This window comes from Rothia nasimurium, from assembly GCF_049068285.1.
GTDB classification, from domain to species: Bacteria; Actinomycetota; Actinomycetes; order Actinomycetales; family Micrococcaceae; genus Rothia; species Rothia nasimurium_I.
Genome location: NZ_JBLKPV010000001.1, coordinates 57,672 through 288,357, shown reverse-complemented (window position 1 = coordinate 288,357; position 230,686 = coordinate 57,672). Strand labels below are relative to the sequence as shown.

Annotated in this window: 202 protein-coding genes and 8 tRNA genes (2 of these 210 only partly in view); 73 read left to right on the top strand and 137 right to left on the bottom strand. The window is 58.9% G+C overall.

Annotated features, from left to right (window positions below; translation table 11 throughout):
- The 3 genes from msrA to epsC form a co-directional block, all read left to right on the top strand.
- Positions 1-474: the 3' portion of a peptide-methionine (S)-S-oxide reductase MsrA gene (gene msrA, locus ACMXX3_RS01280; RefSeq protein ID WP_421083005.1), read on the top strand. Its footprint begins 51 nt before the window's first position; the window shows 474 of its 525 coding nt (coding positions 52-525); its start codon lies beyond the left edge, outside the window; the stop codon is at positions 472-474.
- A 67-nt stretch (positions 475-541) separates the two neighbouring features.
- Complete coding sequence (cysK, locus tag ACMXX3_RS01275) at positions 542-1,477, top strand: cysteine synthase A (protein ID WP_421083004.1); 936 nt, start codon at positions 542-544, stop codon at positions 1,475-1,477.
- A gap of 153 nt (positions 1,478-1,630) precedes the next feature.
- Positions 1,631-2,215 carry a serine O-acetyltransferase EpsC gene (epsC, locus tag ACMXX3_RS01270; RefSeq protein WP_421083003.1) on the top strand — a complete coding sequence of 195 codons (585 nt, stop codon included), beginning with the start codon at positions 1,631-1,633 and terminating at the stop codon, positions 2,213-2,215.
- Between the two features lie 69 nt (positions 2,216-2,284).
- Here epsC and gndA read toward each other — a convergent pair whose 3' ends face one another.
- From gndA to ACMXX3_RS01250, 4 genes are all read right to left on the bottom strand, one after another.
- Complete coding sequence (gene gndA, locus ACMXX3_RS01265) at positions 2,285-3,763, bottom strand: NADP-dependent phosphogluconate dehydrogenase (protein ID WP_421083002.1); 1,479 nt, start codon at positions 3,761-3,763, stop codon at positions 2,285-2,287.
- A 100-nt stretch (positions 3,764-3,863) separates the two neighbouring features.
- Entirely contained in the window at positions 3,864-4,046 is a 183-nt protein-coding gene (locus tag ACMXX3_RS01260) for a hypothetical protein (RefSeq protein ID WP_421083001.1), read from the bottom strand.
- A gap of 129 nt (positions 4,047-4,175) precedes the next feature.
- Positions 4,176-4,248: transfer RNA gene (locus ACMXX3_RS01255), tRNA-Val, on the bottom strand.
- Positions 4,249-4,500: 252 nt separating this feature from the next.
- The gene (locus tag ACMXX3_RS01250) at positions 4,501-4,917 is read right to left on the bottom strand and encodes a DUF3052 domain-containing protein (RefSeq protein ID WP_421083000.1); all 417 of its coding nucleotides are present in this window, start codon (positions 4,915-4,917) and stop codon (positions 4,501-4,503) included.
- Positions 4,918-5,300: 383 nt separating this feature from the next.
- Here ACMXX3_RS01250 and aceE point away from each other — a divergent pair, with 383 nt between their 5' ends.
- From aceE to fabF, 5 genes are all read left to right on the top strand, one after another.
- Positions 5,301-8,012, top strand: coding sequence for a pyruvate dehydrogenase (acetyl-transferring), homodimeric type (aceE, locus tag ACMXX3_RS01245; RefSeq protein ID WP_421082999.1), 2,712 nt, complete (start codon positions 5,301-5,303; stop codon positions 8,010-8,012).
- A 245-nt stretch (positions 8,013-8,257) separates the two neighbouring features.
- Positions 8,258-9,157, top strand: a complete 900-nt coding sequence (locus ACMXX3_RS01240) for an ACP S-malonyltransferase (RefSeq protein ID WP_421082998.1) — start codon at positions 8,258-8,260, stop codon at positions 9,155-9,157.
- A 27-nt stretch (positions 9,158-9,184) separates the two neighbouring features.
- Positions 9,185-10,210 (top strand): beta-ketoacyl-ACP synthase III, encoded by a 1,026-nt coding sequence (locus tag ACMXX3_RS01235; RefSeq protein ID WP_421082997.1) that lies wholly within the window; start codon positions 9,185-9,187, stop codon positions 10,208-10,210.
- A gap of 224 nt (positions 10,211-10,434) precedes the next feature.
- Positions 10,435-10,674: an acyl carrier protein gene (locus ACMXX3_RS01230; protein WP_421082996.1), complete on the top strand. Its 240-nt coding sequence runs from the start codon at positions 10,435-10,437 to the stop codon at positions 10,672-10,674.
- Between the two features lie 86 nt (positions 10,675-10,760).
- Positions 10,761-12,032 carry a beta-ketoacyl-ACP synthase II gene (gene fabF, locus ACMXX3_RS01225; protein ID WP_421082995.1) on the top strand — a complete coding sequence of 424 codons (1,272 nt, stop codon included), beginning with the start codon at positions 10,761-10,763 and terminating at the stop codon, positions 12,030-12,032.
- Between the two features lie 61 nt (positions 12,033-12,093).
- Here the strand turns inward: fabF and ACMXX3_RS01220 are convergent, their stop codons facing one another.
- The 30 genes from ACMXX3_RS01220 to ftsY all read right to left on the bottom strand — a co-directional run bounded on the left by ACMXX3_RS01220 (position 12,094) and on the right by ftsY (position 44,072).
- The gene (locus ACMXX3_RS01220; protein ID WP_421082994.1) at positions 12,094-12,633 is read right to left on the bottom strand and encodes a DUF3145 family protein; all 540 of its coding nucleotides are present in this window, start codon (positions 12,631-12,633) and stop codon (positions 12,094-12,096) included.
- A 30-nt stretch (positions 12,634-12,663) separates the two neighbouring features.
- Positions 12,664-13,671, bottom strand: a complete 1,008-nt coding sequence (locus ACMXX3_RS01215) for a tyrosine recombinase XerC (RefSeq protein WP_421082993.1) — start codon at positions 13,669-13,671, stop codon at positions 12,664-12,666.
- 91 nt (positions 13,672-13,762) lie between these two features.
- Positions 13,763-15,001 (bottom strand): DNA-processing protein DprA, encoded by a 1,239-nt coding sequence (gene dprA, locus ACMXX3_RS01210; protein WP_421082992.1) that lies wholly within the window; start codon positions 14,999-15,001, stop codon positions 13,763-13,765.
- Entirely contained in the window at positions 14,998-16,548 is a 1,551-nt protein-coding gene (locus tag ACMXX3_RS01205; RefSeq protein ID WP_421082991.1) for a YifB family Mg chelatase-like AAA ATPase, read from the bottom strand. Before ACMXX3_RS01205 ends, dprA begins: the two co-directional genes overlap by 4 nt.
- Before the next feature lie 2 nt (positions 16,549-16,550).
- Positions 16,551-16,961, bottom strand: a complete 411-nt coding sequence (locus ACMXX3_RS01200) for a YraN family protein (protein WP_421082990.1) — start codon at positions 16,959-16,961, stop codon at positions 16,551-16,553.
- A gap of 256 nt (positions 16,962-17,217) precedes the next feature.
- Positions 17,218-17,559 carry a DUF2469 family protein gene (locus tag ACMXX3_RS01195; protein ID WP_421082989.1) on the bottom strand — a complete coding sequence of 114 codons (342 nt, stop codon included), beginning with the start codon at positions 17,557-17,559 and terminating at the stop codon, positions 17,218-17,220.
- Positions 17,552-18,331 carry a ribonuclease HII gene (locus tag ACMXX3_RS01190; RefSeq protein ID WP_421082988.1) on the bottom strand — a complete coding sequence of 260 codons (780 nt, stop codon included), beginning with the start codon at positions 18,329-18,331 and terminating at the stop codon, positions 17,552-17,554. Before ACMXX3_RS01190 ends, ACMXX3_RS01195 begins: the two co-directional genes overlap by 8 nt.
- The gene (lepB, locus tag ACMXX3_RS01185; protein WP_421082987.1) at positions 18,331-19,062 is read right to left on the bottom strand and encodes a signal peptidase I; all 732 of its coding nucleotides are present in this window, start codon (positions 19,060-19,062) and stop codon (positions 18,331-18,333) included. The genes ACMXX3_RS01190 and lepB (ACMXX3_RS01185) overlap by 1 nt, the downstream gene beginning before the upstream one ends.
- Before the next feature lie 82 nt (positions 19,063-19,144).
- Positions 19,145-19,795 (bottom strand): signal peptidase I, encoded by a 651-nt coding sequence (gene lepB / locus ACMXX3_RS01180; protein WP_421082986.1) that lies wholly within the window; start codon positions 19,793-19,795, stop codon positions 19,145-19,147.
- A gap of 25 nt (positions 19,796-19,820) precedes the next feature.
- Positions 19,821-20,168, bottom strand: coding sequence for a 50S ribosomal protein L19 (gene rplS / locus ACMXX3_RS01175; RefSeq protein WP_237207899.1), 348 nt, complete (start codon positions 20,166-20,168; stop codon positions 19,821-19,823).
- 294 nt (positions 20,169-20,462) lie between these two features.
- Positions 20,463-21,278, bottom strand: a complete 816-nt coding sequence (gene trmD / locus ACMXX3_RS01170) for a tRNA (guanosine(37)-N1)-methyltransferase TrmD (RefSeq protein ID WP_421082985.1) — start codon at positions 21,276-21,278, stop codon at positions 20,463-20,465.
- Positions 21,279-21,283: 5 nt separating this feature from the next.
- Complete coding sequence (gene rimM / locus ACMXX3_RS01165; protein WP_421082984.1) at positions 21,284-21,898, bottom strand: ribosome maturation factor RimM; 615 nt, start codon at positions 21,896-21,898, stop codon at positions 21,284-21,286.
- Positions 21,899-22,027: 129 nt separating this feature from the next.
- Complete coding sequence (locus tag ACMXX3_RS01160) at positions 22,028-22,270, bottom strand: RNA-binding protein (RefSeq protein ID WP_421082983.1); 243 nt, start codon at positions 22,268-22,270, stop codon at positions 22,028-22,030.
- Positions 22,271-22,272: 2 nt separating this feature from the next.
- A complete protein-coding gene (gene rpsP / locus ACMXX3_RS01155) occupies positions 22,273-22,713 on the bottom strand; it encodes a 30S ribosomal protein S16 (RefSeq protein ID WP_421082982.1) in 441 nt (146 codons plus the stop codon).
- A 207-nt stretch (positions 22,714-22,920) separates the two neighbouring features.
- Complete coding sequence (locus ACMXX3_RS01150) at positions 22,921-24,081, bottom strand: ABC transporter permease (RefSeq protein ID WP_421082981.1); 1,161 nt, start codon at positions 24,079-24,081, stop codon at positions 22,921-22,923.
- Positions 24,078-24,998: an ABC transporter ATP-binding protein gene (locus ACMXX3_RS01145; RefSeq protein WP_421082980.1), complete on the bottom strand. Its 921-nt coding sequence runs from the start codon at positions 24,996-24,998 to the stop codon at positions 24,078-24,080. Before ACMXX3_RS01145 ends, ACMXX3_RS01150 begins: the two co-directional genes overlap by 4 nt.
- Positions 24,999-25,102: 104 nt before the next feature.
- Entirely contained in the window at positions 25,103-25,828 is a 726-nt protein-coding gene (locus tag ACMXX3_RS01140) for a response regulator (RefSeq protein WP_421082979.1), read from the bottom strand.
- On the bottom strand, positions 25,825-27,117 hold the full coding sequence (locus ACMXX3_RS01135; RefSeq protein WP_421082978.1) for a histidine kinase: 1,293 nt from the start codon (positions 27,115-27,117) through the stop codon (positions 25,825-25,827). The genes ACMXX3_RS01140 and ACMXX3_RS01135 overlap by 4 nt, the downstream gene beginning before the upstream one ends.
- A 167-nt stretch (positions 27,118-27,284) precedes the next feature.
- Positions 27,285-29,222 (bottom strand): hypothetical protein, encoded by a 1,938-nt coding sequence (locus ACMXX3_RS01130; protein ID WP_421082977.1) that lies wholly within the window; start codon positions 29,220-29,222, stop codon positions 27,285-27,287.
- Between the two features lie 37 nt (positions 29,223-29,259).
- Positions 29,260-29,748: an NUDIX domain-containing protein gene (locus ACMXX3_RS01125; RefSeq protein ID WP_421082976.1), complete on the bottom strand. Its 489-nt coding sequence runs from the start codon at positions 29,746-29,748 to the stop codon at positions 29,260-29,262.
- Positions 29,749-29,921: 173 nt separating this feature from the next.
- Complete coding sequence (ffh, locus tag ACMXX3_RS01120) at positions 29,922-31,496, bottom strand: signal recognition particle protein (protein ID WP_421082975.1); 1,575 nt, start codon at positions 31,494-31,496, stop codon at positions 29,922-29,924.
- Positions 31,497-31,759: 263 nt separating this feature from the next.
- Entirely contained in the window at positions 31,760-33,478 is a 1,719-nt protein-coding gene (locus ACMXX3_RS01115) for an ABC transporter family substrate-binding protein (protein WP_421082974.1), read from the bottom strand.
- Positions 33,479-33,803: 325 nt separating this feature from the next.
- Positions 33,804-35,519, bottom strand: coding sequence for an ABC transporter family substrate-binding protein (locus ACMXX3_RS01110; RefSeq protein ID WP_421082973.1), 1,716 nt, complete (start codon positions 35,517-35,519; stop codon positions 33,804-33,806).
- Between the two features lie 40 nt (positions 35,520-35,559).
- Positions 35,560-37,659, bottom strand: coding sequence for a dipeptide ABC transporter ATP-binding protein (locus tag ACMXX3_RS01105; protein ID WP_421082972.1), 2,100 nt, complete (start codon positions 37,657-37,659; stop codon positions 35,560-35,562).
- Positions 37,660-38,634 (bottom strand): ABC transporter permease, encoded by a 975-nt coding sequence (locus tag ACMXX3_RS01100; RefSeq protein ID WP_421082971.1) that lies wholly within the window; start codon positions 38,632-38,634, stop codon positions 37,660-37,662.
- Positions 38,631-39,617 carry an ABC transporter permease gene (locus ACMXX3_RS01095; protein WP_421082970.1) on the bottom strand — a complete coding sequence of 329 codons (987 nt, stop codon included), beginning with the start codon at positions 39,615-39,617 and terminating at the stop codon, positions 38,631-38,633. Before ACMXX3_RS01095 ends, ACMXX3_RS01100 begins: the two co-directional genes overlap by 4 nt.
- Before the next feature lie 424 nt (positions 39,618-40,041).
- Complete coding sequence (locus tag ACMXX3_RS01090; protein ID WP_421082969.1) at positions 40,042-40,869, bottom strand: exodeoxyribonuclease III; 828 nt, start codon at positions 40,867-40,869, stop codon at positions 40,042-40,044.
- 179 nt (positions 40,870-41,048) lie between these two features.
- Entirely contained in the window at positions 41,049-41,387 is a 339-nt protein-coding gene (locus ACMXX3_RS01085; protein ID WP_421082968.1) for a P-II family nitrogen regulator, read from the bottom strand.
- 20 nt (positions 41,388-41,407) lie between these two features.
- Entirely contained in the window at positions 41,408-42,664 is a 1,257-nt protein-coding gene (locus ACMXX3_RS01080) for an ammonium transporter (RefSeq protein ID WP_421082967.1), read from the bottom strand.
- Positions 42,665-42,968: 304 nt separating this feature from the next.
- Entirely contained in the window at positions 42,969-44,072 is a 1,104-nt protein-coding gene (gene ftsY / locus ACMXX3_RS01075; protein WP_421082966.1) for a signal recognition particle-docking protein FtsY, read from the bottom strand.
- A gap of 176 nt (positions 44,073-44,248) precedes the next feature.
- On the opposite strand from ftsY, the gene ACMXX3_RS01070 reads away from it, so the two are divergent.
- Complete coding sequence (locus ACMXX3_RS01070; RefSeq protein WP_421082965.1) at positions 44,249-45,625, top strand: MFS transporter; 1,377 nt, start codon at positions 44,249-44,251, stop codon at positions 45,623-45,625.
- Positions 45,626-45,707: 82 nt separating this feature from the next.
- Here the strand turns inward: ACMXX3_RS01070 and smc are convergent, their stop codons facing one another.
- A complete protein-coding gene (gene smc / locus ACMXX3_RS01065) occupies positions 45,708-49,184 on the bottom strand; it encodes a chromosome segregation protein SMC (RefSeq protein ID WP_421082964.1) in 3,477 nt (1,158 codons plus the stop codon).
- Between the two features lie 196 nt (positions 49,185-49,380).
- Here smc and ACMXX3_RS01060 point away from each other — a divergent pair, with 196 nt between their 5' ends.
- From ACMXX3_RS01060 to ACMXX3_RS01045, 4 genes are all read left to right on the top strand, one after another.
- On the top strand, positions 49,381-50,412 hold the full coding sequence (locus tag ACMXX3_RS01060; RefSeq protein ID WP_421082963.1) for a 3-oxoacyl-ACP synthase III: 1,032 nt from the start codon (positions 49,381-49,383) through the stop codon (positions 50,410-50,412).
- An 85-nt stretch (positions 50,413-50,497) separates the two neighbouring features.
- Positions 50,498-53,215, top strand: coding sequence for an alpha/beta fold hydrolase (locus ACMXX3_RS01055; protein WP_421082962.1), 2,718 nt, complete (start codon positions 50,498-50,500; stop codon positions 53,213-53,215).
- Positions 53,209-54,279, top strand: a complete 1,071-nt coding sequence (locus tag ACMXX3_RS01050) for an NAD-dependent epimerase/dehydratase family protein (RefSeq protein ID WP_421082961.1) — start codon at positions 53,209-53,211, stop codon at positions 54,277-54,279. Before ACMXX3_RS01055 ends, ACMXX3_RS01050 begins: the two co-directional genes overlap by 7 nt.
- A 184-nt stretch (positions 54,280-54,463) precedes the next feature.
- Positions 54,464-54,697: a hypothetical protein gene (locus ACMXX3_RS01045; RefSeq protein WP_421082960.1), complete on the top strand. Its 234-nt coding sequence runs from the start codon at positions 54,464-54,466 to the stop codon at positions 54,695-54,697.
- 44 nt (positions 54,698-54,741) lie between these two features.
- Here ACMXX3_RS01045 and mutM read toward each other — a convergent pair whose 3' ends face one another.
- The 5 genes from mutM to coaD form a co-directional block, all read right to left on the bottom strand.
- Complete coding sequence (mutM, locus tag ACMXX3_RS01040) at positions 54,742-55,695, bottom strand: bifunctional DNA-formamidopyrimidine glycosylase/DNA-(apurinic or apyrimidinic site) lyase (protein WP_421082959.1); 954 nt, start codon at positions 55,693-55,695, stop codon at positions 54,742-54,744.
- Positions 55,696-55,777: 82 nt separating this feature from the next.
- Entirely contained in the window at positions 55,778-56,464 is a 687-nt protein-coding gene (gene rnc / locus ACMXX3_RS01035) for a ribonuclease III (RefSeq protein ID WP_421082958.1), read from the bottom strand.
- 9 nt (positions 56,465-56,473) lie between these two features.
- A complete protein-coding gene (gene rpmF, locus ACMXX3_RS01030; RefSeq protein WP_135011069.1) occupies positions 56,474-56,677 on the bottom strand; it encodes a 50S ribosomal protein L32 in 204 nt (67 codons plus the stop codon).
- Between the two features lie 33 nt (positions 56,678-56,710).
- Positions 56,711-57,193, bottom strand: a complete 483-nt coding sequence (locus ACMXX3_RS01025; protein ID WP_237188115.1) for a YceD family protein — start codon at positions 57,191-57,193, stop codon at positions 56,711-56,713.
- Between the two features lie 175 nt (positions 57,194-57,368).
- Entirely contained in the window at positions 57,369-57,845 is a 477-nt protein-coding gene (gene coaD, locus ACMXX3_RS01020) for a pantetheine-phosphate adenylyltransferase (RefSeq protein ID WP_421082957.1), read from the bottom strand.
- A 150-nt stretch (positions 57,846-57,995) separates the two neighbouring features.
- Between coaD and ACMXX3_RS01015 the strand changes: the two genes are divergently transcribed.
- On the top strand, positions 57,996-59,198 hold the full coding sequence (locus tag ACMXX3_RS01015; RefSeq protein WP_421082956.1) for an aminotransferase class I/II-fold pyridoxal phosphate-dependent enzyme: 1,203 nt from the start codon (positions 57,996-57,998) through the stop codon (positions 59,196-59,198).
- 69 nt (positions 59,199-59,267) lie between these two features.
- On the opposite strand, the gene rsmD is transcribed toward ACMXX3_RS01015, so the two are convergent.
- Positions 59,268-59,831 (bottom strand): 16S rRNA (guanine(966)-N(2))-methyltransferase RsmD, encoded by a 564-nt coding sequence (rsmD, locus tag ACMXX3_RS01010; protein WP_421082955.1) that lies wholly within the window; start codon positions 59,829-59,831, stop codon positions 59,268-59,270.
- 310 nt (positions 59,832-60,141) lie between these two features.
- Between rsmD and ACMXX3_RS01005 the strand changes: the two genes are divergently transcribed.
- Positions 60,142-61,032 carry an LPXTG cell wall anchor domain-containing protein gene (locus tag ACMXX3_RS01005; RefSeq protein WP_421082954.1) on the top strand — a complete coding sequence of 297 codons (891 nt, stop codon included), beginning with the start codon at positions 60,142-60,144 and terminating at the stop codon, positions 61,030-61,032.
- A gap of 85 nt (positions 61,033-61,117) precedes the next feature.
- Here ACMXX3_RS01005 and ACMXX3_RS01000 read toward each other — a convergent pair whose 3' ends face one another.
- The 4 genes from ACMXX3_RS01000 to ACMXX3_RS00985 are packed head-to-tail and all read right to left on the bottom strand — an operon-like array spanning position 61,118 to position 67,034.
- Positions 61,118-63,733 (bottom strand): ATP-dependent DNA helicase RecG, encoded by a 2,616-nt coding sequence (locus ACMXX3_RS01000; RefSeq protein ID WP_421082953.1) that lies wholly within the window; start codon positions 63,731-63,733, stop codon positions 61,118-61,120.
- A 1-nt stretch (position 63,734) separates the two neighbouring features.
- Positions 63,735-64,706, bottom strand: a complete 972-nt coding sequence (locus tag ACMXX3_RS00995) for a DAK2 domain-containing protein (RefSeq protein WP_421082952.1) — start codon at positions 64,704-64,706, stop codon at positions 63,735-63,737.
- Positions 64,687-65,757: a thiamine-phosphate kinase gene (gene thiL / locus ACMXX3_RS00990; RefSeq protein ID WP_421082951.1), complete on the bottom strand. Its 1,071-nt coding sequence runs from the start codon at positions 65,755-65,757 to the stop codon at positions 64,687-64,689. The genes ACMXX3_RS00995 and thiL overlap by 20 nt, the downstream gene beginning before the upstream one ends.
- 8 nt (positions 65,758-65,765) lie before the next feature.
- On the bottom strand, positions 65,766-67,034 hold the full coding sequence (locus ACMXX3_RS00985) for a hypothetical protein (RefSeq protein WP_421082950.1): 1,269 nt from the start codon (positions 67,032-67,034) through the stop codon (positions 65,766-65,768).
- A gap of 217 nt (positions 67,035-67,251) precedes the next feature.
- Between ACMXX3_RS00985 and ACMXX3_RS00980 the strand changes: the two genes are divergently transcribed.
- Complete coding sequence (locus ACMXX3_RS00980) at positions 67,252-67,752, top strand: DUF3515 domain-containing protein (protein ID WP_421082949.1); 501 nt, start codon at positions 67,252-67,254, stop codon at positions 67,750-67,752.
- A 92-nt stretch (positions 67,753-67,844) separates the two neighbouring features.
- Here ACMXX3_RS00980 and ACMXX3_RS00975 read toward each other — a convergent pair whose 3' ends face one another.
- The 6 genes from ACMXX3_RS00975 to leuC all read right to left on the bottom strand — a co-directional run bounded on the left by ACMXX3_RS00975 (position 67,845) and on the right by leuC (position 74,639).
- Positions 67,845-68,975: a D-alanine--D-alanine ligase family protein gene (locus tag ACMXX3_RS00975; RefSeq protein WP_421082948.1), complete on the bottom strand. Its 1,131-nt coding sequence runs from the start codon at positions 68,973-68,975 to the stop codon at positions 67,845-67,847.
- A 51-nt stretch (positions 68,976-69,026) separates the two neighbouring features.
- Positions 69,027-70,112 (bottom strand): NAD(P)H-dependent glycerol-3-phosphate dehydrogenase, encoded by a 1,086-nt coding sequence (locus ACMXX3_RS00970; RefSeq protein ID WP_421082947.1) that lies wholly within the window; start codon positions 70,110-70,112, stop codon positions 69,027-69,029.
- 43 nt (positions 70,113-70,155) lie between these two features.
- Positions 70,156-70,929, bottom strand: coding sequence for a lysophospholipid acyltransferase family protein (locus ACMXX3_RS00965; protein WP_421082946.1), 774 nt, complete (start codon positions 70,927-70,929; stop codon positions 70,156-70,158).
- 2 nt (positions 70,930-70,931) lie between these two features.
- Entirely contained in the window at positions 70,932-72,254 is a 1,323-nt protein-coding gene (gene murA, locus ACMXX3_RS00960) for a UDP-N-acetylglucosamine 1-carboxyvinyltransferase (RefSeq protein WP_421082945.1), read from the bottom strand.
- Between the two features lie 330 nt (positions 72,255-72,584).
- Positions 72,585-73,178: a 3-isopropylmalate dehydratase small subunit gene (gene leuD, locus ACMXX3_RS00955; protein ID WP_421082944.1), complete on the bottom strand. Its 594-nt coding sequence runs from the start codon at positions 73,176-73,178 to the stop codon at positions 72,585-72,587.
- A gap of 27 nt (positions 73,179-73,205) precedes the next feature.
- Positions 73,206-74,639 carry a 3-isopropylmalate dehydratase large subunit gene (gene leuC, locus ACMXX3_RS00950; protein WP_421082943.1) on the bottom strand — a complete coding sequence of 478 codons (1,434 nt, stop codon included), beginning with the start codon at positions 74,637-74,639 and terminating at the stop codon, positions 73,206-73,208.
- Between the two features lie 198 nt (positions 74,640-74,837).
- Here leuC and ACMXX3_RS00945 point away from each other — a divergent pair, with 198 nt between their 5' ends.
- Positions 74,838-75,554 carry an IclR family transcriptional regulator gene (locus ACMXX3_RS00945; RefSeq protein ID WP_237188095.1) on the top strand — a complete coding sequence of 239 codons (717 nt, stop codon included), beginning with the start codon at positions 74,838-74,840 and terminating at the stop codon, positions 75,552-75,554.
- Positions 75,555-75,706: 152 nt separating this feature from the next.
- On the opposite strand, the gene ACMXX3_RS00940 is transcribed toward ACMXX3_RS00945, so the two are convergent.
- The 7 genes from ACMXX3_RS00940 to ACMXX3_RS00910 all read right to left on the bottom strand — a co-directional run bounded on the left by ACMXX3_RS00940 (position 75,707) and on the right by ACMXX3_RS00910 (position 82,522).
- Entirely contained in the window at positions 75,707-77,422 is a 1,716-nt protein-coding gene (locus ACMXX3_RS00940) for a dynamin family protein (RefSeq protein ID WP_421082942.1), read from the bottom strand.
- 4 nt (positions 77,423-77,426) lie between these two features.
- Complete coding sequence (locus ACMXX3_RS00935) at positions 77,427-79,274, bottom strand: dynamin family protein (protein ID WP_421082941.1); 1,848 nt, start codon at positions 79,272-79,274, stop codon at positions 77,427-77,429.
- Between the two features lie 94 nt (positions 79,275-79,368).
- Positions 79,369-79,441: transfer RNA gene (locus ACMXX3_RS00930), tRNA-Glu, on the bottom strand.
- Positions 79,442-79,655: 214 nt separating this feature from the next.
- Positions 79,656-79,728: transfer RNA gene (locus ACMXX3_RS00925), tRNA-Glu, on the bottom strand.
- Positions 79,729-79,753: 25 nt separating this feature from the next.
- A tRNA-Gln gene (locus ACMXX3_RS00920) sits at positions 79,754-79,825 on the bottom strand.
- A 309-nt stretch (positions 79,826-80,134) separates the two neighbouring features.
- Positions 80,135-81,649, bottom strand: a complete 1,515-nt coding sequence (gene gltX / locus ACMXX3_RS00915) for a glutamate--tRNA ligase (protein WP_421082940.1) — start codon at positions 81,647-81,649, stop codon at positions 80,135-80,137.
- A gap of 96 nt (positions 81,650-81,745) precedes the next feature.
- Positions 81,746-82,522: a fumarylacetoacetate hydrolase family protein gene (locus tag ACMXX3_RS00910; RefSeq protein WP_421082939.1), complete on the bottom strand. Its 777-nt coding sequence runs from the start codon at positions 82,520-82,522 to the stop codon at positions 81,746-81,748.
- Between the two features lie 308 nt (positions 82,523-82,830).
- Here ACMXX3_RS00910 and ACMXX3_RS00905 point away from each other — a divergent pair, with 308 nt between their 5' ends.
- Entirely contained in the window at positions 82,831-84,522 is a 1,692-nt protein-coding gene (locus ACMXX3_RS00905; RefSeq protein WP_421082938.1) for an ATP-binding cassette domain-containing protein, read from the top strand.
- Between the two features lie 74 nt (positions 84,523-84,596).
- Here ACMXX3_RS00905 and ACMXX3_RS00900 read toward each other — a convergent pair whose 3' ends face one another.
- The 6 genes from ACMXX3_RS00900 to thrC all read right to left on the bottom strand — a co-directional run bounded on the left by ACMXX3_RS00900 (position 84,597) and on the right by thrC (position 89,461).
- Complete coding sequence (locus ACMXX3_RS00900) at positions 84,597-85,694, bottom strand: branched-chain amino acid aminotransferase (RefSeq protein WP_421082937.1); 1,098 nt, start codon at positions 85,692-85,694, stop codon at positions 84,597-84,599.
- 118 nt (positions 85,695-85,812) lie between these two features.
- Positions 85,813-86,871, bottom strand: a complete 1,059-nt coding sequence (locus ACMXX3_RS00895) for a 3-isopropylmalate dehydrogenase (RefSeq protein WP_421082936.1) — start codon at positions 86,869-86,871, stop codon at positions 85,813-85,815.
- A gap of 65 nt (positions 86,872-86,936) precedes the next feature.
- Positions 86,937-87,287 (bottom strand): hypothetical protein, encoded by a 351-nt coding sequence (locus tag ACMXX3_RS00890; RefSeq protein WP_421082935.1) that lies wholly within the window; start codon positions 87,285-87,287, stop codon positions 86,937-86,939.
- A 22-nt stretch (positions 87,288-87,309) separates the two neighbouring features.
- A complete protein-coding gene (locus tag ACMXX3_RS00885) occupies positions 87,310-87,591 on the bottom strand; it encodes a type II toxin-antitoxin system YafQ family toxin (RefSeq protein ID WP_421082934.1) in 282 nt (93 codons plus the stop codon).
- Positions 87,581-87,841, bottom strand: coding sequence for a type II toxin-antitoxin system RelB/DinJ family antitoxin (locus ACMXX3_RS00880; protein WP_083091292.1), 261 nt, complete (start codon positions 87,839-87,841; stop codon positions 87,581-87,583). The genes ACMXX3_RS00885 and ACMXX3_RS00880 overlap by 11 nt, the downstream gene beginning before the upstream one ends.
- Before the next feature lie 192 nt (positions 87,842-88,033).
- Entirely contained in the window at positions 88,034-89,461 is a 1,428-nt protein-coding gene (thrC, locus tag ACMXX3_RS00875) for a threonine synthase (protein ID WP_421082933.1), read from the bottom strand.
- A gap of 121 nt (positions 89,462-89,582) precedes the next feature.
- Between thrC and ACMXX3_RS00870 the strand changes: the two genes are divergently transcribed.
- From ACMXX3_RS00870 to ACMXX3_RS00855, 4 genes are all read left to right on the top strand, one after another.
- Positions 89,583-90,884, top strand: coding sequence for a sensor histidine kinase (locus ACMXX3_RS00870; RefSeq protein WP_421082932.1), 1,302 nt, complete (start codon positions 89,583-89,585; stop codon positions 90,882-90,884).
- 26 nt (positions 90,885-90,910) lie between these two features.
- Entirely contained in the window at positions 90,911-91,630 is a 720-nt protein-coding gene (locus ACMXX3_RS00865) for a response regulator (RefSeq protein ID WP_421082931.1), read from the top strand.
- A gap of 121 nt (positions 91,631-91,751) precedes the next feature.
- Positions 91,752-92,504: an ABC transporter ATP-binding protein gene (locus tag ACMXX3_RS00860; RefSeq protein WP_421082930.1), complete on the top strand. Its 753-nt coding sequence runs from the start codon at positions 91,752-91,754 to the stop codon at positions 92,502-92,504.
- Between the two features lie 2 nt (positions 92,505-92,506).
- On the top strand, positions 92,507-95,101 hold the full coding sequence (locus tag ACMXX3_RS00855; RefSeq protein WP_421082929.1) for an FtsX-like permease family protein: 2,595 nt from the start codon (positions 92,507-92,509) through the stop codon (positions 95,099-95,101).
- A 50-nt stretch (positions 95,102-95,151) separates the two neighbouring features.
- Here the strand turns inward: ACMXX3_RS00855 and ACMXX3_RS00850 are convergent, their stop codons facing one another.
- Entirely contained in the window at positions 95,152-96,114 is a 963-nt protein-coding gene (locus ACMXX3_RS00850; protein WP_421082928.1) for a hypothetical protein, read from the bottom strand.
- A 114-nt stretch (positions 96,115-96,228) separates the two neighbouring features.
- Between ACMXX3_RS00850 and ACMXX3_RS00845 the strand changes: the two genes are divergently transcribed.
- On the top strand, positions 96,229-97,296 hold the full coding sequence (locus tag ACMXX3_RS00845; RefSeq protein ID WP_421082927.1) for a twin-arginine translocation signal domain-containing protein: 1,068 nt from the start codon (positions 96,229-96,231) through the stop codon (positions 97,294-97,296).
- Positions 97,297-97,451: 155 nt separating this feature from the next.
- Here the strand turns inward: ACMXX3_RS00845 and metG are convergent, their stop codons facing one another.
- The 5 genes from metG to ACMXX3_RS00820 all read right to left on the bottom strand — a co-directional run bounded on the left by metG (position 97,452) and on the right by ACMXX3_RS00820 (position 104,502).
- Entirely contained in the window at positions 97,452-98,993 is a 1,542-nt protein-coding gene (metG, locus tag ACMXX3_RS00840) for a methionine--tRNA ligase (protein WP_421082926.1), read from the bottom strand.
- 132 nt (positions 98,994-99,125) lie between these two features.
- Entirely contained in the window at positions 99,126-100,721 is a 1,596-nt protein-coding gene (gene serA / locus ACMXX3_RS00835) for a phosphoglycerate dehydrogenase (protein ID WP_421082925.1), read from the bottom strand.
- Between the two features lie 262 nt (positions 100,722-100,983).
- The gene (ilvC, locus tag ACMXX3_RS00830; protein WP_421082924.1) at positions 100,984-102,012 is read right to left on the bottom strand and encodes a ketol-acid reductoisomerase; all 1,029 of its coding nucleotides are present in this window, start codon (positions 102,010-102,012) and stop codon (positions 100,984-100,986) included.
- Between the two features lie 142 nt (positions 102,013-102,154).
- Positions 102,155-102,664 (bottom strand): acetolactate synthase small subunit, encoded by a 510-nt coding sequence (gene ilvN / locus ACMXX3_RS00825; RefSeq protein WP_421082923.1) that lies wholly within the window; start codon positions 102,662-102,664, stop codon positions 102,155-102,157.
- Positions 102,664-104,502: an acetolactate synthase large subunit gene (locus ACMXX3_RS00820; protein ID WP_421082922.1), complete on the bottom strand. Its 1,839-nt coding sequence runs from the start codon at positions 104,500-104,502 to the stop codon at positions 102,664-102,666. The genes ilvN and ACMXX3_RS00820 overlap by 1 nt, the downstream gene beginning before the upstream one ends.
- 433 nt (positions 104,503-104,935) lie before the next feature.
- On the opposite strand from ACMXX3_RS00820, the gene ACMXX3_RS00815 reads away from it, so the two are divergent.
- Entirely contained in the window at positions 104,936-105,388 is a 453-nt protein-coding gene (locus ACMXX3_RS00815) for a hypothetical protein (protein WP_421082921.1), read from the top strand.
- 87 nt (positions 105,389-105,475) lie between these two features.
- Here ACMXX3_RS00815 and ACMXX3_RS00810 read toward each other — a convergent pair.
- The 3 genes from ACMXX3_RS00810 to ACMXX3_RS00800 all read right to left on the bottom strand — a co-directional run bounded on the left by ACMXX3_RS00810 (position 105,476) and on the right by ACMXX3_RS00800 (position 106,568).
- A tRNA-Lys gene (locus ACMXX3_RS00810) sits at positions 105,476-105,548 on the bottom strand.
- Positions 105,549-105,751: 203 nt separating this feature from the next.
- Positions 105,752-105,824: transfer RNA gene (locus tag ACMXX3_RS00805), tRNA-Lys, on the bottom strand.
- A 123-nt stretch (positions 105,825-105,947) separates the two neighbouring features.
- Positions 105,948-106,568: a MarR family winged helix-turn-helix transcriptional regulator gene (locus ACMXX3_RS00800; RefSeq protein ID WP_421082920.1), complete on the bottom strand. Its 621-nt coding sequence runs from the start codon at positions 106,566-106,568 to the stop codon at positions 105,948-105,950.
- A 228-nt stretch (positions 106,569-106,796) separates the two neighbouring features.
- Here ACMXX3_RS00800 and bcp point away from each other — a divergent pair, with 228 nt between their 5' ends.
- The 13 genes from bcp (at position 106,797) to ACMXX3_RS00735 (ending at position 117,508) form a co-directional block, all read left to right on the top strand.
- Complete coding sequence (gene bcp / locus ACMXX3_RS00795; RefSeq protein ID WP_421083136.1) at positions 106,797-107,270, top strand: thioredoxin-dependent thiol peroxidase; 474 nt, start codon at positions 106,797-106,799, stop codon at positions 107,268-107,270.
- 72 nt (positions 107,271-107,342) lie between these two features.
- A tRNA-Leu gene (locus tag ACMXX3_RS00790) sits at positions 107,343-107,424 on the top strand.
- A 107-nt stretch (positions 107,425-107,531) separates the two neighbouring features.
- A complete protein-coding gene (locus ACMXX3_RS00785; RefSeq protein WP_421082919.1) occupies positions 107,532-109,307 on the top strand; it encodes an ABC transporter substrate-binding protein in 1,776 nt (591 codons plus the stop codon).
- A 152-nt stretch (positions 109,308-109,459) separates the two neighbouring features.
- Entirely contained in the window at positions 109,460-110,938 is a 1,479-nt protein-coding gene (locus ACMXX3_RS00780; protein ID WP_421082918.1) for a malate:quinone oxidoreductase, read from the top strand.
- Between the two features lie 216 nt (positions 110,939-111,154).
- Positions 111,155-112,255, top strand: a complete 1,101-nt coding sequence (locus ACMXX3_RS00775; protein ID WP_421082917.1) for a YihY/virulence factor BrkB family protein — start codon at positions 111,155-111,157, stop codon at positions 112,253-112,255.
- Positions 112,256-112,324: 69 nt separating this feature from the next.
- On the top strand, positions 112,325-113,134 hold the full coding sequence (locus ACMXX3_RS00770; protein ID WP_421082916.1) for an alpha/beta fold hydrolase: 810 nt from the start codon (positions 112,325-112,327) through the stop codon (positions 113,132-113,134).
- Between the two features lie 96 nt (positions 113,135-113,230).
- Positions 113,231-114,322: an S-(hydroxymethyl)mycothiol dehydrogenase gene (locus tag ACMXX3_RS00765; RefSeq protein ID WP_421082915.1), complete on the top strand. Its 1,092-nt coding sequence runs from the start codon at positions 113,231-113,233 to the stop codon at positions 114,320-114,322.
- 11 nt (positions 114,323-114,333) lie between these two features.
- Positions 114,334-114,981 (top strand): MBL fold metallo-hydrolase, encoded by a 648-nt coding sequence (locus ACMXX3_RS00760; RefSeq protein WP_421082914.1) that lies wholly within the window; start codon positions 114,334-114,336, stop codon positions 114,979-114,981.
- A 260-nt stretch (positions 114,982-115,241) separates the two neighbouring features.
- Entirely contained in the window at positions 115,242-115,679 is a 438-nt protein-coding gene (locus tag ACMXX3_RS00755; RefSeq protein WP_421082913.1) for a hypothetical protein, read from the top strand.
- A gap of 12 nt (positions 115,680-115,691) precedes the next feature.
- A complete protein-coding gene (locus ACMXX3_RS00750; RefSeq protein ID WP_421082912.1) occupies positions 115,692-116,264 on the top strand; it encodes a hypothetical protein in 573 nt (190 codons plus the stop codon).
- Positions 116,264-116,674 (top strand): hypothetical protein, encoded by a 411-nt coding sequence (locus ACMXX3_RS00745; RefSeq protein ID WP_421082911.1) that lies wholly within the window; start codon positions 116,264-116,266, stop codon positions 116,672-116,674. The genes ACMXX3_RS00750 and ACMXX3_RS00745 overlap by 1 nt, the downstream gene beginning before the upstream one ends.
- Positions 116,675-116,720: 46 nt before the next feature.
- Positions 116,721-117,143 (top strand): hypothetical protein, encoded by a 423-nt coding sequence (locus ACMXX3_RS00740; RefSeq protein WP_421082910.1) that lies wholly within the window; start codon positions 116,721-116,723, stop codon positions 117,141-117,143.
- A gap of 50 nt (positions 117,144-117,193) precedes the next feature.
- A complete protein-coding gene (locus ACMXX3_RS00735) occupies positions 117,194-117,508 on the top strand; it encodes a hypothetical protein (RefSeq protein WP_421082909.1) in 315 nt (104 codons plus the stop codon).
- Between the two features lie 636 nt (positions 117,509-118,144).
- Here the strand turns inward: ACMXX3_RS00735 and ACMXX3_RS00730 are convergent.
- From ACMXX3_RS00730 to ACMXX3_RS00720, 3 genes are read right to left on the bottom strand one after another with little or no spacing between them, the layout of a single operon-like run.
- Positions 118,145-119,533 (bottom strand): MFS transporter, encoded by a 1,389-nt coding sequence (locus ACMXX3_RS00730; RefSeq protein ID WP_421082908.1) that lies wholly within the window; start codon positions 119,531-119,533, stop codon positions 118,145-118,147.
- Complete coding sequence (locus ACMXX3_RS00725) at positions 119,530-122,661, bottom strand: AAA family ATPase (RefSeq protein ID WP_421082907.1); 3,132 nt, start codon at positions 122,659-122,661, stop codon at positions 119,530-119,532. The genes ACMXX3_RS00730 and ACMXX3_RS00725 overlap by 4 nt, the downstream gene beginning before the upstream one ends.
- Positions 122,658-123,803: an exonuclease SbcCD subunit D gene (locus ACMXX3_RS00720; RefSeq protein ID WP_421082906.1), complete on the bottom strand. Its 1,146-nt coding sequence runs from the start codon at positions 123,801-123,803 to the stop codon at positions 122,658-122,660. The genes ACMXX3_RS00725 and ACMXX3_RS00720 overlap by 4 nt, the downstream gene beginning before the upstream one ends.
- A 49-nt stretch (positions 123,804-123,852) precedes the next feature.
- On the opposite strand from ACMXX3_RS00720, the gene ACMXX3_RS00715 reads away from it, so the two are divergent.
- The gene (locus ACMXX3_RS00715; RefSeq protein WP_421082905.1) at positions 123,853-124,986 is read left to right on the top strand and encodes an ADP-ribosylglycohydrolase family protein; all 1,134 of its coding nucleotides are present in this window, start codon (positions 123,853-123,855) and stop codon (positions 124,984-124,986) included.
- Here ACMXX3_RS00715 and ACMXX3_RS00710 read toward each other — a convergent pair.
- The 7 genes from ACMXX3_RS00710 to clpS all read right to left on the bottom strand — a co-directional run bounded on the left by ACMXX3_RS00710 (position 124,983) and on the right by clpS (position 130,236).
- On the bottom strand, positions 124,983-125,861 hold the full coding sequence (locus ACMXX3_RS00710; RefSeq protein WP_421082904.1) for a phosphotransferase family protein: 879 nt from the start codon (positions 125,859-125,861) through the stop codon (positions 124,983-124,985). The two genes, ACMXX3_RS00715 and ACMXX3_RS00710, sit on opposite strands and share 4 nt — an antisense overlap.
- Positions 125,862-125,895: 34 nt before the next feature.
- Entirely contained in the window at positions 125,896-126,528 is a 633-nt protein-coding gene (rdgB, locus tag ACMXX3_RS00705; RefSeq protein WP_421082903.1) for an RdgB/HAM1 family non-canonical purine NTP pyrophosphatase, read from the bottom strand.
- The gene (rph, locus tag ACMXX3_RS00700) at positions 126,528-127,259 is read right to left on the bottom strand and encodes a ribonuclease PH (RefSeq protein ID WP_421082902.1); all 732 of its coding nucleotides are present in this window, start codon (positions 127,257-127,259) and stop codon (positions 126,528-126,530) included. Before rph ends, rdgB begins: the two co-directional genes overlap by 1 nt.
- A 95-nt stretch (positions 127,260-127,354) precedes the next feature.
- Entirely contained in the window at positions 127,355-128,218 is an 864-nt protein-coding gene (locus ACMXX3_RS00695; RefSeq protein ID WP_421082901.1) for an MBL fold metallo-hydrolase, read from the bottom strand.
- 40 nt (positions 128,219-128,258) lie between these two features.
- Positions 128,259-129,200, bottom strand: a complete 942-nt coding sequence (gene murI, locus ACMXX3_RS00690) for a glutamate racemase (protein ID WP_421083135.1) — start codon at positions 129,198-129,200, stop codon at positions 128,259-128,261.
- A gap of 128 nt (positions 129,201-129,328) precedes the next feature.
- Positions 129,329-129,898 carry a DUF2017 domain-containing protein gene (locus ACMXX3_RS00685; protein WP_421082900.1) on the bottom strand — a complete coding sequence of 190 codons (570 nt, stop codon included), beginning with the start codon at positions 129,896-129,898 and terminating at the stop codon, positions 129,329-129,331.
- Positions 129,899-129,903: 5 nt separating this feature from the next.
- Complete coding sequence (clpS, locus tag ACMXX3_RS00680) at positions 129,904-130,236, bottom strand: ATP-dependent Clp protease adapter ClpS (protein ID WP_421082899.1); 333 nt, start codon at positions 130,234-130,236, stop codon at positions 129,904-129,906.
- A 128-nt stretch (positions 130,237-130,364) separates the two neighbouring features.
- On the opposite strand from clpS, the gene ACMXX3_RS00675 reads away from it, so the two are divergent.
- A complete protein-coding gene (locus tag ACMXX3_RS00675; protein ID WP_421082898.1) occupies positions 130,365-131,669 on the top strand; it encodes a nicotinate phosphoribosyltransferase in 1,305 nt (434 codons plus the stop codon).
- 25 nt (positions 131,670-131,694) lie between these two features.
- Positions 131,695-132,321: an isochorismatase family protein gene (locus tag ACMXX3_RS00670; protein ID WP_421082897.1), complete on the top strand. Its 627-nt coding sequence runs from the start codon at positions 131,695-131,697 to the stop codon at positions 132,319-132,321.
- Positions 132,322-132,431: 110 nt separating this feature from the next.
- On the opposite strand, the gene ACMXX3_RS00665 is transcribed toward ACMXX3_RS00670, so the two are convergent.
- The 5 genes from ACMXX3_RS00665 to ACMXX3_RS00645 all read right to left on the bottom strand — a co-directional run bounded on the left by ACMXX3_RS00665 (position 132,432) and on the right by ACMXX3_RS00645 (position 138,261).
- A complete protein-coding gene (locus ACMXX3_RS00665) occupies positions 132,432-134,216 on the bottom strand; it encodes a DEAD/DEAH box helicase (protein ID WP_421082896.1) in 1,785 nt (594 codons plus the stop codon).
- Positions 134,217-134,308: 92 nt separating this feature from the next.
- A complete protein-coding gene (locus tag ACMXX3_RS00660) occupies positions 134,309-134,593 on the bottom strand; it encodes a DUF3039 domain-containing protein (RefSeq protein ID WP_237189799.1) in 285 nt (94 codons plus the stop codon).
- A gap of 58 nt (positions 134,594-134,651) precedes the next feature.
- The gene (locus ACMXX3_RS00655; protein ID WP_421082895.1) at positions 134,652-136,268 is read right to left on the bottom strand and encodes a hypothetical protein; all 1,617 of its coding nucleotides are present in this window, start codon (positions 136,266-136,268) and stop codon (positions 134,652-134,654) included.
- Complete coding sequence (locus ACMXX3_RS00650; RefSeq protein ID WP_421082894.1) at positions 136,244-137,173, bottom strand: ABC transporter ATP-binding protein; 930 nt, start codon at positions 137,171-137,173, stop codon at positions 136,244-136,246. The genes ACMXX3_RS00655 and ACMXX3_RS00650 overlap by 25 nt, the downstream gene beginning before the upstream one ends.
- Positions 137,174-137,319: 146 nt before the next feature.
- Positions 137,320-138,261, bottom strand: a complete 942-nt coding sequence (locus ACMXX3_RS00645; RefSeq protein WP_421082893.1) for a co-chaperone YbbN — start codon at positions 138,259-138,261, stop codon at positions 137,320-137,322.
- Positions 138,262-138,411: 150 nt separating this feature from the next.
- Here ACMXX3_RS00645 and ACMXX3_RS00640 point away from each other — a divergent pair, with 150 nt between their 5' ends.
- Positions 138,412-139,725: an AI-2E family transporter gene (locus ACMXX3_RS00640; RefSeq protein WP_421082892.1), complete on the top strand. Its 1,314-nt coding sequence runs from the start codon at positions 138,412-138,414 to the stop codon at positions 139,723-139,725.
- An 83-nt stretch (positions 139,726-139,808) separates the two neighbouring features.
- Here the strand turns inward: ACMXX3_RS00640 and ACMXX3_RS00635 are convergent, their stop codons facing one another.
- Positions 139,809-140,144 carry an ATP/GTP-binding protein gene (locus ACMXX3_RS00635; protein ID WP_421082891.1) on the bottom strand — a complete coding sequence of 112 codons (336 nt, stop codon included), beginning with the start codon at positions 140,142-140,144 and terminating at the stop codon, positions 139,809-139,811.
- A 152-nt stretch (positions 140,145-140,296) separates the two neighbouring features.
- Here ACMXX3_RS00635 and nucS point away from each other — a divergent pair, with 152 nt between their 5' ends.
- Complete coding sequence (gene nucS, locus ACMXX3_RS00630; protein WP_421082890.1) at positions 140,297-141,013, top strand: endonuclease NucS; 717 nt, start codon at positions 140,297-140,299, stop codon at positions 141,011-141,013.
- A gap of 150 nt (positions 141,014-141,163) precedes the next feature.
- On the opposite strand, the gene ACMXX3_RS00625 is transcribed toward nucS, so the two are convergent.
- The 13 genes from ACMXX3_RS00625 to ACMXX3_RS00565 form a co-directional block, all read right to left on the bottom strand.
- Positions 141,164-141,421, bottom strand: coding sequence for a F0F1 ATP synthase subunit epsilon (locus ACMXX3_RS00625; RefSeq protein ID WP_421082889.1), 258 nt, complete (start codon positions 141,419-141,421; stop codon positions 141,164-141,166).
- Positions 141,422-141,423: 2 nt separating this feature from the next.
- Positions 141,424-142,887, bottom strand: coding sequence for a F0F1 ATP synthase subunit beta (gene atpD, locus ACMXX3_RS00620; protein ID WP_421082888.1), 1,464 nt, complete (start codon positions 142,885-142,887; stop codon positions 141,424-141,426).
- Between the two features lie 45 nt (positions 142,888-142,932).
- A complete protein-coding gene (locus tag ACMXX3_RS00615; RefSeq protein ID WP_421082887.1) occupies positions 142,933-143,853 on the bottom strand; it encodes a F0F1 ATP synthase subunit gamma in 921 nt (306 codons plus the stop codon).
- A gap of 76 nt (positions 143,854-143,929) precedes the next feature.
- Positions 143,930-145,555: a F0F1 ATP synthase subunit alpha gene (atpA, locus tag ACMXX3_RS00610; protein WP_421082886.1), complete on the bottom strand. Its 1,626-nt coding sequence runs from the start codon at positions 145,553-145,555 to the stop codon at positions 143,930-143,932.
- Positions 145,556-145,714: 159 nt separating this feature from the next.
- Positions 145,715-146,527: a F0F1 ATP synthase subunit delta gene (locus ACMXX3_RS00605; protein WP_421082885.1), complete on the bottom strand. Its 813-nt coding sequence runs from the start codon at positions 146,525-146,527 to the stop codon at positions 145,715-145,717.
- Positions 146,527-147,072 (bottom strand): F0F1 ATP synthase subunit B, encoded by a 546-nt coding sequence (locus ACMXX3_RS00600; protein ID WP_421082884.1) that lies wholly within the window; start codon positions 147,070-147,072, stop codon positions 146,527-146,529. Before ACMXX3_RS00600 ends, ACMXX3_RS00605 begins: the two co-directional genes overlap by 1 nt.
- A gap of 51 nt (positions 147,073-147,123) precedes the next feature.
- Positions 147,124-147,333: an ATP synthase F0 subunit C gene (gene atpE, locus ACMXX3_RS00595; protein ID WP_421082883.1), complete on the bottom strand. Its 210-nt coding sequence runs from the start codon at positions 147,331-147,333 to the stop codon at positions 147,124-147,126.
- Positions 147,334-147,473: 140 nt separating this feature from the next.
- Entirely contained in the window at positions 147,474-148,277 is an 804-nt protein-coding gene (atpB, locus tag ACMXX3_RS00590; RefSeq protein WP_421082882.1) for a F0F1 ATP synthase subunit A, read from the bottom strand.
- Positions 148,278-148,377: 100 nt separating this feature from the next.
- The gene (locus tag ACMXX3_RS00585) at positions 148,378-148,632 is read right to left on the bottom strand and encodes a hypothetical protein (protein ID WP_421082881.1); all 255 of its coding nucleotides are present in this window, start codon (positions 148,630-148,632) and stop codon (positions 148,378-148,380) included.
- A 25-nt stretch (positions 148,633-148,657) separates the two neighbouring features.
- Positions 148,658-148,975, bottom strand: a complete 318-nt coding sequence (locus ACMXX3_RS00580; protein ID WP_421082880.1) for a hypothetical protein — start codon at positions 148,973-148,975, stop codon at positions 148,658-148,660.
- Between the two features lie 94 nt (positions 148,976-149,069).
- The gene (locus tag ACMXX3_RS00575) at positions 149,070-150,086 is read right to left on the bottom strand and encodes an MraY family glycosyltransferase (protein ID WP_421082879.1); all 1,017 of its coding nucleotides are present in this window, start codon (positions 150,084-150,086) and stop codon (positions 149,070-149,072) included.
- A gap of 11 nt (positions 150,087-150,097) precedes the next feature.
- Complete coding sequence (locus ACMXX3_RS00570) at positions 150,098-151,960, bottom strand: polysaccharide biosynthesis protein (RefSeq protein ID WP_421082878.1); 1,863 nt, start codon at positions 151,958-151,960, stop codon at positions 150,098-150,100.
- The gene (locus ACMXX3_RS00565; protein ID WP_421082877.1) at positions 151,953-153,806 is read right to left on the bottom strand and encodes a glycosyltransferase; all 1,854 of its coding nucleotides are present in this window, start codon (positions 153,804-153,806) and stop codon (positions 151,953-151,955) included. The genes ACMXX3_RS00570 and ACMXX3_RS00565 overlap by 8 nt, the downstream gene beginning before the upstream one ends.
- Before the next feature lie 259 nt (positions 153,807-154,065).
- Between ACMXX3_RS00565 and ACMXX3_RS00560 the strand changes: the two genes are divergently transcribed.
- On the top strand, positions 154,066-155,067 hold the full coding sequence (locus ACMXX3_RS00560) for an NAD-dependent epimerase/dehydratase family protein (protein ID WP_421082876.1): 1,002 nt from the start codon (positions 154,066-154,068) through the stop codon (positions 155,065-155,067).
- A gap of 73 nt (positions 155,068-155,140) precedes the next feature.
- Here ACMXX3_RS00560 and ACMXX3_RS00555 read toward each other — a convergent pair whose 3' ends face one another.
- The 9 genes from ACMXX3_RS00555 to ACMXX3_RS00515 form a co-directional block, all read right to left on the bottom strand.
- Entirely contained in the window at positions 155,141-156,505 is a 1,365-nt protein-coding gene (locus ACMXX3_RS00555) for an L-threonylcarbamoyladenylate synthase (protein WP_421082875.1), read from the bottom strand.
- Positions 156,506-156,527: 22 nt separating this feature from the next.
- Complete coding sequence (gene prmC / locus ACMXX3_RS00550; RefSeq protein WP_421082874.1) at positions 156,528-157,448, bottom strand: peptide chain release factor N(5)-glutamine methyltransferase; 921 nt, start codon at positions 157,446-157,448, stop codon at positions 156,528-156,530.
- A 2-nt stretch (positions 157,449-157,450) separates the two neighbouring features.
- A complete protein-coding gene (prfA, locus tag ACMXX3_RS00545) occupies positions 157,451-158,533 on the bottom strand; it encodes a peptide chain release factor 1 (protein ID WP_421082873.1) in 1,083 nt (360 codons plus the stop codon).
- 113 nt (positions 158,534-158,646) lie between these two features.
- Complete coding sequence (gene rho / locus ACMXX3_RS00540) at positions 158,647-160,743, bottom strand: transcription termination factor Rho (protein WP_421083134.1); 2,097 nt, start codon at positions 160,741-160,743, stop codon at positions 158,647-158,649.
- 223 nt (positions 160,744-160,966) lie between these two features.
- The gene (gene thrB, locus ACMXX3_RS00535; RefSeq protein WP_421082872.1) at positions 160,967-161,986 is read right to left on the bottom strand and encodes a homoserine kinase; all 1,020 of its coding nucleotides are present in this window, start codon (positions 161,984-161,986) and stop codon (positions 160,967-160,969) included.
- Between the two features lie 9 nt (positions 161,987-161,995).
- The gene (locus tag ACMXX3_RS00530) at positions 161,996-163,279 is read right to left on the bottom strand and encodes a homoserine dehydrogenase (RefSeq protein ID WP_421082871.1); all 1,284 of its coding nucleotides are present in this window, start codon (positions 163,277-163,279) and stop codon (positions 161,996-161,998) included.
- 231 nt (positions 163,280-163,510) lie between these two features.
- A complete protein-coding gene (lysA, locus tag ACMXX3_RS00525) occupies positions 163,511-164,995 on the bottom strand; it encodes a diaminopimelate decarboxylase (protein WP_421082870.1) in 1,485 nt (494 codons plus the stop codon).
- Positions 164,996-166,657 (bottom strand): arginine--tRNA ligase, encoded by a 1,662-nt coding sequence (gene argS, locus ACMXX3_RS00520; protein WP_421082869.1) that lies wholly within the window; start codon positions 166,655-166,657, stop codon positions 164,996-164,998.
- Between the two features lie 10 nt (positions 166,658-166,667).
- Positions 166,668-167,582 (bottom strand): alpha/beta hydrolase fold domain-containing protein, encoded by a 915-nt coding sequence (locus ACMXX3_RS00515; protein WP_421082868.1) that lies wholly within the window; start codon positions 167,580-167,582, stop codon positions 166,668-166,670.
- A 235-nt stretch (positions 167,583-167,817) separates the two neighbouring features.
- Between ACMXX3_RS00515 and ACMXX3_RS00510 the strand changes: the two genes are divergently transcribed.
- Positions 167,818-167,890, top strand: a tRNA-Arg gene (locus tag ACMXX3_RS00510).
- Positions 167,891-168,028: 138 nt separating this feature from the next.
- Here ACMXX3_RS00510 and ACMXX3_RS00505 read toward each other — a convergent pair.
- A complete protein-coding gene (locus ACMXX3_RS00505) occupies positions 168,029-169,027 on the bottom strand; it encodes a GNAT family N-acetyltransferase (RefSeq protein ID WP_421082867.1) in 999 nt (332 codons plus the stop codon).
- A 239-nt stretch (positions 169,028-169,266) separates the two neighbouring features.
- Between ACMXX3_RS00505 and ACMXX3_RS00500 the strand changes: the two genes are divergently transcribed.
- From ACMXX3_RS00500 to hrpA, 3 genes are all read left to right on the top strand, one after another.
- Complete coding sequence (locus ACMXX3_RS00500) at positions 169,267-171,036, top strand: choice-of-anchor M domain-containing protein (RefSeq protein WP_421082866.1); 1,770 nt, start codon at positions 169,267-169,269, stop codon at positions 171,034-171,036.
- Between the two features lie 195 nt (positions 171,037-171,231).
- A complete protein-coding gene (gene deoD / locus ACMXX3_RS00495; protein ID WP_237185850.1) occupies positions 171,232-171,954 on the top strand; it encodes a purine-nucleoside phosphorylase in 723 nt (240 codons plus the stop codon).
- A gap of 199 nt (positions 171,955-172,153) precedes the next feature.
- The gene (gene hrpA / locus ACMXX3_RS00490) at positions 172,154-176,581 is read left to right on the top strand and encodes an ATP-dependent RNA helicase HrpA (RefSeq protein WP_421082865.1); all 4,428 of its coding nucleotides are present in this window, start codon (positions 172,154-172,156) and stop codon (positions 176,579-176,581) included.
- 95 nt (positions 176,582-176,676) lie between these two features.
- Here the strand turns inward: hrpA and ACMXX3_RS00485 are convergent, their stop codons facing one another.
- From ACMXX3_RS00485 to ACMXX3_RS00475, 3 genes are read right to left on the bottom strand one after another with little or no spacing between them, the layout of a single operon-like run.
- A complete protein-coding gene (locus ACMXX3_RS00485; RefSeq protein WP_421082864.1) occupies positions 176,677-177,102 on the bottom strand; it encodes an HIT family protein in 426 nt (141 codons plus the stop codon).
- 5 nt (positions 177,103-177,107) lie between these two features.
- Entirely contained in the window at positions 177,108-177,764 is a 657-nt protein-coding gene (locus ACMXX3_RS00480; RefSeq protein ID WP_421082863.1) for an MBL fold metallo-hydrolase, read from the bottom strand.
- Positions 177,765-177,798: 34 nt separating this feature from the next.
- Positions 177,799-178,857: an ABC transporter substrate-binding protein gene (locus ACMXX3_RS00475; protein ID WP_421082862.1), complete on the bottom strand. Its 1,059-nt coding sequence runs from the start codon at positions 178,855-178,857 to the stop codon at positions 177,799-177,801.
- A gap of 63 nt (positions 178,858-178,920) precedes the next feature.
- Here ACMXX3_RS00475 and ACMXX3_RS00470 point away from each other — a divergent pair, with 63 nt between their 5' ends.
- From ACMXX3_RS00470 to ACMXX3_RS00460, 3 genes are all read left to right on the top strand, one after another.
- On the top strand, positions 178,921-180,093 hold the full coding sequence (locus ACMXX3_RS00470; RefSeq protein ID WP_421082861.1) for a FecCD family ABC transporter permease: 1,173 nt from the start codon (positions 178,921-178,923) through the stop codon (positions 180,091-180,093).
- A gap of 44 nt (positions 180,094-180,137) precedes the next feature.
- Positions 180,138-181,103, top strand: coding sequence for a FecCD family ABC transporter permease (locus ACMXX3_RS00465; RefSeq protein ID WP_421082860.1), 966 nt, complete (start codon positions 180,138-180,140; stop codon positions 181,101-181,103).
- A gap of 98 nt (positions 181,104-181,201) precedes the next feature.
- Positions 181,202-181,636 carry a Fur family transcriptional regulator gene (locus tag ACMXX3_RS00460; protein WP_421082859.1) on the top strand — a complete coding sequence of 145 codons (435 nt, stop codon included), beginning with the start codon at positions 181,202-181,204 and terminating at the stop codon, positions 181,634-181,636.
- A 99-nt stretch (positions 181,637-181,735) separates the two neighbouring features.
- Here the strand turns inward: ACMXX3_RS00460 and ACMXX3_RS00455 are convergent, their stop codons facing one another.
- From ACMXX3_RS00455 to ACMXX3_RS00435, 5 genes are all read right to left on the bottom strand, one after another.
- Complete coding sequence (locus ACMXX3_RS00455) at positions 181,736-182,629, bottom strand: metal ABC transporter permease (protein WP_421082858.1); 894 nt, start codon at positions 182,627-182,629, stop codon at positions 181,736-181,738.
- Positions 182,626-183,501, bottom strand: coding sequence for a metal ABC transporter ATP-binding protein (locus ACMXX3_RS00450; RefSeq protein ID WP_421082857.1), 876 nt, complete (start codon positions 183,499-183,501; stop codon positions 182,626-182,628). The genes ACMXX3_RS00455 and ACMXX3_RS00450 overlap by 4 nt, the downstream gene beginning before the upstream one ends.
- 5 nt (positions 183,502-183,506) lie before the next feature.
- Positions 183,507-184,487, bottom strand: coding sequence for a metal ABC transporter solute-binding protein, Zn/Mn family (locus tag ACMXX3_RS00445; protein WP_421082856.1), 981 nt, complete (start codon positions 184,485-184,487; stop codon positions 183,507-183,509).
- Positions 184,488-184,652: 165 nt separating this feature from the next.
- A complete protein-coding gene (locus ACMXX3_RS00440; RefSeq protein WP_421082855.1) occupies positions 184,653-185,741 on the bottom strand; it encodes a hemolysin family protein in 1,089 nt (362 codons plus the stop codon).
- The gene (locus tag ACMXX3_RS00435; protein ID WP_421082854.1) at positions 185,738-187,087 is read right to left on the bottom strand and encodes a hemolysin family protein; all 1,350 of its coding nucleotides are present in this window, start codon (positions 187,085-187,087) and stop codon (positions 185,738-185,740) included. Before ACMXX3_RS00435 ends, ACMXX3_RS00440 begins: the two co-directional genes overlap by 4 nt.
- 534 nt (positions 187,088-187,621) lie before the next feature.
- On the opposite strand from ACMXX3_RS00435, the gene ACMXX3_RS00430 reads away from it, so the two are divergent.
- The 3 genes from ACMXX3_RS00430 to ACMXX3_RS00420 all read left to right on the top strand — a co-directional run bounded on the left by ACMXX3_RS00430 (position 187,622) and on the right by ACMXX3_RS00420 (position 192,398).
- Positions 187,622-191,377, top strand: coding sequence for a multifunctional oxoglutarate decarboxylase/oxoglutarate dehydrogenase thiamine pyrophosphate-binding subunit/dihydrolipoyllysine-residue succinyltransferase subunit (locus ACMXX3_RS00430; protein ID WP_421082853.1), 3,756 nt, complete (start codon positions 187,622-187,624; stop codon positions 191,375-191,377).
- 199 nt (positions 191,378-191,576) lie between these two features.
- A complete protein-coding gene (locus ACMXX3_RS00425) occupies positions 191,577-192,176 on the top strand; it encodes a GDSL-type esterase/lipase family protein (RefSeq protein ID WP_237187948.1) in 600 nt (199 codons plus the stop codon).
- Positions 192,177-192,323: 147 nt separating this feature from the next.
- On the top strand, positions 192,324-192,398 hold the full coding sequence (locus ACMXX3_RS00420) for a 50S ribosomal protein bL37 (protein WP_377129465.1): 75 nt from the start codon (positions 192,324-192,326) through the stop codon (positions 192,396-192,398).
- Positions 192,399-192,481: 83 nt separating this feature from the next.
- Here the strand turns inward: ACMXX3_RS00420 and rsrA are convergent, their stop codons facing one another.
- Positions 192,482-192,739, bottom strand: a complete 258-nt coding sequence (gene rsrA / locus ACMXX3_RS00415; RefSeq protein ID WP_421082852.1) for a mycothiol system anti-sigma-R factor — start codon at positions 192,737-192,739, stop codon at positions 192,482-192,484.
- A gap of 15 nt (positions 192,740-192,754) precedes the next feature.
- On the bottom strand, positions 192,755-193,456 hold the full coding sequence (locus ACMXX3_RS00410; RefSeq protein ID WP_421082851.1) for a sigma-70 family RNA polymerase sigma factor: 702 nt from the start codon (positions 193,454-193,456) through the stop codon (positions 192,755-192,757).
- A 211-nt stretch (positions 193,457-193,667) separates the two neighbouring features.
- On the opposite strand from ACMXX3_RS00410, the gene ACMXX3_RS00405 reads away from it, so the two are divergent.
- The 4 genes from ACMXX3_RS00405 to hisN all read left to right on the top strand — a co-directional run bounded on the left by ACMXX3_RS00405 (position 193,668) and on the right by hisN (position 197,608).
- Positions 193,668-194,201, top strand: a complete 534-nt coding sequence (locus tag ACMXX3_RS00405) for a DoxX family membrane protein (RefSeq protein ID WP_421082850.1) — start codon at positions 193,668-193,670, stop codon at positions 194,199-194,201.
- Positions 194,202-194,316: 115 nt separating this feature from the next.
- Complete coding sequence (aroA, locus tag ACMXX3_RS00400; RefSeq protein ID WP_421082849.1) at positions 194,317-195,693, top strand: 3-phosphoshikimate 1-carboxyvinyltransferase; 1,377 nt, start codon at positions 194,317-194,319, stop codon at positions 195,691-195,693.
- Positions 195,693-196,781 carry a ribosome small subunit-dependent GTPase A gene (rsgA, locus tag ACMXX3_RS00395; RefSeq protein WP_421082848.1) on the top strand — a complete coding sequence of 363 codons (1,089 nt, stop codon included), beginning with the start codon at positions 195,693-195,695 and terminating at the stop codon, positions 196,779-196,781. Before aroA ends, rsgA begins: the two co-directional genes overlap by 1 nt.
- A 32-nt stretch (positions 196,782-196,813) precedes the next feature.
- Positions 196,814-197,608, top strand: a complete 795-nt coding sequence (hisN, locus tag ACMXX3_RS00390; protein ID WP_421082847.1) for a histidinol-phosphatase — start codon at positions 196,814-196,816, stop codon at positions 197,606-197,608.
- 114 nt (positions 197,609-197,722) lie between these two features.
- On the opposite strand, the gene secA is transcribed toward hisN, so the two are convergent.
- The 10 genes from secA to ACMXX3_RS00340 all read right to left on the bottom strand — a co-directional run bounded on the left by secA (position 197,723) and on the right by ACMXX3_RS00340 (position 210,609).
- Positions 197,723-200,374 carry a preprotein translocase subunit SecA gene (gene secA, locus ACMXX3_RS00385; protein WP_421082846.1) on the bottom strand — a complete coding sequence of 884 codons (2,652 nt, stop codon included), beginning with the start codon at positions 200,372-200,374 and terminating at the stop codon, positions 197,723-197,725.
- Between the two features lie 214 nt (positions 200,375-200,588).
- Positions 200,589-201,230 (bottom strand): ribosome hibernation-promoting factor, HPF/YfiA family, encoded by a 642-nt coding sequence (gene hpf, locus ACMXX3_RS00380; RefSeq protein ID WP_421082845.1) that lies wholly within the window; start codon positions 201,228-201,230, stop codon positions 200,589-200,591.
- 173 nt (positions 201,231-201,403) lie between these two features.
- On the bottom strand, positions 201,404-202,096 hold the full coding sequence (locus ACMXX3_RS00375; protein ID WP_421082844.1) for a ComF family protein: 693 nt from the start codon (positions 202,094-202,096) through the stop codon (positions 201,404-201,406).
- Positions 202,097-202,276: 180 nt separating this feature from the next.
- Positions 202,277-203,968 carry an LpqB family beta-propeller domain-containing protein gene (locus ACMXX3_RS00370; protein ID WP_421082843.1) on the bottom strand — a complete coding sequence of 564 codons (1,692 nt, stop codon included), beginning with the start codon at positions 203,966-203,968 and terminating at the stop codon, positions 202,277-202,279.
- A complete protein-coding gene (mtrB, locus tag ACMXX3_RS00365) occupies positions 203,961-205,649 on the bottom strand; it encodes an MtrAB system histidine kinase MtrB (protein WP_421082842.1) in 1,689 nt (562 codons plus the stop codon). The genes ACMXX3_RS00370 and mtrB overlap by 8 nt, the downstream gene beginning before the upstream one ends.
- A 3-nt stretch (positions 205,650-205,652) precedes the next feature.
- Entirely contained in the window at positions 205,653-206,339 is a 687-nt protein-coding gene (mtrA, locus tag ACMXX3_RS00360; RefSeq protein ID WP_421082841.1) for an MtrAB system response regulator MtrA, read from the bottom strand.
- A gap of 56 nt (positions 206,340-206,395) precedes the next feature.
- On the bottom strand, positions 206,396-207,505 hold the full coding sequence (locus ACMXX3_RS00355) for a hypothetical protein (RefSeq protein ID WP_421082840.1): 1,110 nt from the start codon (positions 207,503-207,505) through the stop codon (positions 206,396-206,398).
- 33 nt (positions 207,506-207,538) lie between these two features.
- Complete coding sequence (locus tag ACMXX3_RS00350; protein ID WP_421082839.1) at positions 207,539-207,913, bottom strand: chorismate mutase; 375 nt, start codon at positions 207,911-207,913, stop codon at positions 207,539-207,541.
- Positions 207,914-207,978: 65 nt separating this feature from the next.
- Positions 207,979-209,172 (bottom strand): tRNA 2-thiouridine(34) synthase MnmA, encoded by a 1,194-nt coding sequence (mnmA, locus tag ACMXX3_RS00345; protein WP_421082838.1) that lies wholly within the window; start codon positions 209,170-209,172, stop codon positions 207,979-207,981.
- 204 nt (positions 209,173-209,376) lie between these two features.
- Positions 209,377-210,609, bottom strand: a complete 1,233-nt coding sequence (locus tag ACMXX3_RS00340; protein ID WP_421082837.1) for a cysteine desulfurase family protein — start codon at positions 210,607-210,609, stop codon at positions 209,377-209,379.
- Positions 210,610-210,742: 133 nt separating this feature from the next.
- On the opposite strand from ACMXX3_RS00340, the gene ACMXX3_RS00335 reads away from it, so the two are divergent.
- Positions 210,743-211,210, top strand: coding sequence for a tRNA (cytidine(34)-2'-O)-methyltransferase (locus ACMXX3_RS00335; RefSeq protein WP_421082836.1), 468 nt, complete (start codon positions 210,743-210,745; stop codon positions 211,208-211,210).
- 77 nt (positions 211,211-211,287) lie between these two features.
- Here the strand turns inward: ACMXX3_RS00335 and ACMXX3_RS00330 are convergent, their stop codons facing one another.
- Complete coding sequence (locus ACMXX3_RS00330; RefSeq protein ID WP_421082835.1) at positions 211,288-212,946, bottom strand: trypsin-like peptidase domain-containing protein; 1,659 nt, start codon at positions 212,944-212,946, stop codon at positions 211,288-211,290.
- A gap of 200 nt (positions 212,947-213,146) precedes the next feature.
- On the opposite strand from ACMXX3_RS00330, the gene ACMXX3_RS00325 reads away from it, so the two are divergent.
- Both ACMXX3_RS00325 and ACMXX3_RS00320 read left to right on the top strand, forming a co-directional pair.
- On the top strand, positions 213,147-215,171 hold the full coding sequence (locus tag ACMXX3_RS00325) for a TPM domain-containing protein (RefSeq protein ID WP_421082834.1): 2,025 nt from the start codon (positions 213,147-213,149) through the stop codon (positions 215,169-215,171).
- 137 nt (positions 215,172-215,308) lie between these two features.
- On the top strand, positions 215,309-216,022 hold the full coding sequence (locus ACMXX3_RS00320) for a PspA/IM30 family protein (protein ID WP_421082833.1): 714 nt from the start codon (positions 215,309-215,311) through the stop codon (positions 216,020-216,022).
- Positions 216,023-216,138: 116 nt separating this feature from the next.
- Here ACMXX3_RS00320 and udk read toward each other — a convergent pair whose 3' ends face one another.
- Positions 216,139-216,762, bottom strand: a complete 624-nt coding sequence (gene udk / locus ACMXX3_RS00315) for a uridine kinase (protein ID WP_421082832.1) — start codon at positions 216,760-216,762, stop codon at positions 216,139-216,141.
- A gap of 600 nt (positions 216,763-217,362) precedes the next feature.
- Here udk and ACMXX3_RS00310 point away from each other — a divergent pair.
- The 9 genes from ACMXX3_RS00310 (at position 217,363) to ACMXX3_RS00270 (ending at position 225,000) form a co-directional block, all read left to right on the top strand.
- Positions 217,363-217,971 carry a M50 family metallopeptidase gene (locus tag ACMXX3_RS00310; RefSeq protein WP_421082831.1) on the top strand — a complete coding sequence of 203 codons (609 nt, stop codon included), beginning with the start codon at positions 217,363-217,365 and terminating at the stop codon, positions 217,969-217,971.
- Between the two features lie 74 nt (positions 217,972-218,045).
- On the top strand, positions 218,046-218,864 hold the full coding sequence (locus tag ACMXX3_RS00305; protein WP_421082830.1) for a tyrosine-type recombinase/integrase: 819 nt from the start codon (positions 218,046-218,048) through the stop codon (positions 218,862-218,864).
- 38 nt (positions 218,865-218,902) lie between these two features.
- Entirely contained in the window at positions 218,903-219,388 is a 486-nt protein-coding gene (locus ACMXX3_RS00300) for a hypothetical protein (RefSeq protein WP_421082829.1), read from the top strand.
- A gap of 148 nt (positions 219,389-219,536) precedes the next feature.
- Positions 219,537-221,399 (top strand): hypothetical protein, encoded by a 1,863-nt coding sequence (locus tag ACMXX3_RS00295; RefSeq protein WP_421082828.1) that lies wholly within the window; start codon positions 219,537-219,539, stop codon positions 221,397-221,399.
- Between the two features lie 40 nt (positions 221,400-221,439).
- The gene (locus tag ACMXX3_RS00290) at positions 221,440-222,813 is read left to right on the top strand and encodes a hypothetical protein (protein WP_421082827.1); all 1,374 of its coding nucleotides are present in this window, start codon (positions 221,440-221,442) and stop codon (positions 222,811-222,813) included.
- A gap of 483 nt (positions 222,814-223,296) precedes the next feature.
- Positions 223,297-223,584, top strand: coding sequence for a hypothetical protein (locus ACMXX3_RS00285; protein WP_421082826.1), 288 nt, complete (start codon positions 223,297-223,299; stop codon positions 223,582-223,584).
- A gap of 158 nt (positions 223,585-223,742) precedes the next feature.
- Positions 223,743-224,225 carry a hypothetical protein gene (locus ACMXX3_RS00280; RefSeq protein ID WP_421082825.1) on the top strand — a complete coding sequence of 161 codons (483 nt, stop codon included), beginning with the start codon at positions 223,743-223,745 and terminating at the stop codon, positions 224,223-224,225.
- Positions 224,226-224,323: 98 nt separating this feature from the next.
- Complete coding sequence (locus tag ACMXX3_RS00275) at positions 224,324-224,548, top strand: hypothetical protein (RefSeq protein WP_421082824.1); 225 nt, start codon at positions 224,324-224,326, stop codon at positions 224,546-224,548.
- Positions 224,545-225,000: a hypothetical protein gene (locus ACMXX3_RS00270; RefSeq protein WP_421082823.1), complete on the top strand. Its 456-nt coding sequence runs from the start codon at positions 224,545-224,547 to the stop codon at positions 224,998-225,000. The genes ACMXX3_RS00275 and ACMXX3_RS00270 overlap by 4 nt, the downstream gene beginning before the upstream one ends.
- A 52-nt stretch (positions 225,001-225,052) precedes the next feature.
- Here the strand turns inward: ACMXX3_RS00270 and ACMXX3_RS00265 are convergent, their stop codons facing one another.
- The 3 genes from ACMXX3_RS00265 to ACMXX3_RS00255 form a co-directional block, all read right to left on the bottom strand.
- Complete coding sequence (locus ACMXX3_RS00265) at positions 225,053-225,610, bottom strand: recombinase family protein (RefSeq protein ID WP_421082822.1); 558 nt, start codon at positions 225,608-225,610, stop codon at positions 225,053-225,055.
- Positions 225,607-225,978, bottom strand: a complete 372-nt coding sequence (locus tag ACMXX3_RS00260) for a hypothetical protein (RefSeq protein ID WP_421082821.1) — start codon at positions 225,976-225,978, stop codon at positions 225,607-225,609. Before ACMXX3_RS00260 ends, ACMXX3_RS00265 begins: the two co-directional genes overlap by 4 nt.
- Positions 225,979-226,071: 93 nt before the next feature.
- Entirely contained in the window at positions 226,072-226,401 is a 330-nt protein-coding gene (locus tag ACMXX3_RS00255; protein WP_421082820.1) for a hypothetical protein, read from the bottom strand.
- Between the two features lie 422 nt (positions 226,402-226,823).
- Between ACMXX3_RS00255 and ACMXX3_RS00250 the strand changes: the two genes are divergently transcribed.
- The 4 genes from ACMXX3_RS00250 to mobF all read left to right on the top strand — a co-directional run.
- Positions 226,824-227,123, top strand: a complete 300-nt coding sequence (locus ACMXX3_RS00250; protein WP_421082819.1) for a hypothetical protein — start codon at positions 226,824-226,826, stop codon at positions 227,121-227,123.
- A 116-nt stretch (positions 227,124-227,239) separates the two neighbouring features.
- Positions 227,240-227,584 carry a hypothetical protein gene (locus ACMXX3_RS00245; RefSeq protein WP_421082818.1) on the top strand — a complete coding sequence of 115 codons (345 nt, stop codon included), beginning with the start codon at positions 227,240-227,242 and terminating at the stop codon, positions 227,582-227,584.
- A gap of 542 nt (positions 227,585-228,126) precedes the next feature.
- Positions 228,127-228,807 carry a hypothetical protein gene (locus ACMXX3_RS00240; protein ID WP_421082817.1) on the top strand — a complete coding sequence of 227 codons (681 nt, stop codon included), beginning with the start codon at positions 228,127-228,129 and terminating at the stop codon, positions 228,805-228,807.
- A gap of 6 nt (positions 228,808-228,813) precedes the next feature.
- Positions 228,814-230,686, top strand: partial view of a MobF family relaxase gene (gene mobF, locus ACMXX3_RS00235; RefSeq protein WP_421082816.1) — the 5' portion only. 1,757 nt of this gene lie beyond the right edge of the window; the window shows 1,873 of its 3,630 coding nt (coding positions 1-1,873); it begins with the start codon at positions 228,814-228,816; its stop codon lies beyond the right edge, outside the window.

The window sequence follows — 230,686 nt, the reverse complement described above, 5'->3', positions numbered from 1 at the left end:
TACCGCCAGTTTGAAGGAATCACTGCAAGTATCAGCGGCTATACCGGGGGTCGTACGGTAAACCCCACCTACCGGGAGGTCTGTTCAGGCAGCACCGGCCATGTTGAAGTGGTCAAGGTCGAGTTCGATGAGTCCGTCATTCCTGCCGACACCGTGCTCGATATCTTCTTCACCTCGCACGATCCCACCAGCTGGGATCGTCAGGGGGCGGACGCCGGTTCCCAGTACCGTTCGGCCCTCTACTACGAGGACGAGGAGCAGAAGGCCCTCTTTGAAGCTGCCATAGACCGGGCCCAGCAGCTATGGGACCAGCCCATTGTCACGGTGGTCGAACCCCTGGGCCCTTTCTATGAGGCTGAGAGCTACCACCAGAACTACTATGGCCTGAATCCCTACCAGGGCTACTGCATGGCTGTTATCAACCCCAAGCTGGCTAAGACCAGGCAACATTACGCCAGGTTTCTTAAGGTTTAAGGTCCTGTCCCCTCTCCCCTAAACTAGAGAACAACCAATTACTTTCCCCAGAAATTGAAGGATAGCCATGAGCCCCCTCTACAACAACATCACCGAAGTTGTCGGCCGCACCCCCATCGTCCGCCTCAACCGCCTGGACGCTGACCTGCCCGGCAACGTCGCAGTCAAGCTGGAATTCTACAACCCCGCCAACTCCGTCAAGGACCGCATTGGCGTAGCCATCATTGACGCCGCTGAGAAGTCCGGTGCCCTGAAGCCCGGTGGCACCATCGTTGAAGGCACCTCCGGTAACACCGGTATCGCCCTGGCTATGGTGGGTGCAGCCCGCGGCTACAAGGTTATCCTGACCATGCCCGAAACCATGAGCAACGAGCGTCGCGTCATGCTGCGCGCCTACGGGGCTGAAATCGTACTGACCCCCGGTTCTGAGGGTATGCGCGGCGCAGTTGAGAAGGCCAAGGAAATCGTAGCTTCCACCGAGAACGCTATTTTGGCTTCCCAGTTCTCCAACGAGGCTAACCCCGAGATCCACTACAAGACCACCGGCCCCGAGGTCTGGGAAGCAACCGAGGGTAAGATTGACATCTTCGTTGCAGGTGTTGGCACCGGCGGTACCGTCTCAGGTACCGGCAAGTACCTCAAGGAACAGAACCCTAACATCAAGGTTGTTGCCGTAGAGCCCAAGGACTCCCCACTGCTGACCGAGGGTAAGGCTGGCCCCCACAAGATCCAGGGCCTGGGCGCTAACTTCGTCCCCGACACCCTCAACCGCGACATCTACGACGCCGTCACCGACGTCGCCATTGATGATGCTGTAGCCACCGCCCGCAAGCTGGGCACCGAAGAGGGTATCCTGGGCGGTATCTCCTCCGGTGCAGCTGTTTGGGCAGCCCTGGAAGAGGCTAAGAAGAGCGAGAACGCAGGCAAGCTGATTGTCGCCGTTGTTCCCGACTTCGGTGAGCGTTACATCTCCACCCTGCTCTACGAGGATATCCGCGGCTAAGTCCACTGATTCTTGAGCACAGGCACCCTGCAGCCGGGGTGCCTGTGTTTTTGCTTTATTTTTGAGGACGCACCCTGCTCCGGGAATAGGGGCGAATCAAGTTTGGTTAGGGTTAGGGTAAGGCCAAGGAAACTGCCAGGAAGGGACTAACACATGAGTTTTCGTCAGCGTTTAAGGGAGGACATTGAAACCGTCCGATCCCACGACCCCGCTGCCCGCGGAGATCTTGAAATCCTCATCAACTACTCGGGTATGCATGCGGTGTGGGCCCACCGCCTGGCCCACCGCCTGTGGCAGAAAGATTCCACCAAGACCCTGGCTAGGACGCTCAGCCAGTTTGCCCGCTTCCTAACCGGGGTTGAGATCCACCCGGGGGCCACCATTGGCCGTCGTTTCTTTATCGATCACGGTATGGGTGTTGTGATTGGTGAAACTGCCGAAATTGGCGATGACGTCATGCTCTATCACGGGGTGACCCTGGGGGGCCGTTCCCTGGAGAAGGGTAAACGCCACCCTACCATTGGCGACCGGGTGACGATTGGAGCCGGGGCTAAGGTTTTGGGCCCGGTGATGATTGGCGCAGATTCTGCCATTGGTGGTAATTCAGTGGTCGTCCATGACCACCCCGAGGATTCCATTATTACGGGTATCCCGGCCCGCTCACGTCCTCGAACTCCAGAGAATAAAAAGCCCCTGGTCGATGCCGTTGAGTACGTCGATCCGACCATGTGGATCTAGTTCCGCAACCTCAAATAGAAGAAAGGACCGGCTCTCTTGAGCCGGTCCTTCTTTTAGCCTGGGTGAGACTTAGTGGGTGTGGGAGTCTTCAGCGTTGATTTCGCTGCGGTCACCACTCCACTCGGTGTGCCACATGCCTTCTGAATCCACGCGACCGTAGGTGTGGGCGCCGAAGAAGTCACGCTGGCCCTGAATGAGGGCAGCGGGCAGGCGCTTGCGACGCAGGCCATCGTAGTAGCTCAAGGAGGAGGCGAAGACCGGGACGGGCACGCCCTCAGCGGTTGCCTTGGCAACCACGCGACGCCAGGAGGGGACGAGTTCTTCCATGAGCTTCTTGAAGCCGGGGGCCAGCAGCATGTTGGCGGGGGTTTCGTTCTTGTAGGCTTCCATGATTTCGCCCAGCAGTTCTGCGCGAATAATGCAGCCTGCCCGCCATAGACCGGCAATGACGTCGAGCTTCAGGTCCCAGCCGTACTCGTCGCCGGCCTTGGCCAGCATGTCGAGGCCCTGGGCGTAGGAGACCAGCTTGGAAGCAAAGAGGGCCTTGCGGACGTCCTCGATAAACTCTTCATCGCCGTTAGCAACAGCGGTGGTTGCAATCAGGCCGGCGGGTAGTTCTTCCTGGGCCTGGGTGCGGGCTTCGGGGTTGCCGGAAGAAAGGGCACGGGCGAAGACAGATTCTGCGATACCGGAGACGGGGGCACCGAGTTCCAGGGCAGCCTGGACGGTCCAGCGGCCGGTACCCTTCTGACCTGCCTCATCAACGATGACATCGACTAGGGGCTTGCCGGTCTTGGCGTCCACCTGGGCTAGGACCTCAGCGGTGATTTCAATGAGGTAGGAGTTCAGGTCGGTGGTGTTCCAGCGCTTGAAGATTTCAGCCTGTTCAGCAGGTTCTACCCCGGCAACAGTGCGGAGCAGGTCGTAGGCTTCACCGATGACCTGCATGTCAGCGTATTCAATACCGTTGTGGACCATCTTAACGAAGTGGCCGGCACCGTCGGTTGAGATCCAGGCGCAGCAGGGATCTCCGTTGGGGGCCTTAGCTGAGATTTTCTCAAGCAGGGGGCCGAGGGACTCGTAGGACTTGGCTGAGCCACCGGGCATGATGGAGGGGCCGTTCAGGGCGCCCTCTTCGCCACCTGAGACACCGATGCCAACAAAGTGCAGGCCCTTTTCAGCGCAGGCGCGTTCGCGGCGGATGGTGTCGGGGAAGTGGGAGTTGCCGCCATCAATGATGACGTCGCCCTCGTCCAGGAGGGGGGAAAGCTGGTCGATGACTGCGTCAACGGGGCCGCCAGCCTTGACCATAATCAGGATGCGGCGGGGGGATTCGAGGGAGTCAACGAGTTCCTGCAGGGTTTCGGTGCGGATAAAGTCGCCTTCATCGCCGTGGGCTTCAAGCAGGGCATCGGTCTTTTCAACGGAACGGTTGTGCAGAGCGACGGTGTAGCCGTTGCGGGCCAGGTTACGGGCGAGGTTTGCACCCATGACGGCCAGGCCGGTGACACCAATCTGTGCCTTGCGGGCAGTATTGTTTTCAGTCATGCCTTAAAGACTACGCTGGTTGATCTGGTTTCCGCTCCTTGAGCCCTTGAGAAGCCCCTAATCTCTCATATGTTGGGAAGGCCGGTTTCAGGCAATGGGCTTATTCGTAGGTGTCGGTGAAGAGCACCCAGAGGGCAGCTGCCCCGATGACCCCAGCCAGGGCGGCAAAAATAGTCCACATGGTTACATAGGTTCCCTGGGTGATGAAGAAGATTGACAGGAGAAACCAGGTAACCGACAGGAAAACAGCTGTGAAATTTCGGGGCTTAAAGTTCTTGTGCATTGGTGCCTTTGGGAGATCTTGGGAGAGGTTCAGGACGCTGTGCGCCCCTTTCATAGTTTAGGGGCAAAAGGCGGGAAGCTGGGAGACAGATACGAAAAAGCCCCACACCGAGGTGCGGGGCTGAATCGGTGGGTCCTACCGGGATCGAACCGATGACATCCACGGTGTAAACGTGGCGCTCTACCAGCTGAGCTAAAGACCCATGTTGTCTCCGCGTTATCTCTCGCGGCAACAGGTAATACTCTACGCACTGCAGAGCTCAGGCGCAAATCGAAAATGGCCCTTCAGGGGGCAAAATCGGCCATTTTCCACCGATAAACAGGTAGCTAGAAGGTAAAATTACTGCCCTGACTAGGGGTAATAATTTTTTTGAAAAAATTTCAAAAAACTTCCTACCCACCCCCAAACAGAACCAAACCCCGCCCGAATTACCGGGCGGGGTTCGTCCTTAGGCCTACTTACCTTGCTTCATCACCAGGCGGTGGGCAGCCCAGTCAGCCGACAGGGCAGCGGTAGTTGTCATATGCAAACCAGCAAGAGGGGCCGCCTCCTGAATCTCCACAGGAGGAACATAGCCGTCACGACCATTCTTGGGGGTCAGAAGCCATACCACTCCCCCTTCATCCAGGGTCGCAAGCACATCGACAAGACCATCGACCAAATCCCCGTCGTCAGACCGCCACCACAACAGGGCCGCATCCACAACTTCTTGGTCATCCTCATCCAGTAACTCAGTGTCAAGAAAATCCTCGATTGAGTCCCTCAGATCAAAATCAACATCGTCGTCATAGCCAAACTCCTGAACCAGGTCTCCTTGAGTGAAACCCAGCCGGGAACCGACACTCTGATTAGTGGCAGCACTGGCGTCCAAACGCGTCCTCCAAAATATCTCTACATAACAACAAGGGTGAGATCCCACCCAGCCGGTGGGCTCATCACCCAGCTCAGTTATTACCTACTGAACACCCTCACCCGCCCTAAATCAACAGAACACGGGCAAAACACCCCCAAAATTTCGCCAGCAGAAAATGGCCCGGCAAGTGACGGCTATTTCACACCCACAAACCATCAGTAGGGCACCTATCAGAGGGCTGTTTATGACAACATAGAGGGTGAGTGTCTTAAGGTCGCACCAACCACGCCACCATAAGGCAAAAACATCATTCATCGGCACAGCCCCACAGGCCCGCCGGTGACCACCCAACAACAAAGAGAGGTTGACTAGTGGGACCCTCAGAAACGAACGATCACGTTTTGAGCGCACTGACCAACAGCTTCACCGACACCGACCCCGAAGAGACCAGCGAGTGGATTGAATCCTTCGATGACCTCGTCGAGGCCCACGGAACCGAACGTGCGCAGTTCATCGTCCGCTCCCTCATGCAGCGAGCAGGTCAGAAGTCCATCACCGTCCCCATGGTGACCACCACTGACTACGTCAACACCATCCCCGTCGACCAGGAACCTGAATACCCTGGCGACGAGCAGATTGAACGTCGTTACCGCGCAATGCTTCGCTGGAATGCAGCCATGATGGTCCAGCGCGCCCAGAAGGCAACCATCGGCGTTGGCGGCCACATTTCTTCATACGCCGGCGTAGCAACCCTCTACGAGGTAGGTTTCAACCACTTCTTCCGCGGCCGCAACCACCCCGGCGGCGGCGACCAGATCTTCTTCCAGGGCCACTCCTCCCCCGGTAACTACGCCCGCGCCTTCCTCGAAGGCCGTATTACCGAAGAGCAGCTCGACGGCTTCCGCCAGGAAAAGACCAAGGAAGGCAACCACCTGCCCTCCTACCCCCACCCCCGGAACCTGCCTGATTTCTGGCAGTTCCCCACCGTTTCAATGGGCCTTGGCCCCCTGAACGCTATCCACCAGGCCCAGTTCAACAAGTACCTGCATAACCGCGGTATCAAGGACACCTCCCAGCAGCATGTTTGGGCCTTCCTGGGCGACGGCGAAATGGACGAGCCCGAGTCACGCGGTGCCCTGCAGCTGGCTGCCAACGACAAGCTGGATAACCTCACCTTCGTTGTGAACTGCAACCTGCAGCGACTGGACGGCCCCGTCCGCGGTAACGGCAAGATCGTTCAGGAACTCGAAGCCTTCTTCCGTGGCGCTGGCTGGAACGTCATCAAGGTCCTCTGGGGCCGCGAATGGGACGCCCTGCTCGAGAAGGATAAGACCGGCGAGCTCGTCCGTATCATGAACGAAACCCGCGACGGCGACTACCAGACCTACAAGGCTGAGTCCGGCGGCTTCATCCGCGAACACTTCTTCGGCCAGACCCCCGAAACCAAGGAACTCGTCGCCGACATGACCGACGACGAGATCTGGGCTATGAAGCGCGGTGCCCACGACTACCACAAGGTCTACTCCGCCTTCAAGGCAGCTGTTGAGCACAAGGGCCAGCCCACCGTCGTCCTTGCCCAGTCTGTTAAGGGTTACGGCCTGGGTGCCTCCTTCGAGGCCCGCAACGCCACCCACCAGATGAAGAAGCTGTCCATGGAGGACCTCAAGCAGTTCCGCGACCACCTGCGGATCCCCATCTCTGATGAAGAGCTGGAGAAGGACCTCTACAACCCGCCCTACTACCACCCCGGTAAGGACTCTGAGGAATACAAGTACCTCATGGCCCGCCGTGAGGAACTGGGCGGCTTCGTCCCCTCCCGCAAGAACACCCAGCCCGAAATTACCCTGCCCTCCGACAAGGCCTACAAGGGCGCCTTCAAGGGCACCGGTAAGCAGATGGCTGCAACCACCATGACCTTCGTGCGTCTGCTCAAGGACCTCATGCGGGAGAAGGACTTCGGCCACCGTATCGTGCCCATCATCCCCGATGAAGCCCGTACCTTCGGTATGGACTCCTACTTCCCCACCGCCAAGATTTACAACCCCAACGGCCAGAACTACCTGGCAGTTGACCGTGAACTCATGCTGGCCTACAAGGAATCACCCGAGGGCAAGATCATCCACGTGGGCATTAACGAAGCTGGCGGTACCGCTGCCTTCACCGCCGTAGGTACCTCCTACGACACCCACGGCGAGCCCATGATCCCGGTCTACATCTTCTACTCCATGTTTGGCTTCCAGCGCACCGGTGACGCCTTCTGGGCTGCCGGCGACCAGCTGACCCGCGGTTTCATCATGGGTGCAACCGCTGGCCGCACCACCCTGACCGGTGAAGGCCTGCAGCACGCAGATGGCCACTCACCGATCCTGGCTGGTACCAACCCCGCAGTGATCCACTACGATCCTGCTTTCGGTTACGAAATTGGCCACATCGTCAAGCGCGGTATCGAGCACATGTACGGCACCAAGGACGAAGACCACAACGTGATGTACTACATCACCGTCTACAACGAGCCCATTCAGCACCCTGCAGAGCCTGAAAACCTCGACGTTGACGGCCTTCTCGGCGGTATCTACCGCTACAGCGAAGCCAAGAACGACGGCCCCCGCGCCCAGATTCTTGCCTCCGGTGTAGCAGTTCCCTGGGCAGAAGAAGCCCAGCGCCTGCTGGCTGAAGACTGGGGCGTTTCTGCCGACGTCTGGTCTGTTACTTCCTGGACCAACCTGCGTCGGGACGGCCTGGCCGCTGAGCGTGAACTGCTCAACGATCCGACCGCCACCCCCCGCACCCCCTTCGTTGCCCAGCAGCTGGAAGGTGCAACCGGCCCCATCGTTGCTGTGTCTGACTACCAGACCGACCTCATGGACGGTATCCGCCAGTTCGTTCCCAACGAATTCGCAACCCTTGGTGCAGATGGCTTCGGCTTCTCAGACACCCGCGCCGGTGCCCGCCGCTTCTTCAAGATCGACGCCGAGTCCATCGTCGTCCGAACCCTGCAGATGCTGGCCAAGCGGGGCGAAGTTCCTGCCGATGCCCCTGCCAAGGCATTTGAGAAGTACGATCTCAACAACATCAACGCCGGTACTTCAGGTACCGCAGGTGGCGACGCCTAAGGCCTAGTTCCACCGATGTGCTCAACAGCCCCCGAGGTTATTCTCGGGGGCTGTTGTGTTGCTACTGCCCTCCCTGGGCGGGTTCTGCGGTATCCAGGAGGCTTCCTGTGAGTTTGCCTGAGTTTCTTCTGGACGGCGCGGTTCAGCCAATCTCGGTGGGTTTTCGGGAGTAGGATAATTATTTGAAAGAAAACCCGGTATCTTTCAAGTTCCGGTTTTAGCTCAACAAGAGGCGGTATAGATACGTGAAAGCACTCGTGTGCCCCGGTCAGGGCTCCCAGAAGCCCGGTTTTCTCACCGAATGGCTAGAGGTTGACGGTGTACGGGAGCACCTTGAAAAGCTCTCAGCTGCAGCTGACCTGGATCTGGTCTACTACGGTACTGAAGCAGACGAAGAGACCATCAAAGACACTGCTATCGCCCAGCCCCTCATCGTTGCTGCCGGCATCGTCACCGGCCGTCTAGCCCAGAAAGCCCTGGGGGACGAAAACCTTATCTACGCTGGTCACTCGGTAGGTGAAATCACCGCAGCCGCTCTCTCTGATGTGCTCAGCGAAGAAGATGCCATGCGCTTTATCAAGGTCAGAGCAACCGGAATGGCCCAGGCAGCTGCAGTGGTACCCACCGGAATGACTGCAGTCCTAGGCGGTGTTGAGGAGGAGGTCCGCGAGGCAATCTCAGCAGCAGGCCTCACCGCAGCCAACTCCAACGGGGCAGGCCAGATTGTGGTAGCAGGCTCTTTGGAAGATCTTGCCGCCTTCGCCGAAAACCCGCCCGCAAAAACCCGGGTGATTCCCCTAAAGGTAGCTGGCGCCTTCCATACCCAGTACATGGCCGATGCCCAGGGCCCCCTGAGTGAATTTGCTGCTGGCCTCACACCAGGTGAGCCGACTGCGTCCTTGCTCTCAAACTACGATGGTCAGCCCGTAGCCAACGGCCAGGCTGCTCTTGACTCCCTGGTGGCCCAGGTGACCCGCCCCGTCCGCTGGGATCTATGCATGGCAACCATGGGCAAACTCGGCCTGGACCACATCATTGAAGTTGCCCCCGCAGGCACCCTTATCGGCCTGGCCAAGCGAGCCCTGAAGGGGGTTCCCGGTTCAGCCATCAACTCCCCCGCCGACCTCGACGCTCTGACCAACTAAAGCCTAAATTCCAAGGAAAGACCACTCATGACGACCCTCAAGCAGGTTGAGTTCAACCGTTGCTCAAAGATTTTGGGCTACGGCGCTGCCCGCCCAGACCTTCTGGTGACCAACGATGATATCGCCGGCCCCATTGACTCATCCGATGAATGGATTGTTCAGCGCACCGGCATCAAAACCCGCCACCGGGCCTCAGACAAGATTTCCGTCACCGACCTAGCTGTAGGTGCAGCCCAGGACGCCCTGGCAGCCTCTGGAGTCAGTGGTGAAGAGCTGGATGCCGTCATTGTGGCAACTATCTCCCACCCCTACGCCACCCCCGCCCTGGCCACCCTGGTGGCCGAAGCAGTCGGGTCAAAAGCCCCGGCCTATGACATTTCCGCCGCCTGCGCCGGCTTCTGCTACGGCATTGCCCAGGCTGATGCCCTAGTCCGTTCCGGTACCGCCCAGAAGGTACTGGTCATTGGTGTCGAGAAACTGTCAGATTTCATTGATAACACCGAACGCACTATCTCCTTCCTGCTTGGGGACGGTGCCGGGGCGGCCGTCGTTGGCGTCTCGGACGAGCCCGGCATCGGCCCCACCATTTGGGGTTCGGACGGCGAGCGCTGGGGGGCAGTTGGCATGACCCACTCCCTGTTGGATATCCGCAACCGGGACTTTGTCGCCAACCCTGTCCAGGAGGGCGAGAAGCTGTGGCCCACCCTGCGCCAGGACGGCCAGACCGTCTTCCGCTGGGCGGTCTGGGAAATGGCAAAGGTCGCCCAGCAGGCCCTAGACGCTGCTGGCCTCACCGCAGAAGATTTGGGTGCCCTGGTGACCCACCAGGCCAATATGCGAATCATTGACCAGATGGTCAAGACCCTGAAGCTACCCGAGTCAGTACTTGTTGCCCGCGATATTGAATGTGCTGGTAACACCTCTGCTGCCTCTGTACCCCTGGCGGCCCACCAGCTGCTTAAGGATAATCCGCAGCTTTCTGGCAAGTTTGCCCTGCAGATTGGTTTTGGCGCTGGCCTGGCCTATGCTGCCCAGGTGGTCAAACTCCCCTAACCTGTTTCCCTCCCCCGGGCGTCCCCAATTATTTTGAAAAATGTAAGATTTATTTCAAAAATTTGGGGCGTCAGAACTACAGTTAGCCCTGGTGAGGGTCTACACTCATGTGTGGAGGCTAATGCTCCACAAGAGCTGAGATATATTTAGCCCTGGTCCGGTTTCAGGCCGGAGCAGTAGTCAGACAGCGGCCCAGGTCGCCCTACCGTGATAAAGGAGCCAACATGGCAGATCAGAACGAGATCCTCGCAGGTCTTGCAGAAATCGTAAACGAAGAGACCGGCGTTGAGGTAGCTGACGTTCAGCTCGACAAGTCCTTCACTGAGGACCTCGATATCGACTCCATCTCCATGATGACCATCGTGGTGAACGCTGAAGAGAAGTTCGGCGTCACCATTCCCGACGAAGAGGTCAAGAACCTCAAGACCGTCGGCGATGCAGTTAACTTCATTGCTAACGCCTAAAGAGCGTTGAAAAAGGTTGGGCACGCACTGGTTCGTGTCCAACCTCCTTTTTTCTTTCACCCCCTCAGTATTCATGAAGGATTAAGATGACTCGAAAAGTTGTGGTGACCGGCCTAGGAGCTATTACCCCGATTGGTGCCGACGTTCCAACCACCTGGCAGAATGCTTTGGCTGGTGTCTCTGGAATCAGCACCATTGATGAGCCCTGGGTCAGTGAATATGACCTTCCGGTTTCAATTGCTGGCCGGGTTGCCCAGGATGCGGTGGAGACCGGACGGGTGTCTAAGGTTGAAGCTAAGCGTCTTGATCCTTCGGGCCAGTTGGCCTTGGCAGCTGCCCGGGAGGCCTGGGAGGACGCTGGCTTCAGCGGCCCCGATGCTGAAGCTGCTGATGAGTGTGACCCGCTGCGTACCGCAGTTGCATTTGGTACCGGTATTGGCGGTGTCTGGACGCTTTTGGACGCCTGGGATACTTTGCGGGAGAAAGGTCCCCGTCGTATGCTGCCCATGACCGTGCCCATGCTGATGCCCAATTCTAACGCGGCAGCTGTTTCCATGAATTTGAAGGCCCGGGGCTCTGCCCAGACTGTTGTCTCTGCCTGTGCTTCTTCTACTGAGGCTTTGGAGCTTGGTCTGATGTTGATCCGCTCCGGCAAGGCTGATGTTGTTATTGCTGGTGGTTCTGAGGCTGCGATTCACCCCATGACTATCGGGGCTTTTGCGAAGATGCAGGCCCTGTCGACCCGCAACGATGACCCGCAGGGGGCCTCCCGTCCCTACGATACTGGCCGTGATGGCTTTGTCATGGGTGAAGGTGGTGCGGCCCTGGTGCTTGAGTCTGAGGAACATGCTAAGGCCCGTGGCGCCCGTATCTATGCTGAACTAGCCGGTACCGGTGTCTCAGCCGACGCCCACCACATCACCGCTCCTGATCCGGCAGCGCTCGGGGCGACTCGCGCCTTGCGTGAAGCCCTTGCTGACGGTGGTATTTCACCTGAGCAGGTCGTCCATGTGAATGCTCACGCGACCTCTACCCCGGTAGGCGACATCCCTGAGTCCCTGGCCCTGCGCGAAGTCTTTGGGGATCACACCGGCAAGGTAGCTGTTTCAGCGACCAAGTCTATGACCGGCCATCTTCTCGGTGCTGCTGGTGCCCTGGAGGCTGTTCTGACCGTCCTGGCCCTCTACCATCGGAAGGCTCCTTGCACCATTAACCTGCAGGAGAAGGACCCCGAGATTGATCTCGATATTGTGACCGATGCTCGGGATCTCCCTTCCGGTGAGATTGCTGCTGTTTCCAATTCCTTCGGTTTTGGTGGCCATAATGCGGTAGCTGCTTTCAAGAGTGTTGAGAGCTAAGGTGTTTGACCGCTAGAGCCATGTGACCTCCTTCCCTTGGTTCGGGGAGGGAGGTCTTCTTTTATGAAGGTGCCCGCCGGACGGTGCCGGTGGACTGCCCTGGGTGGGAGAGGCGGAAGGGTTCTAGTTCTTCATCCCAGGGTTCTCCCAAGGCCAGAGAGAACTGTCGGTACAGTTCCTGGTAGTTACCTGCTGCTTGTTCGAAGGCGTATTTGATGCGGTCTTCGGTTACGGTGAAATTGCCTTGCCTATCTACGGTAACAGTGCAGATTCCCAGGTTAGGGGTATGCATAATGCGGAGGGCATCGCTGCTGGCTGTTGCCCCTTCAGTGATTTCGAAGTAGGTGGAGCCGACGGGGCGGAGGGCTGATGCTATGCGGGCGGCTGTGCCTGCTGGTCCTTCCCAGAGGAGGTCAGTGCAGAGGTGGCCGGGCAGGTGGTGTTGGGGTTTCCACAAGAGGGGTGGCCCCTGCCCTACTACTGCATCTAGGGCCCATTCGAGGTGGCTGGTGAGGGCTGCAGGTGAAGCGTGCAGGAAAATGTAGCCCCCGGTGTGGTCGGCCCGGGGGTGGTTAGGATTGGTCTGCGAAGCTGCTTTCATCGTGCTTCTATTCTACGGGGTGTACCTTCATCAGGCCCGGGGGTGGGCCCTGTGGTAGGCTGCAGCCAGACGTTCTACGGAGACGTGGGTGTAGACCTGGGTTGTTGCCAGGGAGCTGTGGCCAAGGAACTCCTGGACTGCACGGATATCAGCCCCGCCGTCTACCATGTGGGTGGCTGCTGTGTGGCGGAAGACGTGGGCCCCGGTTGCGGTGGTATCGGACAGGGTGGAGAGCAGGAGGGTGAGATCCTGCCTGATTTGGCGGGGGTTTGCCCGTTTGCCTCGGGGGCCAAGAAAGAGGGCATGTTGGGGACTGGGGCGGGGGCTTGTTTCTGAGCCTGCTGCCGGTAGCCATTGGGGCCGTCCCCGGCTGACCCACCGGTTAAGGGCTTTGAGGGCCGGTTGGCCGATGGGAATGATACGTTCCTTGTTTCCCTTACCGATTACTCTGACGGTGAGGTTAGTTCTATCAATGCTGGTAAGGTCCAGGTTGCAGAGTTCAGAGATGCGTAAGCCCGTTGAGTAGAGCACTTCAAGGGTTGCGTTGAGCCGAAGCAGCCTGGGGTTGGTGGGGTCTTCTGCCAGTGCTTGGGCAAGGGTTGCCTGGAGCTGGTGCATGTGAGCCTGGCTGAGGACGTCCGGCAGGTGCTTTTCCTTTTTGGGGGTGGTGAGTTTGAGGGCCGGGTTATGGGGAATCAGCTCTTCGTCCTCAGCCCAGGCAAAAAAGGTCCGTAAGGACGAGGTCCGGCGGGCTATCGAGGATCGGGCTGCTTGGTGCCGGTGGAGTTGGGCCAGCCAGGCTCGAAGTAGTTCAAGATCGACCTGGGTCAGATGGGTTATTCCCCGTCTTCGGGCAAAACCGAAAAAGTCCTTGAGGTCTGACTGATAGGAGCGGATGGTTTCAGGGGACCGGTGGAGCTCATAGGTGAGGTACCTCCGGTAGGACTCTAGGGCTAGGGTCAGCTCCCTATCTTCAGAAATATCGGAGGGGCCAATTTTCAAGGTAGTGGGGTTCTCCCCTGCCGTCGGTGGTGTCATTGGCCTACCTCCCCTCAGTCTTTTAGGTTCAAGCCGCCAGGTTTCCTAGGCCACCGGCTAGGGTCTATGGTCTTGTTTCATTCTAGCCGGTCTAGCCCTGGGTGGGTTTGGCCTTTCTCCACCCCTGCCCCTGGTTTTCAGCTAAGCCGAGGCTGCTGAGCTGGGTCAGGGCTATCATGACGGTCCGGGCTGGAACCGAGGAATCAGCAGAGACTGCTTCTACCGTAGCGCAGGCCCTGAGGGGTAGGGTGTCCCAGACCCGTTTTTGGACTTCTGTGAGTGAATCAATGAGGGCCTGTTCCCCCTGCGGTGGTGTGAAGAGACTCTGCTCTGGTGGGGCTGAGAGGTCAAGCCTGCCCTGTGAAATGTGGTGGGCATCGGTGATGAGCTGGGCCAGGCCGTCGCGAATGAGCCGGTGGCAGCCCTCTGAACTGGGGGAAAAGATGGGGCCCGGGACGGCGTAGAGGGTCCTTCCCATTTCTAAGGCGTAGTGGGCTGTGTTGAGGGCCCCGCTCCTCCACCTTGCTTCAACCACAACTGTGCTATGGGCTATCGCTGCTATCATCCGATTGCGGTCTAGAAATCGGTATCGGGTGGGATTCTGCCCCAGGGGCACCTCACTGAGTACAAGGCCCTGGTCGATGACCTGCCGTAGAAGGGGCTCGTTGCTCTTGGGATAGAGGCGGTCAAGTCCCCCCGCCATGAAGGCAAGGGTGGGAATTGGTGCCGTCCCGAGGGCCAGGGCTGCTGTGTGGGCGGTCGCATCGATGCCGAAGGCTCCTCCGGAGATGACGGTGGTTCCTGCCCGGGCGAGGTCACCGGCAAGCTGGCCTGTTACCGCCTTACCGTAGGCGGTCATGTCGCGGGAGCCGACCACGGCAACGCACTGGGGATAGGCCAAGGTGGCTAGTTTTCTGCGATCTCCCCTGCCCCACAGAGCGACGGGGGTTTTCTCTGCCAGGTCGTTGAGGGCAGCTGGCCAGTCCGGGTCTTCTGGTACCACTAGCCAGGCCTGGCAGGCCTTAGCCAGTGCCAAGTCTTGGTCAGCAGTGATTCCGCCCCGCCGTCTTTGCCACCGTTCCTTGCGTTCAGTGATCCCCTGGAGGAGGTAGGAGCGGAGCCTTGGATCTTCTCTTTGGGCCGATTCAAGAGCGGCGGTCAGGACAGTTGGTGTCAGGGTGGTTCTGCCCGTGAGGTAGTCTGCGGTGGAAAGTGGGCCAAAGAGCTGGATGAGGGCTGCGGTTACAGCATCTTGGGGGTCAGTGATTCGGAGTATTTCAGCCCTGGCCCGGCGGATTGGCTCAAGGTCTGGTGGTGGTAGGAGAGTCATAGGGTCAGGCTTTCTGTGCTGAGATTTCTGAAGTAGAGGGCAAGGTCAAGATGGTCTTTCGAAGGGCTGGGGCTACCATCCAGGTCAGCCATGGTCCAGGCCGTCCTTAGCACCCGGTCAAAGCCCCGGGCAGTTAGGGTGCCGCGGTCTAAGGCGTCCGAAAGTGAGGAGGTCAAAGCGGCGTCCAGTTTGAGGGGACCCCGCAGGATTTTTCCGTTCGTTTCTGCATTGGTTGAAATCCCGTATGGGGAAAGCCTGTCCCGCTGGGCTTGGCGGGCTTGTACTACCCGCTCCCTCATGGATGCAGATGACTCATTGGTTCCGCTAGCTGCCAATTCTGTTGCGGTGACTTTGGGGACGGTGAGCTGAAGGTCAATACGGTCTAAAAGTGGCCCAGATAGCTTGCCAAAGTAGGCCCTTCGTTCCCGGGCTGAACAGGTACACGATAGGCCCCGTCCGATATTGTTGCCACAGGGGCAGGGGTTTGCTGCCAGAATCAGTTGAAACCGGGCCGGGTACCTCGCTGAGGAAGCAGATCGGTCAATCATAATTTCCCCACTTTCTAAAGGTTGCCGGAGGGAATCGAGAACCGTTCGTTTAAACTCCGGAGCCTCATCGAGAAAGAGCACGCCCCGGTGGGCCTTAGAAACGCAACCGGGTTTGGGGATCCCGCTGCCTCCGCCCAGAATGGCAGGTGAACTGGCTGTATGGTGGGGGGCTTCAAAGGGAGGAACTGTCATCAGCTCCCGGCGCGGGGCCCCAGCTGCACAGAGGGAATGGATGGCTGTAACTTCCATGGCAGACTCAGGATCCAAGGGAGGCAAAATGCTCGTGAGCCGTTCAGCCAGCATGGTCTTACCAGAACCGGGTGGGCCGTTGAGGAGCAGGTGGTGGCCTCCAGCAGCCGCAATTTCCAGGGCTAGGCGGCCCTCCTGCTGGCCTGATACATCAGCCATATCCGGGGTAATCAGGGTGAGAGCATCATCAGCAGGTTCGGGCCGGGGACGCTCACGGGCTGGTCGGCGCAGCTTCTCAGGATCTTTGGCCCCCAGGGCTGCAAAAACCTCAGCCAGGCAGGAAACCCCGATAACTTCGGCCCCCACCACCAGTTTGGCCTCCTCAGCATTACCTCGGGGAACAACGACCTGCTGATAGCCAGCGTCCACGGCAGCTTTGACAGCAGGAAGAATACCAGCTACCTCCCTAACACTGCCGTCAAGGCCTGCCTCCCCCAGAAACACTGTGGTTCCGGACGGCTTCAACTCACCATCTGCTTGCAAGGCAGCTACCACCATCGCAAGATCAAAGGCCGTGCCTCGTTTAGGCAGGGTGCTAGGTGATAAGTTCACGGTGAGCTTCTGCTGGGGCAGCCCAATTCCTGTGTTCTTGGCTGCTGACCGGATCCGGTCTTTGGATTCCTGCAGGGAATGGTCAGGCAGACCAAGCAAAACGAAGCCAGGTAGGGCCGTTGAAATATCAGCTTCTACCTCAATCACATGGCCTGTGACGCCAACAAGGGCAACGGAGTAGGTCCGGGCAAAACCCACCTCTACACCACCGCCTTCCGGTGTTCAAAGGTAAAGCGGCCTGGGGTTCCCCAAATAGCAACTGCGTCAATGCGGATCCCGCTGTATTCGCCGGTGTTTTCCGAACACCAGGCGTAGGCTAGTTGGCGAAGTTTCTTGCCCTTCTCCCGGGTGATGGATTCAAGAGGATGACCAAAGCCTTCGCCCGTCCGGGTTTTAACCTCAACAAACACTAAGGTCTGGTCCTGGTCAACCATGACACAATCAATCTCTCCTCTCAGCCCTGTCCCCCTGGAACCAGGCTGGGGCCGCCAGTTCTGATGCAAGAGGGTCAGACCCCGGGTCTGCAAAATAGTGCAGGCCATGGCCTCGCCCCAGCGGCCAACAGCACTAGAACTGGTTGTGCTGTTGGAATGTGGTTCCGGTCTATGCATGGAAACTCCAATCGCTCATAACTCTGTGGTGTTTCCTCATCATGGCCCTGCACCCTACCCCATACCAAGACACCAGGAACCTGTGCAAACACCTTCACCACTGTTTACCCAGGCCACGCCCTCTTTCCTGGCTATACATCTCACCAATTGGTGAATCCTTGCCCCTCTATGACGACAGCACTACAAGCTGTTACCGACTCCCCCACCCACAAAAAACCGCCCCGGGGCGAACCCGGGGCGGCGGCATCCGTCCTTGCTATTGTGAGTCAGCAGGCGGATCAAAATCATTCATACTGGGCACCACAAAGTCCTCAGCTGCAGTACGTTCTTCAACATTCACGTCCTTGACGGAATAAACACGAACATTTTTCACGAAACGAGACGAGCGGAAAATATCCCACACCCACACGTCTTGCATCTCAACTTCAAAATAGAGAGAACCATCTGCTGTGCGCGGGGTAACCTGCACCTGATTAGCCAGATAGAAGCGGCGGTCTGTTTCTACAATGAAGGTAAAAAGTTCAGCAACCCGCTTGTACTCCTCATACAGGGCAAGTTGGGCACCGGACTCGTAGTTATCGAGGTCTTCGCTAGACAAGGTCATCCTCCAAACGGGCCACATAGGCCTGCTGTATCTGCTCTGCTGTCGCCGGTAGCGACCAGCTCAAACGGTGGTAAGGGCTCGGCCCCAGCAGCGTAATCGCCTGCCGGTGGGCAGCTGACCCGTACCCCTTATTCTTCGCCCACTCGTAGGCGGGCACAAGCTCATGGAGCCGCTCCATCTGGGCATCCCGGTCAACCTTAGCAACCACCGAGGCTGCAGCAATCGACGCGCACCGGTAGTCACCCTTAATTTCCATCTGGACGGGGCCAAACCAGCCAGCCGGGCTGTCAGAATCAGCCCAGGCCTCTTGCACCAGCTCAGAGTAGAGAGCCTCCGCGGGGCCGTCATCCGAAAAGAGGGCAGCCTCCGGCGGAGTGAGCCAGTCGTGCTTCCCGTCCAGAAGGACGGCGTCCGGAAAGACCCCCAGGGCAGCTACCTGGGCCAGGGCCCGCTGGCCAGCTAATCTCAGTGCCAGGGTGATTCCCAGGGCATCAATTTCAGCCGGGCTCGAACTTGCAACTGCTGTGGGCACCCAGTCCCGCACCAACGGTGCCATGGCCAGGCGTTTTTTCTCGGTCAGGGCCTTTGAATCAATCAGTCCGTCAATGTCCAGCTGGGTCTTAGGGGTTACAACAGCAACACCGACGGTAGCTGGGCCAGCAAGAGGGCCCCGACCCACTTCATCCATACCTGCAACCAAGGAAAAGCCTCGTTCAAAGAGACTTGTCTCAACGCTGAAATCAGCGAATTCAACCGGAGAGGGCATTACTCTTCAGTATCCGGCACGTTCGCAAAAACATCATCGGGCTGCTGAACAAAAGTGAAGCTGTCCAGCGGCCAGGCAACCACGAATACCTCACCGACGACGTCCGCATCGTTGATGAACTCGGTGGCGGTTTCAATGTGGTAGCGGGAGTCAGCAGAGTTAGCGCGGTTATCGCCCATTACGAAGTAGGAGTTCTGGGGCACAATCACGTCAAAGGCAAGCTCGGTGGGCAAAACACCCGGCTTCAGGTAGGTTTCATTCAGCTCAACACCATTGACCAGGATCCGGCCATCAGCGGTACCCACCACATGGTCACCGCCAACCCCGATCACACGCTTGACCAGGTAGTTTGACGAACTATCGGGCATGACGCCCACGAAGGACAGAACATCTTGAACCGGGTTCGTGGTGGAGGAAACAGGCATCCACCCCTTCGTGTCCTTGAATACAACGATGTCGCCGCGCTCAGCCTCCCCAAAGAGGGAGCCTGCGATATTGACGAAGACCCGATCATTGATCTGTAGGGTATCTTCCATCGAGCTTGACGGAATGTAGAAACCACGAACCACAAAGGTCTTCAGCAGGAAAGCAATGAGCACTGCATAGAGAAGAATCAGGGCATATTCTTTCACAATGCCGTTCTCGCGGCGGCGCTTACCGCCACGCGGCTTCTCTTGCTCCTGGTCCTCGTCCTGAGTGTTCTCGATAGGTTCAGGGTTCTGGTGCTCCATAGCGGCCTTTCCGGGGTTGGTTTCTACTGCTTAAGTTTAGTTTGGTTGTCTGCGAATCGTCTGAGGACGCGATAGGTTGGGTTTAGCCTGCCCGGGTCAGGGGCCAGAGGGTAGCAACCGGGGTTCCAATGATTCGGTCGGTGCGGATGAGCCCACCACCGGGTGCCCCTAGGAGAGCCCTAGAATCTACAGACTCTGATCGGTGATCGCCCATGACCCACATGCGGCCTGCAGGCACCGTCACGGAGAAGGATTGCTCACTCGGGGCGTTGCCTGAAAAGAGGTAGGACTCTTCAAGTTTTTGGCCGTTGACCAGTAGGTAGCCGTCGGCGTCACAGCATTCAACGGTATCCCCTTCAAGTCCGATCACTCGCTTGATGTAGACGGTATCTGACCCTGACCCTGTCAGCCCAAGCCACTGCCCTGCCGTCCCCACCGGATCTCTTACCCAGGGACTTCCCGACTGGTAGGGGGCGAAGGAACCCATGCCATCAAAGACGACGACGCTCCCCCGCTCGGGTGTGCGGTCTAGTTTCGATACCAGGATCCGATCGCCCGGTTCAAAGGTAGGCTGCATTGACCCCGAGGGGATGTAGTAAACGTCCACCCAGAAGGCCCTGATGAGGACCAGCAGGCTGACAGCAAGGGCTGCGGCAACTGCAACAAGGCGCCACCCCTTCAAGAAGGGTTGGCGCCTTGTCTCAGCGGATTCGGCGGTTGTGCCTGCGTCCATTGAAAGCCGAATAAACCTATATGGCTTAGGCTTCGCGCTTCTCGCGGATACGAGCAGCCTTGCCGTGGCGGTCGCGCATGTAGTAGAGCTTTGCACGGCGGACGTCACCGCGGGTGACAACCTCAATCTTTTCGATGACGGGTGAGTGTACGGGGAAGGTACGCTCTACGCCAACACCGAAGGAAACCTTGCGGACGGTGAAGGTTTCGCGGACGCCAGCGCCCTGACGGCCAACAACGAAGCCCTTGAAGACCTGGACACGGCTGCGGTTACCTTCAACAATGTTGACGTGGACGTTCAGGGTGTCGCCGGGGCCGAACTCGGGGATGTCGTTGCGAAGTGACTTGTTGTCAATGAAGTCAAGAGTCTGCATTGAGTTTCTCCGTGAATATCTCTGCCGCAGGTCAAACATATTCGTGTTTCGCGTAGGCAGTGTCTGAGGGCTTCTCACGAAGCCAGACCGGTGCTGTCTACGAGTAAGTTTGTCTCACCGGAACCATCTTTAGGTACCGGTGGTCCGTGTTGTTGCTGGTCGCTCTTCCCCCTGCGGCAGGGGCGTGCCCAACACGAACACAAAGAAAAATTATCCCACAGAAAACCCGCCTGCACCAGGGGTGTGGCGGCGGGCGTCCTGAACTTAAATGTGAGCTTACCTACTTTAGGTGAGCTACTCTGCTAATTCGCTCTGGGCTGCCGCCTGGCGGGCAGCTTTTTGCTCGGTGTGCAGCTCCTGTAGGAGCTTGCGGTCTTTTTTGTCCCAGTTTTCAGCGGGGTAGGACTTGACCATGTCGGGTCGGCGGGTAAAGGTGCGCTTGATTTGCTCGTCGCGGCGCCAGCGGGCAATGGCCCCGTGGTTGCCAGAAAGAAGGACGGACGGCACCTCCTGGTCGCGCCAGGTGGCTGGCTTGGTGTAGACCGGGTATTCCAGCAAGCCACCGGTGTGGGATTCTTCGGCCAGGGACTCGGGGTTGCCCATCGCGCCGGGTATCAGGCGGGTAATGGCCTCAATCATGACCATCACGGCCACCTCGCCCCCGTAGAGCACATAGTCACCGATGGATACTGGCATCACCCTGAACTCGGTTTCGGCCCAGTCCAGCACGCGCTCATCAATACCTTCATAGCGGGCCGGAGCGAAGACGATGTGTTCTTCTTCGGCCAGGTCGTAGGCCAGCTGCTGGTTGAAGACTGCACCGGCCGGTGAGGGCACAATCAGTAGGGGCTTTTTCCCGTCTGCCCGTGCGGACGCCGGTGAGGCAGCCAGGGCCTGGTCCAGGGCCAGGCCCCAGGGTTCGGGTTTCATGACCATGCCCGCTCCCCCGCCGTAGGGGGTATCATCAACGGTTTTATGCCGGTCAAAGGCAAAGTCCCGCAGGTTGGTCAGGTGCAGGTCAACCTTGCCTGATTCGCGGGCCTTGCCCATGAGGGATAGTTCGAGGGGGGCCAGGTATTCGGGGAAGATGGTGATGACATCAAAGCGCATGGGGTTTAGCCCTGCTCGCTCTCGGGGTCAGATTCGTCGTCTTCATCGCTATTGAGTTCGAGCAGGCCGGCGGGCGGGTTGATGATAATGTAGCCCTCCTCGGTATCGATGGCCGGGACGAGCTCTTCCACGAAGGGAATCATAACTTCTTCACCGTCTGCGGTGTATTCCAGAACCAGAAGGTCCTGGGTGGGCATGGTCTGCAGGCCGGTGACGATGGCAATGGGCTCTTCAGGTAGGTAGCCGTCCTTAATCTCGGAGGCTAGGTAGACCGGCAGGTCAAGGAGCTCATGCTCATAGTAGCCCTCGTCATCGCTCTCGGTTTCTGCTTCATTAGCAGAGTCAAAGGTGAGGCGGGTGTCGCGGAGTTCTTCGGCCTGGTTGCGGTTGGTGACTTGTTCGAAGGCTACGACCAGGATTTTCTTGTTCCAACGGGATTTTTTGACGGTGAGGGTGCCGGCGGGGGCGATTGAACCTGCGGGGCTTGCGGGGTTGAAGTTTTCGATGTCGAGGACGGATCCGGGAGCGAAGCGTTCTTCGGGGGCGTCGGTGAAGAGCTGGACGGTGACTTCGCCGCGGATGCCGTGGGGCTTGCCGATGCGGGCAACTAGAACCTGCATGGGTTCTCCTTGGGGTGGTGACGTGTGGGGCTTGGGTCTAACTTTACCGGGTTTTGCGGACGCCGGTGGGAAGATACAAGATGGCCCCTACAGCTCGTAAGCGGTAGGGGCCTCTTGAGAAGTATTCAGTTAGCGTCGCTTGTCCGTGTCAATGACGTCTACGCGCACATGGTCGCCGCCGTTGATGGCGTTGACCACGGTGCGGATGGACTTGGCGGTGCGGCCAGAGCGGCCAATCACACGACCCAGGTCAGCTGGGTTAACACGGACTTCCAGAGTCTCCCCGCGGCGGCCCGGCTTTGAGCGGACTACCACGTCGTCCGGGTTATCGACAATACCCCGAACGAGGTGTTCGAGAGCGTCTGCCAACATGATTACTCAGCTGCTTCCTCAGAAGCTGCTTCTTCAGCAGCCTCTTCTGCGGGAGCTTCTTCAGCAGCCTCTTCAGCCTTGTCTTCACCCTTGGGGGTGATGGCCTCAGGGAGGATGACCGAACCCTTTTCGGGAACAACGAACTCGGGCTTGGCGTCAACGGGCTTAACGGTTGACTCAGCCTTTTCACCCTTGGCAGCAGCCAGGTCACCGGTCAGCTTCAGCAGAGCAGCTACCTGCTCGGTGGGCTGGGCGCCAACTGACAGCCAGTACTGGGCACGCTCTGAGTTGATCTCGATGCGTGAGGGGTTTTCGGTCGGGTGGTAAATGCCGATTTCCTCGATAGCCTTACCGTCACGCTTGGTGCGTGAGTCAGCTACTACAACACGGTAGCGGGGATCGCGGATTTTACCGAAACGCTTCAGACGAATTTTAACAGCCACTGTAGTGGTTTCTCCTGTTTTCTATACATGTTTGAGGTCGAGATCCGGCTCGTGGGGCGGGCCGTCCTTCAACCCCTGCGGACACAATTTCTCCCGGATGAGAGGGGCCGGGAAAAATCGAGTACCCGTCAAGTATGCCAGCTCCGCCCCGCTTAATCTAGGGTTACGAGCCGGGCAGCTAGCGTGTTGTGAGCAAACTGACCGTATTTATTTCTTAAGGGCCTGCTTCCAGCCCACAGAAGTGCCGCCGCGCATAATGTTGGCCCGGTAAATGCGGGCCCCCAGCCGGGTTAGCAGGACGGCAGCAGCAAGGGTGAGGGCCAGAGCGAGCACCGGCTCCCACACGGCGATGTCCTCAAGGAGGAGGCGGCGGGGCATGGCGATGGAGGAAAGCACGGGCACATAGGAAAGCAGGGTAAGCCAGTGGTCACTGGCATAGATACCGGCGAAGAGGGCAGCAATCAGCACCATGGTGATGGGATTGGAAAGATTAGCAACGTCTTCGGTGCGGGCGGCCATAGCGCCAACGGCTGCCCAGATAGTGGCGATGGCGGCAAATCCTGCCACGTAGAAGGCGGCAAACCAACCGGCTGATGGCAGTATCCAACCCAAGTCTGCAGCTGATCCAGTGACCTGCATACCGATAAGTCCAGCAAGAGCGTAGACCGCAACCTGAAGGGCGGCCAGGACGATATTACCGACAATCTTTCCGGTCAGCAGCTGGCTCAGCGGTATAGCGGTAGCAATGATTTCAACGATACGGTTTTGTTTTTCTTCGACAACTGAGTTTGCAATGGCAACACCAAAGAGAAGGGTTGTCATGTAAAAAATCATGGCAAAGACCATGGCAATGAGGAAGGCCAGTCCCGTGTTATCGTCCCCGGTCAGGACGCTGGTGGCCACCTGGGTGCCGACGGTGAGGGCCTCAAGGTCAATACCGGCTGCCGCTGCATTTTCAGCTGTGATAGTGGAGCTAATGACCCCGCTGAGATCATCGACAATACTGCGGTTTACGGATGAGTCAAAGACAATCTCCCACCCCTGGTCTGAGGTGGTGAGGTAGGCGTCCGCGTCCCCGTCGGCTACGAGGGTGCGGGCGGCGTCCGCGCTGTCAACCTGGGTGGCGGTATAGCTGGTTTCGTCATCGCTCGCTGCATCTGCTGCGGCAATCAGCGAAGAAGCCCGGTCGCCGTTTGAGGCGATGGTGTATTCGGTGGTACCAGAGTTGAGGAAGTAGGGTATGAGGATTGCGGCCAAGATGATGACCACCGAGAAAATGGTTCCGCCAATGAAGGATTTATCGCGCAGCTTGACCATGATTTCTCGGGTGGCAACGATTTGCCAGGCGGTCTTTGGAGTGGTGTTCATTGGCCGGTGACCTTTCGGTAGATGTCGCCGAGGGTGGGAAGCTGGCGGGAGAACTCGTGGATGTCATGGTTGAGGCCGGTGCTGAAAATTTGCTGGCGGACGGCAGCTAGGTCAGCGCCGGGGGCAAGTTCAATCAGGGCCTCGGTGCCGGACACATCAAGAACCGTGATCCCTGGCAGGGTGCGCAGCCAGGCTGCGTCCGCCCCTCCCCGGTAGAAGTAGCGCGGGGTTCCTGCCTCGCGAAGCTGCCTGGCACTCCCCTCAGCCCGTACTGTACCTCCGTGCAAAATCACGACGCGGTCACAGAGCCGATCGACTAAATCGAGCTGGTGGGAGGAGAAGAGAATGGGAACACCTGAGCGCATGAGATCTCGCAGCATAGATACCATGGTGTCTACAGCCTGAGGGTCAAGGCCTGAGAAGGGCTCATCGAGAATCAGGGCGGTGGGCTGGTGCAGTATCGAAGCGACAATCTGCACCCGCTGCTGGTTACCCAGAGAAAGAGATTCGAGCTTATCGTTAAGTCGCTCCCCTAGCCCCAGGGCAGTCAGGTGCTCAGTTGCAATATCGCGGGCAGCTGCCGCACTCATACCCCGTAGTTGGCCCAGGTAGATCAGCTGGGCCACAATCGCCTGCTTGGGGTAGAGGCCCCGTTCTTCGGGCATGTATCCGAAGCGGGCCCTATCGGCAGACGTGATGGGGCGGCCCCCGTAGAGCACCTGCCCGGCGGTAGGCTCCAGCAGGCCCATCAGCATCCGCATCGTAGTGGTTTTACCGGCACCGTTGGCCCCGAGAAAGCCGGTCATGGCCCCTGGCTCAACGGTGAAACTGACGTCCTCTACGGCCGGTGTAGCACTGCTACCCGAACCATAGACTTTAGTCAGCCCCTGAACTTCGATTCTGCGAGAATCTGTCAAAGCGTCCTCCTCATCACTGTGGTGTGCTTCTAGCCTAGGCACACCGGGCTTTAAAGACTTCCCCCGCCAGACTGAGTCTGGCGGGGGAATTACATCAGCGGGGTCTACCCTCCTGCAAGGCCAACCCGGTGGGCAAAGATGACTGCGCCAACCCGGTCCCGGCTGTGGGTTTTGGCCAGGATGTTCGAGACGTGAGTTTTGACGGTTGCAGCTCCCAGAAAAAGTTTTTCTGCAATTTCCGCGTTGGTCAGCCCCTGGGCCAGCAGTTCAAGGGTCTCCCGCTCCCTGGGGGTCAAGGACCCCAGGGCAAATGCATCTTCCGGGCTTAGGCCGGCAGTAGCCTGCCCTGCCCCGGGCTCTCCTTGGCCTAAGCCAGCACCTGGGGTGGCGGCGTCCTGCCCCTTGGCTTGCTCAACAAAACGGGCAATCAAGGGCAGGGTCATTTCAGGTGAGAGCAGAGCTAGCCCGTTTGCCACCTTGCGGATTGCTTCAACCAGTTCGTCGGCGTCCGAGGTTTTGAGCAAGAAACCGCTTGCCCCGGCTGTGAGGGCGGCAAAGAGGTAGTCCTCCCGGTCAAAGGTCGTAAGAATCAGGACGGCGGTTCCTGGCAGTTGGTCGGTCAAGGAGGAGGTGGCGGTGATTCCGTCCATTACGGGCATTTGCACGTCCATGAGGACGACGTCCGGGCGGGTAGCGAGCGCCAGCTCAAGGGCTTCAGCCCCGTTGCGGGCCTGGCCGACGACCTCAATGTCCTCTTCCATCGAGAGAATGAGGGCAAAGCCGGAGCGAACCATGTCCTGGTCATCGGCCAGGAGAACTTTGATAGTCATAGTGCCTTCTTCAGGGTGGGGTGGATAGTGTCGTTATCGCCGATAGGAAAGCGGACCTGCACCTTCCAGCCGGGGGTACCGCGGCGGCGTCCTACCCAGCAGGTACCGCCCAGGGCAGCTGCCCGTTCCCGGATCCCTTGCAAGCCATAGCCCTGTTTACCAGGGTCAGGTAGGTATTCTTCCCCTTCTTTTCCTCCGGTCTTGGAGCCGTTGTCGGTAACCTCAAGTTCCCCCCAGTACCTGCCGGGATCCCCGCCTGTTCTCAGGACAAGCAGGGTCTGTTGGGCTGTAGAATGCTTCCGTACGTTGGTCAAGGCCTCTTGGGCCATCCGGTAAATCGACAGCTGGGTTCCTTGCTGGAGCTGGCTGAGGCGGGCAAGGTCTTCATCACTGACCTGCACGCTTGCATCGATCCCTGCTGCCTGAACCTGGCTTGCCAGGGTAAATATATCGGCAATTTGCGGTTCTTTGGCGGAGCCTGTCCCTAGTTCAGCTTCCCCTGGGGCGCGAAGCACCCGAATCAGATTCTTCATTTCGGTCACAGAGGAACGGGCCAGTTTTTCAATATTAGCTAACGGCTCCCCAGCCAGCTCGGGTTTCTTGGCCAGGGCCCGACGGGCAGCTGCTGCCTGGATCCCCATGGAGGTCACATGGTGGCCCACTGAATCGTGGAGCTCCCGGGCAATCCGCAAGCGGTCCCGGGTTACCGCGTCCTCAGCCATCTGCTCAGCCTGCTTCTCCAGTTGGTGGGCCTGGGCTGCCAGGACGGTACGCTGATAGGCCTGGTTCCAGGCTGTGCGCCCCATAATGGCAGCACAGCCGAAGTAGAAGATATTGGTCACCATGTTCATGATGTAGAAGGCTGCTGCCTGGTCGAAGAGACCACCTGAGTATTCTTCCACCCCGCTCATCTGCAGGTAAGAATCAGTTGTGACCCAATAAATCACCACACTCACAGCTGAAAACAGGCAGATCAGAGCATAGGTTACCCAAGTCAACTGCCGGTTTTTACCCCAGGCTATTCCCGCATAGAGCACCGCAAAATAGGACAGCTGGTAAGTGAGGGTAACCCCTGCCAGCTCCGAAATATAGCTCAAGGAAAAAAAGAGCAGGGTTGCCACGACCATCATGGTCAGGGGGAACCTGCGGCGCCAAATCAAGGGTAAGGTCATGGCCGCGGCCACGAAATAGGATTTGACAATATCAGCTAAAGAGCTACCGTAGAAGCCCCCTGAATGGTAGGTGGCGTTCAAGAGGAGGGTAACTCCCAGAACAAGAAGCCACCCCACCACATCTTTTCTTAAGGACGCAGGGGGCGGGGTCGGACGCTCCCAGTGGGGGTCTATCTGTGAGAAGGAAAAACGCTGTCGGGCCACCTCACCAATGTACCCCAGCCGCCCGGGTTTTCACTCCCCCGGACGGCTGAGATTTAGACATATGAGGTGATGTAAGAGGCCTAGTCCGTTCCGAAGAAGCGGGTGTAGCCTTCCTTAGCCTTCTGGCTCACCTGACGGCTAAGACTCCGACCCAGTTGGCGAACCCTGCTGGGCACCGGAGAGGCTGGGCTTTTCTGCTCTGAGGTATCAGCTGACCGGTTAGCTGACATTTGGGCCCGGATTTCCTGGGTAATGGAGAGCTGCCCGTGGTGGATCCCCGGCCCCTGAATGGTTTCACCAGGTTCTTGCCTCTCCCGTAGCTTCTGGTAGAAGCGGGCCAGGGCCAGTTCGGCCGCCCCTGTTGCGCCCAGGGTTGCGGCAGCCACCATAGCGGCAGTCCCAGACTGGCCCTTGGCTACCCGCCTAGCTGCCCACAGGGCAAGGGCACCTGAGACACCCAGCTGGGCGGCCCCGTCCGCAGCAATCAGCCAGGGGCGTTTACGCAGCTCACGGCTCATATGAGAGAGGGTATCTTCCCCATTCGGGTAAGCTTCCAGGCTCTCTTTGAGGCGGCCCAGGCTACCGGTCTCAGGCTCAAATCTCTGGTAGCCAGCCAAGGATTCCATCTCGACTTTCCGGTTGACTACCTGCAGCAGCTCCTGGGGTAAGTCGAGGGCCTGGAGGGCAGATTCAAGGGCGTCCACGCTGTAGGTATCACGGACGTAGTTCTCAAACCGGTTAGCTGCCTGCTCTCCCAGTCCGTAGAGCCACACTAATTGCTCTAGGTCCTCCCCGGTACGCTGGGTCTGGCGGGGTTCAGGGAGGACGCCGGGCAGCATCCATAGCTCGTCTCCAGCCTCAGACTGGGAGGGAAAAATCGGTCCAAGCTGCTTAGCTTCAGGACCCCAGCTAAAGGTCAAAATCGTGCCGACCAGGGTGGTATCAGGGGTTCCCATGACCCGGTTCATCCACTCGGTGACGCTGCCTGCCTCCGGCCCCGTCTCATCGGCCGGCACAATAAAGGTAAGGTTCTGGGACCACAGGGTTTGTTCAACCACAATAGCTGAGACGTTCATGACCTCAAGCAGGTGGGCAAGGGTAGCCGGGTCTGCGCTGATGAGCGACCAGCCCCTATCTGCCGGAGCGGCCTCCACCGGCCCGTGCATAAGATCCTCATGCAGGTAGGCAGGAAGGTCAGTCATGGATAACTCGACTAAGGCTGCACTGTTTCCCTGGGGGTCAAGCGTCATGCTGTCGGTTCCCTGCGAGAAGGTAGCGAGGTGCTCGAAGGCTGGCCCATCGACAACCATGCGTTCGCTGAGGCCAGGCAGGTAGTCAGTCATTTCAGCCAAAACATGATCCAGGGGACGGCCCAGGCTCAGGCTTCCCTGCCGGTCTGTGGTCACGGCGGTGAGGCGCTCCGGACGTCCTGGCCCCAGCTCCCACTGGCAGAGCAGGTAAACCTGGGCCCGGCCCGGCTGGGTTTCGTAGACGCTCACCTCCTGCATACTCGATAAGAGCACAGGCAAATCGGTGGTAAGGTCCCAGCCTGGCTCAGCCGGCTCGTCCAGTTCATGTGCGGACGCTGCTACAGCTGGTTCTTCCTCAGGAACCGGTGAAGCCAGGGTGCTGGCACTCCCCTGTTCAGCTTCTAACTCTTCGTGGCCGACCTCCACAATTTTCTGAATGAGGTCGTCAAACTTTTGGGGATCAGCAGCCAGCTCTTCAACCTGGTTGAGGTCTTCTGCGGTGTACTCATCCCGGTTCTTACTGGCCTGCTCCCGGATTGCCCCAATAAGCTCATCAAGTTGCTGGCGTATCTGCTGCTCCAGGTCAGCCGGTTCAGCTGTATGTGCCCCGGTAGGGCCAACATCATCGTAATCCTCACCCATCAGGGCACGGTAATGGCCGGGGACCAGCTGGGCCCAGTTATCAGTCTGCCCGTCCATGGCAATACGAACCCGCACCCAGTAGAGGTTGGAGAGCTGGGAGCCAGGTTCAAACGGGGAATCTGTCATACCTTGAAGTCCTTGACGATGGTGGGTGAACTATGGGCTAGTTGCCTTGGCTTGAGAACTCGTAGACGGCCCCGGTTTGAAGGGCCCGGTAGGCTTCCCTCAGGCGGTGGGCGTGCCTGGGCCCAAAATATTGGTCCAGGTCTTCAGGGGCAACCCACTCGTAGCCGGTGAGCTCCTCCTCTTGCAGAGTAATCTCGGCCCCCGGCGGAAGCACCCCGGCATCGTAAATGTAGTAGGTAGAGTCGCCCCAGATCCCCATCTGGAGTCCGTGGAAAATCACCAGTAGACGGCCAGGTTCAAGGTCAAGCCCAACTTCCTCAGCAACCTCCCGGAAGCAGCCGACCTGGGGGGCCTCGCCGGCTTCGACAGTCCCACCGGGGATCGTCCAGCCGTCCTTGTAATTGGGCTTGACAACCAGCATTTGCCCAGCCTCATTTCGAATGAGAGCACCGGCTGCCAGACGGCGGGTAGGCAGGGTTGCAATAAAAGCCTTGAGTTCTTCTTCGGGAAGGTAGGAATCAACCACGGTACTGCTCCTTCTCAGCTGACGGGTACTACACCCAATGTACCGCGCCAGCCCCCAGGGTAAAAGGTAGGGAGCCGCTTGCACTCTCTCAGCGGAACTGCCCCCCAGGTTCCCACCGTCCTTAAAGCACAAGGGTGGGGCAAGCTCAGCGCTTACCCCACCCTCAAGCACGATTACTTGAGGAACTTCTCAAAGCCCTTGGGCAGGTTGAGGTCCTCCGGCTTGATGTCCTGGTTCTGCTGGCCAAAAGCTGAACCGAGAGCGGCCTGCTGCTTAGCTGCTGCTGCCTGCTCCTGCTGGGCGCGCTTGGCCGGGTTGCCGGAACGGGCCTTGCCCTTAGCTTTACTCTTGCCCTTGTTCTTGCGGGCGGCACCGCCGGCAGCTGCCATGCCGGGCATCTGCATGCCACCGGGCATACCTGCCATATTGCCGCTGGCTAGCTTCTTCATCATCTTCTGGGCCTGGGCGAAACGCTCCATGAGCATGTTGACCTCAGAGACGGTGACACCGGCACCCTTGGCGATACGAGCCCGGCGGGAACCGTTGATGATCTTGGGGGCAACACGCTCGTGCGGAGTCATGGAGCGAACGATTGCCTCGACGCGGTCGATTTCCTTCTCGTCAAAGTTCTCTAGCTGCTGACGGATCTGGGCGGCACCCGGCATCATCATGAGCAGCTTCTTCATGGAACCCATCTTGCGGATCTGCTGCATCTGGGCCAGGAAGTCCTCGAAGGTGAAGTCCTCCTGGTCGACAAACTTCTTGGCCATGCGGTCAGCTTCGGCCTTGTCCCAGGTCTGCTCGGCCTGCTCGATCAGGGTGAGGACGTCACCCATGTCAAGGATTCGGCTGGCCATGCGGTCGGGGTGGAACTGCTCAAAGTCGGTGACGTTTTCACCGGTGGAGGCAAACATGATGGGCTTGCCGGTTACCGAGGCAACCGACAGGGCTGCACCACCTCGGGCGTCACCGTCCAGCTTGGAGAGCACGACGCCGGTGAAGTCTACGCCCTCGTTGAAGGCGTTAGCGGTGTTGACGGCGTCCTGACCGATCATGGCGTCGATGACGAAGAGGACTTCATGGGGTTCAATGGCGTCGCGGATATTGCGGGCCTGCTGCATGAGTTCAGCGTCTACACCCAGGCGGCCTGCGGTATCGACGATGACAACATCGTGCAGCTTGGCGCGGGCCTCAGCAACGCCGTCGCGGGCCACCTGGACGGGGTCGCCGGTGGGGGCGTCGAATTCGCTGGTGACACCGGGGTGGGGGGCGTAGACGGGGACGCCGGCTCGTTCACCGACCACCTTGAGCTGATTGACAGCGTTGGGGCGCTGCAGGTCAGAGGCCACCAGCATGGGGGTGTGTCCCTGCTTCTTGAGCCAGTGGGAGAGCTTACCGGCCAGAGTAGTCTTACCGGCGCCCTGCAGACCAGCCAGCATGATGATAGTGGGGCCGCTCTTGGCCATATTGATACGGCGGGTCTGGCCACCGAGAATGCTGACCAGCTCTTCGTTGACGATCTTGACGATCTGCTGGGAGGGGTTGAGGGCCTCAGAGACCTCAGAACCCAGGGCCCGTTCCTTGATGTGGGCGGTAAATTCGCGGACGACGGGGACGGCGACGTCGGCATCCAGCAGGGCCCGGCGGATTTCGCGTACTGTAGCGTCGATGTCTGCTTCAGTCAGCTTGCCTTTGCCGCGCAGGTTTTTGAAGGTTGCTGTCAACCGGTCTGAGAGTGAATTGAACACGGGCTGTGCACTACTTTCGTGGCTGGATGGGCGTCGCGGGCTGGGGTTGCCCGCCCGTACATTAGATAATCAGCTTTTAAGAATAACGTATTGCTGGCTCCCTTGGGGTGGTTTGAGCCAACTGAGCGCCTAGCTGAATTTCCATTCTTGGCTAGATAGGCCAGGGCGCCTGCTCTCCCCTGGACAGGGTGAACAGGCGCCCGGTTCAGTGCCTCCTGGCTAGAAGCTATCTACCGTCTCAGGGCGATAGCGGTGTAGCCGGTTTAGCTCTTCATCCAACCAACGTTGATGTAAACATCAGGGTTAGCGTAGGGGCGGGCGAAAAGGAAGGCACCGTAGTTGGCCAGCTTGGTCTTGCAGAACCAGATTTCCGGGCCGTTGAAGATGGGGGCCATGGTTGCAACCTCAGCCATGTGCTTCTTTTCAATCTCGTTGGACAGGGCGTTGCGCTCTTCGAGGGATTCGATGGTGCGGAGGCGGTCAACCATTTCATCTATTTCGGGGGTGCCGATACCGTTGTAGGTTGAGGAGTGGTAGAAGTACTCAGCTGAGCCGGAGGCGTCTTCTCCCAAGATTCCGTAGCCGGATACGGTGACGTCGTATTCCTTGTTGCCGATGACGGTAGAGAAGTTAGCATCAGGCTGGTTATCGATGGTGCATTCGATACCGGCAGCCTTCATCTGCTGGACCAAGGTCTGGGCGGTGGCAGCAGCTACTGAGTCATCGCCGAAAGTAGTGACGGCGAACTTAGCCTTCCCTGAGGGGCCTTCCATGTAGTCGCCGCTCTGGGTGTAGCCTGCGTCGGTCAGGATCTTTTTGGCGGCTTCTGCACCTGTTTCTGCAGGGTAATTGTCCTGGTAGTCGGTGGCGAAGGGCATGAGCATCATGGAACCGGGGGCATTTTCGGTCCAGTTCAGGCCCTGGAATCGGACGGTAGCGATAGCCTGGCGGTCGACTGCGGCAAAGATAGCCCGGCGCAGGGCGGTATCGGTGAGGCGTTCGGGGTTGATCATGAGGCCACCGGCATAGAGGTTCTGGCCGCGGCGGGGCTCAGTATCGGCAATGCCTGAAACGTCGTTGTAGGCAGTGAGGGTGGAGGCTGTCACTGCATCAATTTCGCCGTTGCGGAAGGCTGCTCGGGCTGCTGAAGATTCCATCTGACGGAAGGTAATGCGTTCCATCAGGGGCTTGACGCCCCACCAATTTTCGTTGGGGACGACGGTGAGCACCTTCTGGGCAGAATCCCAGTTTTCTACCTTGTAGGGGCCAGAGAGGTAGTCGTTGTTGATGGTATCGAGCAGGCCCTCGTTGAAAATTGCAGTATCTTCCATGGCGGGGTGGACCAGGCCGGTTCCAAAGAGGCCCTCAATCGGGAAGTAGGGTTCGCTCATGGTGACCTTGACGCTGAAGGGATCCCCGTCTTCCTCAATGGAAGCGATGTGGACGTAGGCGCCTGAATCTACGATGTCGTAGCCCTCTGAGGTGAGGGTTTTGTGGGTGACCTGGAGGGCCTTGACGTCAATGGGTGTACCGTCGTTGAACTTGGCCTGGGGGTTAAGTTTGATAGAGATGGTCTGGACGCCGTCGGTCAGGCTGGGCTCGTAGGCGGTGCAGTAGTCGGGGTTGACGCTGTATTCGCCCAGAGCATTGGTGCGCCAGAGGCCGCTGACGGTGGCTGTATTGACGGCTGCCATAACGTTGAGGTTACTGGTGGTGTAGCCGGTTGCGGTAGCGACGTTGAAGTTAGGGCCCAGGGTGGAGACGGCGAGGGTGAGGGTGCCACCTTCTTGCAGGGTGGTGCGGTCCTGTTCGTTGATAGCGACGAGCTGGGAGATGTCACCACCGGCAGCTACCGCGGAAGCTGAGGCAGCGCTGGAGGTGCCAGCGGTTCCCCCACCACAGGCTGCGAGGAGGCCGGTGGCTCCTGCCAGACCGGTGACGAGGAAGAAGGAACGACGGTTGAGGTTCATACCAGAGGACATAAAGCCACCCTTCAATAAGCAAAACTTAATGTTCGCCACACCTTTTGTGTGATTGAGATAACCCTAGCAGGTAATTTTCAGCTTGAAAGGTGGTTTTCTGCCCTTTTTTGCAAATTTCCTCCCCTGTAACCCAATAATTTCTGTCGTCAATGATTTAGTAAAACTAACCATTTCCACCTGAGGCAAGAAAGCCAACAGGTACCTGTTTATTTTCTTAAAACCTGTACCCCCTCTTCCGCCAGGAAAAGGGGGTACAGGGAAGTTAAGGTTCTCACTGAACTCAGGCCTACCTACCGGAGCAGGAGGCTGATATCAGGTCCGTCCCTTAGGCTTTCACCCAACCGACGCGTGACCATGAGTTGGGGTTGGTACGGGGGCTACCGAACATGGCAGCACCGTAGTTGGCCAGGGCAGTCTTGCAGTAGAAGATTTCCGGGCCGTTGAATACAGTACCGAGAGTTGCAAACTCAGCCATGAACTTCTTTTCGATCTCGTTGCACTTTGCATTGCGCTCAGCATCGTCTTCGATCTTTTCCATCTCAGCAATCATGGCATCGATTTCGGCGTTGCCCGCTGCCCCGTCCAGGTTGGAGGTGTGGTAGAACTGGCGAGTTGAAGTGGTGGCGTCAGACCCAACGGTGAAGCCGGAGAAGGTCATATCGTACTCGCCGTTACCCACGATAGAAGCGAAGTTAGCATCGGGCTGCTGGTCAATGGAGCATTCGATACCGATGGTCTTCATCTGCTGGACCATGGTCTGGGCCAGGGCTGCAGCACCGGGATCATCACCGAAGTTAGTGACCTTGAAGCTGGCGTTGACCCCGTCCTTGGCGTAGAAGTCACCGCTCTTGGTGTAACCGGCATCTTCCAGGATCTTCTGGGCAGCCTCAACACCGCGGTCCGCCGGGAAGTTGTCCTGATAGTACTCAGAGACAGGCAGAAGCAGCATTGAGCCGGGGGTTTCCTCAGTCCAGTTCAGGCCCTGGAAGCGGACATCGGCCAGGGCCTTTCGGTCGGTCCCGGCAAAAATGGCGCGGCGCAGGGCAACGTCCTGGATTCGGGCGGGATTCAGGTTGAGGCCGCCGGAGAAGAGACGCAGGGAGCGGCGGGGTTCAGCGTTAGGCGTGCCTTCAACGTCCTTGTAGGCAGCCAGGGTGCGGGCGCTGACCACATCAATTTCACCATTGCGGAAGGCAGCACGGGCTGCGGAGGCCTCCATCTGGCGGAAGGTGATGCGTTCGAGCAGGGGCTTGTCGCCCAGCCAGTTCTCATTGGGAACAACGGAGAACCGCTTTTCAGAGGAGTTCCATTCTTCCAGCTTGAAGGGGCCGATACCGTAGTCGGGGTTGGGGTTATCGTTCCAACCTTCGTTGAAGACGGCAGGGTCGGCCATGGCCGGGTGCAGGACGCTGCCAAAGAGGCTGGTTGCCGGGTAGTAGGGTTCCCGCATGGTGACCTTGACGCTAAATGCGTCGCCGTCTTCCTCAATTGATTCGATGAATTCGTACATACCGGAGGTGACGATGTTGTATTCGCCCTCGGTGGATTTGAAGACGTTCCAGGAGGTTCGCAGGGCCTCGATGTCGATCGGGGTGCCGTCGTTGAACTTTGCCTCGGGGTTGAGCTTGATAGAGATAGTCTGAACCCCATCGACGGTTTCAGCCTCGTAGCTCTGACAGAAGACAGGGTTAATTTCTTCCTTGCCCTCGAAGCTGCTGAGCCAGAGGCCGGTCGCCATATTGGCATGGGTGGTAGACAACACCAGGGCGCTGTCGGCTGAGTTACCGTTCTGGGAGGTGATGTTGAAGTCAGGACCAATGGAGGAGACGGGCAGGGTGAAGGTACCGCCGGTCTGCAGGTTGGCAACGTCCTGCTCGTTGATTTCTACCTTGATGTCCTCACCGGCAGCGCCCATGCTGGCGGTTGCTGCGCTGGTGGTGTTACCGGTTGAACCGCCACAGGCGGTCAGCAGGCCGAGGGCGCCTAGGGCTCCGGTGCCCAGCAGCAGGGTTCGGCGATTCAGCACAATCGAGTTAGTCATTGTTCTTCTCCTTAAGGTTAAGGTGGGTTATGCAGGGTGCCTAGTGGGACACCAAATCAGCTTGTGTATGAGTCTCTACCGCGTGATCGGGGTAGTGGCAGGCATACAGGTGATCTTCTCCGCCTGGCCGCAGGTCAGGCTTATTCTCTGCACAGTTTTTCTTTTTATCTTCGGGTAGAAGCTTGTAAATGGGGCACCGGCTTGAGAAACCGCAGCCCACAGGTGCATTGACCGGGGTGGGAAGGTCACCGTCCAGGACGATGCGCTGGCGGGTGGCTTCCACTTCCGGATCTGGCACGGGGATTGCTGAGAGCAGGGCCCGGGTGTAGGGGTGGATGGGCCGGTCAAAGACCTCATCAACGTTACCGATTTCAATGATTTTGCCCAGGTACATCACGGCGACGCGGTCTGAGGCGTGGCGGACGACAGCGAGGTCGTGGGCCACCATGAGGTAGCTTAGGCCCAGGTCGGCTCGGAGTTTCTCAAGGAGGTTGATGACCCCTGCCTGGACGGAAACGTCCAGGGCTGAGACGGGTTCATCGAGGGCAACTAGCTTGGGGTTCACTGCCAGGGCACGGGCGATACCGATGCGCTGGCGCTGGCCACCGGAGAACTGGTTGGGGAAGCGGTTGACGTGGTCTGGTTGTAGGCCAACAGTCTTCATCAGTTCTAGAACCCGGCGCTTGATATCGGGTTTGGACCAGCCCTGGTTGATCAGCGGTTCAGCGAGTACTTCATACACCGTGAAGCGGGGGTCAAGGGCCCCGGTGGGATCCTGGAAGACCATCTGCTGGTTCTTGCGCAGCTCAATCAGGTCTTTACCCTTAAGCCCCTGTTTGTTGGAGACTCCGGCGATTGTGATTTCCCCGTCGGTTGCATTGGAGAATTCCATGATTTCCAACAGGGTCGTGGTCTTGCCACAGCCTGATTCACCCACGATGGAGAAACATTCGCCTTCGCGGATATCGAAGCTGACCCCGTCCACGGCCTTGACTGTTCCTACCCGCCGCTTGATCAAGGCGCCCTTCATCAGGGGGAAGTGCTTCTTGACGTCCTTCAGCTCAAGTACCTGCTTGCGCTGCTCGCGGGGCAGGGAATCGAGGGCTGAGTGGGGAATCTCCGGTACCGGGAACATCTGTTCAGGACGTTCTGAGAGGTACTTTTCTGCGTAGTGGCAGGCGGCCCGGTGCAGCTCGTGGGCCCCGGGAACCGACCGAAGTTCGGGTTCCTGCTGGCGGCAGGCATCGGTGACGACGGGGCAACGGTCAGCAAAGGAGCAACCGACCACCGGCTTGAGCAGGTTGGGAGGGGTACCCTCAATCGGGACCAGGGAGACCTTTTCCTTCCGGTCAACGCGGGGAACAGCCCCCAGCAGACCGATGGTGTAGGGCATAGCAGGCTGGGCATAGAGGTCTTTCGCGGGAGACTGCTCCACGGCCTTTCCGGCGTACATCACCATGATGTCATCGGCCATACCGGCGACGATACCCAGATCGTGGGTAATCATGATGGTTGCTGCCCCGGTTTCCTCCTGGGCCTTTTGCATCACTTCCAACACCTGGGCCTGAATGGTGACGTCCAGGGCCGTGGTCGGTTCGTCGGCAATGAGGACGCGGGGGTCGTTGGCAATTGCCATGGCAATCATGACGCGCTGGCGCATACCACCGGAGAACTCGTGGGGGAAGGAACGGAGGCGGGCCTCCGGTGAAGGAATCCCCACCAGGGTCAGAAGTTCAATGGAGCGGGCCTTGATGGCAGCGGCGCTCATGTTTTTATTGTGGACCTTGAGGACCTCAGCAAGCTGGTGGCCGATCGTAAAGACCGGGGTGAGGGAGGACAGGGGATCCTGGAAAACCATGGAGATTTCTTTGCCCCGGTAGTCGCACATCTGCTTGTCGCTCAGGCCTAGCAGCTCCTGGCCCTTGTACTGGATCGAGCCGGTAATATCTGCGGTGGTGGGGTGCAGGCCCATAATGGCCATGGAGGCTACCGATTTACCGGAACCGGACTCCCCCACAATCCCGAGGGTCTTGCCGGGGTAGAGATCGAAGTTAATACCGCGCACCGCGTGGACAATACCGTTTTCAGTATTGAACTTTACGTTGAGGTCCTTGACGCTCAGAACTGGTGTAGTGCTCATTTACTTCTTCTTTTTCTTGACTTTACCGACGGACAGGGAGGTGGGATCAAAGGCGTCTCGGAGGCCGTCGTTCATGAGGGAGAGGGGTCCTACCAGGAGGAAGAAGAACAACAGGGGAATCCAGAACATCCAGGGTAGGGTGTTGACCTGGCTGGAGGCCTGCGAGATCAGGGAGCCGAGAGAGAAGTTGGGGTACTTCACTCCGATACCGATGAAGGTGTAGGACACTTCAGCCAGGATGGCGTTGGTGATACCGCGGGTAAACTCCAGCACCAGCAGGGATCCAATATTGGGAACCAGGTGCCGCCAGACGATTTTGAGGGGGTGGACGCCCATATACCGGGCTGCCTTCACGAAGTCCCGGGAGATGAGGGACATGGCCATTGCTCGAATCACACGAGCTGTGTACATCCAGTTGAAGATCAGCAGGACGATGGTCAGCAGCAACCAGCCGGGTAGGTTTTCCCGGAGGGACTCGCCGCCTGCACCGTTGATAACAATGGCAACAATCAGAATATTGGGAGCCATCATCATGCTTTCGAGGATGAAGAGCATAGTCTTATCGACCTTGCCCCCGAAGTAGGCCATGACGCACCCGTAGAAAGCTGCGAAGAGGACGGACACGGCACCGACGATGAGGCCGATGAGGACGGAGGTGCGGACGGCTTCGGCCATCTGGGCGTAGAGGTCTGTACCGGCGCTGGTGGTTCCGAACCAGTGGGCAGCGCTGGGGCCGGTCGACATGTAGAGGGGGTCGATGGTGGTGGTGTCCCACTGGGCAAAGATACCGCCGACGAAGCCGAACAGGGTGACCAGGATGAAGACGGCAAGGCCGGCAACCGCTGCCCGGTTGCGCATGAAACGCCGGAAGATGATTTTGCTCTTGCTAATAACCTCAAAGTCAGCTTGAGCAGTATCCACCTTGGTGATGATACCGGTGAGGTTGTCGTGGTCTATTGAGGGGGTGTTGCTCATGAGATCCTCACTCGGGGATCGACGATGGTGGTGGCAATGTCAGCGATAATGGCGCCAACTGCGAAGATGAAGGAGCCGTAGGCCATGGTTGCTACTGCAGCATTGACGTCCTGGGCGCCGATGGCCTGAATGGACCAGAGCCCGATTCCTGGCCAGGCGAAAATTGCTTCTGCGAAGAAGCCACCGGCAAAAATTGCGGGGATAGTGAAGGCAATGGACTGAACTACGGGGATGAAAGATACTCGCAGGGCATGGCGGCGGATTGCTTGATTTCGGGTAAGCCCCTTGGCCCGGGCCGTCCTGACGAAGTCTGCGTTGACGCTATCGAGGAGGTACTGCCTCTGGGCAATCTGATATCCGCCCCAGCTGAAGATCGTGATACAGAAGGTGGGGACGATGTAGTGGGCAGCAAGGTCTATCCAGTATTCCAGGCTTCCGGGGGTAAGACCTGGCGAGGAGATACCGGTAACGAAGAAGACCCTCTCCCCCGCCATGGTATTGATGGCAACAGCCCCGAGCTGGACGAGGAAGTAGGCTACCGGGGCGGGAAGAATGTAAACCAGGTAAGAGTAGCCTGTGATAACCCGGTCTGAGAACTTGTACTGGCGGGCTGCTGAGTACACGCCCAGGGCAACGCCGATAACCAGACTCAGCAGGATTGCTGCGATGTAGAGGCGGGTTGATACCCAGACCCGCTGGCCAAATTCAACGTTGACAAAAGCGCCGTTGGGGCTGCGGCCCCAGTCCCAGTGGAAGAGGACGTTGGTGAGCCACTGAACATAACGATCCCAGGCACTCATGGTGGGGTCTAGGTTGAGGGAGGCGAAGTTCCGTTGAATCTGCTCCGGGGTGGGGCGGGGAATCCGCTCCTGCTCCAGGAGGGCAGGGTTGAGGGTTGTTACCGCCAGGAAGTAACCGCCTGTGGTGGTCAGGAAAATCATGACCAGGTAGGTCACGCATCGCCTGAACAAGTACTTAAACATGGTCCCAAACTTTCAGTTTTCTGTTCGATGCCTTTTCGATGTGGTTGCCTTCTGGCAACACCTGTGTGTGAAGTCCGGCATAAACGTGGTATCCCCACGAGTATATGAAGTAACCCACATCACGCCAAATTGAATGGTTACACAAGGCACTCCGTAAAGGGTACTTAAAGGGTTATCTACGCCCATTCCCCACCCTTAGGCTACTAGCCAACCCTGGATATCCCACCTAAAAACCAGTTCTGACCAGCATTAATAACATAGATTTAACAGAAATCTTCTTATCTAGATACTTTAGAAATCCTCATCAATAAAGATGGCCCCACCCTCCCCTGCCAGAAAACATCACTGCTTTTACTGGACGGGTGAAGGTAGGGCCGCTGCTGATCCTTGGCTTGGGGTGAGTTGCTGACTGGCGTTTTCCTGACTAGAGCTCAATCTCCAGCAGAATCGGTGTGTGGTCCTGGCGGGGGCCAGAGTCAACCATTTCTGAGGCCTTGACCTTATCGGCCACTCGGTCTGAAACCAGCCAGTAGTCGATGCGCCAGCCGGTGTTGTTAATCTTTGAGGTCCGCGAGCGCTGGGCCCACCAGGTGTAGGCGCCGGTGACGTCCCCGTGCTGGTGGCGGAAGGTGTCGGTGAAGCCCTTGGAGAGGAGGTTGGTAAAGCCTTCGCGTTCTTCGTCGGTAAAGCCGGGTGAGCGGCGGTTTGAGGTGGGATTCGCTAGATCAATTTCGGTGTGGGCGACGTTGAAGTCACCGGTGGCAAGCACGGGCTTGATGGCGTCTAGGCTCGCTAGGTAGTCGGCGTAGAGGCGGTCCCAGATTTGACGTTCGGGCAGGCGGCGCAGGCCGTCAGAGGCGTTGGGGGTGTAGACCTGGGTAACAAAGAAGTCCTCTAATTCGAGGGTGATCATGCGGCCCTCAGCGTCCATGGTGCTGGGAGCTTCGAGGCGGGGGTAGGTGATGGTGGGGTTGAGGCCCTCGCGGTAGAGGAACATGGTTCCGGCATATCCCTTGCGGGCTGGTTCATCTGAAGATACCCAGGCTACCTGGTAGCCGGGGAAGTAGGTGGCAAGGGCTTCTAGGTGTTTGGCGGTTGGCCCTTTGGCAGAGAGTTTCGTTTCCTGCAGGGCGATAACGTCCGCCTTGAGGGTTGCCAGGGTTGAAAAAACATCACGGGAAAGCAGGGCACGGGCTGACTCGCTGGTGAGGGCTGCATTGAGAGAATCGACGTTCCAAGACACTAGTTTCATACCCTTTAGTCTACCGGTCTGCCACCTATGCCTGGGGGCCGCCCTCCTGCCCCGACTACCTGCCCTCACACAACCAGGTGTCTCCTTCCGGGTCTGCCTTTTTCGCAGGACGCTTTGGCCCCGCCTGGGCTAGCCAGGCGGGGCCAGTTCGTCCTTGTGTCTTTTGGGGGTATGCAACCCTAGATGGCAGAGACTCCGCGTTCGCCTGTCCTGACCCGCACTACCTCATCAATGCTGGTGACCCAGATTTTGCCGTCTCCGGCGCTGCCGGTGTTGGCGGTGGCGATGATGAGGTCAATGATGTCATTGGCCCGGTCGCTTGCAGCGAGAATCTCAAGGCGCAGTTTGGAGATCATCTGCACTGAGTATTCCTTACCCCGGTAGATTTCGATGTGTCCCTTTTGACGGCCGTAGCCTTGGGCTTCTGAGACTGTCATGCCGTCTACCCCGTAGCCCTCGAGGGCTTCTCGGATGTCTTCAAACTTTTCAGGTTGAATCAGTGCTGTAATGAGTTTCATGGTGGCTGTCCCTTTCACCCTTAGTTCTTTGCAAAGGCACCCGAGGTACCGGACGACATGGAGTAGGCGGTTTCGGCGTGCTGGGCCAGGTCAATGCCCTGGACCTCCTGCTTCTCAGTGACCCGGAAGCCGATGGTTCGGTGGATTGGAATCACGATGATGAGGGTGACGATAGCGCAGTAGATCATTGAGATGATAGTGGCAACTGACTGGGTGAGGAGCAGGCCCAGGCCGCCCCCGTAGAAGAGGCCAGCGGTTCCGGTCTCCGGGGTGGCGATGAAGCCTAGGGCCAGGGTGCCCAGGATGCCTGAGACCAGGTGGACGCCGACGACGTCCAGGGAGTCATCGTAGCCGAGGCGGTATTTGAGGCCCACAGCCCAGCCGGAGGCAATGCCCGAGATAAAGCCCAGGGCCAGGGCACCGACAGGGCTGACGTTTGCGCAGGCCGGGGTGATGGCTACCAGGCCTGATACGAGGCCGGAGGCTGCCCCCAGGGAGGTGACGTGGCCGTCACGGACGCGCTCAAGCAGGCACCAGCCCAGCATGGCAGCTGCCGGAGCTGCAAGGGTATTGACCCAAATGAGGCCGGCTTGGGCCCCGTCGGAGGCAGCGCCGACGTTGAAGCCGAACCAGCCGAACCAGAGGATAGCTGCACCCAGCATGACCAAAGGTAGGGAGTGGGGGCGCTGGTTGGGGTCGGTGCCGAATCCCTTGCGGGCTCCCAGTACCAGGGCAAGGATCAGACCTGCGACGCCTGCATTGATGTGAATGACCAGGCCGCCTGCAAAGTCAATGGCTTCACCGAAGATAGCACCGATAGCGCCCTCTTCGCCGAAGAGGCCACCTCCCCAGACCATGAAGGCGAGGGGGCAGTAGACCAGGGTCAGCCAGAGGGGAACGAAGATACACCAGGCTCCAAAGCGGGCCCGGTCAGCAATGGACCCGGAAATAATGGCCAGGGCGATGATAGCGAAGGTTGAGCTAAAGGCTACTGCCAGCAGATCCGTGCCACCGGCGGCCAGGGTTGCCGATAGCCCAAAATCATTGAAGGGGGAACCGACAATATCGGTGATGAGGGCATCCCCGCCGCTCATGCTGTATCCCCACAGGACCCAGCAGACCCCGACTAGGCCCATCGAGATGATCGACATCATCATCATATTCAGTGCAGACTTTGCCCGTGTCATACCGCTGTAGAACAGTGCAAGTCCCGGTGTCATAAAGAGAACAAGTGCCGCGGCAACCACGGTCCAAACATCACTAGCGGTGAGTTCCATAACCCGGTACCCCTTTCGTAAACCCTGTACGTTGTGTCTTGGTGTGGTGTGAGGCTAAGGCGTAAGTGCCTGCCCCTGTGTAACTGACACCCACATTCTTCTCCCATCCTGTTTCAGGGGCTTATGGGAAGGGTTACTGGCCGGTTACAGAGACTCCATGCCTGTTGCAGATAAGAAAACGCCGGTTACAGCGGTGTTTCGAATGTAAATTGAAACTCCCCCACCTCCTGTGGCAGCAGGGAAAGGCATAAAAATGGCCCCGCACAGGGTGCGGGGCCGAAACCTAGAAGGTGGATGCTTCAAACTAGTCGAGCAGGGCGTCCACGAAGGCAGCAGGTTCAAAGGGGGCCAAATCGTCAGGGCCTTCACCCAGACCAATGAGCTTGACGGGCACGCCTAGCTCTTCCTGGATAGCAACTACGATGCCGCCCTTGGCTGAGCCATCTAGCTTGGTCAGAACGATACCGGTAATTTGCACTACCTCTGAGAAGACCTTTGCCTGGATCATACCGTTCTGGCCGGTGGTGGCGTCAATGACCAGGAGCACCTCAGTTACCGGTGCTTCCTTTTCCACCACGCGCTTGATCTTACCCAGCTGGTCCATCAGACCAGCCTTATTCTGCAGGCGGCCGGCGGTGTCGATCATAACGGTATCAACCCCGCGGTCCTTACCCTGCCGGATTGCTTCAAAGGCCACGGAGGCCGGGTCGGCCCCGTCCTTCTCTGACCGGACGGTATCAACCCCCACCCGGTCGCCCCAGGTCTGAAGCTGATCAGCAGCTGCGGCGCGGAAGGTATCTGCAGCCCCCAGCAGGAGGTTCTTCTCTTCTGCCACCATGACGCGGGCCAGCTTACCGACGGTCGTGGTCTTTCCGACACCATTGACGCCAACAACCAGGACGACCCCGGGGTTCTCACCCTCACCGTCCAGCTTGAGGGACCGGTCGGCGTCCTCGCCCACGATCTTCAGTAATTCTTCGCGCAGCATCTGCTTCACGGCAGCCGGGTTCTCGGTGCCTTCCACCCGGACGCGCTGCTGTAGGGCCTCCACCAGGCGGGAGGTCGGCTCAGATCCCAGGTCTGCAAGAAGGAGGGTCTCTTCCACCTCATCCCAGACGTCCTGGTCGATCTTGTCGCGGGTGAGCAGGGCCAGCAGCCCCTTGCCCAGCACATTGTTGGAACGGGCCAGACGGGCTCGCAGGCGCACCAGACGCCCCTGGGCTGAGGCCGGTTTCTCAATACTAGTAACCGGCTCCCCCGGACTGCTCTCAGGCTGATCATCAGCATCGCGGGTTGACTCGTAGCCCCCCTTGGGTGCCTTGGGGCCTCTGAGGAGAACCACCAGTACACCGGCCAGGATCAGAACACCAAGCAGAATATACACAATCAAAGTCAGAGAATCATTCACACTTCTAGCTTGCCACACTCAGAGCACCCGCCCTACTCCTGCCCTGCCCGTGTTACCCACTGAGCCAGAAGAAGTAGAATGCAGTTCTGCACTACCCTGCACCCCCAGCACCACCTTTGTGAGCTAAGATACTTTACACACGCTATTGAGACCCCGAAAGAGCACAAGCTTCACCAATGAGTAAGCACATACCTACCCCGTCTATGGATACCGGCGCCATTCCCATCATCCCCGAGTCTGTGCGCCAAGAACAAAGAAGGCAGGACGCCGCAGCTACCCCCACGGCCAGCAAACCCCCGACGGTTAAAGTTCCCGGCCCCATCAAGGTGCTCATCGCCGCCTCCTTCCTCATAGCCCTGGGCTATGGCCTCGTTGCCCCGGTCCTCCCCGGCTTTGCCCGTAGCTTCGACGTGGGGGCCATGGCTGCCACCTTCGTCGTCTCAGCCTTTGCCCTCTCCCGCCTAGCCTTTGCCCCTACCTCCGGCAAACTCATCAGCCGCTTTGGCGAGCGCAAAATCTACACAGCCGGCCTACTCATTGTTGGGCTTGGCTCCATCGGTGCAGGCCTGTCAGTCAACTACCCCATGCTGATTGCCTCCCGCATTATTGGCGGTACAGGTTCAGTCATGTTCACGGTGGCAGCGATGGGCATACTTGTGCGCAACTCCCCGCCCACCATTCGGGGCAAGGTATCTGGCTACTACGCCACATCCTTCCTACTGGGAAACATCTTGGGGCCGGTGATGGGAGCTGCGACCTCATCTCTGGGCATGAGGGTTCCCTTCTTCGCCTACGCAACTTTGCTCCTACTAGCAGCCATCGTCATTTTCACCCAGCTCAAGGACGAACCCCAGGAGGTAAACCTCAATACCCAGGGAATTGCCGTCCCCAAGCCTGAACTCAAGCTCAAAGATGCCCTTGCCTTCACCAACTTCCGTTCTGCCCTTTTTACGAACCTGGCGGTTGGCTGGAGCATTTTCGGTCTGCAATCTAGCGTGGTTCCCCTTGCGGCGGTGGCCCTTCTGGCTGCGAGCCACGCCGGTGAACCCGGCTATGATCCTGCTGTGGCCGGTGCCAAACTAGCCGGTTTCACCCTGGCAACCTACGCTGTGGGCAACGCCCTCATGCAAATCTACTCAGGCAAGATGGGCGACCGCATTGGCCGCCGCCCCATGGTCTTCTCCGGCCTGCTCCTGGCAGGAATCGTCACCATTCTGTTTGGCACTATTACCAATGCCGGGGTCTTTGTCGCAGCGGCTGTTCTCTTGGGTATTTCATCTGCCCTCCTGGGCCCGTCCCTGCAGGCTGCGGTTTCCGATGTGGTGGGCAACAAGCGCTCCGGCGGTCAGCCCCTGGCCTATTATCAGATGGTTTCCGATATTGGCCTGATTGTTGGGCCGCTCGTCGCCGGCCTTATCGTCGATACCGCTGGCTTCTTCCCGGCCTTTGCCGTGGCCGGTGCCCTGCTGCTGGTCGCAGCCCTGGGCTGGATTCCCGGGATCACCCCCAAGTACCCGGCTGATATCGCCGATGAAGGCTACACCGGCAGGTAATCCGTCTATCGTTCAAGGGCCCGGGCCATGCTTGGCTGGGGCCCTTGCCTGTCTAATCAGGTGGAAGAAGCAATGAGAGCCCCTAGGAATCCATTCGGTGCGACAGCACGGTAGAAACCCCATCGCGCATTGAAATGCCATAGAGGGTATCAGCCTCAGCCATGGTGCGCTGGTGGTGGGTAATCATCAGCAACTGGGACTTCTCGCGCAACTTACCCAAGACGTCCAACAGGCGACCCAGGTTGCGGTCGTCCAGGGCAGCTTCAACTTCGTCCAGGACGTAGAAGGGGGCTGGGCGCGCCATAAAGACTGCCAGGAGGAGGGCAAGGGAGGCCAGGGTGCGCTCGCCGCCAGAAAGCAGGGATAGGCGGCTGACCTTTTTACCGGCTGGTTTGACCTGGATATCTATTCCGCTGGAATCCCGGTCATTGGGATCAGCCAGCACCAGTTTTCCCTCCCCGCCCGGGAAGAGGGTCGCGAAGATCTGCTGGAAGTGGTCCTGAACGTCAGCTAAGGCAGAATCAAAGGAGGATTCGATATGGTCGCTGATTTCTTTCATCACAGCCTGCACGTCAGACCGGCTTGCCTTGATATCGGCAATCTGCTGGCGCAGATAGGTGTGCCGCTCTTCAAGGGCCCGGTATTCCTCCAGGGCCAGGGGGTTGGTGATGCCCAGGCGGGCTAAATCCGCCTCGGCAGCCACCAGGGCAGCTTCGAGAGTGGATTTTGTTTCGGGGCGAGGGGAACGGCTTGATAGCAGGTCGGTCAGCTCTTGCTGAAACTCTTCGACGGCCCGGGTTTGCAGGGCCTCCCACCGGGACTCAACCCGGGCCAGACGGGTGGCCGATTCAGCATAGAGGGTCAGGGCAGCAGCCAGACTGGTCTGGGCTCCGGTGGCCTCCTCCCGGGCATCTGATATGCGGGCGGCCAAACTATCGACCTGTTGCTGGGTAGTCTGTTGGGTGGCCTGGGCCTGGGTCTGCAGCTGGGCTACCGCCTGGGCAAGCACCTGAGCCTTGCCGGCTATTTTTTGGGCAGCCTCTTGCTTCTGCTGGTTCTCTTGGTGGCTCTTGATGGCCTGGTCCTCAGACTGGGTGAAGGTGGCCAGCATCTCGGTAGCCTGGGTCAAACGGGCCTGGGCTGTTTCAGCCTTCTCCTGGGCAAAGCGGTGGCTAGCTTCTGCCACCCGGTGGGCTTCTGCTGCCTGCTTTTCTGCTTCGCTAGCTTTCTGGGCTTCACGGTGCAGGGTAGCAACATCCTGGGTCGGGGCTGAATTGCGCAGGGCTTCAAGGGCTTGGGCCGCCTCGGTGGCTTGGGTTTGAGCTGCGTCCTGGGCTTGGGCAGCCCGTTCTTTAGCCTCAGATAACCGGGTTAGTTCCTGGGCTGATCCTGAGGCCCGACCTTCAAGGGCAGCTAGGCTAGCGGTGGCTGTTGCGAGGTTTGCGCTGAGGGTGCCGACGAGCCGGGCAGCAGATTTTTCGGTGTCCTGGGCTTGTGTATAAGCCGCGTGGGCTTCTTGGTAGGCCTGCTGGGCCAGCCGGGCCTGGTCCTCTGCATCGTGGAGGTCTTGGCCAGCTTCTTGGACCTGCAGGTGAAGTTCTGCGGTTTTGGCAGCCCCGCTCATATGAAGCTGGGAATAGCTGGTCAGGACGGTCCCGCCCCGGGTGATGACCCGGGCCTCAGGCAGAGCGGCCAGCAGTTTGCGGCCGGTAGCCTGGTCCTCACAGAAGAAGGTGAGCGGGTAAAGGAGGGTGAGTACATTGATAAGCTCCCGGGGCCCCTGGATAATATTTTCAAGGGACCAGCAAGAATCAGCTTCTAGCAGAGGGTGAGTTTTAGCCACCTTGTCAGAACTGGTTTCAGGAGCTGGCCTACCCACCAGGTAGGATACCTTTTCACTGCCTTCCCCTAGTCCTTGACCCACCAGGGCTTTCAGCGCAGGGCCTAAGAGGGCGCCCACTGCCCCCTCCCAGCCCTCTTCAATCTCAAGTAGAGAAATAAGTTCTTCAGCCCCGGCGTCCACAGCAGCCTGCCGGCTTTCTGCGTCGTCCCCCAAGACCTGACCATCATGGGCCCAAGCTGATTCCAGGGCCGAGTAGCGGGCAGCACAAGACTGAACCTTAAGTTCAGCTTGATGGGCTTGGTTTCGGGTCTTTTCGCTCTCTTGGCCAGCCTTCTGACGGGCTACACGAGCCTCATCCTCCCGGGCTTGAGCCTGCTGGTGCTCTACGGTTAAGGATGCTACCTCCTCCTGGTACCGGGCCACTTCACCGGCCAGATCCCCCTTGTTCTGGGAAAAGGCCTGGTATTCGGCATCGCGTCGGTCAGCCTCCTGGCCTGCTTTCTCAAGAGCCACCCGGGCTGTAGCAAGATTTTGGGTTAGCTCTGAAATCTGTTCCCTATGGCTACTGCGCTCCTGGTCAGCTTCTTCAGCAGCCTTCCGGGCAGCTTCTGCCTCCATTTTCTTCTGGGTAAGGATTTCCAGGGTGTCGAGCACAGCCTTTGCCGTTTCGTCCACCTGATTCTGGGCAGCCTGGCAGGCCTGTTTTTCGGCATCTAGGGCCTTTTGGGCCTGCTGACGCCGGGAGGTAGCGTCCTGAATGCTTTGATCGCCCTCAACGGTTTTAGCTCGCTCCTGAGCTACCAAAGCAACAGATTCAATCCGGTGGGCCAGCTCCTGCAGGGCAGTGGCCTCCCCGGTAGCAGCAGCGAGCTTCTCTCTAGCAGTCTCCATCTGCTGGACCAGCAGATCCAGCCTGGTTCGAGCTGCCTCCCCCTGCTCCTGGGCCCGCACCCGAGCCTCCCGAGCCTGCCGGCCTGCAGCCCGCTCCCCCTCAAGGTCTGCGGTCAGCTCAAGGGCTTCTACTGCCAGCAGGTCGGCAGACAGTGTACGGACGCGCCCAGCCACCTCAGCTGCCGCCTGGGCGGCATCCGCCTGCTCCCGCCGTCCTTCAAGCTGGTCAGCTAACTCAGCTGCCATATCCTCTAAGCGGTCAAGGTTGGTTTTAAGGTCTTCAAGTTTACCCACCGTCTTGCTCTGCCGCTTCCGGTGCTTCACAAGACCTGCAGCCTGCTCAATCAGCTCCCGCCGGTCCGCTGCAGTTCCGTGCAGAATACGATCAACCTGCCCCTGGCCCACCAGGGTATAGAGCTCCCGCCCCACCCCGGTATCGGCCAATAATTCCTGCACGTCAGATAACCGCGCTGGCTCCCCATTGACGTCATATTCCGATCCGCCCGCTGAAAACATGGTGCGGGTCAGCTTAATTTCAGCATGTGGTAGGGGTAGGGTGCCGTCCGAATTATCAATCACCAGTTCAACCTTGGCCCGCCCCAAGGCCCCGCGCGATCCGCTACCAGAGAAAATAACGTCCTTCATGGCAGCACCCCGCAGAGCCTTAGCCCCCTGGGCCCCCATGACCCAGGCCAAAGCGTCCACCACATTCGACTTGCCCGACCCGTTAGGCCCCACCATCACATTCAAGCCCGGCTCAAACTCAAAAACCGTTGCCGAAGCAAAAGACTTAAAGCCCCGGACGGTCAGGGATTTCAGGTACATAATGGGTCACCCGTTCAGCAACTAGCAGAAGAAAAATGCCAGCCCCCATGTTACCGCAGGGCCAGGCAGCCCACCCGATGTGAGTAAACCCCAACCCGTCAGGTGACCTACCCCCTAGACAGCGGCCTTATGATAGATGGGTGAGCTGAGTAGGCCAGCGCACGTTTCCCACCCAGCACAAGGCTAGAAGAGTAGATTGACCGCTAATTCAGATATTCGTCATCAGAACGCCTCCCTGTTGTCTGTCACCCGGGTTCTTCCTCCCGAGGTTGTCACCAGCACCTACTTTGACGAGCAGCTCGCTGCCACCTACAAGCGCCTGAAAATGCCCAAGGGCCTGCTTGAGCGCCTGGCCGGTATTCGCGAGCGCCGTTCCTGGGGCCCCTCCATTAATTTTGAGGACGGCGCCGTTGAAGCCGCCCAGCAGGCAATCGCCCAGGCCGGTATCAGCAAGGACCAGATTGGCCTGCTGATTAACACCTCTGTCACCCGGGATAACTTCGAGCCGGCTGTGTCTGTTGGTATTCACGACCGTCTGGGGCTTCCCCGTCACGCCTTGAACTTTGATATCACCAATGCCTGCCTCGGCTTTGTCAATGGCATGACCGTAGCCGCCTCAATGATTGATGCCGGGGCTATTGATTACGCCCTGATCGTTGACGGTGAGGATCCCTCCCCCTGGCATGCCACCGCCCTGCGGATGCTGAATAAGCCGGATTCCACCCGGGAGGACGTCCTGACCCAGTTTGCGACCCTCACCCTGGGTTCGGGGGCGGCAGCTGCCGTCCTGGGCCGCAGTGATGCCCATCCTGCCGGTCACAAGATTGTCGGTTCCGTCTCCCGGGCTGGAACCGAGCACCGGAACCTCTGCATTGGTGGTGAGGCTGACCAGGGTATGAGCACCGACGCTGCCGGTTTGCTGGAGCACGGTCTGCAGCTGGTGGCTGAAGCCTGGGAGGAGGCCCACTCCCAAGGCTGGGACTGGCACAACATGAAGTCCTATGTCACCCACCAGATTTCAAATGCCCACACCAACGCCATCATCAAGGCAGTAGGGATTGACCGCAAACGGATTCCCCTGACCTTCCCGGTGTGGGGTAACGTTGCGGCCGCAGCCCTCCCGATGACTCTGGCTGAAGATTCAGTCAATTACGCCCCCGGTGACCGGATTCTGTGCATGGGCGTGGGTTCTGGCCTCAACACCGCCCTGATGGAAATCATCTGGTAACCCCTGCCCCGGTGCCCCACCCAAATGTGGCACCGGGGTATTGCTCTTGACCTGACTCCCCCAGTACATCCTTGAAGATAGAGTTATGACCCTTCCCCAGCTCACCCCCGTCCCTTCCCGCTGGCCCGGTGTCGATCCGGCCTGGTCCCAGACCAAGACGGTCGCCTCCACCGCCCGAATTGAGGAGCCCGGCACGTCCCGAACCTGGCATTACCTCGATAACGGCCCGGCTCTTGAGGCCCAGGGCCGCACCCCGGTGGGTACCGTCCTTGCCGTTCACGGCAACCCCACCTGGTCCTATTTGTGGCGGACGGTCATTGAAGCAGCCAGCTTTGCGGAGCAACCCTGGCGGGTGATTGCTGTCGATCAGCTAGAAATGGGTTATTCGGAGCGCACCGGCCTGCCCCGGACCCTCACTGACCGGGTCCAGGATCTAGGGGACTTTACGGCAGCCCTGGGGCTTGATTCCACTGACAAGCCCCTTGTTACCCTGGCCCATGACTGGGGTGGGCTGGTCTCCCTGGGCTGGGCCTTGAACCACCAGGATGTTCTCTCAGGCATCATGCTGACCAATACCGCTGTCTTCCACGATGCAGCCGAGAAAATCCCCTTTGCCCTCCAAGCTGCCCTGAACCCTGCCCTACACTCCTGGGCAACCAAGGGTTCTACGGCCTTTATCGACGTCACCCTCGGCCTAGCCCAAAAGCCCCTCGGCCCCGGCGTCAAAGAAGCCTATAAACTTCCCTACACAACAGCTGCCCACCGGATTGGGGTGCGAAACTTCGTCGCTGATATCCCGGCAACAGAATCAGCCCCCAGCTACCCACAGATGTTCCGCACCGCCGAGGGCATCAAAGAACTGTCGGTCCCGGCCCTCATGCTCTGGGGCACCAAGGACCCGGTCTTCCAGCGCCGCTACATGGCAGATCTTGCAGACCGTCTCCCCCAGGCTGACATCCACCGCTTCGAAACAGCCAGCCACCTGGTAGCAGAAGACCAGGACATTGCCTCCCCGATTCTTGCCTGGCTCACCGAACATTTCACCGATACCCCCGCCCAGCGGAACCAGCACCTGACCGCCCGCGCCCAGGTGGCCCCGGCCGTCCAGCCCTACCGCCCCATGACCGCCGAGCTGGCAGCCCGGGCCCAGGACACGGGAATTGCCGTGGTCGATATGGCTCCGGGGGCAGACGGTAGCAAGGTTGCCGCCAAGCTCACCTGGGCTGAGCTGGCTGCCGACGTTGACCGCATCGCCGCTGGCCTGCACCAGCTTGGAGTCGCCCCCGGCGACCGCGTGAACCTGCTCGTCCCCCCGGGGGCCCGCCTCACCACCCTCATGTACGCCTGCCTGAAACTCGGTGCCGTCATCGTTGTTGCTGACACAGGCTTAGGCGCAAAGGGCCTGACCCGGGCCCTCAAGGGAGCCCGCCCCACCTGGCTCATCGGTATTCCCAAGGCCCTGGTAGCTGCCAAAACTTTGGGCTGGCCCGGCCAGCGTATCGCAGCGACCCATCTGCCCCCGGCTCTTGCCCAGGCCCTTGGAGTTATTGCCAGTATCGAGGACTTTGAAACCACCCAGATTTTCGAAGTGGCTGAGCCCCACCCAGACCAGGATGCGGCTGTGCTTTACACATCGGGCTCCACCGGCCCTGCCAAGGGCGTGGTCTACACCCACCGCCAGCTAGCTGCCATGCGCGATGCCATTGCAGCAACCTACCAGCTCACAGCAGGAACAGGCCTGGTGGCCGGGTTTGCCCCCTTCGCCCTGCTAGGCCCGGCCTTAGGGGCCACCAGCGTCACCCCCGCTATGGACGTCACCAAACCCAAAACCCTCACAGCCTCAGCCCTGGCTTCCGCTGCCCAAGCTATCGAGGCAACCACCGTCTTCGCCTCCCCAGCAGCCCTCATGAATGTCCTAGCCACCGCTGACTCTCTGACCAGTAGCCAGCGCACCGCCCTGGGCCAGGTCACCACCTTGCTGTCTGCCGGTGCCCCCATCACCTCTCCCCTGCTGGCCCGGCTCCAGGACCTGCTCCCGGCAGCTTCCCTCCACACCCCCTACGGTATGACAGAGGCCCTGCCGGCCACCGATATTAGTTTTGAACAAATTCAAGAGGCAGAGCAGGACGCAGCCGCCGGCCTCAACGGCGCAGGCGGCGGGGTCTGTGTCGGCACCCCGGTTGCAGGGGCCTCCCTGCAGATAGCGCCCCTGCTGCCCGATGGCACCGCCTCTAAGTCAACCACCACCGACCCCGGTATCAGCGGTGAAATCCTCATTGCTGCCCCGCACGTCAAAGACCGGTACGATACCCTGTGGGTGACAGAACGGGCCTCAACTGAAACCGTCGGCTGGCACCGCACCGGGGACGTTGGCCGCTTTGACGCCAAGGGCCGGCTGTGGGTTGAAGGACGCCTTGCCCACACCTTAGTCACTGCCCAGGGAGTACTCACCCCGGTTGCCCTGGAACAGGCTGCAGAGCTTGACCCGGACGTCCGCCGGGCCGCCGCCGTCGGTGTTGGCCCAGACGGCACCGCCTCAGTTGTGATTGTGGCAGAAGTCGGCGCCACCTACCTGGGCAAACGCACCCGCAACGGCCTTGCCCCCCTTGAGCTGACCCGCCGAATCCGGCAGACAGTAGCCGACCGCACCGGAGTTGATGTTGCCTCTGTTCTTATCGTGGCTGAGCACCCCACAGATGTGCGCCACAATTCCAAGATTGACCGCCCGGTGCTGGCTGCCTGGGCTGAAAAGGTCCTAGCTGGCAAGCCCGCCCGCCTCGGCAAGGGGGTCATCGCATGGTAGCTGCGGTGTCCCTGCGTCCCTTAGATCCTGGTTCCTGCAGCCAACAGACCGGTGAGCGGGTGCTGGTTACCGGAGCCTCCGGCATGTTAGGCCGGGAAGTCACCTTTGCCCTGCTGCGGGCTGGCTATGATGTGCGCGCCTTCCAGCGGGGGGAATCCGGTATTGCAGCTGCCCTGCCTGCCCATCTGGCTGCGCGTTTCACCCAGGTCAGGGGCTCCCTGGCTGACCCGGCCGCCGTCCGCTCAGCCCTGGAGGGCGTGGACGGGGTCATCCATCTAGCGGCCAAGGTTTCGGTGATTGGGGCGTGGGATGACTACAAGCAGGTCAATATCGAGGGAACCCGCACCCTGCTGGAGGCCGCCCGGCAGCTGGGAATCAGCAAGTTCCTGCATACTTCCTCCCCCTCTGCCGCCCACACCGGGGCCTCCATAATCGGCGAGGGCAATCCGGCAGCCTCCCCCGACCATGCCCGCGGCAACTACGCCCGCTCCAAGGCTGAATCAGAGCGACTGGCTCTGAGCTACAACTCTCCTGACTTTCTGGTGGGAGTCCTCCGCCCCCACCTGGTCTGGGGGCCGGGTGATACCCAGCTGGTGGAGCGCGTCCTGGAACGGGCCGCCGCAGGCCGTCTGCCCCTGCTCAACCGGGGTTCAGCCCTGGTTGATTCCCTCTACATCGACAATGCCGCCGACGCCTTTGTGCGCGGCTACCAGCGCCTACCCCAGATTGCGGGTACTCCCCTGGTGGTCACCAACGGCCAGCCGCGCACCATTCGGGACCTGATCGCCGGTATGTGTACTGCCTGCGGGGTAGTTCCACCCAGTCTCTCGGTCCCGGCCCCGGTGGCCTACGGGGCTGGTCTGCTCCTGGAAAAGGTCTGGGCCCGGTTGAAGCCTGATGAGATTCCGCCCCTCACCTCCTTTTTAGCTGAGCAGCTCTCCACCGCCCACTGGTTCGACCAGCGTCAGACCCAAGCCCTCTTGGACTGGGTCCCGGCTATCTCCCTCGAAGAAGGCTACACCCGGTTGGGCGACTTCTACGGGGAAAGATTCGCTCGCTCCTAGCCTGGGCCCTCTAGGCAGTACTTAAGTACTGCCTAGAGGTTTCTACTGCCTTTTTCTTGATAGAGACTGAACTCACCATTACACTGAATGCTATTAATTCATATGGACACCAATTGTTCTTAGGTCCATCACACTCGACATACAGTACTAACCACCAGTAAGGCAGAGGGGCCAATAACTAGCTATGGCAACAATCAAGAAAGTTTTCGCTATTCTTTTTTCCATTAGTCTTTTATTTTCCCTCAGCATGTGGGCTTGGATGTTCGTTGATGGAATTATTCTCCAATCATCAGATCCAAATATCGGAGCTGGGATACTCATGGTATTTTCAGGCTTTCTCGCCCTGGTCTTTGGTGTAGCGTGGGCAGTTGCCTTCCTCTTTTCGCGCAGTGCAAGGAAACGCCACCAACACCCCTAGGCAGGTCCCCGGCAGTAGTAGCTGCCGGGGATTCTACGTTGAAGCTAGAGTCCCCGCGGCTTTCGTTGACAATGGGGACACCGGAAGGAGCTCCTTCCACCGAAGGGTTCTCGAACGATGAGGGAAGAGCGCCCTGCTGTGAGACACCTGGGGCAGGGACGCCCTGCTTGCCCATAGGCTTGGAGGGAGCGGTCGAAGTAGCCTGATTCTCCGTTGACGTTGACGTAGAGGGCGTCGAAGCTGGTGCCGCCTTGGGCGAGGGCGTCACGCATGACGTGGGTTGCGGCTTCAACGAGTTCACGGGCCTGCCAGGCTGCAATGGAGCGGGCCGGTTTGGCGTAATGGAGACGGGCCCGCCAGAGGGCCTCATCAGCGTAGATGTTCCCCACCCCGGAGATGACAGACTGGTCCAAGAGCATTTTCTTGATCCCTGTTCCGGTGGCCAGCATTTTCTTCCGAAAGCTGGAAAAGTCAAAGTAGGGGTCCAAGGGATCACGGGCGATATGGGCTACTGCTTTGGGGATTACCGGCAGGTTGAGGACGGACGCCCCTGCCCCCGGTAGTTCCTTACCGTCAGCTCCCGTCACCGGCACCAGGCTGCTGGTGAACATCCCTCCGAATATTCGTTGGTCAACAAAGCGCATTTCAAGGGGAGAGACCTGGCCAGCCTCATCGGTCGCCCCGTCCAGAACACACCTGATTTTCAGGTGCTTTTCATCGGGTAGGTCAGGGTGTTTCAGTAAGACCTGGCCGCTCATACCCAGGTGTATCACGAGGGCAAACTCCTCTACACCTTCGAAAAGGAGCCACAGGTATTTGCCGCGCCGGGCCACGTCCGAAATTGTCAGGCCTGTCAGAAGCCGCTCGAACTCTACCGGCCCAGCCTCATGCCGCCGCACCGACCGTCCGTCCTTCACCTGGACAGCCTGAATCCGGGAACCAAGCAGGTGCCCGGCCAAGCCCCGGCGTACCACCTCAACTTCGGGAAGCTCAGGCATTTACCCTACCTTTCACAAAAAAAATCGGGATCTACCACCACCATCATAGGTGGGGTAAACCCCGATTCTTTTCTATCTCAGCTTATGAGCCCGACACCTTGCGGAAGGCAGCCTCAGCGGCCATGCGCTCAGCTTCTTTCTTGCTGGTTCCCTTGCCCGTACCTACGACCTTACCGGCCAGCAGAAGTTTGGCGGTAAAGCGACGGGCGTGGTCGGGGCCGGTACCCTCTACCTGGTACACCGGCTCCCCTGTCCCCTGGGCTGCGGCGTACTCCTGAATTTCAGTTTTCCAGTCGCGCCCGGTATTCAGGGTCTTGGTGTCATCGAGCATGCCAGCCATGTGGTGGAGCACCAGCTCATGGGCCTTGGCGGCTCCGTGGGCCATATAGACTGCTCCGTAGACGGCCTCCATGGTGTCAGCCAGGATTGAATCCTTATCAGCCCCACCTGTCTTCTTCTCCCCCTTACCCAACCGGATACAGGGCCCCAGCTTGAGGCGGCGGGCAAGATCAGCCAGGGTACGGGTAGAAACCACCACATGGTGGCGCTTTACCAGTTCCCCTTCGGGAAGGTCAGGGAATTTCTGATACAGCTCCGAGGCAACGGCCAAAGACAGCACAGAGTCGCCGAGGAACTCCAGGCGCTCGTTATGCGGGATACCGCCGTTTTCGAAGGAGTAGGATCGGTGAGTCATTGCAAGCTGAAACGTCTCGGCATCGATGTCGATACCGAGACGTTTCAGAAACTCTTGTGAAGCAGAGTTAGTCATAACGCGTGATTAGGCGTCAGCTACCTTGCGGCCCTTGTACTCGTAGAAGAGTTCGTTGCCGGCTGAGTCAGTCACGAGCTTTGCCTGGTGGGGCAGGGAGTAGGTGACGCGACCGTTTTCAACGGTCTTAACCAGCTGGGGCACTGAAGCCTTCCACTGTGAGCGACGGGCACGGGTGTTAGCACGGGACATTTTCCGCTTGGGAACAGCCACAGCTATCTCTTTTCTCTTGTTGCTTTATAAGTTTTATTGGTCGTTCGCATCGAGCAACGCTGACAGCGCATTCCACCTCGGGTCGATGACCTCGTGATGGTGCTCAGGGTCCTCCTCCAGGCGTGCGCCACATTCGGAGCACAAGCCTTCGCAGGAGTCACTGCAAACTGGTTGGAACGGCAGTTGAAGAATCACTGCGTCCCGCAGCGCCGGTTCGAGATCAATTTCATCGTTCTCTACGGCGTACTGCTCATCTACTTCATCTTCGGGGCCGCCTTCGGGGGCCTTCTCGAAAACAAAAAGCTCTTGAACATCGGCTGTAACATCAAAGTCAACCGGGTCGAGGCAGAGGCTGCATTCACCGGAAACGGTGACGGTTGCAGTACCAGTTACCAAGATACCATCTGAAACGGACTCCAGGCGAACATTGAGGTCAATGTCGCTACCTTCTTCCGCCTCAATCAGAGCGTTGCCAAAATCGCTTGGCGCTGGCAGAACTTCTTCAAGGGTCTCCATAGCGCCCGGGCGATGAGCTAGATCTCGAACCGAGATCGTAAGGGGCGATGAATCTTTTCGTGAAATGACGAACTCCCTATCAAATGTTTTAAACCAAGTATCTAGTCTATGGGGCAGGCAGGTGACGTTGCAAGTGATTTAAGCCTCTTAGCCTGTTTGCCTGACCACACTTAACCTAGGCTTCGGGATACAGGGCCCGCTGAACGGCCCTCGGAACAAAAGCCCGAACGTCGCCACCGTAGCCAGCAACTTCCTTCACAATAGTGGAGGAAATGTGGTTGTACTTGGGATCCCCTGCAATGAATGAAGTCTCCACCCCGGCGATGTGCCGGTTCATAGAGGCCATGGGGGCTTCGTACTCAAAATCTGCTGTGTTCCGCAGGCCCTTAACAATCAGCACCGACCCCTGTTCACGCACGAAGTTAGCCAGCAGCTCCCCTTCAGGCAGCACAATGGCACTCACTCCGTCAAAGAGGGCAAAAGTTTCTTCAACCATGGCAACCCGCTCTTCCAGAGAAAAACGGTACTTCTTCTTGGAGTTATGAGAAATTGCCACCAGCACATTGCCGTATATTTTGGCGGCGCGGGTGATGATTTCAACATGACCGTTATGGATCGGGTCAAAGGACCCGGGGCAGATGACCAATTGCATGTCTCTAGGCTACAACACCGGGGGGCAGCTACGACATATAAAGTCACAGGTGGGCAGGAGTTTGTTACTAGCCTGTATCCTGGGCTGAAACGTGAGAGAACAGCAGAGCCCGCGTCAATATTTCGGGGCGGGGAAAGGACGGCTGATCTAATGGATCGGGCATATCAGAGGGTTGGGCAGGCAGCAGGCCTCATGGGGGCTGACGGGTCCTTTACCTCCACCATTTTTGAGGAAATGTCGGCCTTAGCCCAGCGTCATGGGGCTATCAACCTTGGCCAGGGCTTCCCCGATACGGACGGGCCAGCCCAGATGTTAGAGGCCGCCAGTCAGGCGATTGCAACTGGGGGTAACCAGTATGCAACGATTGCCGGTCTTCCTGCCCTGCGCCAGGCAATTGCCCAGCACCAGCTTCGCTTCTACGGCGTCAATCTTGATCCTGATTCCCAGGTCACTGTGACGGCAGGTGCATCTGAGGCCCTGGCCGCCTCCCTACTTGCACTAGTCGAGCCGGGAGATGAGGTCGTCCTTTTCGAGCCCTACTATGACCTCTACCCGGCAATTGCGGCCCTTGCCGGGGCCCGCGTCCGAACCGTACCGCTTCTGCCTCCAACCTTTGAACCTGACTTGGACGCCCTTGAGTCTGCTTTTTCCGACCGCACGGCCGTGGTGGTGGTCAACGACCCCCATAATCCCACCGGGTCAGTTTTCTCCCGGGAGGCGAAGGAAAAAATTGTTGAGCTGGCCGCCCGGTTTGGGGCAACTATTCTTGCTGATGAGGTCTACGAGCATCTGACCTTCACCGGCCCCTATCAGCCAATCCAGACCCTACCCGGGGCAGCTGAGCGGACCCTGGCTGTTTCAGCCATTTCCAAGACCCATTCGGCAACCGGCTGGCGGATTGGCTGGGTAACCGGTCCTGCGCAAGCCGTGACCGCCGTCCGCCTGGTCAAGGGCTATCTCACCCACAGTGCCGCCGCCCCCTTGCAGGCAGCTGCCGCAGTTGGTGTGGGCTTAGGGGATGAGTTTTATCAGGCGCTGAAAGACCGCTACAGCCAGCAGCGCAGTGTCTTGTTAGAGGGTCTGGCGGGTTCGTCCTGGAAACTGGTTGCCCCAGCTGGCACCTTCTTCGCTGTAGCCAATGTCAGTGAAGTTCTCACCCGCCACGGCCTCACCAGTGCCCATGAACTCTGCCAGCTTTTACCCGAAGCAGCTGGCGTGACCCTCATTCCCCTCTCCCCCTTTGCTACTGAAAGCTACCGGCCCGCCATTGAGCACTGGGTGCGGTTCGCTTTCTGCAAGCGGGTTGAGGTTTTGCAGGACGCTACCGCCCGGCTCAAGGCTTTCTCCTCCTGAACCCCGGGGTTCGTCACGAGCCACCCGGTTTATCCCTGGGGCTCGTGGCGAACTGTGGGTATCAGCGACTTAGGGGGTTGCTGGTTCTGCGTAGTAGAGCACGGTTTCCCCGTACTTTTTCTCAGCAAACTTTTCAAGGCCCTCTGGCCAGGTGGGTTCGTCCGTCCGGGAGGCCCGCTCAACAACCACCACAGCCCCCTCGTTCAGACGGTCGGGCAGCAGGGCCAGCAGTTCTTTCAGGTGGTCATTGGTGACGTCGTAGGGCGGGTCAAGAAAGACCAGATCCCAGGGTCCGGACGCGTGGGTCAGGTAGGTTCGGGCCGTCATCTTATGCACGCGAGCTGAACCGCTGGCAGCCTTACCCACTGCAGCTATGTTTTTTTCCATGACCGCCACAGCCTTGGGGTAGTGGTCTACAAAGTCCACATGATCTGCGCCCCGGGAGAGCGCTTCACAGCCAAGGGCCCCCGAGCCCCCAAAGAGGTCAAGGACGCGAGCGCCGTCCAGCACCCCGTAGGTGTCAAGACGGGAGAAGAGGGCTTCTTTGACGCGGTCGGTGGTGGGCCGGGTATTATCGCCGGGTACGTTGGCCAGGCGCAGCCCTCCTGCAGTTCCTGAGATGATACGGCTCATGGGTTCTCTTTCGGTCTGTAGGTGGTGGCGAGAAGGCAAGGTGCGGACGCACCCGACCCGGTTATTTCCTTAATTTTACGCCGGTTGCCCAGGCCTGTTTTCCCCCAGGTCGTTCCGGGCTTTGTCACCGGTATAGGGAGGAAGCACCAGGAGCCCTCACAGAAAACTATTGCCTAGTTCACATTTTCTTCCTAGACTTTCGATTCAGGTGGACAAGTTGTGTCCGCTTCACCTACCCCGGAACCGGGTTCCCCCGCTGGACCCAACCTGGGGTGGATCCCCCATCCCCTTTCTCGAAGAGGAGAAAATTATGGCTGCAAAGTCACACACCAAGAAGATAGCTTCAGGCATGGCCGTTGCAACCCTGGCTGTTGCTGGATCTTTAGCCCTAACCCCCACCCAGGCTGTTGAGGCTCCAGCTCCAGAGGCGGCGGTTGCCACCACCGCACCGGCACCCGAGCCCACCGCGGAGGCCCCCTCATCCACTGTTACCAGGGGCTTCCATGTAGCCGCTGGCACCCCAGTGGTCTTTGGTAAGGTCATCTTCCCTGCCGATGCAGCCCAGCCGGCTGGTGCCGTCATCAGCCCTGATGGGCTAACCCTAACCGTCCCCGGTGAAGGAGTCTGGACCCTGCTGAGCTCCGCAGGTTTTTCATTCACCCCTGAACCCACCTTCCAGGGCACTCCCCAGTCAGTAATTTTTGCAGGCACTGGTATCAGCGGTGCAGTCCGCACCGTGAACTACACCCTGTCAATCACCGGCCTGATCACCGAGGTTACTGCAGGTGAAGTACCCCCCGCCGAGCCAACAGAAGCCCCGGCAGAGCCAACAGTAGCCCCGGCCGAACCCACCGTAGCTCCAGCCGAGCCCACGGCAGCCCCGGCAGAACCCACTGACGCCCCTGTGGAGGCAACTCCTGATGCCTCACCTGCCCCGGGCGACACCCCCGCCCCCGGCCAGGAAACCCCGGGTGACCCCAGCACCGGCACCGGCACCGAAGTAAAGGCTGAGGCAACAGCAGCAGCCACCACAACAGGTCAGCCGGCAGCTGAGGAAAAGAAGGCTGAGCCCAAGGCTGAGGCAAAGAAGGAAGAGACTAAGGAACTGGCCAAGACAGGTGCATCTCCCCTGCTCCTGGCAGGTATCGGTGCAGCCCTGCTGGCTGCAGGTTTCTACGTGCTGCGCCGTCGCACCGCCTAAACCTTCCCCAGCTCCCCAGAAGCTGAAAACATCAAGGCCCCCGCCCACTCCAGGCGGGGGCCTTGCCCCTTCTGCGTCACCTAGACTAACCGCGTCCTAAGAAGGCTTCCCGGTCTGCGTCCAGGGCCCGGTCAATAGTGCGGGCCAGATCGGGGTGCTTGGCTAAGGTGGGATCTGCCGCAATCACCCCAAAGGCGTCTTCTCTAGCCCGTTCAATCAGCTTGGCGTCGGTCAGGGCCCGCAGGAGTTTCAGGGTCGACTTCTTCCCCGACTGGGCAGCGCCGAGAATATCGCCCTCGCGGCGCTGTTCCAAATCAACCCGGGAAAGCTCGAAACCGTCAGTAGTAGATGCCACTGCATCTAGGCGCTCGCGGCTGACGCCGTCCGCCGGTTGTTTTGTCACCAGCAGGCAGGTCCCGGGTAGGGTTCCGCGGCCAATCCGGCCGCGTAGCTGGTGCAGGCCGGAGATTCCGAAGCGGTCGGCATCCATGATGATCATGAGGGTCGCATTGGGCACGTTCACCCCCACCTCGATCACAGTGGTTGAAACCAACAGGTCAATTCGACCGGCTGAGAACTCGGTCATAACCCGGTTCTTCTCGGCCGTGTCCATACGGCCATGCAACCCTGCAATCCGCACCCCGTCCAAGGCGGGGACGTCCTCTAATTCCTCCAGGGTGCTCTCCACCGAGGCCAGCGAACCGCGGGCGCTCTCCCCCGCCGCAGCCTGGGAGCCCAAGCCTGCCCCCTGGTTGGTCAGGGCGCCGTTGCCAAAGAGGGTCTGGCCCGCCTCAGCGTCGGTCTTGCTGTCTGACCCACCAATTTTGGGGACCACCACATAGACCTGGTGACCCGCATCGATTTCTTCTCGGGCCCGGGCCCAGATTCGATCAGCCCAGCGGGGGTGTTCGGCCAGGGGCACCACATGGGTGGTGATTTTCTGGCGGCCAGCGGGCAGCTGGTCGAGCACGGACGTATCGAGGTCGCCAAAGACGGTCATGGCCACCGTGCGGGGTATGGGGGTAGCGGTCATGACCAGACGGTGGGGCAGCTCTCCGCCTGGCCCGCGCAGGGCATCGCGCTGCTCTACGCCGAAGCGGTGCTGTTCATCCACCACGACGAGCCCGAGGTCGGCGAAGGATACGGCATCTGCTAGCAGGGCATGGGTGCCGATGACGATGTCTGCGGCACCGGAGCTGATAGCAAGCAGGGCCTCTTTTTTGGCCTTGGTTTTGAGGGAGGCTGTCAGCAGCAGGACCCTTACCTTCCGGTGGGCCTGGTCATCTGGTGTGCCGGCGTCTAGGGGGCCCGTTTCAAGCAGGTCCCCAAGTATCTCGCAGACTGACCTGTAGTGCTGTTCAGCCAGCACTTCGGTAGGGGCCAGCAGGGCTGATTGGGCTCCATTATCGGCCACCTGGAGCATAGCCCGGAGGGCTACCACGGTTTTTCCTGAGCCCACGTCTCCTTGAAGCAGCCGGTTCATGGGGCTCTGGGAGGCCAAATCCTTTCGGATTTCCTCCCCAACCGCCTGCTGTCCCTGGGTCAGTTCGTAGGGCAGCAGCTCACACAGGGTATCGGCAAATCCGCCGGGTACAAAGGGACGGGCCAGAGTCTGGTGGGCGGCCCGGGCAGCCCGGATTCGGGCCAGCGCAGCCTGAAGGACGAAGGCCTCGCGGTAGCGCAAGGAGTGGTGGGCAGCCCGCCAGGTCTCTTCGGTATCGGGGGTGTGGACTGCCCGGTAGGTCCATTCTAGGGAGGGGATTTTGCGGGTGCGCCGCACGGTATAGGGAACGGGGTCTTCGAGTTCTTTGAGCGGGGCAGCTTCGAGGAGGGTTTCGAGGGCAGCTGCTACCCGGTCGGTGGTGAATTTGGGGCTGGCCTTATAGACGGGAATCGGAGCGGTTGCCTTGGCCTGGGCGCGGGCGATGGCTTCGGCGCTGGCACCTGGGGTGATTGCGGTGTCTTTGCCCGCGATGACGGCGTAGTGGGGGTTGGTGAGGGTGGGGGCGCCTCGGTAGCTGCCGACCTTTCCTGAGAACATGACCTGGTCGCCTTCGTGGAGGTCGCGGGCGGCCGTCCAGGCGTTGAAGAAGCTCAGGGTCATGGTGGAGGTGTCACCCACCAGGGCGTAGGAGTCTGAGCTGTATCCCCCAAAGGCTGTTGTTGGAAACAGGCCCTGGTTCATGGTGGAATTTTCGGCCGGATGCCAGGTGTGGTGGCCGGGGTTGTGGTGGGCTAGGCCCTGGATTCGGGGGTTGCTGTAGCCTGCCCGGTAGGACGCCGGCTGGCCTCCTCCCCGGGGGGCATTGGGGTTGGGGAGCTGGGCTGGGGGCAGGAGCGGGGTATCGGATTCCCCCAGGTGGTCGGTGATCGTGACTTCGGTGATGGACCCCCTGCGGGAGGCCATGTTTCGGGTGGTGACCCGTACTACCTTGGCTATGATGGTAGCTTCGCTGCCTTCGACGAGGGAAGAGAAGGGGGTCAGTTCTCCGCGGGCCAGGTATTTTCGGGGGTAGTGTTCCAGGGCCTGGCCGACAGTTTCAAGCCCAAGGTGGTTTTTGAAAGCCTTGGCGGTGCTAGCCCCGAGGTAGGTAGTCAGGGGGGTGTTTTCTAACCGGTCTTCGCGAGCGTATCGGGCCAGGGCCTTTTGGGCTTCGGAGGCTAGAGGGGCGGGGGCTTTTTTCGTGGTGCGGCCTGCCACCTTATTCCTCTATTCCGTGGGTATGGTCGGGAGAGTTGAGGGAGGTGATGCGGATGTCCTGGGGCTGACCGGCTGCCTGGAGCAGGGTCAGGGCGTCCTGGGCGTCGGCCACATGTACATGAACTGCCCAGAGCGCTTCGTTCCCCGCTTCAATCTGGGCGATAGAGACGGAGTCCCCGATTGTATCCAGGGCGCTGCGTAGCTGGGCAGCTTCGAGGACCGGAAGGTGGATAGAGCACATGACTTCTACCTGGGCTGGTCCCCGACGGGGGGCTGAGCGCCTGGGGGACACCAGGGAGGAAGCGGTTGAGGACGGCCCTGCCCCGGCCAGTAGGTCACCGATAGTTGAGGGGGGTTGGGTACCTGTCAGTTCAGCGACCAGGCAGGTGAGGATCAGGTGGAAGCCGAGGGCTCCTGAGTCCACCCAGCCGTTGCGGGCGTGACTTGCCTGGGCGGTGGCCCGCAGGCTGCTTTCAGATGCCGCGAGCAGGCCGGTGAGGTAGGGCTCCCAGCCGGGGGTTGCCTCTTGACGCCCGATAGCCTGCATGAGGGTGAGCATGGTGCCGTCAGCCGGTTGGCTCAGGGCCGAGCGGGCCTCTGTTGCGGCCTGGCCGAGGGCTTGGGCCAGGACGGCGGGGGTCAGCTCCCCTACTGCCGGTAGCTGAGCGGGGGCCTGGCCGTCCTGCTGCTGGGCCAAAGTGGAGGCTAAGCCCAGGAGCCAGACGGAAAGTAGGGTTCCGGAATTGCCCCGTGCTGCTCTTAGGGCGGCGCGGGCGGCCATGGTCAGGGTCGGCTCATCAGCCATACCGGCAGTATCTGCGGCCCTGCCGAGGGTGGTGACCATGTTGGAGCCGGTGTCGGCATCTGCCACGGGAAAAACATTGATCCGGTTGAGCAGGGCCCGGTGTTCAAGCAGGAGGGTGCGAGACTGCAGGAGCCAGCGCAGCCACCAATCAGTGTGAATCTGACTCAAAATGGTCCCAGCCCTTCCCCTCATAGATACGGCCATCAACTGTGACACCGCTACCGGTGCTTACTTCACCAATTCTAGTAAAGCCAGGCGGAATCTGCCCGGCTGGGCAGGTAGCCAGCAGGGCGTGGTCCTCACCGCCGGTGAGCACCCAGCGCAGGGCTAGGGTCTGGGCCTCCTGGCCCGGTGCCAGCACCTGAGCTACAGGCAGAACCCGGTGGATCCAAGGGGCGAGGGCCTTCGAATCGATGTTTATGCTGACGTTTGAGGCTGAAGCTATCCGGCCAGCATCTCGCACCAGCCCGTCGGAGACATCCAGCATGGCATTGAGCTGGTTGCCGTGGGCAGCCCCTAGTTGTAGGGGGGAGATAGGTTTCTGTTGGGCTGTAATGCAGGCTTCGGTATCAGGGGTGCTGCTATAGGGGGCGGGGTAGTCAAGCAGGGCCAGCCCGGCAGCTGCGGTGCCCAGGGCACCGGCTAGCACCAGGACGTCCCCCGCCTGGGCCCCGGAGCGGGTTACCGGGTCTGCGGTGAGTCCGATTGAGGTCACGGTCACTGACAGTTCTGATCCTGATCCCAGATCCCCGCCTGCGATTGTGCAGGTTACAGCCCCCTGGGCCCGGGCAGATTCTGTCAGCCCCCGGGCAAAATCGGTAACCCAGGTGACGGGCGTGTCGGGGGTGAGGGTGAGGGATACCAGGAGGGAAACCGGAACGGCCCCCATGGCTGCAATATCAGCCAGGTTCTGGGTGGCGGCCTTCCAACCGACTTCGTATCCGCCGGTCTGGTGACCGCTGGCCCAGGTGCGACGGAAGTCCTGGTTCTCGGTCTGGGTGTCAATGCTCATGACGGTCAGGCCCGAGCGCAAATCTAGGGCGGCAGCGTCATCGCCGGGGCCTATGACGAGCTGACCGGCCCCAGCTGTGGTTCCGGTATCGAGGGCAGCTACCCTCAGGGCCTGGGACCTTACCTGTTCGGCCTTGGCGTTGTGGGCCTGCAGTAGGGGTAGGAAGGCCGCCAGAAGCTGCCCCTCACTCACGTCAGAAACAAGCACGGTCACTCCTACATCTTGTTCGAGCGGCTACGCCACATGAAATGGGTAAAGACGATACCTAAACCGATGATGGCCAGGGACGTAAAAATCATCAGGGGTTTGACGCCGCCCATGATGGCAAGCCCCCTTTGGAAGACATTCCCCTGACCCGCCAGTTGTCCGGCGGCTTCCTGTTCTTCAGCCCCAAGGACGCCTGCTGCCTGGTTGGAATTGACGGAGTTACCTGATGATCGGGTCTGGTTGGACGCGTTCAAAAACCCTTCCACCCATTCGGGGGTTCCATCAAAGGTCTGCTGGGATTCAGCGAGTCGGCCGAGGGAGGATTGGGTAGCCTGGGTCCTATCTCGTTCGTTTGACTCAGAATCACCTGCTTCAGGTGATTCAGCTCTGGCAACGACACCGGCAAGTTCGTTGCCCCGCTGACTTGCTGGTCTATCGGACGAACCGGTGCTCGTCTCACGGGGTAGCTGCTGGTTGGGGGCAGCCACTGGTGAATCAGCTGACGGGTTGGGTTGGGGTGTTACCTGCTGGTTGGGATCTGCTGGTTGGGCTGGGTCTTGGTAAGCGGCCCCTGCCCCATCAATCTGGCTATCCTCACTGGGTGCGGTGGGCTGGGCTCCCCCGCCCTGCCCCGGGTCAGTGGGGGTAGCAGTGGGCTGGGGGTCAGGTAAAGATTCTTGGGAACTTGTCGGATCCGGTTCAGGGGTCGGCTCTGGACTCGGTGCTGGTTCGAGAGGCGGGGCTTCTGTTGGTTCAGCAGTCGGTTGAGGCTCTTCGGGTTCAACCCCGGGATCAGAGGGGTCAGCGGTGGGTTCCGGTGTTGGTTCGCTGGATGCTTCAGCTGTAGGTTCCGGGGTTGGGTCATCGGTGGTACCTGCTGACGGCTCTTCGGAGGGCTCCGAGGTAGGTTCACCGGTTGGGGCAGGTGAGGGCTCAGGTGTCGGTACTTCCGTTGGCTGATCTGAGGGTTCTGAGGAAGGACCAGCAGAAGGGTCACTGGTCGGTTCGCCGGTGGGCTCCTCAGACGGCTCAGTAGAAGGATCAACAGTTGGTTCTTCGCTAGGATCTCCTGACGGATCACCAGTGGGCTCACCCGTTGGTTGCCCTGTCGGGCCCTCAGATGCAATTTCTGTTGCACTCGGGCTAATGGTGCCTGTGGCAAGGACGAGGGGGGCCGCACCTGCACTATTGCTGTGGGAGAGCACGACCCCGGGGAGACAGGCCGCACCGGCGACCAGGGCACCGACCATGAGGCTCTGCTTGTTGATTGCTGGCATGGGCCAGTCCTCCTCCCCCAACAGGTGGGCTAATCTCACCCGCCTGCCATCAGGTTGAACGTATCCTCTACCCGGCTGTACGCCAGGTCTAACGTGTCACCAGCCTACCGAATAAGCTGGCCTCCGACCAGCTCTCCCCCTCAAACTGCCCCACCTGCCTGCGTCCTTTTAGGGTTACAATGGGCAGGTGAAACGACCCAGCAAAAAGCTCCTCCCCATGCTCTTAGGCTTCCTGGCCCTGACAGCCTGCGGCCCCGGGGCAGTTAATCTCCAACCTGCCCCCGATGCAGCTAACCCCACCTGTGCCTACGCCATGGTAGCTATGCCCGAGACCGTCAGCGGGCTCGACCGCCGCGAAACCACAGCCCAAGCAACAACAGCCTGGGGGGATCCGTCCGCGGTCATACTCAAATGCGGGGTTGACCTAGGTAATGCCCCGGTGGCAGACGCCTGTGTATCGGTCAATGGGGTGGATTGGATCGTCAAACCTACCGACGAAGACCTGGCAGCAGAAGCTGAACAGACGGCAACGGGCACCTGGGTCGCTAATACTTTCGGTCGCACCCCGGCCATCCAAATCACCTTTGATGCCGATAGGGTTTCATCGTCCACAGTTCTGGCTGAGGTTTCATCCGCTGTTGCCCAGATTCCCCAGCAAACAGCCTGCACTAACCTGGACGACACCCTCACCAACATAGAGGGTGGCAGCGGCTCCTAGTCCCGTCCTCCCCCTGGCCTCAGGTCTTACCTCCAGGAGATACAGCAATCCCCACCCCTAGAGGGGGTGGGGATTTTTTGGTGCTCGCCCGGTCAGCGCAGGCCCAGGGGGCGTTCCAGGGCTAGCGAAATCAGTTCATCAATCAGCTGGCCATAGGGCAGTCCGGTATTCTCCCACATGGTCTTATACATCGAAATGGGGGTGAAACCGGGCATCGTATTTACTTCATTGATGACCACGCGGCCGTCCTGCGTGTAGAAGAAGTCGGCCCGGCACAGTCCCTCACCGTCCACGGCAAGAAAAGCCTCAACGGCAAGGGAGCGCATCCGGTCTGCAACCTCCGCAGGCAGGTCAGCGGGGCACCGGGTCTCAGCTGAGGTCTTTGAGACGTATTTGGCGTCGAAATCATAGAAGCCGTGGTCTTCGTCCACCACTACAATTTCGCCGGGGTAAGAAGCCCGGGGTAGCTCAGAGCGGTGGCCATCGAGCACAGCGCACTCAATTTCCCGGCCCAGGATACCGGCTTCAATCACGAGCTTAGGATCAAACCGGTGGGCCTCAGCGATAGCAGCATCCAGCTGGTCAGCTGAATCCACCTTGGTGATGCCGAAGGAGGAACCGGCGCGGGCAGGCTTCACAAAGACGGGGAAGCCCAGCTTCTCAATCCGCTTGCGGGCATCAGCCTGATCCAGCACCCACTGGCGGTGGGTTACCACCTCGTAGGGGCCAACGTCCAGACCAGCGGCCTCAAAAGCAACCTTCATAAAGTGCTTGTCCATGCCAATAGCTGAAGAGGCAACGCCACAGCCAACATATTTAAGGTCTGCCATTTCAAGCAGGCCCTGAACGGTTCCGTCCTCGCCAAAGGGACCGTGCAGCAGGGGGAAAACTACGTCAATGGCCGGGCCCATTTCAACCTTCGTCTCATCAGCGCTATCAATCAGGCGCAACCGGTTATCCCCGCCGCCGAGGGGCAGGAAAACCTGCTTCCCCTCAGCAGGGAAGTCTGCTAGGGCCTGGGCATCGAGAAGGGCATTGAGGGCAGCTTCGTCGGTAAGGTACCAGCGGCCATCCCGGGTGATACCGATGGTGACCACATTGTACTTGTCGTGGTCGATAGCGCCCAGCACTCCTCGGGCGGTAATCAGGGAGATTGAGTGTTCGGACGAGCGCCCTCCACAGAGCAGGGCAACGGTCGGCTTGGGGCTGGTTTGGTTCATCATCCTTGTGGGGTCTTGCTGCTTGGGGCCGGGGTACGGCCGGAACGTAAGAATCTAGTCGTGTTTATGGTCTTCTGATTTGAGAGATCTGCCCAGCAGGGCCGGGGCCAGTTCCTCAACAGAGATACTGTGGTTGAGGACAGCCACAACAGCTTCGGTAATGGGCATTTCAATCCCCACCCTGTGGGCTAGTTCTGCAACGACAGGGGCTGACTTAATGGATTCAGCGGTCTGAGTCATCACGGTGTGGAGCTGGTCAGGAGCTATACCCTCGGCCAGGAGCCGGCCTGCTGTGTGGTTGCGGGACAGGGGTGATGAGCAGGTAGCAATCAAGTCCCCCATTCCGGCAAGACCGCTCATGGTCTCCCGCTTACCCCCTAGGGCGAGGGCCAGACGGGTGGTTTCAGCCAGGCCCCGGGTCATCACGGATGCCTTGGAGTTATCCCCGTACTGCTTCCCCTCACACATACCCACACACAGGGCGATAATGTTCTTGACCAGCCCACCAATTTCAACGCCGACAATATCGGTGTTGGTGTAGGGGCGGAAGTAGCCAGCCGCACAGAGGGAGGCTACCTGCTGGGCGACCTCTTCGGTTGTCGCTGCTACGACGCTGGTGGTGGGTTGCTCGACGATAATTTCCTTGGCCAGGTTGGGGCCTGACAGGACGGTCACCCGGTGGGGTACAGCCTCAACAGTTTCCGGGCTGGCGCCACTGACAATCAGATGATCTTGAAGTACTTCGACGATCACCTGGCTCATCCGCATTCCGGTTCCCATTTCCAGGCCCTTGGCCAGGGAGACCAGAATCGCCTCAGGTTCTAGTAGCGGGGCCATCTGCTGCAGTTGGGTTCGCAAAACCTGGGCCGGAATAGCTAGAACTACGCAAGTTGCCCCGGTCAGGGCTTCCTTGACATCGGAGGTCATGGTGAGGTTTTCGGGTAGTTCAATACCCGGAAAGTAGGCCTGGTTCATGCGAGTTTGCTGCATGGCGGCCATGGTGTCGGGGTTGCGGCCCCAGAGCATAATCTGCCGGTCGCTTCCGGCCGCCCTGGCCGCGTCCGCAAGGACCTTAGCGAAAGTGGTACCCCAGCTACCAGCGCCGAGGACGGCAACCTTGGCGTGATGAGAAACTGTCACAGAACCTCCCGGTTATTTGAGCAGATGGGCAAGCAGAGGTGGCTTACTCGGTGGGTGCCTGGCGGACGTTGAGCACCGCATTCCAGCGGCCTGCAGGAGCTTTCTCACCGCGCAGGCCCTCCAAAAGGTGGGTAACTTCATCGAGCATCCGGTTGGTTACAGCTGCCAGGTCTTCGGCGGAGGGTTTTTCATCACCAGCCTTGCCGGCGACCACATCGCTGAAATCCAGGGGGTCCCCCACCACAATTTTGACGGGCTTCCGTTTCAGACTGAAACGGGGCTTACCGTCGGAGGGCCAGAAGTCCTGGTCCCCCCAGTGAGCCACAGGGTAAACCGGGGCACCGGTTTGGAGGGCAAGACGGGCAGCACCGGTTTTTCCGGTCATAGGCCACAGGTCAGGGTCTGCTGTCAGGGTACCTTCAGGGAAAATAATGACAGCTCCCCCACCTTCTAAGACGGAGCGGGCAACCTCAAGAGACTGACCTGCCCTGGCAGATCCTCGTGCGACCGGAATGTGGGCGCATTGACGCATCAGCCAGCCCAGGAGGGGAACCCGGAACAGGGATTCCTTGGCCAGGAACCTGGGCAAAATCCCCTTGAGGAAGAGGGGGTAGGCCACCGTAATCGGATCAACCACGGTCACATGGTTAGAGACGACGATGAAGCCACCTGCCTGGGGAAGTTTTTCGCTTCCAATAATTTCAGTCCGCATCGGCAGGTTATAGAGGGGCCGCAACAGGGTACCGGCGATCCGGTAAACCCGGTCGCCGGCCTGGGTGGGCTTAATATCTGCTAAAGAGGTGCCCTTACCGCTCATGGCTAAGCAGTAACCTCGAAGTTTGCCCCCAGGGCGGTGAGCTTATCAACAAAGTGCTCGTAGCCGCGGGAGATCACGGAAACGCCGGTGACGTTTGAGGTGCCTTCAGCGGCCAGGGCAGCGATCACGTGGGAGAAGCCTCCGCGCAGGTCAGGCACGTTGATATCGGCCCCGCGCAGGGGGGTCTTACCGGTGATGATGGCTGAGTGCTTGAAGTTCTGGTGGCCGAAGCGGCAGGGGGTGGGGCCCAGGCAGTCCTTGTGCAACTGCACGGTTGCGCCCATACGTACCAGGGCGTCGGTGAAGCCAAAGCGGTTTTCGTACACAGTTTCGTGGACGACAGAGACGCCCTTAGCCTGGGTCATAGCAACAACGAGGGGCTGCTGCCAGTCGGTCATGAAGCCGGGGTGGACGTTGGTTTCAACAAAGAGGGGGTTGAGGTCGCCACCCTGGTGGAAGAAACGGATACCTTCGTCGGTAATGTCTAGGCCGCCGCCAAGCTTCCGGTAGACGTTGATGAAGGTAGAAAGATCCTTCTGGTTGGCGTTACGTACGAAGATATCGCCGCCGGTAGCCAGGGCTGCAGAGGCCCAGGAGGCTGATTCGTTGCGGTCGGGCATAGCAACGTGGTTGAAGCCGGTCAGCTCGTCGACACCTTCGATGATGATCTGGCGGTCGGTTTCGACAGTGATGATGGCGCCCATCTTCTGCAAGATAGCGATGAGGTCCATGATTTCAGGCTCGATGGCAGCGCCGGTCAGTTCGGTCTTGCCCTTAGCCCGGGAGGCAGCCAGCAGCACCTGCTCGGTAGCGCCAACGGAGGGGTATACCAGGTTAATCTGGGCACCCTGCAGACCTCCTACGGGGGCCTTCATGGAGATACCGGTGGGCAGCTTCTCGATCTTGGCACCAAACTTTTCCAGCACACGCAGGTGCCAGTTGATGGGGCGGTCACCAATCTTGCAGCCGCCCAGGTCGGGAATAAAGGCTTCACCGATGGTGTGCAGCAGGGGCCCACAGAGAAGAATCGGAATACGGGAGTCGCCAGCATGCACCTCAATATCGGTGTGATTTGCTACGGACACCTTTGAGGGGTCCATGCGGAGCTCGCCAGCTTCCATATCGTAGTCAACGGAAACCCCGTGGAGTTCGACCAGGTCGGTGACAACCTGCACGTCCTTAATTTGGGGGACGTTGCGGAGCACAGAAGGGCCAGATCCCAGGAGGGCGGCCACCATGGCCTTAGGAACCAGGTTCTTGGCACCACGGACGTTAACTTCGCCCTTCAGGGGGGTGCCACCTTCAATACGCAGTGCGCTGACCATGTATATCCAATCTCAATAAGAATTTTGCCTTACCGGTTTATTTTACCCGGCAGGACGCCCTCTCAGAACCCATCACAGCCCACCGGCACAAAGCCCCAGCAGGTGCCCTGTCTCAGACAGGTGAATCAGCAAGCTGGTGGGCCTGCCGGTCAGGTGAACAGAGGAAAAATTATCTGGTAAATAACTCTACCCCACTCATGAGCTAAGGGTGCTGTAGGCTTCGTGTTCTTAGCCATATCTGCCACCCCCTGAAGTTGAAAGGACGCCCCCGCGCTGGGCAGGGGCGTCCTTGGGGTGATACGCAGTGGAGGGCCTAGCCCTCCAGGTGGTTTACAGTTCCTGGGTGCGGGGTAGCCAGGCGGGGCGCTTTGCTTCGTAGGCAGTAATCGCCTCTTCGTGCTGGAGGGTCAGGCCGATGTCGTCCAAGCCTTCCATCAGGCGCCAACGGACGTAATCATCAATCTGGAAGGGCACAGTCAAAGCACCGACGGTGACAGTCTTTTCTTCCAGGTCAACGGTGATCTCGGTGCCAGGTTCGGTCTCCAGCTGCTTCCAGATCAGTTCAATGTTGTCTTGATCAACCTGGGCGGCGACCAGGCCCTGCTTGCCGGAGTTACCGCGGAAGATATCAGCGAAACGGGCTGAAATCACAACACGGAAGCCGTAGTCTTTCAACGCCCAGACCGCGTGTTCACGGGAGGAGCCGGTACCAAAATCGGGGCCAGCCACCAGGACGGTCCCCTGCTTGTAGGGTTCCTGGTTGAGGATGAAGTTTTCGTCCTTCCGCCAGCCAGCAAACAGGGCGTCGTCAAAGCCGGTCTTGGTGACGCGCTTCAGATAGACGGCGGGGATAATCTGGTCGGTATCGACGTTCGAGGCACGCAGGGGCACCCCAATGCCGGTGTGTTTTTTAATAGGTTCCATGAGAAATCCTTTGGGTCAGGCAGGTGCTTAGAGATCAGCCGGTGAGGAGAGGGTACCGCGGATAGCGGTAGCGGCGGCAACCAGCGGGGAGACCAGGTGGGTGCGGCCACCCTTGCCCTGGCGTCCTTCAAAGTTACGGTTGGAGGTTGAGGCACAGCGCTCACCGGGGGCCAGCTGGTCGGGGTTCATCCCCAGGCACATGGAGCAGCCAGCAAAACGCCAGTCAGCACCGAAGTCCTTAAAAATCTGATCCAGCCCCTCTTCTTCAGCCTGGGCACGCACCTTCTGGGACCCGGGCACGACCATCATACGGACACCCTCGGCCATCTTCTGGCCCTTGACAATCTCAGCAGCTGCGCGGAGATCTTCGATCCGGGAGTTAGTGCAAGAACCCAGGAAGACGACGTCCACGGGGATGTCCTTCATGGGAGTGCCTGCGGTCAGGTCCATGTATTCCAGGGCGCGGGAGGCGGCCTTCTGCTCGTTCTCGTCCTCAAAGTCTTCGGGGAAGGGAACGGCCTGGGAGAGGGGGACGCCCTGGCCGGGGTTGGTGCCCCAGGTGACGAAGGGTTCTAGCTCGTCGGCGTTGATGAAGACCTCCCGATCGAAGGTTGCTCCCTCATCAGTGGGCAGGGTCTTCCAGTATTCAACAGCAGCGTCCCAGTTCTCGCCGGTGGGGGCGTGGGGGCGACCCTTGACGTAGTCAAAGGTGGTCTGGTCGGGGGCGACCATACCGGCGCGGGCACCTGCTTCGATGGACATGTTGCAGATAGTCATCCGGCCTTCCATGGAGAGGGCGCGGATGGCAGAACCCCGGTATTCCAGGACGTAGCCCTGGCCACCGCCGGTGCCGATTTCCGCGATAACAGCCAGGATGATGTCCTTAGCGGTGACCCCGGGCTTGAGGGTACCTTCGACGTTAATCGCCATGGTCTTGAAGGGGGCCAGGGGCAGGGTCTGGGTGGCCATGACGTGTTCCACCTCAGAGGTTCCAATGCCGAAGGCCAGGGCGCCAAAAGCGCCGTGGGTTGAGGTATGGGAGTCGCCGCACACCACGGTCATGCCGGGCATCGTCAGGCCCAGCTGGGGGCCCACGACGTGCACGATGCCCTGTTCCTTATCACCCAGGGAGTGGATACGGACGCCGAATTCCTCGGCGTTCTTGCGCAGGGTTTCGATCTGGGTGCGGGAGGTCAGATCAGCGATGGTGGAGAAAATGTTCTCGGTGGGGGTGTTGTGGTCCTCAGTTGCGATGGTGAGGTCAAGCCGACGCAGGGGCCGTCCTTCAAGACGCAGACCCTCAAAGGCCTGGGGCGAGGTGACTTCGTGGACCAGGTGCAGGTCGATGTAGAGCAGGTCGGGCTTGCCGTCGGTGCCGGGCACTACAGTGTGCGCCTCCCAGACCTTTTCAGCCAGAGTTCGCGGGGTATGGTCGGTAATACCAGCCATTGAGTCCTCCATAGATTTCTTGTGATGCATTAACCAGTTTGACGCGACCACCCAAAAGTTTCCAATAACTGAACTTGCATATCAGAATATGAGAAGTCATTATAGTAGGAGGACACAATCCAGAATGCTCTGGTCTTTCACACCCGAAAGGCCCCTCAGCACCGCACCCACCGGCCCCTATTGGCCCCACACCAGGCGAAAGTTTTCACCATGCAAGATACCCGCAGCTCAGGCGTCGGCGTCCTCGACAAAGCCGCGCACATCCTTGACTGCCTCGAAGCTGGCCCCGCGACCCTCTCCCAGCTTGTTGAAGCCACCGGCCTCGCCCGTCCTACCGCCCACCGCCTCGCAGTAGCCCTGACCCACCACCGCCTCGTAGCCCGGGACGTCCAGGGCCGCTTCATGCTCGGCCCCCGCCTGGGCGAACTCTCTAGCGCAGCCGGCGAAGACCGCCTCATCGCAGCCGCCGGCCCTGTCCTCAACAACCTGCGCAATGCAACCGGTGAGTCCTCCCAGATTTTCCGCCGCCAAGGTGACTGGCGGGTTTGTGTTGCATCAGCTGAACGTCCTATCGGCCTGCGTGACACCATTCCGGTGGGCACCCAGCTGTCTATGAAGGCCGGTTCAGCAGCCCAGGTCCTGACCGCCTGGGAGGACCATGCCCGCCTGGTCGAGGGCCTGCATAATGCCCGCTTCTCAGCCACCATGCTTGCTGCTGTCCGCCGCAGGGGCTGGGCCCAGTCCGTGGGCGAACGTGAGCGTGGCACCGCCTCCGTCTCAGCGCCGGTGCGCTCCCCCTCCGGCAAGGTGATTGCTGCGGTGTCTATCTCTGGGCCTATCGAACGCCTAACCCGCCAGCCCGGCCGTCTGCATGCTGAAGTGGTGTGTGAGGCTGCCGCTGCCCTCACCGAGGCCCTGCGCAGCTAACCCTGCGCCCTCCCCCACCTTTGGACCAGCTTTACCCCACTTGTAGGTAGCTAGAACCAGGTTTTTGAGCTAAAGCTGGTCCAAATCCAAACGTGCGACAAAAATCCCCACCGAGGACGTCCTCGGTGGGGATTTCTGTTTGCCCAACTACCCTAGCGGGCCTGGTTCAGAGCCCGGCGGTAGTCATCAAGGCGGGCCAGTTCATCAGCAACCGGCTCAGCAATACACCGGGCAGCTACCTCACCCATGTTGGTTTCCAGCTGCTTGCGAATGCCCTTAGCGTACAGGCGGTGGCCCGCTGCCGCAAAGGCCCGACCCAGCCCCGCCACCACAACTCCCAGGAGCAAGCCGGTGACCACCAGCAGGGTCGGCACAGGCAGGGGGAAGCCCTCAACCGTCGGCGGCTCAGGCAGGATAATCTGGAAGTAACCAGCCAAAGCCAGGGCTGTGAGCCACAAGAGGCCAACCAGGGCTGCCCCCAGGGCAAGCCACTGCAGGATGTTCAGCAGGTGCCACCACCAACGCTTTTTCTGGGCATCGTAGTGGACGGTTGCCGCTGCCCGTTCAATTTCAACCGGCAGGGAGTCCTCAAAGGTGCGGGCAGCCTCCCTAATCGAGTGGCTCCACGGCTCCCCCACCCCGGCACTGACAGCCGCAGCATAGGTACGGATAGAAGTGCTCAGGGCAGCCTTTTGAGGGGCACCTAGCGGGGGCAGGGAGGATTTAGAAATGGGGGCCCCGTCATGGTCCTTGTGGAGGCCTAAGCGTTTGAGGGGGTCCCGTTTGATTTTGAGCAGCCAGCGGGTTGCAATCCAGCCGGTCGATGAGGCTGCATGGAGCTTATAGGAGTCTGCCGCAGCCTTGACCAGGGCTTCTGCCCCGGAGGCAGCATAGACCCCGTCCTCAAGTGCGGTGGTAGCGGTGGCGGTGATACCGGCCGGCTCTCCCCCGCCGTCCTGGGTAGAGAGTGCGGTTCTAACGCCAGCCAGGTCGGCATCGATACGGGCAACAGCTGCGCTCTTGGCGACAGCCACCTGGCCCAATACCTCCCTCAGCCGGGGGATATTGTGGCCGGTCTTGGCTGAGACTCCCAGGGGGTCAGCCATGAGGGTGCTGGTCAGCCCGTCCTTGGCTAAAAGGAGCTTGAGGGAATCGAGCACGCCCGGCACCTCGGCTTCGTCCAGTCGGTCTATCTGGTTCAGGACGGCCAGGGTCACGGCGCCGTGGGCGGCGAGGGGCTGGATGAAGTCCTGGTGGATGACTGCGTCCGCGTATTTTTGGGGGTCCATGACCCAGACTAGAACGTCTACGCACTGGGCCATTTTCTCCACGATCGCCCGGTTGGAGGCCTCTACAGAATCGAAGTCAGGCAGGTCGAGCAGGACGAGCCCGCCGGTAGCCTGTTCGGTCTTTCCGGCTCCCACCGAACGGCGGATTTTATTCCACATGCCCACGGTCACCGGCACGTCGGCGCGATTGAGGGCCTCTGCTGCCTGGGCGGGGTCTTCGTCCATATAGGTGCGGTTTTCTACTCCCAGCCAGTCCAGTAGGGGTTCGACCCCGTCCTTACCCCAGATTGCGGCCTGGGCGGTGGAGGTGGTGGGGCGGCGGGCGGCGCTCTTGGCGATCTCCTTGCCGACCACGGCGTTGAAAAGGGTTGACTTGCCCGAACCGGTTGCCCCGAAGAAGCCGATGACGGTGTGTTCGGCGGAGAGTTCTCGGCGGGCAGCTGCCCGGTCCAGGACGGCCCAGGCCTCGCGGGAGATAGCCGGATCAATACGGCCCTCTCCAAGTTCTAGGGCAGTTTCTAGGGCTTCAACCCGGGCTGCTAGAGCTGTAGTAGTGGGGTTGTTCTCAGGTGAGCTCACGGGTTTAGCTTTCGGTGGTTTCGGGATTTTCGGTGGGGACGGACGGGCCAGTGGCGGTTTGGTCAGCGCCAGAATCAGGGGCTGAGGGTACGGGGGTACTGAGGCCGGTAGCTAGGCCCTGGGAGGCTGCGCTGAAAGTTTCGGCTGCCAGCTTCAGATCAGCTGGGGTGGGGGCCGCCGCGTCAGGGTCTACAGCCCCGTCAAGCAGGGCAGTAAAGCGCTGTTTCTGGCTTTCCAGTAGCTCCTGCATACGGGCCTCCAGACGGCTTCGGGCCCCGGCTGCCATGCGGCGCACGGCGTCCTCGCCGAAAATAGCTTCCAGTAGCTTCTGGCCGACCACGCCTGAACCACCAGCGATACCGACCTCTAGGCCGGTGAGTCCGCCGGTCATCGAGAAGACCGCAACCATCAAGATCAGGGCCATAGCGTTGACACCTAGTGACATAAACCGGGCCTTTTGGCGTTTACCGGCTCCTTCAGCCGAAATGATGTCCATGACGTCCTGTTGCCAGGCCCGGATCGATTCGGCCACTTCCTCTGAGAAGCCCTCCCCGAGGGAGGCAATATCTCGTCCGCCCAGCAGGGCCCTGCCTGCCTGGTCGTCCAGCCAGCGGCGCTGGGCTGTTTCAGCAGCGGAAGCGGCCTCTTCCATGATGATCGAGTGCAGGCCGATTTCCAGGGCCTGTTCAACCTCAACGGCACGGGTGGGCGGGGTGCCCCGGAAGAAACCGGCCACCCGGTCCCGGACCTTGCCAATAGTGGTTTCGACCTGGCGGAAGAACTCTCCGGTCCCTACGAAATCCTGCCAGCGGGAGAGAACCTCGCCGCGGAGCATCTGCCCGTCCTGGGTAGCCACCGTGAGGTTTTCAAGAGCCTGGGTGAAGGCAGACTCCACATCGGCCCTGAGGCGGTTCTCTGCCTGCTCCTGATCCTCTGCAGCCTCAACCAGCTGGGAGGCTTGCTGGGCTACTGACCGTACCGCCCCTTCCAGAGTCCTTCGGGCAATCTGGGAGCGGGCGTCCGCGTCAGCGCCCAGGGAGCGCAGCCAGAAAATCAGGGGCAGGAGGGCAGCTGAGGGCAGCAGGCCCCGCTCGTCCCGCTCTTGTTCGGTGACGGAGTGAATCAGGGCCGGGGTGATACCGGCCTCGGTGAGCATCCGGGTCAGGTCAGCTTCAATTTCGTCCTCGGCCCCTTCGGGCACGCGGTTGAGCACCACGGCGATGGTGATGTCACGGGCTGCTGCCTGACGCAAGATTTCCCAGGGTACAGCGTCTGCGTAGCGGTTGGCCGTGGTGACGAAGAGCCAGAGGTCGGCCGCCCGAAGAAGCTGCTGGGCCAGGCGGCGGTTTTCATCTGAGACAGAGTCAAAGTCGGGGGCGTCAATGAGGGCGATACCTGCAGGTAGGGAGTCCACAGGGACGGTCACCAACTCGTCCTGACCGGTGTGGGGGTTGGCCCCGGGCAGGGCCTCCCCCGGGGCAACCGGCACCCGGACCAGGTTGGGCAAGATACGCTCTGGGGTGAAGGCTTCGGCGTCTTCAGGGCGGTGCAGCAGGACGGGCTGGCGGGTGGTGGGGCGGATCGCACCTGATCGGGTGACCGGCTCCCCCATGAGGGTATTGACCAGGGTTGATTTACCGGCGCCGGTGGAGCCGCCCACAACGACGGTGAGGGGGGCATCCAGGGTTGCTAGTTTGGGCAGGATGTAATCATCGAGCTGGGTGACGATGGTTCCTGCCAGGTTCTGGGCTTTGTCAGCACTGCCTGTGGTCAGGGGGAAACGGGCGGACGCGATGGTGTTGCGGGCGTCGCGCACAGCTGTGAGGGTGTGAGTGATTGAAGTATTGTGCACACTTATTATTCTCGCACGGCTCTGCCCAAGGGCCTGGATTCAGGCAAAGAAAAAGTCCCCTACTTCTGTGTGAAGTAGGGGACTTTTTAGCCTGTGACCCCAACCGGATTTGAACCGGTGTTGCCGCCGTGAGAGGGCGGAGTACTAGGCCGCTATACGATGGGGCCGAAACTCTTTCGAGTTGTTACCGTTTCCGGCAACAGATAAAACTATACACACGGGATTCACCTACAGGCAAATTGAGCATGTGTAATCTGCACTACCCCAGTTTTCATCAAGCGCTACCCGGTTCGGACGAAGGTAGGGGTTAGATTTAGACCGACTGCATTATAGGGTATGAAAAAATCCCCCGCTTCCATAGAAGCGAGGGATTTTAGCCTGTGACCCCAACCGGATTTGAACCGGTGTTGCCGCCGTGAGAGGGCGGAGTACTAGGCCGCTATACGATGGGGCCGCAACATCTTGACTCAAGATGTTCGCTGGGATACCAGGACTCGAACCTAGAATGACGGTACCAGAAACCGTAGTGTTGCCAATTACACCATATCCCATTATTATTTGCTCCGGTCTGATTTCCTGTCGGAAGTCATCGCCGCAACGAGTAATAACTCTATACCAGCTTTCACCCCCGTGCAACTTGAAACCTGTAGAGCTGGCTCACATTTAGCCTGGCCCTCTAGGGTTTACCTTGATTTTTCGGGGTTTTTGCCGTGAAAATTTTTGCAAAAATTCTTGAAAAAGCCGCTACAGGCGTCCTCAACTACTCCTTTCAGCCGCAGCTGGTAGGAAGAAAGCACCGCCCCGCTCCTCTGCTGAAGACAGGGAAACGGGGCGGGGCGTGAGCTAAACCTCGATATTTTTTAGGCCAGGGAAGCGCGCAGCTTCTTCAGGCGGGCCAGGGAGGAATCCTTACCGAGAATCTCCATGGATTCAAAGAGAGGCGGTGAGATACGCTGACCGCTCATAGCGGTACGGACCGGGCCGAAGGCCAGGCGGGGCTTGATTTCCAGTCCATCAACGATAGCTTCGCGCAGGGCAGCTTCGATAGTTGCAGCGGTGAAATCGGTCAGGCCCTCGACTGCGGTGATAGCCGCATCCAGAACTGCCGGTGCTGATTCCTTAAGCTGCTTGGCGGCGTCCTCAGCAACCTCAATGTTCTCATCTGCGGTGAAGAGGAAGCCCAGCAGGCCGGGGGCCTCCCCCAGAAGCTGCATGCGCTCTTGTACCAGGGGCGCTGCCTCAGTCAGAATAGCCTGCTCACGCTCGGTCAGCTGCTCAAAGCTCTCGGCAGAGACCAAATCGGCCTTGTGCAGGAAGGGAACCAGGCGGTTACGGAAGTCCTCTGCTTCCAACAGGCGGATGTGGGTGCCGTTGATAGCCTCAGCCTTCTTGACGTCAAAGCGGGCGGGGTTGGCCAGAACGTCCTTGATATCGAAGGCAGCCACCATCTGGTCCATGGTGAAGATATCTTCGTCGTGGGAGAGGGACCAGCCCAGCAGGGAGAGGTAGTTGAGCAGGCCCTCCTTGATGAAGCCGGCATCCAGCAGGTTGTAGAGGCTGGATTCGGGGTCGCGCTTAGAAAGCTTCTTGTTGCCCTGGCCCATGACGTAGGGCAGGTGGCCGAATTCGGGGATGAAGCTGGTGACTCCCACCTCAACCAGGGCCCGGTAGAGGGCAATCTGGCGGGGGGTTGAGGAAAGCAGGTCTTCACCGCGCAGCACATGGGTGATGCCCATCAGGGCGTCGTCCACGGGGTTGACCAGGGTGTAGAGGGGCTTGCCGTTGGCGCGGACGACCACGAAGTCGGGTACAGAACCGGCCTTGAAGGTGATGTCACCGCGCACCAGGTCGTGGAAGGTGATGTCTTCATCGGGCATGCGCAGGCGCAGGACGGGCTGGCGGCCCTCGGCCCGGTAGGCGGCCTTCTGCTCTTCAGTCAGGTTCCGGTCAAAGTTGTCGTAGCCCAGCTTGGGGTCTTCGCCCTTGGCCTTGTGACGCTCTTCAACCTCTTCAGGGGTGGAGAAGTCTTCGTAGACGAACCCGCCGGCCTTGAGCTTCTCTACAACCTCAGCGTAGATGTCCATACGTTCTGACTGGCGGTAGGGCTCGTGAGGGCCGCCGACGCCGACGCCTTCGTCCCAGTTGATGCCCAGCCACTGCAGGGATTCGAGCACCTGGTTGAAGGATTCTTCGGAGTCGCGGGCAGCGTCGGTATCTTCGATGCGGAAGACCATGGTGCCGCCGGTGTGCTTGGCATAGGCCCAGTTGAAGAGGGCGGTACGCACCATGCCCACGTGCGGGGTGCCGGTGGGTGAGGGGCAGAAGCGGACGCGGGTTTCGCTGGGGTCGTTAAGTTTCAGAGCGTAATCACTCATGGATGTTGGCACATCCCTTTCTTCTTGAAAGCTGGTGGTGGGTTCTAGTTTACTCGCCGCTTTTCTCCGGCGCGGAACTTTGCTGAGGGAGGATGTTTACTCAGCGCGGACGGTGTTGATCAGGGAGCCGACGCCCTCTACCTCAATCTCGACCTCGTTACCTGCGCTCAGGCGTCCTACCCCTGCGGGGGTGCCGGTGAGGATCACATCACCGGGCAGCAGGGTGAAGTATTCACTGGCTGCGGCGACGAGTTCGGCGACGGAGAAGACCATGTCGGCGGTGGTGCCGTCCTGTTTGAGGTCGCCGTCCACCCAGGTTTGGATGGCCAGGTCGTCGGTATCGAGTTCAGTTTCGATCCAGGGGCCGAGGGGGCAGGCGCCGTCGAAGCCCTTGGCCCGGGCCCACTGGATATCGGTTTTTTGGGTGTCGCGGGCGGTCAGGTCGTTGGCGACGGTGAAGCCGTAGATAACTTCGGGCACGCGGTCTAGGGGCACGGACTTGGCGATACGGCCGATGACGACGGCGAGCTCACCTTCGAAGGAGACGTTGTCTGACCATTCGGGCAGGGCGATGGGGTCGCCGGGGCCGATGACTGAGGTGTTGGGCTTGAAGAAGAACTGGGGGGTGGTGGGGGTTTCGTTGCCCAGTTCGCTGGCGTGGTCGCGCCAGTTGCGGGCCACACCAATGACCTTGGAGCGGGGAATGATGGGGGCAAGCAGGCGGACGTCCGCTAGGGGGTATCGCTTGTCGGTGGGGTTAATGCCGGTGTAGAAGGGGTCGCCGGAGAGAACGGTAACGGTCTCCTCGCCGGATTCCCCTTCAACCAGGCCAAAGTGCAGGGTATCGTCTACAGTAAATCGGGCAATGCGCATGGTTCTAGACTACCGGACTTGAGCACAAGGTTAACCGCTTTTTGTAGGGACCAGATTCCTCTCAAATTCCCTCATCTCAATAGATACAACCGTCACTTTTCTGCTCCATTCGCAAAAAGCGGCAGCACTGGCTGAATTTTAGAAGTCGTTGACAGCGTGCGCCCCGCTGTCCTACAGTAAGCACCAGTTCTTGTTCCCTACGGAAGGCTCCCCCAGTGGATTTTTCAGCAGCTCTCTAGACCACGCTGAAACCCCTCACCGCGGTTTTCAGCAGTTCACCTCTTTGACGCTGAATGGATCGCACCCTCATGCCTATTTCCGTACCCGAACCTCACCTTTCTTTTAACAGCCTCAGCCTAATCTGGCCCGACGGCACCCCCTGCTTTGAAAACCTCACCGGCGCTGTCAGTGCCCCGGTTACAGCTCTCATTGGCGATAACGGCTCCGGCAAATCAACCCTGCTCAAGCTTCTAGCTGGCACCCTAAAACCAACGAGTGGCAGCATTAGCCGGCCCGGTACCGTGGCCTACCTGCCCCAGGATTTAGGACTCACCCCGCAGACCACCATCGCCGACCTCTTCGCTATCACCGACATCCTCGACGCCCTCACCGTGCTAGAAGCCGGCGACTACTCAGAAGAGCTCTACGAGCGAATCGGTGATAACTGGGACTCCGCCGAGCAAGCCCAGGCTACCCTGGCCGCGTCCGGCTTCTCCCCCGCCCTAACCACTACCGACGCCCACGCCCTCATGCGGCGTACCGTCGGCACACTCTCAGGTGGCGAGGCCGTCACCGCAGCCCTCACAGCCCTAGTTGCCACCCGCCCCGGCGTCCTACTATTGGATGAGCCCACCAACAACCTCGACGCCGACGCCCGCGCTACTCTCTACCGACTCCTAGATACTCTGCCCTGCCCCGTGCTCGTGGTCAGTCACGACCGCGACCTGCTCGAGCGGGTCGATGAAGTGCTGGAACTCAGACAGGGAACCCTGCGCTTTTTCACCGGTAACTACAGCGCCTACCGGCAGGCTATTGACATAGAGCAGGACGCTGCCGCCCGCCACCTGCGCGAGGCCAAGCAGGTTGAGCAGCAGGAAAACCGGGAGCGTATCGAGGCAGAAACCAAGCTGGCCCGCGCAGCCCGGGCTGGGGCGACCGCCCAGGCTCACCGGCGGGGCTCGCGTATGTCGATGGGGCTGGCAGCTTCCTCAGCCCAGCGGTCAGCCGCAAAGGTTCGGCAGACCCACAAGGGCAGACTTGACGCTGCTACTGCAACCCGGAAGGCCCGGGAACGGGATATCCGCGAGGACCAGGCCATCTATCTTGACCTGCCAGGCACCCTGGTGCCAGCAGGTAAGAGGGTGCTGGAGCTAACCCTACGGCAGGGCACCGGTGCGGACGCCAGCCCCCACCAGGGTGAGCAGGAGCAGGCGGGTGACGGGGCGGCAGCGGCTACTCCCCTGCCTGAGCGGCTGATTGTCAAGGGCCCAGAGCGCCTGCGGCTGACCGGGGCTAACGGGTCAGGTAAGAGCACCCTTCTGAGGGCAATTATGGGAGAAGCCCAGGCAGCCGACACCGCCCACTACACCTGCGACTACCGGGTAGCGAACACCGGCTACCTGCCCCAACGGCTGGCCCTCCCCCAGGACCAAAGCATGCTGCAGCTGGTCATGGACGCCAACCCGACGCTGACCGAACAGCAGGTGCGCGACGACCTAGCCCGACTGCTCTTCCGCCGGGAACGGGTGCACCTGCCCGTGGGAGTACTCTCCGGCGGTGAGCGATTCCGCGTGGCCCTAGCAACCGTCCTCTTGGCCAGCCCGGCACCCCAGCTGCTGATTCTCGATGAGCCCACCAACAACCTCGATATGGCCTCGGTGGACTGGCTAATCCAGGCGCTTGCCTCCTATGAGGGGGCCCTCCTGGTCGTCAGCCACGACGAAGCCTTTTGTGCACAGTTAGGTCTGACGGACGTCATAACGCTCCCCAAGCACCATTAGAAAAGACCATTTAAACTAGAAAAACCCACCTAGTTGGTGGGTTTTTCTAATTTAGATGGTACCTACCCGAGGGGCTAGACCAGCTTGACGTTCCAGCCGAAGCGGTCCTCAACCTTGCCGGTCTGAATACCAACCAGCTCCTCGCGCAGGGCCATGGTGACCTCGCCGCCGTCCTCACCAGAAGCCGAAGGGATCTCAAAGTCAGCGGCCTTAAGCTTACCCACGGGAGTAATCACAGCAGCAGTACCGCAGGCGAAAATCTCGGTAATCTCACCGCTTGCAACGCCCTCGCGCCACTCGCTCAGGGTGATCTTGCGTTCCTCCACGGTGTGGCCGCGGTCCTCAGCCAGCTTGATGATGGACTTACGGGTCACACCGCGCAGAATAGTGCCGGTCAGCTCGGGGGTGACGATCCGTCCGTCCTTGTAAACGAAGAAGACATTCATGCCGCCGAGCTCTTCAATGGCGTCATCGCGGTTGGGATCCTTGAAGATGACCTGCTTACAACCGTTGGCCTCACCCTCCAGCTGGGCTGCCAGGGAGGCTGCATAGTTGCCGCCGCACTTGGCTTCGCCGGTGCCGCCCACACCAGCGCGGGCGTAAGTGGTGGAAAGCCAAATATCAACGGGCTTGGGGGTGCCGAAGTAGTTACCGGCAGGGGACGCAATGATGAAGAAAGAAACCTCGTGGGCCGGGCGGATGCCCAGGAAAGCCTCGGTGGCAATCATGAAGGGGCGCAGGTAGAGAGATTCACCGTCACCGCTGGGCACCCAGTCGGCATCGATAGTGACCAGCTGACGGATAGCCTCAACGAAGAGTTCTTCGGGCAGGTTGGGCAGCACCAGGCGGTCTGCTGACTTATTCAGACGGGAGGCGTTCTCTTCGGGGCGGAAGGTGGTGATGGAGCCGTCCGCTTGGCGGTAAGCTTTGATGCCCTCAAAGATTTCCTGGCCGTAGTGGAAGACGGAGGCCGCCGGGTCCAGGGTCAGGGGGCCGTAGGGCAGGACCTGGGCATTAATCCATTCGCCGCCGTCGGTGTGGGTGCCGCGCCAGTCAATGCGCACCATGTGGTCGGTGAAGTAGTTACCGAAGCCGGGGTTGGCGAGGATCTCGGCGCGTCGTTCGGCACTGGTGGGGTTGGGGTTGCGGTTGATAGTGAATTCGAGTGACATGGGTGTCCTTCGCTTCTGTAAATCTTGGGGTCATCTTAAGATTACCCCAGCTAGGTTTGCTTGTGTTATCTAGCTAACGTAAGAACCCCAACGGGAGGGCCGGTGGGGTTCTGAGGAATTAGCCGAGTTGGGCCAGGATAGCGTCACCGATTTCGTCGGTTGAGCGGGTCGCCCCGGGGTTGGCGGCCAGGTCTGCTTCTACGGCCTGCTCAATCCGGGCGGCTGAAGACTCGTGGCCCAGGTGGCGCAAGAGCATGGCAGCTGCCAGGACGGTCGCGGTCGGGTTGGCCTTGTTCTGCCCGGCAATGTCAGGGGCTGAGCCGTGGACGGGTTCAAACATGGAGGGGAAGGTGCCGTCAGCGTTGATGTTGCCGCAGGCGGCGTAACCGATGCCGCCGGTGATAGCGCCTGCCTGGTCGGTAAGGATGTCGCCAAAGAGGTTATCGGTGACAATCACATCGAAGCGGGCGGGGTCGGTGGTGAAGAAAATGGTGGCTGCATCAATGTGCAGGTAGTCGGTGGTGACCTGGGGGTATTCTTCAGCGACCTTGTTGAAGATTCGGGTGTAGAGGGCACCGGCGTTGACCAGCACGTTGGTCTTGTGAATCAGGGTCAGCTTTTTCTTCTCGCGGCTGGCGGCCAGGTCGAAGGCGTAACGCACCAGGCGTTCGATACCGTAGGCGGTATTGACCGAGACTTCGGTAGCGATTTCAGCGTCGGTACCGGCTCGTAGCACACCGCCGTTACCGGCGTAGGGGCCTTCGGTGCCTTCACGGACGACGACGAAGTCAATCTCACCGGGGTTGGTCAGGGGTGAAACAGCGCCGGGGAAGAGACGCGAGGGGCGCAGGTTGATGTAGTGGTCGAAGGAGAAGCGCAGGTTGAGCAGGATTTCTCGTTCGATCAGGCCGCTGGGCACGGCGGAGGAGCGCGGGTCGGCGCCCACTGCACCAAAAAGGATGGCATCGTGCTTGGCCAGGGCGGTCTTTGTCTCGTCGGTGAGGGTCTGACCGGTGGCTAGCCAGTGTTCTGCACCGAGGGGGTATTCGGTGGAGGTGACGGTGATGTTCTCGAGTTCGGCGGCGCGGGTGAGGACGCGGTGGGCTTGGGCTACTACTTCGGGGCCAATGCCGTCGCCGGGGATGACGGCCAGGTTGATGGAGCTGTTTTCAGTCATGTTTAAAGGCTAGTCCTGCGAGCGCAGCTTTGCCCATATTTTGACTGGTAGTTTCATATATTGAATTAGGGTGTGAGGTCGCCGGTAGCCGGCAGTGCCTCTACCGGTTTATTGCCGGTGGGGGCTACTTCTAGAGTGGTAAGCCTGCCACCAGCCAGATGGGCGAGGACGAGCGCGTCCCCGCCCTGGGTACCTACGGATAGGTAGGTGCGCGGCAGGTCCCGATTGATGGGCTCGCCCGGGTAAAGCAGGTTGTAGGTGAGGCAGGTGCCGCAGTCGCAGATCTGCTCAATCTGAGCTTCTTCAAGGGCAGCAATTGCTGCCTCACGTTCTGCTGTATTCGGTTCACGGTCGCTTGGGGTTTGGGGCTGGGCCAGGCGCAGCACCGCCGCAAAGAACTCTTTTTCTTGTTCCATAGCCACACTATAAAACAACACGTCAGAAGAGTGCGTCATGACTGCCTGTGCGGGTTAGGACCAGAAGTAGTTCTTCTCGTTCTACCTTATAGATCAGTAACCAGTCGCCTTCAATGTGTAGTTCCCGGTAGCCCTTCCAGTTCCCTTTGAGCGCATGATCCTTGTATTTAGTGGAAAGCACGTCTCGGTCTTCAGCTAAAAGCGCTTCAACAGCCGTGGCGAGCTTTTCGGGCTTGTAGTGCTTTCGAAAGAGTGCTTTGGCATCTCTTTTGAACTGGCTGGTTCGGTGGATTTTAGTCAGCATCAGTCAAATCAGCCATGAGAGCCTCAACCGATGTGAAGGTTTTCCCGTGCCGCTGCTCAGCTTCCTGACGTGCTCGTACATTGAGAGGGTTCTCGCGGTGCGGAGTAAAAGGCAGACCGTTATCAACGAGCGACTGTTTGAGGAACATATTCAGTGCAGTGCTGAGGTCGAGGCCAAGGTCGCTGTAGAGTTTTCGCACCTCTTCTTTAGTGGCGCTATCGGTGCGGAAGGAAATTGTTGCATCAGCCATGAGTGCTCCTGTTATAACAGTGTCATTACATTTGCACCATACTCGCGTGAATCTATCATTTCAAGACTTTTGCCGAGAAATTCATGCGTTCGAACATCCCAGCAACAAGAAACCACATGCCTTGTCATCAGCCCCAGAGTTTGACCTGGGGTTATGACAAGACATGTGGTTCTATCAGAGGTAAGCGAACGGTTAGAGGTTCTTCTCGATCAGCTCCTTGACAGCCTCAACGTCGTTGGGCAGGTCAATGACATGGCGGTCGGCTTCCATGATGCCAGCAAAGCGCTCGGGAATGGTTGGCTCAGCGCCGGTCGCTTCGAGGATGGTTTCAGCGAACTTAACCGGCAGGGCAGTTTCTAGGCAGATAATGGGGGTCTCAATCTGGCCAGCCCAGTCGCGGGCTACCTTAACACCGTCGGCGGTGTGGGGGTCAAGCAGCACGCCCAGGCGCTCGTGGGCATCGCGAATGGTGGCGACGCGGTCGGAGTGGGTGGACCGGCCCGAGGCAAAACCGTAGCGCTCAGCAGCTTCGGCAAAGGCCGGGTCATCGGTCAGGGAGAATCCGCCCTGGCGCACCTTTTGGCCAAACAGCTCAGCGGTTCGCTCGGCGTCGCGGCCCAGCAGGTCAAAGACAAAGCGCTCAAAGTTTGAGGCCCGGGAGATGTCCATGGAGGGGCTGGAAGTCTCGTAGGTATCAGCCGATGAACGCACCCGGTAGTCGCCGGTACGGAAGAATTCATCCAGCACATCGTTCTCGTTGGTGGCCACAATCAGGCGGTCGATTGGCAAGCCCATCTGGCGGGCGATATGACCGGCGCAAATATCACCGAAGTTACCGGTGGGTACACAGAAGGAAACCTTCTGGTCGTTGGTTTCGGTCGCGCGAATCCAGGATGAAACATAGTAGACGATCTGAGCCATCAGGCGGGCCCAGTTGATGGAGTTGACCGCGCCAATGCGCTTCTCAGCCTTAAAGGTGGCGTCAGCAGAGATAGCCTTGACGACGTCCTGGCAGTCGTCAAAGACGCCGTCGAGGGCGACGTTGAAGATGTTTTCATCATCCAGGCCGAACATCTGGGCCTGCTGGAAGGGGGTCATGCGGCCAGCCGGGGTCAGCATGAAGACCTTGATACCGGGGCGGCCGCGCATAGCGTACTCGGCAGATGAGCCGGTATCGCCCGAGGTCGCACCCACAATATTGAGAGTCTCGCCCCGGCGGCCCAGTTCGTACTCAAAGAGTTCGCCCAGCAGCTGCATCGCCATGTCCTTGAAGGCGGCGGTGGGGCCTTCGGACAGGTGGCCGATCAGAATACCGGGTTCCAGTTCAGTGACCGGCACAATTTCTTCGGAGGCAAACTTGGGGTAGGAGTAAGCCCGGGCGGTCATGGCCTTGATATCGTCGGCAGGAATGTCGTCGATGAAGAGCTGGAGCACCTCTGCTGCCAGTGCTGCGTAGCCTTCTTCTGCCAGGACGGTTCGCCAGCGGGTGAGGGTGGCCTCGTCAAGAGTGGGGTAGGTTTGGGGCAGGTAGAGACCGCCGTCGGGGGCTAGGCCACCGAGCAAGATATCGGTGAAGCGGGCGGGAGTCTTGGATGCGTCGCGGGTGGAGATGTACTGCATGTGTACAAGATTACCGGGTTTGAGGAATGGGTGCCGGGTACGGCTCATACTGCGGTATGAAATCTCAGGGCTGGTGTTTTCTCAGGGCAGGGTGTTGTCCGGTGGGTTTTAGACTGGGTGTGTGGATGATCTTCAGGTTGAACTCGTGACAGTCCAGCGCCGTAAGAAGCTGGTCAATGGGCTGGCGGTGGCCCTTGCCCAGGTGACCTCTTTTGTCTGGATTGGGGCGGTGGGTACAGACGGGGCTGTCTTCTGGTTTCATGTGCTGATGTGGTTGACCTCTACCTCGAGTATGTATTGGCGCCACCGCCGGCCTAAAACTGTAACGGTTCTGGCCCTTGCTGGTTTGGCATCGACTATTCCTTTGGACTTTCCGGCCATTCATGTGTGGTGGGTTGCCCCTGTGTTGGTCTACCACTGGGCCCGGTACGGCCAGCGGGCTGTGCGGGTTGCTACCCTGGTTTCAGCTGTTGTGGCCTCCCTGGTAGGTGGCTATGTCGTCTCGCAATCAATGCGGGTTTACGGTTGGTCTGCCTTTGAGCTGTGGGTAGCTTTTGTGGTGGGCGCTTTCTTCTGTCTGGCCCTGACCGTGATTGCCTGGTTTATGGGAGATACCCGCAGGCTTCGTGAAAACCGCCACCGGGCTCTGATTGAGCGGAACCGCCAGCTGGAGCACGAGCGGGAGCAGGAGCGGCAGCTTGCTGCCCTCGATGAGCGGGCCCGTATTGCCCGGGAGATGCACGATATTGTGGCCCATTCCTTATCGGTGATTATTACCCAGGCGGACGGGGCCCGGTATGCGGGCTTGGCTCGAATCCAGCAGGGGCAGCGTCAGGGTGGAGGGCAGGACGTCCCGCCACAAGCTGGTGCCGCAGAAGCCGGGGCGGGGACGTCCTTACCCGCAGCTGATCAGGAGCCGGTTGAATTAACAGCTTTGGGGACGATCTCTACTACGGCCCGTCAGTCCCTCCAGCAGATGAGGTCCCTGCTGGGGGTCTTACGCACCGACGGGGGCCAGGTCTTTGAGCCCCTACCGGCCCTGCACAATGTTCCCCAGCTGGTAGAGCAGATGCAGAAGTTGGGCTTTACGGTGGAGTATTCCCAGGTGGAGGGTATAGAGGAGAAACTGCCCCAGGGGGCTGAGCTTACCGTCTACCGGATTGTGCAGGAGGCCCTGACCAACATTCGCAAACACAGCCCGGCTACTCCCCTCGTGACCGTCACCCTTTCAGCTGGCAAAAAGACTTTAGACATCACAGTGACCAACCTGCCCGAGCCCACAGCTTCAGCCCCCATGCCTGGTGCCCGCCGGGGCCTGCTGGGTATGCGCGAGCGCGTAGATATGTACGGAGGAACCCTGCATTACGGCCGGCTCGCTGACGGCTCCTTTAGGGTTTTGGCCCAGATCCCCTACGCCCCCTAAGTTTTTGTTTTAAGTAAGGTAGAAATATGCATGAGATGATTCGGATCTTGCTGGTCGATGACCAGCAGTTGGTTCGCTCAGGTCTGGCTATGTTGGTTGGGTCCCAGCCGGATATGACGGTGGTCGGTGAGGCCAGTGACGGCCAAGAGGCCCTGGAGATCGCCGCCCGCCTGGCAGTTACCGGTCAGGGGCCCCAGGTGGTGCTGATGGACGTCCGGATGCCCCGGATGGACGGTATTGAGGCCACCGCAGCCCTCTTAGCCCACCACCCTAAGGCCCGGGTCGTCATGCTGACCACTTTCGATATTGACGACTATGTTTATGCTGCTATTCAGAACGGGGCCAGCGGTTTTCTCCTCAAGGACGCCCAGCCCGAGCAGCTCCTGGAGGCAATCCGGACCGTCCACCGGGGAGATGCCGTCATTGCCCCTTCCGCGACCAAACGCCTGCTTGAACAGATGATTCCCCACCTGGCTTCTGGGGCCGGTCCTCAGCCGCCCCTACATACCGGCCAGGGGCAGGCCCAAAGTCCGATGCACACCCAAGCTATAGGTTCCTTGACCGCCCGCGAACACGAAATCTTCCTGCTGATGGCTGAGGGCCTCAGTAACGCAGAAATTATGCAGAATTTGGTGGTCTCTGAGGCGACTGTCAAAACCCATGTTTCACATATTTTGGCAAAGCTGGGGGCCAGGGACAGGGTCCAGGCAGTCATCATGGCATACGAAGCCGGGCTCATGGGCTAACTTCTGGCCCTGCCTGAAAAAGGGGCCTCATACCCCGGTATGAGGCCCTAAAACGGCAACAGCATCCACTTTCACACCGAAGTGTGATGTACCTTAAAACCTTCTTTGAGAAGCTAGTTGTATGACTACACCACACACCGTTCCAATCGCAGTTTCTGCCCGGAACCTGAGCAAAACCTACGGATCCGGCCCCAGCGCAGTCGCCGCCCTCAAAGACCTCAATATTGACTTTGAGCGGGGTAAGTTCACCGCAATCATGGGCCCCTCGGGCTCGGGCAAATCTACCTTGCTCAACACCCTGGCAACCCTTGACTCACCGGACCCGAACCCGGCAACATCCGTGAGGGTCAAAGGGGTTGAACTCATGGGCTTGAAGGACGCTGACCTGGCCGAATTTCGGGCCCGCAACGTCGGCTTCGTCTTCCAGGCCTATAACCTCGTGCCGACGCTCACAGCCCTCCAGAACATGGAGCTCCCCCTGGGCCTGGCAAAGCTGCCTGTTGATACAATCTGGCGGGACGAACTGGTACGCACCCTGGGCTTGGCCGATCGACTCAAGCATTACCCTGCCCAGCTCTCCGGCGGCCAACAGCAACGGGTAGCAATAGCCCGGGCGCTTCTCCCCCGCCCCGCCGTCATCTTTGCCGATGAACCCACCGGATCCCTCGACTCAGTCACCAGCGCTGAGGTGCTCACCCTTCTCCAAACTGCCTCCCGCGCCCAAGGCCAAACAATCCTCATGGTCACCCACGACCCGATCGCAGCCTCCTACGCCGACCGGGTCCTCCTGCTCAAGGACGGCCACCTCGCGGGCGGGCTAGAGAACCCCACCCCCGACACCGTCCTTTCCGCCCTGGCCAGGTTAGGGGAATAGCTATGGCAACCACCCTGGCAACCGTCGCCCGGTCAAACCTCGGCAAGCACCGTCTCCGTTTTGCCCTCACCTCCCTCGGCATCGCCATTTCAGCCTTCTTCCTCACCGCCGTCCTCCTGCTCAATTACTCCGCCTACGAGATGATCCGACAGGAAGTTGCCGAAAAATACTCCACCTCAGATGTGGTTGTCGAAACCAACGATAAACACCACCAACTGGACGGCACCCAGTACGAAATCTCTCAAAAACTGGCCGATGAGCTGGCAGCTGCCCCGCAGGTGACATCTGCTTGGAAGCTCGTGCAAAGTTACGCCGTCTTGGACGCACCAAAACCGGGGAGCGATAAGACCCTGACCCACAGCATTATCCGCGCTGATCTTCCCCCCGAAGGTTTCCTGCCCTACCAGCTCACCGAAGGCAGGCTCCCTACTGCAGAGTACGAAATCCTCATCCCCACCACCCTGGCAGACCTTGCCTCCATCGGGGTCGGCTCAACCGTCAGCATGGAAGATTATGCTGCTATCACCACCCTGGAGGAACCAGAATCTAACCTTCCCAGGGCAACCTACACCGTTACCGGCATCTACCTGCAGGCCGCCCAGTACAGGAGCACCCTCGATACCGTCTATACCCCCGGTGAGCTAACCGCCACCTACGCCCAAGTCTCCCGGCAACTCTACGGCTCCCCCAGCCAGGGCCTCTACGACCAGGTGCTCCTGACGCTCGCCTCCCCTATCGACCAGTCCCTTGCTGAGCTCCAAGACCAGTTCGGTACCCAGCGCGGACTCGTACTCCTCCGGGCAGATGAGCAGATCGAGCACGACCTCAACTACCTCCTGGGTGACATTTCAACCCTGGCCTACATCCTGCTGGGTTTCGGTGCCCTATCCCTGCTCATGAGCGCTTTCATCATCGGCAGCACCTACAAGGTCTACACGGCTGCCCGATCCCGCGAACTAGGCCTCCTGAGAACCCTCGGTGCCACCCGATACGCCCTCGTCCGTATGCTCCTGCTCGAAGCTGCCCTTCTCGGCGTGCTCTCCTCCCTAGCCGGTATCGTCACCGCTTATGCCATTGCAGCCCTTGCTGATGATTCAAACCGACTCAGCTGGACCCCCTGGGCTGGACTGATTGCTGCCGCAACCTGCGCCACAGTCACCGTCCTGGCTGCCCTCAAACCGGCCTGGGCCCTGCGGTCCGTCTCCCCCATGGCAGCCCTCACCGCAACACCTCTACCAGCCAGCCCCACCAGCAGGGTCAGAAGCTGGTGGGTCGGGGCCGTCATCCTAGCCTTGGGCGTTTTCGCTGCCTTCACTATGAACCTAGGACTCACCACCGACTCAGCAGGCCTTGTCGTCATCGCAACCATAGCTCTCGCCACAGCCCTGGTCCTCATCTCCCCCTATGCAGTTCTACCCCTCCTAGCCTTACTTCGGGCTCTTGCCTCGCCCTTCTCTACAGCGGCCCTGGCCCACAGTAATATTGCCCAGTCCCCGGCCCACCGCACCGCCACCGTCCGCATGGTCTTCCTCTGTGCTGCCCTAGTCAGCGGGGCGTTGACCGGCTACTCCGTCCTCAACGCGAGCTTCCAGGCTGAAATCGATGCCAGATACCCCTATGACGTTGAGACTATTCTCGACCAGCGTGCCCCCAGCGAATTGGCGACTCTTCGCACCGATCTGATGGCCCTAGACCAGGTAGCTGGAACCCTCATCACCCCGCCCCAGGGGTACATCACCTCAACCGCAGGTAGTGGCTATGAGAACCCGGTGTACTCGGCCAACCTGCAGGAGGCAGAAGGCGTCCTGGCACCGGCCACTATAGGAGCCCTGACAGACCGGGTGCTTGTCGTCTCACAAGAAAACCTAGCCGCCTTCAATCTCAGTGCCGGACAAACCGTGACAGTAACCGGCCACCACGATTCAGTTGAGCTGACAGTCATACCCGTGGCCGAAAGCCTACGGGGTATGCTCATGACCTCACAGACCGGCCAGCTTATCAGCGGCCAAGAGCTAGTTGCTCCCAGCCTGGCGCCTGAAGCAACCAGCCTCTTGCACCTCCAGCTAGCCGCCGAAGTTACCCCCTCCGAACGGGTCGAAGCCCTGCGGGGCATCGCTGAGGTGACCGGTATTGAGGCTGGGCAACTCTCTGGCGTCCTGACCCAGAAATCCATGATGGAAGATAATATGCGCAACGTATTGTGGGCCATCCTGATTCTGCTCTCAGCCACCTTGCTGATCTCCCTCATTGGTTTAGCCAATATCCAAGTTCTCAGCACCAACCAACGCCGCCATTCCTACGCCCTTTTGCGGGTCAATGGCCTCTCCAGCCTCCGTCTTCGGGCAGCGGTCAGTTACGAAACCCTCCTACTGTCGGCCCTGGCCCTGATCATGGGGTCAGCTGCCGGACTCGGGGTGAGCCTGATCTTCCTCCAGATCCTTGATTCTGCTGGCCTTCCCCTCGTCTACGCCCTCACCACCTGGCACTACCTTGCGATTGTGGGTGGAGGACTAGCCTTGTGCTGGCTGGCGGTCTACCTGCCGGCCCGGGCTGCCTCCCGGATATCGCCGGTTGCAGCCCTCCAAGAAATCCCTTAAAGACCCAGCCCCCGGCCCGGTATCGCGGGGCGGGGGCTGGCTCTAGGGTCTTATGAGGACGGGCTGGCTTCGGGAGTCTGCCCGGCGCCGGTCTCTCCCTCTGTGGGGGAAGGCGTCTGTGTAGGAACAGTTACCGGTGAGGAATCCTTAGGGTCAGTTTGGTCAGCAGCAACCCGTTCCAGGGAGGTTTGGTGAATAGCCTCTAATTCCTCAGAAAACTGCTTCAACCGTTTGTAAACAGACTCGTAGTAGCTGTTCTTGAGATCGGTCATGGTCGAGTCAAAGTTAAGCGATTCCCTACAGGAAATATCGGCTTCGAGCATCTTTTGGGCACCTGTATCATCCAACAGGCTAGCCTCGTAGGAGGCCTGGTCGGTAGAAGCAACCTGGCTAAATCCCTTGCCTGCCATGCAGTCGGCCCAGCCCTGTTGGAGAGTCTTGTAGTTTTCATCAGCGAACAGGCTATCGGCAATTGCCTGGCCGAAGGCCGGGGCCAGAAGGGCTGCCTTGGTTCCGGCCTCAACTGACCCATAGATGTACTCATAGCTTTGGGCCATGCAGCCTTCTGAGTTTAGTTTGCCGGTGGAATACTCCATGAAATGAACGGTGAAGCTTTCACCTGCTTGGCCCAGGTAGGCTTCCAGGCCTGCCTGGTCGAACGTAGCAACGGTTTCGCCGTCGGTCGCTGCCAGGTGGTCATAGCCGTTTTCCTTGAGGGCCGCTGTACTCCGGCCTGTGTACACGGCATCTGCCAGACTATGGTGGTTGACCGCCTCAGTGTAGGAACCGCCCAGGGCATTGACGCACCTCTGGACGAAGGCCCGGCGGGCTGCTTCCGATTCAGCAGGAGGGTAAATCCACGATTGGAGCTGGTCTATGTGTTCGCTCTTTGCCTCTTCAGCTGTCAGTTCTTGAAAGTTTTCAGGTTCCGGGGTGCACCCCGCCAGCCCGGCTGTTGCAAGGCAAGCCAGCGCCACAGCTGACCGGATCCGTTTGTTCGTTACAAATAACACGGTGACCTTCCCTAGATAATCAGCCTCAATTCTAACTACTATGGATAGTCGACTTATATCTTACCCAGGGCTATATGTGCGACGTCCTCGTCACAGAAAGCAGTTAATTCTTTTATGGTCAACGATCAGCCCCAGCCGGGTCTTAGGACTAGCCGCCGCTCCCTTATGCGCTTTGCTGCACTGACCGGTGTAGCCGGTGTCGCAGCCAGCGCTTCCGGCCTCGTCCAGCCCCAGGCCCACGCTGCTGACGCAAAGGCTTCGGCATTTAACGATACCTTCCCCTACCCTACGGTCAGTGGCCCCTCCTTGGCCCTGTGGGGTAGCTCGTCCATCGACGGGGCCTTCGCTGACCAGGGTGTACCCGCAGGGTTCAATGCCACGGTCCAGGCCCGTCTCACAGAACTGCTGGCAGCCCCTGTCCTTGATTTCGGACGCGGTGGCGATACCTCCTCCATCATCATCGCCCGGCGCGGTGTCCCTGAGTTCCGGTATCGACTGCTCTTCCCAAACGATATGCTCCCTGCTGAAGGCTCTGTGCAGGTAACTATCCCAACTGATTCTAGGGTTGAATGGGGGGCTTCCACCCTGCTTCCTGGCTATGTGGGGGCCGTCCCCGGTATCTTGAGCGCAGGTGAGGCTGAGGGAACCTACACCTTCACCCGGGTCATTCCGGGTGAGGCGATTTATGCTCCCCATGGTACTGGCGCCAACTGGTTCACCTCCTACCAGGAAATGATTAGCCGTTCTAGCTACCACCTCATTCAGGTTGGCCGAAACAATCTGAGCGAGCCTGAGAAGATTCAGGAGCACACCCAGCTGGCCTATAATCTGGCCCCTGAGCGCACCATTGTTATGGGCCATTTCCGGGCCCGGGGCGACGCCCGGGACTCAACCATGTCCAAGCAGGTAGATGCCTATAACGCCTGGGGTGCTGCAACCTACGGCTCAAAGTTCATGAACCCCGAAACCTACCTTCGGGAGGTCACCCGGGAAGAGTGGCTCCGGTATGGTGCCCTCAACGGGTCAGGTGTCTGGTCCTCCGATACTGACCAGAAGGCCTACGATGAGGGAAAGATACCTGCCTCCCTGTATGCCTCTGACGGTTTCCACCTCAACGGCTGGGGTTATGTTGCTCTGTCCCATATGATTTCTGGCAAGGTCAAGGAGCTTGGCTGGTTCTAAAGCCTAGATTCTTGGTACATCAGCCAGCAGGCCGCCTGCACTCGTGGTGCAGGCGGCCTCTTCATATTTTCAATACAAAAGAGCAGGACGCTCCCGCCCCCTGGGTAATCCTGGTGGGGTGGGGGCGTCCTGCTCTTGTCCCTACAACGGGGCGCTTATGCTTCCTTGGGCTCCTCGTAGCGGGGGAAGATAGGGGCCGGGGCGGGCAGTTCGGTGCCGGGTGCCAGGGCCTTGTCCAGGGCCGCGAAGACGCGGTTCTCGGGGGCCACAGCCAGCAAATCGAGCAGTTTGCCCATGGAGGTGGGCATGACCGGCTGGGTCAGGGTTGCAACGATGCGCAGCACCTCTGCGGTTACATAAAGCACGGTGTACATGCGTTCCAGGTCAGTCTTGCGCAGCTTCCAGGGCTCCTGGGCGGTGAAGTAACGGTTAGCCTCTCCCACGACCTGCCAGATACGTTCCAGGGCCCGGTGGAAGGCCTGGTCGTCGAAGTCAGCTCTGACGGGCTCATACAGGGCCGCTGCCATCTCTAGCATGGCGGTGTCCTCTGCGGTAAATGCACCGTGGGCCGGCACCTTGCCCTCGCAGTTCTTTGCCACCATGGAGAGGGAGCGCTGGGCCAGGTTGCCCAGGTCATTGGCGAGGTCAGAGTTGATTCGGTTCTTGATGCCCTCAGCTGAGTAGGAGCCGTCCTGGCCGAAGGAGACATCGCGCAGCAAGAAAAAGCGCAGCTGGTCCAAACCGAAGCTGGCCACCAGGTCGGCAGGATCTACCACGTTACCGATAGACTTACTCATCTTCTCGCCGTCCACCAGCAGGAAGCCGTGGCCAAAGACCCGCTTGGGCAGGTCCAGACCGGCTGACCAGAGGAAGGCGGGCCAGTAAATGGCGTGGAAGCGGGTGATGTCCTTACCGATCATGTGCAGGTCCGCAGGCCAGAACTTGGTGAACAGCTCCCCCTCGGTATCGGGGTAGCCCAAGCCGGTGAGGTAGTTGGTCAAGGCATCCACCCACACATACATGACGTGCTTATCGTTGCCGGGTACAGGCACGCCCCAGTCAAAGGTGGTGCGGGAGATAGAAAGGTCGGTCAGGCCGTTCTTGATGAAAGCGGCCAGCTCATTGCGGCGGGTTTCGGGGTAGACAAAACCCTCGGTGGAGTAGAGCTCCAGCAGGCGGTCGCCGTACTTGGAGAGACGGAAGAAGTAGGATTCTTCTTCGGTCCACTCAACCTCGGTGCCGGTTGAGGTAGCGTAGCGGACGCCGTCGCGCACCTCGGTTTCGTCCTCGGTGTAGTAGGCCTCATCGCGCACCGAGTACCAGCCGGCGTACTTATCAAGGTAGATATCGCCATTCTCTTCCATCTTTGTCCAGATGGCCTGAGAAGCAGCGTAGTGGTCGGAATCGGTAGTGCGGATAAAGCGGTCAAAGTCAGCACCGACCATTTCAGCCATGGCACGGAAGCGGGCGGAGTTTTCGTCCGCCAGCTCCTTGGGGGTCTTACCCTGTTTTTCGGCTGTGGTCTGCATTTTCTGCCCGTGCTCATCGGTGCCGGTCATGAAGCGCACATCGAAGCCGTCCAGCTTCTTGAATCGGGCCATGGTATCGGCGGCAATAACCTCGTAGGCATGCCCGATATGGGGGGCACCGTTGGGGTAAGAAATCGCAGTGGTGATGTAGTACGGGGTAGAAGTCATAGGTACCACTTTACCCGCTTACACCAACCACTGCGAACGATATTTCCAGGGTTGAAAAGCGCAAGTGGGCTTCCCCTGGCCGGCTCCCCTTGACGGGGGTCAAGCCTTGGGAAAACCCACCCGCGCTTCCAGTTAGTCGGCCAGGTTAATAACCGCTGCGCGAGAAGCGTTGACTACCCGCTTAATGGATTCGAGCACTTCAAGGGAGAGGGCTGAGTCCAGGGCCAGGACGCAGAGGGCTTCAGCGTTCTTGTCGTTGCGGGAGACCTGCATACCGGCAATGTTGATGGAGGCAGTGCCCAGCAGGGTACCGATAGCGGCAATGACACCGGGGCGGTCGACGTACTCCAGCACCAGCATGTGGTCGGTGATGGGGATTTCTACGTCGAAGCCGTTGACGTTGGTCAGCTTCTCAATCAGTTTGGGGCCGGTGACGGTACCTGCTACAGAAACCACCTCGCCGTTGGCCAGGGCGCCGGTGAGCACGGTTTCGTTGCGGAAGTAGTCGGTTTCGGTGGTGGTGACCAGTTCAACCTCCACGCCGCGCTGTTCTGCCAGCACGGGGGCGTTGACGTAAGACACCTTGTCTGAGACGACGTCGGTGAAAACACCCTTGAGGGCTGAGAGCTTGAGGGAGGTGACGTCCTTGGTGGCGATTTCACCTGCGATCTTGACTTCAACGCGGGTGAGGGCCTCGTCGCCGCCAATGGCGGTGAGGATGCGGCCAACCTTTTCGGCCAGGGGAACGCCGGGGCGGACGTCCTTGTCAATGGCGCCGCCTGCAACGTTGACGGCATCGGGCACCAGGTCGCCTTCAAGGGCCAGGCGAACCGACTTTGCCACTGAGATACCGGCCTTTTCCTGGGCCTCGAAGGTGGAAGCACCCAGGTGGGGGGTGGCAACGACGTTGGGCAGCTCAACAAAGGGCACGTTCTTGGCCGGTTCCTTGACGTAGACGTCAATGGCTGCACCGGCAATTTCACCGGCACGCAGGGCAGCATCCAGGTCAGATTCGTCAATCAGGCCGCCCCGGGCTACGTTGACAACGTAGGCGGTCTTCTTCATCTTCTTGAAGCTCTCAGCATTGATCATGCCCAGGGTTTCGGGGGTACGGGGCATGTGGATGGTGATGAAGTCCGAGCGCTCTACCAGTTCATCGAGTTCAACGAGTTCTGCCCCCAGGGCTGCTGCGCGGGCTGCGGTGACGTAGGGATCGTAGGCGATGATTTCGGTGCCAAAGGCCTTGAGACGTTCGGCCACCAGCCCGCCGATACGGCCCAGGCCGATAATGCCGATGGTCTTTTCAAAGAGTTCTACACCGGAGAAGGCAGAGCGCTTCCACTGGCCTTCTTTCATGGAGGCATCGGCTGCTGCGATATTACGGGCCAGCCCCAGGATGTGGCCGACTGTTAGTTCAGCTGCGGAAATGACGTTAGAGGTGGGGGCGTTGACCACCATGACACCGGCCTTGGTGGCGGCCTTGATATCGACGTTGTCAAGGCCTACGCCAGCTCGGGCGATGACCTTGAGCTTTTTGGCGGCGGCGATAGCTTCGGCATCCACCTGGGTGGCTGAGCGGACAAGAATGGCATCGACGTCGGCGATGGCGGGGAGCAGTTCCTCGCGGTTGGCTCCGTCGCAGGAGCGGATTTCAAAGTCGGGGCCCAGGGCTTCAACGGTGGCAGGTGAGAGTTCTTCAGCGAGCAGAACAACAGGTTTTGCGGTCACAGGTAGGTTCCTTAGATGACTGGTGGTAACGGTAGGTGGGGCTGGGCGCTTCGGACCCTAGAGGACGCCGCAGCTGAGGTGGTTCTGGTGCCCGACCTTGTGGCTTGTGGGGCAGGTAGTTCACCGTACGGCTACCTGCTGGCTTGGGGCGGGCGGGGGTGGGGACGGCAGAAGCCGACTACCGTCGTTGGTTGACGACGACGGTAGCCGGCTTTGATCAGCTGTCCCGATTGTGGTTCATCGAGGGGGTAGGCAATCTGCCTTAGCGGGCAACGGAGCCGTCGACGTAGTCGGAGTCAACGGAGTTGTTCCATGCAAAGAGCTTACGCAGTTCACGGCCAGTTGCTTCGATGGGGTGGGCTTCGCCCTTGGCGCGCAGTTCCTTGAATTCGGGGCCGCCGGCTGCCTGGTCTTCCATGAAGCGCTTGGCGAAGGTGCCGTCCTGGATGTCAGCCAGAACAGCCTTCATGTTCTCCTTGACCTCGGGGGTGATGACGCGGGGGCCGGAGATGTAGTCGCCGTATTCAGCGGTGTCTGAGATGGACCAGCGCTGCTTGGCAATGCCACCTTCGATCATGAGGTCGACGATCAGCTTGAGTTCGTGCAGGACCTCGAAGTAGGCGATTTCGGGCTGGTAGCCAGCTTCGGTCAGGGTTTCGAAGCCGTACTGGATCAGCTGGGAGGCACCGCCACAGAGAACAGCCTGCTCACCGAAGAGGTCGGACTCGGCTTCTTCCTTGAAGGTGGTTTCGATGACGCCTGCGCGGGTTGCGCCCATTGCCTTGGCGTAGGCCAGGGCCAGGTCAAGAGCCTTACCGGAGGCGTCCTTTTCGACGGCAACCAGGGCGGGAACAGCGCGTCCTGCTTCGAATTCGCGGCGGACGGTGTGGCCGGGGCCCTTGGGGGCGACCATGGCAACATCGACGCCCTCGGGGGCTTCGATGTAGCCGAAGACGATGTTGAAGCCGTGGGCGAAGAAGAGGGCGTCACCTTCGTTGAGGTTGGGGGCGATGTCGTTCTTGTAGACCTCTGCCTGGACCTGGTCGGGGGTGAGGATCATGATAACGTCGGCTTCGGCTGCTGCTTCGGCAACGGTGAGGACGCGCAGGCCTTCAGCTTCTGCCTTGGCGCGGGACTTTGATCCTTCTGCAAGGCCGACGCGGACGTCTACGCCTGAGTCACGCAGGTTGAGGGCATGGGCGTGGCCCTGGGAGCCGTAGCCGATGATGGCTACGGAGCGTTCTGCGATGTTAGCCAGGTCGGCGTCGTCGTTGTAGTAGATCTTTGCCATGATGTTGCGATCTCCTTAGATCGGGTGAGGGGCACTGGTGCCCGTCGGTTGTGTATGGGTGAAACCCTTAGTTTCTACAGTAACCCCTGTTACTGGTTTTGAGACATAGGTTTCATATTTTGAGATTGGGTATCGGTGGGCCTTAGACGCGCAGGGCTTTTTCACTCATTGAGCGGGGACCCCGGGACAGGCCGATAGTTCCTGCCCGTACGATTTCTCGGACGCCGAAGGGTTCGAGAACTTCGAGTAGGGCATTGATTTTGTTGGCAGAACCGGTGGCCTCAATAATGACCGATTCGGTTGATACATCCACGATTTTGGCGCGGAAGAGGTCTGCTGCTTGAGTGACCTGGATGCGGGCTGCAGCATCTGCCTTGACCTTGATAAGAATGTGGTCGCGCTGGGCTGACTGATCATCGGGCAGTTCAACAATTTTCAGAACGTGAATGAGCTTGTTGAGCTGCTTGGTGACCTGTTCCAGCAGGACCCCGTCCGCATCGACCACGACGGTGATACGGGAGATGCCGGGCACCTCGGTGGGGCCAACGGCCAGGGAGTCGATATTGAACATGCGGCGGGCGAAGAGGCCTGAGACGCGGGCTAGGACGCCGGGCTTATCTTCAACCAGTACTGAGAGAGTATGGCGGCTCATTAGATTTCCTCTTCTTCGCCCCAGGAGGGTGAAATGTCTTTAGCGATCTGGATTTGGTCGTTGGAAACACCTGCGGGGACCATGGGCCACACCAGGGCGTCGGGGCTGACGTTGAAGTCAACGACGACCGGGCGGTCGTTGATTTCCAGGGCCTTGGCGATGGTGGCTTCAACGTCCTCGTCCTTTTCACACCGCAGGGCGGCGCAACCGTAGGCTTCGGCCAGCTTGACGAAGTCGGGAATGCGGGCGGTGCCCATGCCGGTGTTGAGGTGGGTGTTGGAGTAGCGGCCGTCGTAGAAGAGGTTTTGCCACTGGCGCACCATACCCAGGGATGAGTTGTTGATGACGGCAACCTTGATGGGAATGTTGTTCTGGACGCAGGTGGCCAATTCCTGGTTGGTCATCTGGAAGCAGCCGTCGCCGTCGATCGCCCAGACCACGGAGTCGGGGAAGGCTACCTTGACGCCCATTGCGGCGGGGACGGAGAAGCCCATGGTGCCAAGGCCTGCTGAGTTGATGAAGTGGCGGGGATTCTCGCTCTTGATGAACTGGGCTGCCCACATCTGGTGCTGGCCCACGCCGGTGACGTAGTAAGCGTCAGGGCCGCTCATTTCTGAGAGCTTTTCAATCACGAGCTGGGGGGAGCCGAGTCCGTCGCTGGTCTTGGTGTAGCCCAGGGGGTAGGTTTCCTTGAAGCGGTTGACCAGGGCCCACCAGTCGCTGAGGTCGGGTAGGTTCTGGGCGAACTCGCCGGTCAGGATTTCGTTGAGGTCGGGCAGGACGTAGCGCAGGTCACCGACGATCGGCACATCTGCGATACGGATCTTGGAGATTTCTGCCGGGTCGATATCAACATGAATGACCTTAGCGTGGGGAGCAAATTCTGAGACTACGCCGGTGACGCGGTCATCAAAGCGGGTGCCCAGGGCGATGAGCAGGTCGGCTTTCTGCATGGCGGTGACCGCAGGGACAGTGCCGTGCATACCGGGCATACCCAGGTTTTGGGGGTCTGAGTCGGGGAAGGCGCCGCGGGCGGTCAGGGTGGTGACGACGGGGGCGCCAATGGTCTTGGCCAGCTTCATGAGTTCGTCTGAGGCTTCGGCCCGGACGACGCCGCCGCCAACGTAGAGGACGGGGCGGCTGGATTCGGTGATGAGCTTGGCTGCTTCACGGATCTGCTTGGAGTGGCCTCGGGTGACGGGGCTGTAACCGCGGGGGTCGGTGTTAGCGGGGGGCCAGGAGAAGTCCATCATGCCCTGCTGGGCGTCCTTGGTGATATCAACCAGGACGGGGCCGGGGCGGCCGGTGGAGGCAATTTTGAAGGCGGTTGCCAGGCAGCGGGGGATCTCCTGGGCGTCGCGCACCATGAAGGAGTGCTTGGTGATGGGCATGGTCATGCCCACGATGTCGGCTTCCTGGAAGGCGTCGGTGCCGATGACCTTGGAGGAGACCTGGCCGGTGATGCAGACAATGGGCACTGAGTCCATGTTGGCATCTGCAATGGCGGTGAGCAGGTTGGTGGCGCCGGGGCCGGAGGTGGCGATTGCTACGCCGACTTTGCCACTGGCGATGGCGTAGCCTTCTGCAGCGTGGCCTGCGCCCTGCTCGTGGCGGACGAGAATGTGGTTCAGTTTCTCGGAGTCAAAGAGGGGGTCGTAGGTGGGAAGAATAGCGCCACCCGGCAGGCCGAAGAGGTCGGTGACACCCAGTTCTTCGAGGGAGCGCACAATAGCCTGCGAACCGGTCATGCGTTCTACAGGTGAGGGCTTCTGGGCGGTGGAGCGGCTGCCCAGGTTCTTTGCTAGATCTGCCGGGTTGATTGAAGGTCCCGTCGTCATGATTTTCCTCGTGGTGGTCTGAAGAATGAAAGGTGAGTGTGTGAGCGGTGGGTGCGCCCGTTGGGTAGGTTGAGCCGGGTTGCGGTTATGTACCTAGAAAAAAACCCTCCGCTGTACTTGAGCGAAGGGTGCGCACGCTGCGGACACAAGGTGTACCTATGCTGCGCACTCGTTTCCGAGTCGCACCACAAGACGAATCTGTGACTGCTGGCGTGATGTCATACCCACAATTCTCTTGTGAGAACCAAGGCAGGTCAAACCGGTCTTAGAATGTGACACTTTTGTGTCACACTGTGGCCAGGCTGATGTGCCCCCCCCCCGATCCCCCACCGAGGCCAGTATGTGGAGGGCTTCATACCGTCATAAGGAGTCACATAGGGTTCCCACCCGCAACTACCAGGAATTTTAGATAGATAGAACGTAGACTGATGGCATGACTTCACCCCAGCTCTCAAGCCATGAGATTGCCCAGGTCCTGCACACTGTTTTCGATAGTCAGATTATTAACTACGGCGCCTACAATTTGGTCTTTGCAACGGGATCCTCTATGTATAGGAACCCCGATGTTGCAGCTCTCCAGGAAGAAGACCAGCGCTACTTTCTCGTGGGCTACCGGGAGACCCCCCGGGAGGCTATCGTAGCCCCCCTATCCCTTCCGTCGGTGCGCGGAACCGGATCCCCCACCTCAATTGATAACACCAATGCCGCCCGGACCTTTGCCCTCTCTGACACATCATTCGGGCTTGAGATGACCAATGGCACCTCCTTCTCCCTCACCTTCGAGCCCATGATGACCGTCGAAACGGATCAGGGAACCGGGGTGCTGGACCAAAGTCAGGATATTCCTGATTTCAAAAAGGTTATTATCGACGCCTGGGAAATGTAACCCCCACGATACTCACCTCAGGAGCATCAGCAAGGGGTAGACACAAGAAAAGCCCGACCGGATCACCGGTCGGGCTTTTCTCATCTGTGCGCCCCCTGGGACTCGAACCCAGAACCCATTGATTAAGAGTCAATTGCTCTGCCAATTGAGCTAGAGGCGCATATTTACTTGTCAGACCAGGTTTCCCTGGCAACGAATAAAAACTATACGCACTTTTTTTCGGTCATGCAACTCAGATTGCCCATTTGTGACCAGCCCAACAATCCCCTCGGGGCAACCCGCCAAGTTCGGGCTTCAAGAGCCAGCCCGCTTCCGAAGAGACAAAAAGCCCGACCGGCTAACCGGTCGGGCTTTTCTCATCTGTGCGCCCCCTGGGACTCGAACCCAGAACCCATTGATTAAGAGTCAATTGCTCTGCCAATTGAGCTAGAGGCGCATTTCTCATCACCAGGTTTCCCTGGCAACGAGTAATTACTTTACACATCCTTCATGGAGTGTGCAAGTCAAAACTGGGATTTGTGACGACATACACAAAACCTTGCCGCCACCTTCCCACCTGCTAGGCCTTGGCCCCGCGGTGCTCTGCAATCATCTCAGGGGTAATAACATCCATGACCGCCGTATTGACGCGCTCACCGGCGACCTCTGCCCCAGCAGCTTCCTCAAGATTGACCGCAGCGGGCTCTTCAGCCAGGGTTCGAGAAAGAGCCCCAACTTCAGCGGTGTGCTCATTGCTCAGGCCTTCAAGCACACTGCCGCCCCCGTGGTGCTCATTGAGGGACTCGATAATATGAATCAGCATTTCCCGGAACTCAGGATTGCTCAACTCACCGGCCGAGCCGAGATTGCGGTCAATGTTTTCAGCTTCAGCAAGGACGCGACGGCCCTCATCTGTAATACCCAAAAGGTAGCTACGACGGTCAATGGTGTTTCGGGTGCGGAATACATGGCCGTGAGCCTCGAGGCGGGCAAGGGTCTTACCCATTGTCTGCGCCTGAACGCCAACCAGGGAGGCAACCTTGACCTGGGAAATCATCCCTTCTCGAGCAATAACACCCAGGGCAGTCACACCGGCGTGGGTAAGCCCTAGGGACTTCAGCTGGTCATTCCAGCTGTATTCAAGCATGCGCGCTGCAGTTGAAAGCAGGCGGTTGATAGACCAATTACGAATTTCAGGCATGGCACTATTATAAGCATGTTTACCACTTATCCGCCCAGAAACAACAGGTCACCCCAGGTTCATTAGGGCCTATAGATCATTATCTAGACAGGTCTATCTGCCCTCCCCTTCACCCTGCCCCAGCATTGATAAACTAGCAGCAGACCAGATCTCACAGCAGCTATCCCCTCCCTGGGCAGTCCAGCTCCGCTGCCCAAGGCTGCCAGATGCGAACGTCCTGAAAGGAACATCATGCCCCGGCTTGAACCAGGTTCACCAGCACCCTCTTTCACCCTGCCAGCAGTCGGAGGCTCCTCAGTCTCCCTCAGCGACTACGCCGGCCAGAAGGTCATCCTCTACTTCTACCCCAAGGCATCTACCCCCGGCTGCACCAACCAGGCCTGCGACTTCCGGGACAACCTGGCCTCCCTGGCCTCCCACGGTTACGCAGTGCTCGGTGTATCCCCTGATTCCTTACCTGCCCTCGAAAAGTTCACGGCCAACCAGGAACTCACCTTCCCCCTCCTCTCTGATGCCGACCACACCATCGCCGAGGCCTACGGAGCCTGGGGCGAGAAGAAGAACTACGGTAAAACCTACATCGGCCTCATTCGCTCAACCTTCGTCATCAATGAACAGGGAATCCTGGATCTGGCCCAGTACAACGTGCGAGCCAAGGGGCATGTGGCAAAGCTCCGCCGCGACCTCGGCATAGACAGCTAACCCAAGGGCCAGGCTGGTTTTCGCAAAAACAAACAACCTGTTGTAGCATAGAGTCTGTTGGTCTAAAACCACGCGCGAGTGGTGAAATTGGCAGACACGCAGGATTTAGGTTCCTGTGCCTTACGGCGTGAGGGTTCAAGTCCCTCCTCGCGCACCGCACTGAAACAAGTCGTCATCCCCCATCACTGTGGGATGGCGACTTTTTCTTACCCCACCTCACTCATCCCGGGCCCTGGCCACCCATCTACTAAGATGAAACCGATGCATCCCGAACTGACTGAGACGTTGACCCGAGAGGACGACATGGCTACCCCCTCCCTGACCCGCCGGCGGGCCCTCCAGCTCGGGACCCTCCTCACCCTGGGCCTGCCCCTGACTGCTTGCACCCCAGAGAGCCAACCTGAGCCGCAAACGTCCGCTGAAGCAGAAACCAGCCGCACTTTCACCTTTGCCCAGGCTGCCCACGTCCTCACCCTCGACCCCTTAGCTACCACCCGGATCGAAAGCCACCGCATCAGCGCCCAAATCCTCGAGCCCTTACTCAAGGCTGACCCCAACACCGGCCTCCCCCAACCCGGCCTAGCCTCCACCTGGGAGATGAGCGATGACCAGCTAACCTACACCTTCACCCTCGCCTCAGGAATCAGCCTGAGCAACGGAACCCCGGTCACCGCCTCCACCGTCATCACCTCCATCGACCGCTGGAAAAAGATCAGTGAGGGGCCCCTGAGCACTATCACAGCCCCCGTTGCCTACCTCTTCAAAAGCCCCGCGGAAGACAGCGCCCCGCTCGTTTCCTCTTATCAGGCTGACGGAGATACCACCCTCACCATTACCCTCTCCCGCCCCTCCGTCAGCTTCCTGCAGGCACTCACCCAGCCAGCCTGCGCCATCGTAGCCCCTGAAATTATCGGCCCCGACGGCCTACTCACCCAAGATCCCATAGGAACTGGGCCCTATCTCATCTCCAGCAAAACAGACGGCGACATCACACTTACTCTGAACCCCCACTACCGGGGGGAGCAGCCCGAGATCACTGAGCTCACCTTCGTCACCATTCCTGACGCCGAAAAGCGCTACTACCACCTGCTCCAGGGCACAATTGACGCCTACGACCAGGTCGGGCTGAAGGATTACGTCCCGCTGGCTTTGGAAGGCTACCCGGTGCAGTCCCGCGACCCCTTCTGCATCTCCTACATCACCATCAATATGTCGCACCCCGCCTTCGACGACGCCCGCGTCAGAAGGGCTCTGGCCAGGGCCATCGACCGCAGCAAAATTGTGGCAGACTACTACCCTCAGGGAACCACTGCCGCCCGTGACTTCGTCCCCGCCCTCTTTCAAACCCGCAATGAGGACATAGGCTCTGCCTACTCCTACGCCCCCGAAACAGCCCAAAGCCTGCTGAGGGCTTCGACCTACGCCAACCAGCCCATCGACTTCTACTACCCCACCAACGTCTCTACCCCCTACCTGCCCTCCCCTGAGGCAATTTACTCCATCATCTCAGCCAATCTGGTTGAGGCTGGATTCAACATCGTCCCCAAGCCCTACAGCTGGGCAGATGACCGGTCAGAAGATATTGCCAGTACCCACCCTAACTACGGCCTAGAACTCACCGGGCTGATCGGCACCTACCGGGACCCGGCAGCCTTCCTCACCCAGGTCCTAGCCCCGGCAGCCTCAGCCCCCGCCAGCCTCAGCCAGGACGGTCCGGCCCAGGCTACTGCGTCCGCCTCACCGACTCCCCCGCAGGCTGACCCCAGCCCCACCGACCCGGCCAATGAACCCACCCGTGTTAGTACCAGTTACCGGTTGATTTACCAGGCCATCCAAGAGGCTGATACCCTCGCTGACCTTGCCGAACGACGCGAGGCCTACCGGGCTATCAACGCCAGCATGGCCGACTACCTCTCAGCTGTTCCCCTGGCCTACCCCGTTTCCGGGGTTGTAGAAGGGCCCCGCGTCCACCGCTACAGCGTCAATGCCACCACTCTCGACGATTTCGCGACCGTCCAGCTCACCCAAGGGGCCTAAGCCCCACCGGTAATGTGTCAGAAAAGTTGCACCACTGTTAGGCGCCACCGGGTATCTGTACTACTCTAAAAAGTAGAACGGGGCCTTACCGGCCCTCCCCTGTGGTGTCCAATGTGGGGCACCACCACGTACAGTGACGGAGAGTCAAACAAGTGGCAAACGAAGTAAAGACAGACGTCGTCCTTGTAGGCGGCGGCATCATGAGCGCAACCCTCGGCGTCCTCCTCAAGGAAGTCGAGCCCACCTGGAGCATCACCCTTCTCGAACGCCTCGACGAAGCAGGCCAGGAATCCTCTAATCCCTGGAACAACGCAGGTACTGGCCACTCGGCCCTCTGCGAGTTGAACTATGCCCCGGCTGGCCCCGACGGCACCGTTGACCCGGCCAAGGCCCTCGGCATCAACGAGCAGTTCCAGGTCTCCCGTCAGCTCTGGGCTTCCCTCGTGGAAGAGGGCAAGCTCAAGAACAACGAGTTCATCAACCCCGTCCCCCACATGTCCCTGGTCTTTGGCGAAGACCATGTGCGCTACCTGGGCAAGCGCTTTGAAGCCTTCGAGAACCAGAAGCTCTTTGAGCGTATGAAGTTCTCCACTGATTTCGACCAGATCCGTGAGTGGGCCCCCCTGTCTGTTGAAGGCCGGGACCCCCAGCAGAAGATTGCAGCCACCTGGTCCCCCGAGGGTACCGACGTCGACTTCGGCAACCTTACCCAGCAGCTCATCGACTACATGGTGCAGCAGGGCGTATCTGTTCAGTACGGCCAGCAGGTCACCGACCTCAACCAGCAGTCTGATGGTAGCTGGGTCATCAAGGTCAAGAACCGGCTGAATTCAGAGCACAGCCAGGTCATCCGGGCCAAGTTCGTCTTCCTGGGCGCAGGTGGCGGAGCCCTGCACCTGTTGCAGAAGTCCGGAATCAAGGAAGGTAAGGGCTTCGGAGGCTTCCCGGTCTCTGGCCTCTTCTTCCGCAATACCAATGAAGAAACCGCCCTCAAGCACAATGCCAAGGTGTATGGCCAGGCCTCAGTCGGTGCTCCCCCCATGTCGGTTCCCCACCTCGATACCCGCTATGTTAACGGCAAGCGGTCGCTCCTCTTTGGCCCCTACGCAGGCTTTAAGACTAACTTCCTCAAGCAGGGCTCCCTCTTGGATCTGCCCCTCTCCCTCCGCCCCGATAACCTGCTACCCATGGTGAGGGCTGGCCTCGACAACATGGACCTCACCAAGTACCTGGTCGGTGAGCTCCTGAAGAACCGTGACGAGCGCGTTGCCTCCTTGCGCGAGTACTACCCCACTGCCGTTGCCGATGAGTGGGAGCTCATCACCGCTGGCCAGCGGGTCCAGGTCATTAAGAAGGACGCGAAGAAGGGCGGTGTGCTGCAGTTTGGCACCGAGCTGATCGCCTCAGGTGACGGCTCCCTGGCCGCCCTGCTGGGTGCTTCTCCCGGTGCTTCCACCGCAGCGCCCATTATGCTCAACCTCCTGGCCCGTTGCTTCCCCTCCAAGATGGCTGGCTGGGAATCCCGTATCAAGGAACTGGTGCCCGGCTACGGCGTCAAACTCAACGACAACCATGACCTAGCCGACGAGCTCTTTGCCCACACCGCCAAGGTTTTGGGTATCGATAACTAAGGCCGATTGGTTTTCACCTGCGCCCCCTGGTCCTCTGTGGCCAGGGGGCGCTTCTTGTTCGGGCCGAAACGGGTGACCTTCCCCGAATGCTCCAAAGGGCAGGTTTTCTATAGGGTCAGGAGCGCCACAGCAGGGCCTGCCCTAAATCATCATGCTACTGATAAGATGTGTACTGACTAAAAATCACTCATTTCAAGCACCAAAGGACACCCACCGATGGCAGAAGTAGAACAGACAATTAGCAGGTCCCGCACCGAGGAAGCGCATAGGAAGACACCTAAGCCCACCAAACTCTCCGATATGAGCGGGTCCAGCTGGAAATACATCTTCAAACGCTCCTTCAGCGAATTCACCAATGACGGTTGCACCGACCTGGCAGCAGCCCTTACCTACTTCACCGTCCTCTCCATCTTCCCGGGTCTGCTGGCTATGGTCTCCCTCCTGGGTGTCTTTGGCCAGGGCCAGCAGACCACCGACGCTATTTTGGGCTTCATGAAGGACTTTGCCCCGGAAGAAATGCTCTCCCTTCTCGAAGAGCCCATTACCCAGCTCACCAGCTCAAGCGCTGCAGGCTTCGCCCTGCTCACCGGTGTTGTCGGCGCCCTGTGGACTGCTTCCGGCTACGTCGGTGCTTTTGGCCGGGCCATGAATAAAATCTACGGGGTCGCTGAAGGCCGCCCTATCTGGAAGCTCCGCCCCTGGAACCTCATGGTCACTGCCCTCATGGTCTTGATTGCTGTGGCTATGATGTTGGTGCTCCTCTCCTCCCAGGACGTCCTCGTCACCATCCAAAATGCTATCCCTGCCCTTGACCTGGGTGGCTTTATCGGTATCTGGATGTGGCTGCGCTACCCCATCATGCTTGTTCTGGCGGTAGCCCTCATTAGCCTGCTCTACTTCGCCACCCCCAACGTCAAGCAGCCCTCCTTCCGCTTTTTGACCCCAGGTGCGGCTATCGCCCTGTTCGTCATGGCTATCGCTGGCCTGGGTTTCAGCTTCTACGTCTCGAATTTCGGCAGCTACAATGCAACCTACGGCCTCATCGGTGGCGTAATCGTTATGCTCCTCTTTATTTGGATCATGAACAATGTGCTCTTGCTCGGTGCCCAGATCGACGCTGAAATCCAGCGGGGCCGGGAGCTCCAGGCAGGCATCAAGGCTGAAGATGAAATCAAGCTGCCCCCGCGCGATGACACCATGGCCATTAAGGTTCAGAAGAAGAAGGACGACCTGGTGGAAGAAGGCCGGAAGATCCGCCTGCAGCACCACGGCATGGACTTCCAGCAGCTGGCCAAAGACCAGGAGAAGAACAAGTAAGCTCCTAGGCTAGAGGTCAAATGGGCCCCGGTTACCTGATGAAGGAGCAGGGGCCCTACTCTTTTAAGTATGAGCAGCTTATCCCTCACTGTTGAGTTTCTACCGGCCCCTGACGTGGGTCAGGACGCCCCCGCCCGGCTTTTGGAGGGCCAGCAGGTGGTGCTGGTGCATGGGTTAGCGGCAACGGCCGCTGTCACCTGGGAGCAGACCCGGTGGGTCCGGGATCTGCACCGGGCAGGTGCCCACCTGCACCTGGTGACCCTTCCCCTGCATGACTTCACTCCGGTTGGCCCCGGTAGGGTCACGAGACTACCGGTAGCTTCTCAGCTGACGAGAGGAATTGGACTGGTGCCAGCTATCGCTGACAGCTTGGCTGAATATCTTCAGGAGGTCGGGCACCCCGTTCACCTGCTGGGCTACTCCCTGGGGGCCCACCTGGTCTGGCAGTTGACAGCAAACAGCCCCCGGAGCGTCCTCAGCCTGACTGTAGGGGGTATGCCCCTCACCCTGCACACCACCGACATCCACCAGGCCCTGGCCAACCACCAGGAAGATCTGCTCCCGCCAGACCTGGCAGCCGTCCTCACCCACTCTTCCATGAGCAGACAAGCTCTCCTGGATTTCACCTCCTATCGGCTCTACCCGCCCACCGGTCTCCAGGATCTGCCCAGCCCCCTGCCGGGCCACCCCGTCCTGGCCTTTGCCGGAACCAAAGACAGGATCGCAGCTGATCTCTCCGACCTAGCGGCCCTGCTGCCAGCCGGGCAGACCCAGCTTCTAGGCCTCGAGGGCCGCACCCACATCAGCTGCCTGACCAGCGGATCTTTACGTTCTCGCACCATCGATTTTCTAGCCGCAAGCACAGGGCGTAAGAGCTAGCGGGAGCCAGCTTGATTCGGTAGCGTAGACCACAAGGGTTTTTTCGACCTGCACACAGACCAGCCCGGCACCCCGGGCACCACAACAAGGAGATCCATGCACAAGGTTCAAGCCGTCGTATCCAAGGCACAGGGCGCCCCCGTTGAAGTAGTCACTATCAACGTCCCCAGCCCCCTCAAGGGCGAAGCCCTGGTCAAGGTCCTGACCTGCGGCGTCTGCCAGACCGACCACCACTACGTTGAAGGCGGAGTCGGCAACGACTACCCCTACCTGCTGGGCCACGAATCAGCCGGTATCGTTGAAGAAGTCGGCGAAGGGGTAACCAACGTAGCTCCCGGTGACCTCGTAATCCTCAACTGGCGAGCCGTCTGCGGCGAATGCCGGGCCTGCAAGAAGGGCAAGCCCCAGTACTGCTTTGCCACCCACAACGCCACCCAGAAGATGACCCTGGAGGACGGCACCGAACTCACCCCCGCCCTGGGTATCGGCTCCTTCGCCGAAAAGACCCTGGTGGCAGCAGGCCAGTGCACCAAGATTGAGGCTGAGCTGACCGAAGACCAGTACGCCGCCATTGGCCTACTGGGTTGCGGTGTGACCGCCGGCCTGGGCGCTGTGCTCAACACCGGTGAGGTAGCCCGCGGTGAGTCCGTCGCTGTCATCGGCTGCGGTGGTGTCGGCACCGCCGCTATCGCAGGCGCCAAGCTGGGCGGGGCAACCACCATCATTGCCGTAGACATTGACGACGAAAAGCTAGCCCGTGCCAAGGAACACGGGGCCACCCACGTCATCAATTCCAAGAACCAGGACCCGGTCGCAGCCATTAAGGAACTCACCGAAGGCTTCGGCGCCGACCTGGTCATCGACGCCGTTGGTATCGCTCCCACCTTCAAGCAGGCCTTCGAAGCCCGCGACCTGGCAGGCCGTGTCGTCCTGGTGGGTGTGCCTGCCCCCGGAACCACCTGGGAAGCTCCCCTGGACGAGGTCTTCGGCCGGGGTGGCTCTATCAAGTCGGCCTGGTACGGTGATACCCTGCCCTCCCGGGACTTCCCCATGTTCGTCCAGCACTACAAGCTCGGCAACCTGAACCTGGACGGCTTCGTGACCGAACGTATTAGCCTGCACCAGGTCAATGAAGCCTTTGAAACCATGAAGACCGGTAAAGTTCTGCGCTCGGTCGTAGAACTCTAAGGAGAAAACACATGTCAGAACGCATTGAACGGGTTGTCACCTCCGGCACCTTCTCCCTGGACGGCGGCACCTGGGAGGTCGATAACAACGTCTGGATTATTGGCAACGACAGTTCCGTGATCATTATCGACCCCGCCCACGACGTCGACATGATCTCAGCCAAGGTAGCTGGCCGCACCGTCGAGAAAATCCTGCTGACCCACGCCCACGACGACCATATCCGCTCCGCCAAGGAAGCTGCCGACCGCTTTGACGCCCCGGTCTACCTGAACCCGGCCGACCGGCCCCTCTGGGAAATGGTTTACCCCTCCTGGGACTTCGATGCAGACCTCACCGACGGTGCCACTATCACTATCGGCTCCACCGAGCTTAAGGTGCTGGCCACCCCCGGCCACTCCCCCGGCTCCGTCTGCTTCTATGCCCCCTCCCTCTCCTGGGAAAACAGTGAGGGCGTGGTCTTTTCCGGTGATACCCTCTTCCAGGGCGGCCCCGGGGCAACTGGCCGCTCCTTCTCCAGCTTCGAGACCATTATTGAGTCTATCTCCACCCGCCTGCTGACCCTGCCCGAGTCAACGGCTGTTCTCACCGGCCACGGGGACTCAACCGGCATTGGCCTAGAAGCCCCTGAGCTGGAGAACTGGATCAAGCGCGGCCACTAGCCCCACCTCCGTCCAGCTTTCCCTAAAGGTTTAAGAGCCGATCCTCGAACCGACCTACAAGAGGGAGCGCTTAGGTGAAAGCTGGGCTGATGAAGGCTCAAATGGTTGTGATACCCGCAATGATGTACTAGCTCGTGATCTGACTGACCTCACCTTGGATGAAGACGGTTGCCAAGTGCTAGCCGGAGTCCTCCAAGACCCCTATACGGATACCAACATCGCTTTGCGCCATTGAGGTTCAGTCATTGATGGTATTCGACTTGCAACTCCTCGACCTGGTGGTGAATAAAGTTATGGGAAAGGAAAGAATGCCTGCGGGACAGACTAAGAAACAGAAGGTTTTTTCGATAATAGGACTCTGTGTAGCTCTTCTTATTTTTGGTGGGTATCCTTTGTTTAACTGGTACAACACGACACACCCAGTGAGCCGTGAATGTACTATCGAATCAGCTGAAGTTTCCAGCAGCCGTAGTGGCACCGGTGGGATCGCTACCTCCAGTACCAAACTCAAAATCCATACTTCAGACTGTGGAACCGTCTATATCTCGAGTGTCGCAGACCCTGGGTACCGTGCCTCTTGGCAAGAGATGGCAGATGAAGTAAATAAGTATCAAGGTCAGAAAATGACCTTGCTCTTTGAACCTATTCAGCTACCTGCTGAGGGGGATCGGGTAGAAGGATTAGGTTTTGTTTTATAGGGTGTTGTCTTAATGAGTAGAAAAACAAGCATATTTTATACCGGTGCAGTAAATGAAAAAGGAAATAGAAAGCCCAGAAAGTGGATTTCTATTTGCCTGTTGAGCATTGTGTTCCTTAGTGTTTCATCTATGATTGGCGTTCCGTTGTATAACGCATATAGCCAAAAGAATCCTATCGATAAGACGTGCACTATCATTTCTGCGGAAGTCTTCAATAATCGCAGTGGCACTGGCGGGTTATCAACTTCCAGCACTGAGTTGAAGATTCGTACGCAGGAGTGCGGAACTGTCTACGTGTCGAAAGTTTTGTCTCCTTCTCCTGCTGGGTCTTGGGATGAGATGGCTGCTGAGTTGGATGGGTATCGGGGGCAGCAGGTTACGCTGGTGTTCCCGCCCTTTCAGCTACCGGCCGAGGGAGATTACGCACTGGGGTACGGGTATGCGGTGCCTCCCCAGGAAGAAGAGATGAAGACTAATGCTTTGAAGGGTGGCGTCAAGTCTGCTGTGAGCGGTGGTTCTGGGATGGTGAGTTCTGGTGCTGCTGATAGTATTCGGGTGGCGACACCTAGGCAGGTAGGGGAGTAATGATGCAAAAGAGTAAGGGTGGTTCGCAGGCGGGTTCTCGTCGGGGACTTATTTTGTCGATTATTTTCATCATTTTGGGTTTGTTGACCTTTGTGGGTATTCCGTTGGGGGAAAAGTACCGGCAGGCTAATGCTGTGGATCAGCAGTGCACCATTGTCTCTGCTGAGGTTTCAAGTAGTCGTAGTGGTACTGGTGGTCGATCAACTTCCAGCACTAAATTGAAGATTCGTACACAGGAGTGCGGAACTGTCTATGTGTCGAAAGTATTGTCTCCCTCTCCTGCTGGGTCTTGGGATGAGATGGCCGCTGAGTTGGATGGGTATCGGGGGCGGCAGGTTGTGTTGGTGTTTCCTCCTTTTCAGTTGCCTGCTGAGGGGGATGCTGTGGATGGGTATGGGTATCGTTTGTAGGTTTGTGATGTGCCAGGTGTGCTAATAGAGTGAAAGATGGTAGCGTATGAAAAACAACAATGAAGAAAATAATCAGCTCGTAAAGCAGGAAACTAATCATAGACCTGGCGGTAAATTGTTCACTTTTATTCTTGTTGGGTTTTTGATTATTACAGGCGGGTATTATCTAATCAATTTAAACTTCGATCGCCCGATTGATTGCACGGTCATCAGTGCTACTGGAAGTAACGGAGGCGGTGGCGTGAAAACCTCGGCTTCAACCCCAAGTGTGACCGTTGAGACACAAGAGTGTGGAACTATTGTTTTTGTACGAATGTACAACGATGGTTTTGATAGAGCGCAGGATCTAGCCGATGAATTGAATAAGAAAAAGAACGAGAGAGTTCGTTTTTATGTTGGTCCAATCCGCTTGTTCACATGGCCCTATGAGGCGAAAGCTGCTGATCTCGAAGGGCATCCCATCAGATAGTGAATTGGTGGAAAATGCTATAATAAATGAGAGTGCTAAGAGGAATGAAAGTGAACGAGACATCAAAGATAAACGACTCAGATGTTGAAGAATCCCCGGTGGGTACTGGCAGGGCTAAGACTCTTCAGGGGAGGATTTTTGCTGGTTTTCTTTTCTTATTGCTTGTTGGGCCTATGGTATTTAGTATCACTTCACTATTATTTGCCACCCCCTTCAACAAAATCTTCAACTACGAAAAAGAATGCACTATTTCAGGGGCAGCTGCGGGCTCATCTGGTTCCAAGTCCTACTCTAGTAGTTATTATATTTATGTTAAAAGCCCTGACTGCGAGGGCATGAGATATTACGGCCCCTCAATGGACTGAACCATGACGAAGTTGCTGATCGTATTGATCTTTTAGAGGGTCAGACGGTGACAATGGATGTTGGTTATTGGCAATTCCCTTTTTCAGATACTGACATTGTTGGTATTGAGGGGCTAGACCTTAGTCAATAGCTTCCAGTCTCTTACCTTTAAGCCTGGTAGTAAAGCCGTGCCCTTATATTCGTATGAGGGCACGGCTTTCATCATTTCGCATCACTTTTATATTCCAGCTACAAGGAGGAACACCACATGACCAATCCCAAAACGGCCCTAATCGAACACATCTGTACCCTACTGACGTGCGACACCAGTGACCCCAATACCCGCAGGACTATTGCATTAGCTCACCACAGGGATCTAAGGCAGACCCTCCAACGCACCCCAGTTTCCGCTCCCACCCCGCACCAGGTGGCAAATCATCAAAGACGCCAAGCTAGTAAAAACCCAGACCAGCTCAAAGCCCTCCGAAACCTCTACAAGGAGCTAGGCCCCGAGGGACTGGCAAAAGCTGCTAAAACTATCAGCAACTTGAACACCCAAGAACGTACCCAATTCCTCACCACCAACCCCGACAAAACACCCAGCGGCTCCGGTACCTACACGGTACCGGAGCCGCTTCTGTTGCCACCATGAAAGCCTACAGCAGGCTCAGGCGCTCCTCGTAGGCCCGGCGCCAGCGGAAGCCGTATAAATGGCCGAAGCAGAAATAAATCACGGCAGCCAAAATAGGTACCAAAAGGGCAACCTGGTAGTTGTAGAGGCCACTGAGGTCAGCGGCCCAGACGAAGCCCACAGCAATCCCGCCCAGGGAGCTGGCCTGAAGGGTTGCGAGCGCCAAATCCAGGTTGTGGCGGGCAGTGAGGCTGGCAGTAATGGAGTCCATGGTGACCAGGCAGATCCCGTAGGCCAGTCCCATGCCGATGAGGGCCGGGATCATGCCCAAGGTGGAAACGGGTAGGGAGAGCATCATGGATGTGATGGTCAGGAAGATTCCGCTGATGATCCAGGCGCTCCAGCCGAACATGGGAAGGCGTTCGAAGATGACGAAGAGGGCGGCAGCTACGGCTGATACGCCGAGGAGGGCGATGAGGAAGCCGGTGACTTCCATCTGGTCGGTTGAGATGGTGAAGGAGACGATGGAGGCCTGGGTTGCTCCGAGGGATAGGCCGAGGAAGACGCTGCCTACTTGGGGGATCCAGATGAGGCTTCGGTTGCCGCCGCGGAGGGGCTTGCGGGGGTTGTCGGAGACGACGCGGGTTTCGATGGGGAGGTTTTCTGGCCGCCACAGGAGCATGAGGAGGCCTAGGACGTTGATGAGGATGACCGCAAAGAGGGTGAATTGGGCGGTGAGGGCAAGGGTGGTGATGCCTGCGAGGGCTGCGCCTGCGGGTATCGCCGTGACGTCAAACATGGTTTCGAGTGAGATGCTGGCGTTGAGTTTTCGGCGGTCTTTGGTGGCTTGGTATTCGGCTGACCAGTAGCTTCGCATGACGGTGCCTAAGGGCACGGTGGTGAGGCCTGAGAGGGCGCAGGCGACGAGGAACCTGGGGATTGAGCCGTCGGTGCTTTCGCTAAATCTTAGGGATTCGAGCATGAGCCAGAGCAGGGCCAGGATGTTGAGCAGGGTGATGGTGAAGAAAATCCTGCGTTGGCCCCAGCGGTCTGAGATGGAGCGGTAGACCGGGATCATGAGGGCAGCTCCGAGGCCGACGGTTCCTGCTGCGTAGCCTCCGAGGGTGGCTTCGCGGTTTTGGTCTGAGAGCATCATCATGACAGCTAGCATGACCATGGCGGTGGGCAGGCGCATGAGTAGGGAGAAGATGAGGAAGTGCCAGCCGTGGGCCAGCAGGATGCCCTGGATGCGGGTGCGGGCGTACTTGGCCGATACGCTCAGGCGGCCGACCCCGTCCTTCATGCTGCTGCCGAGGGTTTCGGCTGGTTCTGTGGTGCGTTTGCGGTATCGGCGGTAGCCGATGCCGGCAAGGGGCGAGTTGCTCCGGTTGCGGGGGTTCCGATGGGGGCTCACAGGGCTCCTTGCTCAGTGACCAGGTGGGATCCTTGCGGGGAGGTGGCCAGCTGGATGTGTTTGGTGATGCGGTTTTTCATTTCGGCGACGTGGGAGATGAGGCCGATGACGCGGCCTCCTTCGCGCAGGTCGTCGATGGTGGCCATGACTTCTTCCAGGGTTTCGTCGTCGAGGGAGCCGAATCCTTCGTCGACGAAAAGGGTATCGATGTCGATTCCGCCGTTTGCTGCTTGGACGACGTCGGCTAGGCCGAGGGCGAGGGCAAGGGAGGCCATGAAGGTCTCTCCCCCGGAGAGGGAGTCGGGTTTGCGGGCGGCGTTGTGCCAGGCGTCGAAGACGTTGAGGCCGAGGCCTGATTTGCGGGTGCGGCCGTCGGATTCGTCGGTGTGTTCTAGGCGGTAGCGGCCGTGGGTCATGCGTTGGAGGTGGTCGCTGGCGGCTTCGGCTACTTCTGAGAGTTGGAAGGCAAGGACGTAGGTGGAGAGGGTCATGCGGAGGCGGTTGTCGTGGCTCAGGCCGTTGGCTACGTCTGCCAGTTGCTTTTTGAGGTGGGCGTCTTCGATAAGTTTTTGGTTGTGGCTGATAGAGCGGGCGAGGTCGGCCCTGGCGTCGAGGAGTTCCTCGCTGAGGGTGGTGAGGCGGGTGGAGGTGGTCATGAGCCGGTCGCGCTCTTGGCGAGCTTCTGTCAGCTGGTGGCTCAGCTGGTCGAGGTCAGCCTGGTTGGGGGCTGTGCGGCCGGTCTGCTGGAGCTTTCTGATCTGCTTCATGCTGTCGTTGCCCAGGAGGGCTTGGACGCTCAGGGTTTGGTTACGGTGCTCTGTGACGCTTGCCTCGTAGGTGGCGGCTGTTGCCGGGGGGAGGAGGGCGGCAGTTGCTTCTGCTGTATCCGAGAAGGGAGATTCTTTCAGGGCTTGGTGCAGTTCTTGCTGGGTGCTGGTTGCCTGCTCCTGGTATCTTCCGTGCTCTGTCTGGGCGGTGAGAATCTGGTTCAGGTGGCTGGTGATGTGTTGTAGTCTGCTGGCCCGTTGGTTGAAGGGCAGCTGCTGCCGGTGGGGTGCTAGGGCTTCTTCCAGAGTTGTCATGGTTGAAGAGTGGGTTTCTAGCTGGCTTTGGCTGGTAATGATGGCCTGCTGGCAGTCGGTGACGTTGGCGGTTGCCTTCTGCAGTTTAGTCTCGGTTTCCTGCAGACGGACGGCCAGGGCCTTTCGCTGGGCAAGGGCCGTTTGGGCTTTTGCTAGTTTGGCTTCGGCAGCCTGGTGGGCGGAGGCGGCAGCGTCCGGTTCCGGGGCGCCGTTGTCGATGAGCTGGGCCAGGGCCCCGCTTGCTGTTGCGTGCTCGGCCAGGGCTCTGGTGGCTTGTTCTTCTGCAGCTGCCCGGGCTGTAGCGGCTGTCTCTAGCTCGATGTCGGTAACAGCCCGGCCGTTTTCGGTGGCGGGGTTGGGGTGGTTTTCTGATCCGCAGACGGCACAGGGCTGCCCGGGGGTGAGGGCTAGGGCTAGGGTGTGGGCAGCGTTTTCAAAGCGTTGCCTTTGCAGGGTTTCGTATTCATGCGCTACCTGACGGCGTTTCGCTTCGGCAGAGCTTGCTGCGGCAGCTGTGGCTTCTGTTTTCTTGCGGGCCTGGGTGAGTTTCTTGGCTTGGGCTAGAGCCTGTTGGGCAGCTGCCAGGTCTGCCTGGGCGGTTTCGTAATGGACGGGGGCAAGGTCGACCTCTTCATAGGCGGCTCGATCTGCTGCCATGCTCTCTTCGAGGTTTTTCTGGGTTTCAAGGGCAGCTGTTAGCTTGTGCTGGGCCTGGGCGAGGTGGGTGCGGGCGACCTCGTACTTTTGGGCGGTATCAGCCCGTAAGAGCTCATCCCGGTGGAAGTTGGCTAGGGCTTGGATTGTTTCCTCAGCCTGCCTGCTAAAGTCCAGAAGGACGTCCTCTGTTAGCTCCCGGTGGACCAGGCCGCTGGCTTGGGTGAGCAGGTCGGTTTCTAGGGCGGGGCCGCTCAGCAGCTCCTGGGCTGCCCGGATGGAGTCAGCAGCCTGGTTTCGGGCCAGTTCGGCCCGCTGGTGGGCTTCGGCCAGGGCAGTTTCGGCGCGGCGGGCTGCCGTCATGAAAGGGCCCACCAGCTCTGCTGCCCGGTGGCGGGACAGGGCATGGTTGTGCTGGTCTATGGTTGGTTTCTGGTTGTGAAGCTCTTCCTGGAGGGTGGTGAGCCGGTTGTATTCCTGCCAGTGGTCTATTTCTTGGGCGAGGTTCTTCTTGCGGTCTGCCAGATCTTCGAGCAGGGCCGTCTTCTCGGCCAGGGCCCCTTCAAGGTTGTTGCGGAGTTCTTCGATGTCAGCGCTGCAGGTAGCAGCTAGGGCCAGGAGGCTAGTAGGTTCTGAGGTTGGCGCTTCCTGTTCTAGTGCCTCATGGTCAGCCAGGTCTTTGATACCTAAGAGGTCCCTAGCCTGCTCGATAGCTGTACTGGCAAGGGCTCGTTGGACCCTGTTCATGTCAGCATCACGTTTGACGGTGGCCTGGGAAGCAGCGTCCTGGGCTTTTCTGGCGTGGTCTTTCAGGGTCTCTTCGATACGCTGGTAGTCTTCAGCCCCGAAAAGCTGGCGTAGCAGTTTCTCCCGGTCAGCCGATGTCGCCGTCAGAAACTGTTGGAACTGGCCCTGGGGCAAGAGCATGACCTGGTTGAATTGGGCTGCGGTCAAGCCCATTTTCTCCAGTATGAAGGTTGCGGCCTCATCAATCCGGGTAATGGCCGGGTCAGGTGTGGATTCTCCGGTCACCCGGTCCAGGGTCTGAATCAGGACTTTGGCGTTTTCCTTTTGCAGCCCCGAGTTCTTTCGCTTGCCTGGCCTCACATACTCAGGGTTACGGACGATCCTGTAGCGCTTACCTGCGATCGTGCAGACCAGCTCTACTTCAGGCTTCTGGGAGGGGTCGGCAAAGCGGGATTTGAGGTCCTTCCGGCCGGAGGCGGTGGAGCCGTAGAGGGCAAAACAGATGGCATCCAGAATGGATGATTTTCCGGATCCTGTAGGCCCATTGAGTAGGAAGATACCCTCTCGGTTGAGGTCATCGAAATCGATGCTGACGGTGCCGGCGAAGGGGCCGTAGGCGGTGAGGGTGAGGTGGTGCAGTCTCATGCTGAGGCTCCTGTGAGGCGTACTTCTTCAAGGATTGAGCGGAGGAAAGTTTTTTCCTCTTCGTTCAGGGCCCGATCCCGCACATGGGTGAAGAAGGAGTCGCAGATAGCTTCTGGGCTTTGGGCCGTAGATGTACGCCGGTAGCTGTGGGTAGGCCGGTCTGCTACCCCAACTGGTTCGAAGTAGAGTTCGTGGACGTTATCGTAGGCAGCTCGTAGCTGTTCAAGGGCTTGGGCAGGACGTTCGGGGTCGGTTAGGGTGATGCTCAGGAAAGCGTTGCGGTAGCGGTCCTGATAATCCTCTGACAGGATTTCTGCCAGGGGGCCTCGCAGGGTGGCCAGGGCTAGGTGGTTCTTCCAGTGGTATTCGGTGGTGTCGGCCTTACCCTGGGCGTCCAGGTCAATAATCCAGGCCCCCTTGCGGTGGTTTTTCTCGCTAAAGGAATAGGCTAGGAGGGATCCTGAATACCGCACTGACTCGGTGATTTTCTGTTTGCCATGCAGGTGGCCAAGGGCGGTGTAGGTTGCCCGACTGAAAATGGAGGCCGGGGCGCTGATAGCCCCGCCGACGCTGATGTCCCGTTCAGAGTCTGAGCCCTCCCCGCCGGTGGCAAAGCAATGGGAGAGCACAACGGTAGCAGCATAGTCCTGCCCCTGGGCGTTCTCTTGGATCCGGTGCATGGCTTCGGTTAGGACGGCCGTGTGGCTGGCCTCAGTCCCCCACAGCTCGGCTGTGGGGCGCGGCTCTAGGTAGGGAATACCGTAGAAGCCGACGCGGGCCCCGTCCTTCTCTATCTCAATCGGGGTGCCTACCTGCTCAGGGGAGGTCACCAGGTGCAGGCCGGAGGCGGCCAGCATAGATGAGCCAAAGCCCAGGCGCACCGCCGAGTCGTGGTTGCCGCTGATTGCAATAACCTGGGTTCCAAGAGCAGTGAGCCGGGTGAAGACGGAATCGAGCAGGCGCACAGTCTCTGGCCGGGGCTGGGCCTGGTCATAGACGTCACCGCTGACCAGTACCACATCTATTTTTTCTGTGGTGACAAGGTCAATCAGTTCATCGAGCACCCGCCCGGCAAGGTCGTGCAGGGAAGTGCCGTGAAAGGTGCGGCCCAGGTGCCAATCAGAGGTGTGCAAGATACGCATAAGCCCAGTCTAATAGGGCAGGTGGCGGCAGGGTTTTAGAATAGGGGGTATGAGCCCAGTTTTTCCCGCCCCCAATGCCCTCTCCCCGACCTACCGGGCCGCCCTGCGCGGCTGCCTCTACGGCACAGCCCTCGGGGACGCCCTGGGCTACCCGGTTGAGACCCTCACCCGGGCCCAGATGTTTGAGACTTTCGGTTGCGACTCCCCCCAGGAGCTGATTGCGGCCCTGGCCAGCCAACCCCTAAAAATTTCTGACGATACCCAGCTGACCCTGGCAACCTTAGACGGCCTGACCGAAGTACTGGAGTGGAACAATGAGGGACAAGCTGCCGACGAGCTGGCCTGCATCTGGTTAGCATACCTGCGCTGGTACACCGGCACCGGCCACCCGGCCCCTGAAACAGCGCCCTTCTCCCTCCCCCGCCCGCTCGATAGTCTAGAAGTGATGCGTCAGCAGCGGGGCCCCGGCAAAGCGACCCTAGCGGCCCTAGCTGAGGGGGAAATGCAGTTCATCTCTAAGAACGTGAACCCTGAAGCACTCGGCACAGGGGCCCTCATGCGCTCTGCCCCCTTCGGCTACCTACCGGTAGAGGACGACGCAACCGTCATTAAGCTATCAGCCCACGCAGCAGCCCTCACCCACGGCCACCCCGAGGCGATCATTTCTGCCAGTGCCTACGCCCTGCTGATCCGGTACCTGCTCGGTTCCCACGAGACTACCCTGGCCAGCCCCCTTCGCACCGCCGTGGAGCAGGTTCTAATCTGGTTAGCCGGGGTCAAAGATTCCCAGGCCTTACCCGGCACCGGTGAACTCACCGCTGAAGCCCTGAGGAATGCCCTGCAAATCTCAGAAACCAAGGCCCCTGCGTCCGAGGCCCAGATTCACTTCGGAAACCTGGTGCTTGCCCCCGACTGCCTTGGGTATGCCCTCTACCTGGCCCTAACCGCAGAAACAAATCTAGAGGCCGGGGCGGATACGTCCGCCCCCGATCTTTTGATGAGCGCCCTGGCTGATGCTCTTGCCGTCGACGGCGACTCAGATTCCATCGCTGCCCTGGTAGGCTCCATGCTCGGGGCTCTGGGGACTGAGGCGGTTCTCCCCCAGGCCCTGTTGACCCACCTCGATGCCCAAGATGCCCTGGACCTCGTTGAAGCGGCCTGGTTCAAGCAGCTGGGACTCTAATCCAGGATCTCCTCCCGGTGGTCCAGGTACCATTCGTCGGCCCGTTCAATGGCCAGGCGTTCGATAGCCCCGCCCATTCCATTGCGCATGGTGTAGGCCAGAGACTGCAGGGGCAGCAGGCGGGCAACAATTTTAGCCCGGTTCAGCTGCTCGTCGGTCAGGGCCTTGGCCAGGGAATCCCAGCCGTAGTAGTTACCAAGAGAAGCATGGTCAATGGCAGGATCCCCAACGGAAGCATGGTCCCAGTCAATGACGCCGACGATTTTGTCGCCGTTCCACAAGATATTGTGGCCAGCTAAATCCCCGTGAACCAGGCAGGGCTCAACCGGTTCCAGGGCAAGGACGCGGTCCACCGCGGCCAGGGCAACTTTTTGGGCGTTGCGAAGCAGCAGCGGAATCACCTGAGATTTGAGGTAGTCATCCCAGTTTTCCCGGCCGCCCCAGTGTTCGTGAACCATATCGAGGTAGGGCCCATAACCACCGTAGTCAATATCGTGAATCGCTTTGAGGAGGCTGGCTAGCTGTTTGGGAGGGGCAGCCCCCTGCAGGCGGGGTTCGCCCTTAATCCAGGTGAGGCCCACTGCCGTGTACCCGTTTCTGGTAATGACCCGGGTGATAGGGCGGGGCACTTCAAAGGGCAGGTTATAGGGCAGACGGCGCAGGATTTCGGTCCGGCGGGCCACCAGGTGCCCGGTCTTCTGGGTTTTGGCGACGCGCACACTGAGCTCAGCCCCCATATTGACGATCAGGTGGGCGCTCCCGGTCGTCCGAATGTCCCAGCGGTCCTGGGGAATGCTCAGGCCGGCCTGGTCCATCACGGCTGTCACGACCGGAAGGGCCTTCATCTGTTCCAGTTGTGCAAGGTGCGCTGCCATAGGGTACCTTCTGTGCGGGTGCGAATGCTACGGGTTAGTTTTCGAGGGCTGCCTTGAGGTGGGGCAGGAGCTTAGCCAGGGCTTTGGCCCGGTGGCTGATAGCATTTTTCACCTCTGCAGGCACCTGGGCGCAGGACAGACCAGCGTACTCCCCGGTGAAGCCGGAGGCAAGGAGGATAGGGTCGTAACCGAACCCGGCCTCTCCCCTCGGTTCGGTGGCCAGGGTACCGGGTAGCTCTCCGTGCTCAACAGCGCTAACCCCTGCCGGGGTTGCCATAGAGGCTGCACAGACAAACTTGGCGCCGCGGTGTTCAGCTGGAATATCCGAGAGCTGGGCCAGCAGGAGGTTGAGGTTGGCGGCGTCGTCCCCGTGGCGCCCAGCCCAGCGTGCGCTGAAAATACCGGGGGCCCCGTGGAGGACGTCCACGGCCAGACCGGAGTCATCAGCCACAGCAATCAGGCCGGTGGCTTCTGCCACGGCCCGGGCTTTGAGGAGGGAGTTTTCCGCGAAGGTAAGGCCGGTTTCTACCACGTCAGGGGCACCTGCGGTCGCTGCGTCGATAACCTCGGTATCGACGTCCAACCCCTCAATAGCCCCGCGCAAAAGTTCACGAAATTCGCGCAGTTTACCCTGGTTATGGGTGGCAAGAACGATCTTGACAGGCATTAGTTCTCCAGGGCTTCTTTCTGAATCTGGGCCAGCTGGGCTGTGCCGTGCAGGGCCAAATCGAGCAGGGAGTTCAGTTCGTCGCGGTCAAAGGGGGCGCCTTCGGCGGTACCCTGGACCTCAACGAACTTACCCTCGCCGGTGACAACGACGTTCATGTCAGTTTCAGCGCGGACGTCCTCTTCGTAGGGCAGATCCAGCATGGGGGTGCCGTCAATAATACCCACCGAGATAGCGGCAACAGAACCGGTCAAAGGCTGGGACTTGGCGGGGATAATTCCCTCTTTCTTGGCCCAGGCAATGGAGTCAGCAAGAGCAATATAGGCCCCGGTAATCGCTGCGGTACGGGTGCCACCGTCAGCCTGTAGGACGTCGCAGTCCAAAACGATGGTATTTTCACCAAGCTCAGCGGTGTCAATGACAGCTCGCAGGGAGCGGCCGATCAGGCGGGAAATCTCGTGGGTGCGGCCCCCGATTTTGCCCTTGACGGATTCGCGGGAGTTGCGGGTGTTGGTGGCGCGGGGAAGCATGGCGTATTCGGCAGTGACCCAGCCGGTTCCCTGGCCCTTGAGCCAGCGGGGGACGCCTTCGGTGAAGGAGGCGGTGCAGAGCACCCGGGTATTTCCGAACTCGATCAGGGCTGAGCCCTCTGCATTCTTCGCCCAGCCGCGGGTCACTGTAATGGGGCGGAGCTGGTCGGGGGTGCGGCCGTCGGCGCGAGTAGTTGCCATACTGTGTGTCATACCTATCAGATTAGTGGGTTGAGGGGTTTAGACGGGGTAGAAACTGCAGCCTTACCCTCGTGTTGCGGGTATGGGCTGAGGAGCTAGTGGGGGTGGCGGGAGATGACGTTGAGGGTTGTGGTCATGGGATTTGCCGCATACTCTTCGGGCGAGCGCCGGGGGTTGACCCGGTAGGTGGCGGAGGCCTCTGCTACCGAGATAGGCCCTGAGAAGACTTCTTGGGCTTCGGCCAGGGCAACAGCCGGGTCGTTCCAGATGGGCAGGTGGGTGAGCAAGAGGTTCCTAACGCCTGCTTCAGCGGCTGCCTCACCGGCCCGCTTTCCGGTCAGGTGGATCCCGCGCAGGGCGTCGTCGCGGCCCTCCTGATAGGCAGCTTCACAGAGGAAGAGGTCAGCATCGCGGGCAGCTTCAATCAGGCCGATGCAGGAGTCGGTGTCCCCCGAGTAGGTGAGCACGGTTCTACCTTCGCTGGTTTCGCATTCAATCCGCAGGGCATAGGGTTCAACAGTGGGGTGGACGACAACGTGGGGGGTGACGGTAAAGGGGCCAATTTTGACTTCTGAATGGTTAGACCACTCGTGAAATTCAAACTCGGTGTGCATACCGGGCTCTAGGGGCAGACCGTGAGTGTTGACGAGGTACTGGTGGATGTCACTGGGCCCGTAGAGCGGAATGGGGCCTTTTGGCCAGCCGTTAGGGTTCCATTTGACCGCAACGTGCAGGCCGGAGAGATCTATGCAGTGGTCAGGGTGCAGGTGGGAGATGAGGATCGCGTCAATGTCTTCTAGGTTAATGTGGGTCTGCAAGGTGCCCAGGGCGCCGTTGCCCATATCGACAATAATCCGCCAGGTCTTTCCAAGGTCGTCGATGGTCGAGACCATGTAGCAGCTAGCTGCTGCGTTGGGTCCGGGGAAGGAGCCGGTACAGCCTATGACTGTCAGTTGCATGGGTCGAATCCTTTAGTGTGTGTTCGAGGGGGAATAAGAATTAGTGTGGGGTGGTGATAGTGACCTGGGGTTTGATGAGTTCTGGGGGAATAATGGCCAGGGAGCCGGTCGGGAATCGTTCAGCCACAGAATCAGTGTGGCGGACGGTAGCGACCTCCGGGCCCAAGAAGCGGCGGGCTAGATTTTCAAAAAGTTCTGTTTCCCCAGTAGCCAGGAATTCGTGGGAGGGCGGCAGGGTTGCAGGACGTTCCAAACCAGCTTTGAGCAGGGCCTTGTAGACGTCCTTGGCTGACTCTTCGGAGGAGGAGACTAGGGTAACGTCGTCGCCCATGATGTAGGAAATAACGCCGGTAAGCAAAGGGTAGTGGGTGCAGCCGAGCACCAGGGTGTCAACGCCGGCTTCTTTAAGGGGGGCCAGGTAGGCTTCGGCAGTTTCAAGAAGTTCAGGGCCTGAGGTAATCCCCTTCTCCACGAATTCAACGAAACGCGGGCAGGCAACCGAGTGGATTTCCAGGTCGCTCATCACCGCAAAAGTATCTTCGTAGGCGTGGGAGGTCACGGTCGCTTCGGTTGCAATGACACCGATTTTTCGGTTGCGGGTAGCGGCAACAGCCCGGCGGGCAGCTGGCTGGATCACCTCAACCACCTGGATCCCGTACTTGCGGGTATAGCGCTCGCGGGCGTCCCGCAACACGGCAGCCGAGGCGGTGTTGCAGGCAATGACCAGGAGTTTAACCCCGGAGTCCACCAGCTCGTCCATGATCCGCAGGGCGTGGGCTCTTACCTGGGCAATCGTGAGGGGCCCGTAGGGGCCGTGGGCGGTGTCGCCGACGTAGATGATTGATTCGTGGGGTAGCTGGTCCATGATGGCGCGGGCTACGGTGAGCCCTCCAACCCCGGAGTCGAAAACACCGATGGGAGCGCTGGCTGTGGGTTCGGCAAGCACCTGGGACCCCCAGGGGGTAACGAGGGTGGGGTTCATTTCACTCATGGTAGACCTGACACTAGCTAACATTTGGTGCCCTGGCGGGTTCCGTTGGCACCTTCATCTTATTTTGAGTTGACTGTCACGGGTAGGCAGTCACCGGCTTGTCATAAAAACGTAAACATTTAGGGGGATTCTTCAGCTTCGAGGCTGTGGGTGAGGGCTTCCATCAGGCTGTCCTGGAGCCAGGTGAGGAAGTTATAGATCAAGCCCATGTAGTCTTCGGTTGTTTCTACGGAGTCCCAGTCTCGGTGTTGGCTGATACGTTCTGCATCATCAGCATTGGCTATGTTAAGCCTGGAGCCAAGGGTGAGTCGGACGTCGTTGAGGGCCCCTGCCCAGGCCCGGGCATGTTCGGTGTTGAGGTGAACGGTTCCAGCTTGGACGTCTAAGGCGGCCATGGACAGGTGGGCTATTTTGGCCTGCCTGAGGGAAAGGTCTGTATAGCGGCGGTATTCGTCGGCAACTTCAGGGTCGTCGCTGGCTACCGGGAGCATTCTGGCCACAGCCGGGTCGGTGGGAACGGATGCGTTTTCTGAGATACCCACCATGGCCGCTAGCGGGTCAGCTTCCGGGTCTTGGTCTGGTTCCAGGGTGAGGGCGACGTCCTCAAAGAGGCGGGTGAGAATGCTGACTTCTTCGCTGGTGAATTTAGCGGTGATGCCCCGGGGGGTGTAGGTAAAGGGTTTAGCCATGATTGTTACTCCCCGGCCCGTTCGAAGGTGGCCCAGAGGCCCCAGGTGTGGAGGGCAGTGGTGTGCTGTTCAGCTTCTTCTTTGGAGCCGCTGAAAACCGCGGCTTTTCCCTCGTGATGGACTTTCAGCATCAGCTGGTGGGCCTTTTCCTGGCTCATTCCAAACTGGGTTCTCAAGACGTAGGTTACAAAACTCATGAGATTGACCGGGTCATCCCAAACCACAACAGTCCAGGGGGCCTGGTTGTTGATCATCGTATCTTCAAAGACAGACCGCTCAAGATCAGGCAGGGTATCTACCCCACCGATTGAAAGATCCGCCTTCACCGCCGAACTCATCTGAACCATCAACTCCCGGTCAAGAATCAAAATGTGTGCATAGAAGAAACCTACTGAAGGTTACTCCTACCCTTACTATCATAAATGCTCACTAGCAGGTAGAAGCACCAAACCATTAGAGTAGTACCGTGACTCAGAAAACCTCACTCCTCACAGACCATTACGAACTCACCATGGTCCAGGCTGCCCTCGCTTCAGGTGCCGCCCACCGAAAGACCGTCTTTGAGGTCTTTGCCCGCCGTCTCTCCGGTGGCCGCCGCTACGGCGTCCTTGCTGGTACCGGCCGTCTCCTTGAGGCCCTCAAAAACTTCCAGTTCGGCACAGAAGAAATTGACTATCTGGCCGAACGCAAAGTCGTCAATGATGAAACGATCGAGTACCTGCGGAACTTCCGTTTCACGGGCACTATTCGCGGCTACGCCGAGGGTGAGGTCTTCTTCCCCTACTCCCCCGTCCTACAGGTTGAAGCCACCTTCGCTGAAGCCTGCCTTTTGGAAACCCTTATTCTCTCCATTTTGAATTACGACTCTGCGGTAGCTACCGCGGCCTCCCGCATGACTATTGCTGCCGGCAACCGGCCCTGTATCGAGATGGGTTCCCGGCGGGCCCATGAGCAGGCGGCAGTCTCGGCAGCCCGGGCTGCCGTGATTGCAGGCTTTACCGGTACGTCTAACCTTGAAGCGGGCCGCCAGTACGGCCTGCATACCCTGGGTACCAGTGCCCATGCCTTCACCCTGCTTCATGATTCTGAAGAAGACGCCTTCCGGGCCCAGCTGGCCTCTCAGGGGGTCGGAACCACCCTGCTGGTCGATACCTACGACGTTGAAAAGGCTGTCCGCCTGGCAACTGAACTGGCGGGCCCAGACCTTGGCGCCGTCCGCCTTGATTCTGGTGACTTAGTGGCCCAAGCCGCCTCCGTCCGCCAGCTTCTGGATTCCCTGGGCAACACAAAGACCAAGATTACTGTAACCTCTGACCTGGACGAATACGCTATCGCCTCCCTGGCGGCAGCTCCTGTCAACACCTATGGGGTCGGTACCAAGCTGGTGACCGGCTCAGGCGTCCCCACCTCCTCGATGGTCTATAAAGTCGTTTTGCGGGAAAACTCTGACGGGGTGATGGAGCCTGTTGCTAAGGCTTCTTCTGGTAAGGGCTCAGTGGGGGGCAAGAAGTCTGCCGTGCGTCGCTTGAATGCTGGGGGTATTGCTACCGCTGAGGTGATCGGAGTGGATGCAACCGCCCCGGCTGATTCGAACGACCGGCCCCTGATGGTTGATTTGGTGGTCGACGGTGTAATTCAGCCAGGCTTCACCGGGGCTGAAGGCGTCCGCCGAGCAGCTGAACGTCATGCCCGGTCCCTGGAGGAGCTCCCCCCTGCAGCTGCCCGCCTGTCCCCCGGTGATCCGGTGATCCCTACCGAGTTTGTCTCCTAGTAGAACTACAGAAGAGGAAAATACATTGGCTAAGGCTCTTATTATTGTTGATGTTCAGAATGATTTTTGTGAGGGTGGTTCGCTGGCAACCGAGCGAGGCGCTGAGGTAGCTGCCCTCATCAGTGAGTATGTTGAGAACTACCACGACCGCTATGAGGCGATTGTTGCAACCCAGGACTGGCATGTTGATCCGGGTAGTCACTTTTCTGAGAACCCCGATTTCAAGGATTCTTGGCCGGTTCATTGCAAGGCTGAGACCGAGGGTGCTGAGCTGCACGAGGACCTTGATACCGATTACATTGAGGCTTTCTTCCGTAAGGGTGAGTTTGAGGCAGCTTACTCGGGTTTTGAGGGCCTGCTTGCTCCTGAAGATTCGGTGATGACCGGCGAGCGCGAGCCTGGGGCCCCGGCCAAGGACGATGATCCCAAGGTTTCTCTTGATGATTGGCTAGCTGAGCGCGATATCACTGATGTTGATGTGGTGGGTATTGCCACCGATTACTGTGTCAAGGCTACGGCGTTGGATGCTGTGGATGCCGGTTATGAGACTCGGGTGCTGATTGATTTGACGGCTCCGGTGGATGAGGATTCCCTGGATGATGTCAGCGGTGAGTTGGAGGACGCCGGGGTGACGGTGACTGAGGTTCTGTAGCTTCTCCCCTCCCCCCCCCCCCCCCCCGAAGCACTTTGGACCATCTTCTGCTCAAAAATCGCCTTATGTGAGGCACTTTTTGAGCAGAAGGTGGTCCAAACTCTTTGAGGCTACTTCCGCCCCACGAACCAGTCCTGCAGTTTATCCAGGCGGGCTTGCAGCTGCTCGGCTGAGGCCTGGGCGACGGCAGGCCCACCGCAGATGCGGCGCAGTTCGTTGTGGATTGAGCCGTGGGGCTTGCCGGTACGGGCAGCCCAGGCTGCTACGTTTTTAGCCAGCTTGTTCCGCAGGTCTTTGAGCTGGCGGTGGTCAACAACCTGGGGGGCGGCGGACGCCGGTCGGCGGGTTGCGTGGTCCTTTTGTCGGGCCCGCAGCAGGGTGCCTACCTGGTCAGCGTCCAGCAGTCCGGGGATACCGAGGAAGTCTTGCTCTTCGTCCGAACCAACTTCAAGGCCGCCGGTGGAGAACTCTGCCCCGTCAAAGAGCACCCCGTGGAAGGAGGCCTGGGAGCCAATGGCTTCGAATTTGCCGCGGGTGAGCTGGTCGCTGGCGACCTCTTCCTTGTTGGCTTCTTCAATCAGGTGGTCGTCCAAACCCTCGTTGAGGGGGTCGACCACCTCGTCGGTAGCTCCCTTGCGGTCGAGGGCGTGGTCGCGTTCAGTTTCCATTTCGTTAGCCAGCATCATGAGCTGGGGTACGGAAGGCAGGAAGACCGAAGCGGTTTCTCCGCGCTTGCGCGAGCGCACGAAGCGGCCGATAGCCTGGGCGAAGAAGAGGGGGGTGGAGGTGGAGGTGGCGTAGACGCCAACGGCCAGGCGGGGAACGTCCACACCTTCGGATACCATACGGACGGCAACCATCCAGCGGGCCAGGCCCGCTGAGAATTCCTCAATATTGTTGGAGGCTTCTTTGTCGTCGGAGAGAATCAGGGCGGGTTTTTCGCCGGTAATTTTTTGGAGCTGTTTGGCATAGGCCCGGGCGTCGGCGTGATCGGTGGCAATGACCAGGCCACCGGCGTCGGGGACGGTGCGGCGCACCTCGGTCAGGCGTTTGTCGGCGGCGGCCAGCACGGTGGGGATCCATTCGCCCTCGGGGTTGAGGGCGGTGCGCCAAGCCTGGGCGGTGACGTCCTTGGTGAAGCCCTCCCCCAGGTTGGCGGCCATTTCTTCACCGGCGGAGGTGCGCCAGCGCATCTGGCCTGAGTAGGCCATGAAGATAACGGGGCGCACGACGTGGTCTTTGAGGGCAGGCCCGTAGCCGTAGGAGTAGTCGGACTTTGAGCGGCGGATGCCGTCGGCGTCCTCCTCGTACTGGACGAAGGGAATAGCAGCGGTGTCGGAGCGGAAGGGGGTACCGGTCAGGGCCAGGCGCCGGGTGGCCGGTTCAAAGGCTTCGCGCAGGCCGTCGCCCCAGGAAAGAGAGTCGCCGGCGTGGTGGATTTCGTCCATAATCACCAGGGTGCGGCCGTTCTCGGTGCGGGCCCGGTGCAGCATGGGCTTGTTGGCAACCTGGGCGTAGGTGAGGGCGACGCCCTGGTAGCCTCGGCCGGTGGTTCCGTCGGAGTTTTTGAAGTTGGGGTCGATGGAGATGCCAACCCGGGCGGCAGCATCGGCCCACTGGCGTTTGAGGTGGTCAGTGGGGGCTACCACGGTCATGCGGTTGATAGTGCCGCGGTTGAAGAGTTCCTTGGCGACGGTGAGCGCAAAGGTGGTTTTACCTGCACCGGGGGTTGCCACGGCCATGAAGTCGCGGGGGTTCTCGGTGAAATACTTGGTCATGGCCTCGGCCTGCCAGGCACGGAGCTTAGGGGCGGTTCCCCAGGCGGCGCGGTCGGGGTAGGCCGGTGAGAGGGAGCTGGTGCCTTCTCCAAAGAGTGGTAGCTGGTTCTCGTCCATGTCTCGTCCCTTCCCTCGCTGTGGTGCCCCAGGTTTTGGGGCACCACAAAAGTTTAGCCCCATTCGGGGGTGAATGGGGCTATGAGGTGGGTCTAGTTCTCGTCGCCGGGGGCTAGGCCCTCGTAGATTTCCTTGCATTCGGGGCAGACGGGGAACTTTTCGGGGTCGCGGCCGGGGGTCCACTTTTTGCCGCAGAGGGCTTCGACCGGGTTGCCGGTGAGGGCTGACTCCATGATTTTTTCTTTACGGACGTAGTGGGCAAAGCGTTCATGGTCACCGGGTTCGACGTTTTGGACCTCCTCGCGTTCGAGCAGGGCGGTTCCGCCGGAGTGGGCGGTTTCGGGGAAGGGGTCTTCAATTCCGGGGATGGAGGACATGGTTCCTTCTTTCGTCTGTGGGTCTGGTTTAAGTGTAGTGGCCTGTGGGTTGGGTTTGTTAGCCGTAGCGGGAGACTCTTTGGAGCATGGCAGCTGAATGCTGATCAAAGCGGTGAGCCCCGCGTCGGATTCCGATGACTAGGGACAGGCTTCCGGCCAGGACGACCAGGGCTGTGGCACCCCAGGCCCAGGCGGGGTTGGCGGTGAAGTGGGTGATGGTTGTGCCGATGTAGCCTAGCAAGCCTATACCCAGGGGTATGAGGACCAGAAGGCCCCGTACCATGGCCTTGGCCATGCCGTCGGGCTGTTCGGGGGTCTTCCAGGGGCTGCTCCCTGGCGGCACCACAGGGGCGTTGAAGACGGTGTCGCTGGTATTAGCCATGCCCAGGGCGAAGAAGAAAACGCCCAGGGTAATGAGGAGGTAGTTGACAGTTAGCCAGCCTGCCTCCGAGAAGTAGCCGAAGGTGAGGGTACCTAGGACCAGCAGGGGAACATAGACCAGGCACATGGCGTAGGTGCGTCCCAGGCGGTCATCGATCCCCTTGAGGGGGGCTAGGACGTGCAGGGCAAAGGCCGAGTTTTCCATGGAGACTAGGCCAGCTTGGGCTATGCCGGAGAAGGCAGGGAGAAAGGCGATGAGCATAAAGGGGGCTATGGGGTTGTCTACCGTGACACTATCTTCCTCGGTCACGAAGGTTGCCCCCTGCATGAAGATGAACAGCAGGTAGAAGAGGGGAACCATGAGGATGTTGGCGTTGAAGCGGGTGTCTTTGAGCATCAGCCCCAGGACGCGGGCGGTAATAGCTCCCCGGGGTGTGGCGGGGAACCTGCCCAGCAGGCCAAGGTGGCCGGTCTTGTGGGTCTTGGTTTTCTGGTGGCCCCCTACAACCTGGCCGATATTTGCCATAGTTTTTGCTGCAAAGAAGTGCCAGGTGAACCAGAGTACAGCCAGGTAGATGAGGCTGATCCCGCTAAGGGCAGCGGCCTGGCCGTAGTTGCCGGTGCCGACAGCTGGAGCGATTGCCCAGGCTGACATCAGGGGCGTCCACTGGCCGATTTCTACCACCTGGCGCAGAAGGTCTGGATTACCGAATATGAGGCTACTGATTCCACCGATGATCGGCCCGGCCATCATCAGCAGGGCAAGGAAGAGCAGGGTGAGGCTGTTGGTGACAGCCCGGCGGGAACGAAGCGGTATGGAGGCTACGGCAACAAGCCTGGAACCGACTACCACCAGGGCAAGCCCTAGCAAGGCGGCAGGCAGGTAGGCTACAAGGGCAAGGGGCTGGTAGAAGTTAGCTGTGGTCAAAGCTAGGGTCAGCAAGAGGGTTATGATGCCCGGGGTTCCGAGGAAGGCCCCGAGGGCCTGGCCACCCATCAGCTGCCTGACCCGGATCGGGTAAGGGGCCAGGCGCTCAGGGTCTAGGGTTGGATCGGCTCCAGCAGCCACCAGGGGAAGAATCCACCAGGCCAGGGTCATGGCTGCTCCCAGCAGGCCTATCATCAGAAGGGAGTTTTCTGGGTTTTCAATAAAGAACCCGGCGACACCAAAACTGATGGCAATTCCTAGACCGTAGAGTAAACCAAAGATCAGGCCGATGATCGACCAGACGTTTCCCTTGCGGAAGGAAGCGAGGAAGTGGGCAAGTTTTAGGCGGAGGAGGACTGCAACCATGCCAGACCCTCCGATGCAACTCGGCCTCCTACCAGGGAGACAAATCGTTCTTCAAGGCTCATCTGGCCCCTTACTGCATCCACGGTGCCAGAGGCTAGGATACGGCCAGAATCCATGATTGCTACATGGTCGCACAAACGCTGGACGAGGTCCATGACGTGCGAGGAGACGATGACAGTTCCGCCACCAGCTACATAGGCCTTGAGGATATCTTGAATGTTTGAGGCTGATACCGGATCAACTGCCTCAAAAGGCTCGTCGAGTACCAGCAAGGAAGGAGCATGAATCATGGCGCAGGCCAAGCTAATCTTCTTGGTCATGCCCGCCGAATAGTCAGCTACCTGTTTTCCTACGGCAGAAACCAGATCCATGGCCTGGAGGAGGTCGCGGGTGCGGTCTGCTACCGTTGCCTTGTCAAGTCCGTGCAGGCGGCCAGCGTAGGTAAGAAGCTGCTCGCCGGTAAGCTTATCGAAGAGGCGGACGCCGTCGGGCAAGACCCCGACTTTCCGTTTGGCTTCCAGCGGGTTGGCCCAGACGTCCACACCCCCTACCAGGACCCGGCCGGCGGTGGGCTTGAGCATACCGGTTGCCATGGACAGACTGGTGGTCTTTCCTGCGCCGTTGCGGCCCACGAGGCCGTAGAACGATCCCCGGGGCACCGTCAGATTGATACCATCGACTACCGGCCGCTGGTCAAAGACTTTGACCAGGCCTTGAATCTCTAAGGCCGGGGTGTCAAGACTCTTCTGGGCGATTTCAGCCTGCACCGGTGCAGCAGCTGCAGGGGGAAGGGGCTCTTCTGCCAGGTCACTGGGCTGGTTTGAGGCCTGGGCTTGTGTCTCTTGCAGGTGTTGGGTGGGCTCGCTAGATGTTTGATTTTTCCAGGGACTTGTATCGTGTGCCATACAACCCACTGTAGTCCCCACCACCAGACCCGTCATCCTCTTCCAGGATGATATTTCATAAAAAGTCTAACCAGCCTGGCCCCGCCCCTGCCCAGGTCACAGCCGCAGCGCACCCGTTGGGGGCGGGGTATCCCAACTGGCTCCTCTTAGAAGAGGGCCATCATCAGGGCTGAGCGGGCCTTCATGACCCGGGGGTCAGCTGAACCAACAACCTCAAAGAGTTCAAGGAGACGCTCGCGCACCTGGGGCTTAGTCTCAGCGTCAGTAGCCTTAAAGAGGGAGATGAGGCGGTTGAAGGCATCTTCGACATGCCCACCAACGATATCTAGATCAGCAACGTTCATCTGCGCTAGCACATCGGTTGGGTTCGCGGCAGCCTTCTGACGTTCATCAGCCAGAACCAGCGTCGAGACCCGGTGCAACAGGTGGACCTGGGCCAGGCCGACCTTTGCATCAGAATCGCCCGGATTTTCATTAAGGGCCCGGGTATAGGCAGCCTCAGCAGCAGCATAGTCGCCCCGGTCTAGGGCCGAAAGGGCCTCCTGGTGCAGGGGCGGGAGGGGCTTTTCGTCCTCAGCAAGGACGGGCTCGAAGCCCCCGGGCAAGCCCTGTTGGGCGGCCAGCTGCAGCACCTGGCCAAGCACCTCGGTCATATCCTGTACTGCCACCGGTCCGTTAAACAAGGGAGCAGGACGCCCAGCTAGCACTGCAACAGCGGCCGGAACCCCTTGAATCTGAAAAGCCTGGCCAATCTCAGGGGCCTGGGTGATATCTACAGCTGCCAGGAGCAGGTTACCTCCGGCTGAATTGACCAGGGTTTCCATGTTTTCCAGCATTTCAACCGAAGCCGGGGAATGGGGAGCCCACAGGGCAAAGACTACTGCGCCCCGGTTCGATTCCTGCACCAGCTGCTGGAGCTGGCTAGAATCGGTCACATCGAGCCGCCAGGTCTTTGCAGGCTTGCCTGCCTGGCTCTCAGCCGGGGCGGACGCGTCCGGCCCAGCACCCTGGGCAACAGCAGCAAGATCGGGGGCATGGCGGACTGAAGCGGGTAGATTCTGTTCTTGGAAACCAGCCTGCTGGGTCATTGTGCTCTACTTTCTCTCAATCAAGAAGACTTCTGTCTACTATCGTGCCAAACAGGGCACTGGCAGTAAGCTTCCCAGCCCCTTTTCAAGCCCAGGGCAGAAATCAAGATAGGCTAGAGACTAGACCCACCCACCCCATTGGACCCAAAGATGCCTGAACTCCCCACCCTCTTGAAAAAACTGACCCGCAGACGGTCAGCCCAGCAGGTTGCTACCACCCAGCCTGCTGGAGAAGACCGCCAGCAAGAATCAGCTTCCTCACCGCGTTTCAATCTCCCGGCTATCCCAGCTATCCCCGGTGCCCTGCCCCGCCACCGCTTTCAGCTTCCTGCCGAGCCAGAACTCTCTCCCCCACCTGCTGACACCTCCCAGGAGGCTCCTACTGCCCCTGCCGTCCGGACTGAAGGTAAGGGGCGCTACCTGACCAATCCCGTCTACTTCGGTTTCATGCTAGCTATTGGCATGGGCTTAGCCTACGTCGCCTTTTATCTGGTCCTTAATGTGGGGGCTCTGGCTGGGTGGCTCACGGGGGCCCTCTTTATTGGACTGGGGCTAGATCCATTAGTGAGAAAACTAGAAAGCTGGGGTCTTCCGCGATCCCTGGGTGTCACCACAGTCTTCCTCATCTTTGCCGGTATCGCAGCTGCCGTGATCTTCTGGATCATCCCCATGGTGGCTCGGCAAGCCGTTGCCTTCGTCACCAGCTTCCCGCACCAGTTTGAGAACTTCCTCAACAGCGACCTTGTCACGACCTTGGATCAACGCTTCCAAGTACGGGATGCCGTCGATGCCGAAGTTGAGAAAATCTTTGCTCAAATTACCTCTGATACCTCGGTGGTCAGCGGATTTCTCAATTCCCTGATCAACGCTGGGTCCACCCTGGCTGAGGTCACAACCGGCACCATCATCGTCCTCTTCCTCTCCCTGTACGTCCTCGCCTCCCTTCCCACGATCAAGGCCTGGTTTATCCGCTTAGCCCCGGCCACCAAGCGGGAGCGAATCGGTTACCTGACGGAAAAGATCACCTCATCGGTTGGCCAGTATGTTTCCGGGCAGGCCCTGGTTGCCATCATCAATGCCACTGTTGCAACTGTCATCATGATGATTGTTGGAGTTCCCTTCGCCGTGCTCCTTATGCTCATTGTCTTGATTCTTGCCTTTATTCCGCTGGTCGGTGGGGTCAGTGCTGCGGCCCTCGTCTCGATCATGGCCCTGATAGAAAGTTGGCAGACCGCCGTTTTCTTCTTGATCCCCTACCTGATTTACCTCCAGATTGAGGCCTACTTCATCTCCCCGCGTATCATGAAGCGGGCGGTAGCAGTACCCGGTGCTGTCGCCATTATTGCCGTGGTTGCAGGATCTGCCCTGTGGGGAGTGCTGGGGGCAATCATTGCAATTCCGGTTGCAGCCTCCCTGCTCATCTTGGTCAACGAGGTTCTTGTTCCCCGCCAGGACCAACTCTAACTCCCCTCATTCAGGCCAGAGGCAATGTAGGACGAATACGCCCCACCTTCATCTGAGGAAGGTGGGGCTTTGTTCTCTGGCTTTTAGTACCAGAGACTGCGGGTCTCCCAGCATCGTTTATGCCAGTGGCGACGTTCTTCGATGGCCCGTTGGGCTCCAAACATATGATCAGTTTGCCAGGCTACCAGGTGGGCGACCCCGGGTTTAATTTCGCGTTCGCAGGCTGGGCACTTATAGGTTTTCTTGGCATTGACAGCTGGAATGTACTGCACATACCAGTCCCCATCTGCACTTTCTTCAATGAATGGGGCTGGGTCTAGAATGCGCGAAATATCCCTCCCCTGCGGGCGGGGCTTCTGCCATTTGCTGGGTACAGGCCCAGAATTAGGACGGCGTTTGGGGTGAGGTCTACGAGGCATAGACCCTATTCTTCCATGTCTTCAGAAGCTGGCCCAAGCTCAGCTTTCTACCCGGGTCTTGTCGAGGTAAAGGAACCCACCTTACCGGTGGTTGAACCGCCCCGTGACCGCTCCCCTATGGCCAGGTTGGAAAGACCTGTTAGAGTTGTCGGGTGCGTTTAGTTATAGCTGATTGTTCTGTCGATTATGTGGGCCGGCTCAAGGCCCACCTGCCCCGGGCAACCCGTCTTCTCATGATTAAAAATGACGGGTCGGTTTTGATTCACTCTGACGGTGGGTCCTACAAGCCCCTCAACTGGATGAGTCCCCCCTGTCGCCTCCATGTAGCTACCCGGACTGAATTTGAAGGTACATCCATTGCAGAAGACCTGGATTCCGATGTCACCGAGCTGTGGACCGTCCAGGCAGCAAAGGCTGATGACAAGCTGGTGATCAGGGTTTATGGCACCTTCGGGGAGCTCAGCCATGATCTGGGCATTGACCCCGGCCTCATTAAGGACGGGGTAGAAGCTGATCTGCAACGTCTTCTTGCAGAACAGATCGAAGTGCTTGGTGAGGGTTACCGTTTGGTTCGGCGTGAATATCCTACAGCAATCGGCCCGGTCGATATTCTGGCCAAGGACGCCTCTGGTATTTCAGTGGCCGTTGAGCTCAAGCGCATTGGTGATATAGATGGGGTGGAACAGCTTACCCGCTACCTGGATCTGCTCAATCGTGACCCCCTCCTGGCCCCAGTCCAGGGTGTCTTTGCAGCCCAGAAAATCAAGCCCCAGGCCCGCACCCTGGCCGAAGACCGCGGCATCCGCTGTGTTTCCCTCGACTACGATGCTATGCGTGGGGTCGATGATGTAGAGTCCCGGCTCTTCTAAGACTTCTTTCGTCTGTTTGATGTGGCCCCTGTTCCCGGTGGGAACAGGGGCCTGCCTGTCTTGTAGGGCTTACTCTAGAGGGTAAAAAAGGACGCCGTCCTCCCCCAGGTTGGGAGAAGGACGGCGTCCTGTTGCTTCTGCTAGCCAGGGTTAGATCTTGGCGTGCTTAGCTGCGATGGTGACTCGATCGTTGGATACGGTCAAGAAACCCTCGTTCAGTCGGGTGGTCTTCTTTTCACCGTTGGTGGCTTCAATCAGAAGTTCACCGTCGTCTGCAAGAAGCGCCATTGTGGGGATGTGGCCGGGCATGATACCGAGGTCACCGTCAACGGTGCGTGCTCGGACATACTTGGCTTCGCCAACCCACACGATGTGTTCGCGTGAAACGACTTCTACTTTCAGTGCCATGATTACTTGGCTCCAGACTGTGCCTTGATTTCCTCGTAACGGCGCATGACGTCGTCCATACCACCGATGTTGTAGAAGGCCTGCTCGGGGATGTGGTCAACGTCGCCACGGCAGATCATCTGGAAGGATTCGATGGTGTCCTTGATCGGCACGGTTGAACCTTCAACACCGGTGAACTGCTTTGCAGTGTAGGTGTTCTGGGAGAGGAACTGCTCGATACGACGGGCACGGGCAACAACGATCTTCTGCTCTTCAGAAAGTTCGTCAACACCAAGAATCGCGATGATGTCCTGGAGTTCCTTGTTTTCCTGGAGGATTGCCTTGACCTGGATTGCGGTGTCGTAGTGCTCCTGACCGATGTACTGGGGGTCCAGGATTCGGGAGGTGGAGGACAGGGGATCAATCGCGGGGTACAGACCACGGGAGGCGATCTCACGAGAAAGCTCGGTGGTTGCGTCCAGGTGGGCGAAGGTGGTGGCGGGTGCCGGGTCGGTGTAGTCGTCCGCAGGAACGTAAATTGCCTGCATGGAGGTGATGGAGTGACCGCGGGTTGAGGTGATGCGTTCCTGCAGCAGACCCATTTCGTCAGCCAGGTTGGGCTGGTAGCCCACAGCTGAAGGCATGCGGCCGAGCAGGGTTGATACCTCAGAACCTGCCTGGGTAAAGCGGAAGATGTTGTCAATGAAGAGCAGAACGTCCTGGTTCTGTACGTCACGGAAGTATTCCGCCATGGTCAGGCCGGTCAGCGCAACGCGCAGACGGGTTCCAGGGGGTTCGTCCATCTGGCCGAAGACAAGGGCGGTGTCCTTGAGAACGCCAGCTTCTTCCATTTCAACCCAGAGGTCGTTACCTTCACGGGTACGTTCGCCCACACCGGTGAATACTGAGGTACCACCGAAGTTACGGGCAACGCGGGTAATCATTTCCTGAATCAGAACGGTCTTACCAACGCCCGCACCACCGAAGAGGCCGATCTTACCACCCTTGATGTAGGGGGTCAGAAGGTCGATGGACTTAATACCGGTCTCGAGCATCTCGGTTGAGCCTTCGAGGTCGGCAAAGCCGGGAGCTGCACGGTGGATGGGCCAGTAGGTGTCAGCCTTGATTTCGTCGTTGGAGACATCCAGGGCGTCACCGAGGACGTTGAAGATGTGACCCTTGACGCCGTCACCCACAGGGACGGAGATGGGGGCACCGGTGTCTACTACAGCCTGGCCGCGGACGAGGCCGTCGGTCTGCTGCAGGGAGATTGCACGTACCAGTGAATCACCGAGGTGCTGGGCAGTCTCGAAGGTGATCTTACGGGTAGTGCCGTTGAGGGTCAGCTCAGCGGTCAGCGCGTTGTAGATGTCAGGTACCTGGCCGGCAGGGAACTCTACGTCAACGACAGGGCCGATAACGCGAGCAATGCGACCGGTTGCGCCCTGAGCCGGCGCTGCTGCCGATTCGTTCAGAGTTGCAGTCATTGTTCTCACTTACCTATGTAGAGAGTGGAAATTTGTCTTCGGGTTTTAGGAGGCGAGTGCGTCGGCGCCGCCAACGATTTCGCTGAGCTCCTGAGTAATCTCTGCCTGGCGAGCGTTGTTCATCAGGCGGGTGTACTTCTTGATGAGCTCATCGGCGTTGTCGCCTGCGGACTTCATCGCACGCTGGCGCGATGCAAGTTCGGACGCTGCCGCTTCAAGCAGGCACGCATAAATGCGGGAAGCGATGTAGCGGGGAAGCAGGGCGTCGAGTACTTCCTGGGGGTTGGGTTCGAATTCGAAGACTGAGTTCTGCTGGAACTGGTCGTCTTCAAGTCGTTCACCGGGCAGGATTTCTTCGCCGAGTTCACGGGCTGCTGCAACTTCGATGGGCAGAAGGCGCAGGACGCGGACTTCCTGGGTGACCATGGAGACGAATTCGGTGTAGATGATGTGGAGGTCGTCTACCTGACCGTTCTCGTAGGCTGCCAAGATTGCATCACGGGCGGCAATCGCCATGTCGATGTTGGGGTTATCGGTGTTACCTTCCCAAGCCTGCTCGTACTCACGCTCACGGAATTCGAAGTAAGACTTAGCCTTACGTCCGATGAGGTAGAGCTTGACGTCACGTCCCTCACCGCGGAGCTTCTCAATAAGACCCTCGGTTTTTTTGAGGACTGATGATGAGTATGAACCCGCAAGGCCGCGATCGCTGGTGAGGACGAGAACTGCTGAACGACCGGTCTTAGCCTTGTTTTTGGCATTGAGCAAAGGGTGCTCGATGTGGTGCTGGGTCGCAATTGCAGTTACGGCCTTAGTCAGCGCATTCGCGTAGGGGCTTGCAGCCTCAGCGCTCTTGCGTGCCTTGTTAATGCGTGAGGTTGCGATCATCTCCATCGCCTTGAAGATCTTCTTCATGGACTTAGTAGAAGTAATCTTTTGGCGGTAAACCCTAATCTGGGCTCCCATAGAGATTCCTTTCACTCCTAGAGTGAAGTGCCCCTCCCCTTTTGAAGAGGGGCACTTTCACGGTCTAGGAAAATCGCTAACCGATGGTTTCCTGTGATACTTCAGCGTCAGACAGAGGCTGGTGCTCTTCGTGGCCGGCCTCTACCAGGTGGCTGGTGCCTTCTGAGCGGAAGCCCTTCTTGAAGTCAACAATGGCAGTCTTGAGGGCTGCTACGGTTTCGTCTTCGAGTTTGCCTGAGCTACCGATTTCCTGAAGTACGGTGGTTGAGCGACGCAGGTGGTCGAGGAACTCTGACTCAAAACGCAGGACGTCTGAGATTTCGAGGTCGTCGAGGTAGCCGTTGGTACCTGCCCAGATGGAGACAACCTGGTCTTCAACTGCGTAGGGGGTGTACTGGGGCTGACGCAGCAGCTCGGTCAGGCGGGCACCGCGGGTCAGCTGGGCCTTTGAGGCTTCGTCCAGGTCGGAAGCGAACATTGCGAAGGCTTCCATTGCACGGTACTGAGCAAGGTCAAGCTTGAGGGTACCGGAGACCTTCTTCATTGCCTTGGTCTGAGCTGCACCACCAACACGGGAAACGGAGATACCTACGTCAACTGCGGGACGCTGGTTAGCGTTGAACAGGTCTGACTGCAGGAAGATCTGGCCGTCGGTGATGGAGATGACGTTTGTGGGAATGAAGGCTGAAACGTCGTTTGCCTTGGTTTCAATGATGGGGAAACCGGTCATTGAACCTGCACCCAGCTCGTCTGAGAGCTTTGCACAGCGCTCGAGCAGGCGGGAGTGGAGGTAGAAGACGTCGCCAGGGTATGCTTCACGGCCCGGAGGACGGCGGAGCAGAAGTGACACAGCACGGTATGCCTCAGCCTGCTTGGAGAGGTCATCGAAGATGATGAGGACGTGCTTGCCACCGTACATCCAGTGCTGGCCGATGGCGCTACCGGTGTAGGGTGCCAGGTACTTGAAGCCTGCTGCGTCTGAGGCAGGAGAAGCCACGATAGTGGTGTACTCCAGGGCGCCCTGCTGCTTCAGGGTTTCACGTACTGCTGCAATGGTTGATGCCTTCTGGCCAATAGCAACGTAAACGCAGCGTACCTGCTTGTTGGGGTCACCGGTTGCCCAGTTGTCCTTCTGGTTCAGGATGGTGTCAACAGCAATTGCGGTCTTACCGGTCTGGCGGTCACCAATGATGAGCTGACGCTGGCCACGGCCAATCGGAATCATGGCGTCGATCGCCTTGAGGCCGGTCTGGAGGGGCTCGTGTACAGACTTACGCTGGGTTACACCGGGTGCCTGAAGTTCCAGGGCACGACGGCCTTCTGCAGCGATTTCGCCCAGGTCGTCAATGGGGTTACCCAGGGGGTCAACAACGCGACCGAGGTAGGCGTCGCCTACGGGTACTGAAAGAACCTCACCGGTACGGTGGACTTCCTGACCTTCTTCAATGCCGGTGAAGTCACCGAGGATGATGACACCAATGTCACGGGTATCGAGGTTCTGTGCCAGGCCAAGGGTGCCGTCTTCAAAACGAAGAAGCTCATTAGCCATTACTGAGGGAAGGCCCTCAACGCGTGCGATGCCGTCGGATGCTGCTGCAACTCGACCCACCTCTACGCGCTCTGCATTGCCGGGTTCGTAAGACGCTGCGAATTCGTTCAGCGCGTTACGGACATCATCGGCGTTGATGGTCAAATCGGCCATCTTATGTCCCTGCTCTCCTAATTTGTTGGTGTGCCTGCCACAGGTCTGGGGCAGGCCCACCGAAACTTGTTTGACGTGCCGGTCAGCTAGTGTTCGGCGTGCCCGATTCGTCTTTTGTATCTTCTAAATCACCGTCGAGATCTCGACTGTGTAAATCGCCTAGGCGAATGCACGGCCCAGTTCGGACAGGCGGGTTGACAGAGTGCCATCAATGACCTCGTCACCAACCTGGACGCGGAGGCCACCCAGAACGGAGGGGTCTACGGTGATATCGAGCTTGAGCTCCTTACCGTAGGTCTTGTTCAGTGAGCCCTGGAGCTTTGCAATCTGCTCAGCTGTCAGTGCGGTTGCAGAAGTTACTCGTGCAATCCAACGGTTTTGACGCTTGACGATGATTTCTACGAACTGGTTGGCCAGTCGTGCTGCGGTAGTCCCGCGAGCGGCAGTGCCAACTCGTTCAAGCAGAAGCTTGCCTTCTTCGGAGGATACGGAGCCTCCCAAGGATACTGCGAGCTTCTTGAGTGCTTCTTTGCTGGCCCTGGTGTCGGCAAGAGCTGCCTGAGCATCAGCTGATGCGTCAACAGTGTTGATGAAAGTCAACAGCTCATTGACGGTCTGCTCAAGGGCTTGGACACCCCCACGACGTTCAGCAGAAAGCGCTACTGAGGTGACAGCAACCTGTTCAAGGGCATCAGCGAGATCGCGTTCTGCGCTCCAACGGCCTTCTGCTGCTGCAGAAACAACGGCTAGAGCTGCTTCAGAAATCTTGCCACCCAGAACAGAGCGTGCAATGCCTGCTCGCTGTGCTGCTTCGCGGGAAGGATCGGTGAGGCCTCGCCGGAACCCACCGTTGCTGTCGATAACATCGACAACAGCGAAGAGTTCATCTGCGAGTTGGGTCGGGTTATTAGTAGCCTGGGCTACCAGAACCTTTTCCACGGTGTTCAGTGATTCAGTCGATACTGCTGACATTAGCGGGCTGCACCTGCCTGCTGCTGTGCATCAAGGTCAGCAAGAAAACGATCGACTACACGTGCAGATCGCTCATCATCGTTGAGGGATTCGCCAACGATCTTGCCAGCAAGTGAGGTTGCCAGAGCGCCAACTTCGGTACGGAGTGAAGCAGCTGCTGCTGCACGCTCGGCCTCGATGGTCTTCTGAGCATTCTCGGTGATACGAGCTGCTTCTGCGTTCGCACGTTCCTTAGCTTCAGCCACAATAGCGTCGCCTTCGGCACGAGCTTCTTCGCGAATCTTCTGAGCTTCCAGACGAGCGCTTTCGAGCTGCTGGCCGTACTCTTCGCGTGCTGCTGCAGCCTCTGCCTGGGCCTTTTCGGCCTTAGCAAGACCGCCCTCGATTGCTTCCTTACGGTCCTGGTAAATCTTTTCGAATGCCGGGACAACGTACTTGGTAACGATGAAGAGGAGGATCAGGAACCCGATGGCGGTAATGGCGATTTCCCAGACGTTGGGGACCAGAGGGTTCGCGCCCTCTGCAGCTGCCATTAAGTGAGACATAGGGGGTTTTCCTGTTCTATAGTTTGGTCAATCTTTCGGCGGGGCCGGAAATTACTTGATAAACGCAAGAACCAGGCCGAGAACTGCCAGTGCTTCAACCAGAGCGAAGCCCAGGTACAGCATGGGCTGCAGGGTCTTCTGTGACTCGGGCTGACGAGCAACTGAGGTCATGTATGCAGCGAAGATCAGACCTACGCCGATGCCACCGCCGATAGCTGAAAGACCGTAACCAACTGCGGTAAGTGAACCGGTGAGTTCCATTGTGTTTGTTTCCTTTCACAGTGCCCCGCACCTAAGGTAGGTGTGTTTGTGTGGGGCAGAGTATTTATTTGTGGACACTCCCCGCCTAAGCGGGTTGCTTTTCTCGTCCGCGAGGATTCCCTCCCGGAGAAAATCTATTATTAGTGGCCTTCAGAGACCGAGCCCTGCAGGTATACCGCAAGGAGGAGGGTGAAGACGTAAGCCTGGATAGCCTGAATCATCAGTTCCAGGAAGTAGAGGAAGAGGCCCAGAGCACCTGAACCAACGGATGCAATAGCGGCGATACCGCCTGCTTCAACGATGAGGTACTGGGTGAGTGAAGCTGCAACCATGATTGCCAGGTGGCCACCGAACATGGTAGCGAAGAGACGCAGGGCGTGGGTTGCAGGGCGGATGAGCATGTTTGACATGAACTCAATGGGAATCAGGATGACGTAGACCAGAGGGGGTACTCCAGAGGGCATGGTCATATCCTTGAAGAACTTGCCCAGACCCTTGCGCTTGATACCAACACCAACCCAGGTGATGTAGGCAATTGCTGCCAGTGCGTAGGCTGAGCCTACATGGGACATGGTGGGAAGCTGGATGAAGGGAATTGAACCGTAGAGGTTGTTCACCAGAATAAAGAAGAAAGCGGTGAACAGGAGCGGAACAAAGGGCTTGTAATGGTGGGCACCGATGAGTTCCTTACCCAGGCTATTACGGACCAGGCCGTAACCCATTTCACCAATGAACTGGGTGCGGGAAGGGACCATAGCCCGCTTGCGGGCAGCGAAGATGAAGAAGCCAGCCACGATCACTACAGAAAGAATGATCAGGATAGTGTGCTTGCCGAATTCAAAGTTACCAATCTGGAAGAGAGCAGGAAGGTGCATCTCATCAATCGTGGGCGGAACGTAGCCCTGCTGTTCATCCGCTGCGACAACTAGCCCATTTGAAATCAAGGCAAGTCCTTTCTTGCTTCGTGTTGGTTGCTTGGGTAAGCAACCTCAGAGGTGATAAAGAATGTAAAAAGTATGTGTGTGGCTCTTGCAAGCCTTGCGCCTAGGAGCCTCTTTGCAGGTGAATGTATACCAAGTACACTCCACCAAAAGCTCCAACAGCTGCTCCGGCCCAGACAATCCAGGTGGTATTTAGCAAGTGGTCCAGCCCATAGCCTACCAAACTCCAGAAGCCTATACCTATCATGACGTAGAGCAATGTCATGAAGGCCCCAGCAGTTCCGCCACCGGCGACAAGGTCGCCTGCTGATCGCAACTCCTTATTTTGCCTGTACCAGGTGTCTTCGGTTTTACCCACGTCAGTTGTGCTCCTTTGCCATATTTCATCCTACCGAATCGAAGTAGAGGATCCTCTGTTTCGCAATAATTTTTACTTCCATTACAAGCTGAGTTCCTAGACCAAGGACTGCCCCTGCTAGGAACCAACCGTTGCGGAAGTCATCCGGAATCGGTGAAAAAATCAAGAGGCTGGTGAGTACCACCATCTTGAATGGATAAGCCACCACTAAGGATATTGCAGCTGCCTTCATGGACTTCTTTTCAGCGAATATCACAATACTGATAGCCACTAAGAAGCTGAGGTAGACCAGAGCTAGCCCGGTGATATAACCGCCAGCAGCTGATTTACCGCCAATCAACACACCACCTATCGTACCGACTAGGCCGACAATAGCCAAAGCCAGGCTTATGCGTGTACACATTCTGAGCCAGGGCAATTCCCCAATGGCTAGCGGTTTACTGTTTGCCACGGCCTGAGACCTTCGACAGAATGCGTGGCAAATTGAGGTATAGGGCAAGGATGGCAACGATGAGGAGGGCTGCCCCGATTGCATTTTGGGTTTCAAACGGTAAGGAAATCATACTGATAGCCGTCACCAGGGCAGTAGTTAGAGTTACAACAAAAGCGCTAGCCAGATGGCTAAGACCGTGGTCAGTCAAGCGCTGGTACACATGGGTTCGATGAGGCTTGTACCACTGCTCACCCCGGATAATACGCCGGAGCAAGGTGGTTCCGGTATCGGCCAGGTAGACCAACAAAGGACCGACGATGTACTCGATATAGACCCCGGAAAGGAAGGCTCCAACAGCCATGCAAGCTACAGCCCCGCCCAGGAAGTAGGAACCTGCGTCCCCCAGAAAAACGTTCTTTCCTGTTCGGACGTTCCAGGGCAAGAAGGCAAGGTAGGCACCAGCTACCGCTGCTCCCCCGGCTATCAGCCAGGGCATGTCATTGATGAGACCAGATACGGCGTAGGCTAGACCAGTGGTAAATCCGTGCAAACCAGAGATACCGTTGATGCCGTCCATAAAATTCACGACGTTGATGTAAGCGGCGATGGCAAAAACACCCAGGGGAACCCAGAACAAGGAGGTGCCCAGCATGGTTGTCATACCCAGAGTAACCACGGCTCCGATTAAAATCTGGACGCCGAAACGAATCTTGATGGAGACCCCGCTGTAATCTTCAAACCAGCCCAGAAGACCTGAAGACAACATGCCGACAAGAACCAGCAGAGCTATGGACCTGTCTGTATAGATTTGCCCATCGAGAAGGGCCACCATATAGGCGGTTACTGCAGCCAGAGCAGTAGCCAGCCCCATACCTCGAAAGACCGGGGTGGAATGGGATGACCGCTCAGTGGGGATGTCCACGAGGTTCCATCGGTGCAATAGGGGGCGGACGGCGAAGGGGAGCAACAGACCCAAAAGAACTGCCAGGGCTCCCGGAATCAGGACTAAAGCCCATGCCATTTCCCGTGTCATTAGGAATCCTGTCCCTTCCGTTCGATGCGGTCATAGCCGCGATGTTTGCGGTAATTCTCCAGCCACAGGCCGTAGTCTAGTTCTGCCGGGTCTTGGGCAGCCGATGTAGATCGCAGAATAAATTCATTCTCTTTGCTACGGACCGATACTTCATCCAGGCCAAAGAGAACCTCGTCCCGCTTTTCACCGGGCCGCAGGCCAATCACACGGATTTCGACATCAAAGCGCTCATAGAGTCGGCGCATGTGTTCAGCAACCTGCATGATTTTGACCGGTTCACCCATATCCAACACCAGCACTTCTCCGCACTTGCCGATTGCTCCAGCCAGCATGACCAAGAGACATGCGTCAGGAATCAGCATAAAGTAACGGGTTGCGTTAATGTCGGTGACAGTGAGCGGGCCCCCGTCCAAAATTTGTTTGGTAAAGAGGGGTTTAATGGATCCTCGGGAGCCAAAGACGTTTCCAAACCGAACTGAAACATAGGGCCTACCTGTCTGGTGGCCGTACCAGCTCGTCAGCATTTCAGCGCTGCGCTTCGACTGGCCCAGGGCCGTTGTGGGGTCCGCCGCCTTATCCGTTGAGATGTTCACAAAAACCTCAACATCAACTAGAGCTGAAGCTTTCAAGACATTGGCCGTGCCCAGCGTATTAGTTTTATAGGCTTCCTTGGGGTGGGCTTCCAGGGCTGAAACATGCTTGAGGGCCGCTGCATGGAATACAACCTGAGGTTTACGTTCAAGGAAAACAGCTTCGAGAGCTTCAAAATCACGGACATCGGCGAGAATGACGCTGGGGTGGTCCAAACTCGATAGGCCGCTGAGACTATAACGAGTATCCATCAGCAGCGACTCGTCCCGATCCAGCATGAGCAGTTCAGCCGGCTCGTACTTAGAAATCTGGCGGCACAGCTCAGAACCGATCGAGCCACCGGCACCGGTTACCAAGACCCGCTTGCCCTTAATTTGCTCTTGAATCAGCTGGTGGTCGATCTTGTAATTGATCGCCCCTCGAATCTCCTCTAGGAGCTCACGTTCATTACCCTCTTGGGTGCGCTGGCGTTTTTCACCAAAATCAGGAACAGCTGAACTAATACGGATCGTTTCAACCCCTAGTTCCTTCATGGTCTGGGCTAATTTCACCAGGCGGCGCTCAGAAATTTCTTCGCCTATTGCAATCAGAACTTTTTTGGCCTTGTACTGCTTAACGAGTACCGGAAGGTCGAGACTGGTACCTTCAACTTTGACCCCGCTAATGCGGGCGTTTTTAACCGACCGGTCATCATCCACAATGGCCACAGGGTAAAGTTTAGCTTTAGGGTCAGCCATCAAGGTCGAAACCAGGTTACGGCCAACAAAGCCCGCCCCGTAGACGATAACCTTCTCAGACTCCTCCCCCGAAGGACGGTTAGTCTGCTCCTCATAAATTCGCTTGATATACCGGAAGCCCATCATCATCAAAACAGCGATGGGGAAAGCAATCAGTACAACAGAGCGGGGAACGCCGAAGGAACGGGATACAAGCAGCAACAAAAGCTGCATGATGACAACGTTTGCAATAACCAAGGGGTAGAGCCGTCGGCTCTCTTCAAAGGCACCGTAACTATGACGGCCCCGATAGAGCCCAACAAGCAGACCACCAGCAATCTGCAAGACCATCATGGTCAAGGTGGTAGCTCCCAGGCCACTGAGGTCTATAAGACTTCGGTCCATTCCATAGCGCAGGAAAAAGGCTGCGGGAAATGCTGCCAGCCAGGCACCAGAGTCCAGGGCCATCTGCACATACTTCCACCAGGACTTACGTACTGGGGTCGAAGAAAGCACGGGAATTGAACTTGTCATCGGTGATGATTCGTTAGTCATTGCCGTCCCTTCCTGTAGGTGTAGTTTGGATGTATCGTCCGTAAAGTTTACGGAAGGCCTTCGTTCGGACCTTGACGGGAGTGAACCGGTAGACACCGCGCACCAGCAGGTTCAGCCCCAGCTGGCCTGGATTCAACACCTCGCCTGTGTAAAGCCGGGTCTGAACCTGGACGTCCTTGCAAAAAGCCTTGAGGCCACCACGCCGGTTATAGGCAGAGGAAACTCGATAGGCAACAAGGGTCTCCGGGAGGTTTCCCAAGACAAAACCGGCTTTGACCATCCTGGCCCAGAGCCAGTAATCCTCAGCCCCGGGGACCTCTACATAACTACCCACCGCCTCAACCGCAGTTTTTCTGAACACCACCGTGGGGTGGTGCATGGGGTTGCGGCGGACGATATCCCTGCGGATCTTGTCATGGGTGAGCGGGGACTCCCTGATAGCTTCAGGCTGATCCGGGCTGGATGAAAACTCAATCATTGCTCCGCCCAGGACGTCAAGCTCCCCCGAAGCTAGCCGGGGTATCTGCAACTCAAAACGATGAGGCAGGGAAATATCATCAGCGTCAGCCCTGGCAACGATGTCGTAAGAGCAGAGTTCCAGCCCCTCAGTCAGGGCCGCAGCTAAGCCGTGATTCTCTTCTAATCTCTTAATCTTGACCGGCTGGCTTGCCTCAGCGGCAAAGCGGTCGATGACGTCCACCAGGGACTGGGGCAAGGGACCGTCCTGCACTATCACCACTTCACTCGGAGGTAGCGTCTGGTCGAGGGTATTAGAGCGCAGGGCAACGTCCAAAAACTCCGGTGAGTCCTTCTGATACACGCTCATCAAAAGGCTGAAGGACGCATCAGTGGAATAGTTGGCCCGCAGGCGGGCTGCCCGCTGGGTAAACTCAAGTTCATAAACGTCCCGAAGGACCTCTTCGTTCGGTGCATACCCCTGTGCTGCGTCCATAAGACCTTTGAGGAAATAGCCTACATAGGTTTTCTTTTCATCGGTACGGATCAGGGTGCTAGCCCACAGACGCAGGGTTGAGCCACCATACAGGATTTTCTCAAGAGGTGATAGGGTCCGGCGGCTGCAGAAAACCCATAGCTTATTACGCACGTCATTGTAGAAGCGGGGCCCAGGTTTAGTATCTGTGGTGCCGAAGGTCTTGGTATGGTGGCGGGCTACCGAGCGATGTACAGCGATACCGTTACTGTGGTGGATCAGTCGGGTCGTGTACTCGAAATCGTCATTCCAGATGAAGAAATCGGCCAGGGGAAGATCAGTTGCCCGAAGAGCTGCAGCGTCCATGAGAATGGAAACAAAAGATGCAGAACGGATAGGACGGGCGCCAACGGCTTCAGCTCGCTGCGTCCGGCTAGCTCCGGCCCGGAACATGGTCCGCATAGTGTTCATTGGATGGTCGCGGCCGTCTGACCATACAACTTTGGAGGCCACCACCGCGGGGCGTTCAGCCCGCACAGGAGAATAGCCCGACCAGGCGGCATAGGCCTCAGAAAGGGTTGCCTCAGTCGGTTCAGTGTCATCATCCATGACCCACACCAGATCTGCCCCGTGACGGGCCAGGGCCCTGTCGATACCCACAGTGAACCCACCGGCACCACCCATGTTCTGGGATAGGTGAATCACATCAGTAGGTAGCGGATAGTCAACCCCTTGCAGGTAGGAATCGGTGCCGTCTGTTGAGGCATTATCAACAATGACTACCATGTCAGGGGTCATAGCGGCCCCTGCAATCCCGGCCAGGGTCTGCTCCAACAGCTCACGCCGATTAAAGGTCACCACGACGGCGACAATACGCTCAGGTGGCGTTTGCTGGGTGGTCTGGTCAGAAACCATCTGTTTACAAGGTCCTTTCATGGGCAGGTAGCCACTGTTTCCTGCTTTCGCCCAGGAATGTGGGCAGAATGCAGTTAACTCTATTGATTTTACCTAATAGACCTGAGAAAACCCTCCCCGAGCCCGGTGCTCTCTCTTTGAACAACACAGCACCCTAGTTTTGAGCCGTTCCTCTAAGGTTCCCCCCATTTTTCACCCATGTGTGTCACTCTTGAGTTAGAGCCAATCCAGGCTAAATCTCACACTAAGGGGGAAAACTATGGCTCAGGCCACGTGGAAAGTAATTGGCGCAAGCGGCTTTGTCGGATCATCGATCGTCGCCCGGCTCGCAGCTGTTGGAATTCCCCTCGATGCTGTCGAGGCCCCGCGTCTCCTCACGCGCACCGAGAACCCTGACCAGCTGATTCACGAAGCCAAGAGCCTGGACGGCATTATCAATTCTCTGGCAGATTCCTTTGCCGGATGCGACGTCGTCATCAACGCCTCAGGCCTTGCCGCCCCCGACCAGCACGACCTAGCTCCCCTACTGGGGGCTAACGCCCTGCTCCCTGCCGTCATCGCCATCGCAGCCCAAAGGACCGGTGTGCGCCGGGTCATTCACCTGAGTTCAGCTGCCGTTTTGGGGCCGGTACCGGTTCTCACCGACACCCCGCAGACAGAGCCTTTCTCAGCCTATTCCTATTCCAAGGCCCTTGGTGAAGAAGTCCTCCTGAAGATTCGCTCTTATCTCGAAGAAACTGATGCAGAACAGGCTGTTGAAATCTGTGTCATCCGGGCAACGAGCGTCCAAGGACGGGGCCGCCGCACCACCGAAGCCTTTGCAAAAATTGCTTCTTCCCCGCTTGCCTCCGTGGCAGGACGTGGCGACCGGCCTTCGCCTGTTTCGTCAAATTTCGCCCTGGCAGAGTTTGTCACCCAGGTAGCCTCCTTTGAGGGGAAGGTGCCCCCCATCGTCCTCCAACCTTGGGAAGGTAGCACCACCAGTTCCGTCCTGGTGGACGCTGGCCGCCGCTTCCCCCTCCACCTGCCTGAAGCTCTCTGCCGCGTCCTGGTGGGCGCTGGCATGAAAGTTTCGGACGCCCTCGGCGGCAGATTTGCCGGGCCGATCCGGCGGGTTGAGGTCATGTGGTTTGGCCAAGGCATCGATGATTCTTGGGCTCGCCAGAACGGTTTAATCCCCGAACCCCGCGTCACCGAAGTTCTCAGAACAGCCCACTCAGCCCTGGGCCACCCGCGGGATAAAAAGTTCACAGACTCCTAGAATTTCCGCAATCCCATGACAACAAGAAGCCGGTGGCTACCCTGGAGGGTAGCCACCGGCTTTCGTTTGTGGTCTATTTTCTGCGGGAAGACTTCTTCCTATTTCGAGAAGATTTCACAGGCTCTTCTGCCTGGGCCGGTAGGACCTCTTCAATCTCTTCAGGCTGCTCGATTTCCTCAAAGTCATCGGGGTATTCGATAGGATCGTCCTCATCCGTCATGGATTCTTGATCCTCAGCCTCAGAAGCCTGCTCTTCGAAAGGTTCAGCGAAAGCGAGGTCAATGTCCTCGTCAATGGCGAATTCCTCATCCTCTCGGCCTCGCCCGTAGTCGACCTCTTCAGTTCCATCGGCAGTAACGGCACCAGCCTCACTGGCAGGTGCAACTACCGGAGCTGACCCGAAGACTAGGGCCTGGGCGGTTGCCCGGGGCAGGTGGTCTGTGGGTTTCTTGTCCTCCAGGGGATCTCGAACCAGCTGGGGCCTTTCCTGGTCTATTCCCTCTACTGAAGAAGATTGGACCAGGCTGGCTGCAAAGGACGTAGAAACTACAGCTGCCCGGTCGACAGGACTCACGGGCTCCACAGCATCTTGCGCTGGACTATCAGGCTCTGCTGTCTCCCCCTGCTTGTCTTCGCTCTCACCAGCCTCTGCAGTAGCTACCGGGCTCACCTCCTCGGCAACCGGTACAGCGGGCACGACTCCGGTATGGGCAACAGCGGCCAGGGCTTCCTGCTGGGCTTTTTCCTGAGCTTCATACTCAGCCCGGGTCATAACGCTGGGAACAACGGCCCGCAGGTTCTCCACGGGAATAGCCCCTTCGCGCACCACAATGAGGCGGTCGGAGGTGCAATCGACAATGGTGGACGGTTGGGCGTCTACAGCCACAAAATCCTCAGGTCGGTTCAGGGGCCGGGGGCCGGCATCGACAATGACCTCAACGTCGTTACCCAGTTGGGCGGCCGCTTCATCAGCTGTGGTTGCAGCAGGCCGGCCGGTCTTATTGGCAGAAGACACAGCCAGGGGCCCAAGGCTCATCAGCAACTCAATAGCTACCTGATCATCCGGCACCCGCAGCGCCACCGTGCCCTGGGTATCACCCAAATCCCAATTCAAGGAGGGCTGGGCATAGAAAATGAGGGTGAGGGCCCCCGGCCAAAAAGCGTCAGCCAGGGCCCGGGCGTCCTCAGACACCCCATCAGCAAGGCCAGCAAGAACCGACTTGTCATAAATCAAAACAGGAGGAGGCATCTGCCGGGTTCGCCCCTTAGCTGCAAGCAGGGCTTCAACGCCTTTGACAGAGAAGGCGTCGGCTGCAATGCCATACACGGTGTCAGTGGGAATCACAATGGTTTTACCGTCGCCCACAGCTTCGATTGCAGGAACTACAGCATCAGAGATTGATGCTACATCGGTGGTCTTTACAATGGTTGCTTTCACGTTCCCTATTCTTTCACAGGTTTCAGGGGGTTCGGGGCTTATAGCCGCTGGTGAATCTGACCCGCCCAGTGAGGTCAGTGTGGGTTTTAATGCTTTCAAAACCTAGCCTGTTGGCGCAGGCCTGCATAGCCGGCCCCTGAGTTTCATCGTGTTCCATGATGAAAAAACCGCCGGGAGCTAACAGGCTAAACGCCCTAGCCGTGATTGCAGCGGGAATCTCCATGCCGTCCTCTCCCCCGCCATAGAGGGCGAGGTCGGGGTCGTGATCCCTCACCTCCGGGTCTTGAGGTACAACGCCTGGGGGAACATAAGGAGGGTTAGAGGCAAGGACGTGCACGCCCCCCTCATACTCGGAAAGTGCGGTGCGGGCGTCCCCCATGACCAGCTCAACACCGGCTTTTTCCAGGTTGCCTCGGGCCCAGGTCGCCGCTTCGGGTGAGAGCTCAACCGCTAGGACGTGCGGGGTTGGCACCTGATGATCGGCAGCTAATTCTGTGGCCAGGGCAGCTGCGATAGCGCCTGAGCCGGTACACAAATCAACGACCAGGGGCTGGCCCGGCAGCTCTTCGGCCAAGTCCCGGTAGGCTGTCAGGGCGTGCTCAACCAGCAGCTCGGTTTCAGGGCGGGGAACGAAAACCCCCGGCCCCACCGAAAGGATCAGACCCCTAAAGTAGGCCTGGCCGGTGAGGTGCTGCAGGGGAACCCGGCTTCCGCGCAGGGTTACCAGCCGCTCAAACCCCTCAGGAACCGGGTGCCCCAGCAGCGCAAGAGACTGGACCCTTCCGCGCGATACCGGCTCACCGGCGTCCTTCTCTAACAGGTAGGCGGCCAGTAGCTGCGCGTCAGCTGCAGCCGAGTCGATACCGGCTGCACCGAGATAGAGCGCAGCCCGGCGAAGGGCTGAATCTAGCTCTTCGCCGGGCTCCAGGCTAAAATCAGCCACTCTTACTTGTCTTCCTGACCGAGCTTCTCCAGGCGGGCGGCCTCGTCCATCTCGATCGCCGACTGCACAACTGCCTCCAGGTCGCCGTTGAGGACAGCGTCCAGGTTGTAGGCCTTGTAGCCGGTGCGGTGATCAGCAATACGGTTTTCGGGGAAGTTGTAGGTGCGGATTCGCTCAGAACGGTCCATGGTGCGCACCTGGGAATGGCGCTTCTCGGCGTTCTCAGCGTCAATCTGCTCCTGCTGCCAGGCCAGCAGGCGGGCCCGGAGCACGCGCATGGCAGCTTCACGGTTCTGAATCTGGGACTTTTCGTTCTGCATAGCAACCACGATGCCGGTGGGCAGGTGGGTAATACGCACGGCGGAGTCGGTGGTGTTCACCGACTGGCCACCGGGGCCGGAAGAACGGTAGACGTCGATCTTCAGGTCGTTCTGGTTGATCTCAATTTCCTCGGGTTCATCGACCTCGGGGAAGACCAGCACACCGGCTGCTGAGGTGTGGATACGGCCCTGGGATTCGGTGGCAGGTACGCGCTGGACGCGGTGGACGCCGCCCTCGTACTTGAGGTGGGCCCAGACGCCCTCAGCCGGGTCGTTGGAGGTGCCCTTGATAGCCACCTGGGCGTCCTTGTAGCCGCCGACGTCGGTGGTCTGGGAGGAAATCATCTCGGTCTTCCAGCCCTTGGACTCAGCGTAGCGGGTGTACATGCGCAGCAGGTCGGCGGCAAAGAGGGAAGCCTCGTCGCCACCTTCACCACCCTTGACTTCAAGAATGACGTTGCGGCCGTCGTCCGGATCGCGGGGAATCAGCAGACGGCGCAGCTTCTCTTCTGCCTCGGGCAGCTGGGCTTCAAGTTCCTTGACTTCGGCTGCAAAGTCGGGATCTTCAGCAGCCATCTCTGACGCTGCTTCAATATCGTCTTTGAGGGTGTTGACCCGGTTGTAGGCTTCAACGATGCCGTTGAGCTCGGAGTAGCGGCGGCCCAGCTTGCGGGCCTTGCCCTGGTCAGCGTGGACGGCGGGGTCAGCCAGCTGCTTTTGCAGGTCAGCGTGCTCATCGAGCAATACCTGGATTGATTCAAACACTGATGTGCCTCTTCTTAGGTTTGTGGCCCGGTAGGGCCTTCTAAATTCTGAGCTGTCTTAAGCGGTGAGGCACCGCCTCCCCGGTGTATGGGGTGGCGGTGCGTCAGACTAATTTACTCGCCGTGGCCCAGGCCGCTCTTAGCTACGGTGAGCAAGAATTCGACGTTGGACTGGGTTTCACGCAGCTTGGACAGCAGAACAGAGAGTGACTGCTCCTGGTCCATGCCAGCCAGGACGCGGCGCAGACGCCACATAATCTTGACCTCATCGGGCGACAGCAGGGCCTCTTCACGGCGGGTGGAGGAGGCGTTGAGGTCGATGGCAGGGAAGATACGCTTGTCGGCCAGCTGCCGGGACAGACGCAGTTCCATGTTGCCGGTACCCTTGAACTCTTCGAAGATGACCTCGTCCATCTTGGAACCGGTCTCTACCAGGGCGGTCGCCAGAATGGTCAGGGAGCCGCCCTCTTCAATGTTGCGGGCAGCGCCAAAGAACTTCTTGGGCGGGTAGAGGGCAGCAGCGTCGACACCGCCGGAGAGAATACGACCGGAGGCAGGTGCTGCCAGGTTGTAGGCACGGCCCAGGCGGGTCATGGAGTCCAGCAGGACGACGACGTCACGGCCCTGCTCGACCAGGCGCTTGGCCCGCTCAATGGCCAGCTCAGCAACAGTGGTGTGGTCATCGGCAGGTCGGTCAAAGGTTGAGGCAATGACCTCGCCCTTGACGGTACGCTGCATGTCGGTCACTTCTTCAGGACGCTCGTCCACCAGAACCATCATGAGGTGAACCTCGGGGTTGTTGGTGGTAATCGCGTTGGCGATGGACTGCAGCATCAGGGTCTTACCGGCCTTGGGCGGAGCCACAATCAGGCCGCGCTGGCCCTTACCGATGGGAGCAATCAGGTCGATGACGCGGGGGCCGAACTTCTTGGGGTCGGTCTCCAGGCGCAGGCGCTCCTTGGGGTAGAGCGGGGTCAGCTTGGCAAAGTCCCGGCGGTTCTTGGATTCTTCGGGAGTCAAACCGTTGATGGTGGTGAGCTGAACCAGGGCGTTAAACTTCTGGCGGTTATGCTCGCCCTCGCGGGGGGCACGAATGGTGCCGACAACGGCGTCGCCCTTACGCAGGCCGTAGCGCTTGACCTGGGCCAGGGAGACGTAGACGTCGTTGGTGCCGGGCAGGTAGCCGGAGGTCCGGACGAAAGCATAGTTATCCAGGACGTCCAGCACACCGGCTACAGGAATCAGCACATCGTCTTCGCTAATTTCCGGCTCGAAATCTTCCCGGCGGTTGGCGCGACGTTCCCGGCGTTCCTGCTGACGTTCACGGCGGTTCTTGCGGGCGTTCCGGCGGTCTTCCTCGGGGCCGGTGCTGTTCTGGCGGTCGTTCTTCTCGGATCGGGCCTGCTTGTCGGCGCGATCGCCCTTCTCAAAACGGTCCTTCTTTTCGAAGCGGTCGTTCTTGTCGCGGTCGCGGCGGTTCTTACGGTCGAAGCGATCAGCTTTCTCACCGTTCTCAGAAACTTCAGTGGAAGCCTCGGTGGCCTCCTGGGTCTCTGCGACTGCTTCGTTCTTGCGGCGGCGGTCGTTGCGGGTACGGGTACGCTTGCCCGATTCCTCGCCGTCCTTCTGCTCGATCCGGGCTGACTTCTCAAACTCAACAGCGTCCAGGGCAGCTTCTACAGCTTCAAGGCCCAGGGGCTGCTCGGTCTTGGTTTCTGCAACCGAAGCGCTCGTGGCCCGGCGGCTACCGCGACGCTTGGTGGCAGGCTTTTCTGCCTCTTCAGCCGGGCTCTCAGCAGGAGCTTCGACTTCGACTGCCTTTTCTGCGGCAGCCTTATCTGCTGCGGTCTTGCGGGTACGGGTACGCTTGGGCTTCTCAGTTTTTTCAGCGGTTTCGGTGTCAGCAGCCGGTGCTTCGGCGGTTTCAGCTGCCTTGTCCGCTGCAGTCTTGCGGGTACGGGTACGCTTGGGCTTCTCGGCGTCTGCGGCGGGGGCTTCAGCGGCCGGACGGTCAGCTACAGCTGAGCCACGCTGGTGGGCAGAAATTGCCTCAACCAGGTCAGACTTTCGCATACGGCGGGCACCGGTAATTCCCAGCTGGGAGGCTAGGGACTGGAGCTGAGCGAGTTTGAGGGTGCTCAGGCTGGGAGACTTCTGTTCAGCCGCTGCTGCGGCCTCCGCACCTGCAGTGAGGTCGGTATTTTCTGCCACGAAGATTCCTTCTTTCGACATGTCGTTGAATTCGCGGTAACGAATTGGCACAACAGATGTGCCATGCCCAGAGCGGGCGATGAATAGGGTAAATACACACCGATTCGGTGATATTAGAAACTGCGGGCCTGAGGCTTCTTCAGGTGGGAGCAGGAAAAAACGAGCCACCGGGTCACTACCCGGTGGCTTGAATCATCAATACTGATGGAGCTGACGGGCAGAGTTAAGCGATCTGCTCATAGGTAAGCATAGCACCTTCAGTGTCAATGTCGATACCGAGCACGCGCCAGGTCACATTCTTTCCCTCGTGGACGTTAGGCTCAGGCAGGGCGGCAAAGTCTTCAATGGCTGAAGTAACTGCCGCGCGTTCGTCCGCACCGTTAGCCAGGGCCATGACTGTGGGGCCAGCCCCAGAGATGACCGCAGCAAAGCCCTTGCCCCGCAGGTACTTGACCAGGGCAGCGCTGGGCTTCATGGCAACCGCCCGGTAGGGCTGGTGCAGAAGGTCACTGGTTGCTGGCAAAAGATAGTCGGGGTAGGCCGCCAGGGCCTGGGTGAGCAGGGCCGCCCGGCCAGAGTTCGCCGCAGCCTCCCTGTGGGGAACGGTCTCTGGGATCAGGCCGCGGGCCACCTTGGTCGGCACCTCATAGTCAGGGATAGCGATAACCGGCAGAACATTCTCATGGGCCGGTACGGGCAGGGAATGCCAGCCGGAGTCATCCCCGTAGGAAATGACCACATGGCCGTAGAGGGAGGGAGCTACGTTATCGGGGTGTCCTTCCATGCCCGAGCAGATTTGCAGGACGGCGTCAGCGTCCAGTTGGTACTCAGCAGGAAGCAGGCCGTTAGCAGCGGTCACCCCAGCCACAATTGCTGACGCCGATGACCCCATTCCCCGAGAATGAGGAATCCGGTTATGGGCCTTGATATGCAAGGAGGGGGTCTCAAAGAGGCCAACAGCCTTCCAGGCCGTCAGCATAGCCTTGACGACCAGGTGGCTGGCGTCCTGGGGAACCTCGTCTGCCCCCTCTCCCGACAGGTCAAAGGTAAGCTGCCCCTCCCCTGCCGTCCGTGTGACCACCAGGTCATCGTAGTGGGCCAGGGCCAAACCCAGTGAGTCATAGCCGGGGCCAAGGTTGGCGGAGGATGCCGGTACCTTCACGGTGACACGGGCACCAACAGGAATGACGTCGGGGGACACAAAGGACTCGTCGGAGCCATCAATCATGGGCAGGGCAACCATATAACTTCTTTAGCCTTCCACACGGATAACTGAGGTAATATCACGGACGGTATCGAGTGCATCAACCACAGCCATGGTCTTGCGGAGGTTCGAGTCCGTCGCGCGGTGGGTGACGATACGAATCAAGGCGCTAGAATCTTCGCCGCCCTTGTTCTGACGCATGGTTTCAATGGAAACCCCGTGCTCAGCAAAGATCCGAGCAATGTTCGCCAAAACGCCAAGCTTGTCTTCAACAACGATGCCCACCGAGTAGCGGGAGACAACATCGCTCATGGCGGTAGCCGCCAGTTTAGCGTGGGATGAATCGGGGATACCGGGGCCACCCAGAACCAGACGGCGGCCCAGGGAGACAAAGTCACCCAGAACAGCTGAAGCGGTGGGGGCACCACCGGCTCCGGGGCCGTAGAACATGAGTTCACCGGCATTTTCAGCCTGAACAAAGACAGCATTGTAGGCCCCGTGGACGGAGGCCAGCGGGTGGCTGCGGGGAACCAGGGTGGGATTGACGCGGATGTTGACGCCCTCCCCGTCCTTTTCACAAACGGCCAGCAGCTTGATGACGTAGCCGTCCGAAGCGGCTGCGGCCACATCGTCAGCGGTGATGGAGGTAATGCCCTCGCAGTGGACATCATCAATGGTGAAGTCAGAATGGAAGGCCAAGGAGGCGACGATAGCGGCCTTGGAGGCAGCGTCGTGGCCCTCAACATCAGCGGTGGGGTCAGCTTCGGCGTAGCCTAGGCGCTGGGCTTCAGCCAGGGCGTCTGCGAACTGGGCACCGGTGGTGTCCATCTGGTCCAAAATGTAGTTGGTGGTGCCGTTCATGATGCCCAGGACGCGGGTGATCTTGTCACCGGCCAAGGAATCACGCAGGGGGCGCAGGATGGGGATAGCACCTGCTACAGCCGCCTCGTAGGAGAGCTGGGCCCCGCTCTTAGCGGCAGCTGCCGCCAGCTCCACCCCGTGCTTGGCCAGCAGGGCCTTATTACCGGAAACAACGGACTTACCAGCATTCAGGGCCCGCAGGATCCGGGAGCGGGCAGGCTCAATACCGCCGGTCAGCTCAATGACAACGTCCGCAGCATCAATCAGGGTGTCTGCGTCAGTGGTGTACAGCTCAGGGGCTGCATTGTAGTGACGCTGGGCTGTGGTATCGCGGACAGCAATGCCGATGAGTTCAACATCGGTACCAATCCGGTCGCGCAGGGCTGCAGCGTCCTCGGTGAGCATACGAGCTACCTGCGAACCGACGTTACCGGCGCCCAGCAGCGCTACTTTGATGGGGGAAGTGCTCATGGCCTCTCCTGACAATTGGGGTGTTGAGGGGGTCAGTCCACTACCCTACGGGGTGGACTGCGCTTGGCCCTGCTTCGTGCTTACATTCTTTCAGTATTACAGTGTTACTGCACCTCTACGTCCACATTACGGCCTTACCCTCTAAGGGCTTTCTGGCAGGACGCACGGGGCAGGAGGACGGGCAGGGCAGCTCCTGTGAGGTTGAAGCAACCCTGCCCGTGAGATCCACTATTAGACCAAACCCAGGTCGCGGGCTAGCATGTCCTCTTCGGTTTCGCGGCGAATGATGGCGCGGGGTTCCTTGCCTTCAGCCGTCGCAATCACCGGCGGGCGGGTGAGGTAGTTGTAGTTGGAGGCCATGACGTGGTTGTAGGCGCCGGTGGCCGGAACAGCCAGGATATCGCCCGCTGCCAGGTCAGCTGGCAGGTAGCAGTAACGAATCACGATATCGCCGGATTCGCAGTGCTTGCCCACCACGCGGGAGAGAATCTGCTCCCCTTCCGGGGCCCGATTAGCCAGGATCACAGCGTAATCGGACTCGTAGAGTACCGGGCGGGGATTATCGCTCATGCCACCATCGACCGAGACGTAGCGGCGCACCCGGGTATCCCCGTGTTCGTCCTCAATCGCAACGTCTTTGATGGTGCCCACCGTGTACAGGGTAATGCCCGAGGGCCCCGAGATGGAGCGACCCGGCTCAAAGGACAGGTGGGGAATAGCCATGCCCACATTGGCGCAGGTCTTAGAGACCATATCGGCAAGTTCGGTGGCGATGTCAGCTGAACCGCGCGGGGTGTCCTGCTCGGTGTAGCCGATACCGTAGCCGCCACCCAGGTCGATTTCGGGTAGCACGACCCCAAAGCGTTCGTTGAGCTGCTGCATGTAGGTCAGCACCTTTTCAGCGGCCTTTCCAAAGCCCTCGGCCTCAAAAATCTGTGAGCCGATGTGGCAGTGCAAACCGCGCAGGTCGATATGCTCGCTGGCCAGGGCCAGGGCAGCAGCCACGGTAGCGTAGGCATCGTCTGCGGTGATACCCAGTTTGGCAAGTTCTTCAGGTGACAGGCCGGCCAGGGGGGCTGTACCGGCTGCCAGGGACTGACCGAACTTCTGGTCCTCGTGGGCGGTTGCAATGTAGTCGTGGGTTGAGGCATGGACGCCCGGGGTCACCCGCAGCATAACCGGGGCGGTGACGCCCAGTTCGGCTGCTACCTGCGCAATCAGCTGCACCTCGGGCACCGAGTCGGCCACCAGGCGTCCTACCCCGTAGCGCAGGGCGCGGGCAATTTCGCTCGCTGACTTGTTGTTACCGTGCAGGGCGATTTTCTGGCCAGGAACTCCGGCGCGCATAGCAATAGCCAGCTCACCGCCGCTGGCGGTATCCAGGCACAGCCCTTCTTCCTCAGCCCACTTGGCAACAGCTGTTGCCAGGAAGGACTTACCGGCGTAGTACACCGAAACCTCGGCCCCGTGCTTTTCAAAAGCAGTCTCAAAAGCTGAACGGAACTCAGCAGCGCGGGCCCGGAAGGTGGTCTCCGAAAAGACGTACTCGGGGGTGCCAAAGTCGGCAACCAGGCTGCTGACGGGGGTGCCGTCCGCCTCAAGTTCGCCGCTCTCAGAGCGGGTGAAGGAGGGCATCCAAATCACGGGGTCGAGGTCGGCCGGGGCGGACGGGTAGGTCAGCCAGTCAGGCTTGAACAGTGCGGCTTCTGCGCCCATTTACATCTTCTCCGGTGCGCTCACGCCCAGCAGGCCCAGGCCGTTGGCCAGAACCTGGCGGGTTGCGTTGTTCAGCAGCAGGCGGGTGCGGTGCAGGTCGGTAACCTCTTCGTCGCCCTTGGGGACAACATGGGAGACCCCGTACCAGCGGTGGTAGGCCCCGGCCAGGGTTTCCAGGTAGCGGGCCACGCGGTGGGGCTCGCGGAAGTCAGCAGCCTCCTTGACGGCACCGGCGAACTGGCCCAGGGCAGCTAGCAGGGCGTTATCGGCCTCAGAATCCAGCAGGGAGGTGTCGACCGAGTCGGTGGTGACGCCAGCGGCCTCAGCGTTGCGGGCGATAGCGCAGGTGCGGGCGTGGGCGTACTGGACGTAGAAGACCGGGTTCTCGTTGGACTGCTTGGTCAGTAGGTCAAGGTCGATGTCGATGTTGGAGTCGACCGAGTAGCGGGTCAGAGAGTAGCGGGCAGCGTCAACGCCAACGATCTCAACCAGGTCCTCGAGGGTGACCACGGTGCCGGCTCGCTTGGACATACGCACGGGCTTGCCGTCCTTGACCAGGTTGACCATCTGGCCGATCATGACTTCAACCATGTTGGGGTCATCGCCCAGGGCGGCAGCGGCTGCCTTGAGGCGGGCTACATAGCCGTGGTGGTCAGCACCCAGCATGTAGATAGCTAGATCAGCGGGGTTCTCTTCGCGCTTGGTCTTGTCCTGGAAGTAGGCGATGTCACCGGCGATGTAGGCTGCGTTGCCGTCCGACTTGATGACGACGCGGTCCTTATCGTCGCCGAAATCGGTGGACTTGAGCCACCAGGCGCCGTCCTTAAAGTAAAGGTTCTGAGACTCCTTGAGCTTTTCAAGCAGCTCATCGACCTTGCCGTTTTCAAAGAGGGAGTTCTCGTGGAAGTAGACGTCAAAGTCAACGTGGAAGTCGTGTAGGGAGGCCTTGATGTCTTCGAACATGAACTCAACACCGGTAGCACGGAAGACTTCCTGGGGGTCCTCAGCCTCAAGTGCGTCAGGGCGGACCTCTAGCACCCGGTTGGCGATATCGGTGATGTACTCGCCACCGTAGCCGTCCTCGGGGGCTTCTTCGCCCTTGGCGCGGGCCAGTAGGGAGCGGGCGAAGCGGTCGATCTGGTTGCCGTGGTCGTTGAAGTAGTATTCGCGCACAACCTTGGCACCCTGGGAGATAAAGATACGGGCCAGGGAGTCGCCGACGGCGGCCCAGCGGGTGCCACCCAGGTGGATGGGGCCGGTGGGGTTAGCTGAGACGAACTCCAGGTTGATGGTCTGACCGGCCAGGGTCTGGTTGGCGCCAAAAGCTGAGCCCTGCTCGACGATGGTCTTGGCCAGTTCACCTGCGGCGGCGGCGTCCAGGGTGATGTTGAGGAAGCCGGGGCCTGCGATATCGACACTTGCCACACCGGCAAGCTCGGTGATACGGGTAGCCAGAATCTGGGCTACCTCGCGGGGGTTCTTCCCCACCTTCTTGGAAATCTGCAGGGCGATGTTGGTGGCCCAGTCGCCGTGGTCGCGGTTCTTAGGGCGCTCTACGCGCACAGCGGGGGCGGTTTCGCCGTCGGTTAGGGTCAGTTCACCGGCTTCAAACGCTGCGGTCAGCGCGCCGTCAATTGCACTTGAGAGTTCTTCGGGAGTCATAGGGTCAAGTCTACAGGGTGAGCTGTTGACCTACCCAGCGAATGATGTGTTCCCAGGTGCTCTCGCTGGCGTAAATGGCCGGGTCTGAGTGTTCTGCACCGCCAATGAGGGTGAGTTCTGTGGGAATTCCGGCTGCGGAGAGAGCCCGGTGGGCATGGACGGACTGGTTGGGAGGCACACAGGTGTCCCCGCTGCCGTGGATGTAGTAGACCGGGGCGTGGTTTCGCTCCCCTGTTTTCTTTGCCTCTTTGGCGTAGTCGATGGGGTGGGCCTTGGCCCAGTTGACCTCTGCTGGGGTGCCTGCCGGGGCGGGGAAGGTGGAGCCAAGCAACCGCCATTCGGCGCCGTCGTCCTCGGGGTGGTCGTAGGGGAATCCCCAGGCGACGCGGTCATCGAAGATGGTGCGGAGGTCGCTGACCCCGTAGATGGAGACGGCACAGCGGACGGACGAGTCCGGCTCACCTGCGATTGCCCGGGTTGCGAGCGCGGGGGCTGTGAGGCCTTCGAGGTAGGGTTCGTTGAGGTGGCCTGTGGCGGCTGCTAACTGGACTAGGTGCCCGCCTGCTGATCCGCCTGCCAGGACGATCCGGTTGGGGTCGATTCCGAAGTCTTGGGCTTTGGTTTTGAAGTAGCGGATGGCTGTTTTGAGGTCGTTGATTTGGGCGGGGAAGAGGGCTTCGTGGCTGAGGCGGTAGTTGATGGAGGCGGTGGCGTAGCCTGCGTGGGCGAAGCGTTCGCGGACGCGGTGTAGACCGTTGTCGGCCAGGAGGAAGGTGGATTTGTCGCCGAAGCGCCAGGCTCCGCCGTGGACGTAGATGAGCAGGGGGACGGGGTGGTGGTCGCCGGTGGGTGCGCTGGGCGGGTAGAAGTCAAAGGTTTGGGATGGGTGGCTGGTTCCGGCGTAGTTGCCGGTGAGTGTGGTCATGGGTTTCAGCCCTTCGGTGCGCTGATCTTTGCTTCTACTGTACTGGGTTTGCATTGGGGGGTGGTTTTTCTGGTAGAGTAGTCGAGTCTGAGATTCACTCTCCATAGTGAAGGTTCAGTGTTGCCCTCGTAGCTCAGATGAGTGAGGATTTCCGCGAAGCGAATCAGAAATCCAAACGAATCAGCCGAGCTTGCGAAGGCTGCTAAACATGATTAACTGGGTTGATCATCATATTGCCCTCGTAGCTCAGTGGATAGAGCACCAGTTTCCGGAGCTGGGTGTCGAAGGTTCGAATCCTTTCGAGGGCACAAAAAGAGAAGGTATGCCAGAATGCGCGAAGCGCTGGCATACCTTCTCTTTTTGTGCCCGGCGTGAAGAAAGGCCCGCCCCACCTAACTATCCGCATTTATTCTGATTTAGCCGCAACTAGTTGCGGGGTTTTCAGACTAAGTGCGGGGATTTGGCGCGACCAGTTCTACTTCGAATCCCTGGTTGTTTTCAAGGTAGAGGGCGTAGTGGTCGGGGCCTCCTGCATGCGGGTATTGGTCTGTGAAGAGTTCACTCCAGCCGTGATTGGTAGCCTCGCTGCGAAGCGTATCGAGCAAGGCCGCGGACGGCACAGTGAAGGCCAGGTGGTTGAGACCAGCGTGGGTGCGGTCGTGGGAGCCACTGGCATCGAGGGATTCTTCGAGGACAAGGTAAGAGCCGTCAGGAGCCTGCCAGGAGATTCCACCAGGCCATTCCTGGTAGGGCGTCCACCCTAGTTGCTGGGTGAGCCAGGCCCAGGAGGGCAGGGCTGTTTCCAAAGATTCGGTCCAGAGTTCTACATGGTGGAAGCCGGGGCGGCAATTGCCCTGGTGACCGTGCAGACTGGCCGGGGCGCGTCCGTCCTTGCGGAGCCTAGCGGCGATTACCGCGTCGTAGGTCTGCCCGGCGTAGAGGAATTTTTCCCGTTCGATTCCTTCAATCTGGAAGCCGGCCGCGGCGGCGACGGCTCCGCTGGCGGGGTTGTTGGTGCGGTAGCCCAGCTCTAGGCGGCGGAGGTGGGGCGAGGGTAAGGACGCCAGTAGGCCGGTATCGAGGACAGGCGAGGTAGGTGCCGGGCTGGTTTCGCCTAAAGCCCAGTTGCAGACGGCGGTGAGGGCAGCTTTGGTGTAGCCCTGCCCGCGGTAGGGGTCAGCGATCCAGTAGTAGACCCAGGCTCTATCCCAGGCACCGGCGTCCGTACGAGCGGTGTAGTTGAGCCCCACCAGCCCTGCGGGCCTCCCTTCATCGCTGAGGCAAAATATAGCCCGGTTGTCGGCCGGTAGGTAGCTGGTTTCGATGAGGTTCAAGGCGTCCTGTTCACTGGTCAGGGCTGGCATCTGCCGCTCTAGGTCTGCTGTGGTGCGATACATCTCAAGCAGGGGAAGAGCGTCTGAGTGTTCCCAGTGGCGTAGTTTCATAATCCCAGTTTAGAAGAAGCCTTTCAGTTCAGAAGCTCGGTGGTTGATTCCTGATGTAAGCGCCTGTCTACCCGACATGTGGATTTCTGCCGAGGCTTGAGGTTGAGGGCGGAAGTTTTACGGAGAGCATTGAGCCAATATTGATAATGAGAATCATTCTTATATAGTAGTTAAGGTGTCCACTCCATTCAGACACTCAACCTTCTTCCATCTCAACCACTTAGAAAGCCCCCCCCCACATGCACACTCTTCGCAAAGGGTTCACAACCTTCCTTGTGTTCCTACTGGCGGCACTGTTCCTACCGTCAGCTACAGCAAACGAAGGCCGCATAGAACTCTACAAAGATCACACAGACGGTTTTTACGTCCTGACGGACTCCGGAAAACCAGTAGTTAAAGTTGCCAACGGGCTACGTAGCACTCTCTACGATCCCAATTCAGTAGTTTTTGTCATTGGGGAATCCACCTACGGAACCGACTACAACTTCACCAGCCTGGATCGCAACGGTGCGGAAGGCTACTACACCGCTAGCTGGGAAGCAGAACACTATTTTGAACCGGGCTGGAATGCCCCCGGCTTCCGCGATAATGGCTTCTCATCAATCCGAATTGAATTCACCGAAGCAACCGGCCCTGCCCCCTTCGCCCTGTTCGGTAACGACCCCCTCAACGACGACGATGAATTCGCCACAGAGCCTTTCCTTGCTGACGGGCGATACTATGTTGAACCAGGAGCAACTCTGCCCATTCTGGGCCACGCCCACGCCCACTGGTACTTTGAACACGCAGGCACCTACACCATGACCGGGTACGCGGTCGGTGTGAAGTCAGATGGCACCGAGGTACGCTCAGAACCCTTCACCGAAATGTTCCGGGTAGAGAAGAACAGCAACGATACCCGTCCTGATCTTCCCTCCCTGCCTCTCGGTACACCTGCCCCAGATCATCAGCCAGAGCCTACACCCACGGATAGCCCCAGCTTTCCTGCGGCACCAGACCCCACTGCCGTGCCCAGCACTGACCCGACCAAAGCCCCCTCCCCCGAACCCACACAGGCTCCCACCCTCAGCACCGACCCTGTCACCATTCACGCTGGCCACGTTGACCTCTTCAACATCTCTGCTGAAGGCGGTCTTTTACAGCTTGCGGCCAAGGACGGCACAGGTAAGGGCTACGTCATGCGAACTCCCGAGAGCGTCACCATGGCAATCGCTGAAACTGCCTACACGGAGCTACCTGCCAGCCGCGCCGAACAGCTAGCTCCTGCAGGGTACTTCATCAGCGAAAACGGCACATCACAAGACACCCTGCCTTTCATGGGGTGGGACACCTCAGCTGTAGCACCTGATTTCTCTTCCATTAATCTTGAATTTCTGGACGTCACTGGTCCCGGCGACATCTTTATGTTTAGTGTCTCACCGTTTGCCGGGATGACCTCACCCTTCAGCGACGGAGAGTACCAGCTGAAAAAGGGTTCAATCATCAATCAGGGCTTCCCGAGCCATGTACACACCAACTGGCTTTTCACCAAGGCTGGAACCTACACCGTTACGGTCAAGGCTAGCGGGGTCCCCAGTGATGGCGGGCAGGCAGTTGAATCTAACCGTGGAACCTACACATTTGTGGTAGGCAAGCAGGCGCAGGAAGCACCCAGCGGTACAGACGAAGCACCAGAGAATTCAGCATCACCTGTACCTACAGCAGAAGCTACGAACCCAGTTAGCTCCAGAGGTCAGGAGCCTGCAACCTTAACCAGTGGCTCCCAGACCCATAAATCTTCTCAGGCAAGTGCCCAGCAGGTTTCATCGCTCCCCCACCTAGCAGCGAATTCCTCTTCACAGCTGAAAACTTCTGGCGGCATGAACCAGCAGGAGCAACCTGCACCTCTTAGGTCAGGAGCATCGGTCCTTGCAGCAACCGGTGCCCCCGGACTTGTTTCCCTACTGATGCTAGCTACCCTGCTCAGCCTCGGTGGATTGACCATCTTCACCCTGCGTCGCGCCCGCTAGCGTACCAGGGTTCATCACTCAACGTGAAGGACGTGTTTGCTCAGGCAGACACGTCCTTCAGACGTTGCACTTGTGCTGAACTCTCTTGAGCTCAACTCTTACCCCGAGGGGCGTACTTACCTAAAACACTGCAGACTCCAGCAGGTAAACTGAGAGAAGCCCACAATCGTTGTTACCTCACGAAAAGAGAATGACATGGCTGAAGCCGTCAACACCCCGCACATTGCCCCGAACGGCGCTGAAATTGCCGAAACTATCCTGCTGCCCGGTGACCCCCTGCGCGCCAAGTTCATTGCCGATACCTACCTTGAGAACGTCGTGCAGTTCAACACCGTGCGCAACATGTTCGGCTTCACTGGCGACTACAAGGGCCAGCGCATTTCTGTTATGGGCACCGGCATGGGCATCCCGTCGGCCAGCCTCTACGCCCACGAGCTCATTCACACCTTTGGCGTGAAGAACCTGATCCGTATCGGCACCTGCGGTGGCATGGCAGAGGGCCTTGACCTTTTCGACCTGGTCGTCGCCTCAGCTGCTTCAACCGACTCTAACTTCATGCACCACTACAAACTCCCCGGAACCTTTGCCCCCACCGCGTCCTGGCCCCTGCTATCTGCTGTGGCCAAGGAAGCCGAGGCCCAAGGCAAGACCCTTAACGTAGGCAACGTGCTGTCGTCCGATGTCTTCTACCGCTCTGACTTCTCCGACGCCTCTAAGTGGGCTGAAATGGGTGTGCTGGCTGTTGAGATGGAAACCGCCGGTATCTACGCTGTTGCGGCTGCCGCTGGCGTGCAGGCTCTCTCTGTTTTCACTGTCTCTGACCACCTCTTCAAGGGGGTTGAGACCACCGCCGAGCAACGCCAGACCGCTTTCACCGACATGATGGAGCTTGTCCTTCCTGTGGCTGCCAGCCTCTAATTTTTCGCAAGGACGCCCACGCCCCGTTCCCCTGCCCACCGGCAGGAGGGCGGGGCACGACTGCTCCTCACCAGGGTTTATCGACTATAGTCGATAAACTTCTCCCTTTTGAAGTTTTTGTCGACTATAGTCGATAGGCTTCACGCGCCCAGTGAAACCTGCCCCGTAGCAGCTGCTCTGCCCTAAAATAGAGGGCAGTATGTCTAGTTCAGATTCTTCCCGTACCCCCGCCCCCTCATTGTCTGCCATCGCCGCTGCTATGCACGGCGCGGGCGTCCGCGCTTCCGAGCCCACCGAACCCCAGCCTGCCAAAAAGCGCGGTGGCAGGGGGAAGCAGGCGTCCGGATCTCATGAGGGGAAGGACGCTCCTGCCCGCTCCCAGCGTCGGGGCCGGGACTCCCGCCCCCGAGGCAAGCAGGGGCAGAAGAAGCAGAACCAGCCCCGCCGCCCCTACACCCCGCTGATTCCCGAGAAAATCACCTACCCAGAAGCCCTGCCCGTCTCAGCCCGCCGGGACGACATCATGGCAGCGATCCGCGATAACCAGGTCACCATCGTCGCCGGTGAAACCGGCTCCGGTAAGACCACCCAGCTACCTAAGATGCTCCTGGAACTGGGTCTGGCAGAGAAGGGCATGATTGGCCATACCCAGCCCCGCCGCTTAGCTGCCCGCTCGGTAGCAGAACGCATCGCTGAAGAACTGGGCCAGAAGATCGGTGAGACGGTCGGCTACCAGGTGCGCTTTACCTCCGAGGTGGGCGAGGGCTCTGCTATCAAGCTCATGACCGACGGTATTCTGCTGGCCGAAATCCAAAACGACCAGCTGCTGCGCCAGTACTCGGCCATCATCATTGATGAGGCACACGAGCGTTCCCTCAACATTGACTTCATCTTGGGCTACCTCAAGCGGATTATGCCCCAGCGCCCCGACCTGAAAATCGTCATCACCTCAGCCACCATTGATCCCGAGCGCTTTGCCCGCCACTTCTCCCCCAGCTTCGTGCCCGGTATTGGCATTGTCGATGAGAGCCTGAGCGCCGAAGAAAAAGAAATCGCCGAAGCCACCCTGCCCGACGATGCCCCGCCTATCATCGAGGTCTCCGGGCGTACCTTTCCGGTTGAGATCCGCTACCGGCCCCTCAGCGAGCCCCGCACCGGCGACGGCGGGGAAGACGAAGCGGACGCCGGTGACGGTTTAGAGGACGAAGACCGCGACCCTATTGACGGTGTCCTGGATGCTATTCGGGAACTAGCTGACGAAGCCCCAGGCGACATCCTGATTTTCTTCTCCGGCGAGCGCGAAATCCGAGACGCCGCCGACGCCATTGAGGATATGGTTCGCTCCACCCGGCGTCTGGGCAACTATGAGGTGCTGCCCCTTTACGCCCGACTTTCTATGGCTGAGCAGCACAAGGTCTTCAAGCCCGGCGGCCGCCCCCGCATCGTGCTGGCCACCAACGTGGCAGAAACCTCCCTGACAGTGCCCGGCATCAAGTATGTGATCGATACCGGCACCGCCCGTATCTCCCGCTATTCTGCCCGCACCAAGGTGCAGCGTCTCCCCATCGAACGCATCTCCCAGGCCTCGGCCAACCAGCGCTCAGGCCGCTGTGGCCGTGTCTCCGACGGTATCGCCATCCGCCTCTACTCCGAAGAGGACTTTGCGGCCCGGGCTGAGTTCACCGACCCCGAGATTCTGCGCACCAACCTGGCGGCGGTCATTTTGCAGATGACCGCTATCGGTGTGGTCAAGTCCCCCGCAGACATCGAAAAGTTCCCCTTCGTGCAGCCGCCCGAAACCCGCGCCATCAACGACGGAGTCAACCTGCTGCGTGAGCTCGGGGCGCTTGCTACCTCCGGTAGAGGCGGTGCGGACGTCCGCGCCCACGAATCGCGCACGGCAGGCGGTAGAGGGGGGCGGCGTCCGTCCTCACCGCTCACCGCCGCCGGACGGGCCATGGCGGCCCTGCCCGTTGACCCCCGCCTAGCCCGCATGATTGTCGAAGGTGCCAGGCGCGGGGTGGCCAAGGAAATTATGGTGCTGGCTGCTGCCTTGACCATTCAGGACCCCCGCGAGCGCCCCGCCGAGCACCGAAGCGAGGCCGATTCCCTGCACGCCCGCTATCAGGATGAGAAGTCCGATTTCACGTCCTTCCTCTTGCTCTGGCAGTACATCAATGAAAAGCAGGCGGAGCTGTCATCAAGCCAGTTCCGCAAGATGTGCCACCGGGAGTACCTGAACTTCCTGCGTATTCGGGAGTGGCAGGATCTCTTTGCCCAGCTGCGCGATATTGGTAAGAGCGCGGGCATCACCGTAGGACCTGGCCGGGAGATCAACCTGACCAATACGGAAGCTGAGATTCATAAGTCTCTTCTGGCTGGTCTGCTGTCTCATATCGGTATGCAGGATGAGCAGAACCGGCACGAATACCGGGGCGCCCGCGGCACCCGGTTTGCGATTTTCCCAGGTTCAGCCCTCTTTAAGAAGAAGCCGGTCTGGCTGGTGTCTGCCGAGTTGGTGGAAACCTCCCGTCTCTGGGCCCGGGTGAATGCCCAGATTGAGCCTGAGTGGGTAGAGGAGCTGGGTGGCTCCTTGCTGAAACACTCCTATTCTGACCCGCACTGGTCGTCCCGCCAGGGCTCTGTGCTGGCCCATGAGAAGGTCACCCTTCTGGGACTGCCCATTATTGCTGACCGCCGGATCCAGTACTGGCGGGTTGACCCGGTAGCTGCCCGGGAGATCTTTATTCAGTCTGCCCTGGTGGAGGGTGACTGGCAGACCCGTCACCGCTTCTTTGCCCGCAATCAGAAGGCTCTGGCTGAGGTTGAGGAGCTTGAAGCCCGCCTGCGCCGCCGCGATCTGCGGGTCGATGATTCTGTGCTCTTTGATTTCTACAACGCCCGTATTCCTGAGCATGTTGTCTCTGAACGCCACTTTGACCGCTGGTGGAAGGACGAGCGCCGGGTCAACGAGCACCTGCTCGATTTCACCCCCGAGAACCTGATTGACGAAGAGGCCGCCGATTACGACGAATCCCTCTTCCCCCGCAGCTGGATAGCCCGCACCTCCGGCGGGGAACTTGCCCTGGATTTGCGCTACGAGTACGCTCCCACCGTGCAGATTGGCGGGGTGCGCTCCTCCCAGACCCAGACGGACGGTATCGCCGTGCAGGTTCCGGTGCTTTTCTTGGGTCAGCTTGAACCTGCTCCTTTCCAGTGGCTGATTCCGGGCCTGCGCCAGGAGCTGGTGACGGCCCTCATCAAGTCCCTGCCCAAGCAGATTCGAAAGAATTTTGTTCCCGCCCCGGACGTTGCCCGCCAGGCCGTTGAGAAACTTAATGCCGATTACTCCCCCGCCACCGACTCACTCACTGAGTCCCTGGCCCTGGTGTTGCGCCGCCTGCGGGGGCATGTGGTAGACCCGGCCGAGTTCAGCTGGGAAGCTGTGCCCGAGCACCTGCGTTTCACCTTCCAGGTACGCAACCACCAGAACAAGATTCTGGGCGAGGGTAAGGACCTAGTTGAGCTCCAGGGGCTCCTGCACGCTGAGATTCGCTCTGCCCTGGCAGCTTCGCTGGGCGCTAGCCCCGAGACAATGGGTAAGATGGCGGCTCTTGCTGCGGGCACAAAGGGAGGCAAGGACGCCGGTAGCAAGTCGGTTGCAGCTCCCAGCACCGCTGGTAGCCCCGTGTCCGGGGCCAAGGGGGCCCAGACGTCCGCCCCGGTGGGCTCCAGCAGCAAGGCTGTGCGGGAAGTTTCGGGGCTGACCGACTGGCCGGAGCAGGATCTGCCGCGCAAGGTCGAACGAGTGATTGCCACCCAGACGGTGGCCGGCTACCCGGCCCTGGTTGATGAGGGCTCCAGCGTGGCGGTTCGGATTTTCCCCACCGAAGCTGAGGCCACCGCCGCCCAGCGCGGGGGCGTCATCCGCCTGCTCAAGCTCAACACCCCCTCACCTGAACGCTACGTTTCTGAGCACCTGAACAACCGGGAAAAACTGGTCTTCACCCAGAACCCCCACGGGTCAATTGACTCCTTGATCAGTGACTGTACGGTCGCGGCAATCGACCAGCTCACCCCAGCTACCCCGCCCTTTACCCGGGATGAATACACTGCTCTCTTTAACAGCGTGCGGGCTGAGCTGATTGATACGGTCTTTGTGATCACCAAGCTGGTAGCCGATATTCTCTCTGAGACGGCCAAGGTGCAGAAGCTCATCAAGAAGTCCACCTCCCTGGCGGTTATTCACGCCATGAGCGATATGAAGAGCCAGCTGGAGAACCTGGTTTACCCGGGCTTTGTGGCGTCCACCGGTGCGGTGCAGCTTCATCATCTGCCCCGCTACCTGAAGGCCATCACCAAGCGCATTGAGAAGCTAGGGCCGAACGTCAACCGGGATAACCAGCTCATGCTGACGGTACAGGAACTTGAGGACGCCTACGATAAGGCTGTGCAGTCCTTGCCAGGTGGCGTGAGCCCAACCCCCGAGTTAGAGCAGGTGGGCTGGATGATTGAAGAGCTACGGGTGAGCTTCTTCGCCCAGGAACTGGGCACGGCCTACACCGTCAGTGAAAAACGGGTGGGTAAGGCCCTGCGCGAGGCCCTGGAGGCTATCAAGAACTCCTAGCCCCGCCCGCCCGTCCCTACCCTAGGTACCATCTATATGAGAAAAACCCACCTAGTTCGTGGGTTTTTCTCATGTAGATGGTACCTACTGGCGGGCTAGGCAGGCACGGAGTCACCGTAGCCCAACTCAACCAGGGCAGCCCGCAACTTTTCCGCCGCCTCATCCATGGCAGCAACATCAGGGTTCCGGTTAGCCTGCTCAAAGGTGAACTCGGTCTGGTCAGCAGCGGGCCAGACATGAATATGGGTATGGGGCACATCAAAGCCAGCAATAATCATGCCAACCCGGGTAGGCTCAAAAGCCTTCATCAGGCCCTTCGACACCTTTTGGGCAACGGCAAAGAGGTGGGCAGACAGGTCCTCAGGCAGGTCAACCCAGTGGTCAATTTCAGCCTTGGGAACGATCAGGGTATGGCCGTACTGGAAGGGCTCAATGGTCAAGAAAGCCACAGCCTGCTCATCCTCCCAGATAAAGCGCCCGGGCAGCTCGCGGTTAATAATCTTGGTAAAAACAGTGCTCATGGACTCTACTCCTCAATTTCTACAGAATCGCCGGGGGCCAGGTACTCAAAAGCGGTGCCGTACTTCTTACCGAAGTTGGTTGCATGGCCCACAATCATGTTTCGACCGCTATCAGCCAGCAGGGAATCGTGAATCTGGAAGGCCCGCGGGGCGCGAACAGCGATGATGAAGTCAATAACCTCCTGAATCTTATTCCAGGGGGCATGAATGGGCACCAGCAGGGTTTTCACCTCAATGCCGTGGGGCACCACAAAGGAATCGCCGGGGTGGAAGAGGTTATCGTCGATCAGATAGCCCACGTTGTCAATTACCGGCAAGAGGGGATGGATGACGGCATGGTTGCCGCCAAAGGTCTTAATGGAGAAGGATGAGAGAGCCAGCTCCCCGTCAGCCTCAACGGTCTTAGCAAGAGCCTCAGGCAGGGCAGCTAGCACGGCATCAATGACAGCTGCAGGGGCGTGAATCGTTACTTCAGGATTCTCTCGCAGAAAGGCGATGACCTTACCCTCGTCAAAGTGATCGGGGTGCACATGGGTTACCAGAATATGGTTGGCCCCGGCCAGGGCCTGCTCGACCTCGGAGAAGTTTCCGGGGTCGAGCACCAGCACAGCACCGTCCTTTTCAAGTCTGACGCAGGAGTGGGTGTATTTTGTAAGTTTCATACCTACCACCCTAGTAGCTCCCACCACAGTCCGACTAGTTAGTGGCCACTGTTTCTTCGAGAGTCTCAAGCACTTCGTTGGCAGCGGTCATACCGGCGTTGAGATAGAACATTTCATCATCGACCTGGTAGGCGGAGTTAGAGGCAACAGCACCGAGACTTGACCAGAGCGCAGCGTCAGTCAGCCCCGCAGCGTCCCCACCCTGGGCCCCGTAGAAGAGGTAGTCACCGTCCGCCAAATCGAGCTGTTCGGCAGAAATATCTTGTGAGGTATCGGCGAAGGTCTGGGAATCAGGGCGGGCTAGGCCCGCATCCGCTGCAATGGAACCGATGAAACTTGAGACGCCCCAGATGCGGGTGCGGTCGGGTGTGTAGCGCAGGAAGGAAAAGGTAGTGGAGTCATCGACCTTCTCCCCCAGGGCAGCTGCACGGGCGGCATATTCATTGAGGTCAGCCTGGGCCTCACCGGTCTTACCCAGGGCCGCAGCAATCAGCAGGTAGTCCTGTTTCCAGTTCACACCGGTCCCCTCGGTCACAACCACAGGGGCGATAGCCTGCAGGGACTCCATGAGGGCCTCGTCCTTGTTGGTGGAGTTAATCAAGATGAGATCGGGGGCCAGGTTGGCAATTGCTTCGGTATCAGGGGCCTTGCGGGTGCCGACGGTCTGCAGGTCGCTGAGGCTGGAAAAATCATCCCCGTATTCTTCGCTCAGGTAGGCAGGTACCAGTTCAGCGTCTGTGGCGGTGGTAGAGGCGATGGGAGCTACCCCGAGGGTTAGGACGTCGTCGAGCTGGCCAGTGGAGAGCACCACAACTTTTTGGGGCTGGGCTTCGATAGTGGTTTCGCCCCCGAAGTGGGAGACGGTGCGGGGGAAGACCCCGTCGGCTTCAGAGGAGCCCATACCTTCGGGGAGGAGAGTGGGTGCTGCAACTGCCTCAGAAGTAGAGGGTGCGGACGCCGCAGCACTAGAACCAGAGGATGTATCAGTTCCAGCGGTGGTCGAGGCGGAACCGCAGGCCGAGGTGAGCGCCAGGGCAGTGAGGGTTACACAGAGTGAGATAGTACGAGCTGTGTTTGAAGTTAGAGTAGCCATAGACTTAAGATAGGCTAACCTAATTACTTTTCAAATTCCTGTCTCACCTAGAGAAACATCATCGTGTTCCCACTTTTCCCCGCCCACAGGCGTCCTCTGGCAGACTCTGCCCGCTCTCTGGAGGCAAGCTGCTCTGCTGCTGGCAAGCGGCCTGCCAGCGCCCTTTCTCTCCTGGGCAGTTTCGCCCTGGGTCTTGCCCTCTTGGGACTACTGGTTGCGATAAGTCTGGCTGTGGGCTCTCGTTCGCTTCCTCTGGCTGATGTCATCAAAGCCCTCTTGTCACCCGACAGCTCCGTAGCCTCCGTCATTGTATGGGAGCTGCGTCTGCCCCGCGCTCTAGCAGCGCTATTGGTGGGCTCAGGTCTTGCGGTTGCCGGGGTGCTCATGCAGGCTTTAACCCGTAACCCCCTAGCTGAACCCGGCCTCTTAGGGGTGAATGCGGGGGCTGCGCTTGCTGTGGTTGCTGGCGCTGCCCTACTGGGTCTTAGCTCCCTGAGCGCAAGGCTCTGGCTAGCCTGTCTGGGTGCGGCCCTAGCTGCCGTACTGGTGGGCTGGATAGGTCTGGCACGGCCTGCCCCCTCCAGCGACCCCTTAGCCCATTTGCTCCTGACCGGCCTAGCCCTCAGTGCCTGCGCCGGAGCGATCACCGGCAGTTTCACCATGTTCAGCTCTTCAGCCTTCGAGTCCCACCGTTTCTGGGTCGTAGGGTCGCTGGCTGAACGCAGTTATGAGCAGGTCGGGGCGGTCGCCCCGCTGATTGGTCTGGGGCTTCTCCTGGGCTTTCTTGTCCTGAAGCCCCTCGACGCCCTGCTGATGGGTGAGGACGTCGCAGCCGCCCTGGGCGTGCCCGTCGGGCAGGTGCGGTTTCTGACTCTGCTTGCCATCACCCTGCTCTGCGGTGGGGCAACCGCCCTGGCAGGGCCTATCGGCTTTGTCGGGCTGGTGGTTCCACATGTCCTTCGTCTGCTGCTGGGAAGCAGGATCACTAGAATCCTGCCTCTCTCCCTACTCTTTGGGCCCGTACTAGTACTCACATCTGATGTCATCGGTCGCCTGGTGGTGGCTCCATCCGAACTTGAAGTCGGTATCGTCACTGCGCTGATTGGAGCACCCGTCCTACTGTCCCTCGTTTTGCGCCACGAGCGCCCCCGCTCCTGCCCGACAGCGCACCGCCTTAGCCAGCACTCACACCAGGCCGAGAATGTAGGCGGCCAGCAAAAAGAGGTTCAACCATGAGACCGCGTGTGAAAGGGACCAGAGCTCCCCTGGCTACTACTTGTGTGCTGGTTCTGATATGCGGCGTAACCTGGCTATCGTTGACCACCGGCACCTATTCCCTGTCGCTCCCCCAGATATTTGAAACAGTAGCGGGTCGCGGCAGCGGGCTCGATGCTCATATTCTGCTCAATCAGCGACTACCCCGGCTGATAGCTGCGCTGGTGCTGGGTGCAGCGCTGGGGCTGGCAGGTATGATCTTTCAATCTGTTTCTCGTAACCCCCTGGGTAGCCCCGATATTATCGGTTTCACTACGGGTTCAGCGACCGGTGCTCTCACCATTATGCTGGTGGTTCCAGCAGCAGCATCTGGCTCTCCCGGTATCGGGGTGGCTGCTGGTGCCCTCATTGGCGGGTTTCTTACCGCGATTATTGCCCTTGTGCTGGCGCATCTGGGGAGCCGAAATTTAGCCCACCAGCTCATTCTGGTGGGTATCGCACTTGGCGCCATGCTGGCCTCAATCAACGACTATCTCCTAACCCGGGCTGATCTTGAAGCCGCTGAGGTCGCTCGCACCTGGCAGTACGGCTCTCTCAACGCTCTGACCTGGACGCAGACTGCGCCTATCACTGCCTCACTCATTTTCCTGCTGATACCTGCCCTTATAGCTGCCCGCAGCATCCGCATACTTGAGTTGGGTGATGACATAGCAGCTGGGCTTGGCCTACCGGTTACCCGGGTTAGCTATCTCCTGCTGGCCCTAGCTGTCCTCCTCACCGCAGGCGCCATTGCCCTAGGCGGGCCGATCGGCTTTATAGCCCTCATCGCCCCACAGATTGCCCGACGACTCTGGGCAACGCCAGGTGCGGCTCTGTGGCAGTCGCCCCTGCTGGGGGCTGGTTTACTCGCCTGGGCTGATTATGGTGCGGGGCATCTCTTTTCCCCGATTCAGCTACCGGTGGGTCTAGTCACAGGTGCACTGGGCGGCGCTTACCTGCTCTGGCTCCTGGCCCGACCTGCAGGTAAGTAACGTATGGTTTTCGCCCGGCGCGAGGGCCCGGGCTGCCTTGGGGAACCTAGTGTACAGTAGGGCACAGAAAGACAGAACCAGCAAGAGAGAGATGACTCGTGAACTCGAATCCAGCGTCATCAGGCAGCAAGCCCGTCGAGATACGCAACACCAAACAGCGCCGGGTGGTCACCGCAACCCTTGAAACCCTCGAAGACTTTATTTCTGCCCAGGATTTGCACCAGCTCATGCTCTCACGCGGCCACAAGGTCTCCCTGGCCACCACCTATCGCCTGCTTCAATCCATGGTGGGTACCGGTGAAGTAGAAGCCCTCAAAACAGAAGAGGGCGAAGCCATATATCGCCGGTGTGAAAGTGAACACCACCACCACCATATTCTGTGCCGTAACTGCGGGGCTGCCAAGGAGTTTGAAATCCCTGAACTTGAGAGCCTTGTCTTGAACATTGCCCAGAAGAACGGTTTTACGCAGGTCAAACACGTCATCGAAATGACAGGCCTCTGCGCAGCTTGCGCTGAAACCGCTGGCCTCTAACAGCTAGAAGCAAAAGTACCCGCACCTCCAAGGTGCGGGTACTTTTCTCTACAGGTTTGCCGCCGCAGCTACCTGAAGCCTCGGCGATTGGCCACTGTCTTATGCTGGGGTCTGTTCAGCAGCTTCCTCGATCGTCCGACCTGAGGCTGAATGACGTTGCCGGACCGCCCGGATAATGCGGCAGACCACGAAAATAATAAAGGATATCGAGGTGACGTAGGGGCTAATCGGCAGGGACCCTGCGAGCGCCAGGAGGATTCCGCCCACCATGGACAGCTCGGCAAACAGAACCGAGAGGATCAGGGCTTTGAGGGGGGAGGCTGTAACCTGCAGGGCTGCGGCTGCTGGGGTAATGAGCAGGGCTAGGACGAGGAGGGAGCCGACGACCTGGACCGACAGGGCTGTTGCGATACCCAGCACTACCATGAAGGCGATAGACAGGAGTCGCAGGGGCACCCCCTTGGCAGTAGCGACGACGGGGTCGAGGGAGGCGAACATGAGGGGCCTCCACATCAGGGTTAGGGCCCCAATAATGATGAGTCCTCCGACCGCCATGGTAGTGACCTGGGCTGAGTCAACGGATACGATTTGGCCGGTGAGGAGGGAAAACTTGTTGGCTGCCCGGCCCGAGTAGAGGGAGAGGAAAAGGATTCCCAGGCCCAGGCCGAAGGGCATGAGGGCCCCAATGACTGAATCGTTTTCGTGGGCGCGGGCCCCCATAAAAGCTATGAGGAGGGCAGAAATAATTGATCCGACCAGGGACCCGGTGACAACGTTATAGCCCAGTAGCAGGAAGAGGGCAGCGCCTGCGAAAGACATTTCAGCTATGGCGTGGACGGCAAAGGCATGACGCCTGAGCATGACGAAGAGGCCTACAAATCCCCCGATGACGCCCAGAATGGCCCCGGCAAGGATGGATTGGCTCAAAAGGGCCAGCAGCTCCCCGTAGCGGTCGAAGACGAAGACCCGGCTCAGGATATCGGTGAGGTTCATCGGGGCAGGGTGCCTTTCGCGGAGATGAGGGTTTTATGGCCAGGGGTGGTTGAGTCTAGGGGGTCAGCGCAATGGTGGTGGGCTTCCCCGTGTTCGCCGCCCACAACCACATAGCGGCCGTTGGTTTCAATTACAGTGACGGGGGTTTGGTAGAGGCCGGTGAGGACCTCTGTCCGCATGACGTCCTGGACGGAGCCGACGGTGAACCGTCCGCCAGCTAGGTAGAGTAGCCGGTCTACATGGTCAATGATGGGGTTGATTTCGTGGGTAACGAAGATCACGGTGGCCCCGTGTTCTTTGTTATAGCGGTGAATCAGATCTGAAACCGCGTACTGGTGGTTGAGATCCAGGGAGAGGAGGGCTTCGTCGGCCAGGATGATTTGGGGGTCATTGGCCAGGGCTTGGGCGATACGCAGGCGTTGTTGTTCGCCGCCTGAGAGCAGGCCGACGGGGACGTTGGCGTAGTCGCTGGCCCCTACCGCTTCGAGGAGTTCGTCAACTTTTTCGCGGTAGGCCCTGGTTTTGAGCCGGATTCCCCACCGGTGCCCGTCAACCCCCAGGCCCACAAAGTCCCGGGCCCGCAGGGGCATCTCGGTTCCGATTGCCTTTTGTTGGGGGATATAACCGATTGCCTGGTTGCCTAGGCGGGCGGGGGCCCCTAGAACTGAGATTTTGCCTTGGGAGAGCTGGGTTAGGCCCAGCACCACCTTGATGAAGGTGGACTTACCGGAGCCGTTTGGCCCGAGGACGGCAAAGTATTCACCTGCTTCAATGGTCAGGTTGAGGTCTTGCCAGAGGGTGCGGTGCCCAAAGGAAAGCCCGCCCCCAGTGATGTGGAGGGCGGGGGCGAGCTTTGTCTCGTGGTGAGCCATAGGGGTTATGCTTCTGCCTTTTCCAGGTTATCGATGTTGGCCTTCATCCAGTCCAAGAACCCGGTGTTCTCGGGGAGGGTCTCGGTGAAGCTGATTGCTGCGACGTTTGAGTCCTGGGCGAAGGTATAGATTTCGGTGGTCTGAGCGGTCTGGGTTTGTTCGTTGTAGGCCAGCAGGTCTACTGTGCCGCCGGTGATAGCGTCCTTGGTTTCCTGCATGGTGAGGGGGGCGATGTCACTGTCGGAGTCCACAGCGGCGATAAGGTCGCTGGGGGTGACGTCGGTGTAGCCTGCATCTTCTAGGAGGTAGCCGGGGACGGGCTCTGTGGCAATGTAGGTGCGCTCAGAGGTATTGAGGGCGGCAACGCGCCCAATGAGTTCATCGATCTGGGCGGAGAATTCTGCTGCTGATGCCTTGTAGGTTTCTGCGTTGGCTGAGTCGAGTTTGCCCAGTTCTTCAGCGACCTGCAGGGCAGTTTTTTGCATGGTTTCTAGGTCGTACCAGACATGTTCGTTGTAGCTGTGGACGTGAGCGGCGTGCTCTTCCTCAGTTTCACCTTCGTGGGCGGCGTGCTCTTCTGCCATGTGGGCTAGGTCCTCTTCGCTAAAGAGGCCGGAGAGCTTGACGGCATCAACGAGCACCTGGTCGGGGTTATCGGTTTGGGCCATGTGTTCCAGGAAGGAGTCGTAGCCGCCTCCGTTAATCAGGACGAGGTCAGCGTCCTTGACGGTGAGCCGGTCCTGGCTGGTGGCTTCGTAGGAGTGGGGGTCTACGGCGGTAGAGGCGATGATGGGGGTGGTATCTATAAGGTCGCCACCCACCGCTTCAACGATGTCAGCGTAGACATCGGTGCTGGTGACGACGGTGAGGGTATCGGAGTTTGAAGAAGCAGTGCTGGAAGAGGCAGTGCTTGAGTTAGATTCGCAGCCTGCCAGGGTAAGGCCTGCTACTGCCAGCAGGGATAGGGTGGAAAGGTGCTTCTTCATAGCCGTCCTTACATCGCGTGGTAGATACCTGCCCAGCCTACTCTTATATGCGAATGGTTCGCAAATAAATGATCGGTACTTGATATCACAGCTTCCCTCTCCCCTACCCCCTGACCGAAAAACCCACCGGCTGATCACCGGTGGGTTTTTCAGTGGGGATAGAACCTACTGGTCAGGTGCCTGCCGGGAGGCGGCTTCGGTTCGGCGGCGGACGTGCTCCTGGGTGGTGTCCTTAATTTCACCGACCAGCTCTTCCAAAACGTCCTCAAGGAAGAGGACGCCGACGCTGCGGCCTCCTGCGTCGACCACATGGGAGACGTGGGCCCGGTTGCGTTGCATGGTAGCTAGCGCATCGTCAATCTCGGTGGTGGGTTTGACAATCGACATCTGTCGCAGCCGAGACCAGGGGATATTGCGGTCCTGCTGTTCCTTGTCGTAGACCAGGGCGTCCTTGATGTGCAGGTAGCCCATGTAGGTGCCGTCCTTTTCGTCGGTCATGACGAAACGGGAGTAACCGGTCTGGGCAACCCCCTTTTCGAGGTCAGCCGGGGTGCAGGGGTAGGTAATGGTTACCAGTTTGTCACCGGGCACCATGATGTCTGCCACTGTCTTGGAGCTGAACTCCAGGGCCCCTGAGAGGACGCCGGACCCGTCATCGACGGTACCTTCAGCAGTGGATTGGGCCACGATATTTTGCAGCTCATCTAAGGTAAAGGTTGAAGCGACTTCTGCCTTGGGCTCGACTTTCATTAGCCGGAGGGTGTGGTCAGCTATCCAGTTGAGCAGGCCAACTAAGGGCTTGAGTATCCGAGACAGGGTGACCAGGGAGGGGGCAATCCAAAGGGCTACACCAGAAGCTGCCAAGGAGACCGCTGCGTTCTTGGGAACCATTTCGCCAAAGATGACGTGAAGGTAGGTCACCAGAATGAGGGCAAAAATGAAGGCAATGGCGCTAGCGAATTCATAGGGTATCCCCAGGGATTCTAGGGGCCCAGCAACCAGGTGGTGGATAGCAGGTTCTGAGACGTTCAAGATCAGCAGGGAGCAGACCGTAATGCCGAGCTGGCAGGTAGCCAGCATCAAAGAGACGTTCTCTAGGGCATACAGGGTGGTGACGGCCCGCTTGTTGCCTGCTTCTGCCAGGGGTTCGACCTGGGACCGGCGGGTGGACATAATGGCAAATTCGGCGCCCACGAAGTAGGCGTTTCCTGCCAGCAGGACAAAGAGGAGGGCGATAGCTAACCAGTCGTTCATCGGGTGCCCTCCTTCCGGGAGACAGTTTCATCTACTGGTTCAGGTTCAACCACCGGAGCATAGCGGATTCGATCTACCCGGCGCTGTTCCATCTTTTCTACGCGCAGGATCCCACCTTCCACAGGGACGATATCCCCGGTTTCAGGGACCCGGCCGAGGCGGTCCATCATGAAACCTCCCATGGTTTCGTAGGAGGGGTCATCTTCAATATCCAGGCCACCGATAACATCAGAGACTTCATCGGGCCGTAGCAGGCCAGAGAAGAGGTAATCGCCGTTCCCCAGGCGGAGGGGACGCTCATCCATGGAGTTGATATCGTGCTCGTCCGAGACTTCACCCACGATTTCCTCAACCAGGTCTTCGAGGGTGGTGATACCTGCGGTACCGCCGTATTCATCCAGGACGACTGCCAGCTGCAGGGCACCTTCTCGCAGTTGCATGAGCAGGGAGTCAAGGTGGACGGTTTCGGGCACCTGCAATACGTCCTCCATGAGGGTTCCCGCTTCAAGCTGGTCCCGTTTTTCTCGGGGCAGGGCCACTGCTTTCTTCACATGAACAACGCCCACGATGTTGTCCTGGTCTTCGCGGTAGAGGGGGAAGCGGGAGTGGCCGGTTTTCCGGGCCAGGTCAATAATTTCGCTGGCAGGAGCGGTATCTTCGAGCATGATGACCTTGCGGCGGGGGGTCATGACGTCCGCTGCGGTGAGCTCCGAAAAGGATAGGGTCTTATCGACAAAGCGGGCGGTATCTGAATCCAGGGTGCCTAGGTCAGCTGAGCGGCGCACCATTGAGGAAAGCTCTTCGGGGGAACGGGCCGCGGAGAGTTCTTCCTTGGCTTCCATACCGAAGCGGTGCAGGATCCAGTTTGCTGACCCGTTAGCCGTGCGGACGATAGGGCTCATCACGGCGGTGAAGAGCAGCTGGCCGGGGGCCAGGGCCCGGGCTACCCGGTAGGGCTCTGCGATAGCAAGGTTTTTGGGAACAAGCTCACCGATAATCATGGAGAGCAGGGTGGCTATACCCATGGAGAAAACCAGGGTTGCTATGGACGCCAAGGCTGGGGGCAGGCCCCAGGAGGCGATGGTTTCACCGGCTAGGGCGTTAATGCCGCTATCGAGGGTGTAACCGGTCAACAGGGTGGTGATTGTGATACCTAACTGGCAGCTTGAGAGCTGGGTTGAGAGAGATTTCAGGCAGGTCATCACCTTATGAGCGCCGGAATCGCCCTGGTCAATTTCTTGTTGGACCTTTGATTGGTCTAGGGCAACGAGCGAGAACTCTACTGCCACGAAGAAGCCGGTTCCCAGGATCAGGAGGAAACCGACGATGAGGAGAAGCCATTCCATTTATCGGATCACCGCCAGATTGCCGGTGGTGCCCGCAGGACGGGGGCTAGCTAAGTTATTCATTAGATTCTGGCGCCTAGGCGCTCGTGCAGGCAGCTCTACGAGGCTGCAACTAGAAGGATCTTCCATAGTTCACCATTCTAGCGAATCCCACGAGATGAAGCTCAGCCTACTACCTTTCATTTGGCCTATCAGCTAATGTCTTGAATTTCAGCAGACCAAACCCATCGACGGCATTTTCCCTAAACCCACACAAACCAACCAGATGTATCACTCGATAGCCCCTTTATCACCCGTTTTACCCCACCAAAAGCACAGAAACCTGAATTAAATACAGCTTCACGTAAGGACTCTGTTTGCTGGCGCATGTCACACTGAGACACCGCGTTGGACGTAAACCCGCAAGGCTCCTAAACTAGACAAAGATATGCGATGCATCACGCGCCCAAGGGAGAGTGCGGTGCACCGCCCGGCCTGATGTCCCGACACCAGGCCGGCTACGCGTAGAGAGACAAGATTGGAAGAGGCGAAGCAGTGCCAAACCAGCCAGAACATACAGTGCCCGAAGAATTCTCGGGCAATGAGTGGCTCGTCGAAGAGCTTTTTGAAAAGTTCGAACAGGATCGACATTCCGTTGATGCTTCCTGGTGGCCCCTATTCGACCAGTGGGCCGGCACCAGTGCCTCGCCCACCCAGGATTCCCCTGTTCAGGCACCCCCCGCCCAACAAGCCCCTGGCCCGCAGGCACCTGCTACCCCTCAAACGTCCGCCCCAGCCCCGCAGCAGCAAGCGGCCCAAGCCCCCGATAAGCCCCAGCAACCTGCCCCCGCCCAGACCACCGACTCCCAACCCCCAGCACCCAAGCCCTCAGCCCAGAAGGAATCACCTGTGAGCACCGCGCCCGAAGAAGACCAGATCATCACCCTCCGTGGCCCCGCAAAGGCTGTAGCGGCCAATATGGACGAGTCCCTGACCGTCCCTACCGCAACCACTGTTCGCGCCGTCCCCGCCAAACTTCTGATTGACAACCGCACCGAGATCAACTCCTACCTGGCCCGAACCCGCGGTGGCAAGGTATCCTTCACCCACATCATCGGCTACGCCATCATCCGGGCCCTGGACGCCTTCCCCTCTATGAACGTCAGTTACGGGGAGGACGCCAAGGGCAAGCCAGCTGCAATCCAGCACGCCCACGTCAATTTTGGCCTGGCCATTGACATCCCCCGCCCCGACGGGTCCCGCAACCTGGTTGTACCCAATATCAAGGCAGCTGAAAAGCTCTCCTTCTCAGAATTCTGGGTTGCCTACAACGACATCGTGGACCGGGGCCGCAAGGGCCAGCTGGGCCTCGACGACTTCATGGGCACCACCGTCTCCCTCACCAACCCCGGCGGTATCGGCACCGTCCATTCTGTGCCCCGCCTCTCCAAGGGCCAGGCTGCCATTATCGGTGCAGGTGCCCTGGACTACCCTGCCGAATACCGGGGGGCCTCAGAGAAGATCGTGGCCCGCAACGGAATTTCCAAGATTCTGACCCTGACCTCAACCTACGACCACCGGGTCATCCAGGGCGCTGGTTCCGGTGAGTTCCTCAAGATAGTTGAGCACTACCTGCTCGGTGGCGACGGTTTCTACGACAAAATCTTTGAAGACCTCCGTATCCCCTTTGAACCCGTCCGCTGGGCCCGCGACAACCAGGTCAACCCCGAAGCAGAAATTTCCAAGGTTGCCCGTATCCAGCAGCTCATTCACGCCTTCCGCGTCCGTGGTCACCTGGTTGCCCAGACCAACCCCATCGGCTACCAGATGCTCTCCCACCCCGATTTGCGCCTAGAAAACTACGGCCTGACCCTCTGGGACCTGGACCGCTACTGGCCCACCGGCGGCTTCGGAGACAAGGAAACCCTGCCCCTGCGCAAGATTCTTGAGCTTCTGCGCGAGGCCTACACCCGCACCCTGGGTGTGGAATACATGCACATCGAGAACCCCGAAGAACGCCAGTGGTTCCAGGACCGCTTGGAGCACGGCTACACCAAGCCCTCCCGTGACGAGCAGTTCCGTGTGCTGGGCACCCTGAACGCTGCGGAGGCTTTCGAAACCTTCCTGCAGACCAAGTACCTGGGCCAGAAGCGCTTCTCCCTGGAAGGCGGCGAGTCCCTCATTCCCCTGCTGGACTCCGTGATTTCAGAGGCAGCGGACGCCGGCCTCTCAGGCGTTGGCATTGGTATGGCCCACCGTGGCCGCCTCAACGTGCTCACCAACATTGCAGGCAAGTCCTACGCCCAGATTTTCCGTGAGTTCGAGGGCCAGATGGACCCCCGCCTGACCGGCGGCTCCGGTGACGTCAAGTACCACCTGGGCACCGAGGGTATCTTCACCTCCCACAACGGCAACCAGACCCAGGTCTACCTGGCCGCTAACCCCTCCCACCTTGAAGCGGTGAACACGGTTCTAGAAGGTATCGTCCGCGCCAAGCAGGACACCCTGGCTGAACAGGGCATCACCGGCTTCCCCGTCCTGCCCATCCTGGTCCACGGCGATGCCGCCTTTGCTGGCCAGGGCATCGTCATGGAAACCCTGCAGATGTCCCAGCTGGAGGGTTACACCACCGGCGGTACCGTCCACATCGTCGTCAACAACCAGGTTGGCTTCACCACTACCCCGCGCGACGGCCGCACCGCCACCTACTCCACCGACATCGCCCGTATGATCCAGGCCCCCGTCCTGCATGTGAATGCGGACGACCCCGAGGCAGTTGTTAGGGCAGGTGCCATCGCCTTCGCCTACCGCCAGGCCTTCAAGAAGGACGTCGTCATTGACCTGGTCTGCTACCGTCGCCGCGGCCACAACGAGGCCGATGACCCCTCAATGACCCAGCCCAAGATGTACCAGCAGATTGGGGAGCTGCCCTCAACCCGCAAAATCTACACCGAGGCCCTGGTTGGCCGCGGTGACATCTCCCAGGAAGAGGCAGAACGCGCCCTCAAGGACTACCAGTCCCGCCTGGAACAGATCTTCACCGAAACCCACGAGGCCCAGGCCTCTTCTGCTCCTTTGGTTACTGCAGATGCAGCTGCTGTGTCCAACATCGAGCGGCCCGCAGCCCAGCAGAACGAGGACTCCGTCCACGTTGCCGGTGAGACCGCAATTTCTGCTGAAACCCTGGCCCAGATTGGCCAGGCCTTCGGCAAGATTCCTGAGGGCTTTACCGTCCACAAGAAGCTCAAGAAGCTGCTAGAGCAGCGCGTTGCCATGTCTACCGAGGGCGACATCAACTGGGGCTTTGGTGAACTGGCTGCCTTCGCTTCCCTCCTGTTGGAAGGCCGAAACGTCCGCCTGACCGGTCAGGACGTCCAGCGCGGCACCTTCGTCCAGCGCCACTCCGTCCTGCACGACTCCGTCACCGATGAGGAATGGAACCCCCTGGCCAGCCTTTCCGAGAACCAGGGCAAGTACTCTATCTACAACTCCTTCCTCTCCGAATACGGTGTCATGGGCTTTGAGTACGGCTACTCCGTTGAGCGCCCCGACTCCCTGGTTCTGTGGGAGGCCCAGTTTGGTGACTTCGCCAACGGCGCCCAGACCATCGTTGATGAGTTCATCTCCTCAGCAGAGCAGAAGTGGGCCCAGCGCTCCTCCTTGGTCTTGCTCCTCCCCCACGGTTTTGAGGGCCAGGGGCCTGACCACTCCTCAGCCCGTATGGAGCGCTACCTGCAGCTGTGTGCAGAGAACAACATGACCGTTGCTGTTCCCTCCACCCCGGCCAACTACTTCCACCTGCTGCGCCGCCAGGCCCACTCCCGCCCCCACAAGCCGCTGATTGTCATCACCCCCAAGCAGCTGCTCCGCCTGAAGGCTGCAGCTTCATCGGTTGAAGACTTCACCACCGGCAGCTTCAAGCCCGTCATTGCAGATACCGCCGACCTCAACCCGGCTGATGTCACCCGCCTGGTCTTTGTCTCCGGCCGTCTCTACTACGACCTCGAAGCAGAACGCGCCAAGCGCGGGGACAAGACCACCGCAATCGTCCGTGTCGAGCAGCTCTACCCCCTGCCCGCCGCAGAAATCAAGGAACAGATTGCCGCCTACCCCCATGCCGAGGCAGTTTGGGTCCAGGACGAGCCCGCCAACCAGGGCCAGTGGCCCTTCATGGCCGTCAACCTGCTCCCGCAGATTGGCTACAAGATGGCCCTGATCTCCCGCCCGGCTGCAGCCTCACCCGCTGCAGGCACCGGCAAGCGCCACCAGCGCGAACTCGATAACCTCATCTCAGAGGTCTTCGACCGCTAAAGTTAGGCCCCACCGTGAGAAGAGCCCCCAGCCCACCAGGCTGGGGGCTTTCCACAGCTGGCAGGAAGCCTGCCCGGTAACAAACAGGCAGTAAACCCCTGCCCCTAGGTGCGCTCTCAGCACCAAGGGTTTAGACTAAGAAATAATGAAAACAGGGTAGCCGCTCAGGTGGCACCACCAGCCCCGCAGAAAGACACACGTGGATCAGCGAAAAATTCGACTTGTAGCCGTTGGCGATGACCTCCTCGCCGGTGTTGGCGACCCCCGCACCCTCGGTTGGTTCGGTCGCGTCATGGCCCGCACCCCTCAGAACTCAGCTTCAATCTCTGCCTACAATCTGGCAGCCCCCGGTGAAGGTAGCGAGCAGCTCAATTCCCGCTGGTTCGAAGAGGCCTCCCGCCGTTTCGCCCAGGGCCACGAGAACCGTCTCGTGATTGCTCCCTCTACTTTTGACATTGACCTCGGGCTCACCAGCGCCCGTTCCCGCCTAAACCTGGCCAATATGGTCGATATGGCCTCCCAGAACAACGTCAAGGTCCTGGTCGTCGGCCCTCCCCCGACCTTAGATGCTGAGCGCAACCGCAAGATTGCAGACCTCTCAGCTGCCTACGCGGACGTCGTCACCCGCCGCAACCACGTCTATGTTGATACCTTCAACCCCCTTTTGCACCATGAACAGTGGCGTAATGACCTGGCAGCAAATGACGGCCGCCCCGGCCAATCTGGCTACGGCCTGATTGCCTGGCTGGTTTTGCACCGCGGTTGGTACAACTGGCTCCAGATTTCCGAACCGGCCTAAACCCCTCATGCCGGGCGTGACCAAAAAGTTAGTAGTGTGCATTCCCGGCTAAGATGTGCGAAAATAGTCAGAAGTGTCTTTGTGACACTACCGACCTCTGTACCTGGCAGTTAATGCCGGTACCCCACCTTGATCAAGGAGGCTACGATGAGCAAGCGCGGTCGTAAGCGTAAGGATCGCCGTAAGGGTGGCGCAAACCACGGTAAGCGCCCCAACTCATAAGGCGGTCAAAAGGGCCCTCAATCGACATGATTGAGGGCCCTTTTCTTTGAGCTACCCAGTCTAATTGGGGAGAAGGGGAAGTCCTACTCGTGGCCTTGGGCGTGCAGGTCGTCTATGCAGCCCATGATGCGGGCTTTGAGGGTGGTGGGCGCTGTTTCTTTACAGGTGCGGCGAACGGCCTGCCGGATAATGCATTCGAGATCGTACTCGCGGGCGCAGGTTGCGCATTCAGCTAGGTGGGCTTGGATATCATCGAGGTCCTGGCAGCTGAGCGGGTCGTCGATGTATTCGTAAATGGTAGCTAGGCGTTCTGCACAGGGGTTGCTTGCTTCTGCGGTCATGGGGTCTTCTCCTTTCTAGGCCTTCTGGGGGGCTGCTGGTGCGTGGGCTGGGGTTTTTGGAGGGGTGGCTTTGTAACCCCGCTCTGCTGCGTAATCTGTGAGTTTATCGCGCAGGAGTTTTCTGCCCCGGTGGAGGCGGGACATCACTGTTCCCATGGGAGAATCCATGATCTCAGATATCTCCTTGTAGGAGAAACCTTCAACGTCGGAATAGTAGACAGCCATGCGGAAGTCTTCGGGGATCGCCAGCAGGGCTTCTTTGATATCGCTATCGGGTAGGCGGGCTAGGGCTTCATTTTCGGCGCTCGGTAGGCCCTTCGAGTCGTGGGAGCTGGCTGCTGCCAGTTGCCAGTCTTCGACGGTGTCGGTGTTGGCTTGGTAGGGCTCGCGTTGGCGTTTGCGGTAGACGTTGATGTAGGTGTTGGTCAGGATCCGGTAGAGCCAGGCCTTGAGGTTGGTTCCGGGGGTGAATTGGTGGAAGGACGAAAAGGCCTTCATGTAGGTTTCTTGGACAAGGTCTTCGGCGTCCTGGGTATTGCGGGCCATGTGCAGGGCAGCGGCGTAGAGCTGGTCGAGGTACTGCATGGCGTCGCGTTCGAAGCGCACCTTGCGGTCTGCATCAGTTTCGATGAGGACGTTTGTGTCCGACTCGGTGGCGCGGCCCAGACGCGGCGGGGCTGAGGGGTCTGTTGTGGGGGAGGTGGTGCTTGCTGTCATGGCCCTCCTGTTGCTTGTTTCTTCCGCTCCCACTGTACCCTAGGCCGGGTAGAGGATTTCCCCGAGTGGGTACTGGGTATAACGGAGCTAGCCTGGTTTTATTCCGACTTTGACTGCCCTGGGTGTTTATATCTCTTAAAGGGCTGGCCACTGGGTAAGCTAGGAAGTGTACTGACAACCCTATTGGGGATCTATTTTTCAGGAGGACACCGTGTCTTTGGTTCGTCGTATCGCCCGCCCTTTGCTGGCATCTAGCTTCATTTTCTCTGGTGTAGACCGCCTGCGGGATTCTGATTCCTCCCACCACCTGGCTAAGGTGGTTGACCTTGCTGCTACTGCCGCTCCCCAACTGTCTGTCTTGCGGGGCCAGGAAAAGCTGGTGGGCCAGGCCCTGGCTGGAACCCAGGTTTTGGCCGGTACCCTCTTCGCCCTGGGTAAGCTGCCCCGGGTTTCGTCCTCACTGCTTCTTGTCACCGGGGCTGTGAACGCCTATGTCGAGTACCGGGCGGCTGAGGCTGATACCCAGGCCCAGAAGGCTACCCGCCGTCACTCGGCCATGGTCAATGGCTCCCTGCTAGGTGCTATCGCTATTTCAGCAGTTGATACTGATGGCAATCCCTCTTTGGCTTGGCGGGCTAACAAGCTGGGTCACCAGGTTGCTCAGAAGTCTTCCCGGTTGGCAAATGACGTCCAGGCCGCTGCCCAGGACGCAACCCAGAAGGTAACTGACGTCCTCGGCGCCTAAATCTTCTCAGAGTGTAGAAACCCCGCACCTTTACCGTGCGGGGTTTTCTCTTGCCCCAGCCTACCGCCTAAAATGGTAGGAGTCTATGCACCCCTAGAAAGCAGGTTCGAAAAGAGTGGTTGATGCCCAGCAGGTAACTGCAATTGCAGATGGAGATTGGCTGGCCCCCACGGTCACGGTTGTCCCCGGAGCCCAGGCTAGGGTTGAGATTCCGGGTTCTAAGTCCCTGACCAACCGCTATCTGCTGCTTGCGGCCTTGGCTGATTCACCCTCGGTGATTCATGCTCCTCTTCATTCGCGCGATTCGGCCCTGATGATTCAGGCCCTCACGGCCCTGGGGGCTGGTTTTGAGGAAATCGAGACAGGTAGCCCCTTCGGCCCCGATCTGCGGGTAACCCCCCTTGATTTTTCTGCACCTGAGTTTCGGGCTGCCTCGATTGATGTGGGTCTTGCTGGCACCGTCATGCGGTTTGTGCCCCCGGTTGCAGCCCTGCTCCCTGGCCGGTTTGATTTCGATGGTGATGAGCACGCCCGCGTCCGGCCTATGCAGCCTGTGATTGAGGCCCTGCGGGGGCTGGGTGTTGAGGTTGAGGACGGCGGCCGCGCGGCCCTACCCTTCACGGTGGTTTCTCAAGGGGCAGTTTCTGTCTCCGAACTGACAATCGACGCTTCTGGCTCTTCCCAGTTTGTCTCAGCCCTCCTCTTGGCCGCCTGTCGTTTTGAGCACGGGCTTACCCTGCGTCATGAGGGCGGGGCGGTACCGTCTATGCCCCACATTGAGATGACCTGCCAGACCATGCGGGAGCTGGGCATTGAGGTGGCCTTCGATGGTGAGGCTACCTGGACTGTGGCGCCGGGGGGCTTCCCCGGCTTTGAGGTGACGGTTGAGCCTGACCTGTCCAATGCCGGTCCCTTCCTGGTGGCTGCCGTTGCAACGGGGGCGAGTGTAACGGTTCCCCGCTGGCCGTCTGTTACCACCCAGGGTGGCGACCACTGGCGCAAAATCCTCCCCCTCTTCGGGGCCACTGTTGACCTGCAGGAGGGCAACCTGACCGTCACCGGCCCAGCCGGTGGCGCTGCAACAGGCCTTGCCGGGGTTGATCTAGACCTGGCAGAAGCAGGCGAGCTAGCCCCGACCGTTGCCTCCCTGATTGCCCTCTCCCCCGCTGAGAGCCGCCTGCGGGGCATTGCCCACCTGCGCGGCCATGAGACGGACCGCCTGGCAGCCTTGACCGCCGAAATTAACCGCCTCGGTGGCACAGCCGAAGAAACCGAGGACGGCTTCCGGGTCCTGGCCCCTGTCACTCGAGGGGGCCTCTTCCGCACCTATGCTGATCACCGGATGGCAACCGCTGCCGCCGTCATCGGCCTGGTGACCCCCGGCGTCGTCGTCGAAAACGTCGAGACTACCTCTAAGACCCTCCCCGGCTTCACCGGCCTGTGGCAGGATATGCTGGCCCAGTGGGAAGCAAGCCAGGCGGGTGAGAACTAATGCGCCGCACCTGGGATGAGTCGGACGTCCGGATCCGGCCCAACAAAAAAGGCTCCCGCCCCCGAACCAAGGACAGGCCCACCTACGATACAGCTGAAATCGGCCGCATCATTACTGTCGACCGGGGCCGCTACACAGCCATACTCGACGAGGGGAAGGCAAGCGAGCGGGTTGTGACAGCTGTCCGGGCCCGAGAATTACGGCGCAATCCCGTTGTGGTCGGTGATCGGGTAGCCCTGGTGGGCGACACATCAGGTAAGCCCGATACCCTGGCTCGACTAGTCCGCATTGAGGAGCGCACCAATCTCTTGCGCCGCAGCGCCGATGATACCGACCCCATCGAGCGCGTCGTCGTCGCCAACGCAGACAAACTGGTTATTGTTGTCGCGGCAGAAAATCCCGAACCCCGCACCGGCTTCATCGACCGGTCCTTAGCTGCTGCTTTCGACGCCGGTCTGACCCCCATTCTCTGCATCACCAAGACGGACCTCAAACACCCAGCCTGGCTCCTGGACTACTACCGGGACGTTGATCTGACCATCGTGCTATCGAAGGCTAAGGACGGCCGCGCCCCCAGCGAAGACGGCTCAGAAGGCCTCGATCTCTCCCTGGTTGAGCAACTCTCTGAGCACCTCGACGGTTGCGTCTCCGTTCTGCTGGGCCACTCCGGGGTTGGCAAATCCACCCTAGTCAATGCCCTCACTGGCGCTGAGCGGGCCACCGGCCACGTCAATGCGATAACCGGCAGGGGCCGCCACACCTCTTCCTCAGCCCTAGCCCTCCAGCCGTCAGAGGGCGCACCGGGCACCTGGATCATCGACACCCCGGGCATCCGCTCCTTCGGCCTAGCCCATGTTTCCCCCGAGAACCTGGTTGCTGCCTTCACCGAATTGGCCCCCGGCGCTGCCGACTGTCCCAAGGGCTGCACCCACTCGGTAACGGCCGAGGACTGCGGCCTTACCGCCTACGCTCAGGCAGGGAAGGCAGGAGCTGCCGGCCTTGATCGGCTCGACTCCCTGCGTAAACTCTTGCGCGTTGATGAGACTGAAGGCGATACCGAGAAAGAACTCGGCGTCGTCACCTCCTAAACCCCACTTCCCCACACACCAAGGTAGACACCATGAGCAACTACACTGACGATCTGCGCCTGGCCCACATCATGGCCGATGCCGTCGACCGTCTCACCCTCTCCCGCTTCCAAGCCGCCGACTTCGCTGTGGAAACCAAGCCTGATCTGACCCCGGTGACCGAAGTAGATCGGGAAGCCGAACAGCTCATCCGCTCCCAACTCTCCCGCGTCCGCACCCGCGATTCTGTGCTGGGCGAAGAGTTTGGGGAGACCGGCTCTTCCCCCCGCCAGTGGGTCATTGACCCCATCGATGGCACCAAGAACTTTGTTCGCGGGGTCCCCGTCTGGGCTACCCTCATTGCCCTCATGGACCACGGCAAGCCCGTCGTTGGTGTCGTTTCAGCCCCTGCCCTACAACGACGCTGGTGGGCAGCAGAGGGTACCGGAGCCTATACCGGCCGGTCCCTGGCCAAGGCCAGCCGGATTTCTGTCTCATCGGTCAACCGGCTAGAAGACTCCTCCCTTTCCTATTCCTCTCTCTCAGGCTGGAAAGAACTGGGCAACCGGGACAAGTTCATCGAGCTGACCGATACCGTGTGGCGGACCCGCGCCTACGGCGATTTCTGGTCCTACATGATGGTGGCAGAAGGCGTTGTAGATGCAGCAGCCGAACCAGAACTCGGCCTCTATGACATGGCTGCCCTGGTGCCCATCGTGACTGAAGCAGGCGGCCGTTTTACCTCTCTTGCTGGTCAGGACGGGCCCCACGGGGGTAATGCGGTCGCCAGCAACGGCCTGCTCCACCAGGAGATCCTCAGCTACCTAGGAACCGACAAGACCCTCTAAGAAAAGACAGGGCCCGGGTGGCAGCACCAGGTTACAGGCGCTGTAACAACCCACCAAAAAGGAGCCGGCCCCCGGATGATTCCGGGGGCCGGCTCCTTTTTGGGCCTGGGTAGGCTACTTCTTGCGGTTCTCGAAGATGGAGAGCTTCTCGATACCCAGGTTCTTGACTTCTTCGGTATGAACCTCAGTGTCGCCCTGCTCGGTCGGGGCCGAGTACTGCAGGAACTTAGGCTGGGCAGGAATCTTCAGCTTGATGTTGGACTGGTGGGTGCGCTGCTTGGACAGGTCCAGGTGGAAGAGGGTTGAGACGGTCTCTTCACGGACAGCCCCCATCATGGACTGGTAGAGGGCATAGCCTTCCCGCTGGTACTCAACCAGGGGATCACGCTGGGCCATGGCACGCAGGCCAATGCCTTCCTTCAAGTAGTCCATTTCGTAGAGGTGCTCGGGCCAGCGCTTACCGATGACGGAGAGAACAACGCGACGTTCAATCTCACGCATGCCCTCTTCACCCACGGATTCTTCCCGTTCAGCGTACTGGAGCTCAACGTCCTCAAGGATCTCGCGAACAATAGCTTCACGGGTAACCTTGGTGCGGTCCCCTGCCTGCTCGAAGAGGTCCTCGGGGGTAATGGAAACCGGGTAGATGGTCTTCAGGTTCTCCCACAGCTTTTCAAAATCCCAGTCCTCAGCGTGGCCTTCAGCAACGTGGGCGTCAATTGCTGAGGTAACAACCTCGGTACGGAACTTACCGATCTGCTCTTTCAGGTCATCGCCTTCCAGGATCCGGCCACGGTCCTTGTACATGGCCTCGCGCTGGCGGTTGAGGACGTCATCGTACTTGAGGACGTTCTTGCGCTGCTCAGCGTTGCGGGCCTCAACCTGGCCCTGGGCGTTGGCGATCACGCGGGAGACAATGTTTGCCTCCAGGGCGGTATCGTCAGGGGCCCCGGCCATCAGGCGGGCAGCTGCCTGGCCGTTGAAGAGACGCATGAGGTCATCAGAGAGGGAGAGGTAGAAACGGGACTCACCGGGGTCACCCTGGCGGCCCGAACGGCCTCGCAGCTGGTTATCAATGCGGCGGGACTCGTGACGTTCGGTGCCCAGGACGTAGAGACCGCCCAGTTCCTTGACTTCTTCGTGCTCAGCAGCTGAAGCCTGCTCAGCAGCCTCCAGGACCTCGCGCCATTTAGCCTCGTACTCTTCAGCGTTCTTGTTGGGGTCAAGACCGAGGGTCTTCATGGTCTCAACGGCCTCAAACTCGGGGTTGCCACCGAGCATGATGTCGGTACCGCGACCGGCCATATTGGTAGCAACAGTAACAGCGCCCTTACGGCCAGCCTGGGCAACAATGGCAGCTTCACGGGCGTGGTTCTTAGCGTTCAGCACCTCGTGGCGGATGCCGGCCTTAGCTAGCTGCTTTGAGAGGTATTCAGACTTCTCAACGCTGGTGGTACCAACCAGGACGGGCTGGCCCTTCTCGTGGCGCTCAATAATGTCCTTGACGACGGCAGCGAACTTAGCGATTTCGTTCTTGTAGACCTTATCGGGCTGGTCGATACGCTGAACGTCCTTGTTGGTGGGAATCGGAACGACGCCCAGGTTGTAGGTGTTCATCAGCTCAGCAGCTTCGGTTTCTGCGGTACCGGTCATGCCTGAGAGCTTGTCGTACATGCGGAAGTAATTCTGGAGGGTCACGGTAGCCATGGTCTGGTTTTCAGCCTTGACTTCGACACCTTCCTTGGCCTCAATGGCCTGGTGGATACCGTCATTGTAGCGGCGGCCAGCCAGGATACGGCCGGTGTGTTCGTCCACAATCATGACTTCGCCGTTCATGACGACGTAGTCCTTGTTGCCCTTGAAGAGTTCCTTAGCCTTGATTGCGTTGTTCAAGAAGCCAATCAGAGGGGTGTTCTGGGATTCATAGAGGTTGTCGATACCCAGGTGGTCTTCAACCTTGTCAATACCGGGTTCCAGGATACCGACGGTGCGCTTCTTCTCATCAACCTCGTAGTCTTCACCTGCTTCAAGGTGCTTGACGATACGGGCGAATTCCCCGTACCAGCGGTTAGCCTCGCCCATGGCGGGGCCCGAAATAATCAGAGGGGTGCGGGCTTCGTCGATCAGAATGGAGTCGACCTCATCAACGATCGCAAAGTTGTGACCCCGCTGGACCTGCTCGTCCTTGGTCCAGGCCATGTTGTCCCGCAGGTAGTCAAAGCCAAATTCATTGTTGGTACCGTAGGTGATGTCAGCCAGGTACTGCTTGCGACGGACGTCCGGGGTCTGGTTTGCAAGGATCACACCAGATTCCATACCCAGGAAGCGGAAGACACGGCCCATGAGGTTAGCCTGGTACTCAGCCAGGTAGTCGTTCACGGTCACCACGTGGACGCCCTTGCCGGAGAGGGCGTTGAGGTAGGCCGGGGCAGTTGCCACCAGGGTCTTACCTTCACCGGTCTTCATTTCAGCGATATTGCCCAGGTGCAGGGCAGCGCCACCCATGATCTGAACGTCATAGTGACGCTTACCGAGGGTGCGCTTTGATGCTTCGCGGACGACCGCAAAGGCCTCGGGGAGCAGAAGATCTAGCTTTTCGCCGTCTTCGATGCGCTTACGGAAGGCATCAGTTTCAGCGCGAAGTTCAGCGTCGCTCAGGCTAGCGAAGCTGTCTTCAAGTGAGTTCACTGCATCAGTGTAAGCACGCAGCTGCTTGAGAACTTTTTTGTCACCGCTGCGGAGTAGCTTTTCCAAGAAAGATGCCACTGAGGTTTGCTCCTTGTATTCAGGCGAAAGTGAATGAGGGCACAATGGTGCCACTTACTTCCTCTATTGTAGAGCACACTTGCTGATATCCGTCCTACATATCGTGCTCTTTCCCGTCATTGCCCCTTGGTTTTTCGCCACACCAAAACCCCCTGACTCCAGGAGGAGCCAGGGGGGACTTGTTTATAAAATTCTCTGCGTCGGGGCACTAAACCTATGCTTCGTCTGACAGGGTCAGCACACCGTAGGACCAACCCTTACGGCGGTAGACAGCAGCAGGTGCCCCGGTTTCCTTATCGACGTAGAGGAAGAAGTCGTGACCCACCAGCTCCATACGGTCTACCGCCTCTTCGGGGGTGAGGTGGTCGGCAGGGAAGGTCTTCTTGCGAATCTCTACGGGTGAGTAGGCATCTTCATGCAGGTCATATTCACCAGCAAAGGCAGCTTCTTCAACCGGAAGATCATTGACATGAATCTCTGAGATGGAGGTATCTTCAGTGATGACAGGCAGGGAACCGGTAGCCTCAGAGACTGACACAGGGTTCTTGCCACCGGCGCGGCGGGTCTTACGACGGTCGCGGGCCCGACGCAGACGTTCCAGCAGCTTGCCGTAGGTTTCATCAAAGACCGCAAATTTATCTTGCCCGGTTGATTCGGCTCGAAGAATCGGCCCCCTACCTACCACGGTAATTTCTACTCGAATAACAGCCGGGCCGTTGTGGCCCTCCTTGGTGAACTTGACTTCGATGTCAGTGACGTTGTCACCCAGGGCTTCGAATTTGGTGATCTTGCTTTCGACGTGTTCCTGCAGTCGCTCGCTAACTTTGACGTTGCGGCCGGTGACGTTGAGTTCCACAATTCCCTCCATTCTCAGGGGGTGTGAATACAAGGCTTTGTGAAGGCCTGGTATTGGGGAAACCCTCTGCTGGGCTCCTTAAGGTAACTGTACGCCCATTTGTGTTCCAAGTCATGCGTTTCAGCCCAGGTCGAACATTTTTTCATTGCTCTTGTTCTGGACTTCTAAGAGGTCTATTCTTCACCCCTTACCTGCTGTCGCTTGGGAACATAAGCTATGGCCGCCCCGGCTACCACCGTCGCCCCCGCTTCTTGGAGTACCCGGTGGGCCTCGGTCATGGAGGCCCCGGTTGTCACCACATCATCTGTCACAATGCAGGTCAGGTTGGTCAGGTCATAGGCCCTTCCCAAAAGCGCCCCTCTCGGGCTCCCGACCTTGAGTTGCCCCTGCATCCGGGAAAACCTGGCGTCCTGGCCCAGGGCTTTTTGGGAGCTGCCTCTCCCCCATATCTGGCTGCTAGGTAGGCTGCGGGTTGGGGCCAGGGCCTCCACACAGCGTACGGGATAACCCATGGCCCGTAGCTGCCGGACGGCGTAGCGGGTCAGCTCAGGGGCAGGCGCAAACCCCCGCCGCCGGGTTGCGGCCCGGGTCGAGGGAAGGGGAACAAGTGCAACCTGCCGCCCGGGGGCAGCCACCTCCCCTAAGACAAGAAGTACAGAGCGTACCAGGGCAGGCGCTAGGTACTTCACCAGATCAGTTCGACCAGAGTTCTTGAAGGCAAGTAAACACCTGGCCAGTTCGTGCTCGTAGCGGCCAGCTGCCATAACAGGCAGCTTGGCCCGCGGAAGGTCAACGGCACCCGGCCGGACGGTCGCCAGCCCCAGGAGGTGCCGGCAGACAGGGCACAGGGCAAAAGCGCTCATCATAGGTTCCCCATAGACACCGCAACTAGCGCAAACCTTAGGGAAGGCCAGCTCAAGAGTCTGGGTAAAAGAGGTCAAAAGGTCAGTACTCATACCCTCAAGAGTGCCTGCGCCCAAAAGCTACAGGCAAAGCCTGTGGATAAAGTCAGCAAGCTATGCCAGGTGCCCCTTAGTGAACGAGTCCTACCCGGAGTAATTGACCTCCCGCAGGGAAGACTCAATCCGGGTCCAGCCCCGGCCTGCCACAATATAGAGGCCCCCATCATTTGTCATAGCCAGGGCCTGGTCAACCCCGTTGCCGGTCACAATCCGGTTGATCCCCTGCAGGGAGTCGTACTGGGTATCAACGCCAGACAGGGAGACAATCTCTGTCTGGGTTGTCTCAACATTCCAGAGGAAGACCTCAACATCGCTGTTCCATTCAGCCCCCCGGGGGTTAAGCTCAGATGCAATCCGGATCGGTTCCATCAGCTCAGTCGGGGCGCCCTCGTCGTCCCGTCTAATGGCCGATACCCAAGCCGCATAGTCAGCGTCCCCCAGGGAGGTGACCATCAAGGCCCGGCTCCCATCCCGCGACACCGAAAAACTGTGTAGGGTTTCCTCCCCCAGCCAAGTACTGATTTCCCGCACCTGGCCGGTGTCCTGGCCCACAGGGTAGACCCGAACGGAACCGCCAGATTCAGCGATCCATAACCAGTTCTGGTGGTCAAAGCTTGAGGGTAAGATTCCCTCCCCCCGGTGGATTGACCGGGACTCGCCCGAGGTCGCCAGCCACAGTTCAGACCTAGAGTCGTTGCTGTAGGCAAAGAAGGTCTGGGTGTAGTTCATAGCCGGCTGGGTAATCCGGGCCAGGGGCGAAACCTCGACAACGGTCTGCTGACTGCCCACATCATCAAAATCGTTGCGGGTTACCAGGCGGTTATTTTCAATCGCTACAACGTAGGTGGGCATAGCCGGATTCACAGCAGGTTCCCGGTAATTTTCGAGCTCCTGGGCATCGATCACCTGGTCATTAATACTCAATTCCACCTCGCTGACCGAGGGCAGGGCTGTCAGCACCTGTTTGAGCTGGGTCCGCAGCCTCTCCAAGGTCAGGGCGCTGGCTGTGGTCAGGGCAGTGCCGCCGGTGAGCTGAATTTCAGCGGTTCCGTTATTGACGGGCACAGAGTTACGGGCTAACCGGGTATCTGCAGGAATAGCTGTGGCAACGGCCCCCTGCAGGTAGGTTGCAGGCCCTTCAAGCAAAACCCGAATCAGGGAGGTTGCAACAGTGGTTCGCTCCGCAAACCAGCGGATATCGGGAACAGCGTAGGTGAAGGTGGGGTCGTAGAAGTAGAGGGTGTAGGGGTTGAAGATATCGGTAAATTCGGTCCGGCTCAGCACCGTACCGTCCGGAACCTCAGAAATCCTCCATTCCCCATTCACCTGGGTCAGCTGGAGGTTGATATCTGTATCAACAAGGGTCGTATAAGAGCTAGCCAAGCCCCGGTTATCAATAATGGTGTTGGTGGGAATGGTCAGGGTGTAGTCTCCGCCTTCACCGGCGGTCACTGCGTAGGTGGAGTTGTAGACCAGGGTCCGGCCATCTGGCCGCCAGGATTCAGCCTTTTCAGAGGTCAAGTATTCCCTAGCAACCTTGTAGTCGTCCCTAGCCCCCACGCCAGCGTGGATAAAACCGTCAATGATCTCTTCAGGGCTGGCTCCTGGTTGGGGGCCGGTAATTGACTGGTCGGCAGCTTCAGGACTCCCACTGGTCTGGGGGTCAGCGTAGTGGTTGACTTCGCCCTTGGTAGGGATCGAGGCGCAGGCGGTGAGCCCCGCGGCCAGGGACGTGAGCGAAAGGCTCAAGGCAGCGCGACGGGTGAGGTTAGGCATCTGTGGGCTCCTGGGCGTCGGGTACTTGAGGCAAGAGCTGGGGGCCGGTGGCCGTCAGAGCCAGGGGCTCAACGGGGACAGGCTCCCCGCTCAGCAGCACGGGAGAATCCCCCATGGGTACGTCCTGATCAACCGGGATAGTCATCCGGAAGCAGGCCCCCTGCCCCTTAATACCCCAGGCCTCCAGGGTGCCCTGGTGCAGGCGGACGTCCTCGGCGGCAATGGAAAGGCCCAAGCCGGTGCCACCCAGGGTACGTTTGCGGGAGGTATCAGCCCGCCAGAAACGGTTGAAGACCTGCTCGGTTTCTTCCGGAGAGAGGCCAATACCGTGGTCCCGGACGGCGATGCCCAAGGTGGTGTCCGTGACGTCAACATAGACGTCGATAGGCTTACTTTCTGAGTGTTCCACAGCGTTGAAGAGAAGGTTCCGGAGGACTCTCTCAATCCGGCGGTGGTCCATATCAACCATGATTTCGGTGTGTTCAGTGTGAACAGTCAGGGTGGTCTGGGTGCGGACCAGGTGGGGCTCAACCCCCTTGAGGACCTCGTCCAGCACAGCCATAAAGTCCCCGGATACGATATCTAGGGTCTGGGAACCTGCGTCAAAGCGGGAAATCTCAAGTAGGTCTGCCAGCAGGGAGTCGAAACGATCCACCTGGTTGTACAGTAGCTCGGTAGAGCGGCGATAAATCGGTTCCATGCTCTCCCGGTTATCGTGGAGCATATCTGCTGCCATACGCACGGTCGTCAGCGGGGTACGCAACTCATGGGAGACGTCGGAGACGAACCGCTGCTGCATGGTTGAGAGTTTCTCCAAGCGGGAAATCTGGTCCTGCAGGGAATCGGCCATGCGGTTAAAGCTCATACCCAGGCGGGCTGTTTCATTCTGACCGCGTACCAGGACGCGCTGATCAAGGTCCCCTGCTGCCAGCTTCTCAGCTGTAATAGCGATGGACGAAATCGGGCGCACCACGAATCGAGAAATCCACCAGACAATGGACAGCACAATAATCAGCAGGACGCTAAATCCGATCCAGATAATGAGGTTGATGTACTGGACGGTGGTCTGTGACCGGCTGAGGTCATACACCAAAAACAGGGTGTAGTCAGGATTCTGGGGAATCGACACCTTAGCCCCCACCACCAGCACGGGCTTCTGGCTGCCGTCCGAACCGGTAGTGCGGGAGGACTGCCAGTAGATCCCGTTCCCCTCGCTGACGCTTGCCACCAGGGTTTCAGGTACATCCCCCAGGCTAACGGCTGCCCCCTGGGTCTGTTCAGCGATAAAGCCTTCGGTGGGGGCGTTGGGGTCTTTGAGGAGCACCCAGTGACGGTTAGCGTCACTGGTGCTGGTCTCCAGGACGGTCAGGAAGCGGGCAACCTCGCGTTGAATTTCAGTACGACCGGTTGCATCAGACCCGTTAATGAGGGTTTGGACGTTGCTGAAACCTGCAGCTGATTCTTCCAGGGCCTGGTCCAGGCTGTCTCGAAACAGGGAATTGGCGATCTGGTGGGAGATGAAGGTACCTGCAAAGAAAAAGGCGCACAGCAGCAGCCCCGCCGAGGCGGCAACTGCTCGGAACTGCAGGGACTGTTTCCACAGCCTCCTGACCCCACCCAGGTACTGGCGGGGGCGGCGTCCTAAAGGAGGTGAGGACGGATTGCCCTTGGCTTTGGTCACGATTTAGCGGGTTCCTGCCGGGGCTGCCTTATAGCCAACCCCGCGCACGGTCAGCACAATTTCAGGGTTTTCGGGGTCGGTCTCAATCTTGGCTCGAAGCCGCTGGATATGCACGTTAACCAGGCGGGAATCTACGGTCTTTTCATAGCCCCAGACATTGCCCAGCAGGGCCTCGCGGGTCATGACCTGACCGGGCTGGCGGGCCAGGTTGGCCAGCAACTCAAATTCCAAGGGGGTCAGGGAGATAACCTTGCCGTCCCGGCTGACGGTATGGCCTGCCAGGTCAATGACCAGATTTCCGATCCGGAGGGGCTCGTTGGCCCGGTCTTCGCGCGGCCGCAGGCGGGCCCGGACTCGGGCCAAGAGTTCAGCCGGCTTGAAGGGCTTGGTCATGTAGTCATCCGCACCGGCTTCAAGGCCCTTGACGACATCTTCGGTATCGCCCTTTGCCGTCAGCATAATGATGGGAACCTCTGACTCGGAGCGGATCTGGGTACACACCTGGATCCCGTCCATGCCCGGCAGCATGAAATCCAGCAGGATTAGGTCGGGGTGGTGGGTGACAAAAGCATCAAAGGCCCGGTCCCCAGCGTCACAGAAGACTGTTTCGTAGCCTTCCTGGGCCAGAACGATGCCCACCATCTCTGACAGGGCATCATCATCGTCAACGACCAGAATGGTTTCTTTCACGCTGGACTCTCCTTCGCGGGGTGAGGGCAATCTCTGACTAGTTTAGCGGGTTTTGGCTAGCTGTCCTGGCCAATTTCAGACAGGGCACGGGCGGTTTCGGTCAGGTGATTCAGGACGCTTGTTGCCCGGGCCGGGTCGGTTTCAGCTAGGTTACCCCGCTCGGTGAGCACCAGCTGGTTGAGAAGATCCTTCCCCAGCCCCAAATCCCGCCAGGTGCTCCACAGGCTGCCAGCCAAAGAGCCAGCAGGGGTTTTGTGGTGGATATCGACCGTGGGCAGGTAGAGACTACGGCCAGCTTCCAGGTGGGCCGCAAGCGGTTCCCAGGCAGAGGTTGGCAAACCCTGACTATCGACAATGGGGGCTTCTAGGACTGCTTGGATTTCGGGGTGCAGACCTAGGTAGTCCACCGACACAACCGGCTGTGCCCCCACATCATGCACCCCAGCCTGGGCTTGGGTCATGAGAGAAACTAGCTCGTGGCGGGGAATACTGCGTATGGTCCGGTAGCCACTGGAGGTCTTAATGGTGCCCTGGGAGGCCGGTATCAGGTGGGGTTCATCGAACTGAACCAGCAGGGAGGCCCCCGGTACGGCCTCCCGGATAGAGGCCAGCACCCCTTCCAACCCCGCAATCTGGGATTCAGCCAGGTCCCGCCGGGCACCGACGTCCGTCAGCACCCTCTCCCCGTTGGTCAAGAAGGTCTGCACCGCAAGGCTAATCGGCCCTAGGAGACGGATTTTGAGGTGACCGGGGGCAGACCCGCTCTCCTTACCCACCACATCAGCCAGGGCATTGATATCGGAGGCGAGCAGGCTGCGGGCGTAGTCCCCCTCTGCCGCATAGCTGCGGGTTAAACGCCAGCCGGCAGCGGTCCCGTCCGCACTCAACCCCTCCAGGGCAGCAATAGACCGGGCCAGCAAGGAAGCCCGGTACCCCCGGTCAGCCAGCTCGGGCAGGAAACTGATGTGCGGCTCCCCCAGCTCCCCGCGCACCCGGGTGATCGCGTCAACCTGCTGGGTCCCAGCCCAGGCCCCAAGGCCGGTTGCACGCACCGTCAGGTGGGTTTCAAAAGTCAGGGGTGTTTCAAGGTCCTTGCGGGCCGCGAGCATTTCTGCGTCAGTTGGAAGGTACAGTTCAGGACGCGGGCGGCGGGAGCGAACGGGCACAGCTACCTTTCATCGGGAAGGCCCAGCGCAGGGTTAGCCCTGGGCCTCAGCCTTAATTTTTTCGTGGTGGCGGATGACCTCAGAAATGATGAAATTGAGGAACTTCTCAGCGAATTCAGGGTCCAGGTGGGCGGCCTCGGCCAGGGAGCGCAGGCGCTTAATCTGGGCCTCTTCCCGGCCGGGATCCCCCGCAGGCAGGTTATGGGTAGCCTTCAGGTGGCCTACCCGCTGGGTGGCACGGAACCGCTCAGCCAGAATGTGGACCAGGGCAGCGTCCATGTTATCAATGGTCTGCCGCATGGTGAAGAGTTCTTCGAGGACGGCCGGATCAACCCCGGTCATGGAGGTTGCCCGGGTGTTGAAGGCGGCATGGGCCTGGACGTCGTGGGTGTTACTGGTGGTGCTCATGAGTTCAGTCTAAAAACCTTGGTCGGTGGTGCTCACACTTGAGCGCCAGAATTTCACGCAGTGGACTAAGCGGCCGTAATATCGGCGCGGTCCAGGCTGTAGGCACGGGCGATAGTGGACTGGCCCAGGACGCGGGTGCCCTGGTAAATCACCATGGTCTGCCCCGGAGCAACACCGCGCAGTTTCTCGTGCAGGCGCACCACGGTTTCCAGGCGTAGGGCACCGGGCTCGGCGGCCTCATCGTCAGCTACCCATTCCAGGTGGGCGGTTGAGGGCACAGGGTCGGCGTGAGCGCGTACCTGGGCGGTGACCTCAAAGGCGGCCGAGCGGGCGCCTTCTACCGCTTCTTCAGCCAGGAAGGCAGCAGCTTCTTCTACGGGCAGGCCGGCCCAGGTTTCCCTAATACCGCGGATCTCATCGATTTCTAGGAGGTCCTTGCCGCCCACAATGACCTCGTTGGTCTTGGGGCGGATTTCCAGTACGAAGCGGGGCTTACCGTCGGGGGCCGGGTGCCCAATGGCCAGGCCCTTACGCTGGCCCACGGTAAAGGCCTGGGAGCCGCGGTGCTTACCGAGAACCCGTCCTTCGGTGTCCTTGATATCGCCCTCGGTCATCTGAATGTGCTCTTCGAGCCACTCGCGAGTATCGCCCTCAGGAATGAAGCAAATGTCGTAGGAGTCGGGCTTCTTCGCTACCGAAAAGCCGCGTTCGGCAGCCTCGGCGCGGACCTCGTCCTTAGAGGGGGTATCAGCCAGGGGGAACCAGGCGTGCTTGAGCTGCTCGTGGGTGAGCACACCCAGAACGTAGGACTGGTCCTTGGCCCAGGTGGCAGCGCGGTGCAGCTCCCGGTTGCCGTTCTCGTCCGTGATGACCTTGGCGTAATGGCCGGTGACCACCGCGTCAAAGCCCAGGGCAACCGCCTTCTCCAGTAGGGCTGCAAACTTGATTTTCTCGTTACAGCGCATACAGGGGTTGGGGGTGCGGCCGTGCTCGTATTCAGAGATGAAGTCATCGACCACGTCCTCCTTGAACCGTTCTGAGAAGTCCCAAACGTAGAAGGGGATCCCCAGCTGGTCGCAGACCTTCCGGGCGTCCATGGAGTCCTCAATAGTGCAGCAGCCGCGGGAGCCGGTGCGCAGGGTGCCGGGCATACGGGAAAGTGCCAGGTGCACACCGACCACCTCGTGACCGGCTTCAACGGCGCGGGCGGCAGCAACAGCCGAGTCCACGCCGCCGCTCATAGCAGCAAGAATTTTCATAGTCTGTCCTCAATATCGATAAAAGTTTGGTTGTGGGCTCGGCAGGACGCGGCCCCGACCGCGACCCTCTCGCTCCTCGCCCTGGGGCTCGTCGCGATTCACGCCAGCCCCGAGCCAGCGGTCGGTCAGCCGCGTCCTGCCCTCGCCCAGCCGGGTTCAGTCCCAGCGGTCGGTCGGTCGCGTTTTGCCCTCGCCCAGCCGGATTCAGTTCCAGCGGGCGGCGTCCGGGGCGTGGCCAGCCATACCGGCCTTTTTAGCTTGGGCCCAGGCACCGGGCAGGGCGTCAAGCAGGGCCTTAACGTCGTCCTCGGTGCTGGTGTGCCCCAGGGTGAAGCGCTGGGCGCCGCGGGCCTCGTCCTCGCTCAGCCCCATAGCCAGCAGGACGTGGGAGGGGCGGGGCACCCCGGCATTGCAGGCAGAACCGGTGGATGACTCAACCCCTGCCATATCAAGCAGGAAGAGCAGGGAGTCCCCCTCGCACCCGGGGAAGGTGAAGTGGGCGTTGCCGGGTAGGCGGGTGAAAGTGCCGGACGCTCGGTCCTGGGCGCTTTCGGGGGTAGCCCCTCGCAATTGTGCCTCGGGGATAGCGGCCAGGACGCCCTCCACCAGCCGGTCCCGCAGATCAGCTTGGCGGGTAGCCTCAGTCAGAAGATTCTTCCCGGCTTCAGCAGCTGCCGCCCCAAAACCAGCAATGGAGGCGGCATCAATGGTTCCTGACCGTACCGAACGTTCCTGGCCGCCGCCGTGAAGTACCGGCATCAGCTGGGCGCTACGGGTAGCAATCAGGGCCCCGATCCCCATGGGCCCACCAATTTTGTGGGCGGAAATTGCCATGGTGGTAGCACCGGATTCTTTGAAGTTCACCGGCAGGGTGCCAAATGCCTGCACCGCGTCGGTGTGGAAGGGGATATCAAGGTCGGTAGCAAGGGCTGCGATGTCTGCAACAGGCTGGACGGTGCCCACCTCGTTGTTAGCCCACATCACGGAAATGAGGGCGACCGTCTCTGGATTCTCGCCCACCGCCTGCCGGATAGCTTCAGCGCTCACCAGACCACTCGCGTCCGGAGCTACCCACACAGCTTCAGCTCCCTCATGGGCTTCGAGCCATTCCACCGCGTCGCCCACCGCGTGGTGCTCGATACCCGAAACAATAATGCGGGTCGCTCTAGGGTTGGCCTGGCGGCGCTTCCAGTACAGTCCCTTAATAGCCAGGTTATCGGCCTCGGTTCCGCCGGAGGTAAAGATAATTTCAGCAGCATCGCAGCCAGCAACCCTGGCAATCTGGTCCCGGGCGTATTCGACGGTGGCCCGGGCGCGGCGGCCAGCCGAATGGAGGGATGAGGGGTTACCACCGATTTTCATCTGCTCGGTGACAGCGTCAATAGCTGCAGGCAACATGGGGGTGGTTGCAGCGTGGTCCACATAGACCCTGGGCATAGGTTCCCTCTCGTTTCCAGCTGGTGTGTCAGCCTTCCATCTTACATCCCGTTGTTCCCGGGCGACTATGGACTACTTCACCCTTGGCCAGACCCAGTCTGCCTCCACACCCAGTGGGCCGTAAACTGGTGGGGTGTTCAAGATTCTTTTTTATACTCCTGAGATCCCCGGCAACACCGGTAACGCCATTCGACTTGCCGCCATTACCGGCGCTGAGCTCCACCTGGTCAAACCCCTCGGTTTCAATTTTGAAGATGCCAACCTGCGCCGGGCAGGCCTGGACTACCACGATCTGGCGGTGATGACCGTCCACGAGACCCTGGAGGACGCCTGGGCGGCCCTCTCCCCTGCCCGCGTCTTCGCTTTTACCACCACCGCAACAACAAACTTTGCCGATATTGAGTACCGGGCAGGGGATGTGCTCATGTTTGGGCCTGAATCTGTGGGCCTGCCTGACGAGGTACAGAACGACGAGCATGTCACCGAACGGGTCAAGATTCCCATGGTCCCCGGACGGCGCTCCCTCAACCTCGCAAACAGTGCTTCTATTGCTGTGTATGAGGCCTGGCGGCAGCACGGCTTTGAGGGTGGAAAAATCTAGATTTGCTTCTGGAATTAAGCAGAATCGCCGCTAGCTTTCCTCAGGTGAGCTAGCGGCGATTTTAACTTGTGGGCAAATTATTCAGCAGATCCCAGGGTCACCTTGACGTCCTGGGTGCTGGTGCCCCGCTGGATAGTCAGGGTGACTTCCTCACCGGCAGCTGCCTGACGGACGGTGGCAGTCAGCTCGGTTGCATCAGTAATAGCCCGGCCATTGACCGCAACCACAACGTCATTAGCCTGCAGGCCGGCAGCCTCTGCGGCCCCACCGGCGGTCAGCTCCCGAATCAAGGCTCCGTCGCCAAAGGCCTGGGAAGAGTCATTATTTGCCGGAGAGGTAGTGACGGTAGCACCGAGCATACCGTGGGTAGCTGAGCCGGTAGCAATAATCTCCTGGGCCACCCGCTTGGCGTAATTGATTGGGATAGCAAAGCCAACGCCAATGTTGCCGCTGGTAGAGGTGCTTGAAGAATCGGTAGAAGCAATTGCCACGTTAATACCGATCACTTCACCGGCTGAGTTGATGAGGGCACCACCAGAGTTACCGGGATTGACCGCAGCATCGGTCTGGATCACGTTAATGGCAATCGTTGAACTGGCAGTGGTGCCTTGGCTCTGCTGACCGGGAATCTCAAACTGGAAGGGCGAGCTTCCGAAGGGGTCGGTGGTGCTGCTTCCCGAATCGGTGGATTCATCAGCTGCTGATGAGGCCACCTCAATGGTTCGCACCAGGTTTGAGACGACGCCGGTGGTTACGGTATTAGACAGACCCAGGGGGGCTCCAATGGCGACGGTGAGATCCCCGACGTTGAGGGCGTCAGAGTCCCCCAGGGAGGCGGGGGTCAGGGTCAGGCCGCTGGTATTTTCAAGTTTGATGACGGCCAGGTCGCTGGTGGGATCGGTGCCCACCACGGTTGCCGGACGGACGGTGCCGTCAGCCAGTTGCACCTCAATGGAGGCATTCGCGGTGGCTCCATCAAGGGTGACCACATGGGTGTTGGTCAGGATATGGCCCTCACCATCGATGATTACCCCGGAACCTGACCCCGATGAGGTGCTTGAGGTAGCTGAAATCGTGACGGTAGAAGGGGTTGCCTTGGCGGCAACAGCGGTGACTTCATTGACAGAATCCGTATTGTTCACGATGGTCGTCCCCGAGGTCACCGAGGCTAAGGAGCTGATACCGCCAGGCGCTGCCGCTGACATGACAGCGCCGCCTACCCCACCACCGACCAGGGCTGCCAGCAGGGCCAGGGCTAGGACGGTTCCGGTTGAATGCTTCTTTTTGCCAGCCTCAGCATAGTAGGCACCGGCACCATACACTTGAGGATCTGCGCTGTAGCCATAGGCTGAAGCCGGTTCCTGATAGACCGGATGCGCAGCCGGCCCGAAATAAGCTGGCCCCTGCTGGTAAGAACCCTCAGTCGAAACCGGCTGAAAGAAAGCCTCCCCCTGGTAACCTGGCTGGGCCTGGTACTCGCTACCGGAAGAAGTATGGAAAGATACCTGATCATGAACGGTCTGATCAGCCACAGACTGGGCACCTGGCTGCTGGGGGTAGGACCCCAGCCAAGTCTGCTGATCCTGGCTGGTTTCTGAAGCGATCCCCTGGGCAGGGGAATCATTCACGGCCTCCTGGCCTGCGATTTCGGGCTGGACGGGCTCCCGATGGGCAGAAAGCTCAACAGTATGGTCCTCAGCCTGCTGCGGGGTCTTGTTCCAGGGGTCCTGACTCATCGTCTAACGTCACTTCTTTCATATCAGGGAAGCTGGCCCCTTGGCCGCTTCTTTTATCTCTGACCCCAACTATGCTCCACCGGTCTGTGTCTACAGTGAGCCTAAGCTGGAAATTCGCTGAAGGCTTGGTGAAACTTCTCCCGGCTTAAGAGATAGATACAATAGGGACAAGGAAATCCCCGACCCCAATGAGGTTCTCCATGCCCCGCAAGCCGGTTCTCACAGCTGCCCTCCTCGCCGCCCTTAGCCTCGGCCTAGCCTCCCCCGCCCTGGCTGAAGAGCCCTTCGACCTGAGCCCGGGCGTCCGCGTCGCTGACACCACCGGGGCCCTCGGGGCCACCGACCAACTCCAAGATTCAATCGCTGAGCTCACAGCAAGCAAACAAGTCAATCTTTTTGTCGTCACCGTCGACGAATTCGAACAGCCCTCCTCATCTGCCGACTGGGCCAGCGACTTTGCCCAGATGAACAACATGGGCAGTAACGACGTGCTCCTCGTCATTGCCACAGAGGCCCGCCAGGCCTACTTTATCGCCGGATCAACCGGGGTTCTCTCAGCTTCCCAGCAGGAAGAGATCTACCAGAACTACATCTTCCCTGAGCTATCTAACTCTGATTATCCAGCCGCAGCTGAAGCTGCCATCACCGGCATCTCAGAAGCCCTCTCAAGCTCAAGCTCCGGCACCGGGGCAGCCGTTGCCGCCCGGGCTGGTGAAGCCCTCGTCGGTGGCGGGGTCCTGCTGGGCGTAGCAGCCCTGGCCGGAGGTGGCGCCTATGCCGTCAGCCGCGCCAGGCGCAATTCCGCACGACCCACGTCCCAGCCGGGACGGCCCCGTCCTACCGCCAACGGCCCCCACCCCACCATTGACCAGCTCCGGACCCAAGCTGGCCACCTCCTGGTCCAAACTGACGACGCCATCGCCCACTCCCTCCAGGAAGTCGAGTTTGCCCGCCTCCAGTACGGCGACGCTGAAGTGGCCCCCTTCGTCCGGGCAATTGAGCAGGCCAAGGCCCACATGCAGCGGTCCTTCCAGCTCCAAAAGCAACTCGACGACGAAATTCCCGACACCGAAGCCGACCAGCGGGCCTGGCTGACCGAAATCATTGGCCGCACCCAGGACGCCCAAAAAGCCCTCTCAGAGCAGGTCGCCAACTTCACCAACCTCCGCAAACTCGAAGACAAGGCACCGGCTGCCCTCGCAACCCTGCGTCAGCAACTGGCCTCAGCCAACCAGCTCTTCGCCCCGGCCCAGGCCGCCCTCGACCGCCTCGGGGCAGCCTACGCCCCCACCGCCTTCGGAGCGGTAGCAGAAAACGTCGCAGAAGCCCGCAACCGCCTAGCCTTTGCCCAGGAATCAGCTGCTGAAGCAGAAGGGCACATGGCCGGCAACCGGAGCGCCGCCATTATGGAACTCCGGGCCGCTGAAGAGGCCTTAGGCCAGGCCAAGGGTCTGCTGGAAGCGGTGCACAAGGCAGAAACCGACCTGGGAGCCATGTCAGCCAGCCTCGATAACGCCCTTTTGATCGCCGACCGCGACGTCGCCTCAGCCCGAGAACTGGCAAAGGCAGGCTCCCCCGCCTCCGCCCAGCTCTCCGCTTCCGCTGCCGGGGTCGCTGCCGTCCTCGGCAGTATCCGGGCAGAGCGGGCAGCCGGCCTCATTGACCCCTACGTTCTCAATGCCCGGCTCCATGAAGTCCGGTCAGATTTGGACGCAGCCCTGGGCACGGTTAGGCAGAGCCACGAACAGGTCCGTAGCGCCCAGGAATCCCTCAAACATGCCCTGATCTCAGCCCAGGCCCAGGTTTCAACCGCAAACGACTACGTGTGGGGCCGACGCGGAGGGGTCAAGTCAGAAGCCCGCACCCGCCTGCGCGAAGCCGAACGCAACCTCTCAGAAGCCCAGAGTCTGCAGGTCACCGATCCCGTCACTGCCCTGGCCCGCGCCAACGAGGCAATCCGTCTGGCAGGAGATGCCCAGAGGATCGCCCGCTCCGATGTTGATTCCTTCAACCGCCGGCACTCTTACCGCCCCGGCCCTACCTCCGGCGGTAACTTCAACTCCGCTATGCTCGGAGGCATCCTGCTCGGAACCCTTCTCGGTGGCAACAATAACTCCAGCTCCTCCGGAGGCAGCTGGGGAGGAGGTACCTTCGGCGGCGGCTTCGGTGGAGGCGGCTTCGGTGGAGGCTTCGGTAGCGGCGGCGGCGCAGGAGGAAACTTCTAGCCGGTGGCCTTTCGCTCACAACGTAGCCCGCTCCGGTGTTTCGTTGCCCGACTTTCATATTTACTTGCCACAATAAACCACAAGAGATCCCAGCAATCCCGCTGCTGATCTCACCCACCGCACCGAAAGGTAAACCCATGGTAAAGCAGACCATCTTTAGCCGTATTGCCCAGCTCACCAAGGCCAACATCAACGCCCTGCTCGATGCAGCAGAAGACCCCCAGAAGATGCTGGATCAGATGGTTCGTGACTACACCAACAACATCGCAGAAGCTGAGCAGGCTGTAGCCCAGACCATCGGCAACCTGCGTATGCTTGAAGCTGACCACGCAGAAGACACCCGCGAAGCAAACGAGTGGGGCGCCAAGGCCCTCGCAGCTTCTAACAAGGCTGACGAATTCCGCGCAGCTGGCGACACTGCCAACGCCGATAAGTTCGATAACCTGGCCAAGATCGCCCTGGGCCGCCAGATGCAGGCTGAGAACGAAGCAGCTGCTATCGCCCCCCAGATTGAGGTTCAGACCAAGGTCGTTGAGCAGCTCAAGAACGGCCTGACCCAGATGAAGGAAAAGCTGGGCGAGGTCAAGCGTAAGCGCGGTGAGCTGGTAGCCCGCCAGAAGACCGCAGCAGCCCAGTCCCAGGTCAATGACGCCCTCAAATCCTTCAACGTCATGGACCCCACCAGCGAAATTGCCCGCTTTGAAGACAAGGTCCGACGGGAAGAGGCCCGCGTTATCGGTCAGCAGGAACTCGCCGCTTCCTCCCTGGACGCCCAGTTCAACGACCTTGAAGAGCTGGGTCGCCAGTCAGAGCTCGACGCCCGCCTGGCAGCCCTTAAGGCCGGCAAATAAACTAACGCCCCCTATCCCTGCCATGAGGCTGGGACAGGTAGGCTAACGTCCTAACCCAAAAACCCCGCTTGCGCTAAGAGCGCGAGCGGGGTTTTTGTATCGGTTTGGTTTTGAGGCTAGGGGGTAGCCGGTAGATCAAGGTGGCCGGTGATCCGGTGGAAGAGCATATCAAGGGCTACCAGGTTGACGCCCTCGGGAATGATAACGTCAGCGTGTTTCTTTGAAGGCTCGACGTGGAGCTCGTGCATGGGCTTGACGGTGGTGAGGTACTGGGCTTCAACGGATTCAATGGTGCGGCCACGTTCGATGACGTCCCGGCGCAGGCGGCGGAGGATACGGACGTCGGCGTCGGTATCGACGAAGATTTTGATGTCGCAGAGGTCTCGGATTTCGGGTTCGACGAAGATGAGGATGCCTTCAAGGATGATGATGGGCTGGGGTTCTACGATGAGGGTATCATCTGACCTATTGTGGGCGGAGAAATCGTAGACCGGGGTTTCAATGGTTTGGCCGCCGATGAGGGCCTTGAGCTGGGTGACCAGCAGGTCGTTATCGAAGGCTTCGGGGGCGTCGTAGTTGAGGAGTTCACGTTCCTCGTAGGTGAGGTGGTCATTCCGCTTGTAGTAGTTATCGTGGTAGATAACCCCGACCTTGCCGTCGAATCGTTCAATCAGGGTATTGGTGAGGGTGGTTTTGCCGGAGCCGGTGCCACCGGCGATACCGATAATGAGGGGTTTCACGAAGCCATGCCTATCAATTGAGGATCAAGTAATTAAGCCACCCTAAGCTTACCGTTATGGGCTGGTAGCTGAGGTAAAACCTGGCGTGAGACTCGGCTCCCTCTCGGGCTTTCCCCCTCACTTTGGACCATCTCAAAGTCATTTTGGGGCCTATTTTGGCAGGTTTTTGAGCTGGTTATGGTCCAAATCTAGATTGCCCCGCCAGAACTCTCAGTCACCGCAGCTGTGTTGAGGCCTGATTTTATGCCGAGAGTGCCTTCCCCCTTGACGTCCGAATCAAAAGGGCAAGAAAAAAGTCGCCCCGATTTGATTTATTCCAATCGGGACGACTTATCACATGGTTGCGGGGATGGAGCAGATTTTTCCGAGCGAGCGAGCGAGGAAGTAAAAAATCTGCGGAATGACCTGCCCCGCCCCTGGATTGTTTAAACGAAGAAACCCACTCTTTCGAGTGGGTTTCTTCATATAAGTTGCGGGGGCAGGATTTGAACCTGCGGCCTCCGGATTACAAGACCCAATTTATCGACCACTAGTAAAAACTCTTCTCGCCCTTCAAAAAATTCTACAGCACACCGCTCCCCATCGGCACATAGGGCAGGCATGAGACACCCCCGCCCCAAAATCATCGTCTCCCCCTGGTATATCTTCCATATCCCCCTTGTTTCCCTCGTTGGATTCTTTGGCTACGGCTTAGCCGACTACCTTACTCCAGAGCGGCACCACATCCCTTTCATCTACATCTTCCTCTTCGTTCTTACCTCGCATCTACTAATGCTTGCTCACGAACTAGGGCATGCACTGACAGGCCGCCACCTTGGTTTACGGTGGGAAAAACTCTACATAGGACTCACCAAATGCTCAGTGTGGCTCGAAGATACCCCAATGGCCTACCGCAGCAACAAAAACCAAATCAGGATCTCGTTCGCTGGCCCCTTTATCGGGCTCACCACGGCAGCACTATTTGTCGCCGTTCCCCTTCTCCTTGGGCAGCATTGGACTAACCCCATCACCCTTTCAGCCGCTATATCTATAGCCAACAACCTCCTAGCCCTCGCGCCATTCCAGCACAACAGCGACGGGCGAAAACTGCTCAAAGCCACCTGGCGCACCCTTAGAGGCAAAGGCCAAGACCACTTCTTCTACCAAGACATGCAGCCTGTCCAGATAGGGAAAACTAGCTGCACAGTAGAAGCGGAATCTGTAGCCTAAACAGTATTCACCGACCGCCCGGCTACCGGCGCCCCTACAGGAAAAATTAAACCTGTAGACAAAGGGGTAAACCCATGACCACATGGACAAACGCCATCACCAGTTTTAACAACTGGCTCCTAGCAGCCGGGCGACAGCCCTCAACTATCAACACCCGCACCCGTTGGCTCCAACTCCTAGCCCGCAGCTACCCTACCCATACACCGCTAACCATCAGCCACACAGAGCTCTCAGAATGGTTGGCAAACCCCCGATGGAAACCAGCGTCAAAGAAAAACGCCCTGGGCTCTATCCGCCGCTTCTTCCACTACCTAGAAATAACCGGCACCCGGCCAGATAATCCCACCAAGCTCTTTCTATCGGTCAAAGTCCCCCGAGGCAAAGCCCGCCCGATTCCCGATGAAGTGCTCACCGGCGGGCTCACCAAAGCCCAAACATCCGAAGAAACCTTCATGATCTTATTGGCTGCATATGCTGGACTCCGCCGGTTCGAAATCGCCAAGCTACACACCAACGACTATGTAAACGGCTGGCTCACCATCCGCGGCAAAGGCCAAGTCTTGCGACATATCCCAGCCCACCCAGTGCTCAGACCCTACCTTGAACTCAAGAGCAGCGGCTATTACTTCCCAGGACGGTTCACAGGCCACCGGCACCCGGATAACATCGGTAAGAATATCTCGCGTCTACTAGGTGGGCCCTACACCACCCACCAGTTACGCCATTGGTTCGCAACCACCACCTACGCCCGATGCAAGGATATCCGTGCTGTCCAAGAGCTTCTAGGACACGCAGACGTAGCAACCACCCAAAGCTACATCGGAGTAGAAGATGAACAGCTCACCGCCGCAATCGCCTCACTCATTGATTTACAAGCCCTACTAGCAGCGTGAATAAAAACCAAGACCCACGTCACAGAAAGGATAGGCTCATGGCAATAGCCACCGAGTTCACTCTCAAACTCTCCTGCGGCCACACTGAAACCCGCGACCTTTCAGACCAGCCAGCGCACAACCGCAAATCCTATGCCCGCTGGCTAGAGAACAAAGGCCGATGCCGAAAATGCTTCATGAAAGACAACCAAGCCGAGTATGACCGGAAACGGGAAGAAAACGCCCGCACAAATATGACCCGCTTCGAGCTTGAAGAACTAGAGGGCACCGAAAAGCAGCAGAAATATGGGATTCTTGTGCGCGATCAACTGCTCACCGCTGCACTAGAAACCTATATCCGCGGTGAGGACGCCACGATGGACGACGACGAGTTTGAAACTCGCATCCTCGAACCTGCGCGCGCCTTCACACACGCCGGTTGGTGGATGGATAACAAGGACTCCGACGCTGAGGAACTGTTAGAACTCTTCGACTCCTATCGAGCAGACCCCACCAACCATGATGTAAACGAAAATCCCTTCTAAACGTCCTTTTGCTCACTACCGGGCGGCGACCTCCCAAGTCGCCGCCCTTTTCATGCCTTTCATCTGATTTACACACAGGAGGGTGCAGCGGCAATACACACTGACCAGAAAGACCATTCAACGACCGCAACCGAGACGAGATGAGATCGTGACACCCACCCCTCAACTACAGCTCTCCCCATCATCGTTTACCGTCAAAATCGACGGGGTAACGATTGAGTCACAGACTTGGGATAAGGCCCTATCGCTGCTCTCACAGCAGGCTGCTATTCGCCGCCAGCCAGTCACCTTTGGGGTCTACGATGCTGATGCAGACCCCCAGGCCATCTTTACGATTGACAGCCAAGGACAAGTGACCCGCCAGGAGCCAGGCAGCCCAGAACGCGCCGCCCTGCTTCTGTCTGACTGGGCTATTAGCCGTATCGATGGGCCGCCCCTCATCACCTTTACCAGCGCAGCGGCAGCAACAAACCACATCCAGCTTGTAGCCGATATTGCCCAAGCGCCTATCCCGGTACTGCTCACCGGCTACTACCTGCACAATGAAGAAAAGAACTTCATCCCGGACGGGGCAGGCTCAGGGTCTAAAGCTGCTCTCTCGCAAGAAGAGCTCGAATCAAACTTGCTCTCAGCAGACCTCTCACAGCCTGCAACCGGCGAAGTCCCCCACGTTGAAGAGCCAAACCCCGCAGCCGAAACAGCTGACACCGGCTCAACTGTCCCGGCTGGGACAGAAGAGCTCACCGCTCAGCCGCTATCAGCTACTCCCGAATCTGAGACCGCCTATCTTTTTGAGGAGCCAGAGCAAACCAAGCCCAGCAAGCCCCCTTTCTGGCAGCGCCTCAGTGCAGCAGCTGGCCACGTCGAAACTCCGGTATTTTTAGAGCCCACCCGCAACAAAATTATCGCCGGGGCAGGTATAGCCGCCCTGGTGCTCACTATTGGCGGCATTAGCACCGCCATCATTGCAAACAGCGACAACGCGGAAACCGCCGGTATCTCTCAAACTGTCCTGAGTGTCCCAGCAGGCTACAGTGAACAACCCCTATGGTCTCTAGCCCTGCCCGAAGATACCTACGTCAAGGCAACTAACATTGCTACCGCTCTTATCACCGATCAGACCCTGAGCCTCTACGACAGCACAACGGGCGATAAAATCCGCGACATCCCCCTAGATGCACCTATCAGCACCTTGGGAGAGGCCACCATAGGCGAAGCCAAAGCCCTTATCTGGCGTACCGGCAACACTCTGCACGCCTGGACTGCCGACGCCGGAGCCGAGGGAGAACTCATCACCGCAGAACTGCCGGCTAACTCAACGCTCTCAGGCACCGGCCAGGCCGTCCTAGTTCTAACCCCAGATAGCGCCGCGGTACTAACCCCCGAAGGTCTTACCCCTTATGAGGTTCCAGCTGATTACACCGCAATGGCCGCTACCAATAACGGCATCATTGCCGGAAACTTCACCTCCACGGTACTCACCATCGACCCTCAAGGGCAGGCCATCGGGCAAATCAATCTGACAGCCCCGCATGAAGGTCAATCCCTGCACTCATGGAAACATGCCGATGCAACTATCAGCGTGACAATCTGGGCTCAAAATCCCGAGGCAGTCTGTGAAACCAGCGATACCAGCGGGTGCAAGGAAGAAGTGACCGTGGCAGTGCATACCCTGGCAGATGGACAGGTTGCAGCGTCCTACGACATGACACTTGAAGATGTTGCCGCCTTGGGATGGGTGGACGGCGAAGGTGACAAATACGGCGCTCTTGGCTCCTATGTGTTCGATGAGGCCACCGGCCAGCAAGTGACCGTCCTGCCTGATGGGCTGACGGTAGAAAAAATCAAAGGCCGATTCAGCATGACCACCGCCAAGGACGGGGCCGGGCTCATCTTCCATTCAAATAACGATGGCTATCAGCTCTCTAGCGTGCTGTTAGCTGAGACGGATAACGCCGCTATCGTCCAGCAAGGCGACCGCGTAGTTGCCTATCCCCTAGCAGTTCAATAAACCTCACCTACCATTCAACGACCACACAGGAAGAAACATCATGAAGAAAGCCGACCAAACCCCAGGAACTACAGGACGCCGCAGCGTCTGGCTGCTGGCTCCCTCAGTGATCGCGTTAGGAACCGCCTGCACGTTGGGAACCGCCTACGCGCAAGAGCCGGTGACACAAGTATCACGGGTGGTTTCATCCATCAGTCCGTCCGTCTCTCTCATTGCCTCAGAGACCCCGGTGCCTGCGGAACCGACTCCTAGCCCTTCTAAGACCGCCGGGCCGGTATTCAAAGCCGAGAAGTTCACCGTCTATCTGACCCAGGAAACAACCCTTACTCTGGCAGGCTATAACCCCGGTGAGTCCGTAAGGTTCATTATTGAGAACGGTGAGGGTGAGCCGGTTAATCTTGTTGCTCCGGGAGAGGATGAGCTACGGGAACTTACTGCTGAGGCTGATGAGGCCGGTGAAGTCCAGTTCACTTTTACGTTGGCAGAACTTGAGCCAGGTATCTATACCGCCAAGGCTGTTACGGGTGATGCTGAGGTGAGCGCGGAGATTGACCTAAAGGAACTGCCGGAAGATGTAGAGCCGACGCCTGAACCTACCGACCCCGTGGAGCCCACACCCGAGCCGACGCCTGAACCGACCGACCCGGTTAAACCCACTCCTGAGCCGACCCCGGAACCCACTCCCGAGCCCACTGACCCGGTAGAGCCGACCCCGGAACCCACTCCCGAGCCCACTGACCCGGTAGAGCCGACCCCGGAACCCACTCCTGAACCTACCGACCCCGTGGAGCCCACTCCCGAGCCGACCCCGGAACCCACTCCCGAGCCCACTGACCCGGTAGAGCCTGAGCCGGTTCCTGTGCCGCAGCCTGAACCTGCCCCAGCACCTGAGCCAGAGCCCGCACCGACGAATCCACCGACTACGCAAGAACCTACCCCGGCACCTGTGCAACCGCGCCGAGTAGAAATTACTGCCCCCGCGCCGCAGCCGGAAGAATCCCAAGCTTCAAACCAGGCGCAGGCTCTGCAAGAACCTACTGACCTAGCTGCAACCTTGCCTCAGAACATCACTGAGTCCCGCGAATCGGCTCTAGCCCTTGATGGTTTTAGCGCCCCGCAGCGCCCGGCAGCAGGCCAGCCCCAGCAAACTCAGGTCGTTACCCCGCGCGAGTTTACCCAGAACCTTGAAGCCGCATCCGTTCCTGAAAAACCAGAAGCAACTACCGCGCCCAGCGATAGCCGCGAGTTCCAGGAACCGACGGCCTCAGCGAGTGCCGAAGCAGATAACCAGCAGCAGACCGCCAGCGAGTCCGAAAGCTCGTTAGGTAAGCTCATTGGTTGGCTAGTTGCTCTGGCAGCCGCCCTTGTAGGCATCATTGCCTTTATTCTGTGGCGGCGCTCCAAAGAGCAGTAACTACCCTCGATGATCTAAAGCCGTGGATTAGAGTTCTCTCTAGTCCGCGGCTTTATCGTTGGTTGGGTTATGGGGGCCTACGCGGCCCCCAAACCCCCGCGCAAGCTGTCCCCAGCTTGACCGAGCCTGCCGCGTGTTTCGCTACGCGACTCCCAGCGCTGGGGCGCTGTGAGCCCTCCGGGAACACTTGCCTAGGAAAAGTGTGGGCAAGTAATGCTATGAAGAGGAAGATGGTAGTTTTCGAAGCATTGAAAGTTGTTCTGTGGTGGACTTGAAAGGGGCTTGTGATAAGGGGGAAAACTGTTTGATGCTTGATTTCTTCTTTGTAGCCTGTGGGTGTTTGGTGTGGCAAATTTTTCCATTTATTCCGAGGGGAAACCTACCGCATTTAGTTGATGTTTGATATACTATAAGTGTAGTTCAAGGGGAGGTAGAAAACCCCACGAACCACACCCCAACAAGCACCAACAAAGGAGAATCAAAGTGTCAAACATCGACTTCTGGGCAAACGTAGACACCTTCCTTGCACAGGCCAAAAAGACCAGCACCGCCCAAGAATTGATTGACCTTATGCATGCACGCTTCCCCAATGAAGAATATGTCCAGGGTGACGCCTTTTTTCCTGGCAGTGGCGGAGACGGCAAGCTCTCCCACTCTCTGCGTGAGGCTGGGTGGCTCGTGAAATACATTGAGGGTAGCTACTGGTGGGGAGCCAAAGCACCCAATGGGGATATAGTCGAATATATCGAGGGTGATGTTTACATCCAATAGACCCCATAATGGCCTGGTCAAACCTTTTTGACTAGGCCATTTTTTTACCCAAACCACTACCCCTTTTAGTTGATGTTTGATATACTATAAGTGTAGTTCAAGGGGAGGTAGAAAACCCCACGAACCACACCCAACAAAGACCAACAAAGGAGTCCCCAATGACCAGCAAGGCAACCGCTACCCAGCTAGACCAGCTCAACCTAGAAACCGCAGCAGCACGCAACAAAGCAGTGATCGACCACAAAATTTCACTGATTCAGCTGCACAACCAGGCTAAAGAAAAATTTTCCAACGACCCCCAAGGAACCCGCGCCCTACGCTACTTTGAAGAATCAGCAAGCGCAGCCATCCCCGCAGGAATCTCAGGCGCAACACAGGCAGATTTGGAGATAGGCCGAGCAGTCGTTGCCTGCCACATCCGCCAAATCACCGAAAAGCAATTCCAGGACACCGCCCATCAGCTCACCGACGCCGAGCTAGGACGCCGCTACCTCTCAGAAAAGGTCAGCGAGTGGGAAAAAGTCATTATCGAAGGCCACCTTACCGACCGCTACGAAGAGCAGCAGGGCGAAGATGCCTTAGATGAAATCTTGGAAGATGCAGACGGGGTGAAGGCCATCGCCCACAGCTTTACCAAGTAACCACCACCAATAAAAGCCCCCTGGCAGGCAAGCAGCTAAAACAGCTACTTGGTAGAAAATGCCAGGGGGCCACAACACCCAACAAAGGAAGGAGTGTTATGGGTAAGACTACCAAAGAAACAGCGGTTTTTTACTCCGCCAAGGAGGCCGCAGCGCTCTTAGGTATTAGCTATCAGGGTTTCGTGCAGCGACGCGAGAAGCCGGAGCCCGACGCGCGAATAGGCAAACATGTCGGCTGGACTAAAGAAACCCTGCTTGCTTGGGACGCCACTGTAAAAAAGACACCGGGGAGGGCCCCATCTAAGGCCCGTAAAGACGTATGACCACCCAATTTTTCACCCTAGCAATGGTAGATGAAGAACTAGGCTATCCCCCTAGAACTTTCGCCTCAGCCATACGCAATAGACCCTTTCCACCTGCTGCACGCATCGGGCAACGAGCGGTCTATAGTCAGCAACAGGTGGACTGGCTCCGCAAACGTGAAAAGGTCGGCAAAGGGCTACGGGAGACCTTACCTTTCCTATGGCGCACCCCGTGGGATAACCTCAATCAGCAGGCAGTCTATATGACGCTGGGGGACATTGCGCGGGCCCTTGATTTATATGAGACCCGTGTACGCCAGATGCTACACAAATCCCCGCTAGAACCGGATGCAGTTGCAGGACACTACCAGGGCTACCTACCTAGAAGTGTCGCCCAATGGCTAGGCCGTCATCATCAGGGGCTATTAACCCCGCACGTTTTGGGGAAGATCAATCGTTTTCCGCAGGGATAAAAAAGGGGGGGCTACGCGCTATAGCGCGTAGCCCCCCCTACTATGTTCTTTATTATTTGTTGGCTCGTTTGAGTCTAGTGATGGTGGAGCGCGAGACCCCAAAGGTTTGCGCTACTTGCGCCTCACTCATTCCACTAGCTAGGGCGGCAAGGGCCGCTTGTTGTTGTGTTTCATCGAGCTTGGGGCGACGCCCGCCAACCCGGCCTTGTGCTCTGGCATGCGCTAGGCCCTCACGGGTGCGCTCTACTATCAGGCTATGTTCAAATTCGGCCATTGAGGCAAGTACGCTGAGAACTAGCCGCCCGGCAGGGGTGCGGGTGTCTAGCTGAGTATCTAGAGCCTCAATTGTGATTCCCCGATTATCAAGCTCTTGGACTGTGCGGAGAATATCGACTGTCGAGCGACCGAGCCTATCAAGACGGGTTACTACTATCGAGTCTTTTTCTCGCGCGTATTCCAGCGCCGCTTTAAGACCAGCACGGTCAGTAAGCACCCCAGAAGCAATGTCAGTATAGATTTTTTCGCACCCGTACTGTTTGAGCTGTTGGTGCTGGCTAGTCTTTGACTCTGCTTGTTCTGGGGTTGATACTCTGGCATATCCAATCTTCACGGCTCAGTCTTACCGATAGCAGGTTGGGCCGCTCTATGCATGATGATAAGTTCAACTGCTTTAGCAGTTTGTTGTGCAGGCATAATGAGAGGGAAGTAAAAAAACAGAAGTGCTACAAGTCCGATGATCATGCCAACAACCAAAGCTACCCAGCTAATCCCCCCTGTCAGAAATACGGTAAAGAACGCAATAAGAGCAGGTATTAGAGCACTAAGTTGCTGTAGTAGATTACTTGTCCCCATCTGGTCGTAGGCTGAATCTACCAGTGCTTTCTCTGCGTAACTTGTTACCTCCTGAAGCTTGAGTCGCCTCAGTTCGTCATTGACAGCTTCGACCTGATCGTTCAGCTTTTCAGAACTTTTCGCCATAGATTTTTCTTTTTCTCCTGAGTTTAATACGTTCGTTTTTGACGCAACTGCCGGGCGGCAGCTGGTGGGTGGTCTGAGCTCGTCTAAGTTGCGTCAAAACACTGCGTCATAACTATTATGCGTCAGAACTGGCCAAGATACCGTTTTTGAAGCACCCAAACACAAAAAGCGCCCGACGGATGCCGGACGCTTCATTGATATCTCATCGGAAAACATGGCGGCACCTTGTACCAGACCATCCTGTGCGTAGTCAGTCAGTGTTTCCAGAAGAACGAGTACATACTTTTTGAATGAAAAATCTTTCTTCATCGAACGCTCCTTTCTATCTTTTCCCAAATAACTAATAGCAGTTTTTAAAAGTGCCAGAAGAGAAAGAAGAACTCCTGTAATAACCGCAACAAGAAGTGGGGAGTCGAACCCCATTGATGCCGCTATGAATCACTATGAAATTACCAACAAAACTATAATAACAGACTTTTTCATAAATACAAATAATTGTATTGGCACCGTCGGAGCGTGTGGGTAAAGGAGGTGATCGCAGCTAAAAGCTGCTCACATAATGCCGCGCCCACAGGCGGGCGCGCAGGGTGTAGGGGTGCCGGTTGGTCTACGTCAAAGATAATGAGCACCGGACTTACGCAACTACTCGCAAGCTCGCAGCCGTGGTTATCCCCTTTTTCTTCGGCGCTGCGCTTATTTCCTCAGAAAAAGTGGTGCCCCACGTCCCTACGGGTTGCATAAGCCCTTGCGTGCTCATTCTTCTTTGCTTCGCCAACCGGCACAACGGGACGGCTACCAGCCACAAGGCTAGAGTCACCCGCCCCACCTAACGAACGGAGCAAGTCATGGTTAAGCCTGGCGACATCTTTTACACCTCTTGGGGTTATGAGCAAACCAACGTTGAGTTTTACCAGGTAGTCCGCGCTACCGAAAAAACCGTGTGGGTTCGTGAAATTTTTGGCGCTAATACCAGTGGCAACTACTGGAGCGGCACGGTAGCCCCCGTAAAAGATGAGTTCAAATCAGATGTAGTTCTCAGGCGAAAGCTCAACGACCCGAAGAACCCCTACATCAAAGTGAACGCTGTGGCTCATGGCTGGCTCTACAAAGAAGGAAAGGAGCTATATTCTTCCAGCTACGCCTAAACGTAGCACCCCAAACAATGACGGCCTGGACGCTTAGGCGTCCAGGCCATCCGGAAAGTCTTAGGGACGAAAGGAAAAGTCAATCACCTAAGACCGTATAGAAAGGTTAACAGCCAATGGCTTCCACTTCAACCCCCAACCTCGAAACCCGTATCCGCGTTGATGAAACTGGCTACGCTCTCACCATCGCCTATTTCGCAGTAGCGCACGACCCCCGGTTTGAACACCTGGAAAATATGGAGTTCGTAACCGTTGCCGAACCTCTTGCCCAGCGCGAGCACCTGGCAACCCTCAAGGTAACGCTGACTCGCCCCTCTGAACTAATCGGCATGGTTCGTTTCGAGCTTGAACGCGAGCACGAAGGCCGGGACATTCCGATGTACCTGCCGAACGACATTCGCTATCACGTTCTAATGACCAGCGGTGCAATTTTTGACCTGCTGGCAGAGCAGAGCAAGTAACCCCTATTGCAGATAGCCCCCGCACTTACAAAGCGCCGGGGGCTATCCCCTTTTGCAACAACCTGGATTCTCTGCAATCTGCACGCGCAATACATTCTATTTTTGGAATACTTGCAACCGGAAATCTGCATCTTGCAAATCCAGCCCCCTGCAAACTGCAACCCAGGTTGCAAGACCCCGCGCAATCGGAACCCCTGCACGCTGCAAACCGGCTTGCACCTTGCAACCGCCCTCACGCAAGCAAGCAGAAAACAGCAACGCAGCCCCTACCCTCTACACAGCGCACAACTACCGCCAGAACCTACCTACAACCACCTACCGGCTGACACCCCTACCCCCACTACTGAGCACCCCAGAGCCAGCCAGAACCGCCGCCTAAACCTTCACGCCCAGACCAGCCAGAGACCCCCGGCCAGCTCTAGCCGCCACCGGCTAGAAAATCCCAAGATTTTTGAACACACCTGTGGCATTGAAATGCACAATCGTTGAGTTTACTCAACGATTCTGTTTTACAGTCCAGTGCGATAATGCGAATACTGGACATGACGATAACACCTAGGTACTGCCCCGTTTGTAGCTCACCAATTCCGCCGGACAGCTTCAAAAAACGGACTTTTTGCACTTCAACTTGTCGTAGCCGAGCCGCTTGGAGACGCAGTAAAGGACTACCCATTGCTGACCTGCCATCAACCCCCGACGAACTTGCAAACCTCACCCAGCAACTCGCAGACGCACGCAAGACCATCGGCAAACTGCAAAAACAACTTGCAACCGCCCACGCAAAAACCCGTGCAACCGAGTCGCAGCTACACTCTGCAAAAACTGCTCTGCAATCCCTTGAGGACTCATCTGCAACCCACATTGCAAAGGCCTATCAGATAGCCCAGCAAGAAAATCTAGAGTTGCAAGCTGCTAACGAGCAACTTGCAAGCGCCCTCACGCAACTGCAAAAAGAAGCTGCAACACTCCCCCAACTGCGCGAGGACGCCGCCGGTGCCGAACGCTATGCAAAGAAGCTCCACCAGACCTACCAGCAACTCTATGAACGGTGGTTCAGGCAAGCTGTCCACCTACACATCACCGCCCGCGACGCACTCTTTTATGCCTCCTACTACTACCGGGCAACCGACCGGGCCACATGGAGCCACGAAGATCACGAACGCCACACCCGTTACGAAGCACTCAAAGCCCACCCGCCAGCACGCCCCCAACGACGAAAGTAAGCAACGATGACTGTCTCAATCTCTCGCATGAACATCGAGTATTACCTCTCAACAATCGCCGTAGGAGACACCGCAGCATCCCGCCGCCACCTCACCAACTACTACACCGCCAGCGGAGACCCGGCAGGCACCTGGTTCGGCAAAGGTCTAGACGGTATCGGACGCGCAACCGAGCAGACCGTGACCAAAGCCGACGCCCGTGCCGTCTACGAAGATGTAGCCCACCCTGACACCAAAGTTGCACTAGGCAAACGCCCTATGCAGAAAACCGAAGCACCCACCGGCGCTAAAACTGCATCCGGTAGACCAGCCCGCAAGAAAACCCGCGAAGCCGTTGCCGGGTTCGACCTAACTTTTTCAGCCCCTAAGTCCGTCTCTGCTCTCTGGGCCGTAGCAGATAGCGCAACCCAAGCAACTATCCACCAAGCCCACCAGTCAGCAGTCCGTCAGTCCCTCACCTGGCTAGAATCCAACGTTTTGCAATCGCGAGCAGGCGACGGCGGAGTTGCCAAAGTCGAAATCCAAGGAATGATCGCAAGCCTTTTCGACCACTTTGATTCAAGGGCAGGAGACCCCCAGATACACACCCACGCCGTCCTAGCCAACCGTGTTCAAAGAGCCTCAGATGGTGCTTGGGTAACGTTAGATTCTTATGCCTTACATAAATGGGTTGTCGCTGCATCAGAAATGTATAACGCCCTACTTTTTGATGAATTAGCGCAAACCGCCGGAACCTCAACCGAACAAAGAAAACCCCTTCAAGAAGTTATTGACACAGCAGTTGAAAACTCGAATGGAAATAGACGCATTGAACTAATCGGTGTACCCGATGAACTTATTGCCGAGTTTTCTCAGCGGTCATCATCTATCGCATATCGCACTAATGAACTTATTGCTGATTGGAAAGCCATGCACGGGGATAATATCAGCGAAGAAACCATTATCGAATTACGGCGAAAAGCAACTCTAGAATCACGCGATGCAAAACCAGTAGATAAAAAGCCTCTACAGTCTCGGCTCTATGAATGGCGGCAACGCACCCGTGCCCTCCAGCTTGAACCCCACCAAATCGTTGCAGCAGCTACCGGGCACCCCAACAGTGTTTTTACCCTCGAATCTTTGACTCCCGAAGCGATTGAAGAAATCGCTCAGCACGTTATCGACCGCACCATCATCAAACACCCCACCTTCAACCGGGCTAACCTCATGGCCTCAACCCACCGGCTCTTAGGAAATATCCGGTGCCAGAGCCTACAAGAGCGCAACCAGATAACCGACGTCATCATCGAAAAAGCTCTCGAACAGGCTGTTGAGCTCACCCCTGACCGCTACGAGCTAGACCACCTAACTCAAGCCGGGCTGACCTTACGCGGGGTGAGCGTCTTTGACCGGCCAGAGGAAAAAATCTTCACCATTCAGTCAGTGCTGGATACTGAAAAAACCCTCATGGACGCCGCCCAAGGCACAACCGGCGCTCACCTATCCGATGCTGAGGCAGCCTATAAGATACTGAGCGAACACCGCAGCGATCAAGGCCATGCTCTAGCACCTGACCAGCTCGATGCAGCCTATAAGGTCACGACCTCCCCCACTGGTATCAGTGCCATTATCGGCCCCGCCGGAACCGGCAAAACCTCAACCCTGGCAGGGGTTAGAGCAGCATGGGAGTCCCAGAACGGTGAGGGCTCCGTTATCGGGCTTGCCCCCTCCGCAGCCGCGGCCTCAGTCCTGGGTAAAGAACTAGGAATCAGCACAGACAACACCGCAAAGTGGCTCTACGAATCAGTAGGCGACGGTGTAGCCCGTCGAGCCGAACGCTATGCCAAAACCAGCGAAAGAATTGCCGCACTCGAGACCCAAATGCGCGATAACCCAGGCA

Excerpts from the sequence above, each read along its gene's own strand:
- ACMXX3_RS00280 (WP_421082825.1), top strand. The coding sequence starts at position 223,743 with ATGACCAGCAAGGCAACCGCTACCCAGCTAGACCAGCTCAACCTAGAA.
- ACMXX3_RS01100 (WP_421082971.1), bottom strand. The coding sequence starts at position 38,634 with ATGAGCAACACCCCCTCAATAGACCACGACAACCTCACCGGTATCATC.
- ACMXX3_RS00330 (WP_421082835.1), bottom strand. The coding sequence starts at position 212,946 with ATGAGTCAGGACCCCTGGAACAAGACCCCGCAGCAGGCTGAGGACCAT.
- ACMXX3_RS00635 (WP_421082891.1), bottom strand. The coding sequence starts at position 140,144 with ATGCCTCGTAGACCTCACCCCAAACGCCGTCCTAATTCTGGGCCTGTA.
- ACMXX3_RS01070 (WP_421082965.1), top strand. The coding sequence starts at position 44,249 with ATGAGTAAGCACATACCTACCCCGTCTATGGATACCGGCGCCATTCCC.
- ACMXX3_RS00560 (WP_421082876.1), top strand. The coding sequence starts at position 154,066 with ATGGCTCAGGCCACGTGGAAAGTAATTGGCGCAAGCGGCTTTGTCGGA.
- ACMXX3_RS01230 (WP_421082996.1), top strand. The coding sequence starts at position 10,435 with ATGGCAGATCAGAACGAGATCCTCGCAGGTCTTGCAGAAATCGTAAAC.
- rsgA (WP_421082848.1), top strand. The coding sequence starts at position 195,693 with ATGCGCCGCACCTGGGATGAGTCGGACGTCCGGATCCGGCCCAACAAA.
- ACMXX3_RS00625 (WP_421082889.1), bottom strand. The coding sequence starts at position 141,421 with ATGGCACTGAAAGTAGAAGTCGTTTCACGCGAACACATCGTGTGGGTT.
- ACMXX3_RS00350 (WP_421082839.1), bottom strand. The coding sequence starts at position 207,913 with ATGAGCACCACCAGTAACACCCACGACGTCCAGGCCCATGCCGCCTTC.
- ACMXX3_RS00710 (WP_421082904.1), bottom strand. The coding sequence starts at position 125,861 with ATGGCAGCGCACCTTGCACAACTGGAACAGATGAAGGCCCTTCCGGTC.
- ACMXX3_RS01140 (WP_421082979.1), bottom strand. The coding sequence starts at position 25,828 with ATGACTATCAAAGTTCTCCTGGCCGATGACCAGGACATGGTTCGCTCC.
- ACMXX3_RS00820 (WP_421082922.1), bottom strand. The coding sequence starts at position 104,502 with ATGACGACGGGACCTTCAATCAACCCGGCAGATCTAGCAAAGAACCTG.
- ACMXX3_RS00640 (WP_421082892.1), top strand. The coding sequence starts at position 138,412 with ATGCCTGAACTCCCCACCCTCTTGAAAAAACTGACCCGCAGACGGTCA.
- ACMXX3_RS00685 (WP_421082900.1), bottom strand. The coding sequence starts at position 129,898 with ATGGCTAAACCCTTTACCTACACCCCCCGGGGCATCACCGCTAAATTC.
- ACMXX3_RS00505 (WP_421082867.1), bottom strand. The coding sequence starts at position 169,027 with ATGAAACTACGCCACTGGGAACACTCAGACGCTCTTCCCCTGCTTGAG.
- ACMXX3_RS00855 (WP_421082929.1), top strand. The coding sequence starts at position 92,507 with ATGGCAACCACCCTGGCAACCGTCGCCCGGTCAAACCTCGGCAAGCAC.
- leuC (WP_421082943.1), bottom strand. The coding sequence starts at position 74,639 with ATGGAGGACTCAATGGCTGGTATTACCGACCATACCCCGCGAACTCTG.
- ACMXX3_RS00455 (WP_421082858.1), bottom strand. The coding sequence starts at position 182,629 with ATGAACCTCACCGATATCCTGAGCCGGGTCTTCGTCTTCGACCGCTAC.
- epsC (WP_421083003.1), top strand. The coding sequence starts at position 1,631 with ATGAGTTTTCGTCAGCGTTTAAGGGAGGACATTGAAACCGTCCGATCC.
- ACMXX3_RS00290 (WP_421082827.1), top strand. The coding sequence starts at position 221,440 with ATGAAGAAAGCCGACCAAACCCCAGGAACTACAGGACGCCGCAGCGTC.
- ACMXX3_RS00310 (WP_421082831.1), top strand. The coding sequence starts at position 217,363 with ATGAGACACCCCCGCCCCAAAATCATCGTCTCCCCCTGGTATATCTTC.
- dprA (WP_421082992.1), bottom strand. The coding sequence starts at position 15,001 with ATGACTCTCCTACCACCACCAGACCTTGAGCCAATCCGCCGGGCCAGG.
- ACMXX3_RS00340 (WP_421082837.1), bottom strand. The coding sequence starts at position 210,609 with ATGCCCAGGGTCTATGTGGACCACGCTGCAACCACCCCCATGTTGCCT.
- gltX (WP_421082940.1), bottom strand. The coding sequence starts at position 81,649 with ATGAGTGATTACGCTCTGAAACTTAACGACCCCAGCGAAACCCGCGTC.
- ACMXX3_RS00325 (WP_421082834.1), top strand. The coding sequence starts at position 213,147 with ATGCCCCGCAAGCCGGTTCTCACAGCTGCCCTCCTCGCCGCCCTTAGC.
- ACMXX3_RS00965 (WP_421082946.1), bottom strand. The coding sequence starts at position 70,929 with ATGAGCGGTAAGGGCACCTCTTTAGCAGATATTAAGCCCACCCAGGCC.
- murI (WP_421083135.1), bottom strand. The coding sequence starts at position 129,200 with ATGAACCCCACCCTCGTTACCCCCTGGGGGTCCCAGGTGCTTGCCGAA.
- ACMXX3_RS00305 (WP_421082830.1), top strand. The coding sequence starts at position 218,046 with ATGACCACATGGACAAACGCCATCACCAGTTTTAACAACTGGCTCCTA.
- ACMXX3_RS00725 (WP_421082907.1), bottom strand. The coding sequence starts at position 122,661 with ATGAGACTGCACCACCTCACCCTCACCGCCTACGGCCCCTTCGCCGGC.
- ACMXX3_RS01025 (WP_237188115.1), bottom strand. The coding sequence starts at position 57,193 with ATGGAGACCCTTGAAGAAGTTCTGCCAGCGCCAAGCGATTTTGGCAAC.
- rph (WP_421082902.1), bottom strand. The coding sequence starts at position 127,259 with ATGGCAACTACTCGCGCCGACGGCCGCACCCCCGACCAGCTCCGCCCC.
- mutM (WP_421082959.1), bottom strand. The coding sequence starts at position 55,695 with ATGCCTGAGCTTCCCGAAGTTGAGGTGGTACGCCGGGGCTTGGCCGGG.
- ACMXX3_RS01090 (WP_421082969.1), bottom strand. The coding sequence starts at position 40,869 with ATGAAACTAGTGTCTTGGAACGTCGATTCTCTCAATGCAGCCCTCACC.
- ACMXX3_RS01110 (WP_421082973.1), bottom strand. The coding sequence starts at position 35,519 with ATGACTAACTCGATTGTGCTGAATCGCCGAACCCTGCTGCTGGGCACC.
- ACMXX3_RS00800 (WP_421082920.1), bottom strand. The coding sequence starts at position 106,568 with ATGCCTGAAATTCGTAATTGGTCTATCAACCGCCTGCTTTCAACTGCA.
- atpA (WP_421082886.1), bottom strand. The coding sequence starts at position 145,555 with ATGGCCGATTTGACCATCAACGCCGATGATGTCCGTAACGCGCTGAAC.
- ACMXX3_RS00250 (WP_421082819.1), top strand. The coding sequence starts at position 226,824 with ATGGTTAAGCCTGGCGACATCTTTTACACCTCTTGGGGTTATGAGCAA.
- ACMXX3_RS00785 (WP_421082919.1), top strand. The coding sequence starts at position 107,532 with ATGCATCCCGAACTGACTGAGACGTTGACCCGAGAGGACGACATGGCT.
- ACMXX3_RS00775 (WP_421082917.1), top strand. The coding sequence starts at position 111,155 with ATGGCAGAAGTAGAACAGACAATTAGCAGGTCCCGCACCGAGGAAGCG.
- ACMXX3_RS00880 (WP_083091292.1), bottom strand. The coding sequence starts at position 87,841 with ATGGCTGATGCAACAATTTCCTTCCGCACCGATAGCGCCACTAAAGAA.
- mnmA (WP_421082838.1), bottom strand. The coding sequence starts at position 209,172 with ATGAAAATTCTTGCTGCTATGAGCGGCGGCGTGGACTCGGCTGTTGCT.
- ACMXX3_RS00375 (WP_421082844.1), bottom strand. The coding sequence starts at position 202,096 with ATGATGAGCGCTTTTGCCCTGTGCCCTGTCTGCCGGCACCTCCTGGGG.
- thrB (WP_421082872.1), bottom strand. The coding sequence starts at position 161,986 with ATGGTTGCCCTGCCCATGATTGATGGCTCCGACGAGTCCTTTGTGTCC.
- ACMXX3_RS00975 (WP_421082948.1), bottom strand. The coding sequence starts at position 68,975 with ATGATGAACCAAACCAGCCCCAAGCCGACCGTTGCCCTGCTCTGTGGA.
- ACMXX3_RS00760 (WP_421082914.1), top strand. The coding sequence starts at position 114,334 with ATGTCAGAACGCATTGAACGGGTTGTCACCTCCGGCACCTTCTCCCTG.
- ACMXX3_RS00565 (WP_421082877.1), bottom strand. The coding sequence starts at position 153,806 with ATGGTTTCTGACCAGACCACCCAGCAAACGCCACCTGAGCGTATTGTC.
- ACMXX3_RS00765 (WP_421082915.1), top strand. The coding sequence starts at position 113,231 with ATGCACAAGGTTCAAGCCGTCGTATCCAAGGCACAGGGCGCCCCCGTT.
- ACMXX3_RS00245 (WP_421082818.1), top strand. The coding sequence starts at position 227,240 with ATGGCTTCCACTTCAACCCCCAACCTCGAAACCCGTATCCGCGTTGAT.
- ACMXX3_RS00435 (WP_421082854.1), bottom strand. The coding sequence starts at position 187,087 with ATGGAATGGCTTCTCCTCATCGTCGGTTTCCTCCTGATCCTGGGAACC.
- ACMXX3_RS00440 (WP_421082855.1), bottom strand. The coding sequence starts at position 185,741 with ATGAACGACTGGTTAGCTATCGCCCTCCTCTTTGTCCTGCTGGCAGGA.
- ACMXX3_RS01130 (WP_421082977.1), bottom strand. The coding sequence starts at position 29,222 with ATGACAGATTCCCCGTTTGAACCTGGCTCCCAGCTCTCCAACCTCTAC.
- ACMXX3_RS00255 (WP_421082820.1), bottom strand. The coding sequence starts at position 226,401 with ATGGGGTTCGACTCCCCACTTCTTGTTGCGGTTATTACAGGAGTTCTT.
- gndA (WP_421083002.1), bottom strand. The coding sequence starts at position 3,763 with ATGACTGAAAACAATACTGCCCGCAAGGCACAGATTGGTGTCACCGGC.
- ACMXX3_RS01080 (WP_421082967.1), bottom strand. The coding sequence starts at position 42,664 with ATGGAACTCACCGCTAGTGATGTTTGGACCGTGGTTGCCGCGGCACTT.
- ilvN (WP_421082923.1), bottom strand. The coding sequence starts at position 102,664 with ATGAGCCGCCATACTCTCTCAGTACTGGTTGAAGATAAGCCCGGCGTC.
- lysA (WP_421082870.1), bottom strand. The coding sequence starts at position 164,995 with ATGGGCGCAGAAGCCGCACTGTTCAAGCCTGACTGGCTGACCTACCCG.
- lepB (WP_421082986.1), bottom strand. The coding sequence starts at position 19,795 with ATGGACGCAGGCACAACCGCCGAATCCGCTGAGACAAGGCGCCAACCC.
- argS (WP_421082869.1), bottom strand. The coding sequence starts at position 166,657 with ATGACTCCCGAAGAACTCTCAAGTGCAATTGACGGCGCGCTGACCGCA.
- clpS (WP_421082899.1), bottom strand. The coding sequence starts at position 130,236 with ATGAGTTCGGCGGTGAAGGCGGATCTTTCAATCGGTGGGGTAGATACC.
- leuD (WP_421082944.1), bottom strand. The coding sequence starts at position 73,178 with ATGGAACCTATTAAAAAACACACCGGCATTGGGGTGCCCCTGCGTGCC.
- ACMXX3_RS01105 (WP_421082972.1), bottom strand. The coding sequence starts at position 37,659 with ATGAGCACTACACCAGTTCTGAGCGTCAAGGACCTCAACGTAAAGTTC.
- ACMXX3_RS00410 (WP_421082851.1), bottom strand. The coding sequence starts at position 193,456 with ATGACAGCAAGCACCACCTCCCCCACAACAGACCCCTCAGCCCCGCCG.
- smc (WP_421082964.1), bottom strand. The coding sequence starts at position 49,184 with ATGTACCTGAAATCCCTGACCGTCCGGGGCTTTAAGTCTTTTGCTTCG.
- ACMXX3_RS00445 (WP_421082856.1), bottom strand. The coding sequence starts at position 184,487 with ATGAAGAAGCACCTTTCCACCCTATCCCTGCTGGCAGTAGCAGGCCTT.
- rdgB (WP_421082903.1), bottom strand. The coding sequence starts at position 126,528 with ATGCCTGTCAAGATCGTTCTTGCCACCCATAACCAGGGTAAACTGCGC.
- murA (WP_421082945.1), bottom strand. The coding sequence starts at position 72,254 with ATGGTCAGCGCACTGCGTATTGAAGGTGGCACCCCCCTGAAGGGCGAA.
- ACMXX3_RS01055 (WP_421082962.1), top strand. The coding sequence starts at position 50,498 with ATGACCCTTCCCCAGCTCACCCCCGTCCCTTCCCGCTGGCCCGGTGTC.
- ACMXX3_RS00485 (WP_421082864.1), bottom strand. The coding sequence starts at position 177,102 with ATGAGCACTGTTTTTACCAAGATTATTAACCGCGAGCTGCCCGGGCGC.
- atpD (WP_421082888.1), bottom strand. The coding sequence starts at position 142,887 with ATGACTGCAACTCTGAACGAATCGGCAGCAGCGCCGGCTCAGGGCGCA.
- ACMXX3_RS01095 (WP_421082970.1), bottom strand. The coding sequence starts at position 39,617 with ATGTTTAAGTACTTGTTCAGGCGATGCGTGACCTACCTGGTCATGATT.
- ACMXX3_RS00480 (WP_421082863.1), bottom strand. The coding sequence starts at position 177,764 with ATGAAACTTACAAAATACACCCACTCCTGCGTCAGACTTGAAAAGGAC.
- ACMXX3_RS00750 (WP_421082912.1), top strand. The coding sequence starts at position 115,692 with ATGAGTAGAAAAACAAGCATATTTTATACCGGTGCAGTAAATGAAAAA.
- ACMXX3_RS00500 (WP_421082866.1), top strand. The coding sequence starts at position 169,267 with ATGCACACTCTTCGCAAAGGGTTCACAACCTTCCTTGTGTTCCTACTG.
- ACMXX3_RS00695 (WP_421082901.1), bottom strand. The coding sequence starts at position 128,218 with ATGCAACTGACAGTCATAGGCTGTACCGGCTCCTTCCCCGGACCCAAC.
- ACMXX3_RS00645 (WP_421082893.1), bottom strand. The coding sequence starts at position 138,261 with ATGACCCAGCAGGCTGGTTTCCAAGAACAGAATCTACCCGCTTCAGTC.
- ACMXX3_RS00270 (WP_421082823.1), top strand. The coding sequence starts at position 224,545 with ATGACCACCCAATTTTTCACCCTAGCAATGGTAGATGAAGAACTAGGC.
- ACMXX3_RS00900 (WP_421082937.1), bottom strand. The coding sequence starts at position 85,694 with ATGTCACTCGAATTCACTATCAACCGCAACCCCAACCCCACCAGTGCC.
- ACMXX3_RS01235 (WP_421082997.1), top strand. The coding sequence starts at position 9,185 with ATGACGACCCTCAAGCAGGTTGAGTTCAACCGTTGCTCAAAGATTTTG.
- ACMXX3_RS00260 (WP_421082821.1), bottom strand. The coding sequence starts at position 225,978 with ATGGCGAAAAGTTCTGAAAAGCTGAACGATCAGGTCGAAGCTGTCAAT.
- ACMXX3_RS00615 (WP_421082887.1), bottom strand. The coding sequence starts at position 143,853 with ATGGGAGCCCAGATTAGGGTTTACCGCCAAAAGATTACTTCTACTAAG.
- metG (WP_421082926.1), bottom strand. The coding sequence starts at position 98,993 with ATGACTTCTACCCCGTACTACATCACCACTGCGATTTCTTACCCCAAC.
- fabF (WP_421082995.1), top strand. The coding sequence starts at position 10,761 with ATGACTCGAAAAGTTGTGGTGACCGGCCTAGGAGCTATTACCCCGATT.
- ACMXX3_RS00885 (WP_421082934.1), bottom strand. The coding sequence starts at position 87,591 with ATGCTGACTAAAATCCACCGAACCAGCCAGTTCAAAAGAGATGCCAAA.
- thrC (WP_421082933.1), bottom strand. The coding sequence starts at position 89,461 with ATGCAGTACATCTCCACCCGCGACGCATCCAAGACTCCCGCCCGCTTC.
- ACMXX3_RS00450 (WP_421082857.1), bottom strand. The coding sequence starts at position 183,501 with ATGGCTCACCACGAGACAAAGCTCGCCCCCGCCCTCCACATCACTGGG.
- ilvC (WP_421082924.1), bottom strand. The coding sequence starts at position 102,012 with ATGGCAAAGATCTACTACAACGACGACGCCGACCTGGCTAACATCGCA.
- ACMXX3_RS00910 (WP_421082939.1), bottom strand. The coding sequence starts at position 82,522 with ATGCGCATTGCCCGATTTACTGTAGACGATACCCTGCACTTTGGCCTG.
- ACMXX3_RS01015 (WP_421082956.1), top strand. The coding sequence starts at position 57,996 with ATGGATCGGGCATATCAGAGGGTTGGGCAGGCAGCAGGCCTCATGGGG.
- ACMXX3_RS00815 (WP_421082921.1), top strand. The coding sequence starts at position 104,936 with ATGACTTCACCCCAGCTCTCAAGCCATGAGATTGCCCAGGTCCTGCAC.
- ACMXX3_RS00770 (WP_421082916.1), top strand. The coding sequence starts at position 112,325 with ATGAGCAGCTTATCCCTCACTGTTGAGTTTCTACCGGCCCCTGACGTG.
- rimM (WP_421082984.1), bottom strand. The coding sequence starts at position 21,898 with ATGCAGGTTCTAGTTGCCCGCATCGGCAAGCCCCACGGCATCCGCGGC.
- ACMXX3_RS00985 (WP_421082950.1), bottom strand. The coding sequence starts at position 67,034 with ATGCCAGCAATCAACAAGCAGAGCCTCATGGTCGGTGCCCTGGTCGCC.
- ACMXX3_RS00715 (WP_421082905.1), top strand. The coding sequence starts at position 123,853 with ATGAGCCCAGTTTTTCCCGCCCCCAATGCCCTCTCCCCGACCTACCGG.
- ACMXX3_RS00945 (WP_237188095.1), top strand. The coding sequence starts at position 74,838 with ATGCAAGATACCCGCAGCTCAGGCGTCGGCGTCCTCGACAAAGCCGCG.
- lepB (WP_421082987.1), bottom strand. The coding sequence starts at position 19,062 with ATGGAGCACCAGAACCCTGAACCTATCGAGAACACTCAGGACGAGGAC.
- ACMXX3_RS00845 (WP_421082927.1), top strand. The coding sequence starts at position 96,229 with ATGGTCAACGATCAGCCCCAGCCGGGTCTTAGGACTAGCCGCCGCTCC.
- ACMXX3_RS00895 (WP_421082936.1), bottom strand. The coding sequence starts at position 86,871 with ATGACTGAAAACAGCTCCATCAACCTGGCCGTCATCCCCGGCGACGGC.
- ACMXX3_RS00275 (WP_421082824.1), top strand. The coding sequence starts at position 224,324 with ATGGGTAAGACTACCAAAGAAACAGCGGTTTTTTACTCCGCCAAGGAG.
- ACMXX3_RS01085 (WP_421082968.1), bottom strand. The coding sequence starts at position 41,387 with ATGAAACTCATTACAGCACTGATTCAACCTGAAAAGTTTGAAGACATC.
- ACMXX3_RS01260 (WP_421083001.1), bottom strand. The coding sequence starts at position 4,046 with ATGCACAAGAACTTTAAGCCCCGAAATTTCACAGCTGTTTTCCTGTCG.
- ACMXX3_RS01050 (WP_421082961.1), top strand. The coding sequence starts at position 53,209 with ATGGTAGCTGCGGTGTCCCTGCGTCCCTTAGATCCTGGTTCCTGCAGC.
- ACMXX3_RS00240 (WP_421082817.1), top strand. The coding sequence starts at position 228,127 with ATGACGATAACACCTAGGTACTGCCCCGTTTGTAGCTCACCAATTCCG.
- ACMXX3_RS00600 (WP_421082884.1), bottom strand. The coding sequence starts at position 147,072 with ATGTCTCACTTAATGGCAGCTGCAGAGGGCGCGAACCCTCTGGTCCCC.
- atpE (WP_421082883.1), bottom strand. The coding sequence starts at position 147,333 with ATGGAACTCACCGGTTCACTTACCGCAGTTGGTTACGGTCTTTCAGCT.
- coaD (WP_421082957.1), bottom strand. The coding sequence starts at position 57,845 with ATGCAATTGGTCATCTGCCCCGGGTCCTTTGACCCGATCCATAACGGT.
- ACMXX3_RS00570 (WP_421082878.1), bottom strand. The coding sequence starts at position 151,960 with ATGACTAACGAATCATCACCGATGACAAGTTCAATTCCCGTGCTTTCT.
- ACMXX3_RS01115 (WP_421082974.1), bottom strand. The coding sequence starts at position 33,478 with ATGTCCTCTGGTATGAACCTCAACCGTCGTTCCTTCTTCCTCGTCACC.
- ACMXX3_RS00605 (WP_421082885.1), bottom strand. The coding sequence starts at position 146,527 with ATGTCAGCAGTATCGACTGAATCACTGAACACCGTGGAAAAGGTTCTG.
- ACMXX3_RS00745 (WP_421082911.1), top strand. The coding sequence starts at position 116,264 with ATGATGCAAAAGAGTAAGGGTGGTTCGCAGGCGGGTTCTCGTCGGGGA.
- ACMXX3_RS00530 (WP_421082871.1), bottom strand. The coding sequence starts at position 163,279 with ATGAGCACTTCCCCCATCAAAGTAGCGCTGCTGGGCGCCGGTAACGTC.
- ACMXX3_RS01045 (WP_421082960.1), top strand. The coding sequence starts at position 54,464 with ATGGCAACAATCAAGAAAGTTTTCGCTATTCTTTTTTCCATTAGTCTT.
- hisN (WP_421082847.1), top strand. The coding sequence starts at position 196,814 with ATGAGCAACTACACTGACGATCTGCGCCTGGCCCACATCATGGCCGAT.
- rnc (WP_421082958.1), bottom strand. The coding sequence starts at position 56,464 with ATGACTAACTCTGCTTCACAAGAGTTTCTGAAACGTCTCGGTATCGAC.
- cysK (WP_421083004.1), top strand. The coding sequence starts at position 542 with ATGAGCCCCCTCTACAACAACATCACCGAAGTTGTCGGCCGCACCCCC.
- ACMXX3_RS00905 (WP_421082938.1), top strand. The coding sequence starts at position 82,831 with ATGCCTATTTCCGTACCCGAACCTCACCTTTCTTTTAACAGCCTCAGC.
- ACMXX3_RS01190 (WP_421082988.1), bottom strand. The coding sequence starts at position 18,331 with ATGCCCTCTCCGGTTGAATTCGCTGATTTCAGCGTTGAGACAAGTCTC.
- ACMXX3_RS00860 (WP_421082930.1), top strand. The coding sequence starts at position 91,752 with ATGACTACACCACACACCGTTCCAATCGCAGTTTCTGCCCGGAACCTG.
- ACMXX3_RS01200 (WP_421082990.1), bottom strand. The coding sequence starts at position 16,961 with ATGCATAGACCGGAACCACATTCCAACAGCACAACCAGTTCTAGTGCT.
- ACMXX3_RS00515 (WP_421082868.1), bottom strand. The coding sequence starts at position 167,582 with ATGACCACACTCACCGGCAACTACGCCGGAACCAGCCACCCATCCCAA.
- ACMXX3_RS00650 (WP_421082894.1), bottom strand. The coding sequence starts at position 137,173 with ATGGCACACGATACAAGTCCCTGGAAAAATCAAACATCTAGCGAGCCC.
- ACMXX3_RS00575 (WP_421082879.1), bottom strand. The coding sequence starts at position 150,086 with ATGGCATGGGCTTTAGTCCTGATTCCGGGAGCCCTGGCAGTTCTTTTG.
- rplS (WP_237207899.1), bottom strand. The coding sequence starts at position 20,168 with ATGCAGACTCTTGACTTCATTGACAACAAGTCACTTCGCAACGACATC.
- rsmD (WP_421082955.1), bottom strand. The coding sequence starts at position 59,831 with ATGAGCCGTATCATCTCAGGAACTGCAGGAGGGCTGCGCCTGGCCAAC.
- ACMXX3_RS01160 (WP_421082983.1), bottom strand. The coding sequence starts at position 22,270 with ATGTTGGCAGACGCTCTCGAACACCTCGTTCGGGGTATTGTCGATAAC.
- rsrA (WP_421082852.1), bottom strand. The coding sequence starts at position 192,739 with ATGACCGCAGAAGCAAGCAACCCCTGTGCAGAACGCCTAGCTACCATT.
- ACMXX3_RS00720 (WP_421082906.1), bottom strand. The coding sequence starts at position 123,803 with ATGCGTATCTTGCACACCTCTGATTGGCACCTGGGCCGCACCTTTCAC.
- ACMXX3_RS01005 (WP_421082954.1), top strand. The coding sequence starts at position 60,142 with ATGGCTGCAAAGTCACACACCAAGAAGATAGCTTCAGGCATGGCCGTT.
- ACMXX3_RS00980 (WP_421082949.1), top strand. The coding sequence starts at position 67,252 with ATGCTCTTAGGCTTCCTGGCCCTGACAGCCTGCGGCCCCGGGGCAGTT.
- ACMXX3_RS01220 (WP_421082994.1), bottom strand. The coding sequence starts at position 12,633 with ATGAAAGCAGCTTCGCAGACCAATCCTAACCACCCCCGGGCCGACCAC.
- ACMXX3_RS00865 (WP_421082931.1), top strand. The coding sequence starts at position 90,911 with ATGCATGAGATGATTCGGATCTTGCTGGTCGATGACCAGCAGTTGGTT.
- ACMXX3_RS00475 (WP_421082862.1), bottom strand. The coding sequence starts at position 178,857 with ATGGCTACTCTAACTTCAAACACAGCTCGTACTATCTCACTCTGTGTA.
- ACMXX3_RS00665 (WP_421082896.1), bottom strand. The coding sequence starts at position 134,216 with ATGGACGAGAACCAGCTACCACTCTTTGGAGAAGGCACCAGCTCCCTC.
- deoD (WP_237185850.1), top strand. The coding sequence starts at position 171,232 with ATGGCTGAAGCCGTCAACACCCCGCACATTGCCCCGAACGGCGCTGAA.
- trmD (WP_421082985.1), bottom strand. The coding sequence starts at position 21,278 with ATGCGCTTTGATGTCATCACCATCTTCCCCGAATACCTGGCCCCCCTC.
- ACMXX3_RS01215 (WP_421082993.1), bottom strand. The coding sequence starts at position 13,671 with ATGACACCACCGACGGCAGGGGAGAACCCCACTACCTTGAAAATTGGC.
- ACMXX3_RS00320 (WP_421082833.1), top strand. The coding sequence starts at position 215,309 with ATGGTAAAGCAGACCATCTTTAGCCGTATTGCCCAGCTCACCAAGGCC.
- hrpA (WP_421082865.1), top strand. The coding sequence starts at position 172,154 with ATGTCTAGTTCAGATTCTTCCCGTACCCCCGCCCCCTCATTGTCTGCC.
- ACMXX3_RS00740 (WP_421082910.1), top strand. The coding sequence starts at position 116,721 with ATGAAAAACAACAATGAAGAAAATAATCAGCTCGTAAAGCAGGAAACT.
- ACMXX3_RS00890 (WP_421082935.1), bottom strand. The coding sequence starts at position 87,287 with ATGGAACAAGAAAAAGAGTTCTTTGCGGCGGTGCTGCGCCTGGCCCAG.
- ACMXX3_RS00370 (WP_421082843.1), bottom strand. The coding sequence starts at position 203,968 with ATGCCTAACCTCACCCGTCGCGCTGCCTTGAGCCTTTCGCTCACGTCC.
- ACMXX3_RS00300 (WP_421082829.1), top strand. The coding sequence starts at position 218,903 with ATGGCAATAGCCACCGAGTTCACTCTCAAACTCTCCTGCGGCCACACT.
- ACMXX3_RS01150 (WP_421082981.1), bottom strand. The coding sequence starts at position 24,081 with ATGAACACCACTCCAAAGACCGCCTGGCAAATCGTTGCCACCCGAGAA.
- ACMXX3_RS00660 (WP_237189799.1), bottom strand. The coding sequence starts at position 134,593 with ATGTCCTCCATCCCCGGAATTGAAGACCCCTTCCCCGAAACCGCCCAC.
- ACMXX3_RS00655 (WP_421082895.1), bottom strand. The coding sequence starts at position 136,268 with ATGGTTGCAGTCCTCCTCCGCCTAAAACTTGCCCACTTCCTCGCTTCC.